Genomic DNA, 230,686 nt, shown 5'->3' on the forward strand with positions numbered 1-230,686 from the left:
GCGGAAGCGATCACCAAGTGCTGGAACATAGATCGCACTACCGTAGCCTGACTCGCTTGCGTTAAACAAGTTCGAGAGGCGTGGCGTTAAGGTCGTACCGGAATTGATTGTGAACTGCCCACCAACGCTCAACAGCGAGTAGTAACCTGTGGCACCCAATGGTGTTGTGCTGCTCGCTTGAGTCAAACCTGCAATATCTTGTTGATAGGTTGAACCCGTGTTCATCCATACGTTCCTCGAGGCCACGAGATAGCCTGGCGAGTTACCAGGTTTGATTACACCCCCGACACTCAGGTTGCCTGCAATCGTGCCCGTACCCATCAAGGTACCGGCAGATGCTATGAGGACGTCACCTGTGCCGGTAGGTGATGCGCCGGCTATAGATAGTGTTCCCGATGCCACCGTCGTGCCGCCGCTATACGTGTTGGCACCGGTAAAGATCGTTGTGCCCGTGCCGTTAAACGTCAATCCACCTACGCCAGAGAAAATACCGGACAGGGTTGCAGAGCCACCGCTGGGCGATGTAATTGTGCCGCCTGCGCTTGATACCGTAAAGGCTAAGCTTGAGTTATCACCATTACCAAGCACTAACGTACCACCGGAAAGAACCGGATTTGCTGTGGCGCCGACGCTACTTAAACTCACGCTCGTGCCTGCTGCAATGCTCGATGTACTGTCACTACTTTCACCGCTGCTATAACTCGTGATCGTCAAGTTCCAAATATGATTGACTGAATCTGTCTCGGAAAGAGTAAATGTATAGCCAAAGAAAGTAGCGCTGTAACTTGTTGCACCGCCCAAACCCAGTTGAGCGGAGGTGATGCCTCTTAGCACCGCACTCAGCGTGCTATTGATAATTGAACTACCCGCTGTCGACAAACTCGATACGCCAAACACCATCGTGCCGGTCACTGCCGTTGCGGAGAGTCGTCCGTAAGTGGACGAATTGATAATAATAATGTTGTAGTTTGTTGGCAAAACACCCGTGTAAGTCAGGGCGCCACTAACGCTACCGGCACCTTGCTGGTTGTTAAGCGTCGTGATGATGCTGTAGTTACGGATACTGAAGGAGTCACTATTGTCGGAAACAGAAATCATGCCGGTATTGTTCAGCGTTGTTATGGTGCCACTGTTCAAGACACCATAGCTGCTAGCACCAGTAGCCGAAATCGAGCCAGCATTAGTTAGCGTTGTTATGGTACCGCCGTTGGCAATACCATAATAAATTGGAGACGAAATCGAGCCGCCACTATCAACTGTTAAACTGCACAGTTGTAATGTGAGCTTTTCAGCTGCAGTTACATTCTGACTGATGACTGGGTTACCACTACAAGTAGCCCAAACAGGACTGGTGGCGAATAAACAGCTAACGCCCAGTGTCACAGCTAACGTCAGCGCTCCGAACTTAGACACCCATGCTCGGATCACACTAATTTCCAAACAGTTTTGCTGCGGCGAAGATACGCCCGCAGCGCAGTAGTGGGGGTGCACCAGAGGCGATAAGTGATCAGCGGTTGGGGAAATACATACACCGTCTAGCGCCTGGCATAGTCGCATTGGCTTGCGCAAGCTGCGCTGGGCGATTAGCCTCAATTGAGTGAGAGCCGCAATATTTAGAGAGAAAATCATATGTGGCCGAACCCGACTTTGGTGTTTGCACTCTGTCGACTCCAGTTGGTCGCGAAGCGTACAAAGCAGTTATCAAACCAAGGGCCCAAAGGGGCCAACACATAACCAAACCGAGGACAAATAAATTAAGTACCGTCAGCCAGAAAGCACAACTTTTCACCGAACATCAAAAAAATTTAGATTTCGAAAATCATATCACAAAATAAACAATATGTCATTTTGACAAAAAGCACATTTGATCGATCTAGGCATGCGAAAGGGATTTGGGTATCCCATATCCGACGGAGAAAAATCTGGAGAGAGCCCAATGATCTATATCTTGACGATTCCCACCCAGTACACCCATCACGGGGTCTAACTTGACTTGATCTTGGACCAAAGTGAGGCGCTGCGGATGACCATAGTCACGCGCCAGAACCGCAAAGCCCCGCACTGTGCGGGGCTCGTGGCATATCGAATCTCTGCGTAGCAGGTTCGAAACTTAAGTTTTGGCGGAGGCGCAGGGATTCGAACCCTGGATGCAAGTTTTAGCTCACATACTCCCTTAGCAGGGGAGCCCCTTCAGCCGCTCGGGCACGCCTCCAAACCAAGGCAAGATTCTAGCATGGCTAGCCCCTGCCCTGATAAACCAAAGATTAAGGCTTTTTCGCAGGCGCCGTCTCTAAACCAAACGCCTTGTGCAGTGCCCTCACCGCCAGCTCCATGTACTTGTCACTGATCACGACAGAGGTCTTGATTTCGCTTGTGCTGATCATGTGAATATTGATGTTTTCCTGCGCGAGTGTCTTGAACATCAAGCTTGCCACACCCGCGTGCGAACGCATACCAATGCCCACGATCGAAACTTTAGCGACCTTGTCATCCGACAAGACTTCGCGCGGTTTGACCTCGGGTGCGATCTTGTCCCTGATCACAGCCAGCGTACGTGCAAATTCGTTACGGTGAACCGTAAACGAGAAGTCGGTCGTGCCATCCACAGACTGGTTCTGCACGATCATATCGACATCAATATTGGCATCTGCCACTTGTCCCAAGATTGCAAAGGCAACGCCTGGCTTATCGGGCACGCCAAGCAGTGTCACTTTGGCTTCATCGCGGCTAAAGGCTATGCCTGAAACAACGGCTGCTTCCATTTTTTCATCTTCCTCAAAGGTAATCAGGGTTCCGGAACGCATTTCTTCGTCCAGCGGAATATCTGGGTCGGTCAATGACGACAGCACCCGGGTCGGCACACGATATTTACCGGCAAACTCGACAGAGCGAATCTGTAGCACTTTGGAGCCAAGCGAAGCCATCTCAAGCATTTCTTCAAAAGAAATCACGCTCAAGCGTCGCGCATCAGGCTCAACACGCGGATCCGTCGTGTAGACACCATCAACGTCGGTGTAAATCAAACACTCATCTGCCTTCAGAGCTGCCGCCACGGCTACAGCCGATGTGTCAGAGCCTCCACGACCGAGCGTAGTGATGTGTCCGTCATCATCGACACCTTGAAAGCCCGTCACAACAACGACACGACCGGCATCAAGATCTGCACGGATACGCTTGTCGTCAATCGAGGTAATGCGCGCCTTGGTAAAAGACGAATCGGTACGGACCGGAACCTGCCAACCTGCGTAGCTACGTGCTTGTAAGCCCGCCGCTTGCAAGGCAATCGCGAGAAGTCCGCTTGAAGCCTGTTCGCCGGTCGCAGCGATCATATCCAACTCGCGACCATCTGCTGTTTCAGAAAGCTCTTTAGCTAAGCCTAAGAGTCGATTGGTCTCGCCAGACATTGCTGACGGCACCACAACGACCTGGTGGCCCGCTGCGTGCCATTTAGCGACCCGACGCGCAACGTTTTTGATGCGTTCGACCGAACCCATCGACGTGCCGCCGTACTTGTGAACAATGAGTGCCATGATATTTTGAGCAAAAATGCCGTGAGGCAGGAGCAAAGTCCACTATTTTAGCCCGAAGACAAGGAAACCCGCCCCCGCAGGCACTGAACCCGATGCACGCCGTGCTGCCAGAGCAGCCCTCGGTCATGCCCCAAGGCATGCAATTGGCGCAGTTGGCGCATTAACTCGGCCAACCGGCGCTCGCCTGGCATGGCAACACACTGCTGGTTAAGCCAGTACCGTAAAACCAAAGCCTGGCGCGGTTCGCTCAGATTACGCCAGCGCTGCAAGCTAAAGCTCGAGCCCTCAAGGTCGGGCTCAAGCGCTTGCCAATCCGTGGCAGCCACCTCATCCAAGATTTGCGAGGTCTCTTGCGCTTGCTTTGCGTGTCTGGTCAAGGTCTGGCGCCAGGCAGGCCAACGAGCCTCAAGCACCGGAATGAGCTCTGCACGCAATGCCCCGCGGGCAAATTGTGCATCGAGATTACTGGGGTCTGTAATGGGCTCCCAGCCAGATCTTTCTGTGTATGCACGCGTCTGAGCCACAAGGGCGTCTCGGTCAATCTCGAGCCAGGGCCGCACGAGCCGCAAAGCACCCCGCAACACATCTGCGTGCATGGCACCCAAACCCAACACACCTGCGCCCCGCAGCAACCTAAGCAAGACCGTCTCAGCCTGGTCCTGCCGATGATGCGCTAGCAGAATCGCCTTCACGTCCTGAGTAGCCGCGAGATCGGTAAGCGCGAGGTAACGTGCATTCCTTGCTGCAGCCTCAATACCCAGGCCAGAGTCTTGCTCTACCGCCACGCGGCGCAAAAATAAAGGAGTATCTAAATCATTGGCGAAGACTTGCAAGTGCGCAGCCCACGCGTCGGCTTGTGCATACAACCCGTGATGGACATGAAAAAAATATAAAGGATGCTCTGTCTCGTTACACACTTGCCTTGCTACAAGAGCAAGAGCAACTGAGTCGATCCCTCCGCTTAAGGCAACCGCAACAGCGGCGCGAGGCGGTAGCGCTGCGAGTGACCTCACCAGCGCCGCATGCAGCACTTGGCCTTGTTCAGGGCTGGTGTCAGACGATACTGACAACCAAGCCTCTACGCACGAACCTCTTGAAAGCGACCATAAGAAAGCAGCCGTTCAAGACGATGTTCAATAAGTTGCTCGGGGGTCATGCCAGAGAGTTGACGTAGTGCATCCGCGAGTGAGCGGCGTAATAAGCGCGCCATCACACGTGGATCACGATGCGCGCCACCCACAGGCTCATTCACAATGCGATCAATCAAGCCAAACTCTTTCAAGCGATCTGCCGTGATCGCTAACGCAGCTGCAGCCTCTGAGGCTTTATCAGCACTACGCCAGAGAATCGACGCGCATCCTTCAGGTGAAATGACCGAGTATGTTGAGTACTGCAACATCATCACAACATTACCAACAGCGATCGCCAACGCGCCACCCGAACCACCCTCGCCGATAATCGTCGAGATAATGGGCACACGCAGTTCAGCCATCGCATACAGGTTGTGGCCAATCGCTTCCGATTGCCCGCGCTCTTCTGCGCCGATGCCGGGGTACGCACCTGGTGTGTCAACAAACGTAAACACAGGTAAATTGAATTTTTCGGCGAGTCGCATCAAACGCATCGCCTTGCGGTAGCCCTCGGGGCGTGGCATCCCGAAGTTACGCGCAGCACGCTCTTTCGTATCACGGCCCTTTTGATGACCAATAACCATGCAGGGCGCACCGTTGAAACGTGCCATGCCGCCCACGATCGACAAGTCATCGGCATACATGCGATCGCCATGCAATTCATGGAAGTCAGTAAAAATCTCTCGGACGTAATCGAGCGTGTAAGGACGCTGCGGATGGCGCGCAACCATCGACGTTTGCCAAGGCGTGAGCTTGGCATAGATATCTTTGGCTAAGGTTTGACTTTTTTGCTGTAAGCGATTGATTTCGTCCGAGATATCAACGGCCGAATCAGCTTGCACATAGCGCAGTTGCTCGATCTTGCCTTCTAACTCGCCAAGAGGCTGTTCGAACTCTAAAAAAGTATTACGCATATTTCATCGACTCTTTGAACAACGACGCTAAATCAATATTCCACTGGAACGGGGTCCAGACTACGCCACAAATACCATGTCGCCACTGTAGACCAAGGCTGCCAGCCCTGCGCAACCTCCCTAGCCTCAAAACGAGACACGGGTTCACCACTGAAGTAGTGTAACGAGATTGCGTTGAGCAAACCGACATCATCCAGCGGCAAAACATCAGGGCGCTGTAAATTAAAAATCAAAAACATCTCAGCCGTCCACCGACCAATCCCGCGAATTGCGGTCAATTCGGTAATGACCGACTCATCATCCATCGTTGCCCATTTTTTGGGGTGTACGAGTTTTTCAGAAAAGTGGGTGGATAGATCAAGAATGTACTCAGCCTTACGACCTGACAATCCGGCTGCGCGCAATTTTTCGACACCAGCCTTTTGAACCGAGGCCGGCGTTGGGCGCTTGCCACATTCCAGCAAAAGACGTTGCCACACTGACTCCGCGGCTTTCACAGAAATCTGCTGCCCAACAATCGAGCGGGCCAGCGTCATGAAGGGATTACCCCTCGAGACTAGACTTATGTTTGGAAACTTCGGAATAAGCCTTTTCATGATGCGATCACGTCGCATCAGGTGCGCAACGGCCGCATCCCAATAGTCTGGCTTAATCGTTTGTCCGACGGTATCCGGCATATCAAGAACCTTAGGCACGACGCCACTGAGTCAACCCACCGGGCTTGTCATCAAGCTCGATTCCTGCGGCTTTCAGTGTTGCACGAATTTGGTCCGCTTCCGCAAAATTTTTGGCCTTTTTTGCCGCGGCTCGAGCAGCAATCAAGGCTTCAATCTCTGGCTCGAGCATCAAGGCCGCGCCCATTGCGCTCTGCCCCGACGAGGCTTCTTCGATCGCACGGCGCGTATAACGGGTGGCGCTTTGAAAATAAACCGCTGGCTCTTGCTGTAACAAACCCAACACCCCTGCAAGCGCCTTTAACTGCGCACAAAGCGCTGCATCCTGTGTGCGATTCACCTGACCCGCCAAGTCAAATAATGCGGCTACTGCACCGGCGGTGTTGAAATCGTCGTCCATCGCCTCACGAAAGGCGATCGCCTGCGGGGTGGACCAATCCACCTGCGCCGCGGCACTCGGAGTTGTGTTTTGCACCGTTTGATATAAACGATCTAGTGAGAGCTGCGCATCGATCAAATTGTCTGGTGCATAGTTTTGTGCGCTACGGTAATGATTACGCACAATAAAAAACCGCAGCATTTCCGCTTCACGTGGATTCACGTCGTAGTCCGACGCCTCGTCAGCACCCTCAGCAACGCTACCCTTACCGATCGTTTGACGAATTGTTTTGAAGTTACCCAACGACTTAGACATTTTGTCCGCATCAACCATGAGCGGACCGCAATGCATCCAGGTGTTGGCCAAGGTGCCACCGAAAGCGCCTTCCGTCTGGGCGATCTCATTTTCATGATGTGGAAACTTGAGGTCAGGACCACCTCCATGAATATCCAACGGAACACCTAAGAGTGCCTTACTCATGGCAGAACACTCAATGTGCCAGCCAGGCCGCCCCCAGCCATAGGGGGACTCCCAACGGGTATCTGCAGGCTCATGTTCTTTAGCGGATTTCCAAAGCACAAAATCCAACGGATCGCGCTTTGAGGAAACAACAGCTACCCGCTCACCGGCACGCAGATCATCAAGCGACTTGCCTGACAGTTTCCCGTAATCTGGAAAGCCTCGAACCGCAAAGTTCACATCGCCATCCTCGGCCTGATAGGCTAAACCGTTGTGCTCCAACTGCTTGATAATGCCAAGCATGTCACCTACGTACTCCGTGGCGCAGGGTTGATGGTCCGGCGCTTGTACGCCAAGTGCCCGCTCGTCGGCGTGCATGGCTTCAATAAAAAATTCCGTGACCTCGGAAATACGACGATTACTCTGCACGGCCCGTTTGATGATTTTGTCATCAATATCGGTAATATTTCGAACATAGGTCACCTGTAGACCTGAGGCTCTTAGCCAACGCTGAACCACATCAAAGCTGACTAGCATTCTGGCATGCCCGAGATGACAGTAGTCATAGACAGTCATTCCGCAAACATACAGCCCAACCTGCCCAGCCTTGAGCGGAGAAAAGGGTCTTTTGGTCCTGGAGAGCGAATCGTAGATCTGGAGCATGCGGTAGGGATAAAAAGGAGCTTTTGAGCCAATCCAGGCAAAATATGCCGTCTAGCGTTTGGTAACCTAAAAGCAGAGCTAAAATGCGGATCGTCAAGTATAGCAATTGAGGATTGTCCACCTTGAACCTGCCTAAAAGCATTGCGTCCGTTTTAGTCGCTACCTGCGTGGTGGCACTATGGCCCATGCACGCGCAGGCCCAGTCAACTTATCCCGGAACGCCCGGGCGCAACATCAATCCGCTAGCAAACGACCCCGTGGAGCCAAGCACGCGTCAAACACCTCGCCAACAACTGCCCTCCGCCGTTCCTGGCAGCGGCCCAGAGCTTATCATCGGTGACAAGCCACCCGAAGGCGGTTGGGACGGTCTTGCCAAAGTACTGGATGCGATTGCGCCCGGGATCGATACTAGAATCCCGCTGAGCCCTGCAGAAGTTAGCCAGCGGATCGAAGGTTTAATTCGAACCGGACGACTCAAAGAAGCGCTAGATGCAGTGGAAAAACGTCAGGCTATCGAGGCAAACCGACACACTCCCGGCACAGATGTACAGCTTATGTTCTTACACGCGAGGCTTCTGACGGAGCTTAAACGCCTACCCGAGGCCGAGGCGATTTATCAGCGCATGACCATGCGCTTCCCCGAGTTACCAGAGCCTTGGAATAACCTGGCAGATTTGTATGTCAAACGCGATGAGCTCGAGCAGGCTCGACGCGCGCTAGAAATGTCGATCATGATCAATCCGAACTCATCCATGACACAGGCAAATCTTGGTGATGTACAACTCATTCTGGCTCTCAGAGCCTACGAGCGAGCAGTCAAAGCGGGCGCAACCGACTTACGCCCGCGCATCCGTTCGGTCACCGATATTATTGAATCGACAAAAAAATGATCAACTCATCTCACTTGCGGCACGCACTGCGCACCCTGACCTTTGCGGGGCTTCTCCCCTTCTTATTTTTGACCGCGCAAGCGGCACCTCCCTCAACCACGAACCAAAAACAAGGCGTAACCATGAGCACCAACCCACGCGTCAAAATGACCACTAGCCAAGGCGATATCATCATCTCTTTAGATGCAGCCAAAGCACCAAAGACCGTTGCCAATTTTCTGGCTTACGTCAATGATGGTTTTTTTGATGGCACGATTTTTCATCGCGTGATCGATGGCTTTATGATCCAAGGCGGTGGTTTTGAGCCAGGTCTTAAGCAAAAACCAACCAAAGCACCTGTGGAAAACGAAGCCAATAATGGCCTCAAAAATAATAAGTACACCTTGGCGATGGCACGCACCCAAGATCCGCACTCCGCGACCGCTCAATTCTTTATCAACGTCGCTAACAACGACTTCCTAAATCACACCGCCCCCACTGCCCAAGGCTGGGGTTACGCAGTCTTCGGTGAGGTTGTTGAAGGCAAAGATGTTGTGGACAAAATGAAAGGTGTCGCCACAGGGAACAGTGGCTTTCACCAAAATGTACCGACTACAGACGTGATCATTACCAAGGCAGCCGTCATTGAATAAGATTGCATTAAACGGGCCCGTGTGGCTCGCCTCCGATGTCCATCTGGGTCAGCACACTACCGGGACATCCGAAGCTTTTCGTGATTTTTTGAAACTCGCGTCGAAAGAAGCATCGGCTCTGCTATTGCCTGGTGACATCTTCGATGCGTGGATTGGCGATGACGTTGCCGTTGTGGCACCGCCATGGTTGGCGCTCGACCTAATGGCGATCAAAGCCTGCGCTGCGAAAATCCCTGTGTGGCTGGGTCGAGGCAACCGCGACTTTTTAATGGGCGAAGCCCTGACGGCAGGCCTGGGCGCAAACTTGCTTCCGGAGCAAGTGTTGGTCACGATCGCAGGTAGAACAATGCTCTTGAGTCACGGCGATGAGTACTGCACTGACGATGTCGCTTATCAGCAGTTTCGAGCGATGGTGCGCAACCCCGCCTGGCAAAGCGGATTCTTGGCCAAAAGTATTCCCGAACGCCTCACGCTCGCTGCACAAGCTCGGGGCGAAAGCATGGTGGCTAATCAAACTAAGTCAAGCGAGATCATGGACGTAAACGCTGACACCGTTGCCGCTGCAATTCGGGCGCACAACGTGTCCTTGATCGTGCATGGTCACACCCATCGTCCTGGCCGCAATGTACTGACGGTGGATGGCAATCGTTGCGAGCGCTGGGTCTTACCCGATTGGGATTGTGACCTCTCCGACGAAAACCGGAAGCCGCGTGGCGGCTGGATGGTGATCGATGAGGACGGCCTGAGCCTATTTGACCTGACTCCTCGCTAGTCGGACGTTACATCCGATAGCGGAGCGAGTTTGGTGACGCGTACTTGGGCAATGCGACGGCCTTCAATGCGCAAGACCTCGAACTTAAAGTGCGCATGTGGCGCATTGAACTCACAGTGATCCCCTTTGGCTGGCAGCTGCCCGAAACGAGACAGCAGATAGCCTGCAAGCGTTGTGAAATCTTCATCCTCATCCACTAGTCCCTCGGTATCCAGCACTTGCTCTAACTGATGCAAGTCGGCGGCACCGTCTACTTCCCATTCGTTAGCCCCGCTCGCAACAATATCTGGCGTTTCGTCCTCATCTGGGAACTCTCCAGCAATCGCTTCAAACACATCGATGGGTGTAACCAGGCCTTGTATCGTCCCGAACTCGTCAGCCACAAGCACCAACTGTCCACGTGAGCGCTTTAGCGTATCCATCAAACGAATAATGCTGATGGTGTCGTGCACAATGATTGGCTCACGCAGGCTCGCTCGACGTACATTGCCGTGGGTCAATAGATCGGCAATCATTTCTTTCGCACGACCAATTCCTAGCACCTCATCAACAGAGCCACGACAAACAGGAAAGAAGCTATGCGGTACCTCTGCGATTTGTTTTTGAATCAATTGCGGATCATCGTCGAGATTGATCCAGGAGATTTCTGTGCGCGGTGTCATGACAGAGTGAATGGTGCGCTCAGCTAAGGTCAAGACACCGCTCACCATATTGCGCTCCTCGACCCCGAACGTCACAGGCGCGTCTTGCTGTTGCTCGCTGGGCGCCTGCACCACTACATCTTCGGGCAAGGGCTTCCCCAGCATGCGCAATACAGCCTCAGCCGTGCGCTCGCGCATCGGTCGCTTGGCCTCAAGCCTTAAACCATTGCGACGCGCAAATTGATTAAGAAGTTCGATGAGCACAGAAAAGCCGATCGCAGCATACAAGTAACCCTTAGGTATCTTGAAGCCAAAGCCTTCTCCAACCAGCGAAAAGCCAATCATCAACAGAAAGCCAAGGCAAAGTACGACGACTGTGGGATGCTCATTCACAAACTTGGTCAGAGGCTTGGATGCCACCAGCATGATCAATACTGCGATCACCACAGCGATCATCATGACTGCCAGGCTATCAACCATCCCAACAGCGGTAATGACAGCGTCCAGCGAGAATACGGCGTCCAACACGACGATCTGCGTCACGATGACCCAAAAACTGGCATAGACGCGCGCAGTCGTGGCCTGCTGACGGTTTCCCTCAAGGCGCTCGTGGAGTTCGAGTGTCGCTTTAAACAGCAGGAAAAAGCCGCCCACGATCAGAATCAGATCGCGGCCCGATAAACTGACTGGACCGAACACAAGCCAAGGTTCGGTGAGTTGCACAAGCCAGGACATCCCGGCCAGCAAGCCCAGTCGCATGATGAGCGCGAGCGACAGGCCAATGATGCGCGCACGTTCACGCTCGGCCGGGGGTAGCTTATCGGCAAGAATTGCGATGAAGATCAGGTTGTCGATACCGAGAACGATCTCAAGTATGACAAGTGTTAACAAGCCGACCCAAATTGTAGGGTCAAGCAGCCACTCCATAGAGGGCTCCGAGAGTTTCTAACGCTTCAATAGTAGCCGATATTGCCGAGCCACCGCAGGGACAACCCCTGTGTGCGGTGGTACCCGTTTAAGACTATTTTGCGCGGTCGCCCTGCACCATGCCAAGCATTTGCGTAAAAATCTTGGGAGTCGCCGCAATCACATTGCCTGACTCCATCCAAGACTGCTCACCATCAAGATCGCCAATCAAGCCACCGGCTTCTAACACCATCAAACTTGCGGCAGCCATATCCCATTGTTTTAGACCGAGGCCACAGAAGCCATCCAAGCGACCCACCGCAACGTAGGCCAAATCCAAAACAGCTGAGCCCGTGCGCCTGACACCCGCACAACCGCGCGCCATTTCTAGGAAGCGCGGTGCAGAGGTCTCGTCGGGTCCGACTGAACCAGGCCAGCGGGCGCCTAGCAACGCATCAGGGAATTTCAGTTGCGACGACACACGCATACGACGGTCATTTAAAAATGCCCCGCCCCCGCGGCTAGCCGTAAACAGTTCATTTCGGACCGGATCGTAGATCACAGCATGATTAATCTGCCCGCGCTGGCGCAGGGCAATAGAAATCGCATAGTGCGGAAAACCATGAATAAAGTTCGTCGTGCCATCTAAGGGATCGATCACCCACTCGTTAGCTGCAAGCTCTCCTTCAGGCGTGTGACCCACCACACCTGATTCTTCGGCCATGAACGTGTGATCTGGGTAGGCTGTGCTGAGCACCTCCATAATGGCACTTTCAGCGCCACGATCGACTTCCGTGACATAATCGCGAGGCCCTTTGCGTGCCACTTGCAAGCGCTCGAGATCAAGGCTTGCACGGTTAATAATCGATCCGGCTCGCCGGGCCGCCTTGATGGCGGTATTAAGCATCGGGTGCATATTTGTGTCTATTTTTTAATAAGCTAAAGCGGGATTTTAAATGACTCCTGATTTTTCCCGTGTTCGCTTCGTAATGACCGAGCCGAGCCACCCCGGAAACGTCGGCTCGGCAGCCCGGGCGATCAAAACCATGGGGTTTGACGATCTTGTGCTCGTCTCCCCAAAGACTGAGCAAATTACCACCCAACCAGAAGCGATCGCCTTAGCAAGCGGTGCAAGCGATGTGCTCGCAGCCGCACTGACGGTTAACAGCCTCCAAGAGGCGCTCGCCCCGATTACCCTGGCCTTCGCCCTGACTGCCCGGGATCGCGAGCTCGGCCCGCCCGCCTGCGATATCCGAGAAGCTGCCCACCTCACACAAGCACACTTAGCCCAGCATCCAAACGCGCGCGTTGCACTGGTAGTAGGCACCGAGCGCTCCGGCCTGACGAATGAACACATCGAACTCTGCCACCGGGTCTGCCACATACCCGCCAATCCAGCCTACAGCTCACTAAATGTCTCTCAGGCGCTTCAGTTAGGGGCTTGGGAGCTGCGGTATGCCCTACTGAACGCCCAAACTGCACCCAACGCACTGTCCGCCAGTCTCACTAACAATCGCACGAGCAAAGATCGTGGCGGGCAGCCCGCTAGCAGCCAGGCTGTCCAAGCTCTGCTCACTCATTGGCAAGAGGCACTTGAAGTGGTCGGTTTTTTAGACCCAGAGCATCCTAAGAAACTTATGCCTCGTATGCGTCACCTCTTCAATCGCGGAGACCTCACTCAAGACGAGGTAGACATGTGGCGCGGCGTTTGCACCGCCATGATCGCGACGGCGCGTGGCACAAAACAGGGCAATCCTTCTCACTAAGCGGGTTAATTCAGTAGCAACTTGTGATTTACGCTAAGCTTTAAACATCATGTTTAACTCTTTGCGCGAAAACATTGCCTGCATTCTCGAGAGAGACCCTGCTGCACGCAGCAAGTTAGAAATCCTGACTTGCTATCCAGGTCTGCACGCCATCATGGCGCACAAACTCGCACATCGTTTATGGCAAGCAAAGTTTTACTGGCTCGGGCGAATGGTCTCCCATCTGAGCCGCATGCTCACAGGCATCGAGATTCACCCCGGTGCGACAATAGGCCGTCGCGTGTTTATTGACCACGGCTTTGGTGTAGTGATCGGCGAAACCTCCGAGATCGGTGACGACTGTACGATTTATCAGGGTGTCACGCTCGGGGGCACGCGTCTATACAAGGGAGCCAAGCGGCATCCAACTCTTGGTAAAGGTGTTGTAGTGGGTGCTGGTGCGCAAGTGCTTGGTGGCTTTACTGTTGGAGATGGTGCACGCATTGGATCAAATGCCGTTGTCGTCAAACCCGTACCCGCTGGCGCCACCGCGGTCGGGAACCCCGCACGCATTATCGAAGTGGATGCTGCTCCCAGCACAACAGACTCCAGTTCAGCTGCGACACCGGCGACCACAACATCAACAAAGATCTCGCCCTGTGATTCGGACTGGGATGCCGCGCCCATCCAGGCCATGCTCGACAAAGGTCCTGCAAAAACAGCACCAATCGAGGGCGCAGCCTTCACCGCCTACGCCGTTGACCCTGCAGCAGCAGATCCACTCGTCAAAGCGTTACATGAGTTAATTACGCACGTATCTAAGCAGGATGCGCGCATCGCCCATCTCTGCCAAACAATCGAATCAATGGGCTCGAAAGTCGAAGGCCAAGCCGCCAAGCTAGATGCTCAGCGCCTGAACAAACTGGTTGACGAATAGCGCTTTAAAAAACGAGGTCTAGCCCAGTCATGCGCCGCAACTCGTCTTGACCTGCGCCAGAGACATCGTCAACCACACGCACAACGCCCCCCGGCTCAATCTGAAACACAGCGACATCTGTGTAGACACGCGATACGCAACGTAAACCTGTCAGCGGATAGGTGCACGTTTCAACAAGTTTGCTCTCACCCTCTTTGGTGAGCAGCTCCATCATCACAAAGACGTCTCGGGCACCGGCTGCCAAGTCCATCGCACCACCCACTGCAGGAATCGCACCTGGCTCGCCCGTTGACCAATTTGCTAAGTCGCCATTGCGTGCAACTTGAAAGGCACCAAGCACGCAGATATCAAGGTGGCCACCGCGCATCATTGCAAAAGAATCTGCATGATGAAAATAGCTTCCACCTGGCAGCAGGGTAACGGGTTGTTTGCCCGCATTGATCAAATCAAAATCCTCTTGTCCTGGGGCAGGAGCTGGCCCCATACCCAACACACCGTTTTCGCTTTGCAAGAAAATATCTTTATCTTTAGGAAGGTAGTTAGCGACCTTGGTTGGCAAGCCGATGCCCAAATTAACAATCGCTCCCTCTGGAATATCGCGTGCAACGCGCGCTGCAATCTCGTCTCGTGAAATGCGTTTCATTGTTTTGCTCCACCTGCAATTTTTACAACACGCTTGACGTAGACGCCAGGTGTCACGATAGCCTCTGGATCTAACTCCCCAAGCTCGACGATCTCATTGACCTGCGCGATCGTGAGCTTGGCGGCCGTGGCCATCACAGGACCAAAATTGCGAGCGGTCTTGTTGTAGATCAAGTTGCCCCAACGGTCTGCACGATGGGCTTTGATAATCGCCACATCTGCCTTGATGGGCGCTTCAAGAATGTAGTCATCCCCGTCAATATGACGCACTTCCTTGCCCTCGGCTAACTGTGTTCCCACCGCCGTACGCGTAAAGAAACCACCAATTCCTGCGCCACCCGCGCGAATACGTTCAGCAAGCGTGCCTTGCGGAACCAGCTCTAACTCCAGCTTCCCCGCACGGTAGAGTCCATCAAAAACATAAGAGTCTGCCTGCCGAGGAAACGAACAGACTACTTTACGCACCTGGCCCGCTGCTAAAAGCGCAGCGATACCCGTATCGCCAGCGCCCGCGTTATTACAGACAATGGTGAGTTCCCGAGCGCCTTGGGCGATGAGACCTTGGATGAGCTCATTGGGCTGACCCGCCCCACCAAAGCCCCCAATCAACACTACAGCCCCATCCTGAATGCCAGCCATCGCCGCCTCTAGGTCTGGAACGATCTTTGAAATCATGATTTTTTACCTTGTGACTAAATGTCGTGTCTGCGAATAATTGATGAGAGATTATAGAGAACTCCCTCAGGCTAAAAAGCAATCTCTGGACCCTCAAGCCAAACTAGGCCGCGTGCCTTACACTTGACATCTATTTGCTCGCATGCGCACGCCATACATTCCATGTCAGAACACGATCCTACGCCAGCCACCATCGAACATCACACTCCGATGATGCAACAGTATCTGCGCCTCAAAGCCGAGGCGGGGCCACTGTTGTTGCTATACCGCATGGGCGATTTCTATGAAATGTTCTATGAGGATGCGGAGCGCGGCGCACGCCTCTTGAATCTGACCCTCACACGCCGAGGCTCGTCAAATGGCGTTCCTATACCGATGGCCGGGGTGCCCTTTCATGCCGCGGAGCAGTATCTAGCGAAACTCGTCGCTGCAGGCGTGTCAGTCGCGATCTGCGAACAAATTGGCGACCCTGCAACAAGCAAGGGGCCCGTCGAGCGAAAGATTGTGCGGATCGTCACGCCAGGCACCTTAACTGACGAGGCACTACTTCCGGCAAAGGCAGATCGCTGTGTTGCGGCAGTCTTTGTCCCCACGAAATCAAATAAGTCTGGTCGCGCTGGACTCGCCTGGCTCAACCTTGCCAGCGGTGAATTCAAAATTTCAGAATGTGCCGCGGACGCGCTGGACTCTGAACTGCACCGCATTGAGCCTGCAGAAGTGATCTTTGCAGAGGATTCCCAGCCAAGCTTCACCTTATCGTGTGCCACGACGCGCGTGCCCTCTTGGCATTTTGAAGCGGAGCAAGCGCAAGCGCATCTGCTTAAGCACTTTAATACTCAATCGTTGTCTGGTTATGACATCGATGACTTGCCGATTGCGATTTGCGCCGCAGGGGCTTTATTGCGTTATGCAGGTCGCACACAAACACAGACCTTATCTCACATACAAAGCCTGAGTGCGGATCGAGCTAGTCAATACGTCCTCATGGATCCTGCGACACGCCGAAATCTGGAGTTAACACGCACCATCTCTGGCGAAGAAGCGCCAACCCTTCTATCCATCGTAGATGGTTGCTGCACACCGATGGGAAGCCGCTTACTCAGGAGGTGGATACACCACCCTCTACGCGACAATGCCCCAGTGCTTGCCCGTCAAACCGCGATTGCAGCGCTACTTGGCACCAATCAAAAACGCGGCGAACTGTTACATGCCGTTCCTGTTCTTCAAGCTCTGCGCACTGGATTGGATAGACTGCCCGATCTAGAGCGCATCGCGACGCGTATCGCCTTGCTGTCGGTGCGCCCCCGTGAACTGGCTAGCTTGCGCGATGCCTTGGGTGCCTTGCCTGAACTCCAAAAGCAGTTAGAGACTGCCTCGCGACAGTCTGAGCGCCTGAACGCTTTAGCAACCTATCTATGCCCACCGGAAGGGCTACACGCACTGCTCGCGCGGGCAATCGCTGAAGAACCCTCTGCACAAGTGCGTGACGGCGGTGTCATCGCCACAGGCATGGATGCTGAGCTCGACGAGTTGCGGTCAATTTCTAGCGACAATGGTACATACTTGCTCGAACTCGAAGCGAGAGAACGTGCTCGCACAGGGATTTCAACCCTGCGTGTCGAGTTCAATCGCGTGCATGGTTTTTTTATTGAAGTCTCGCGCGCGCAGTCGGACAAAGTCCCCGAAGACTACCGTCGTCGTCAGACATTAAAAAACGCTGAACGCTACATCACGCCTGAGCTAAAGATTTGGGAAGACAAAGTGCTTTCCGCACAAGACCGCTCTCTTGCACGCGAGAAATGGCTCTTTGATCAACTTTTAGAGCAACTACTCCCCAGCGTCAATGCTCTTGCAGGCTGTGCGAGCGCTTGCGCAGAACTCGATACACTGGTTGCTCTCGCGCATCACGCTCAATTACACGAGTGGGTGTCACCTCAACTACTCGAGCACGCAGGCATTGATATTGAATCGGGTCGTCATCCTGTTGTCGAACGATCTATTGAAAGATTTACTCCAAACAGCTGTGTCTTGAATGCACAACGTTCATTGCTTGTCATCACTGGCCCCAACATGGGTGGCAAGTCGACCTATATGCGACAAGTTGCCTTAATCGCACTCTTGGCACGCATTGGTAGTTTTGTTCCCGCACGCCGTGCGGCGATTGGCCCCTTAGACCGAATCTTTACTCGCATTGGTGCAGCAGATGACCTTGCGGGAGGTCGCTCGACCTTTATGATGGAGATGACTGAAGCCGCGGCAACCCTAGCCTCGAGTACATCTCAAAGCCTCGTCCTAATGGATGAAATTGGTCGTGGCACATCCACTTATGATGGTTTAGCTCTCGCCTGGTCGATTGCGCAACGACTCGTCACACACAATCGCGCACTCACACTATTCGCCACGCACTACTTCGAAATCACCCGCATGCCAGCTGAACAGACCAATACCGCGAACGTTCACTTGGCCGCAGCGGAATCGCCCACAGGTATCGTCTTTTTGCACGAAGTTAAAGATGGTCCAGCAAGTAGAAGCTACGGCATTCAGGTCGCACAACGTGCGGGGGTACCTGCTGCGGTCATTCGGCACGCGGCACGGGAACTAGAACGGCTTGAATCACAAGGTGCGCCTACTCCACAACTCGGACTCTTTGCCCAGCCGAACGAGCCTGCAGCGATGCTCGCCGAGGCGGCTCAAGATCAAGCCGCACAAGAGTTGTTGCGTCAGGCTCTGGCTGAATTGGATCCCGACACCTTAAGTCCCCGAGAAGCGCTTGATGCGCTGTATCAATTAAAAAATCTATTACCGTAGGTTCTTGGCCATGCATCCTGATAAGCCCCTCGACCTCTTAGGGGGTCTGACACCCTCCAAATTCATGCGTGAATATTGGCAACGTAAGCCCTTGCTGATCAGGCAGGCCTTCCCCAATTTTCGCCCTCCCTTGAGCACGGCGACTCTCAAAAAGATGAGTCGGCGTGACGATGTCGAATCTCGTCTGGTGTGGAAAGAAGAAAAGGTCTGGCAGATGGAACGCGGCCCTTTCGCTCGCTTACCTAAACCCAGCGAACCAAATTGGTCTTTGCTGGTGCAAAGCGTCGATATCCATGACGATGCAGCCTGTACGCTGATGAATCAATTTCGGTTTGTGCCGGACGCACGACTCGATGATTTGATGATTAGTCTCGCAACGATTGGCGGAGGCGTAGGTCCTCACTTTGACAGTTACGATGTATTTCTGTTGCAAGGCCAAGGCCGGCGTCGCTGGAGCTTCGGACAACAAAAAGACTTGACGCTCATTGATGGCTTATCGCTCAAGATCTTAAAAAAGTTCAAACCCGAAGAAACGTTTATTCTCGAACCAGGCGATATGCTCTATTTACCGCCTCAAGCCGCTCATGACGGCGTGGCGCTTGATAATGATTGCATGACAATTTCTATTGGGTTTAGAGCACCTGATGAAGCGGCGCTTGCGCGTGGCATGCTGGAGGCTGCTGCCGATCAAATCCTCACGCGCAGCGGCTTAGCCTCGGGCCCCTATGGCGAACCCGCACTCCCGGGCCCGTCTTTAGACAAGCTCTATCGCGATCCGTCACAACCGGCAGTCGCTCATCCCGCTGAAATCCCAACCCGCCTTCGCGATGCGGCAGTGCGTGCTGCCCGAAAAATTCGCTTTGATGAAACCCTTGCAACGCGTTTTCTAGGTTGCTGGCTCACCGAACCGAACCAAGCCGCCGTCTTTGATCACGACCCTAATTCAGAGGGATGGGATGACGATACACCCTACACCCACTGGGCCCTAGACCGCCGCACACGCATGCTCTATCGCGAGCAACAACTATTTATTAATGGCGAGCTTGCCAAAGTGCGCGCCGAGCCAGGGCTTCGCCTCTTAGCGGATACGAGAGAGCTCCCGGGGGATTATGCTGCCGCCAAACGGCTCTCCCCGCAAGCACGAGAGCAACTAGCCGATTGGCTTGACGACGGCTGGATCAAGCTCATCCGTAAGCCGTAAGCAACTTCACTCCGTTTTAAGGCATCCCGCTTTTTCGATAAAGCGGATGACCTCATCCAAGCCTTCGCCCGATTTGAGATTTGTCATCACCCAAGGGCGGTCAGCACGCATACGCGCCGTATCGTGTCGCATGACCTCCAGATTCGCTCCAACATAGGGCGCGAGATCCGTCTTATTAATTACGAGCAAGTCACTGCGCGTAATACCTGGGCCACCTTTGCGAGGGATTTTTTCACCGCCCGCGACGTCAATCACATAGATTGTTAGGTCAGACAGGTCTGGACTAAATGTAGCAGCGAGGTTATCCCCGCCCGACTCAATGAAAATCAAATCCAGATCAGGAAACCTCTTTTGCATGCGATCGATCGCTTCAAGGTTAATAGAAGCGTCCTCGCGAATTGCCGTATGCGGACAGCCTCCGGTTTCAACACCCATAATGCGATCTGCAGACAGGGCCTCGGCCGCAACCAAAAGTCGCTCATCTTCTTTGGTATAGATATCATTGGTGACCACCGCCAACTTGTACTGATCACGCATACGCTTGCACAAGACCTCTACAAGCGTCGTCTTGCCAGAACCAACTGGACCACCAATACCTACACGCAAGGGATTAGAACTTTGCATACATACTCCTTGTTCTCTTAGCTTCGAAATAAGCGGCTGTATTGTGTTTCGTGCCGAGCGCTCGTGATTGCCAACCCAAAAGCGGCAGAACCCGCTACCTCTGGCGCCGTGCCCTGTGCAACTCCGATTGCTGTCACGATATCGCCCTTTAAGCGATGCAATAAGGTCTGACCTTCTATTTGCCCGAGCGGTACGGATTTGACCGCTGCGAGCACCTGATTCTCAACCCAGCTCCATAGATAGGCAGATAATGCAAGATCCTGCGTCACACCAGACACAGCTGCAAGCGCAGCGTAGGCCGACGGATACACCCAGACAATCTCAGTGAGTGCCACTAAAGACTGGCCTTGCGGCCATTGTGCAAATAACTTTGCCATCGAATGACCCATTTGCACAGACTCGAGTCTAAATTCACCGGTCTCACGCAGCGCGTGCAAATGCTCGTTAATCTGAACGACGCGAACCCAGTCCTGATCAGCGGCAGCTTGATAACAAGCGAGCCACCAAGGTAGTTCTTGCCTAGCCAAATTTAGAACCAGACCATCCCGAATCCACACGTAGGCACTTTGCATGTCAGTGACCCAACGGTCTTCAATGGCTTGCTCCAAGCCCTGCGAGTACGCGAACCCACCCACAGGCAGCGCAGGGCTTGCCAGGTGCAGCGCCGCCAAAATGGCGTCAGCGTTTGTTGCGTGCGTGGGCTGCAATCGACAGCTCCTCACCCAGATTACCCATTGCCTGATCGTGCGCCTCGAGGCCGCACTCGTCCGGATGCGAATGATGGTGATGGCCTCCCCCACCCTGTCCACTCACATAAGCACCGCCTTCAGGGATAAAAGGCTCTTGCACCAACGTCACAGCCCCTCCAAGACCGCGCACCATCTCGGCGAGCACAGGATCAGGCTCAATCAGTACTGCATCAACTTTAAGCATCGCTCGCACATGACGGTTCGCGAGGTGATACACCAAACGCATTAACTCATACATACTAGTCGCTTGAATTTGCATGAGCTCCTGCACAGCTGCTTGCACGAGCACGCGTTCGCCCTGCTCTCCGCACAGTACGTCACCATGCTGCATCTGCTCACCGCGCGCCAAAATGACGGCGACCGCGCGACCATTGGGGAGCATTGCGGCTAGTCGCGAACGCTGCCTGTCCTCAAGAGAGAGTGATAAAACAGGCCAAGGCTGTGGCGATACTCCCGGCTCTTGGAGCACCGCCGGATCATCGGCAGAACGTTTAATGGTCAAGGTAATAGCCATTCACGTCCCCTCAGAACAAAAAGTAGCGCTGCGCCATGGGCAGCACCTTAGCGGGTGGGCAATCTAACAGAACTCCATCCGCATACACTTTATAGTTCTCTGGACTCACCGTGACTTTGGGTGTCGCATCGTTCAACTTCATATCTGATTTCTTTAGAGTCCGTATGCCTTGCACGGTGGCAATCTGTCGCCGTAAGCCAAGCTCGGCAGGCAGTCCTCTCTGGACCGCAACACCAGATAGGAAGGTGATGCAACTCGTTGCGATTGCGCTATGCGCAGCACCAAATTGCGGACGAAAATGAACGGGCTGCGGCGTAGGGATTGAAGCATTGGGATCCCCCATGGCTGCCATCGCAATCTGACCACCCTTGATGACTGTCGATGGCTTGACTCCAAAGAACGCTGGACGCCATAAAACTAAATCGGCCCACTTCCCGACTTCAATTGAACCAACCTCATGTGCCATGCCATGGGTAATCGCAGGGTTGATCGTATATTTCGCGATGTATCGCTTGATGCGTGCGTTATCGCTTGTCGACGGATCCGAGAATCCCGCTTCGCTTAACGAGCCACGCTGTTCGCGCATTTTGTGTGCGGTCTGCCAAGTGCGCATAATGACCTCACCCACACGCCCCATCGCTTGACTGTCAGACGAGATCATGGAAAAGGCACCGATATCATGCAGAATATCTTCAGCCGCAATGGTCTCGCGACGAATCCGACTTTCAGCAAATGCAATGTCCTCGGCGATAGACGCATCCAAATGGTGGCAAACCATCAACATATCTAAATGCTCATCCAAGGTATTGATTGTGAACGGCCGCGTTGGATTGGTGGAGGACGGCAAGACGTTACTTTCACCACAGACGCGGATGATATCCGGCGCATGCCCGCCGCCCGCACCCTCAGTATGGTATGTGTGAATCACACGACCTTTAATGGCATCAAGCGTCGCCTCGACAAAGCCTGACTCGTTTAAGGTATCTGTGTGAATCGCCACTTGTGTATCGGTTTCATCTGCAACCGTTAAACAATTATCGATTGCTGCGGGTGTACTGCCCCAATCCTCGTGCAGCTTCAAACCTACAGCACCCGCTTCAATTTGCTCATGCAAGGGGCCAGGAACAGAGACGTTACCTTTGCCTAGTAGACCAATGTTGATCGGGTAAGACTCCATCGCCTGCAACATACGTGCAAGGTGCCAGGGTCCAGGGGTCACGGTGGTAGCGAAGGTCCCCGTTGCGGGTCCCGTTCCACCACCAATCATAGTTGTCACTCCAGAGCTCAAGGCCTCTTCAATTTGTTGCGGGCAAATCAAATGAATATGGCTATCGATACCGCCCGCGGTCACAATCATGCCCTCTGCTGCAATCACCTCTGTTGCTGGTCCAACGACGATGGTGACGCCCGGCTGAATATCAGGGTTGCCGGCCTTACCAATACCTGAGATGCGTCCATTCTTGATACCAATGTCTGCTTTAACAATGCCCCAATAATCAATAATCAAGGCATTCGTGAGCACCGTATCCACACAGTCCTTACTCATGCGTTGTGACTGCCCCATTCCATCACGAATAACCTTGCCACCACCAAACTTCACTTCTTCACCGTAGACCGTATAGTCTTTTTCCACCATGGCAAAGAGCGCAGTATCCGCGAGTCGCACGCGATCCCCAGTGGTAGGGCCGAACATTTCTGCATACGCTTGTTTTGAAATCTTCATTTATCCAGAGCTCCCATCACAGCGCCTGTAAAACCATACACAATACGATCACCGGCCAATGCCACCAGCTCAACCTCGCGCTCCTGTCCAGGTTCAAAACGCACTGCAGTACCAGCTGGAATATTCAAACGGAACCCACGGGCAGCCTGCCGATCAAAACGCAAGGCCGCATTGGTCTCTGCGAAGTGGTAGTGCGAGCCAATCTGCACGGGACGATCGCCAGTATTCGCAACCGTAACTTTGCAAGTCGCACGCCCCACATTCATTTCGATATCCCCCTCTGCGACAAGCATCTGACCTGGGATCATTGGTGTTGTAGTCATCGCCTTTCCTTATTGAATCGGTTGATGAACGGTGACAAGCTTGGTCCCATCGGGGAACGTCGCCTCCACTTGTATGTCTGGAATCATCTCTGCAACCCCTTCCATGACGTCGGCACGCGTCAAAATGTGTCGACCGACGCTCATGAGTTCGGCGACGGTTTGCCCATCGCGCGCGCCCTCCATGATCGCAGCAGTGATCAAGGCGATTGCTTCAGGGACGTTTAGCTTCAGCCCCCGCGCACGCCGCCGCTCCGCGAGAAGTGCAGCAGTGAAAATCAGCAATTTGTCTTTTTCTCTTGGAGTTAAATCCATCATGACCTCTACACAACAATACGATTAAGTTGCCCACAAACGAGGAGCCACAGCCGGGCGCTCCAGAACAATCGGGCGCAGACTCATCCACGCCGCTTGTAATAACAATTTGATGTCCATTGCAGGAGCAAGAATACGACCTACAACGACTCTCTGATGCAATACGGTCCAGGCAACACCCTTTGCCTCTAGCCGCAACGTTTGCAAAGCCGCTTCGCCCCACTCCTTGTCGCCCGGCAAGACCGCCCAAATCGTCGCAAAAGCAAAGTGGCCACGCAGTCCGATAGGCGATGCAAACAAAGGATCACTCCCCTGCAGCACCATACGATCGAGCCAAACTAAATCACCGTCAACATCCAAGCGTAACGTCTGCTTAAAGTTCCCCTCCGCAAAAGTCTCGCCTGATGCCTGGCGTCCAAAAATCAAGTGATCCCAACCAATCGTGGCACCTTGTGCGGAAACACGAATGGCGATGTCGGAGACAACACGCGCACGATTAAAGACAATTGTTTCTTGAGGTAGCCATTCAAAATAACCATCTAGCGTCATGTCGATCTGTTGCGAGGCCACGGTGTCGGACTCGGCGCCATACCATTTTGCAGCAGAAGGTGTTGTGACCAAGCCGTGACTGCCGACCTCACAGGCGACCTGTACCTCGAGCTGATCTCCTGCCGCGATTCCGCCTGGCGGATGCACAATGATCGCGTGACAGGGTGACGCCCCCTCGGGATACAACGCCTTTTGAATCCGAAGCGGACCGAAATGCTTATGGTGCAGGCGTGTTTTACCCAGCTCGGACGTTGGAGCAATACTAAAGTCCAGCTCAAGTCGAGCTTGCCAGGAAGACCAAAACGCCGCTTCGCTCATCGACTCGGACGGTTTTGACCAACGCATTTGTTGGTAAAGGTGCATGTAGAAACCATAAGCAAGTATGATGCCCGAAAGCATACCCAAACGGGCAAACGGACGGCTACTTTCAATCGCCGCGAAATCTTTCATTACATACAAATTTGCACCAAATTGGCCCATGAATAGATCCAAAATGGTGCATTGATTTTGGACCGTACGCCAATGTCTAATCACAATGTAAAAAACTCACCCGATACACCACAACCAACATCAGTCGGCATCAGTCGGCGCGAAGCCTTCTGGTTTTGGTTCAAGCTCGGGTTTATAAGTTTTGGCGGCCCTGCAGGGCAAATTGCCATGATGCACACAGAGCTGGTGGACAAGCGACGTTGGATCTCCGATAAGCGCTTCCTGCATGCTCTGAATTTTTGTATGGTCCTGCCGGGACCAGAAGCTCAACAACTGGCGACCTATCTTGGGTGGCTCATGCATCGCACCTGGGGGGGGATCGTCGCCGGAACGCTCTTTATCCTTCCCTCGTTACTCTTGATTGTTTCATTATCTTGGGTCTATATGGCCTATGGTGACACCAAGATCGTCGCTGGCCTTTTTTATGGAATCAAACCCGCGGTCACCGTTTTAGTCATCCAGGCGAGCTACCGCATTGGCTCCCGCACGCTACACAACCCCTGGCTCTGGACGATTGCGGTTCTATCTTTCTTAGCGCTGTTTGTCTTTGACTTACCTTTTCCGTTGATCATTGCGGTTGCAGCACTGATCGGATGGTTAGGCGGCAAACGATCGCCCGAGAGCTTCTCTGTCGGCCACGCAAGCACAGCACATAAACAATCAACGACGACTGCAATCATCGACGATCACAGTCCACAACCTCCACACACACTGTTTAGCTATCGCAGGCTGTACATGATTCTGAGCGCTGCCGTTGTGCTCTGGTGCGTACCCATGCTTGCAATGATTATGCTTTGGGGCTGGCACCACACCATCACACAGATGGCTTGGTTCTTTACCAAGGCCGCGTTGCTGACGTTCGGAGGCGCCTATGCAGTGTTGCCCTACGTCTATCAGGCAGCTGTTGAGACCTTTGCTTGGCTTACTCCTACCCAAATGATTGATGGTTTGGCGCTCGGCGAAACCACCCCTGGCCCGCTCATCATGATCGTAGCCTTCGTAGGTTTTGTAGGCGCCTTTGCACAGAGCGCTCTAGGACCAGATCACGCGGTGTTGTCTGGCATCGTCGCCGCTTGCGTTGTGACCTGGTTTACGTTTCTGCCTTCATTTATTTTTATCTTGGCTGGCGGCCCTTTTATCGAGAGCACGCACGGAAAACTAGCGTTCACTGCTGCGCTCACGGGTGTCACCGCTGCCGTGGTGGGTGTGATTGCAAACCTTGCTCTGTTTTTTGCCATGCACGTAGGGTGGCCCGACGGCTGGGTAGGTGGCTTAGATCTCAAGGTCGCTGCTATCGCCGCAGTCGCAGCGGTAGCGATCTTTATTTATAAGAGAGGCGCCATCGAAACAATTATCGGCGCAGCGCTTTTAGGTTACTTCGTTGCCAACTAGACGCGTTTAATTCTCACGCAAGTGGCAAGCCACCATACGCCCCGAACCCAGCATCGTCTGCTTAGGCTCCTCAGTCTTGCAGCGAGCAAAGGCATCAGGACAGCGCGTGTGGAAGTGACAACCGCTCGGACGCTTTACCGGACTCGGCACATCACCCTGCAAAACAATCCGATTGGTCTTTTTTTGTGGATCAGGAACCGGCACCGCAGACAGCAAGGCAACCGTATAAGGATGCTGAGGATTGGAAAACAGTTCCTTCCGATCCGCGAGTTCGACGATTTTTCCAAGATACATCACGGCAACGCGGTGTGTCATGTGCTCAACGATCGCCAAGTCATGGCTAATAAAGAGCAGGGCTAAGCCAAGCTCTTTCTGAAGGTCTTGCAACAAGTTAACGATCTGCGCCTTCACCGAAACATCCAGTGCAGAGACCGCTTCATCGCAAATAATCAGATCGGGCTCTGCCGCCAAGGCACGCGCAATACAGATTCGTTGACGCTGCCCACCTGAAAACTCATGGGGCCAACGTGCGCCCGCATCTTTTGATAAACGCACTTTTTCCAACAGCTTGGCAACGCGCTCTTCGATCTCTTGTTCGGACTGACACAAGCCAAAATTACGGATTGGCTCCGCAATAATGTCATGCACGCGCATGCGAGGATTGAGACTTGAAAACGGATCTTGGAAAATAACCTGAATGCGTTTGCGCAATGGGCGCAACGCACCGGCGCTTAAGGAATCAATCCGAACGCCATCGAGCAGCACTTCGCCTGAGGTCAAGTCAAACAAGCGCAAAATAGAACGGCCAACCGTTGATTTCCCGCAGCCAGACTCGCCCACCAAAGCGAGGGTCTCGCCCTTGCGAATGGAAAATGACACCCCATCCACAGCATGCACGTTGCCCGTGACTTTGCCAAACAGCCCAGTCTTAATGGGGAAGAACTTTTGAAGCTTGCGAACTTCTAACAACGGCGCAGTAGAGGACATGGACATACTAGTAACCTGATTCGTATTAGTCATTGGCGAAGGCAATTTCACCTGCGAAGTGACAGGCGACCTGATGGCCGTTGTCGCGCATTTGCATAGCGGGGGCGATTTCGTGACAAGGTTCTTTCGCCAGTGGGCACCGTGACGCAAAAACACAACCCTTGATCTTTTGCTTCAAACTCGGAACCAATCCCGGGATTTCTTTCAAGCGTGTCGAGTGCCCATCAAGTGACGCACCTAGTTTGGGCACAGCGCCAAGCAGTCCCTGAGTATAAGGATGCAGCGGCTTAGCAAAGAGCTCTCCCACTGGGGCCTCTTCAACCTTCCGACCGGCATACATCACCATCACACGTTCGGCTACCTCTGCCACGACACCCAAATCGTGCGTGATCAGTACGATCGCAGCTCCAATTTTATTCTTCAGATCAGCCATCAGATCTAGAATCTGAGCTTGAATCGTAACGTCCAAGGCTGTCGTGGGTTCATCGGCAATCAATAGCTTAGGGTTGCAAGCTAGCGCCATTGCAATCATGACTCGCTGACGCATGCCGCCAGAAAGCTGATGCGGATATTCATTCAACCGACGCTGCCCTTCGGCGATACCAACCAAATCCATGAGTTCGGATGCACGAGCCATAGCCTGTTCTTGCGTGATGTCCTGATGCAAGCGCAGCGTTTCGCACAACTGACGCTTGATTGGAAGCACAGGATTCAAGCTGGTCATCGGCTCTTGGAAAATCATTGAAATCGCATCACCACGAATGGCGCGCATTTCTTTTTCCGACATTTTGAGCAGATCTTGACCCAAAAAACGAATGGAGCCAGCAATTTTGCCGGGAGGCTCGGGGATCAAACGCAGGATCGACATCGCCGTCACAGACTTGCCGCAACCGGACTCACCAACGATTGCCAGTGTCTCGCCCTCGTTGACAACAAAGCTCACGCCATCAACCGCTCGATTCACACCATCGGGGGTACGAAAGTGTGTCTGAAGATTTTCAACTTCTAATAAGGCCAAGAGATATCTCCAATCAACTTGTTTTCGACTTGCGGGGATCCAACACATCACGGAAGCCATCACCCATTAGGTTGACAGCCAAAACAGTGAGAGAGAGAAAAACCGCAGGGAAAAAGATGATGTAAGGCTTAATCTGGAACAAGGTACGGCCATCGGCCATGATGTTGCCCCACGAGGGGATAATCGGTGGCACACCGGCGCCGATAAACGACAAAATAGATTCCGTGATCATGGCCGACGCACAGATGTAGGTGGCTTGTACAGTCAGCGGTGCCAAGGTATTGGGCAGAATATGCCGCCAAATCAACATCGGCATACGACAACCGCACGAAATCGCTGCGTCCACATAGGCTTGCTCACGTAGGGACAGCACCACACCACGTACTAGCCGAGAAACCCGTGGGATTTCAGCGATGGTGATCGCGATGATCACGTTCTCTACACTCGCTCGAGTCAACGCCATCAGAGCAATCGCCAGCAAGATCGGAGGTATGGACATTAAGCCATCCATGATTCGCATGATTATTGAGTCTGCGCGACGGAAGGTTCCAGACACCAAACCAATACACAGACCGATGACTGAAGCGAGTAAGGCAACAGAAAAACCAATAATTAAGGAAACACGGGCTCCGTAAAGGACGCGTGAGTAAATATCACGGCCAAACGCATCGGTTCCGAACCAATATTCAGCGGAAGGCTCCAGATTTCTTTTGCGTGGAGCGAGTTCTGTCGGATCAACCGTTCCAAGCAAAGGGGCTGCGATCGCAATAAACAACATGATGAGCAGCAAGCCAGCACCAAAGGTGATGGTTGGATTATTCAACAAAAATCCAGTCCAACCTTTGCGTTGACGGCGAGGTTTTAAGAGATCCGGTAAAGCGGGGGCAGCAGCAAAACTAGTCATTAATAACGTATCCTCGGATCGACGATCGTATAGATCACATCAACACAAAGGTTGACCAACACATACACAAAACTGAAAACAACAACCAGTCCCTGAATCAGCGGATAGTCCCGGCGCACGATTGCATCAATCGTTAAACGCCCCAAGCCAGGAATCGCAAAGACACTCTCTGTCACGACCGCACCGCCGATAAGCAGAGCGATACCGATACCGATGACGGTCACGACTGGCACGGCTGCGTTTTTGAGCGCATGCAAAAACAAAATGCCCATCTGTCCCATCCCCTTTGCTTTCGCAGTGCGGATATAGTCTTGGGACAAGACCTCAAGCATTGTTGCGCGGGTAATGCGCGCAATAAGGGCGATATACACGAAGCCTAGGGCGATGGCTGGCAGCACAAGATGTTCGAACCAAACGCCAAAACCTTTCTTATAAGAAACGTATCCTTGCACCGGAAACCAATCTAATTCCAATGACAAGAAGAAGCTAAGCAGATAACCCACAACGAACACTGGAACTGAAAAACCGATCACTGAGATCGCCATAATTCCGCGATCAATCCAAGTTCCGGCCTTCCAAGCCGCCAAGACGCCTATTGGCACGGCAATGGTGACGGCAAGCGTCAATGTGAGCAACATTAAGGAAAGCGTCGGCTCTACCCGTTGTCCGATCAACTCAATCACCGGCATACCGGTGAACATTGAAGTACCCAAGTCACCTTGTAGTAAGTTGAAGAACCATTCAGAAAATCTGACGAGAAACGGTCTATCCAACCCTAAGCTGGCACGAATTTTCTCAACGTCGGCTGGGCTTGCCTGATCGCCAGCAATCACAGCAGCTGGATCGCCTGGTGCGATATAAAGCAAACTAAATACAAAAAAAGCCACGACCAGCATGACTGGAATGGTCGCAAGTACCCTTCCAAATATATAGCTAAACATATTGATTGTTTATCCGCGCTTCTAGATTGGATTCACTGCGGCGAATCAAATGGGTCGATACCTCCACAAGGTATCGACCCAAAACGACTCGGTCCTAACTTAGGCTTTCTTCACACCAGTGAACCATGGCAATGGTCCCGAGGTGATGCCGCTGAGGTTTTTACGCCAAGCTTGGTAGGAATAGAAGAAGCCTGTTGGGATATAAACAACCTCTTCCATCGCAGCCTTGTTGATATCCTCAAAGGACTTTTTCTCAGCTTCGAGTGTTGAGGCATCAAACCAAGCGTCCACGCCCTTTTCAACAGCAGGGACATTAGGCCAACCAAACCATGCCTTATCGCCGTTTGCACGCACGCCGACGTTACCTGCCAGCGTTGCTGCGTCAGCACCAGCGTGCCAGGTGTGGAACATGCCCCAACCGCCTTTGCCAGGCTCGTTCTTGGATGCACGACGTTGACCCACAGTGCCCCAATCGGTTGCAACGAAGTCGACGTTCATACCCAAACGCTTGAGCACGTCCGCTGTGATCTCGCCCATGCCTTTGGTGATCGCTTGGTCCTGTGCAACCAAGCATGTCACTGGTTGACCCTTGTAGCCCGACTCAGCCAACAACTTCTTGGCAGCTTCCATCTGCGGACCCTTCTTGAGCACCTCACCACCAGCCTCTGTGTACAAGGGGGTGTCGGGTGTAAAGAAGCTAGCTGACTTCTTCCAAAGCTTCGTATCCGATCCAACGATCGCGCGCATGTAGTCCTCTTGGCTAATTGCCATTTGAACAGCACGGCGTACCTTCACGTTGTCAAACGGAGGGTGAATGTGGTTGAGACGGAACGAGCCGATGTTACCAAGCGGATCAGCGATATCAACCTCAATATTGCGGTTACGACGCAGGAGAGGGATCAAGTCAGGCAGTGGAGTTTCCCACCAATCGATCTCACCGCTCTGTAGCGCAGCTGACGCTGTCGCGGGATCAGGCATGATGATCCATTCGATGCGATCGAAGTGAATGATCTTGCCGCCAGACATCCAGTTGGCAGGCTCACTGCGCGGCTTGTAATCAGCAAAACGCTCGAACACGGCCAGCGCACCGGGTTTCCATTCGTTGCGCGCAAAGCGCATTGGGCCGGAGCCGATGTATTCCTCGATCTGTTTGAAGGGATCAGTCTTTGCGATACGCTCCGGCATAATGAAGCAAATTGGTGTGCCCACTTTGCCTAGCGCAAACAACATTTTTGGATAGGGTTTAGAAAGAACCCACTTGAAAGTCGTATCGTTAACAGCAACGAGTTCCTTCTGAATCGCTTTGAGCATCAGGCCCATCGGATCGCGAGCGGACCAGCGCGTGATACTGGCCACACAGTCAACAGCGCGCACAGGCGAACCATCATGAAACTTCAGCCCTGGGCGAAGCTTGAAGGTCCAGGTCAGGCCATCGGCCGACATTTCTTCGCTTTCAACCATCTGCCGCTTTGGCTGCAGTTTGTTATCAATGCCGTATAACGTATCCCAAACCAACTGGGATGCATTACGCACAACGTACTGCGTGCCCCAAATTGGGTCAAAGTTAGCCAAGTTCGCCTGAGGCACGAACTTCAATACTTTGGTGGAACCTTGCGAAAACGCTGGGGCGCCAACAACACCTGTCGCTGCCACACCTAAGCCAGCCGCGCCTTTCAGTAAATCACGTCGATTGAGTTTCATGTATGACTCCAAATTAATTAAACCGTGCAATAGCTTGAAAGCAATAACCGTGCCACAAAAACTGATGGACCCACTCGAGGTTAACTTACACTGGGGCATACCCAGCTGCTGTGGCATTTGCCAACATTGCAATAAGAAAAACCGTGAAGAGACTGCGAGTTTGTACCATAATGGTGCAGTCTAAAACATACAAGTAATCCCTCATGAACTGTGATCTCCTCCTGAAGAACGGCGTAGTCATTGATGGTTCGGGTAAACCCCGATATCGTGCTGATGTGGCTATACAAGATGGCAAGATTGTCGCAATCGGATTGAATCTTGAAGTTCAAGCCAGCACAACGGTTGACGTTAATGGTGCCTCAATCGCCCCAGGCTTCATTGATGTGCATACACACGATGATCGCCTCGTGTTGGCCGATCCGTCGATGGAGCCAAAGATAAGCCAGGGCGCCACGACGGTGGTGACAGGCAACTGCGGTATTAGCCTCGCTCCACTCGGCCGAACAAATGCCATCCCGCCAATCAACTTGGTTGCCAATGACAACTCAAATCAACGTTTCAACACCTTCAAAGAGTATTTCGAAGCGCTAGAAAAGACACCCTCATCAATGAACGTCGCATCGCTGGCGGGACACACCACGATGCGCGCTGTCACGATGCAAGACTTAGACCGCCCAGCAAATGAAGCAGAAATTGCGCAAATGCAAAAGCTGGTGCAAGAGGCGCTTGACGCTGGCGTGGTCGGCGTATCGACTGGCTTGTATTACGCCCCCGCTCAGGCAGCGACCGCAAGTGAAGTTCAGGCAGTCTTTGAACCCCTACGCGGAACCAATGCCGTGATTGCCTCTCACATTCGCAATGAGGCCGAACAGGTGCTCGAAGCGATGACCGAGGCCATGTCGATTGCCAATGCACTAGGCGTGCGTCAGGTTATCTCGCATCACAAGGTCAATGGACGTGCCAACCACGGCCGCTCAACCGAAACGCTCGCGCTCGTTGATGAAGCACGCAGCCGCATGGATGTTTGCATGGACTGCTACCCCTATGTCGCTTCGTCGACCATCTTGCGCCAGGACAACGTGGAGCAAGCCTCCCGCACACTGATCGCTTGGTCAACACCGAAGCCAGAAACCGCTGGACGCTATGTAGACGAGTTGCTTAAGGAGCAAAATCTCGACTTGACCGAATTCTTGGCTTCACTGCAACCCGCAGGTGCGATTTACTTCTCGATGGACGAGGCTGATGTAGAGCGCATCATGGCGCACCCAGAAACCATGATTGGCTCGGACGGTCTGCCGCACGACACCTTTCCTCACCCGCGACTTTGGGGTGCCTTCCCGAGGGTGCTGGGGCACTATTCGCGGGATAGAAAAATATTTCCGCTTGAGACTGCTATATACAAAATGACGGGCATGCCCGCAGCTAAGTTTGGTTTGAAAAACCGTGGGCTGATTGCTCAGGGTTATGCGGCGGACCTCGTCGTGTTTGATCCCGAGCACGTGCGCGACTGCGCGACCTTTGCGGATCCCAAACGACCCGCAGCGGGCATCCAACGCGTATACGTTAACGGTGTCACAAGCTGGCGCAATGGTGCGGCGACCGGCGCGCGCGCCGGTCAGGTCATCCGGCGTAGCTAAGCAAGACAGACTTACTTCAGCAGCACTTCCTGGGTCATGCGATCGCGTAAGCGGTCCATGAAACCCAGGCATTGTTCCAGTTGGCTAATTTCGATATATTCGTTGGGCTTGTGCGCCACCGCGATATCGCCAGGTCCAACCACCACACAGGGGATACCTGCCTTATGCAGCCAGCCCGCGTCTGTCGCGAACGATACACGTCCCAACAGGTTGTTTTTAACGAGGGAAGTACCCAAGTAAGTGATGGGTGCGTCTTCGGGCGTTGCTAACGGCGCAGAATTCGAAATTGTCTCGAACGAAATATCTGCGTCGGCGGAAAACTTTCGCATCTCAACCTTAAGCATTTCAGCGTGCTCTTGAATCTGTTGAATCAAGGCATCCGAATTACCCTGCGGTAGGGTGCGGCAATCAAAAATAAACTCACAGTCTTTTGCAACAATGTTGGGCGCAGTACCGCCATGAATGACGCCCGTTTGCATCGTGCCATGTGCGATCTTGAACATGGGGTCAAACGGGCCGTCTTTTTGAATCTGCAACGCCATCGTGCGAATTTTTTCAATTAAGCGCGCTGCATATTCGATTGCACTGACCGCCTCTGGCGCCATCGAAGAGTGAGCCTCTAGACCACGGACTCGGCAACGCGTGACTCGCATCCCCTTATGCCCTGTCATCACCTGCATCCCGGTGGGCTCGCCCACAAAACAGCCAGCAGGATGAATTCCCGCCTCTGCCAAATCACGAATGAGTGTTTGAACGCCAATACAACCGACCTCTTCGTCGTAGGTTAAACCAATATTCAAAGGCTGCTTTAAATCGCTGTTGATGAACGCGGGCAGCATAGCCAGCGAAGCTGCGATGTAGCCCTTCATGTCGACTGCGCCGCGGCCATAAATCTTCCCGTCTGCGATGTGCGCTTTAAACGGATCGGTATTCCAAGCCTGACCATCGACAGGCACGACGTCTGTATGCCCACACAACACGATACCGCGCGCTTTTGGATCACCCACCGTTGCGAAGAGGTTCGCTTTGCGTTTCTCTGCGTCATAAGACAAGCGCACTGGTATGCCCAAGGCCTGCAAATGGTCGCGAACATACTCAATCAACCCGAGATTAGATTCCCGACTTGTGGTGTCAAAGCCGACAAGTGTTTGAAGTAGCTCGATGGTTTTCTGAACGGTCGGGGTATAGGTCATAAATCTGCTTTATTGAAGGTAAAGTATTTTTATACCACTGCCCGTCCTTGGATCACCACCCCTGTGGGTGCCGATTAGTCAAAAACAAAGCAGATCGTCTATTCTTTCGTATCGTTTTGATTTTAATTGCCTGTCTTTATATAGGGTTAGCCATGAATACCCAGATTTCGAAGGGAAATGGACTTGCGTTGTATCCCAACCCAATCGCCTGTAGACCACAAGACCAGTATGGTCAAGACAAGGAAGCGATTCTGCACAGGGCTGGCTTTGATTCAGCAGAGAAGGAAATATCAGGATGGCCGGGCTATCACGCAACAACTCTGCATACCCTCCCATTTCTCGCCCAGACACTCGGGATCGCAACGCTTCACTACAAAGATGAGAGCACGCGCTTCGGACTCAAAAGTTTCAAAGCACTGGGCGGCGCCTATGCCGTCTTTCGCCTGATACAAAAAGCAGTCGCCGCTCAACACAACGGCCACTTGCCCACACCAAAAGAAATTCTATCGGGCAAGTATGCTGACATCGTCTCTAAGATGACAGTCACCTGTGCAACAGACGGCAATCATGGGCGCTCCGTTGCTTGGGGCGCGCAGTTGTTTGGGTGCCGTTGCGTAATTTATATTCACGCCACCGTCAGCGAGGGGCGACGAGCAGCTATTGCGTTCTACGGCGCAGAGGTCATTCGCGTAAAAGGCAATTACGATGACTCTGTACACCACGCCGCCGCGCAAGCCGCTCAACACGGCTGGACCGTTGTTTCTGACACGACCTATGAGGGCTATCGCGACATTCCCATCGACGTGATGCATGGCTATGGCGTCATGTCACGCGAAGTGATCCGGCAACTGGACCACAACCCGCCCACCCATGTGTTGGTCCAAGCTGGAGTAGGAGCACTCGCTGCATCGGTGTGTGCTGCTTTCTGGCAAGAATGGGGCGCAACGCGTCCGACCTTTGTCATTATTGAGCCTGAGCGTGCAGATTGCTTTTTTCAAAGTGGCTTGGTGGGGAAACCGGTTGCCGTACTTGGTGATCTGGACACTGTGATGGCGGGCCTCGCCTGCGGAGAGGTCTCGCCCGTCGCCTGGGATATCCTGAAGCACGGCATTAACCACTACGCTACGTTATCGGATGCGCATGCACTTGAGGCCATGCGCGTCTTCGCCCAGCCGCGAGGTAATGATCCGAAAATCGTGTCGGGCGAAACTGGCAGTACCGGACTCGGGCTGCTGCTCGCAGCGCAAGGCAATGCACAAATCTGGAGCGCGCTTGGACTAAACGCTCAGTCGCGCGTCTTACTCATTGGTAGCGAAGGTGATACCGATCCGACAATCTATAAAGAAGTCGTCGGCCGCTCCGCTGAGGAGGTGCTTGCATGAACGCAGCACAACTGGCTATTAATGGTCCCCGGCTCATGCGACAACTCGAGCAGCTAGCCGAGATCGGACGCACTGAAACAAATGCCTGTTGCCGACTCGCGCTTACGGACGATGACAAGCTAGGTCGCGATCTCGTTGTCAGTTGGATGAAAGAGCTAGGCATGACGGTCACGATCGACCCCATTGGTAATATTTTTGGCACGCGTGCTGGCTCGCAACCAGACTTAGCGCCTGTCATGACAGGCTCTCACATCGACACCGTACGCACGGGTGGCGCGTATGACGGCAACTATGGCGTCCTCGCGGGCCTAGAGGTCGTCGCCACGCTTAACGAGGCAAAGCAACTAACGCAACGCTCACTTGTCGTTGGCGTTTTTACAAACGAAGAAGGTGCTCGCTTCGCTCCCGACATGCTGGGATCACTTGTGTATGTCGGGGGTATGCCGCTGGATGAAGCACTAGACCTCAAGGCGATTGACGGTCCGCGTTTAGGTGATGAGTTAGCGCGGATTGGCTACGACGGCAAAGCGGATCTAGGCGCACATAAACCTCACGCCTTTATTGAACTGCATATTGAACAAGGACCTATCCTAGACATAGAAGGTGTAAAAATTGGTGCCGTCGAAAACCTGCAAGGAATCTCGTGGCAGGAGCTGACGATCGTGGGCCAGTCTAACCACGCTGGCACAACGCCAATGTATTTACGTCACGACGCAGGTTATGTGGCGAGCGCGATTGCCACGTTCGTTCGTGATCTGACACGCAAGATGGGGGGACACCAAGTCGGCACGATCGGAAAAATAGACCTCATCCCTAACCTGATCAATGTGATTGCCGCGCGCGCCACGATAACTGTTGATCTGCGTAATACGGACGAAGGTTTGCTGAAACAAGCCGAACACGCTCTCGCTACCTATCTTAAGGAGCTCGAGCAATCCGAGGGCGTCACCATCACTGCGCGGCGTTTAGCTCGCTTTGAGCCCGTCTCTTTCGATACGGCACTAGCCGATCGCATCGCACACCACGCACAAGCGCTAGGTCTTAGCCAACAGCGCATGACCTCAGGCGCTGGGCACGATGCACAAATGCTTGCTCGCATCTGCCCAACCTCGATGATCTTTGTGCCGAGCGTGGGCGGCATTAGCCATAACCCGGCAGAGTACACCGCTCAGGAAGATCTCATCGCCGGTGCCAATGTATTGTTGGCATCGTTGACCGAACTCGCAAACTAGGAAACATTGACATGACCCGAATCGTTACCGTCGGCGCTGCACAACTAGGTCCCATCCAACGCGCACATTCACGCAAAGAGGTCGTCGCGCGCTTACTGTCCTTACTTGAACAAGGCGCTCGCCACGGCTGTGATCTCGTTGTCTTTCCAGAACTCGCACTCACCACTTTCTTTCCGAGATGGTTTTTTGAGTCACAAGCTGAAATCGATACCTTCTACGAAGCGCAAATGCCCGGACCAGAGACACAAGTTCTTTTCGATACCGCGCGCAAGTTGAAGGTTGGATTTTATTTAGGCTACGCAGAACTCACACAGGAAGATGGCCGCACCCGTCGCTTTAATACCTCGATCCTGGTTGACCAAACCGGAGTTATTGTCGGCAAATATCGCAAAGTTCACCTGCCAGGTCATGCCGAGCACGAGCCTTGGCGCCAGTTCCAGCATCTGGAGAAGCGCTATTTCGAAACGGGTAATTTAGGCTTCCCGGTTTTCCGCGCCTTTGGGGGAATTATCGGCATGGCAGTCTGCAACGATCGACGCTGGCCTGAGACCTACCGTGTCATGGGCTTGCAAGGCGTCGAGATGATCTTGATTGGTTACAACACTCCCGTCCATAACCCCCCTGCCCCTGAGCATGACAACTTGTCACACTTTCATAATGAACTTGTCATGCAGTCTGGCGCCTATCAAAACGGCACATGGGTCATCGGCGTTGGCAAAGGCGGACGCGAAGAAGGCGTCGACCAAATTGGCAACTCAATTATTGTCGCTCCGTCTGGAGAAATCGTTGGCGCCTGCAGCACGCTAGGGGACGAACTCGCCATTGCGCGTTGCGATCTTGACTTGACGCTTTCTTACAAAAACTCAGTATTTAACTTCGCTAAACATCGTGAGCCACATGCCTACGGGATGATTGTCGAACGTAAAGGCGCGATCATTAGTGTTTAGTCCGCAAAATTTATTCGAACGGGCTCATCTGCGCGTCATCGAACGCAATTGGCTCTCAGCCAACCAGATCGTTTTTTATGACTCTGAATATGAAGCCAGCGTTGTCGATACCGGATATATCAAACATCAAGAGATGACCTTGGCGTTAATCCGCGAAGCCTTGGGTGGGCGCAAGTTAACGCGGATTTTGAATACGCATCTACACGCCGATCATTGCGGCGGTAACGCGTTATTAATCAAGACCTACGGTGCAGACCTGCTGTTGCCTAGCGCATCTTTTGATGCGGCGAAAGAATGGATTCCGCTCGCTGCTGACTTTGCCTCGGTCGCCCAGCGCTGTGAGCGCTTTACACCTACTGCGACACTGCAACCTGGATTTTCGATTTCACTGGGCACGCGTCGTTGGGAAATTCATGCGGCTCCTGGCCATGACCCGAGCTCAATTATCCTCTTCGAACCAGTCGAAAAAATCCTGATTTCTGCCGATGCACTTTGGGAAAACGGCTTTGGCATCATCTTCCCCGAACTTGACGGACAAAGTGGATTTTCTGAGCAACAAGCTATTTTAGATCTCATTGAACAACTTTCGCCCCATGTCGTGATTCCTGGGCATGGGAAGATATTTACCGATGTCGAAGCTGCGATCGGACGAGCCCGCACACGGCTTGCTGCGCTGCGTGCTGAACCGATCAAACACGCGCGTCACAGTCTAAAGGCGTTAATACAATTTTTAATGCTAGAGCTCGAGTCGACCTCACGCGATGCCTTAGCGCTTCGCCTTCGCGATGCCAAGCTTATTGGCAACATCTGTGCTTTGAGCCAGATACCACAATCGCAAGCAATCGACTGGGCGATAGATAGCCTGATTGCGGGCGGACACTTAACTGAACTTGATGATCGTATTGTGCTGACCTAGTGCGTCCGCGCGCTGCAAAACACCTCAGCTGTAGTCTCGGGCATCTTCAATGAGTTTTCCATCGTCCGGCAGTGCACCGGCTGCGACAAACTGAATTTCGGCACGCAAGCGCGTCACCTCGCGCACAACCTCTGCCACCTGCAGCGCAAGGTCCGCTACAGATGATCCTGGGACAAGCTCACAACGCACCTCCATCTTGTCCTCGCCGATTCGCCCCGTCAGAACGAGGCGGGCTTTTTTGATCTCCGGAAAGCGACTCGTCATTTGAGCGACCTGCCCTGGATGCACAAACATCCCTCGTACCTTTGTCGTTTGGTCGGCTCGTCCCAACCATCCTTTGATTCTTAGATTAGTGCGACCACACGCAGCCGGCATGTTCAACGAGTCAGGGTGAAAAGCGGATAGATCACCCGTTGCAAAACGAATCATCGGATACTCTTTAGCGAAATGCGTCACCACTACCTCTCCGGTCTCACCGAAAGGCATCGGCGTTGAACCACCGGGCTCGACAATTTCAACAATAACCTCTTCATCCACGATCAGACCCTCGGCCGGGACTGAGCCCTCATACGCGATCACACCGAGCTCGGCCGTCGCATACGCCTGGCTCACCTTGACCTGATGTTGAGCAAACCACCCGCGCAGCGAGGGCGTCAGAGCCTCGCCTGAGACTAACGCCTTTGTCACGATGGCATTTGGTGAGCCTTGCTCTAGGCATTTCTCAATCAATATTTTAAGAAACGAGGGCGTTCCGACATAACCGTTTGGCCTAATCTGTAACATCGCCTGAACTTGCTGTTCAGTTTGTCCAACACCACCCGGAAACACCGTACATCCAATTTCGTGAAGACCGCCCTCTAAGATCCACGCGCCTGGAGTACCGTGATAAGAGAAACCGTTATGCACGATATCGCCTGATTCAAAGCCTGCAGCACGTAAGGCTCGGGCTGAACGAAAATAGTCTATTCGCAGGCCTTGGGGCTCATAGATCGGTCCCGGTGATTGGAACACTCGGCGAAGCTGGTCAACAGAGACGGCTAGCAGTCCACCAAGCGGCGGACTAGCCGTTTGAATTTTAAGTAGATCTGCTTTTCGAAGAACAGGAAGCGCCGAAAGCGCCTGCAGACTGTCCACGTGGTTGACTTGAATAGCCGCGAGTGACGCAGCGTAATACGGTGCATTTTTTTTGGCATGCGTCAATGCACTTTGTAAAGCGAGTACCAAATCGGTATCGCGTTGCTTCGGTGTGCGCAGCTCTAATGGCGTGAGGGTCGTATTCAAGCAAGTCAACCTTACATTCAAATATAGCGAGATAATTTATGCGAGCCAGCGCTTTCGGCGTTTATAGCTCTTTACTTCCTTAAATGATTTGCGCTGCCCACCGCCCATCCCTAAATAGAACTCCTTAACATCTTCGTTATTCCGCAACTCTGCGGCCGCTCCATCCATCACGATACGGCCACTCTCCATGATGTAACCGTAATCAGCATACTGCAGAGCCATATTGGTGTTTTGCTCGGCCACCAAAAAAGTGACGCCTTCTTTTTGATTGAGATCTTTAATGATCTCAAACACTTCTTCAACAATTTGCGGCGCTAAGCCCATTGAGGGCTCATCCAACAGCATGACACTAGGGTTTGACATGAGCGCACGGCCAATCGCACACATTTGCTGTTCGCCGCCCGAGGTGTAAGCTGCCTGCGAGGTGCGGCGTGTTTTTAACCTCGGGAAGTATGCATACACCTTTTCTAAGTTCGCACTGATCTGCGCTTGACTCTTTAAAATATACGCCCCAGCCAGTAAATTCTCTTCGATCGTAAGATGAGCAAAGCAGTGGCGGCCTTCCATGACCTGCACGACTCCGCGCTTCACAAGATCAGCAGGCGTCAGATTTTCGATCCGTTCTTCCCTCAAGGCGATGGAACCCTTAGTCACCTCACCACGCTCAGCACGTAAAAGATTTGAGATCGCACGCAAGGTAGTGGTCTTGCCAGCACCGTTGCCACCCAGAAGGGCAACAATTTGCCCCTGAGCGACCTGTAGCGACACACCCTTCAAAACGAGAATCACGTGGTTGTAGATAACCTCGATGCCGTTTACATTCAAAACGATAGAGGGACTATTCATAGACAGCGTCTCTTCATGGTGTGTGGAATCTATACCCGCTGGCCCAATGAGGACCAGCGGGATCCGCCTTACTGCTGGCAGTCCTCTTTAGAGCGACGGGTCATCTTCTTCTCCGCGGCATATTTTTCAGCCGACGCTTTGACCATCGGATCAATCAGACTCTTGTCTGCTTGAAGCCAATCGGACGCCCAAACAAACTTAGCACCATCCCAAGTGTGGACACGAGCCCACGCCGACCCCATATGATCACTACAAGTCGTAGCCACAGGGCGCATCACACCTTTGAAACCTAACGCATCCAGATCGGCTTGAGTCAGGTTCAGGTTTTCATAACCCCAGCGAGCTTGCTCTGGCGTGACAGGCTTACCTTTTCCAAACTTAGCCTGTGCGGCACGGGCGCCCTCTACTGAAAGCATGGCACCAACAACGCCACGCATATAGAGCACTTGACCAACTTCGTTACGCGGCCCGACTCCCTGCCCTTTGTCATACACCATGGATAGAATTTGCTTAACCACATCAGACTGTGGTTCGGCGCCGTGCTGCATCATGACTGCGCTATAACCTTTAGCGGCAGCACCAACATCTTTTAAATCAGGCTCAGCACCAGACCACCAGGTACCAAACATCTTCTCGCGAGGGTAACCCACCGCGATCGCTTCACGGATAGCAGTCGGTGTCATGACACCCCACGTTTGCAAAACGACATAGTCTGGTCTTTGTTGGCGCACTTGTAGCCAGATAGCCTTTTGCTCAACACCTGGTGCTGGGATTGGAAGCAATTGCAATTGAAAACCGTGTTTTTTTGCACGCTCTTCCATAATTGGCAACAGCTCTTTTCCAAACGGGCTATCGTGATACGCCACGGCAATTTTTTTACCTTTCAGCTTGTCCCAACCACCTTCCTTGTTGGCGATGTGCTGCAACACAGTGTCGCCCGCAACCCAATAGTGTCCGATCAGAGGGAAGTTCCACTTGAAGATATCTCCATCGGCCGAATCGCTACGACCATAGCCGGAGGTGATCATTGGAATCTTGTCAGCAGGAATCTTCTCAGTTAACGCGAAAGTGATGCCAGTCGATAGAGGCTGGAATACCGTGGCTCCACCATGCTTTCCTTTCAAACGCTCGTAACACTCAACGCCTCGGTCAGTCGCATAAGCGGTTTCACACTCTTCAACAAGCGTCATCACGCCATTGATCCCACCACGCGCATTCACAAGCTTCATGTAATCGGCGTAGCCATTGGCAAATTGTGTTGCATTGGGCGCGACTGGACCCGTACGACCGGTCAAGCTAGGAAAAAACTGTACCTTTTCCTGCGCGGTAGCTACTGATGTGCCCACCACACCCGTCAACCCCGCGGTTGCGAGGGCGAGTCCTAAAGCAATCTGTCGAAATTTCATGGATTGTCTCCTATTGCATTAAACACCGGTTAAAGCAGCGAAAGCCCTAGCTCTCTGGGTGTCGTCAGAGTACTGAGGTACAAAAAATCAATGCGGGAATGGCCAAAGACGCAGCTTCTGTTTTCCGATACTCCAAAGTTTGGCTAACCCATGCGGCTCGGCGATAAGGAACCACACGATCAATACGCCGAAGATCATGAACTCGGCGTGCGAAATCATTGCGGTCGAAACAGTTACCCCAATAAGATTGCCAACCCAAGGTAGCGCCTGGTTTAGAAATATCGGCAAAATCACAATAAAAGCCGCCCCAAAGAAGCTACCCATAATGGAGCCCATCCCGCCGATAATCACCATGAAAAGCAATTGGAACGATCGATCAATCGAAAACGCGGCCGGCTCCCAAGAGCCTAGGTGCACAAAAGCCCACAAGCCGCCTGCGACTCCGATAATGAACGAACTGACCGCAAAAGCGCTGAGCTTGGCATACATGGGTCGAATGCCAATGACCGCAGCAGCCACGTCCATATCGCGAATCGCCATCCATTCACGACCGATCGCACCGCGCACCAAGTTCTTGGCTAAGAGTGCGAACGTCGCAGTAAAGGTCAGACAAAATAGATATTTCTCAACCGGCGAGTCGATTGTCCAACCCAAAAAACTGAGATTAGAGACCGCAACAGATCCCGAAGAACTGCTGTTGGTAAACCAACCAATTCGAGCAAACGCCCAGTCGCAAAAAAACTGTGCTGCGAGGGTAGCCACTGCGAGATAAAGCCCCTTGACACGTAGGCTCGGAACACCGAACACGATTCCGACCAGCATCGCGAAAAAGCCACCCGCGAGCAACGCTAGGACTAACGGCATATCCTCGATTCGAACAAAGACGTTATAGGCCATATAGGCGCCCACAGCCATAAAAGCGCCCGAGCCCAACGAAATCTGTCCACAGTAGCCCACCAAGATATTTACACCGATGGCCGCCAAGGACAAGATAACAAACGGAATTAGAATCGCTCGAAAAAGATAGCCATCGGCAAGAAAGGGCACGCCGATAAACGCAAAGGCAATCAACGCTAAAACTGCCCAGCGGTCCTGGGCAATCGGAAAAATCTGTTGGTCGGCTCGGTAGGCAATCTTGAACTGGCCGTTTTCTCTGTAGAACATGCTAGTCCTCCTACACCCGGTCAATAATCTTTTCACCGAACAAACCTTGCGGTCTGAACAGCAGGAACACAAGCGCTAAAACGTAAGCGAACCAAATTTCAATACCACCACCCACCATCGGTCCTAAGTAGACCTCTGAGAGCTTCTCGCCGACGCCAATAATCAAACCGCCTATGATTGCCCCGGGTACGGACGTCAACCCACCAAGAATGATGACCGGAAGGGCTTTGAGTGCGACGGTAGTCAAGGAAAACTGAACACCAATCTTAGATCCCCAAATGATGCCCGCGACCAAAGCTGTAATGCCTGCAACAAACCAAACAATGACCCACATCCTATTCAAAGGAATACCGATTGATTGAGCGGCCTGATGATCGTCAGCAACAGCTCGTAACGCCCGCCCAGTTGTAGTCTTCTGAAAGAACACAGACAGAACAGCCACAAGAGTCGCAGCAATCAGGGCCGCAATCAGATCTTCCTTGTTGACCAGCAAGCCCCCTTGAAATAAGTTATCCAAGACAAAGATCGGCTCTTTGGGCATGCCAACATTGATACGGTAGACCGCACTACCAAAAATAGTCTGACCGAAGCCGTCAAGAAAGTACGTGATGCCAAGTGTTGCCATCAAAAGTGTTACGGCTTCCTGATTAACCAGATGACGCAATACCAGGCGCTCTACTAGCCAAGCAAAAACTAGCATGCACATTGCGGCCAACACAAATGCAATGGTGTTGGCGAGCAGCATGCTTTCAAAACCTAACCAGGCTGGCACCCACTCTGAGAAACGCGCCATGGCCAGTGCGGCAAACAGCACCATGGCACCTTGAGCGAAGTTAAAAACGCCTGAGGCCTTAAAAATCAGAACAAATCCAAGAGCAACCACTGAATACAGCACTCCCGCCATTAGGCCGCCAAGCGTGGTCTCCAGGAAAAAAGCCATCTATGTCTCCGTGTTTAGTGCGATGTGCCAAGATAGGCTTGAATCACTTCGTCGTTGGCACGCACCTCATCTGGCGTACCGTCACCAATCTTTTTCCCGTAGTCCAACACCACTACGCGATCACTAATATCCATCACCACACCCATGTCGTGCTCAATCAGGACGATGGTTGTACCAAACTCATCTTTAACATCCATGATGAAGCGACACATATCCTGCTTTTCTTCGACGTTCATCCCCGCCATGGGCTCATCGAGAAGCAGTACCTGAGGCTCCATTGCTAGGGCACGCGCCAGATCGACACGTTTTTGTAAGCCATACGGAAGCTGACCTACCGAAGTTTTCCGGTAGGCCTGAATCTCTAAAAAATCAATGATGTGCTCAACTTTCTCGCGATTGGCGATTTCTTCGCGCTCTGCAGGTCCGAGACGAAGCGCTTGCAACAAAATATTGCTTCGGATGTACAAATTACGACCAGTCATAATATTGTCGATCACGCTCATACCTTTAAAGAGCGCCAAGTTCTGAAAGGTGCGCGCGATGCCCATTTTGGCAACTTGACGACTGTTCATATGACTAAAAGTCTGGCCCCTAAAGGTGATTGATCCTGCCTGGGGCGTGTACACCCCATTAATACAGTTGAGCATCGAGCTCTTACCCGCTCCATTTGGACCGATAATCGCTCTAATCTCATGCTCTCTCACATTAAATGAGATATCCGTCAGCGCATTGACTCCTCCGAAGCGCAAGCTAATGTTTTCAACATCTAAGATGACATCGCCAATTTGCCGATTTGCCATTTACGATCCTTGTTTTCTTAAGAATACAGGTCCGACGCGATTGACAGTACGTTGAGCGGTCGTCATGCCTTTCCCACGACAAACGTAGGGACCTCGTGTATCTTCAACGTTGCCGAGACCTTGCCTTCCCGTCCATCTTCAAAGCGCACCTGAGTCTCGATGAATTGCTCGGATAAACCGCCGTATATCGCGCTTACAAGCGGTGCATACTTGCTCTCGACAAATCCACGCCTTACCTTGCGTGTGCGCGTCAACTCATCGTCATCGGGATCAAGCTCCTTGTGCAACACCAAAAACTTAGAGATTTGGGCATGCCCGAGCATTGATTCTTTAGATAATTCTTCGTTCATCTTTTCAATACAGCCACGGATGAGTTCAGCCACAGCAGCATTGCCCGCTAAATCTACATAGCCACTATAGGCAATGTTACGGCGCTCGGCCCAATTTCCAACGGCTTCAAGATCGATATTCACAAATGCACTTATCGTTTCGCGTCCCGAGCCAAACACAACGGCTTCTTTAACAAAACTAAAGAATTTCAGCTTGTTCTCTATGTATTTAGGCGCAAACACTTTTCCATTTGCTAGCGTAGAGACATCTTTGGCGCGATCGATAATACGAAGGTCTCCGTCGCTATCGATAACACCAGCATCTCCTGTGCGGAAGTAGCCATCTGCGTCAAACGCCTCATTGGTCGCCTCTACGTTTTTATAGTAACGATCCATCATAGACACGCCACGCACTAATACCTCGCTGTTGTCTCCGATACGAATCTCAACGCCGGGGGATGGTTTTCCAACCGAGTCATATTTAACCTCGCCGTCTCGTTGGATGCAGACATACGCGCATGTTTCCGTTTGTCCGTATAGCTGTTTCAAATTCACACCGATAGACCGATAGAATCTGAATAGGTCTGGACCAATCGCCTCCCCCGCTGTGTATGCAACACGAATGTTGCTCATACCCAAGGTATTGCGTAACGGGCCGTACACAAACATATTGCCCAACGCGTACAACAGGCGCTGCCCCAAGGACACCGGCTTGCCGTCCAATAGATTGGAGCCGCATTGCCGAGCAACACTCATGAAGTAATCAAACATTTTGCGCTTGATACGACCAGCATCTTCCATACGAATCGTGACGGAAGTCAGTAGCCCTTCGTACACGCGTGGTGGTGCGAAGTAATACGTTGGACCGATCTCTTTCATATCTGTACTGACAGTCTCTCGCGACTCAGGACAATTTACTGTAAATCCTGAGGCCAAACACTGGGCCATCGAAAACAAAAAGTCGCCAACCCAAGCCATTGGAAGATACGCCATCACACTATCAGCAGGCGACAGCGCATCAACCTCACAGGCGCCTCTGCCGGCACCGATCATTGATGCATGTGTTTGGCAAACGCCTTTGGGCTTACCCGTCGTACCCGATGTATAGAGAATCACACTGACATCACTGGACTGACCAAGTGCAACTTGCGCATCAAAGTAGTCAGGCTTTGCTTGATTGAAGCTGCGCCCTGTCTCCAAAAGCTCATCAATAAAGCAAAGCCTTGCGTCGTCATAGCCCCTCATCCCTCTTGGATCGAGATAGAAAATATGGCGTAATGCAGGAATCTGATCTGCTATTTCAAGCAGCTTATCGACTTGCTCCTGATCTTCTGCGAACGCAAAACCGATCTCCGCATCCTGCAACACATAGGTCATTTCTGTTGCGACTGCGTCCTGATATAACGGCACAGCAGTGCCGCCAAGCGCATGGGCAGCCATCATTGCCTGATATAAGCGAGGCCGATTGTCACCAATGATGCCGAGGCTCATGCCGCGGCCAAAGCCCTTGCTTGCTAGTCCGCCAGCCAGTTCACGCACAGTCTTAGCTGCGTCTGCCCAAGACTCCGTCTGCCAAATGCCAAGAAACTTCTCGCGATACGCAGGATGCGCTGGCCGTACCCGCGCGTGTGCAAGCAATAGTCGAGGAAACGTCGCATCGCGCGTTAAGTCGAGACTTTCTTGAGGCTGGCTAGACATGCGTAAATAACCTTTTGGTCTAATGCAAGCATACGTAGTTATAAAGCACCTGCCATTGAAACGGCTTGAACTTGCATGATTCTTACGGGTATCTAGGCCGAGGCATGACAACAGTAACAATGCTGCTATGCAGCATTGTCTGCTTCTTGCTCTTTCTTCTCGTTCTAATCTTTTTTCCCTACACTGCGGACTACCCCTCGCAAACCAACAAAGAGAAACACCGTGAACGCACCAGACAACCAACGCTTTGCTCGTATCCATACTGATCAAATGACAGCGGATCAGAAGATTTACTTCAACTCCCTCATGGCTGGTCCGATCTCTGGCACGGGGAGCAAAGGCGTCGTACAAGGTGCAACCAGCCTAGGCGCTCCATTCAACGTTTTTTTGCGCAGTCCTGTCTTAGCCGAACGCATGCGTAAGGTGGGCGAATATCTTCGCTTTGAAAGCACGATCCCTAAGCGTCTGAATGAGTTTGCAATCCTGATCACCGCGCGCACCTGGACGGCGCAATACGAATGGTATGCACACCTGCGACTAGCACTCCAAGAGGGCTTGGATCCCTCTATTGGTGAAGAGCTTGCTTTGGGTAAGCGCCCCTCCAAGATGCAAGCCGATGAAGAAGCTGTCTACAACTTCTGCCATGAATTACACACCAAGCACGGTGTGAGCGATGCACACTACCAAGCAGTCCTCGACCTTTTTGGCGAACAAGGGGTCGTGGATTTGATGGTCGTAAGTGGCTACTACGTGATGGTCGCCATGGCGTTAAATGTCAATCGCTCACCGCTGCCTGAGGGAGCCATACCGATTCCCGACCTGAGCAAATGAGCGACTGAGAACGATTGAAGGCATGACTGCCTTCAATCTTAGTTACGTTCGAGGTTCACGGAATCAGCCGTGACTTTCCAAATCTCGAGCTGATCTTTATTGAACTTTGCCATCTCAGCCGGGGTGGAACTTTGAACCTCAAAAGCAATCTTACCGAGTGCATCGCGAACATCCTTACGCGCTGCAACGTTCTTCATGGCGACTGCCACACGGTCGACGACCTCCTTGGGTATGCCTGCGGGTCCATACAGTCCGGCCCAAGGCACAATCGTCATCCCCTGAATTCCAACTTCCTCTGAAGTAGGTGTATTAGGGACCAAGGGGCTTCGATTAGGTAACGAGGTCATCAGGACTCGCAGCCGCCCTTCCTCCACCTGCTGCAAAGCAGAGCCCGGAGTTCCCAGCAACACCTGGATTCGACCCGCGATCAAATCAGTCGTGGCGGCTGCATCTCCTTTGTACGGAACATGAACCATATCAAGCTTGGCTTTTTGCGCAAACTGAGCAGTCGTCAAAATGCTGGTGCCGTTACCACTGCCGTAATTCACTTTGCCAGGATTGGCCCGGACATACGCCAAAAACTCTGCCATATTTTTAGCGGGCAAGTCGGCGTTTATAAATAGAAAGAAACCAAATTTGCCGACCATAGAAATAGGCGTAAATGCGGTCAAAGGATCATAGGGAGGGACCTTTCGCATAGTCGGTGCCGCATTCAGGCCTGTCGTCGTTGCAAACAGCAAGGTGTAGCCATCGGCGGGCGAGTTAATTGTCGCCATCCCAGCAATGGCGCCGTCAGCGCCACCGCGATTGTCAATGATGATGGGCTGGCCCAAGTCCTCTGAAAGAGCCTTCATCACAATACGAGCCGTCATGTCAGCAGCACCTGCTGGCGGAAAGGGAACAATCATTTTGATGGGGCGATTGGGATAGCTCTGGGCGAGACTCGCCGCAGTCAGTCCACAGAAGACCAGCGCCGAAAGCCAAACTTGAAGAACTTTCTTCATTTATTTACTGCTCCTTTAGGCGAAAGAAACTAAGTCATATTTTGATGAAATACAAGAAGAGAGAGAAATAGTCTGACCAAGTCATTTCGTCTACAAGGGTTATCCAGTGTTCCTCCTTTCCGCAGGGAGTTGAGCTAAGCCGTGTCGGAGCCTTTTTTAGTGATCGAGTGGTTAAATACCTACCTTCGATAGAATTATTCAACACCATCATCAAAAAAACGAACAAGGAGCTAGATCATGAAAGTCGGTCTCATCGGAGCAGGCAACATCGGGCAGCATTTCGCCACGCGCATCCTCGCGTCCGAACATCAACTCGTGATCTTTGATCTAAACAAAGACGTGATGAAGCGCTTTACTGAGCTCGGAGCCGAGCCAGCGACTAGCGTGCAAGATCTCGCCTCGAAGGTTGAAACTGTTTTCCTCTGCCTCCCAGTCCCTGCCGCAGTGAAGTCTGTCGCAGAAGACCTAGTAAAAGGGACAATGATGCACACACTGATCGACTTATCGACGACGGGTCCTTCTGTCACAAAAGAGGTCTACGCCATCATTGCACCGAAGAAAATTGGCTTTGTTAGCGCTCCAGTCAGCGGAGGCACCGTCGCCGCTCAGCACGGCACCTTAGCGATCATGGCCGGCGGTGATGAAGGAGCATTCCAACTCGCCGAACCTATTCTAAAAATTATCGGTAAAAATATCTTCTATCTTGGCGCTGAACACACGCTTGGCCAAACAATGAAAATCATCAATAACACGCTCTATGCAACAAGCATGCTCGCAAGCTGCGAGGCACTGGTATACGGTGTGAAAGCAGGCCTTGATTCAAAAACGATGTTAGACGTCCTCAACGTATCAAGCGGCCGTTCGTTTGCCACGCTGGAACGCATCCCACAATGCGCACTTGATCGCAGCTTTCCCACGCGTTTTACGACCGAGCTTCTACATAAAGATATCAAAATGTGTCTGGATGAGGCAGAAAAAATTGGTGCGCCTATGCTTATTAATCAAACTGCACGGCAATTTCTAGCCTTTGCCATGACACAGGGCGATGGACCCAAAGATAATCTCGTACCAATCCGGCATTTCGAACAATGGGCGGGCGTTGAATTCGGCAGCGCTCCAAAGAAATAGTCTTCACACATGCGCGCATTGTTGATAATAGTCTTGCTAGCTGGCCTCGCTGGGTGCGCGCAGCCCCAGCGGCCCGTCCCTTTGACGATCATCGACAATTCGATCGGTATGAAATTTGTCCGCATTCCAGCGGGAGAGTTTCAGATGGGCAGCATTGAAACAGTCGACACGCTATTGGCAGATTTTCCAACATATATCAGAGATCATCTTGCCGCGCCAGACGATGAGCAACCCGTTCATCGTGTCCGTATTTCAAAGCCGTTTTTTCTTGGACAATTTGAGGTCACGGTCGACCAATTCAACACTTTTGTTCAGCAATCTGGTTACACGCCAGAGTCTATCGCTGACGGAACGGGTGCTTATGGCTTTAACGCGCATTACGACCCGAGCAAGACTGAGCGGCAAGACGCTTTTGAAGGTCGTGACACGAAATACTCCTGGCGCAATCCAGGTTTCGTACAAAGCGGGGATGAACCTGTCGTGAACGTTACGTGGAAAGATGCAGTGGCACTGGCTGACTGGCTGAGCCGCAAAGAGAAGGCGCATTATCGATTGCCGACCGAGGCGGAGTGGGAGTATGCCTGCCAGGCTGGCTCGACGAATCGACATATGGGGGGCAACAAGCCCGCAGCATTGGCAGAGTATGCAAACATCATGGACCAGGACACAACAAAAAACTGGCCGCAATATGCTGACAGAGCGGCTCAGTACTCAGACGGTTTTGCATACACCTCACCTGTTGGCAGCTTTAAGCCAAACGCCTTTGGTCTGTATGACATGCTTGGCAATGCTTGGGAATGGGTCTCCGACTGGCATGCTCCGGACTATTATTCCCGCTCGCCAACAGAGGATCCCACCGGGCCTCAATCCGGCGAGGTCAAGGTCCGTCGAGGCGCATCGTGGCACACCCTACCCATTTACGCCCGCTGTGCGTTTCGTAACTGGAATACGCCAGAAACCCGTTATACACTGGTCGGGATTCGGCTTGTAAAAGAAATTGAATAGGCGCGCTTACCAAGCGCACTCACAAAGAAAAAGGACTTAGCTATGCTATCAGTTAACAACACTTCACCCTTTTTGCTAGGTACTTTATGCATTGCTTTGAATGTGCTTTCAGTGCCGGCGATGAGTCAACCAAGCAAGCCAAGTAGTGAAGATCTAGCGGCAAAACTGACTAACCCTGTCGCAGACTTAATTTCTGTACCCTTTCAATACAACTATGACGGTGGCATCGGTCTTAACAAAAAAGGATCTTCCAATAGCCTGGTCGTACAACCCGTCATCCCAATCAAGCTCAACAACGACTGGAACTACATTGTCCGCCCGGTTGTCACCTTTGAATCCCTGAACAAAGTTGATGGCTTTAGCGGCAATGGAGCAGGACCTGTATTGCTAGAGACCTTTTTCTCTCCTCGCGCGGCGAGTAACTTTATTTGGGGTGTTGGTCCAATTCTCAGCACCGCCTCACTATCCGGCAGACAGTTTGGCACTGCCCAGACTGGAGCCGGCGTGGCAGCGGTGGGTCTCGTCATGAAAGCCCCCTGGACCGCTGGCCTACTGACTTACAACACCTGGAGTGCCGGCGGTAGTGCAACATACGGTACAGCCAATAACTTTTATTACCAGCCCTTTGTCTCGTATGTGACCAAGGATGCCTGGACATTCACAGTCAACACGCAATCGACGTTTAACTGGGATCTACGTCGCGCAGAAAACCCAGTGAATGCGACGGTTTCAAAACTCGTTCGTTTTGGCGAGGCGCCTGTCTCGTTTTCTGTTGGCGCTCGCTACTACCTAAGCAGTATGCCTGGCGGTGCCACGGGCTGGGGAGCTCGTGCGAGCGTGACCTTCTTGTTTCCCAAATAACTTGATGTAGCCGCCCAAGCTAAATCAAAACCGGTGAGACAGACTCAACGCTGCAGCGACACCGGTTTTATAACTATCGCTGTACGGCGTATTACCGCTGGCATCAACGACGGAAAGATTGCCACCTACTGTGGCAGCGGCATACAAGTCAACCCGCGTGGTCCGAGCCAACTGATAGGACAAACGTCCGAACAGTGGGACGAACTTGTTTTGACCAATACCGCCAGGGACGGGTCCCGTGTCGTTGAGCCTAAAGCGATACGAACGATAGGCACCACCGCCTGCCAGAGTCCACTTATCGGTTAGCGCATAGGACAACTCTAAACCAGCACCACCTGATGGCCCGGCTGGCAAGGGATTGCTGAGTCGCAATTTATCCGTAATGTTCCAGTTCACGATCAGGTAGGGAAAAACCTTGGTTTGATCGATTTGTCGGAAGACGCCCGCACCAAAACCCAGGGTAAGGTCTTTAGAAAAACGCCTTGCAGCACTCATCACGGCACCGTACGTGGCAGTGCCGCCAGTCCCTGTGCCAGACTCACCCGACCATTCAACCGTTGGCACAAAGCCTAAGCGCCACTCGGGTGACAGCGCGTAATAAAAATTCATACCAAGGGCGGGAGTTTCTATCGAAGACCAAGGCCCTCTTCCATTAAAGGCTGTCGGGCTCGACCACTTCCAGTTCTGATAGTTGTAGCGTACGTTCACGCCAGCGGCGAACTGGTTTGTAAATTGCTTTGTCACATTTAGGTTGGCAGAAGCATCCTGCCAGTTAAAACTTCCACCGCTACCCAACCCCGTATCGAACTGGTTTAGTCCAGTTATACCCAAGGAGGTCACCGTTACACCCGGCGCAGCAGGTTGGGCCATCGCAATTTGACAAACAGACAGCAAACAAGCCACGCCAATGCTAGGAATAAATGTGCGGCGCTTTGCCCCAAAATTAATAGATTTCATAGATTTACACCCTGATTGTCGTTAGTTCACATGCCGTGCAATGAAGAATACACCAGCAAAGGACGCAACGAGCACTCCGGTGTTCCACGTAATGAGCCGCCAGCTCATTGCTTTGAGCTCTTGATGGACTAAGGTGGTTAGCTTTCCTTCGAGATTTGTCATTCTTTCGGTCAGACGCCCATCCAAGCGAGCTAAATCCTCACGCGTCGCTAGCGTGGGGACAATGGCCTCAAGACGTGTTAGTCGGGCATTTATTGAAAAGCTGCGCATACTGACCTCATTCAAAAATATAGGTCACAGTATGACGCCAAGGGTTTATTACGACTAGCGCAAATTTGCGTTTTATCTTCGTTAATTTGTAAAGAAGGGTAACTGTGTATTACGGCTGAAAACAGATCGATAGCGGGGTGCCTGCCTTCAGTCTACTTCTTACCCGTACAGGCAAAGTTTTTGAGCTCTTGTTCGACGCTCCGCGGATTAATTGCCTTCCAAGGACCGTATACTTTTTGCGTGTGCACTACTTCACCTTGAGCCATACGCTCATCAAACAGCTCAACTGTGTAGATACGTACTCGATTATCCGGACAGTTGTATTGAGCCTTGATAACAACCGAGCGAAAGACATGACCCTCTTCGTTCCGCATCCTTCGTTTGTAATCAAGCATCTCTGCGACGTTTACGAACTTATCCATACGAATGAGCTCGCTACGTTCGGTATAAGTTGTGACCGTAGCGTCATCATGCATGTTAAGCCACTGAGCTTGCGCGGCTACCGGCAGAGCGCTCCCCGCTAGACTCAACACAACAAGAACGGTCGATTTAAAAAGGTGTTTCATGAAGTGAAAGTCCTTAAATCAAACTAAAATTGATGCCGTATACCAACACCCACAACTGTACTCTGAGCAGACTTCACCATTGAATAATTACTTCCGTATGACGCATACGAATACAAATTGGTACGACGCGTAAAGTTGTAGGTGTAACCAACGCTGTAAATCGCCTGCGTGGCAGACTCTGGCCGCAAGACGCTGTCGCCAATCGGTTGCATAAACTGAATCGAAGCAAGAACGTTACTACTAGGCGTTACCGGAATATTTGCACCTACAAAGTATGAGTTCGCTGCAGTGCCCGGTGTAAATATCGCGCCTGCTCCGAGTGTTGTGTTCGCCAGTAAACTACCGGTTGTGGCACCGGTTCCCGGAGGTTGTCCACCCCAAGCGCCGTTGCGAGTTTGCCCGTAGGCGACAGATACTTTCGCAACTTGAAAGTTGTAGGCACCCGCCACTAACCAAGCTGTTGGGTTAGGCTTTGGCGGACCGTCCGGTATGTTGTCTGGGCCTTGCAACTGATCGTAAGCTGCAGCTAAAAGCAAAGGACCCTTCGTGTATGTTGCTCCTAGCGTTACGGCACGCAGGTTATTGCCAGGCTCAAACTGATACCCAGCATTAATGGCACGGCAGGTCGCTACGACGCACGATCCATTGTTCGTGTAGATTCCAGACATCTCTGTTGCGAAGGAATATCCCAACCCTAAAGCTAAACCCTCCAAGGGCCGAGTCTGAAACAACAGCATATTGCTATAGCGTACGGTATTTGCCGAACCAAACGACGCACCAATATTTGCTTGCCCAAAGCCCTCTACAAACGGATCGATCGCCAACAAGTAGTTACTTGCCAAATTGATCTGACGCCCCAGATCGAGCTGTCCAAGATCTATATTTTTGTAACTCAAGGTGGCTTGCCGACCAAACAACAAGCCACCTTGTCCAGACTGACCATTCGTCGAATTAAATCCGCCCTCTAAGACAAACAGCGTTTGATTGCCATTGCCCATATCATGGACGCCACGCATACCAAATCGCGAACCACTTTGCACGCCGTTGGCAACGCCAAAAAAGGTTTCTGCTGCCCTGCTACCGAGTACGTTTTGGCTTGTGCTGAGATACTGCAGACCAGTATCAATAATCCCATAAAGCGTCAGAGAATTTTCCGCGCGCACACTCGATCCAATCGAGAGCATCAACGACAGCAACAGAAATACTTTCTTCATGGTTCGCAACAAATTGAACTGGTCTAGTGATATTTGGTAGTAGTTTACATTTGGCATCGTAATATGCAACGATAGCTTTCATAGATTTCACCCAAAGCGAGCAAAATAATGAAAAAAATTGGAATGATCGGTATCGGTATGATGGGTCATGGCATTGCGACCAATTTGCTTAAGCATGGCTACAAGTTAACGTTACTTGAGCATCCGGGTAATCAGCCCTTAGCTACGCTGGTTACGGGTGGCGCGGCAACGGCCTGCACGCCCCAGGCGCTTGCTGCGGCATCAGAAGTCATTATTCTGTGCGTGACCGGAACGCCCCAAGTCGAAGAGGTTCTAATGGGAGAGAATGGCGTTCTAAAGGGCCTTAAACCTGGCACAGTAGTAATCGACTGCTCAACAGCCATTCCCACCTCGACAGACCGTGTTTCCGCCATGGTTATTGCAAACGGCGGACTATTTTTAGATGCACCCATGACCCGCACTCCAAAAGAGGCAGCCGAAGGCCGACTAAACCTGCTCGTGGGCGCAGACACTACTTTATTTGAACAATGCAGACCTTTACTCGCCTGTTTCGCCGAAAACATTGTGCATGCGGGTCCGATCGGAGCCGGGCACCGCATGAAGTTACTCCATAACTTTGTTTCGCTGGGCTCGGTCGCTTTGATGGCAGAAGCAGCCGCTTGCGCAACCGCAGCGGGTATTCCAGCACAAACATTTGTCGACGTGCTGGCGATGGGCGGTGGTTGGGGCGCACCGCTCGATCGCCTGAAACCCTATCTTGTCAATCAAGATACGTCGAGCATGCGATTTAGCATTGCCAATTCGCTTAAAGACCTTAGCTACTACAACCAGATGGCCCAAGATATGGGGAGCGATAGGACCGTTGCAGCATCTATTAAAAAGACACTAGAACAAGCCTGTAAAGATGCAGATCCGCAAAAACTGTTGCCAGAGCTCGTGACGATTATCAGTCAGCGCAAGTAAGGCGGTGGAGTACCGCCATTGGCATTACATCCCGTGCAGGGGCATTACCTTGCGTACAGCAGGCATCTCTAGCATACGCTTGTAGTGCTCCGCCACGCGAGGGAACTTAGCGATGTCGACGCCATCCGATGTCAACCAACTCGACATTGTGAAGAGATAGGGATCAGCAACCGTAAAGTTAGCACCCATCACCCACGGGCCACGCAACAGTTCACTTTCAACCCAAGCAAAACATTCACTCATATTTTGCGGGACCTTGGCTTTCATAGACTGCTGGGCAGCTGCGTCATCTGACCAACGCGATCCGCGTGGTCCATGGGCATGAACGACATGCACCGTAGAGCAGAACCAACTGTTCGCAGCCTGCATTTCGGCCAATGCAAAGGGGTCACTTAGTGGGGCTAGCTCTGCTTGAGGATAGGTCTGCGCCAAGTACAACAATAATGCGGGCGTCTCAGTAATAACGCCACGGTCCGTCACCAACGCAGGCACTCTACCTTTGGGGTTCACCGCGAGATATTCTTTGGTCCTTTGCTGATTCTCACGAAAATCTAGCTTGATGCCTTCATAATCGATGCCAATATGTTCGAGAACAATATGTGTTGCGAGGGCACAGGTTTTAGGGGCATAGTAGAAACGTGGCTTCATAGTCATGATCCGTTTTTTTTAATGTTAATGATATCTTTACAGACTGGGCATTTCGTCTTTTTTGGACGTACTTTCAGTGAATCAAGCGCCTACATTCTCCGACGATTGCGTCGACAATCTCCAAAATCCCGTTCTTCTCTCAAGATAGCGAATAAGTTGATCAAAAATTAGAACGACCGCCACTACGATCAAAATGCCTGCGAATACTTTCGCGCTGTCTAGAGAACCACGATAACGTGTAATCAAATAGCCAACGCCTTGAGCAGATGTCAGCATTTCTGCCACGACGACACCGACAATGACTAATGACCCGCCGACGCGAAACGCAGAGAGAATAGTAGGAATAGCTGCAGGAAGCAGTACTCTAAAAATGAGTTGGCGACGGGAAGCACCCAAGCTACGTGCAATCGTAATGTAATGTCGATCAATCGTCTTCACACCAGCTAACGTACCAAGAAAACATGGAAAAAATCCATAAATACTTGCAAAGGCTACTTTAGAGTGCATACCTATACCAAACCACGCAGTAAACAGCGGGTACAGGATCACAATCGGCACCGCATACCCACTTGACGCAAGCTGCTGCGCAATAGCGACCAAAGCTCTCGATGTAGACAACAACAAGCCAAGACCGATACCAGCTCCACAGGCGATCACAATCGCTAACCCGATGGCCTGTGTGGAAAACCACAGATGTGTAAGGTATTCGCTTAGCGATCCCCACAAAGCCATCAGCGCATCACTCAATGGAGGAAGAAATAGCGTCGGTATAAAGCCGAAGCGTGGGAGCAACTCCCAACACAGGATCAAAATCACGACAAACAGCAAGCGAGTCGTACGCGGAGAAAACCTGTTTTGGTAAATAGAGCTCATCAATTAACTATCCACAACGCGCGACTACGAGACAAAAACATCTTTCTAATGCTTTATTTGATTCCAAATGCGCTCTCTCAACTGAGCAAAACGTACCGTGGACATCATTTCATATTTACGAGGCCGCGGAAGATCAACTTCAATTCGATCAATTATTTTTCCTGGTCGCGCAGACATCACAATGATCTCATCGGCAAGATAGGCAGCCTCTGTCAAGCTATGCGTCACAAACACCACTGTCTTTTTGGTTTTCTCCCAAATTGACAACAGTTCATCTCCCATCGTGATGCGTGTTTGTTCATCAAGGGCGGCAAAGGGCTCATCCATCATCAGTAGCGGGGGATCTTGAACGAGACCTCGCGCTATCGAAACACGTTGCTTCATCCCACCAGAAAGCTCATGCGGATAGCGATCTTCGAATCCCTGCAACCCGACAAGAGACAACAGTTCTTGAGCTCTTTCTTTTCGAACTTTTTTTGGGACGTGCTTTAAGGACAGCGGGAATTCAACATTTTCCAGCGCTGTCAGCCACGGATAGAGGCTCGCCTCTTGAAACACGACACCCGCGATATCCGGGTTAGGAGAAGTCATAGAATGTCCACTGCACAAGATCGTGCCTTGGCTCGGTGCAAGCAAACCCGCCATCATCATTAGCAAAGAAGATTTCCCGCAACCACTCGGTCCAACGATCACGACAAAGCGCCCTGCTTGAATCTCTATATTGATATCAATGAGCGCTGGAACCAGCCCATCACGAGACTGATATGTATGGCTTAGGTTCGAAATCCGAACCATTGGGTCAGTACTTTGCATTATTTATTCGCGCCAGTGTTCAAACTTCATTTCAAACCATTGGATGGTTTCATTAAAAAGAATCGTAGCTACAGAAATAATTAGAATTCCAGCCCCAAGTTCTTTGAGCATGAAGTTCTCGCCCCAATTGGCAATCATCTGACCAAGACCTACCTTCGACGCATACATTTCAGCCAAAATAATTCCGGTCACATTAAAGATCATTCCTAATCGAACTGCCTCAAGCAATATGGGCGCCATCGATGGTAGGTATACACGTGTGGCAATCTGCATTCGACTGGCACCGAACGCGCGCGCCACTTTCAAATGATCCGACTTGACTGAATCGACCGCAGCAAAGGTACAAATTAAAATAATAAAAATTGTTGAGAAAATACCGAAAGCAACTTTTTGGAACAAACCAATTCCAAATGCCAAGATAAACATTGGCAAAAAGACAGTTTTGGGTATCGAAAAGACCAAGTAGATGATCGGCTTGAGCACTTGCCCCCAGTACCGGCTCTCGGCAATTAAGATGCCAATCGTCACTCCGGCAGGGACGGCAATAACAAAACCTACTGCGAGATGCTCAAGTGTGGCGTAGAGATGCTTGTGAAAAGCAGCGCTGAATAAAATTTTTTCGGCAGCGCTGAGTACGCCCCCAACGCTCGGAACCAAATCAGGATTCACCCATTGATTCGCTAACAGTAACTGCCAAAAAAACAAAAAAATCGCTCCAGAGATCGACCAAATCACTAAGCTGCGAAATATAGATTTAATCATCTCTGGAGTACTGGCGTCATAGTCAAACAAACTCTAAATCAGTCCTTCGTTTTCTCGTTCTTAGCCAATTGGTACAAATTTATCAGTTGTGATTTCAGCTTGCGGCGCTAAATCTTTAAAGCCACCGATCACTGCAAGCTCCATCGCAAGCTTGACCTGCTCAGCCGTGAACACTCCATTTTTGGAGAGTCGCATATAGGTCTCTTCAAACTCCTGTTTCGCCACAGCAGGTGCAATGTTATTCACATCTGCGACTATCTTTATCGCTCTGTCTGGATTGTCTTGCATAAACCTCACAGAACCATAGATCGCTGCTAGGCTCGCTTTCAAGGTCTCAGCCCTAGACTCGATGAACTTATCCGTCGTCACCCAACCCGTTGCCAAGTGGGAGGGAATAGCCGTGGAGTAATCCATCAACGACTTCGCCTGTTTGTTCTGCAATACCTGAAAACTAAGCGGAGGATACACAACAGCCGCATCAACGTTTCCAGAGAGTAGGTTAGGTACTAAACCGCCACCACCTAAAGGTACGCTCGTAAAATCAATCTTCTGATTCGCTTTCGTCCAAAGCGCTAGTAAATCTGATAGTGATCCCGCAGCAGTGATTCCAATTTTTTTCCCAGCCAGCTCTTTGATATTCGTAATCTTCGAATCAGCACGCACCAGCAATTTCCAGCCTGTGTTTGCCGTTGCAGCTAAGGACACCATACGAAATGGGACGCCTTTTTTCCTAGCGGTTCCTACTTGAGAAATCAGTCCTGGAATCATGTCGGCCGCACCGGCTGCCAACGCCTCAACAGCCTCTCCGCCACTACGATATACAGTGAGCTCTGCAGCCAGCCCCATTTTCTTGAATAGTCCCTGCGCTTCAGCGGTCTCACAAATTACACTTGGCCACCATGTCTTGGTAGCGAGTCCTATACGCACTTTTTGATTCGCGGACGCTAAACCTGGAATGGCAGAGATCGCGGCTAAGCTCGATAGCGTCAAAATAGTTTTTCGCTTCTCGCTAGACTGAAGCAGATTAGAGAATGCGCGAGATACCTCTTCGTTCTTCGACACGTTAAGTCTCCTTTAGAATTGAGTGTGTTTTGTTTTTTTGATCCTAAACGAGTTACGTACAGATCACAAGCACAATAATTAGGCTAAGTCTTACTAAGAAACCAAGAAGTCTTATTATTGCGCTGCGCAATCCTCTCCCCCCCTATCAAGCCAAGACATGAGCCGCTGGACTGAAATCAAACAAGCAAGTGCCCTGCGTCATCCTGGCTTTCGTATGCTCTGGACGGCTACCCTACTTTCATCTACGGCCCGGTGGGCGGACCTTGTCGTGGTGGGTTGGCTAACGCTAGAGCTAACCAACTCGGCCTTGATGGTGGGCATTGTGTCGGGTTGCAAGATGGCCGGCTATTTATTTGCTCCGCTCATGGGTGTGGCAGCAGATCGGCTGAATCGCTACAAGCTATTAATTCTGGCCTCGATCGTAAGCGGTGCGATTGCGATGACGATGTTGGGACTGCTTCTGACAGGGCATATGGCAATTGGTTATCTCATTGTGCTGTCTTTAATCAGCAGCCTGACCTGGGCACTTGATCACCCCACACGGCAAGCCTTTATTCCAGATCTAGTTGGGCAGAAGAACCTCACAAACGCTGTCGCCTTAAACGCCGTGGCGACCGAGACGACAGTGATCATCGGCCCCGCGCTTGGCGGCTTACTGATTCCAAGCTTTGGCATCAGCGGTGCGTACATACTGATTGCAGTGATTTACATCTTCGATTTATTCGCTTTATTGCGACTAAAGAACGCGGCGCCTACGCAAGCTATTACATCAAACGCGACGACAGCAGAGAGCAAGGTAAGCTCTATCTCGCCCCTCACAAGCTTGCTTGATGGCTTTAAATACGCGTGGGGCAATCAGGCAGTATTTATGTTGTTACTCATCGCCTTCATGCTGAACTTCTTTGTGGCACCGTACCGCTATTCTTTTTTACCCTTACTCGCCCGCTATGTGCTCGACACGGGCCCAACCGGTTATGGCATGCTGACTTCGATGGCGGGGGTGGGGGCGTTAGTCGCTGGGCTATGGGTTGTCTCGTTAGGTAGCTACACCCGCCGAGGGCAATTAGTGATACTAGGTGGCCTACTATGGCCGATTGCTATTTTTCTATTATCTTTATCTAGCTGGTTTTATCTTTCTCTAGTGATCGTCTTTGTGGCGGGTATCGCTCAAGCAATAAGCTGGACCCTGATCGCCACCCTTATCCTAAGCAACACCGAAGCAGCCATGCGCGGTCGAATCATGGGCTTGCGCACTGGGGTCGTCATCAGCTTACCCTTCGGAAACTTTCTAGCCGGTGCAATAGCAGAAAACTTCGGGGTAGCAATCGCCATGGCTGGCTATGCCTGCTGCGCACTACTTCTGATGATCCTGATCATTAACCGGGCCCCCATCCTGCGCCAACTAAAGTGATTCTAGTTGTATGCTGTTCCCCAATCAAAACACCTGAGGTCAAGAAACATGCTGTCATATTGGATGCAAACGGTTGATAACAAAACTGTACTTGAGCAACGCGATATCGAGCGCCCCACACCAGCCGCCAATCAAATCCTTCTGCGTCTGCATGCGGCGAGCTTGAATCGTGGCGAGTTTGTGATCGGACACGGCTTGCATAAAGGCGGTCAGGCCAGCGCCATTGGGATGGAAGGTGCAGGTGTGATCGCCGCCATTGGTAATGATGTCAAAGGCTTCAAGGTTGGCGACAAGGTAATGGGACGTTGCCGCGGCGCCTTTGCCGAGTACGCAACAATGGACAGCGTTGAGGTCATGCATATCCCTGACTCGTTAAGTTTTGAACAGGCTGCAAGCGTTCCGCTCACCTACCTCGTGGTGCATGACATGCTCTCTTTGCAAGGAAAGCTTCTACCTAACGAGTGGCTGCTCATCCATGGCGTGTCGTCGGGGGTCGGTGTTGCTGCATTACAGATGGGTAAAGCGATGGGTGCGAAAGTGATCGGCACATCCGGCTCACCCGAAAAACTCGCCCGTCTGAAAGAGTATGGTCTCGATGTGCCTCTGTGCCTGAGGGGATCGGGATTCGAAGACGCTGTCATGAAAGCGACGGACGGCAAAGGTGCGAACCTAGTGGTTGATACCGTCGGAGGATCAGTGTTTGCAGAAAGCATCCGTTGCATGGGCTTCGAGGCACGCTTTGCCATGGTTGGCTATGTGGATGGCGTACTGTCTGCAGAGCTCGATTTGCTGGCCTTACATGCCAAGCGTTTGCGCCTGTTTGGTGTATCAAACAAACTGCGCTCCGCAGCACAACGGGCAGAGTTCCTGCCAGAGTTCAGAGCAGAGGTGCTACCAGCGATTGCGGATGGCCGCATCAAGCCACTGGTAGACCAAGCTTTCCCCTTTGATCAGCTCGCGCAGGCAAAGGAAATGATGGAAACCAACAAGCACGTCGGCAAGATCGTGCTGAAGATGCCCGTCTAATTAAGCTGCAGGAGTGCGAATCAAATAATCGAAGGCGCTGAGGGCTGCTTTGGCACCCTCACCTGCAGCGATCACGATCTGCTTATAAGGTACGGTGGTGCAGTCGCCTGCCGCAAGCACGCCTGGCACGTTTGTGTGGCCCTTCGCGTCTACAATGATCTCACCGAACTTACTAAGCTCAATCGTTTCTTTCAAAAACTCAGTGTTGGGCACTAAGCCGATCTGCACAAACACACCAGCAAGTGCCACATGCTGCTCAACGCCCGTCGTGCGATCTTTGAAACGAATCCCGTTCACAACGCTGCCGTCACCGGTGATTTCCATTGTTTGGGCATTGGTGTGCACGGTTACATTAGGCAAACTATTGAGCTTGTTGACCAACACGGCGTCGGCCTTAAGCTGATCTGCAAACTCAATCACCGTGACGTGCTCGACGATTCCAGCCAAATCGATGGCAGCCTCAATACCTGAGTTACCTCCACCAATCACTGCTGTGCGCTTGCCTTTAAACAAAGGACCATCGCAGTGTGGGCAATAGGCGACTCCCTTGTTTTTGTACTCTTGCTCGCCAGGTACATTGACATTGCGCCAGCGCGCACCAGTCGACAAGATCACTGAGCGCGCACGCAGTGCGCCACCGTTTTCCATCTCCACTGTCAATAAGCCCCCAGCAACTGAAGCAGGAACAACTTTAGTTGCACGCTGCAAGTTCATGATATCGACTTCGTAGTGCCGCACTTGTTGCTCCAAGGCTGCAGCAAACTTTGGGCCATCCGTCTCTAAGACCGAGATGTAGTTCTCGATTGCCATCGTGTCATTGGTCTGACCACCAAAACGCTCTGCAGCAACACCCACTCGAATCCCTTTGCGGGCAGCATAGACTGCAGCAGCGGCTCCTGCGGGTCCACCACCAACGATCAACATATCGTAGGCATCTTTTGCGTTCAACTTTGCGGCCTCGCGCTCAGCCGAGTTTGTATCGAGCTTGGCAACAATCTCTTCGATACTCATACGACCGGAACCAAAAACCTTACCGTTTAAGAACACCATTGGTACGGCCATGATTTCGCGATCGGTCACTTCTTTCTGGAATGCGCCACCCTCAATCACAACGGTCTTGATTTTGGGATTCATAATCGCCATCAAAGACAAGGCCTGCACAACATCTGGGCAGTTGTGGCAACTCAAGGACATATAGACTTCGAAGTTGAAATCTCCCTCGAGAGCTTTGATTGCATCGATCACATCTTGCTCAACTTTCGGTGGATGACCGCCTGTCCATAACAAGGCGAGCACAAGCGAGGTGAACTCATGGCCCAAAGGCAAGCCCGCGAAACGTACGCCATGATCGTTGCCAACAGGCGCCACAACAAAAGACGGCTTACGCGCATCGTTGCCCGTCGTATCGAGCGTAACCTTGTCTGATAGGGATATGATCGTCTCAAGCAACTGTCGCATTTCGACGGCTGTCTCGCTGTCATCCAAGGACGCGATCAGACGGATCGGCTGGCGCAGCATTCCGAGATATGTCTGCAATTGGGATTTCAAGGTGTCGTCAAGCATGCTGTTCTCCGGTAACGGGGCGAACTACCCCAACGATGGCTCAAAGGAGCATCGGTAAATGCAACGCCCTGCGCTATCCAGGGCGTTGAGGTCAAACCTAGTCTTAGATCTTGCCAACTAAATCCAGTGAAGGAGTTAGTGTCTTGGCGCCTTCGTTCCACTTCGCTGGGCACACTTGGCCTGGGTGAGCCGCTGTGTACTGAGCAGCCTTGAGCTTGCGCACTGTTTCTTTGACATCGCGGGCGATTTCATTGGAGTGCACTTCCATCGTCTTGATCATCAGCTCAGGGTTGATGATGAACGTACCGCGCAGGGCTAAGCCTTCCTCAGGGATGTGAACGCCAAATGCATTGGTTAAGGCGTGTGTGGGGTCACCAACCAAGGGAAACTTTGCCTTACCCACCGCTGGCGATGTCTCGTGCCAGACTTTGTGCGAGAAGTGTGTGTCGGTCGTGATGATGTAGACCTCTGCACCGGCTTTCTGAAATTCGGCGTAGTTTTCTGCTGCGTCCTCAATTTCAGTGGGGCAATTGAACGTAAACGCTGCAGGCATGAAGATCAAAACCGACCACTTGCCTTTGAGGCTGGCTTCGGTAACTTCGATAAACTTGCCGTTATGAAAGGCTTGGGCTTTGAACGGCTGTACTTGCGTATTAATGAGTGACATGGTGCTTCCTTTAGGTCGATTAATAAAAACAATTTAATTACTGAAATCAGTAGTTAAATTCTAATCAACAAGGTTGCACTGCACCAATTGTATGTTTTTATGGCAAATATTGATAAATGCTATTGAATATATGAATTTATTATCCAATAACTATTGATCTTGCATTAAAAACTATAAGCAGACTCCATCTCGCGGCGTATCTTAAAGGCCGCCGTATTTGGGTCCATCTGGACATCATCCCAGCAGAGGCTCTGCCCCTTGGCCACTGGGCGGATCACCTTGACGCTGTGTGCCATGCCTAGCGGCAAGCCACCCATGCGCTTGGATGTGGCCGCAGGCAACAACTTGCCCCAGACCGTGTAGCCACCCTCGCCATCCAGCATCTCGCCGACTTTTAAATCTCTCTTGGCGGTTGCTACAACATCTGCATTCCAACCCGTCGCAACCCCTGTCGCTTCGCCCCGCAAAGCGACACTCGCCACGCTCATGCCAACCTCTAGTCCAATCAAATGCCAACGCTTGTACAGCGTGAAATAGCGTCCGCTTGGATCCGTGTGCGCTTTGTATTCCTCGAAGCAATTTTTGATGTAATCGGTTTCGGCTTCGACCGTGACCCATACACCCATCCGGATATCGTAGGGAATTACACGCCCGTCTTTCTCAAGACTTGAAATCACCTCGACCATGCCTTTGCGCTCCAGCACACCGCCTTCGCTAATGGGGCGCGTCACGTACGGAATATCTTCCACACTCGCGGGTGGGTAGAGCAAACCATTTGAAGGCACACCTAACCCTGTCGCATTTGATACCGCAGTGCTTTCGATTGAAGGCTTGGAGCCATCCAGAAAGCTGTTGAACATCTTTGGATTCAAGCCACCACGCTCGGCCTGCTCGGGCGTCAAGCCGTAGTGATGCCAAACGGTCTCGGGCGTTGATTCCGAAAAATGCGGCAGCCATTTATGACCACGTCCAGCCGCGACAACCGGGAACCCACAGGTGCGGGCCCAATCCACTAAATCACAAATCAATGCGGGCTGATCGCCAAACGCGAGTGAGTACACAACGCCTGCGGCCTTCGCGCGCGAACCCAACAAGGCACCACAAAACGCATCGGCCTCAACCGTCACGTTCACCACGTGTTTTTTGTTCGCGAACGCTTCCAAAATATGATCGACCGCATGCATGGGCGAGCCGGTGCACTCAACCACCACATCGACAGACGGATGGCGCACCAAGGCTTGCCAATCGTCCGAAATAAACGTTGTTCCATTCTTGGCGGCGTCATCAAGCGACTTCGCCTCGAGACGTTGCGCCTCCCAGCCAACGCGCGCCAGATTCACACGCGCTGCCTCTGGAGACAAGTCCGCAATACCGACTAGATGCACGCCAGGCGTACGCGGGATCTGCGACAAGTACATCGAGCCAAATTTACCTGCACCGATCAAGCCAATACGGATCGGACGATTCGCCGCCGCCCGCTCTAACAACTTAGCATGCAAGCTCATGCAGTTTCCTTCAAAGGCTCAATTGAAGTTTGAAGCGCACTGCTTGGCATCCCCTTCGCCCAGGGAAGATCGACGGGATAGGGCTTAAGCAAACAGTCATCCGGCAAACACTCGATTGGAGTGAAGTCGCGATGCGCAATGTATTCAGGTCGTTTGTGGCGACGAATGTGATTCGATACAGCACAAACACTCAGGTACACGCTGTTACGATTCCAAGGAGAAAGATTACTGCTCGAGGCGTGTACTAGGCAGCTGTGGAACAAGATCATCGAGCCTGCGGGCCCCGTTGGACTGACGATGCCACCATCCTTATCACCCGCGCGTCCGACGAGCTGACGAATCAAATCATTATCAACCGTCCACAGCGGATAGCTGGTGGTGGTGAGATCATGCTTGGCATTCACCACGCCTTTCTTATGGCTACCGGGGATGAACATCAAGGGGCCATTAAAAGGATTCACATCATCTAAAAAGATCGCCACGTTCATCGCACGCTCAGTGGGCATCAAGTCGTCATTGAGCCATGTACCGTAGTCCTGATGCCATTGCCACACATCACCCTCAAACGCCATCTTGCCGTTGATCTTGAATTGATGCATGTAGAGCTTTTCACCGAACAAGTCTTCCACTGGTTTGATCATGCGTGGATGACGCGCGAGCTTAGCGAAGGGCTCGCTATACATGTGTGCGGCAAAGTTGGTGCGCACCGCGTCGCTGTCTTTTTCCCGAACGTTGTATGCTTCGCGCCGGCTGTACAGTTCTGGCACTGCAGCATTTAACGCTTTGGTCTCTTCAGGGCTAAACAGCCCTGGAAAAAACAGATAGCCATCCTTGTCGAACTGCGCAAGTTGTTCCGGTGTTAGGTTCATGATTGTCTCTTCGTCGGGAGTAATACGGCGTTTTCGTAATATACAAGAGGGGTGGTATAAAACCGTTATAGCAAAAAAAATGGCTTGGCTAGGACTTTTCCGCATAGCAAGCCAAGTAACTCACGAGGCATCATCACTATGAGTATTCGCGGCAAGGCCTACATTGCGGGCATCTTTGAGCATCCTGCACGTAAGATTCAAAACAAATCGCTCGCACAGTTGCATGCCGAATGCGCCAAAGGTGCCTTAGAGGACGCAGGCCTAACGATCCGGGACGTCGATGGCTACTTTTGCTCGACCGACGCCCCTGGTGGCTTAGGCGGCATCAATATGATCGACTACATGGGTCTGACCGTCACGCACTCCGACTCAACCAATACCGGCGGGTCTTCGTATCTTTATCTCGTCGCCCACGCCGCTGAGGCAATCGCAGCGGGGAAATGCAAGGTCGCTCTCATCACCTGCGCAGGCTTTGGACGACCCGGCACGGTTGTGCGCGAGCTCGACTCGGCCATCCCGGATACCCCCTTCGAAATTCCTTACGGCCCAGTGACTGTAAACCTGTACGCACTCGCTGCAATGCGCCATATGTACGAATTTGGCACCACAAGTGAGCAATTGGCTTGGGTAAAGGTTGCTGCATCGCACCATGCGCAGCACAACCCGAACGCCATGCTCAAGAAGGTTGTTACGGTCGAGGATGTTGTGAACTCGCCCATGATCTCTGACCCCCTGCACCGTCTCGACTGCTGCGTAGTTACAGATGGCGGCGGAGCTGTCATTGTGGTGAGCCCAGAAATCGCCAAGACATTGAAGCGTCCAAAAGTGAAGCTCATCGGTGCGGGCGAATCGCCCAAAGGCCAAATGGGTGGCAAAGTCGATATCACCTACTCCGGCGCTGTGCGCTCTGGCCCAATCGCCTTTGCTGAAGCAGGCGTAACGCCAAAAGACATCAAATACGCATCGATCTACGACAGTTTCACCATCACTGTTGTTATGACGCTAGAGGACTTGGGCTTTTGCAAAAAGGGCGAAGGTGGAAAATTCGTGATGGACGGCAACCTCATTTCTGGTGTGGGCAAACTGCCTTTCAATACAGACGGTGGTGGCCTATGCAACAACCACCCTGTTAACCGCGGTGGGATCACCAAAATTATTGAAGCTGTGCGGCAGCTGCGCGGAGAAGCGCACCCCCTTGTACAAGTTAAGAACTGCGATATCGCGCTCGCACACGGAACAGGCGGTGCCTTGAGCACACGCCACGGCAGCGCCACACTGATCATGGAAAGAGAATAACGCGATGACTACTCCCTACCAAGACAGAAAAATTCCCACACCTAAATGCAATGATGGTGACGAGGTCTACTTCAACGCTGCCACCGAAGGCAAGCTACTCGTCAAGCAATGTACTGACTGCGGTGAATATCATCACTATCCGCGTGCGCTTTGCCCGTTCTGCTTTAGTGACAAGACGGAATGGAAAGAAGCGAAAGGCTCAGGCACGATTTACAGCTATAGCATCACCCGAACCTCGGGCCCAGTGCCCTACGCAATTGCCTACGTGACGCTTGATGAAGGCCCGACCATGTTGACGAATATTGTCGACTGCGACCTAGATGCGATTCGTTGCGGACAACGTGTGAAGGTTGCCTTCAAGCCAAGCGAAGACGGCCCAAGCGTTCCGGTCTTTACACTCGCCTAACGCCCAAGAGGATCTACCATGAGCGATGCACTATTCACCTACTGGGTCGGCATGGACATTCCGGCCGACACAAGCGCAGCTGATGTCGCTGCCTTCAACGACTTCTACAACAACGTTCACCGCAAAGAAGTGCTGGCAGCCAATCCAGGCTTTTTGCGCGGCCGTCGTTACGAGCTCGCCCAGGACGATACACGGGGACCACGCGGCCCTCGATTCCTGGTTTGCTACGACATCGAAAGCAAAGAAGCTGCGATGCTGTATGTCTCGCGTGACGATGGGCCAGCGAGTGGACGTCCAGTCTATAGCGATGGCCCTGCAGCCTGGCAACAGCGCAAGGAAAAGTGGCGTTTGATGTGGCAACACATTTTAAATAATCCCACTTCTTTGCAAGTTTCAGCATCGCCCTACATGTATCTGGTCGGCATGACTGAAGCGAACGGGGCTGGTCCTGCAGAGGTCGATGCCTTTAATAAGTTCTACAACAACATTCATGTACCGGAAGTACTAATAGGGTACGGCTTTGAGAGCGGCGCACGCTACGAGCGTTTGCGTGAGTTCATGCATCCGGAACCAGGCTCACCACACTATCTCGCTATGTATGGCATCAAAGATGAAGCCACAGCCAAAGCATTTATGCATTCACGACTGACAGCCGATCCAAGCGGTAACAATTTTTCTGACGGACCACCAGTTTGGATGAATCGTGACACCAAGTGGCGTTTGACCTACCGTCTCGTTGAGTAACTCAGCATCAAAAAAAATAACTGATCAACCTACAGATTCTCTCTCATGAATAAAGTTGTCTCTACCGCCACTGAGGCCATCGCAGATATTCAAGATGGTGCGCGTGTCGCAATTTCAGGTTTTGGCCTAGCTCACCGCTTTCCTAATACTTTAATTTTTGCGTTGCGCGACAAAGGAGTACGTGACCTCACAATCGTTTGTAACTCACTAGGCGCGAACGGCGAGAAAGGCCAACTATTGGTTGAGAACGACCAAGTCAAGAAAATCATCACCTCGTTCTCTATCAGAGCTGGCATGCAAACCGAGGCAGAAAAGCGTATCGCAGCCGGCACTCTCGACGTTGAACTCGTCGCGCAAGGCACCTTGGTTGAGCGCTGTCGCGCTGGGGGTGCAGGCATTCCAGCGTTTTACACTCCGACCGGCGTTGATACAGCATTGGCTGAAGGCAAAGACATTCGGTACTTTGATGGCAAGCCCTACTTGATGGAAGAGGCGATCCACGTCGACTTCGCTTTTTTAAGTGGCTACAAAGCTGATCGAGCAGGTAACGTTCAGTTTCGTGGTGGCAGTGGCAACTTCAATGTGAGCTTTGCTAAGGCCGCGCGTGTCGCTATCGTGGAAGTTGAAGAGATTGTCGAAGTCGGTGAGTTAGCGCCCGAGCACATCAACTTACCCGGCATTTTTGTATCCCGTGTCGTCAAAATTGCAGATCCGATTGATGTGCGTTCACTGTCGCGCACAGAAAAGCGTCCTGCCGATAGCGCTCGGAATTACAACGGCAAGCCTGCCCTCACGCGCGCTGGCATTGCAAAGAATGCAGCAAAAATTGTACGCAACGACTCCTATGTGAACTTAGGCGTAGGCCTCCCTACCCTCGTTTCAAACTACCTGGATGGTCGTGGCGTATGGCTACATGCCGAGAACGGTGTGCTTGGCTACGGCGGTATCGTCACTGGGGATGCTATTGATCCCGACGTGTTCAATGCAGGCAGCCAATTTGTTGAAGCTATCCCTGGCACATCATTCTTTGAGAGTGTGACCTCCTTTGAGATGGCACGTGGCGGTCACATCGATACGGTTATTCTAGGTGCGTACGAGGTAGATCGCGAAGGCAACGTCGCGAACTGGAGCACGACGGATACCCGTCGCGGTGGTATTGGCGGTGCCATGGATCTTATTTCTGGTGATGTTGAGCTCATCATCGTGATGGAGCATTCAGATAGTAAGGGAAATACCAAGCTGCCCAAGCAGTGCAAGTATCCCTTGACGGGACGCCAATGCGTTGACTGGCTCGTGACCGATCTGGCTGTCCTGCACTGGGTGAACGGCCGCTTTGTTCTAGAGGCCGTGGCACCTGGCTTTACGCCAGAAGAAGTACGGGCGCTTGGTCAAATTGAATTTGATGTTGCGCCCGACTGCAAAGTGATGGACTAGCCTTCGAGTTTGGTAGAAGCCCAAGCGGTGAGCAATGGCTTGCCGCTTGTAGTCGTCCAAACCCCGAGATAACGGTTGTAAAGATTCTTGTCCACGCCATCAGAATGAATCTTCATCCTGACTTTGCCCTCGACAATCACTGATGTACCCGCCACGCGCGCGGTCACTTCTTCGCGATCGATCTGTAGGTATTGCACGCGCTTTGTGGCGACACTGTCGACATAGCTATCTTTGGTATCACGACGACCACTTGCATGCGTATAAGTGAGGCCTGCGTCGATCAGCGCAGCTAAGCCAGGGCCATCTTTTGCGACTAGCACCTTACAACGCTGCTCATCGAGTGCCAACACTTGCTGCTCAAGGGCTTTAATCTCTGCTGGTGTCATGTCAAGGTCTCCTTGTTAGAGTTTTAAAAATATTTTGAATAGCTTATTCTAAAAACAACTCAATGGCTCATAAACTATTCGGAAATTAAAGAGCGGTTTCGTCTGCCACACTTATGTTTTGGGTTTTAGGAAAAATGAGACGTCTTCTATTGGTTCTTCTGCTATTCGCACTCACAGCACTTGGAGGTTGCGCGGGGGTACCTTTCTCAAATGCCGATGTTGAATATTTTCAACCGCCTATCGTCGCCACTCAAGCGCCTGAGCGGCCCATCACGAACTTTAGTCTTTTCAACAACACCACCAAAGTCAATCTCGCGCCAATGCGACCAGTCGTACCGACGTTTAACGGCAAAGGCAATCTTCTTGCGAGCTGGAATCCTCACCCCGAAGGTGTAAAAAACCGACCCACCTTCGTGATCGTGCACGGAGGTCACGGTTTGGTACCCGGCGACTTCGCAACGGCACTCTGGGCAAGAAAGGACTTGGGCGCGAATACGCTGGTGCTGGACAGTTATTGGAGCCGAGGACATGATCAAAATTGGGTGACCTACACCCCACTTGGAGCAAACGCCCGCATGCTCGATGCCATCGCAACGGGGCGATGGCTCGTCTCACAAGGCGTTGACCCAAACAAGTTAATTTTGATGGGTGGCAGCCAGGGAGGCTGGACTGTCTTAAGAACCTTCACAGACGAACCCTTTATGCGTGAGCACGCGAAGGGGTTGTACCGTGCCGGCATTAGTCTTTACCCCGTCTGCAACAGCAAAGGCTGGAAGGAAGACCCAACCTTAGGTCCCTACTGGGGACCCGTTCTTATATTCACCGGTGGAAAGGATACAGCCACGCTGCCCGATCGATGCCCAACACGGGTATTTAAAGATGCAACATCCTGGACACACTACCCTGAGGCAACACACGGTTGGGACACCTCAAACCGTGGCGCACATACACCTTCGGTAGACGGTGAGTGCGGCAAAGCCTTAAACATCTACAACCGTTTCGCAGTATGCCGCTCTGATTCTGCAACACGAGATATGCATAAGCGGATAAAGGAGTTCGTTAAACGTCTTACATCGTCCTAGACGTTACTGCTCTTTAATCACGTTAATGTGCCCGCCACAGGAGACGAAGCAGCTGCGGTAGTTTTCATCGCAACGATAGGTATTGGGCGACGCCCAGCAGCTGTTTTGATAGCGCGAACACGACCTTGCGTCGTCTTTATCTTTCGCTCGACGAATACAGTTTTGATAATTCCAACGATTCTGTTGCTCACAAACCTGACGTTCATTCGCTGCACGCTGATTCTCATTACCAACACAGACCTCACGTGCAATCGAACATTGCGCGACGCACTGGCGTCCCCCGTCTGTTGTGGGTGGATAGTACTCGTAGCGAACAAAGCTACACCCGGTCAACAACAGAAGACCAGCAACTACACAGAAGCGGCGTAACAGGCGACTAGTTGTCCCTGAGAAACCAAAGGCGGTAAACATACTTAGCACTCCACCTATCATCTCTTGTGCGTAATTGAAACAACACAACCGGAGTCGATAGGATGCCACGCAGGCAAGTCAGCGAGCTCAGCCACGACCATCCTAAACGTAGGCAATGTTCCTTGATAAGTCGTTGAACCACTTGACTCCACTGTTTTACGACGCTCCAGCCCACTCACAACACAGACGCGATTTGGCGTAGCCGAATCAACATTAAATGTTGGATAGTTATTCGCCGCTTGGCGACCAGGTTCAACGGTGATCATCTTGTCATTACGATTTGCCGTCGTCGCATCGGGAGTAATGACCAATACTGGTTGCGCGCTCGTACTTGCAGGAGCGGAGGCTGCTGCGGCTTTGGCAGAGGGAGTAGACGAGATCGGCTTAGGTCTGGGTGTTACGTAACCATCAGCTGAAGGACCACTACCGCCTTTGGTGAGGGGTGGATTGACAGGCGTGGGCAGGTTGGGCGACGGCACGGAGCCTATTGATTTTTGAGGCACCTTCATCTTGATAGGAACCGGTACAAGTACAGGCGTTTTCTGCTCAGCCTTCGGTGGAATCAACATCGGTGTCTGTTGATCCACCTTAGGGGGGATCAGCATCGGTGTCTGTTGATCCACCTTAGGGGGGATCAACATCGGTGTCTGTTGGTCCACCTTAGGGGGGATCCGCATCGGTGTCTGTTGATCCACCTTAGGGGGGATCAACATCGGTGTCTGTTGGTCCACCTTAGGGGGGATCCGCATCGGTGTCTGTTGATCCACCTTAGGGGGGATCAACATCGGTGTCTGTTGATCCACCTTAGGGGGGATCAACATCGGTGTCTGTTGATCCACCTTAGGGGGGATCAACATCGGTGTCTGTTGATCCACCTTAGGGGGGATCAACATCGGTGTTTGTTGGTCCACCTTAGGGGGGATCCGCATCGGTGTTTGTTGATCCACCTTAGGGGGGATCAACATCGGTGTCTGTTGATCCACCTTAGGGGGGATCAACATCGGTGTCTGTTGATCCACCTTAGGGGGGATCAACATCGGTGTCTGTTGGTCCACCTTAGGGGGGATCCGCATCGGTGTTTGTTGGTCCACCTTAGGGGGGATCAACATCGGTGTCTGTTGATCCACCTTAGGGGGGATCAACATCGGTGTCTGTTGATCCACCTTAGGGGGGATCAACATCGGTGTCTGTTGGTCCACCTTAGGGGGGATCAACATCGGTGTCTGTTGGTCCACCTTAGGGGGGATCCGCATCGGTGTTTGTTGGTCCACCTTAGGGGGTAAAGCTGCTGGCACCGTTGTTACAGGTGGTTTAGCGGCGGGATTCTGATTCGAGGTTCCGATCGAAGGTGCACCCACTTGGCTCGGCTTAGTCCCCGTGACCTGACCGGTAGCTTGGCTATTACTTGTCACTGGGGCTGGGCCACAGTTCAATCCGCCACGGCCTTGTGCACTGGCAGCGTTACAATTTTTTGCCACGGCTGGAGCGCTGAGCAGCGGCTCAATCGTCACGAGCGCAGCAACAATCAGAAGTAACGACTTAATTCTATGTTCAATTTTCATTGTCATCACCACGCTTGCGTCAATTGAATCCAGACCGCGGGCGAGTAGGCTGGAGTTGAATATCCCGCGATCAAGGGCAGGCCCACCCAAGCCCGTACTGAAAAGTTCTCTTGTGATCTTGTTTGAACACCAATACCCACAGATGCCAACGGAGTTTCATTTAGCATTCCTGGTATCGGCGTGTTTTGCTTTAACCAACCTGCATCAAAAAATGCAAAGGGTGCAACAGAATCCAAATACTTGGCGCCAACGTGATAGAACTGACTAATTTCTGCCGTTGCTGCAATCCCGGAGTCTCCAATCAACTCGGCGTATCCGTAACCCCGCAATCTAGTGCGGTCACCCAGAAAATACTTCTCGGTTGTCGGCACACTCGAGGTCGTAATTTGCGCATTCGCCTCTAGTCTTAAACCTAGACCTGCAGACAAGTTACTTAGTGGCATGGTGTAACCCGCACCAAGTCGCAAGTGATAAAAATTTGGATCACTGACTGCTTGTGTGCCGTAATACTGTCGATCTGCTACACCACCGGTCAACGTCAATCCTGCGCGGAATGTAGAGCCATCCCGATAATTGTTGCTGTACACCAGGAATTGTCTAAACACACCCGCTTTTGTATCGTTCATCCCGGTCAAGGAATTGTCCAGTGCTGAATAGCCAACTTCTGACATGGTGTAGAGAAAGCTGTGTGCGTCTCGATGGATTGGGTAACCAACCACAACGTTCGCCATCACAGTATTCTGGAATAAATTTTGAGGTGTCTGATTGATACCGGTGTACAAGCTACGCGTCAAGCCTGTACCAACGGTCGCCTCGGCATACCACCCATCCGAGCCAAAGGGTGCGCGATAGGTAAGAGAACCAAACACACCACTCCAGTTATTGTTGAAATCAGCACTCGGCAACACGTTGATACGGAACATATCTCCCGGTGTCACGGTCGAGTAGACTTCTTCAGACAAAACAGCGTAGAGGCCTTTACCAAAATTTCGGGGGAGATTGTCTAAAGAAAGACTACCTCTTTGCTTAACAGTCTTGACCGCAATCTTCAGTACGTCATCGCCAACATCCTGCGAAGAAACAAACTCAGAAGTGAGAGATACGCCGGACAAGTCACGCGCAAGCATCATCCCCCGCTCAAAGCGCTCGAGTGTTAGCGGCTGATCGCCGACTGCTGTCATCACATACTTATGGATCGTTTGGGCTAACGCAGGCGTTGCCCCAGATATTTCGATTTTTGATAGTCGTCCCTCGTGAACGGTTAGTTGGGCACTATTGCCCGAATGCGCTACATGGACATCGACAAGAAAGTAACCGTCTTCGCGATAGATTAGCTGGATCGCCTCTGCAATATTCTCAATATTGAACTCCGACGATTGTTTGTGCGCATGTTCAACCGCGAAGAGCCACAGTTGCTGAGGATCATAGGCAGTCACCCCAGCTAAAGATATATTGTTGTAGCCCTGAGGATTAACAACAGGCGCGGTCTGGGCCATCACACCGAAGGTGCAAGTGCCCAATAGCGCACAGAGCCAAAGACGGAGAGTATTTTTCTTGATCGACACACAGCAGCGCAACAAGTGTTGTGTGATTGTTCTTGTTTTTCTGTAAAAATTCACTGAGTGCTCCAATCGTTAATTGCACTTCACGTATTTATTCTGCTTGGCATCCACCAGATAGCTCTCAAACACTAGCAAGGGATCGAATTTATCGTTACCTAATATTGCATATTTAAAACCAGCGGGCACAACCTGATTCGATCCAAACCAAGAAAATGCGGACATGAATTTTTCTGTCTTGCCGTCAATCGTCAAGAACACATCATTATTTGCATTGGATCGATCAAACCTGAATTCAACGACCGTCCGCTCGTGGCAAAAAACAACGCCCTCTGGAACCTCGGTTGCGAGACTTCCGCTAGCGTGGGCAGCGAAAGCCATCAGAGCCGCAAGAATGATCTTTTTCAATTGAGAATCCACTATTTTGTTAACATGTTTACATCTGTGCAATCAATTGTTGCATACAGAGGAATATTGAGCAACTCGAACGGAGGCCCTCTGCTGTATGGAAGCCCAAAAGACCGACCTTAAACGGCAACGCCTAGAGACGATCATTGATATCGCTCATCGTCTGTTTGAGGAGAGCGGATATGAAAACGTTGGCATCCGGGAAATCTGCCAAGCTGCTGGCCTCAGCCCGACCCAGCTCTATAGACTTGGAGTTTCTAAACAGGATTTATTGGCCGAAGTCATTTTGCGGGTAAACCAGAGACAGATCGCAAATATCAAGCCTTTCTCCGCGCGCGGATTTAAGTCAGCACAGGCCTATATTGAGACCTACTTGCTCAAACTCTACGAGGCTGATATCGCAATTAAAGGCATCCGCGCCGAGGGCGCCGCCTTTGGCTGGAAGTGGTCAGGAAAATATGAAGAGCTCATCATCGCGCAAGTATTTCAGCTTATTCAACCGATCACCGACGCACTCGCGCATGACCAGTACGATGAAATACAAGCACGCTGCTACGCGATATGGTCTCTGTACTACGTCGGCTACCGACACGCCGTGATGCATCACGGCGATGCCAAAGCGTGCATACATGGCATCAAACCCAGTCTCGCATTATGTTTGAAACGCTAACCACGCATCGCTTTAAGCTGCTCTGGATAGCCAGATGGATCAATCGACACATCAATTAAGGACGGGCCGTTTGTTTTCAGGGCTGTTGCCATTGCAGTGACGAACTCCTGCTCTGTCGTCACGCTTGCACCGAAGCCACCCAACGCTCGCATGGTGCCCGCAAAATCATGATGCTGCCACCGCACGCCGTTAGATTCGAGCGCCCTGCTCTGCTGCTTGATATCGATAAGGGACAAGGCACTATCGTTAAACACAATGACGATGACCTGAGCCTGTTGCTCTACCGCTGTGCATAGCTCACCCAAACACATCATCAGTCCGCCGTCTCCGGTGAAGCAAAGCACTGGAGCGCTTGGATCTTGGACCGCGGCAGAAATTGCCGCTGGCAATGCAAAGGCCATTGTTGCCAGTCCGTTTGAGATCAACACATCACCAGCACGGGCAGCAGGAAAAAATGCCGCAACTGAAAACATGTGGGCGCCCGCATCAATCGAGAACATTGGCTTGATGCCCGCCTCTTTACAAGACGTTGCGGCTAGCTGGGCAACACGATCAGGAGCAACAGCATTTTTTACTGGAGCATAAGCAAGTTGAGTCTGTGCGTGTCTGCGGATATGTTCAAGTTCTGTGGAGCTCCAACCTGTTTGCGCATAGCTCCCTGACGCGACGAGTCGCGTCAGCGTTTCTGTGATTGAGCCCACCACCTGCACCGAGGGCTCGATGTAGTGCACCGGATGCCTAACTGCTGCAATATCTACGACAGGTGTGGTGTATCGCCAGGGCTGTAAGATCAGTTCCACGGGATCCATGCCAATCAACACGATCAGGTCAGCCGCTGCGATCGCTTCCTGCTCAAGAGAACCGCCTGTAAAAATTCCTAAAACCTGAGCGTTATCATCCGGGATCACGCCCTTTGCTTTGTATGTACTGAGTACAGCACAACCAAGTGAATCAACGAAGCTGCGCACGGCGTCGGTGTGCTCACGTGCCTCCAACCCAATCACCGCGATCGGTTTGCGAGCATTTTGTATGGCCGTGCGTAGCTCTTCAAAGCATTCGACATCAATAGCGCCCGAACGCGCAACCTGCTCTGACCGAGCGCTCACTGATTGAGTGAAATCCACAGTACGACGCGCAGTTTCTGAGGTGAGCTCAATATGAACCGGGCCAAGCGGATACGTCATCGCAACCTTAAGCAGATGATCAATTTCTGACGCAGGATCAGCCGACTCAAGGCGGCCTACCGCCTTAACAAGGGGATTGAGCACTGCTTGTTGATCAAAGACTTGATGCGTAATGTAGGTAAGCTGCTTGGGTGTAAAGCCATCCGTCAACACAATGACGGGTGCGCGATCCAGGCTCGCATAGGCCACTCCATTCGCGGCGTTGGTGAGTCCGGGGCCTTTGGTCATTAGCGCCACGCCGGGAACCCCAGAAGTTTCTGCCAAGGCGCCCGCCATCATGACCGCAGCATTCTCAGTCTTGGTGAGTACAAATTGGATGTTTTCCGCGGCTGCGGCCGCAATGATATCGAGCGAAGATCCACCACCTGGGAGTCCAAATATCTTTTTAACACCCGCTTGCGAAAGTTTGCGCACCAAGAGTTGAGCGACGGTGATTGTTTGAGTCATTTTGTGTCAAACCCTTTTATTTTTAGCGAATGCTCGTTAAGCTAAGCAGAATAACTTAAAACATATGGAGACCTACCATGGGCACTGCTTCTGCCTGGCGTTTTGTCGGACGGCGAACGTTTTTAGTCTTGTGCGGCGCACTATTTGCTACACAAACAATGGGCCAGACCGCTTATCCCTCCCAGCCAATTCGTTTGATTGTAAGTTTCGCGGCTGGCGGACCGACTGATATCTTTGCGCGTCTCGTCGCATCGAAACTAGAAAAGGAATTAGGCCAGCCCATCATCGTTGAGAACAAGCCCGGTGGCGGATCAAACATTGGCTCTGAATTTGTGGCTAAGGCAAAACCAGACGGCTATACCTTATTGGTTGGCACAGTTGCGAACGCGACAAATATGGGGATTTACAAAAACTTAGGATACGACACAGCACGCGACTTCGCTCCGATCACACAGATCATGTCTTCACCAAGCGTTCTAGTCGTCAACAATAATTTACCTGTGCGGTCATTAAGTGAGCTGATCGCCTACGCGAAGGCTCGCCCAGGCAAACTTAGCTATGCGTCGTCTGGTGCAGGTGGCATGCAGCATCATGCTGGCGAGTTACTAAAGCTTCGTACCGGTATCGATGTGATCCATATCCCCTACAAAGGTGCTGCGCCCGCATTAACCGATGTGATTGGAGGCACTGTCGATTTTGGCTTCAAGACGGCAAGTGGTGTCATGCCTGCGATCCTAAGCGGTAAAGTGAGACCACTTGCTGTCGCTGGCAGTGCCCGTCTCGCACAACTTCCAGATGTACCCACGATGGCTGAAGCAGGTATGCCTGATCTAGAGGCGGACTCATGGAATGGCCTCTTCGCACCAGCCGGTACCCCGCCCGCAATTATCAAGCGCCTCGCTGACGCGACCATTGCAATTCTTAAAACACCCGAAATCAAGGAGAGGTTCGCAGCAATTTCGGCAACTCCTATCGGCAGCACTCCCGAGGAGTTTTCAAAATATGTGAAAGCCGAAATTACAAAGTGGGGAATGGTCGCGAAGCAGGCAAATGTTCAGGTGAATTAGGTATATCAGCCTAACTCTCAGTTCTTCACAGCAAACTTTCCTTGAGCAGCGAGCTTCTCCCAGCGCTCAACTTGTTTTGCTAAATAGGCACGGTAAGCCTCGGGGCTCCAGTCCCCAGGCTCTGCGCCGATTTGATTGATACGCGCGCGCATCTCAGGTGTCCGAAGGCCCTCTAGTAACGCACCCGATAGCTTATCGACTATCGCCTTCGGCGTACCTGCAGGCGCAAGCAATCCAAACACGGCCATCATATCTGTTTCGGGCAAACCACTCTCTTCCAGTGTCGGCAAATCCGGGGCCATTGGCCACCGTTTTGGCGATGTCACCGCAAGTGCTTTTACTTTTCCGGACTTGGCGTTGACGAGCCCACTACTTAAGCTATCAAACATAATCTGCACACGACCTGCGAGTAAGTCAACTTGCGCAGCTGCAGTCCCTTTGTAAGGGACATGAATCAACGAAGCACCCGATGCGCTTGTGAACAAGACGCCAGACAGATGGCTAACTGTACCCAGACCTGCCGAGGCGTAACTCAGGGAATTATCCGCCTTCTGACTGCGCATGAATTCGACCAGCTCTTTTGCTGTGTTTACGGGAAGACTAGGATGCACGACCAGCACGTTGGGCGCAGTTGCAATTAAAGCGACGGGAGCAAACCGAGTAGTAATAAAGTTTTTTGGATCGCGATTGATAACGGGATTCACGATGTCGGCCGTTACATTCACCAGCAAAGTATTACCGTCTGGCTTTGCGTTAGCGACAGCATCGGCTGCGATTGCACCACTTGCTCCAGCCTTATTCTCAACAACGACCGATACACCTAGCTTTGCACTCAAAATCTCGGCAGCGATACGACCGGCGATATCGGATGGACCTCCCGGTGCAAAGCCGACGATCAGACGAACCGGCTCTTTCGTGACGGCTTGCGCAGCTGCATGCGTGCCGCAGAACGCGAGTATAAGTGCAAGTGCTGACTTGACTAGCATGGACATGAAACTTCCTTTTTTTTAAACGCAACCTACAAAGTAGCGCAAATTCCCTTCGCTCATGCAATCCTAAATAAAACTTTTAATTCATCATCATTGTCATCATTTCCTGCTATCGTGGCGCATCAAAATTTCGCGTAAGTCTGTTTATGAGATGCAGAAGGACCCTACTTAAAGCGTCCGCGCTTGCTCTACTCTCAATGTCAGCTACTCAAACGACAGGCGTAGCGCTGGCAAGCCCTCAAACTGCGTCCCAAAACCGCCTGCGAGGTGCCGGAGCTTCGATGCCGTCCGTGCTCTATCGCGTGTGGGCTGAGCATTTCAAAAACAAATTTCTCTTGGAGTACTTCCCCATTGGCTCCGGTGGTGCGCTCCAAGCCATTGCTCAAGGGTCAGCAGACTTTGGATCAACCGAGATCCTATTGTCTCGCGAAAATCTAACGAAGCATGGATTGATACAGTTCCCAGTGGCCTCAGGTTTGGTCGTTGCTGCAGCAAATCTGCCTGGTATCAGGCAAGGTGCTGTGCGTTTAAGCCCGGAGATACTCGCAGAGATTTATCTCGGTAAGGTTCGCTGGTGGCGGGATCCGACTATCCAAGCCTTAAACCCAGAAACAGAAATGCCCGCTTTATCAATCACACCGTTTTCACGAGGAGGAAGCTCTGGCACATCTCTAGCGTGGAGCCGCTACCTCAATAACCATAGCGCTAACTGGCAACAATATATTGGGGAAACAGACAGACCGTCTTGGGAATACGGGCTTTATGCAGGAGACAACCATCGAATAGCCGCCGGCGTACAACAGACACCAGGGGCCATTGGCTATATGCAAGCTAGCTATGCATCACAGTTTGCGTTAACGACGGTGCAGCTTCCAAACTCGAGCAATACATATATCTCATTGAACAACATCGCCAATGCGCACGAAGAGTGGCCACTGCGCATTGGTGTTCATGCCCTGCTCTCTTCGCAACCCGCACAGCTCGAGCGATCCCGTATCGTCACGGCGTTCTTTCGAGAAGCATTCGTGCGCGGCGACGTTGTCACCAGACGCGAAAGTTTTCTTCCCCTCACATCAGCGCAAGTTGTTTCGGTGTATCAACTTTGGAAGGATCATAATCTTGAACCTTGATAAAAATCAGTTCATATGAAAACCGCGTATCTACGGATCGTTTTTACATCGCTTGCTATCCTGGCCATTACCTTCTTGGCCAACGATATCTACCAATCGCTGCCCTCGGATAAAGTCAAAATCTTGACCGGACCCGAGGGTGGTAGTTTTTATAAGACAGCACTCGACTATAAAAAGATGCTTGAACAACGCGGATTTAAGGTCGAGCTCGAACCGGTTGCAAACACAGCCGAACTAGCTCAACAGGTGAATTCGACAAGAACACGCAACACCATCAGCTTTATGATCGGCTCTATTGATCATTCCCAGTTTAGTCACGTGCGTACGCTTAGCGTGATCGGGATGCAACCACTCTTTCTCTTTTACCAAAATAGCTTAGGTAAATTGGTCAGTCTCTCATCCCTGAAGGGAAGCAAAATTGTATTGCCACCAAAGACCAGTCTAAGTGCACACTATGCGCTTGCTGTTCTTGATCTTTATGGAATCAATCCAGAGAATACTCCGATCGACTTCGTACCTTTTTCAGACATGGTGCAAAAGCTCAAACAAGGCGAATACTTCGCTGGCTTTGTCATGTTGGCAGCCGACAGTGCCGCCGTAGAGGACTTAGCACGCGACGACAAGCTCAGCCTATATTCCTATCACCACATACGCGGACTCCTCGCAAAACTTAAAGACCTCGACTCCGTTGTACTGCCCCTAGGTGGTTTTGATGTCTTACAAAACATTCCCCATCAACCCACTGACTTATTGGCCGGCAGAGTCGAAGTCATCGCGAATAAATCTATCGACAAGTCGCTTCTATTCTCTTTATTGGAAAGCTTTGAAAATCTGCACTACGGACAGACTCTTGTAAGCAAATCTGGAGAGTTTCCAATCTTTGCAGGTGCTAATGGTGTGATGCACGAAAGCGTCCAAAATTTTCAAAAATCAGGAACACCATGGCTTTATAGAAACTTTCCTTCAACTCTCGCTGTGTTGATCGACAAATATCTTTTTATTGGACTTGCTATATTTCTGTTGGCCGAAATTTACAGAAATCTAAGATATCTGTATGAGCTGATGGCACTGAGTGCAGAGACATTCGCACTTAGAACTATCGCTCGTACAAATTTTAGAATACAGTCCGGAAAATCCTTGGGATTTTTATCTCAGCTCGTGAGGCGTTGGGCTATCGCGATAATAGAGCGAAGAACCATTCGACAAAAAGCTGCTGCGTTAATTTCAACAACGGGTAAATCAAATGAGACCTTATAAAATTTTTTCAATCTTGGCGATATTACTTGCAGGCTTATCTATTTCAAGTAAGTCGATTTCACAAACAAACGACTACCCAAACAAACCAATCAAGATCGTTGTAGGCTTTACGCCCGGCGGCTCGACTGACGCTATTGGAAGGCAAATAGCAAACTCTTTTAGTAAGATCCTTGGGCAATCTGTCATAGTAGAAAACAAGCCAGGGGCCAACGGAAACTTGGCGACAGACTTTGTGCGCCGTGCTCCGCCAGATGGTTACACCCTCTTTTACACATCCATCGGGCACGTCACCAACCCACTGATCTACAAGGATGCCAAATACGATCCCGTCAAAGACTTCACACCGATCGGTCAGGTCTTAGCCGGACCAAATCTACTCGTGGTGCCTCCAAACTCAAGATTCAAGAGTGTCAAAGAGCTGATTGACTACGGCCGTGCCAATCCAGGAAAAATCAACTTTGCCTCCTCGGGCATTGGCTCATCTCTACACTTGTCGGGGGAGTTATTTAAACAGCTGTCTGGTGTGGACATGGTCCATATCCCGTACAAAGGAGCCGGCAGTCTCATGCCGCACCTCATGTCCGGGCAGGTAGACCTCGCGTTCCCGAATCTGCCCACGGGCATCACGTTAGTGGAGCAGGGTCAGTTAAGAGCGCTCGGCGTTACGACTAGCACTCGATCAGCTATTGCACCAAATGTTCCAACAATTGCCGAAGCGGGTGTACCAAACTACGACATGTCGACCTGGTACGGCTTGGTAGGACCTGCAGACTTACCTGCACCAGTACTTAAGAAACTGACTGATGCTTTAGCTCAAACAGTGAATGACCCAGAATTTAAAGGTCGTCTTGTGGCCCAAGGTATGGACCCGAGGCTGTCATCACCGCAAGACTTTGCTAAGTTCATACAGAGTGAATCGACGCGCTGGACCGCAATAATGAAAGAAATGAATGTCACCGCGAACTAAAGGGTCGCCGCTTAGCAACACAAACTAAGCGGCATACCTTACGAATAAGTCAGTGCGCTAGAGGGGCTACCGATAGACCAAGTCCCTAAGTGTGAGGGAGAGCGCTGGCACGTACGTGATAACCATCAAGCAGCACAGAATCACCGCGACGAAAGGCCATAGACGACCTATCACCTGATCAAGTGATAGGCGTGCAACCGTGCAAGCCGCAAACAAATTCACGCCAAAAGGTGGTGTGATCATACCTAGGGCCAAATTGACCACCATCACCATACCGAAATGGACCGGATCAATGCCAAAGTACATCCCGACAGGTGCCAGGATCGGAGCGAGAACAATAATCGCTGCACCGGTTTCAATGAACATCCCGATAATAAACAATGCGATATTGACGCCCAACAGAAACATAGCAGGTGACTCCAGGACAGCCTCAAGCCAACGACCAATCGCATCTGGCACACCTGCACGTGTCAATAGAAATGCAAACAAACCAGCGTTTGCGATAATGAACATTATCACTGCACTTGATACTACCGACTTCTTTAATATGGGAAAAATATCGCGTGGCTTGATCTCACGATACATCACGATACCAATGAATAGTGCGTAGAAAACAGCAACGGCAGAAGCTTCGGTCGGTGTAAATACCCCACCATAAATGCCCCCCAGAATAATGATTGGCATCAGCAACGCCCATCCCGCCTGTATCGTCGCCTTGCCAAAAGCGAGTCGTCCGTCGCCATCATTCTTGCCCCAACCCTTGAAGCGGCAGTAGATATGAACGAAAGCCATGAGGCTTACACCAATAAATATCCCTGGCCCAAAACCGGCAATAAATAGCTCCCCAATTGAAACTTCAGCTGCCACCCCATATAAAATCATCGGTATTGAAGGTGGGATCACGACCCCTAGCTCTGCACTCGTTGCCTGTAACGCGGCAGCATAATTAGACGGGTATCCGTGTTTAACCAGCGCGGGAATCAAAATAGCACCGATCGCAAAGGTCGTTGCGACGCTTGAGCCAGAGACCGCAGCAAAAATCATACAGGTGAGCACGCAAGTCATAGGCAGACCGCCTTGCACGCCTCCCACAATACTTTTTGCGAACTCCACCAGACGGCGTGAAATGCCACCTGTCTCCATCAAATTACCAGCCAAGATAAAGAACGGGATCGCCGCTAAAGGAAATTTGTTCAAGGAGTTAAACATTTCCTTGACCGCAACAAGCATGTTTACGTTACCGAGCTGTATCCCCAAGATTGCAGCTAGGCCGATTGAAACAGCCACGGAAACTGTTAACGCAAAACACAACAACATCGTAATCAACATAGCGATGCTCATTGTGCATTCTCCAATTCGCTGCGCTGTGGGTTAAAAAACTGCGCAAGGATTGCCGGGATACAAAAGAGTCCACCAACTGGCAATGCCAAATAAGCCCAAAACATTGAGACGTTCTCTAACCCAATCACCGTTTGCATCTTCCCACGATTTGCGTAGTCCCAACCCCACCAAATGATGACGGCAACCAGAGTCAGCGACGCCAAAGCCGTAACCACGTCAAAGAGTCGCTTTCCGCGGGGGCCAGCCCAACGATAAAGTACGTCGACACTCACCATCGCCCCGACCCTAAACGCGTATGGCACACCCATAAATACCATCCAGATCAAGCTAAAGCGAATCAGTACCTCGGTCCACTCCGCTGGGATTTCTAATACAAAGCGCATGATCACCTGAAAGAATCCCAAAAACGCAGCAATCGCCATCATCGCGCAGGCAATTATCAAGGAAATTTGGGTCGTAACTCTCTCGATCGCTTGCAGAGTGTTCTTCATATCAACCTTTAAAAAAACAGGCGCGTCACCTGAGTGTCGCGCCTGTACCGTTCGCTCGGTGTGAACTAACGTTTACCGATTACTTGTAGTTACGAATGGCATCGATTTTGTCTTTACCAAATTCTTTCTCGAATTGTTTAAAGACTGGAGCTAAACGTGCAACAAAGGCCTCTTTGTTTACATTTTCAATAACCGTCATACCCTTGCTACGCAGATAGGCAACGCCCTGTGCGTCATCCTGGTCAACGCGAGCACGTTGAGCCGCCGAGGCAATTTTGGCTGCGTCAAGAAACGCCTGCTTGTCTGCGGCAGAAAGCTTATCAAAAGCGGCCTTGTTCATCAGGTAAATCGCAGGGCTATAGACGTGCCCAGTAAGTGTCATGTACTTTTGCACTTGCTCAAACTTGGCTGCCATGATGACGGACAAGGGGTTCTCTTGGCCGTCAACAACACCTTGTTGTAGAGCAGTAAACACTTCTGGGAAAGCCATCGGAGTTGTAATGATGCCAAAACCCTTATAGGCCGCTACGTGCACTGGGTTTTCCATCGTGCGCATCTTTAGGCCTTTCAGATCATCTGGTCCATTAACTTGGCGCTTGCTGTTTGTCATGTGGCGCACGCCGTTTTCCGACCAAGCCAGCGCTTTAAAACCCTTGCTATCAAACTCCTTGAGCAAAGCTTGACCAATTGGGCCGTCCAGCACCGCGCGCGCATGCGCCTTATCACGGAAGAGGAATGGAATATCTAAGATTCGAACCGCTGGAACAAAATTAGGAATCGGACCAGTGCTAGTGCCCGCGAGTTCCTGGGTACCTAACTGAACCGACTCAATGCTCTCCCGCTCACCACCCAAGCTTCCAGAGTAAAAGTTTTTAATGATGATTCGGCCATTCGTGCGCTTCTCCACTTCCTGCGCGAGGACGTCAACGCCTACGCCTTGGTGGGAGTTTTGCGCAACCGAAATGCTATTGCGCATAACAGTCTGAGCCTGAGAAACAGATGCTAGCGCCATTGCCAACACACTTGCAGCCATCAGGGTGGTACGTCCGATTCGCTTCATCATAAATATCTCCGAGTGTAATGATTTGCCTAAGCTATTAATGCAATGAACTGTGCACTCAATGTCAACGCATCGGTAACAGTGAATCGAGCCATGGTAGACCAGGGGCGGCGGTTTGGGACTTAGTAGAATCCCTTGCTTTCTGGGCTCCCGTTGCCAGCAGGAATAAACAGCGCTATGGTTGTTCACATTTCCACGATCGGCGCAGAGAAGCTCTCATGACTAAACCAACCAAGAAAACCCCAATAACCCGTCGTTCTAGTCAATGGTTCGCACGCGATGGTGTTCACGGCTTTCTCTACCGCAGTTGGACTAAAAATCGTGGCATTCCACACGATCAGTTTGACGGTCGTCCGGTGATTGGGATCTGCAACACCTGGTCAGAGCTCACTCCCTGCAACTCGCATTTTCGGCTTTTGGCGGATCAAGTTCGTCAAGGCATACTTGAGGCGGGTGGCTTTCCTCTCGAGTTCCCTGTGACTTCTCTGGGCGAAACTCTCGTGCGCCCCACCGCCATGTTGCTGCGCAACCTCGCCAGTATGGACGTCGAGGAAACGATCCGAGCGAATCCGCTTGATGGAGTCGTACTACTTTTCGGTTGCGACAAGACTACGCCCTCGCTTCTGATGGGCGCCTCAAGTGTCAATATTCCGACTATTGGCGTTTCGGGTGGGCCCATGCTGAATGGCAAGTACCGCGGTCACGATATCGGGTCGGGCACCAATACGTGGTCGATGTCGGAAGACGTTCGCGCGGGCAAGATGACCGTCGACGAGTTTCACGAAGCAGAGTCTTGTATGCATCGCTCCCATGGTCACTGCATGGTCATGGGCACGGCATCCACGATGGCGAGCATGGTGGAGGCGCTAGGCGTTGCCTTGCCGGGAAATGCAACCTACCCTGCCGTAGACGCACGACGTAATGTGTTGGCGCGCGAGTCTGGTCGCCGCATCGTCGAGATGGTGAAAGAAGACTTGACGCTCTCGAAAATTTTGACGCGCCATGCGTTTGAAAACGCTATTCGAACTAATGCCGCGATCGGTGGCTCGACCAATGCTGTCATTCACTTGATCGCGATCGCTCGCCGTATTGGCGTCAAGCTTGATATCGACGATTGGGACAAATTTGGCCGCGATGTGCACACTTTGCTCAATCTCATGCCAAGCGGGAAGTATTTAATGGAAGACTTCTGCTATGCAGGGGGTCTACCTGTCGTGCTGCGTACACTCGGTGAACAAGGTCTGCTTAAGAAAAAGGCGCTGACCGTAAACGGCAATACTATTTGGGATAACAATAAGAAAGCCGAATGCTGGAATAGAGATGTCATCACGACTTGGGAAAAGCCGTTTAAAAAGAACACCGGTATTGCGGTGCTACGGGGGAACTTATGCCCCGATGGCGCCATTATCAAACCCTCTGCCGCCACGCCAAAACTTTTGAAACATAAAGGTCGAGCAGTCGTCTTTGAAAACATTGAGGACTTTCATAAGCGCATCAACAATCCCAAACTAGATATTGATGAGCACTGCATTATGGTGCTGAAAAACTGTGGCCCGAAAGGCTATCCAGGCATGGCAGAAGTTGGCAATATGCCCCTACCCCCAAAGATTCTCAAAAAAGGCATCACCGACATGATTCGTATCTCGGATGCTCGCATGAGTGGGACAGCCTACGGCACGGTCGTTCTGCATGTTGCGCCGGAAGCCGCTGCGGGCGGTGTCTTGGGGCTAGTTGAGAGCGGCGACATGATTGAGCTTGATGTCGCAAAACGCAAACTTCATCTAGATGTGAGCGACGAGGTGCTCGCCGAGCGACGACTTAAGTGGAAAGCACCAAAGCCGCCACTCAATCGTGGGTACTACAAGCTGTATGTTGACCACGTCAATCAAGCGAACGATGGCGTCGATTTTGATTTTCTGGTTGGATGCAGTGGTAGCGCAGTTCCGCGCGACAACCACTAGACCACTAAGCCTTTTTGCGAGGCGGCAAGCCGGTATGCTGCGTCAATACGCGGCCCGGCTTCACTGAACGTCGCACGGGTGTCGCTTCTGTACTATTTTTTCGTCGCGTACTGACGTAGCTGCCATCTATGCGCGGTTGATGGAAAGGAATGAGATGTTTTTTCCCGTTCCCGATCAAATCGGCACGGCCCATTGCTTTTAGTGCCTCACGTAGCAGCGGCCAATTATTAGCGTCGTGGTAGCGCAAAAATGCTTTATGTAAACGACGCCGGCGATCACCGCGCACGATATCGACGGTTTCGCTCGTACGCGTGACGCGTCCGAGTGGATTGCGCCCAGAGTGGTACATCGCAGTGGCTGTGGCCATCGGACTCGGATAAAAGGTTTGTACCTGATCTGCACGGAACCCATGTGTCTTTAGCCACATCGCCAAGTGCATCATGTCTTCGTCGCTGGTGCCGGGGTGAGCAGCGATAAAGTACGGTACCAAAAATTGTTTTTTTCCCGCCTGCTCACTAAACTTATCGAACAGTTGTTTGAACTTGTCGTAGCTGCCGATGCCCGGCTTCATCATCTTGGACAAAGGCCCCATCTCGGTGTGCTCGGGCGCGATTTTTAAATAGCCACCGACGTGATGCGTCACAAGCTCACGAATGTACTCCGGCGACTTCACCGCCAGGTCGTAACGCAAACCTGAACCGATAAGGATTTTCTTAACGCCTTTTACCGCGCGGGCTCGCCGGTACATATGAATCAACGAGCTGTGGTCCGTGTTGAGATTCTGACAAACATCGGGGTAGACGCAACTAGGCTTACGGCAGGCAGACTCGATCTCAGGGCTCTTGCAACCAATACGATACATGTTGGCGGTTGGGCCACCCAAGTCGGAAATCACTCCGGTAAAGCCAGGCACCTTGTCGCGAATGTCTTCAATCTCGCGAATGACAGAATCTTCGCTACGACTTTGGATAATTCGCCCTTCGTGCTCCGTAATCGAGCAGAACGTACAGCCACCAAAACAGCCCCGCATGATGTTCACACTAAAGCGGATCATCTCCCAGGCAGGAATCTTAGTGGCCCCGTCGTGGCTGCCGTTTTCATCTGCATAAACAGGATGAGGGCTGCGGGCATAAGGAAGATCAAACACCAAATCCATTTCAGCAGTAGTCAACGGGATCGGTGGTGGCGTGATCCAAACGTCGCGAGCTGTGGGTCCCTCACCGTGAGCCTGCACAATGGCTCTTGCATTGCCTGGGTTGGTCTCGAGATGCAGCACACGGTTTGCATGTGCATACAGTACCGGATCAGACTTGACTTGCTCGTAGGAGGGCAAACGAATCACGCTGCGATCACGTGGCGGGACCTTGAGCTTGCCTGGGGTTTGCAGGGATGGATTTGGCGCAAACACAAGCGGCGATTCGCCCGCTTTAAATTTTGTCTTGGCATTCGCGGTATCAGCGACAGCACGCGCTTCATCGTTACGTGCACAACTCTCGCCTTGCTCGAGCGCCTGCTCACTAATCATTAAGTATGGATTGACATGCGCTTCTACCCTGCCCGGTGCATCTACGCTTGTCGAGTCAATCTCAAACCAGCCCTCGGGGGTTTCGCGTCGTAAAAATGCTGTACCCCGCACATCCGTAATCTGTTGCACAGGTTCTTTCGCAGCGAGACGATGTGCGATTTCAACTACGGCGCGCTCAGCGTTACCGTACAGGAGCAAATCACATTTACTATCGATGACGACTGAGCGGCGCACTTTGTCAGACCAATAGTCATAGTGCGCGATACGTCTTAGCGATCCTTCAATGCCACCCAAGATAATTGGCACATCTTTATAAGCTTCTTTGCAGCGCTGTGTGTAAACGATCGCCGCACGATCCGGCCGCTTACCACCCACATCACCTGCCGTGTAGGCATCATCACTGCGCATTTTGCGATCAGCCGTATAACGGTTGATCATCGAATCCATGTTGCCAGCGGTCACGCCAAAAAAAAGATTAGGCTTACCAAGGGCTTTGAAGGGCTCGGCACTTTGCCAATCAGGCTGGGAAATGATGCCAACCCTAAAACCTTGGTTTTCGAGCATACGGCCGATCACTGCCATCCCGAAGCTGGGATGGTCGACGTAGGCATCGCCCGTGACGATAATGATGTCGCAACTATCCCAGCCGAGTTGAGTCATCTCGTCGCGACTCATCGGCAAAAACGGAGCCACACCAAACCGCTCCGCCCAGTACTTGCGATAGCTACTTAGCGGCTTGGCGTTGCGCGGGAACAGGGATACGTCGGCGTAGGCAGTCATGTCAATCTTTGAAGGTGCCAGATTGTACGCAAAGTTACTGCTGTCACGCCTAATAGCCCTATTTTTTGACAAAGCAAATCTTAATGCGCACTCGATAGTGCGCATAGTTAGGTCAAATGAGGACGCTTACTTCGGCACTCTGAACATGGCACAAATTTTGTTGCCGATTGGATCACGCAAATAAGCGAGGTACAGCTTGCCGGCAGGTCCTTCGCGATAGCCAGGGGGATCTTCGCAAGTTGTACCGCCATTCGCAACACCGGCGGCATGAAACGCATCGACTTGTTCTGGTGACTTTGCGGCAAAGCCGATCGTCCCGCCATTTGCAGCCGTGGCTGCTTTGTTATCAATCGGCAGTGTGAAGGCAAACGCACCTGTAGGTGTGCGATAAAAGTAGCGAATATCTCGATTAAGGACGCCCGGTGCAATACCCAATGCGCCAAGGCTCGCATCATAGAACTTGCGTGACGCTTCTAAATCCGTCGCACCTACCATTACGTGACTAAACATATCAGCTCCAAAAATCTAGGTTGAGAGCAAGAAGCGTAACCTGAAATGAAACCACCTCCAACCGGACTCGGGGGCGAGAGCGGAATTACACCTACTTTAAGATTTGCCTTTCACTAAATCTACGATAGCATTCAAACCATACAGGTAAGAGTCGCGCCCAAAACCAGTAATTACGCCAACGGAGGCCTCCGCGGTGACGGACTTCATGCCGCGACGCTCAATATTCGACATGTGCACCTCCACCGTCGGCATGATTAACGCTTTGATGCAATCTCTTAGCGCATAGCCCGCATAAGTGAAACCGGCGGGATTGATGAGCATGGCGTCGTAGCCTTTTCGATCAGCTTCATATGCCCAAGTGATCGCTTCACCCTCTAAATTTGTTGTTCTGATATCGAGCATGATCTTGAGCGTATTCGCATGAGCAATAAGCTGCTCGTGTAATTCGTCTAGAGCCATCGTGCCATATATTTCGGGCTGACGGATTCCCAAATACTCCATATTCGCACCCTGAACTAAAAGCACTTGAATTGGCTTGCTATGCATAGGTCGCTCAGTTGTTTATTTACGTTGATAAAATTATTTTTCGCTGAATGTTGAAGGATAGCTTGTTAGGATTAATAACCGATCTGCGCCAAAGCGCGAGAGTCTAAGCGCGTCATCTCAATAAAGTCGTTCACCCGATCTGATGGATGAAGCAAAGCCTGCACATCGGGTAACGACAACCAATCATTGAGCGTCTGATCCGCATCTGATGCGCGCAAATGTTCTATCACCACTACACCGTGCGCCACTGAGTCAGTGCCCGGACGAAACCGAGCCTCCGGGGAGGGCTCTCCAACGGGAGATACCTGAGCCGAAGTTGGCGCGGCCAAAACCGATTCATACAAGCGCCAACGACACGCCGCGGCAGGTGCATGAGCATGTAAAACTTTCTGCCATGCATCAATATCAGCATACCTAGGCTTATCTGCGCCTTGAAGTTGTCCCAGCCTTAACGTCACAACCCATGCGCCAGCCGCGCGCCCCTCGTGGCTCACCAACCGCGCAATCGTGCGGCACATATTCTTAAAATGAGCCATGATGAATTGGGTGTCCGGCGTCGGATTGCGCAGCGCAGCTTGATAAGCGGGTGCTTCTAAAACGCTCACATCATCAAGATCGTAACTCGTGAAAAAGCGTGGAGACACCGTTTGTGGTGAAGGGTTAGGTGTCTCATATCGAACGCCTTGTTGCACACCAGGCAGGCCCACGCGATCGGGTAGATGCTCGTTCATATACCAGTGCTCGTACTTGTCGAGTACGCCGTGATCACAATCGTTCCAAACAGCCAGCAATCCATTCATATTAAGTACTCATCACCAATTTAAAAGTTGACATTAGCCCGAGGAGCTTGCCCGCACCCTAGGCAACCCTTACACTCGTATTCGTAGCATTTTCCAACGTCTGCCTTTTAGCTTTTTACATGACACCATTCGTTATTCAAACTCTTTTCTTGTTTTATAGCGCCCTAAGTTTTTTATCGGCAACGTTAATCGGTGCACTTTTCTGGAAGAGAAATGATCGCTCCGCAATGTTATGGCTCTGTGGTTGCTTACTGACATCGATCGCCACAGTTACGACAATTCATCGTAATGAAATTCCACTGACTATCAGTTTTAGTCTGATGGTTTCGTTAGAAGCGCTTTCCGTTCTACTTTTTAGTGAGTCACTAAAAAGACTATCCCGCAATCAAGCCAACATCAGCCTGAGCTGGACAACCTTTGTTATACCGATTGCACTCTTTGTCTTAGTTGAAGTCTGGAGATTAGCCAGCGATGGCAAAGTAACGCCTGCCATCACCGCTGCTACAACGCTCACCTTTGCGATCACAAACATTTTTTGCCTCTATCGAACCATACGCGTAAAGAAAGAGTTCCAAAACAAGTTATTTTTTGACTTCTTATCCATCGTCTTTGGTCTTGTATCTACGTTATATCTGTTAAGACTGCTCATTATCGTTAGCGGCTATAGCGGCCAATCGTTTGATATTAAGACCCTTAATGTCATTGTATGGTTTGGGCTGTTCTTATTTGGCGCGATCAGAAATCTTGCCTACATCGTGCTGCGACTACACCTTGGTTTTTCTGAACATACACGTCTAAGCAGCATGAACATACAGCTGTCTGATCTGTTAGACGAGCGTAATGAAATGATTCTTTCTTTACAAAAACTCAATAGAACAGCATCAATTAACGCCCTGGCATCTACAATTTCCCATGAGATCAACCAACCTCTTGCGGCGTCTCGGATCAATGCACAGATGGCAGACTTAAAGCTCGCCTCCGATCCCCCAAATGTGCCTTTTATCAGAAATTTGGTTGGGCACATTCTGGAGGACATCGATCGTGCCTCGACCATCGTACAGAATGTCTCACGTCTGACGACGAATAAAAGCAGCAACCAGTCTGTCATTCACTTATCGGAATCAATTCATGAAGTGATTGAAATCGCTAGGGGACAACTGCGCGAGCGAGGAATTATGATCGAGCTCGCTTGCAGCTCAGAAATTAAGATCAGCATCAATAAAAGTGAATGGCAACAGGTGTTGCTTAATTTGATTAACAACGCAATTCAATCCCTAGCTGAAGGGAAACCCGCCCAGAAAAAAATACATATTTCCGCCACCCAAACGGCTCAACACATAAAAATTTTTATTGAAGACACTGGCCCTGGAATTGAGTTGGGGCAGGAGTCAAAAATTTTTGAGCTTGCTTTTAGCAACAAGGAATCGGGTTCGGGTATCGGTCTCTGGCTTTCTAAAAATATTATTCGTAATTTTGGAGGCGACATTACAGCTCAGAACTTGGTAAATGGTGGAGCATGCTTTGTGATTAAGTTGCCACGGACACCTCAACAGCGGTAGGTGGTGTCATGCAACGCCTCAAGTTAATCAATTGCACTTCATGCTTTCTGCACAATCATTGCGATTGACCCATCAGTGTTACGCACTTACACTCGACCGGAAGTATCAGTCTGTCATCTTCGAGCTAAATAAATATGATTAGGGTTAGATTTCTATTCCTCTTTCTATCGTTTTTTGCATTCACAGCAATCATTCAAGCCCAAATGACTGTAGCCCTTGCGCGCTCAGCCAATCCGATGGCTCTGGTTTCAGAGGGTCATTTCACGATGGGCTCTAACGATGGGCCCGATGATGAAAAACCAGAGCATCGAGTTTTTGTGAAATCATTTTCAATTGATATGCTTCCCGTCAGTAACGCTGATTTTGCAAAATTTCTGAACGCACGCGGCTTGAAAAACGTTCTGGGTGAATCCTTTTATGACGATCATGATCGGGATGCTCGAATTCATCAGCAAAACTCATTATGGCAAGCGGATGTAGGTTACGCCACACACCCCGTCAATGAAGTGAGTTGGGTTGGTGCTCGTGATTACTGCAACTGGTTGAACAAGCGATTGCCAACCGAAGCAGAATGGGAAAAAGCCGCCCGCGGTACCGATGGAAGAAGGTATCCGTGGGGCAATTCAAAGCCGGATCAAACTCGCGCTCTGTACGGTGGACCTTACAACGCGTCGGCACCGGTCGATGCATTTCCAGCAGGCGCCAGTCCGTATGGCGTTTTAGACTTATCTGGCAATCAATGGGAGTGGGTAGCGAGCGCATACCGCTTCTACCCCTACAGCGCTGAAGATGGAAGAGAAAATCAAACTCCCGGCCCAGTCCGCTCGACGCGCGGTGGTGGGCATGACTCAAGCGAAGACGAGCTTACAACAACCCAACGAGGTAGAAACTTATCTCGCAATCCAAAAGCGGGGCACCATAATATTGGGTTTCGCTGCGCGAGTTCGTCAAAAGTAGAATGAGCAGTCTCGTTGCAAACGCCTTAAATACTTGGAGAATACACATCTCATGAAATCTTACTGGATCAACAAAACCTCGAACGGTACCGAACTTGAACTGCGCGAACAACCAGTGCCTACGCCCGGCCCCGAACAGGTCCTGGTGCGGGTGTGTGCAACCAGCATTAATCGCGGCGACATCCTTGGTGCCATTAAGCTTCATAGCGCCAAAGGCGGACGTCCCGCCGGAGTCGATGGTGCCGGCACCGTCGAGGCACTTGGTGCAAATGTTCGTGGGGTTGCGATCGGCGACCGTGTCATGTTTCGCGCCAAAGGGTGTTTTTCTGAATACGTGGTTGCTGAATCAACCTTGCTCACGCCGGTTCCGGCTTGTCTGAACTGGGAACAGGCTGCCGTGATTCCAATCGCCTATATCACCGCCTACGAGGCCCTGTTGCAATTCGGTGGTCTGCAACACGGCGACTGGGTGTTGATTGCCGGCGCATCTTCTGGCGTTGGTGTCGCCGCGATACAGATCGCAAAAGTTTGCGGTGCCAAGGTCATTGGTACCTCCGGATCCGCAGACAAGCTTGTGCGCTTGAAGGCGCTCGGTCTCGACGCCGGCATCCAAACGCGTGGCGAAAACTTTGCAGAAGAAGCGCGGCAGATCACTGGCGGCGCCGGTATCAAGCTGGCTGTGAATTTAGTGGGCGGCAGCGCTTTTGCAGGGTGCCTTGAGGCACTCACTGATTTTGGGCGTTTAGCGGTTGTGGGCTACGTTGACGGACAGATGTTGACAGGTCTCGATATTGAGCCGGTGCACGGCAAACGCCTGCAGATTTTTGGGTTATCGAATGCGCCCTTATCGACGGCGATGCGTGCTGTTGCGCAACGAGGCTTCGAGCGCGAGGTCATGCCCGCCATTATCGATGGTCGGATCGTGCCAGTCATCGATCGCACGTTTTCCTTTGATGAGTTACCGGCTGCCAAGCAATACGTCGAAGAAAACACCTTGTTAGGTAAAGTCGCCATCCGGTTTAAGCCGGTCTAAATTCCTTAATCTTGAAGGATTACACCTACCTGCCGCTTCAAATGAAATGATGAAAGACCTGCATCGTCTAACAGCCACAGAGATCGTACAAGCGATCCAAGACGGAAGGTCGACGTGTGAGGCCGTCACTCGTGCGTGCCTGACCCAGATCGAAGAACGTGAGCCCGATGTTCAGGCCTGGCAGTACCTAGACCCGGATCTCGCGATAGCACAGTCGCGCATCCTCGATCAGAGTGGCAGGCGTGGACCGCTACACGGCGTTCCAGTGGGTATCAAGGATCTTATCGATACGTTTGACATGCCGACTGAGTACGGCACGGTCATTCATGCAAGGCATCAGCCGCGTATCGATGCTGCGTGTGTTGCGCTCACACGCCGCGCGGGCGGTCTCATTATGGGCAAGACCGTCACCACCGAGTTCGCCAACTTAACGCCAAGCAAGACGAAGCATCCACAGGATCCAACACGTACTCCTGGCGGATCATCAAGCGGATCAGGCGCTGCGGTAGGTGACCACATGGTGCCACTCGCCATCGGCACCCAGACGACCGCTTCGACGATCAGACCTGCGTCGTTCAACGGATGCGTGGGTTACCGGCCAACATGGGGCGACCTACCGCTTGCCGGTGTAATGGAAGTTGCAGAGTCGCTTGACACACTCGGTCTGATCGCTCGCTCGATCGACGACATCGCGCTTTACCGTGACGTACTCTTGTGCGTCAAACCAGAACCGTTGTCCAGTCAAGTGGACGCTGCACCGCGTGTGGGCTTTTGCTCGTCAATCTTCTGGGATAGGTGCGATGACTCGACGAAGACGTTACTCCATCATTGCGTAACAATGCTCTCGAAAGCCGGAGCCCAATTGGTAGACGTGACGTTGCCGCAGTCATTCGATCGCATTCCGGATGCACATCGTTGGATATCGAGTTTCGAATTCGCGCGTAACCGTGCTTGGGAGATCGATCATCATTTTGAAATGATTAGCGAGCGCCTGCGTCGTGGGCGCATCCATGATGGACTTACCTGCAGCTTCGAGAAGTACAAAAGTTCGCGCGAATTTGCCGAGCGCAGCCGCCTGCAGTTGGACGATCTCTTTAGTGGCTACGACGTGCTGCTCACGCCAGCGGTTGCAGGCGAGGCGCCAACTGGTCTTGAGGCGACCGGCGACCCTTCGTTCAGCCTGCTCTGGACGACTCTTCACGTGCCATCGATAACCCTACCGCTATTTACTGGACCCAACGGACTGCCGGTTGGTGTGCAGCTCATTGCGAGGCGTGGTGCCGATCGTCAGATGCTCAATGTGGCGCGCTGGGTGAGTCGCGCTGTAGACTGGGATGGAGGCTTTACGACCACGCGATCCTCGGTAAGATAAGGTCTATCGTTCAAAAGTTCAAGATCAGGAGTTTGACATGAGTGAAGATCCTCGGTGCTGTGGCACCGGTACATGCATCATTGACCCAGAAGGCCGTTGTTGGTGCGGCCAACAATGGGATGGCGAAAAAATGCGTCATACATCTTTGGCGCCTCTCCAAGAGCAGGATACTGGCGAGACGAAAGAATAGAAAAGGGCCATCACAAGCCACTATAGTGCCTTCGGGTAAGGGCCTGCAACGTCGGCGACCTTGCATTCTTGGCGAGAATTCATTAACTTGGTAAAAAAGGGGAGTCAACATGAAGTCTTGCTTCAGAATTCTGGTCCTTGCGACTACGCTGCTGTCCTGGTGTCTCACTGGCCATGCGCAGACTTACCCGAACCGCCCGATCCGGGTCATCATCCCCTATGCGCCGGCAGGCGGCGCTGACATCATCGGCCGTCTGGTTCTCGACAAGGTCTCTAAAGATACCGGCTACAACTTCATCGTGGAGAACCGGGTCGGCGCGGGGGGCAACATAGCCTTCGCCGCGATCGCGGCCGGGCAACCAGATGGCTACACCCTGGTGATTGCCACGCCCGGCCTGGCGACCAATCCTACCCTCTACAACAAGCTGCCGTTTTCCCCGGCTGACTTCACCGCGATTACGGTGATCGGCGAATCGCCGCTCGTCTTCATGATCAACCCGGCGATGCCGGTCGCAAGCATGGCGGAATTCATTGCGTTCGCTCGCAAGTCTGCGCAGCCGTTGCGTTTTGGCAGCGCGGGCAACGGCACCTCGTCGCACCTGGCGGGCGAGGTATTCAAGTCGATGGCTGGTATCGAGTTGCAGCACATTCCCTATCGAGGTGGAGTGGCCGCGATCACCGACGTCGTAGGCGGTCGTATCGAAATGACCACACAACCGGTGGCCGAGAGCATGCCCTTCATCGTGGACAACCGCGTACGCGCCCTGGGCCAGTCAGCGCAGACGCGGTCGAAGCTGGTGGCGAGCGTGCCGACCATAGACGAGGCTGGCGTCAAAGGCTATTCGGTGTCGACGTGGTATATCCTCGCGGGCCCGCCCGGGATGCCGCGCGAGATCGTCGATACGCTCTACCGCGCGTTCGACAAGTCGATAAGTTCACCCGCGTTCAAGACCTCGCTCGAGGATCGCGGATTCGTGGTGATCGGCTCGAATCCAGATGCGTCGCGCAAGTTTCTCGACAGCGAGTATTTGCGCTGGAAGAAGATCATCCAGGATGCCGGGATTCATCTAGACTAAGCGCGCGCCAGCGACACGAGCCGTGCGGCCGATTCCCGCACGATCGCGTGCGCATCGCGCCCGGGCATGCGATCGATGAACAGTTCGAGCTCGATGGGACGCTCTGGCTGGCTGTCGCGAAACATCCGGACATAACGTTGCCAGTCAAGGATGCCTTCGCCCAGCGGAACGCGGGTGGGCAGGCCGGAATCCGCAGCGCAGTGCACATCGCAGATTTGCAGTAGTCCGATCGGAGCGGTGCCGGCGCTCACTGCCCAGTCGATTTCCGGATCCCACCAGCTATGAAAGAGGTCGAGGTTGATCAGCATGCCGGGAATCCGGGCGCACAGTTCGACACACTCCTTAATCGTATTCAAGGGGCTTTTGCTGCGGTTGAGCAATGGGTGAAACGGTTCAATGAGCAGGCGAACGCCGGCGGCCCTCGCTTTTTCGGCAAACGCGTGCAATTGTTCGATCGACCGCGCGCGCGCCTCGTGCAAACCCATCGTCGGGCTGCCGCCCACGATGACGTTCAGCGCCGTATCGCCAAGTTCGGCAGTTTGTGCGAGCAACCAGTCGTTGCGTGCATGCTGCCCGACAGCCTCGTGCCCATCGAACAGAAAGTAACCTGCCGAATTGACCGAGCTGACCGATAGCCCTCTTGCCCTGAGCAACGGGGCGAGTCGATGCGCCGGACATTCGGTCAACGATCTGACGCTCAGCGCAACACCACTGAAACCATGCGCGACGGCCAGATCCAGAAAGGATTCAACAGGCATATCATGCGGACAGAGGTAGTGATTAAGCGTGCAGGCGAGGCTCGGGGCTGGGATCATGGCGGCTCGGTGGCGGAGTGGATCGGCGTGCGAAAGAAGTTTACTTGATTGAGATATGCGCACTGACCGGAACGCACATCAAAAATAAAAAACGGGCTTGAAGGCGTCTGCCCAAAACGAACCATTCACCATAAGCGAACATATCCGTTTCCTGCCTGAAATCCATTCACCATCGATCAGAAAATGTCCGCATCGAAGGCGAGCATCGCGATCCTTCATTCTTAAACTCACTATGGTTGAATATTGGCAGATTTAACAACCCGACCCCACCGCTCATATTCCGCTGTATCGCTCTTACCAAGCTCTGATGGCGACATGTAGCGCGCAGCAACGCCTAAGGTATCGAGTTTCTTGATGTAGGCTTCATCGCGAGAAGCTTCTTCGATCGCCTTCGTCAATTTTCTTATGATCGGCTCTGGCGTGCCTACTGGCGCATACATGGCGCTCGTCGCATAAGCGACAAGGCCTGCAAAACCCAGCTCGACTGTAGTTGGCACGTCAGGGATCGCTCTTAAACGCTCATTACCGGTCACTGCCAAAGCACGTAATTTCCCAGACTGGACGTGTGGTATGACGGAAGAAGGTCCCGGCAATGCAAAATCGACTACTCCACCCAATAAGTTGGTTACAACAGGTCCCGAGCCGGCAAACGGAACATGGGTGTATTGCGCACCCGTGATCTGTTGCAATAGCTCTGTCGTTACGTGATGCATCGAACCTATACCGGCGGTACCATAAGTCAACTTTTTAGGGTTACTTTTTCCGTAATCTATGAGCTCTTGAAAATTGGTCACCGGCAAGGCAGTTTTGACGACGATTACCTGCGGATTTGAAGAGACATTTGCAATGGGAACAAAATCGCGCAAAGGATTCCAAGGAGTAGAGGTATTAATTTGGGGGGAGATAAGGTGAAATGCGTTGTATTGAAAAAGAAGCGTATATCCATTGGGCGCTGCGCGGCTCACAGCGCTGGCCCCAATTGCGCCCGAAGCGCCTGCCCTATTCTCGACTACGAAACTCTGTCCAAGGCTCTTACTTAACAGTTCGGCTAACAATCGCGCGTTAACATCAGTTACGCCTCCAGGAGCTACTGGTACCACGATAGTGACCGTACGTTTGGGATAGGCGCTGGTCTCGTCGTCAGCATTAACGACAAAGGGCAGAACACCTAGGCAAGCGCCAACTAGTGCCATAAAGAGTTTGAGTAACCACGATCTGCCAAAAAGCTTGCTCATATGTTTCCTCTTAGATAACCAAAGTCGCCTTATATGTTTAGCGCATTTCAAAGAGTTCTTGGTGAAAACGTCGGCTCGGTAAGCCCTTTTTTAAAAGCCCGCGCTTAATCGCTTCGCCAAACCCTGTTGAACCGCAGAACCAGACTGTATGTTTTAGCAAATCTGGTACGTTTTCAAAGACTGATTGCGCAGTCACGGCAGGATTTTTACCACTGATTGAGAGGTGTAGTGTAACGCCTGCTTGTTGGGCCAAGCTTGTCACGCGCTCGACGAGTGCGTGATCCGATGCGCGCGCACTATAAAAGAGCGAGATCGATTGTTGGGACGGATGGGGATCATGCGCCAGCGCTTCAAGACGCGACAAAAACGGTGTAATGCCGATGCCGCCTGCAATCCAGATTTGAGGTCCTGTATGTGAGGCGAAATCAAACCTCCCGTAGGGGCCTTCAACGGTCACCAGATCACCGACATGAAGTGCGTGGTTCAGCGTACGTGTGTAGTCACCAAGCTGCTTGATATGAAACGTGAGGGTCGCGTCGCCCTTCCAACTCGAGGATAGCGTAAACGGGTGATGGCCTTCGCGGGTATCAAACGTCACAAAGGCGAATTGACCTTCTCGGTGACCTTCCCATGGCGTGGAGAGACGAACTTTGACCTCGGTGACTTTGCCGTCCTCGTGTAAGAGGATTTGGCTGATCTGACCGCTGGCGCGGTGACTCGCGCCAATGCGTTGAAAAAGCGAGATGAAAGCAGCAGGTATTCCAATAGTGAGAAGCACGCCTACCCATATCCCGATCGGAGTGAGCCAATCGATTTTTCCAAAAAGAATCAGCGTGTGAAATGCCAACATCAGATAGATCACAGCCAACACACGATGTGTTTTGAAAAAATATCGGTAAGGAAATTTTTTCCAAAGTGCGAGTACAGCCAAGACGAGGAGGACATAAAGCGCCCACTCACCCATATCTTCTGCGAGATCTTCGAGGGGATTAAAAAAATTACTGTGCTGAAAAAAACCGATCGTGCCACTTGGCGTCGCAAAGTCTTTTCTTTCGTAGAGGCCGAGCTCGATCAGCCATTTATACTTTTTACTGAGCCAGTGTGCTAATGCAAAGAGTGCCGCCGCGATACCAAGCCATTTGTGGAGACGATAATGTTTGTCAAGTCCACCTACACAATATTCGACCGCACGCAGTCTTAGTGCGAGTATCACGCCAACGCTCATTGCCACGAAAGACATTATCCCTGTGTAATACAGCAAGGACTTGCGCAACGCCCAAGGCGCAAACGTGCGTTCGATATCGGTCAGACTGACCCAGTACAGCATGGTGCCAAGCACCATTAACAGCAGGAAAATCCACTTAATTCTTTTCATAGAAACCGCAACAGGAATTATTCGGCACGGAGGTTATTCTGCGCAATGACACGAGCATATCGCACTTGATCGCAGCGCGATGCAAGAAATGGAGGCATCAAAAATTTAGTTTATCTGCGCAGTAAATTAAAAAGCCCTGAGACGTGTTCATCTCAAGGCTTTTGATATTTTTGGCGCCCCGAGCTGGACTCGAACGAGCGACCTGCGGATTAACAGAAAAGTCGGTTATTCGATTTATCACTTAAAACAATGACTGAATCGTTCGAAGTTCGAATGTCTTTTGTATTCACTTATCACTCCAGTCAAGAAGCTTTGGTGGCATACCAGAGTTATCGTAAGGCATCCAAGAATCAACTGCGTAGCAATAATGTTGGTTAAAGTCTTTTAGACCAGCGTTAAAGGCAGCAGACTCAGGATTGAACGGTGCTAAGCCGGCAGCGATTAAATCTGCATTAATGAATCTAAGCGTATGGGCTTCTGAAGGTAAAAAGTCACGCGCATCGTTACTATCAGAGCACAAAACAAAAAGCCCAACCTTGTGAGTTGGGCAATGTGTCTGGACGGACCAAGTGTTTTTGGCTCCCCGAGCTGGACTCGAACCAGCGACCTGCGGATTAACAGTCCGTCGCTCTACCGACTGAGCTATCAGGGAATAGTTGATGAAAATCAACAAGTCCGAGACTGTAGCACAAAACACCCTAAACACCAAAAGAGCGATGCGATTTGCTCTACGAGATTGGCACGAAATTCGTCGAATGCGTAAGCACGAATCGGACCTTAAACAGCCCCCTCATCAAGCGCCTAACTGACCCAATCAAATGCGTGTTTCATGAAAAACAAGAAAAGTTTTTTTGTTAGGAATAAACACACCAGGACTTCGATTCAACACGAAACATTTGCGCAAATACCGTTGGTTTTCTGGATCATTGATCAAAAGTCGCCGGACATTTTGCTTAACCTCAAACAGCTGATTCAGGCAGCACATAGATCGGACAGGTAAGGAAAGGTTAACTATTATTACGTTGCTGAAATCGCATGGATAGCGCGAAAAGACCTCCGAGCACCAGTGAACAATGACGCCGACCAGTTGGACGCACAACCTCTACAGCCCAACAAACGACAGTCAGGACTCGATTAGCCAACTTCAGCTATAAATAGTACATCATTTTTTTACTTAAATAGTACATCAATAGATTAAACTATCAATATATCAAGCCCCTACCTGCCTTTAAAGCCTCTTGCATCGTCATGAACTCTGCGCCTTCTTTGATCAGACTTTCCACGAAACCCTCAAAGGCCAACATCCGATTGCCCCGGCCTAAAACATAGGGGTGCATGGTGTAGGTCAGGATCCCAAAGTCGGTTGTCTTTTTGAAATAACGAAACTCATCTAACCAGCTATCCATGACGACGCGGGCACTTTGTAGACCTGGATTGACGGTAGTGGGTAGTCGCCAGTACTCAAAGTGCGGGTGATCATCCAAGTGCCAGCTGATGGGCATTTCAATCAAAGACGTCGGCGGACCAAAGCGCACGGGCTCGCCAAGCTTGACCTGATCGCCCTGGCGCACGGGATAAGGGACATAATCGCCCCCCATCATGCTGCTGTCGTATTCAAAACCGTACTTCAGCAGCAGATTCAAGGTGTTATCGCTTAAATCCCAGGCCGGGGACCGGTAACCAACAGCCCGGGTGCCCGTGAGACGCACAATCGCCTCGCTGGCACGGACCATATCGGCCTCTTCTTCTTCCAGTGTTTGGCTTGCTGGTGCGATGTGTGCCCAGCTATGGTGTCCGATCTCGTGACCGCCCTTGACGACTGACTCACAGGCCTCGGGATAGGTCTCAATGGTGAAGCCAGGAACGAACCATGTGCTTGGAATGCTGTGTGCCGCGAGCAAGGACAAGATTCTTTTTGATCCCACTACACCGAACTCTCCTCGAGACAGCGGCGTGGGCGACGTGAGCCCTCGGGAAATAAAACCCGATTGCACATCAAAGTCATAACTCAGGCAAACAATATGGCGGGCCATAGGGATTCCTCTATATACAGCTATCAAATGCGTTGACACCAAGGGCGACTGACAACTATCTTAGCTCGGTGACATCTATTTTGGGGGGAGGCATGACTGCCTTAGGCCGTTTTGCGCGAAGTTGGAGCTCAGGCATTTTGATTGCCGTGCTGATTTTGCTTTGGGAAACCGGAGTGCGATTCTTTGAGGTGCCAAATTTTCTCTTGCCTGCGCCCACTGAGATCGCCGCATTGTTTGTCGATGAGTGGGCGCTCATTCAAATGCACTCTATCGCAACGGTTTGGGCGATTGCTTCGGGGTATGTCACCGCAGTTGTATTCGCGTTAGCAGTCTCTGCGCTGATGATTCGCTATCCACTCATCGAGCGATTGATTATGCCCATATTTGTTGGTCTTCAAAGCGTGCCGAAGATTGCGATCGCGCCACTCATTCTTGTATGGATTGGGGCGGGTACTGGTTCTAAGATCGCTGTAGTGATGTCGATCGCTTTTTTTCCAATTGTGATCAACACAATGGCGGGCTTTAAAGAGGTCGATCGTGGCCTGGCAGATGTCTTTCGTTCTGTTGCAGCTAACGAACGGCAGATGCTGTTTAGGCTGCGACTGCCCTATGCCATTCCCTATATCTTTGCGGGCCTGCGCATCGCCACCACGCTCGCGGTGCTAGGCGCAATTGTGGCTGAATGGCTTGCGGCCTCAAACGGGCTCGGCTATTTGGTCTTGTCTGGAAGCTTCAATTTTAATACGGCACGCTCGTTTGCTGCCATCATCTCTCTTGCGGTGATCGGCACTTTGTTTTTTAACTTCATGTCTTGGATCGAGGCGCGCATGTCGTGGCGCACCGGCCTAAACGACTCCACTTCGCACGTTTAAGGAAAATATCATGAGGCTCACAACACTCGGAACGACTTGGTCGATGCTACGAAACGTATCGCTTGTTGCTTTTGCTTTGCTATGCGTCACGCCTGCGCCTTCACTTGCACAACAAGCTCAAGCCTTAGATAAAGTGGTCTTGCGCATCAACTTCACGCCGTGGGGTATGCACGCGCAATACTTTGGTGGTCGTGCTCAAGGCTTCTATAAAGAGGAAGGTATCGATCTCGAGATTCGTCCCCCGTCAGCTGGACAACAAAACGAAGTGTTTATTGCAACAGGACGTGAACAGTTTGGTGTAACGAATGCTGATGCGTTCGTCAAAGCAAAAGGTAGTGGCTTACCGATCATTGCGGTGATGGCTGACCAACCAGACAATCCATTTTCTGTCATTACGCATAAGAAGGCCGGCATCACTTCGCCAGAAAAAATGAAAGGCATGAAACTGGCATGGTTTCAGGCAAACGTGATTGGTCTCATTGAACCGGTGCTCACCGCAGGAGGCCTGACCCGCAAAGACGTTGAGTTCGTTACCGTTGCGCGCGGTGCCGAAGTACAAATGTTGGCGGCTGGACAAGTCGACGGGCTTTTTGGCTATTCGTTTGGTCAAGCGCTCACCCTTGAAGGACGAGGTTTCCCCGTCAACGTGATGCCGGTGCGTGACTACGGCGTTCAGTTTTATGGAACTGTTATTTACACAAGTGATGCGCTATTGAAAAAGAATCCGGACCTTGTCAAACGTTTTGTGCGTGCGACGATCAAGAGCCTGATCTGGACGCATGGCAACGTTGAAACTGCAATGAAAGAAATTGTTGCTGTATCTCCGGACCGCGACCTCAAGCTCGAGTCACGCAAACTACGCATGATCTACGATCTGTACAACACCCCTGATTACGCTGAGCGATTTGGCCTCATGACGGATGCCAAGTGGCAATCATCGATTGACATCTTAGCCAACGGCGGCGACCTGCCTAAAAAGCCAACGGCAAACTCGATGTACACCAATGCAATCATAAATAGCCTTGATGAAGCCAAGACTCTTGCGCAAGTCGTCAAACAACCCGCGAAGTAAGGTGATGGTCGAATCGAAGCGTCTGGATGCGCAAGGCATCCAAATCGAAGCCGTAGAGGTTACGTATGGAGTGGGCTCCGCTGAGTCTGTGCGCGCACTCGCCCCTGTCGACCTGAGTATCCATGCTGGCGCATTTGTTTCCTTGGTCGGTCCATCAGGTTGCGGCAAAAGCACATTACTCAAAGTGCTAGCCGACCTCATGCCACCGACAGCTGGCGCTGTGCGGATAGATGGGGCAGCGCCCTCGGTGCTGCGTCAAGCGGGTCGAATTGGTCTCGTGTTCCAACAGGCCAATTTAATGCCTTGGCTGACGATTGAAAAAAACGTCTGCCTCCTACGCGAGCTGGTACGTCAGCGCAAAGAGAATGCAGGTGTCACAGAATCAATTGACATTGCGAAACTGATTGAAATCGTCGGGCTCAAAGGTTTCGAAAACAAACTACCCCATCAGCTATCCGGAGGCATGCAACAGCGCGCAGCACTCGCACGCGCGCTGGCGCTAGACCCTTCGGTGTTGCTGATGGACGAACCCTTCGCCGCGCTTGATGAAATCACGCGCGACCGGATGGCGTTTGAACTGATGCGCATTTGGCAGCAATATCAAAAGACCGTAATTTTTGTTACGCACTCATTGGCAGAAGCCGTCTTTCTGTCCGATCGTGTCGTCCTGATGTCGGCGCGTCCCGGACGTATCCATAGAATCTACGAGATCGACTTACCCCGACCTCGCACAGAGGAAACTCGCCTGTCCGACGCATTTTTAATGCTTGTCGCCGAAATCAACCGGGAACTTTATAAAGTCATGCATGAGCAGGTTAATCAATGACAAGTCGTAAACACATGCCAGCCCTCACCGTTGGCGACAACGCGTACGAACGCGGCCTCAAGCACGGCCAGCAATTCGCCTCTGACGTCGCGGCAAATGTAGAAACATATTTGCTACGTTTTGAAGCGTCGGGCCTACCCCGGGCCGAAGCACTAGAAGAGGCAATGCGTTGGCAACACGCGATGGAATCGCAAAATGCCGAATATGCCGAAGAGATGCTTGGCCTTGCAAAAGGCTCTGGTCAATCGGCTGCAGCGATTGCACTGCTGAACGCCCGGTACGAAATCGCCTTCATGATTTTTGGCAAAGATGCGCGCAAACAAGAACAGGCAACGAACGAGACGGATGGTTGTACGACTTTCGGTCTGTTATCCGATGTAACGGCCGATGGGCATACTTGGCTTGGCCAAAACTGGGACTGGATTGCCGGCGTTCACCAACGCACGCTGGTATTGCGTATCCAACGCAAAAATAAACCGAGTCTTGTTTGCATGACTGAAGCGGGAATCGTTGGCGGCAAGATGGGCGTGAACGAGCTTGGTATCGGCTTAGTTGAGAATGGTCTAGCGTCACACCTTGACGGTTGCAATCCCTATCAAAAGCCTTTCCATATGCGCTGTCGTGAGGTCTTGGATGCAGATTGTTACGCCAACGCACTGAGTCCCATCGTTGCAACCAAACGCACTTGTTCTGCGAACTTTGTCATTGGTGGCGCGCAGGGCGAGATCATCGACTTAGAAACAAGTCCAAATCATGTCTCTTACTTGTTACCGCAGCAAGGGATCGTGACGCATTCAAATCACTTCCTTGGCGCAGGCCATGGCGACTCGCAAATGGAAAAAGTCAGCCCTGGCACGCTCTTTCGTGCAGCGCGTATGCGACGTCTGCTCGAAAAAGGTGAACGCTCAATTGATGTCGCGACAATGATCGCTGCAATGAGCGATCACTTTAGTTTTCCGCATGCACTGTGCCGACATCCAGATCCCAAGCAGGCACCTGCAAAGCAGACCATGACTACGGGTGCCGTCCTTATCGACCTAGAACAACGCACGATGCATGTCGCAGATGGTCCTCCCTGCGAATTTTCTTTTGTTGCCCATACAGTTTCGCAATAGGTGTTAAAAAATGTCCACAAGAAAAATTCAAATTATCGTTGAAGGCGCAACCGGTCGACTGGGAAATAACCAGCACTTGCGTGCCCTGCTGAATATTCGGAAAGAAGGCGGACTACTGCTGAAGAATGGCGACCGCCTGATGCCAGAACCGGTTTTACTGGGTCGCAATGCCGACAAGCTGCAAGCGCTCGCTGGTCAGCACAACATAGCGTGGAGCACTGACCGCGACGCTTTTCTGGCGGACAAGGCAAATGAAATTTACTTTGACGCAAGCGTGACCGCTGGACGCTATGAGCGCGCGGCGTCGGCGCTGCGTGCAGGCAAACATATTTATCTTGAGAAACCAATTGCCGAGACCTTCGAGCAGGCGCTTGATTTAGCCAGCATGGCTGAAAAACTCAAACTCAAAAATGGCACGGTACAGGACAAGCTTTTTTTGCCAAGTCTACTCAAGCTGCGTAAGCTTAAAGAGTCTGGCTATTTCGGTGAAATCCTGCAGGCAAAAATCGACTTTGGCTGGTGGGTCTTTGACGGCACGATTCATCCGGCGCAAAGATCGAGCTGGAACTACCGCAAGCGCGATGGTGGTGGCCTGGTCTTAGACATGTTTCCGCACTGGCGCTATATCGTGGATACGTTGATCGGCGATATCAAGTCGGTTTCTTGTCGCACCAAAACCGCAACTCCCAAGCGCCTGGATGAACAAGGTCGCCCCTATGATGTTGACGTCGAAGACGTCGTGCTAGCCACGTTTGAACTTGCAAACGGTGCGTTGGTTGAGGTCAATGCGTCCTGGGCCTCGCGCATCAAACGCGATGACATCCTAACAATTCAAGTGGATGGCACACAGGGTTCCGCTCTCGCCGGCCTGTATCGCTGCTACATCCAGCCCATGGCCGCCACGCCTAAACCCGTCTGGAGTATCGACACCCCAACGACTGAAAACTTTGATGCGCAATGGCTCGAAGTGCCTGATGTCGCGCTCTACAACAACTCTTACCGTGCGGGCTGGGAATTGTTTTTAAAACACGTCATGGAAGACGGCGCATTTCCCTCACCCTTGCGAGCAGGCGCAAAAGGCATCCAATTGGTCGACGCCTGCTATCGCAGCAATAGCGAGCGTAGATGGGTCGATTTGCCAGCCTTAGCGATTTGAGAGCGGCATAACCGCTCTGCTATAATTTTTCGCTTAGTGCCGATGTAGCTCAGTTGGTAGAGCAGCTCATTCGTAATGAGAAGGTCGACAGTTCGATTCCGTTCATCGGCACCAATTTTTAAAAAGGTCGTAAAGCTCAGGGCTTTGCGACTTTTTCAATTGAGCGATCTTTTCACAGAAGAGGGAGCAACAGTCATTAAAACCATTTGCATCAAATGTTCTATCTTCTTTAGACTTTACTTGGGGCAAGAGCAATGCGCGACTTCGTCGGATACGCCAACAGTCTTCCAGATGCAAAATGGCCGGGGCAAGCCAGGGTAGCTGTTCAGTTTGCCTTAAATTATGAAGAAGGTGCTGAGGCCAGCGTTCTAGATGGTGATGCACGCAACGAGACCGGTCTTTCTGAAACGACCGGAGGTCGTGTGCCTGCTGGCATCCGCGATCTGGCTTTCGAATCGCTGTACGAGTACGGCAGTCGCGTTGGGGTCTGGCGTATTCTCGATCTTTTTGCAGAACGCAACCTACCCTTGACACTCTTTGGTGCCGCGCGTGCACTGGAACGCAACCCTAAGGTCGCTGAGGCGGTTGCACGGGCAGATCACGACGTCTGCTGCCACGGATGGAGATGGGAAGAGCCCTTTCGCTTAACGGAAGAACAAGAACGCGAACATATCGCAAAGGCTGTGCAGTCTATTCAAAGATTGACGGGTCAACGTCCACTCGGCTGGTACTGCAGATATGGAGCCGGAGAACACACACGCAAGCTGATCGTAGAAGAAGGAGGCTTTCTATATGATTCGGATGCCTATAACGACGAGCTACCTTACTGGGTGACTGTGTCAGGCAAGAGCCATCTGGTCGTCCCATACACCATGGACGCCAACGACGCCAAGTACTCTTCCCCTGCTGGTTTTTCAACAGGTGATGATTTTTTCTCCTACTTAAAAGCAACGTTTGATCAGCTCTATGACGAGGGAGTGAACAAGCCAAAGATCATGTCAGTCGGACTGCACGCTCGTATCTCTGGTCGCCCTGGCCGTGCGCGTGCGCTGGCTGCATTCTTGGACTATGTCATGAAACACGATGCTGTTTGGGTGGCCCGGCGTATCGATATCGCCCGTCACTGGATTCGAGAACACCCAGCTCCGTCGCCCTAATGTTGCTTACGCCAGGCTGCCTCGATCTCAAGTGGTGCAGCCTGCCAAAAGGACTGCGCATCAAATGCAGTAAGTGTCTGTCTAAGGTTCGTAAAACGATGCGGTGCGCCACTGATCCATGCATGTAGAGGCAGCACGAGCACAGATCCGCTCAAAGCATGCTCTTTCCAATAGGACAAGGCCTCAGCAAGATGGCCACACCACCGTGGCGACTGCAAGCGTCTTCCAACAACCATTTGCGCGTCATCCAGCTCCGCAGCGGGGGGGATAATCAACAGCTTGCGGTCTTCGCCGAACGAAAAGGGTACCTCATCATTTGGCCAGTCGACAGCAGCCGAAAAACCAAGCGAGGACAAGATACGCGCGGTGTGTATGGAGTAACCATAGTCCTGACTTGAGTAGGTTCGAGGTACGCTTCCTGTCGCCTCGGCAATAGCATCCCTAGAGCGACGAATCAGCTCCGTTTCAATTTCTGGAGACATGGCGCTACTGACCATACGCGAAGCAGACCACCCACTCGCCACGATCTCGACTCCGCGTCGATCCAAATCGCGTATCAGCCAAGGATTCTCATGGGCAACTAACCCATTCACAGCAGCCGCCACCTTCCAGCCCAGCGACTGCAAAAAGTCAAGCAAACGAAAGACACCTATGCGATTACCGTATTCCATCAAAGAATGCGATCGATATTCAGGTGAATAATTTCCAAAATCAATCCGCCAGCGAGGGTCGCGCGTGAAGTCTTGCGGGGTGTTGATTTCTAGGGCATGCACACGAATTAATATAAACGCGGCACTTCGGGACCCTTCGGGCCAATTGCTGCCAGCTGACAAGGCCGAACGCCTGTGTTCGTACCATGTATGGTCAGGTCCAGTGTGTGTGGGATCACGCAGTGTCATGCTGACCGCCCTTTAAGCAGCCACTCCTGTACAGTGCTTAGGTAATGTGCGCGGTACCAGCTTTCGATCTCTATACCAGTAGCAAGCCAAACATCATCATGCGAGAGTACATAGCGTAAAGCGCGCTCAAACGCCCGAATACGCTGCGCTTGTCCAGTGACGTATGGATGAAAAGCAATACACATCACTAAGCCATTTTGATGACTCTCGCGATAAAGCGTGTCGAACTGATCGATGATGACTTTTGCATAATCATCCCCCTCACCTCCATTCATATGAACGACCACATCATTCGCATCCATTGAGTAGGGGATACTGATCAAACTGCCGCTGTCGGTGATCACGGGAAACGGCTGATCATCGTGGTAAAGATCGCAATAGTAAGAAAAGCCCGCTGCATCCACCAGATCGGCGGTATTGAGCGTATGCGAGCAGGCGGGTGAAAACCAACCGTGCCGCGTCTGACCAGTCACCTCGACCATACCCTGCCTGCAACGTTCGATGAACGCCCTTTCCTCGTCCAAAGGATAGTTCCAGAGGTAATGCGTGTTGTAGAGACCGTGGCACATGAAATCCCATTCACGTCGCTTCATTTCATGAAACACATCGGGAAACATGGTGGGGAGCGCAAGTGAAAGAGAAACCGTGCAACGGATACCCAATCGATCGGTTACATCCAGAATCCTGTCGATGCCAACGCGATTCCCGTATTCCTTCAGCGGATAATTCAGCGCATCGGGGGACATGCTACGGGGCCAGGGATCCCGTACGCCTTTGTAAGAGGGATCGATCTCATAATGTTCGACATTCGGTACCAACCAGACAGCAAGCCGTTTGCCTTCAGGCCAACCTATTTTTGGCCGACCCTCCAAAGGCGCATACTCAAATCTCTTAGTCATTCCATTCCTCTCACGCTCGATCAGATGCATGCACTTAAGAAAGGCTGGGACTCAATATGATGAATGTGATTGTCGTCATCTGACAAATCCGAGTGATAGGACTTGTTTCATGATCCCGATTGGATTAAAACAGATAAACAGTGCCAAATGGGCTGCTTAGATTTTTAGGAGCGTGGGTATGTTCAGTATGGAAATGAAAGTGCGCAGTCTTTCCGTGATACTCGGAATGGCAACATTGGCTTCAGTACTCGCCTCAACACCTGCAGTCGCGCAAAGCGATTTTCCCCTACGCCCGATCAAAATCATCGTGGGTTTTGCTCCGGGCGGTCCAACTGATGTTCAGGCAAGGTTGCTTGCAAGCAAACTCAGCCCAATCCTGAATCAAGCCGTGGTGATTGAGAACAAACCGGGCGCATCGACGACCATTGCCTTGGCTGAAGTTGCACGCGCGACCCCCGACGGCTACACCTTGTCGTTTGGTGGCTCAGGCGCATTCGCTACAACGCCCGTAACAATGGCGTCCATTCCTTACAACCCCAAAACTGCTTTCGAGCCCATCGCAATCACAGGCGAGGAACAAATCGCTTTTGCGGTCAACCCCTCACTACCTGCCAAGACACTGGCAGAGTTTGTTGCGCTTGCCAAGCAAAACCCCGGAAAGTATTCATTCGGCAGTTCTGGACAAGGCAATATTACCCACCTGACTGGCGAGCTACTCAAGCTCCGTGCGGGTGATTTAAAGATCGAGCATATTGCCTACAAGGGTGCGGCACCTGCTCTAAACGATGTGCTTGCTGGGCACGTGCAAATGATGGTGGGCGGTCTGGGTAGCGTCTACCCCATGCACCAAAGCGGTAAGCTTCGCGTACTGGCAATCACGTCGAAAGATCGTGTGTCGTACGCCAAGGACATCCCCACAGCAGGAGAGGCAGGAGTCAAAGACCTGATTGCTGGAAGTACCTTCGTGCTCCTTGCTCCGGCCAAAACACCCAAAAACGTGATTCAAAAGCTGAATCAGGCGGTGAACGAGGCGTTAAAAGAAGCATCGTATCAGCAGGATATGCGTGCTGCGTACGTTGAACCTATTTTGGGCTCTACACCCGCATCTACTCAACAGCTCTTGGACACTGAGCTGGCACTTTGGAAGAATCTTGTCGAGAAATCGAACCTGAAGTTCTGATCGTCTGGCGACCACTCGGTGGCCCAGCCCGTAGGCTGGGCCCACCAAATTAGCTAAACATCTCTACCTTGCCATCAAGCGCCATCAAGCCTAGTTGGCTACCGAGCTTGGGCTGACGCACTGCGAGCTCTTTCTTGAAAGTCAGCAACGCGTTTTTATGCGTCTCTGTTTCCGCTGCTGGTGTGGCGACAGCGGCTGCACCGTAAGCAATTTTGGCTGCGCCGCAATCGCGATGATTGATGACGATCACCTGCTTAATGTTGTGCAGCTGCAAAGAAGCGGCGAGGTTGTCCCAAAAGGCGACTTGCCACGCTTTGAACGCAGGCGCGACAACGCCAATCGAGGCACCCGCAATGGTAAACGCGCTGTACTTATCGGTACGGCCTTCTTTCGCTTCGCGATCAAACACGAGCTTTTGAAATCTGGGATCAATACACGACAAGACCATGGCTTCATAGTTACCAGAGGCAGCGAATGACAATTGCGGCGCTAGAAAGGCCGCCATCCCCGCACCGGCAGCTGTGCGCAAAAAATCACGACGACTGCTTGGCTGTGACAGCATATCCGTACAGCACTGACAGGAGAGACCTGCGTAATGAGAGACACGGTTCGATGACATGACAATTCCTAATTGAGGTAGGTCGAGTCTACATCTTAAGTCTGCAGACTCCGAAGCAGCAATCACTGGTACGGCGCTTTGCGAGGCTTTGCGAGGTGACTTTATACAAATATAAACTTAGGAAACTAGACGTTAATCCAGTACACTAGCCAGACATGCTTGTTACCACATTGCATTTTTGTAGACTCAACGGGTTGAGCGCATGAAAAAATTCTCTTTGCCATTGATGTTTATAGCGCTGCTGGTGTTTATCGCGGGCTGCTCGACAGCACCACCCGATGGAGTCAAGTCCGTATCTCCCTTTGATGTCAATCGTTACCTTGGTCAGTGGTACGAAATCGCGCGCCTTGATCATTCCTTCGAGCGTGGCTTAAGTGAAGTGTCTGCGACCTACACGTTACAAACCGATGGCAGCCTTGAGGTGCTAAACAAAGGCTACGACGCAAAGCGCGACAAATGGAAGTCAGCCACCGGGCGAGCGTTGTTCACCGGCCCACCAACCCAAGGTTCACTAAAAGTTTCCTTTTTTGGTCCGTTTTACGGCGGTTACCATGTCATCGCACTGGATCAGGTCGGCTACCAATGGGCCATGATCTCTGGCCCTGATAGGGACTATCTGTGGATCTTGGCACGCAGTAAGTCTCTGGCGCCAAGCGTGCGCGACGCTCTACTCAAACAAGCGGCAGACTTTGGCTTTGCGACACAAAAATTAATCTGGGTTGACCACCGACAACCATAAACATGGACAACTATAAAACCGAGATCCGTGAGCACGTCGTAGCTGCCTATGAAACAGTATGTGACGAGCTACGCACATGGAAGCAGTTTGCCCTCGAAGCGTGGCCACTGCTCAGTCTGCTCCTACTGGGCATCGCTGTCGCAGTCTGGCTCGCTAAGCCAGCACCACCCAAACATATTCAAATGGCGACCGGTTCCGAAGGGGGGTCGTATGAAATCCTTGCGAAAAAGTATGCGGATTATTTTGCACTTCACGGCGTCACGATCGAACTAGTCCGGACCACCGGCGCGCAAGAAAACATTGCGCGCATCAAAGATCCCAAAGATCCCTTGCAAGCCGCTTTTGTCCAAAGTGGTCTCATAGATGAAAAGCAAGCCGAAGGCCTAATGTCTTTAGGTAGCGTGGGTTATGAGCCAATGTGGTTCTTTTTTCGTAACGATCTAATCGATCGCGAACAGATCAGATCAGAAAACTTCTTGACCCATCCCATCGCAATCGGTGAGCCAGGTAGCGGCACCCACCAACATGTCATGAATCTGATTCGTATCAATGAATTCAAAGACATCTCAGGCTTGCGAGAGATTTCCAACGCCGAGGGCGTTAAAGCCTTTCAGGAAGGGAAAGTACTTTCGATTGTCTTAGTTGATGGCATGGATGCCAAGAATGTACAAACATTGTTAAACGACCCGCGGGCAACGCTCGTTGAGTTCGATCGCGCTGCTGCCTACAGCAGATTACTTCCTTACTATCACACACTGACCATCCCCAAAGGCGCGCTGAGCCTATCCCTCAACGAACCTCGTCAAAATATGGAGACCATTGCATCGACAACGAATTTAATCATCGACAAATCTTTACATCCCGCCATTCAACTTTTATTTCTACAAGCTGCATCCAAGATCAACGGTGGACGGTCGTTTTTCGCGTCCTACGGAGAATTTCCGGCTTATAAAGACTCGGTCACGCCAGAAAGCGATGTTGCAAAATCGTATTTCCAGAAAGGCGCACCGACACTCCTTGAATATCTGCCCTTCTGGTTAGCTGAATTCGTCGATCGTTTATTGATTTTAATTTTGCCGTTATTTGCGTTCGGCTATCCCATCATTAAATCGATGCCAAGCTATCGCCTGAATCGGGCGAAGGCGCGCATTAATGATGTGTACTTAGCGCTCAAACGCTTTGAACAAGAGCTTCGGGATAACTTCGACAGGGCACAGACAGACGTGTATATGGCGAAGATAGCGGAACTTGACACCCGAGCTTCGACGCTACGCGTTCCTCGCAGCCTGGTGAGCGACTATTTCAGCCTACGTAGCAGCATAGACTTTGTGCGCACGATGATTTTGAATAAATCATCGCCACTGCCGTTGTCGACCACTTAATCTGCAATCTTTCGCGACAGGCCTTTAGGCAAGGGAAAGGACACATTCTCTTGCAAGCCGTCCAGTGTACGAACAGAAATTGCGCCAAGCGTTTTGAGACGATCAATCACTTGCTGCACCAACAGTTCAGGAGCTGATGCGCCGGCTGTAATACCGATGCGCTTGCGATCAATCAACCAAGCTGGTTCGATTGATTCCGGGCCATCGATTAAATAAGCGGGTATCCCCATGCGCTCAGCGACTTCGCGCAAGCGGTTGGAGTTTGAGCTATTTGCACTCCCCACCACTAAGACCAGATCGCACTCAGGTGCCATCACCTTCACCGCGTCTTGTCGGTTTTGTGTGGCGTAACAAATATCGCTTTTCTTGGGTTCAATAATTTTAGGGTACTTGGCGCGTAACGCCTCCGCCACGACCGAGGCATCATCGACCGATAAGGTTGTCTGGGTTACGAACGCAAGCAACGTGGAATCATTGACTTGCAAGGCAGCGACGTCCTCAACCGTTTCAACCAGATACATTCCGTCCTTGCTCTGTCCTAAGGTGCCTTCCACTTCTGGATGCCCTTTGTGACCGATCATGATGATCTCACGGCCGGCTGCTCGCATACGCTCGACTTCAATATGCACTTTGGTCACGAGCGGACAGGTTGCGTCAAACACTTGCAGGCCTCTTGACTCGGCCTCTGCGCGCACAGCCTTCGATACACCATGTGCCGAGAACACGACAATGCCACCAGCCGGCACTTGATCGAGTTCATCAATAAACACAGCGCCCTTTGCACGCAGGTCTTCTACGACGAAGCGATTGTGTACGATTTCATGACGTACATAAATTGGGGCACCGTGCAGTTCAAGCGCACGCTCGACGATGTCGATTGCACGATCTACGCCCGCACAAAATCCACGAGGTTGCGCCAATACAATTTCCGCACCTTGGCCAGGCAAACTGGTGAGATCGATCGTAGAAGAGCGCGCCATCACAACACCCCTAGCAAATCAATGTCAACACGCAACGTCACACCAGCCAGCGGATGATTGAAATCAAATAGTGCACTGTCCTGATCAATTTCTTTCAATACGCCAGAGTAACGTCCGCCGTTTGGTGCTGTGAACTCAACCATATCACCAGGATCAAAGCTCGCATCTTCACCCGCATGCTCGATAAGCATTGCGCGCGACACACGCTGGATAAGCTCGGGATTGCGGTCGCCATAGGCAGCAGAAGGTTCTAGCTCATAACTAAAGCAATCGCCCTCGGGTCTACCGATAAGAGGTTGCTCCATACCCGGCGACCACTGTCCCATACCGAGTTGCAAGGTTGCTGGGCGACCATCAAACGTATCCATGAAAGTCGAGCCCTTGCCCGGACCACTTTCAAGCACGATACGGTAGTGCAAGGTCAGGTAGGAGTCCGCACGGACAACGGGAGGCGTGGTTTGGTTCTGGTCAGTCAAAATCTGTCACCGTAGAGAGCTTGGCAAAACGCCTATTTTAGAGCTTACGAGATGACCTTGCGCGAACAACTTTTGCCTGACCAACGACCGCGTGAGCGGTTGATGCAGCACGGGGCACAGATCCTGACCGACGCGGAGCTACTAGCGCTCATTCTTGGTACCGGAACGCGAGGGCTAAGTGCGCTGAACCTGTCACAACAACTCGTTGAACAGTTCGGGGGGCTGCGGCCGCTGCTTGGGGCGGGCATAGAAGACCTTAAAGGAATAGTGGGATTAGGCAATGCCCGCATCTGCCAACTCAATGCCATTCTCGAGCTTGCACGGCGCGCAATCATCGAAGATCTAAAGCAAGGGTGCTCTCTCAAACACCGACCACAAATTCATGCCTACTGCACTGCTCTGCTCAGCAACTGCCGCATTGAACGGTGCGTGGCACTTTTACTGGACAATCAGCACCGTCTGATCCATTCCACAGAAATCTCACGGGGCACGCTGACCGAAACGACGATCTACCCGCGCGAACTCGTCAAGATCGGCCTGACACATCACGCGGCAGCGATTATCCTGGCGCATAACCATCCCTCAGGGCTAGCGCAAGCCAGTGCAGCGGATATTGCACTCACCCGTCAACTGAAACACTCTCTGGCGGTAGTCGACATCGCACTACTAGACCATCTCGTGATCGCAGCCAACCAAGTCGTGTCGATTGCAGAGCTTGGTCATCTTTAAAAAATAAAAAGGGACAACCTAAGTTGTCCCTTTCTTAGACCGCGAAGGCCCTAGCAACTAACGAGCCCCCAATTACACGCGCTCGAAAATTGCTGCGATCCCTTGGCCACCGCCAATACACATCGTCACCAGAGCATAACGCCCACCGGTGCGGTGTAATTCATAAATAGCCTTGGTCGTGACGATCGCGCCGGTCGCACCGATTGGGTGTCCGAGCGAAATGCCGCTGCCGTTAGGATTCAAACGTGCAGAATCCAACTTCAGCTCTTTCGCTACCGCACACGCTTGTGCAGCGAATGCTTCGTTGGCTTCAATCACATCCATCTGATCAACCGTCAACCCTGCACGCTTCATCACCGCTTGCGTAGCAGGGACGGGGCCAATTCCCATGATGCTAGGGTCAACGCCTGCATGTGCGTAGGCTACTAAACGCGCCATGGGTTTGGCACCACTGGCTTTCACGGCCTCGCCACTCATCATTAAGACCGCTGCAGCACCATCGTTAATGCCGGAGGCATTACCGGCTGTTACCGTGCCATTCTCTTTTACAAACACAGCACGTAACGCAGCCAAACCCTCAATCGACACATCACGACGTGGGTGCTCGTCAACTTTGAATTCCACTTCGCCCTTCCGCGTCTTAATGACAACCGGCACGATTTGGTCGTTAAAACGCCCTTCGTCTTGAGCCTTGGCCGCACGGCGATGCGACTCGACTGCCAAGGCGTCCTGGTCCGCACGCGAAATCCCAAACTGTTTGGCAACGTTCTCTGCCGTCACGCCCATGTGCATGCGACCAAAGGGGTCTGTCAGTGCCCCAACCATCATGTCCGAAACTGTTGTGTCGCCCATCCGAGCGCCAAAACGTTGCGTCTGTGATAAGTAGCCGCCCCGGCTCATTGCTTCGGCACCACCACCAATAGCCATTTCGGTATCGCCCAATAAAATCGACTGCGCACTCGAAATAATCGCCTGCAGTCCTGAACCACAAAGACGATTGACGTTAAATGCTGCGCAACTCTGGGGCAAGCCAGCATTTAACGCTACGACACGCGACAAGTACATATCGCGCGGCTCAGTGTGCACAACATGACCGAAGGCCAAGTGACCAACTGCAGAACCGTCAACACCCGAACGCTGTAATACTGCCTTCACCACGGTTGCGCCGAGATCAATTGGGGCTACATCTTTGAGGCCCCCACCAAAATCACCAATGGCGGTTCTGGCTGCTGCGGTAATAAACACTTCACGCATCGCGTGCTCCTTTAATAACAGACAGTTAGCATTCCTAAGGCCGAGGCTTTACGTCACTCGGCGAAAAAATGGGCGTATTATTGAATCAACTTAAAGCAAAGCCAAGCAGTCATCTTTACCCCTGTCCATAAGCATAACCCGCCAAAGCAACCTAACGACCTATGAGCATCCCCTACTCAATTCTGGATTTATCGCCGATTCCACAGGGTTTTACGGCCACCGACGCCTTGAATAACTCCCGGGACCTTGCACAACACGCGGAAAAGTGGGGCTTCACACGTTACTGGATGGCCGAGCACCACAACATGACTGGCAACGCCAGTTCAGCGACAGCCGTTGCACTTTGTTATGTGGCCGCTGGTACCTCCACCATTCGGATTGGTTCGGGTGGAATCATGCTGCCAAATCATGCGCCTTTGGTGGTGGCAGAACAATTCGGTACGCTCGCCTCCTTGTTTCCTGGTCGTATCGAGCTTGGCTTAGGCCGTGCGCCAGGTACCGATCAAATGACCGCGCGTGCCTTACGGCGCGACCTACAAAGCTCATCAGACCAGTTTCCTCAGGATGTGCAAGAGTTGCAGTTTTACTTCGATGATGTACAACCCGGACAGGCCGTCAAGGCCATTCCGGGCGCTGGTTTACACGTACCCATATGGATTCTGGGCTCCAGCACCTACGGAGCACAAGTTGCCGCACACTTTGGATTGCCTTATGCGTTCGCATCTCACTTTGCGCCCGAGGCGCTGATGCAGGCTCTGCACGCGTATAAGAGCTTGTTCAAACCCTCTAGTCAGCAAGCCAAACCACATGCGGGCGTTGGTGTGAATATCGTTGCCGCAGATACGGATGAACAAGCGCGTTATTTATTCACGACACACCAACAACATGCAACACGCATGCGCCGCAACACTCGCGGGCAACTACCCCCACCCATTGATGATATTGAGACCTTCTGGACCCCTTACGAAAAAGTCTCAGTTTCTGAGCAATTATCCTGCTCCGTAGTGGGGTCACCAGAAACGGTCCGACGCGGCCTACAGGCTCTGGTCGATAAAACGGGTGCCGATGAGCTCATTATGGCAGGCCAGATTTTTGATCACAAAGCACGACTGCGCTCCTTCGAGATTGCAGCGCAAGCCGCTCGCGAGGTAAACGTACCCACGGCACTTGCTGCTTGAAGCTGGCCGCGATGGGGCTACCAGGCTGGTTGATTTTGATGGGCGCGCTCACAGCGATTGGCCCGATCTCAATCGATATGTACCTTCCGGCCTTCCCGGAAATTGCACGCGGGCTCTCAGCGACAAGCAATGAGGTAGAACGCACCCTCGCCGCCTACTTAATCGGCATGGCGAGTGCCCAACTCATTTACGGGCCGTTGGCTGATCGCTTCGGACGTAAACCACCGCTTTACGGCGCACTGGTGTTGTACATCCTAGCCTCTGCGGCCTGTGCCTTTGCCCCGAGTGTCGAATTTCTAACGATCAGCCGAGTGGCTCAAGCCATGGGTGGAGCGGCCGGGATGGTGATTTCACGCGCGGTCGTACGCGATCACTACAACACTCAAGAAGCTGCGCGTGCGCTGTCCATGTTGATGTTAGTCATGGGGGTCGCCCCCATCTTGGCACCAATTCTGGGATCGCAGGTTCTGGCCCTTGCAGGATGGAGAGGTATCTTTGCGGTCATCACCTTAATTGGACTCGTGTTGCTGGTGACGGTTTGGAAGGTGATGACCGAAAGCCTCCCGCCTCAAAATAAAATAATACTTAGTTTGGGCAATATTTTACGAACCTATGCTGGGCTGCTGCGGCACAAGCGCTTTGCCACCTTTGCCTTATCTGGAGGAATGGGATCAGCCACACTCTTTGGCTATATCGTCGCGTCGCCCAGGCTGTTTATCGAACACTTCGGCGTCAGCCCCCAGACCTACGGCCTGCTCTTCGCGATCAATGCGTGCAGTTTGATTATGGGCTCACAGGTAAGCGCACGTTTGCTCAAGCGCCATCGCCCTGAAAAGCTATTGCCGTGGGCGCTCGCCTTGATGATGGCGGCCGGCGTTTCAGCCCTCTCACTCACATTACTCGGAGCAGCCAGCCTACCCGCCATCATGGGATGCCTGATGTGTTTTATGTTTAGCCAAGGCTTTGTTGGCCCAAATTCGGCCGCGATGGCGCTTTCAGACCAAGGTCGCCAATTAGGCTCTGCATCGGCCATGATGGGTACAATTACCATCTCTTGCGGCGCCCTGGCCGGATTAACAGTCAGCATGCTCACGGCGCCGGGTCCCTTGCCTTTGGCACTCATTATGGGGGGGTGTACCTCCATGGCGTGCCTGCTGGGTGCTCTGGCACGCAAAACCACCCGAGCAGTTTGATTTAAACCTCGGTTTCGTATTAGAATGTCAGACTTGATGTAAAAATCTGACCAAACAATAGGTGTAGCCATGGCACGTGTATGCCAAGTGACCGGAAAAAAGCCCATGGTGGGCAACAATGTTTCGCACGCTAACAACAAAACCAAGCGTCGCTTCCTGCCAAATCTGCAGTCGCGCCGTTTTTGGGTTGAGAGCGAAAACCGTTGGGTGCGCCTGCGCGTGACCACGAATGCGATCCGCACAATCGACAAGAACGGCATTGACGCCGTGCTGGCAGATCTTCGCGCACGCGGCGAAGTCGCTTAAAGGAGACCGTCATGGCAAAAGGTGCACGCGAAAAAATCAAGCTTGAGTCCAGCGCTGGAACAGGTCATTTCTACACAACGACAAAAAACAAGCGCAACATGCCCGAGAAAATGCTGATCAAGAAATTCGATCCAGTCGCTCGTAAGCACGTTGACTATAAAGAAACTAAGCTCAAGTAATACGAGCCGACGGTCCGGTTTCTACACAAACAGCCTCGCCTAGCGAGGCTGTTTGTTTTTGTGGTCGAATTTTGTCTCCGGTTTATGTCGCCGTGACCCGCCTTTCGCTAGGGTGCGAAGGGCGTACCGCCCTATAATGTCACTCAGATTGACGCATTGTGCGTCTCACCTTTTTTTTGGCTGTATTTATGCAGGAACGCTACCAACCTAACGCCGTCGAAGCGGCTGCCCACGCTAACTGGGATTCTCGTGATGCCTACCTCGTAACCGAGGGCGCAAAAAATGCAGCAGGAGAACCCAAACCCAAATTCTATGCTTGCTCGATGCTGCCCTACCCTAGTGGTAAGTTGCACATGGGTCACGTTCGCAACTACACCATCAACGACATGATGGCCCGGCAATTACGCATGCGTGGCTACAACGTCTTGATGCCAATGGGTTGGGACGCATTCGGCATGCCCGCTGAAAACGCAGCCATCAAGTCCAATGTCCCGCCCGCAAAGTGGACATACGACAACATCGCCTACATGAAGAAGCAAATGAAGGCGATGGGGTTGGCGATCGACTGGTCTCGCGAAATGTGTGCCTGCGATCCAAAATACTACAAGTGGAATCAGTGGCTCTTTTTGAAGATGCTTGAAAAAGGCATTGCTTATCGCAAGACCCAGGTTGTGAACTGGGATCCCGTTGACAATACTGTCTTGGCAAATGAGCAGGTGATCGACGGTCGTGGATGGCGCTCTGGCGCACCGGTTGAGAAGCGTGAAATTCCTGGTTACTACCTACGCATTACTGACTACGCAAGTGAACTCCTCGAGCAAGTACAAAACGGCCTAGAAGGATGGCCCGACCGTGTTCGTGCCATGCAAGAAAACTGGATCGGCAAAAGCGAAGGTGTGCGCTTTGCATTTACGCATGCCATCAAGAATGCCGAGGGTCATTTGATCCAAGACGGCAAGATGTTTGTCTTCACAACGCGTGCCGATACGATCATGGGTGTTACGTTCTGCGCGGTTGCACCAGAGCATCCTCTGGCAACGCACGCAGCGAGTACCAACCCTGTGCTGGCTGCCTTTATCGAACAGTGCAAACGCGGTGGCACCACCGAAGCTGAGCTCGCCACGCGTGAAAAAGAAGGTCTAGATACAGGACTGACTGTCACACACCCCCTTACAGGCAAACAGGTCGCGCTGTGGGTAGGCAACTATGTCTTAATGAGCTATGGCGATGGCGCGGTCATGGGTGTGCCTGCGCATGATGAACGCGACTTTGCGTTTGCAAACAAATATGGCATCGCCATTACTCAGGTGGTGCAAGTTGGCGACAAGCTGTTTGACAACAACGTTTGGAACGAATCCTATGCAGACAAACAAACGGGTCGTTTAGTTAACTCTGCTGAATATAACGGCCTGACCTTCACACAAGCCATTGAGACGATCTCGGGCAAGCTCGAAGCGCTTGGCTTAGGCACCCGTCAGACAACATGGCGCTTGCGTGACTGGGGCATCTCGCGACAACGCTATTGGGGCACGCCCATCCCAATCATCCATTGTCAAGACTGCGGTGCGGTGCCGGTGCCAGAAAAGGATTTGCCAGTTGTCTTACCCGATGACCTGATCCCCGATGGCAGTGGCAACCCCTTGGCTAAGCATGAAGGCTTCTTGTCTTGCCATTGCCCAAAATGCGGCAAGCCAGCAAAACGCGAAACCGACACGATGGATACCTTCGTGGATTCGTCATGGTATTTCATGCGTTACACCTCGCCTGGCAACGATCAACAAATGGTCGATGCGCGCAATGATTACTGGATGCCGATGGATCAGTATATCGGCGGCATTGAACATGCTGTGCTGCACTTGCTTTATGCACGCTTCTGGACACGCGTGATGCGTGATCTGGGCCTGGTGAAGTTCGATGAACCCTTTACCAAGTTACTGTGCCAAGGCATGGTGCTTAATCACATCTATTCCGCCAAGAACGAGAAAGGTGGAGTCGAGTACTTCTGGCCTGAAGAGGTCGAAAACGTCTACGACACCAAAGGCGCTATTGTTGGCGCTAAGCTCAAAAGCAATGGGCGCGACATCACCTACGGCGGCGTGGGCACCATGTCCAAGTCGAAGAACAATGGCGTAGATCCCCAGTCATTAATCGACACCCAAGGTGCAGACACAGCTCGCTTGTTTGTGATGTTCACGAGCCCACCTGAACAAACACTCGAGTGGTCGGATTCTGGCGTGGAAGGCTCAAACCGCTTTTTACGTCGACTCTGGTCGCTCTGCTTTCAGAAGCAAGCAGAGGTTACGGCGGGACTCAAGACACCCACGACGGACTGGTCAACCGCAAGCAACGATATTAAGAAGCTACGCTTTGAGATCTACACTCTGCTCAAGCAAGCTGACTATGACTACCAGCGCATTCAGTACAACACCGTTGTTTCTGCGTGCATGAAAATGCTCAATGCCATTGACGATGCCACACTAGGCGATTCGAACTTTGCTCGTGCAGCGACTGCGGAAACAATTGGGGTCTTGCTGCGTGTGCTGTATCCAGTTGTTCCCCACGTAACCTGGCATCTCTGGTCAGAGCTGGGATACAGCGCGTTGTATGGTGACTTACTAGACGCCCCTTGGCCGACCGTGGATGAAGCTGCCTTGGTAACCGATGAAATTGAACTGGTACTCCAAGTCAACGGAAAACTCAGAGGCAGCATCAGTGTTATGCGTGAGGCTACGCGTGAACAGATTGAACAATTAGCAGCCACGCATGAAGCCGTCCAGCGTAACCTGGAGGGCCGCGCGCCCAAGCGCATCATCGTTGTACCCGGTAAACTCGTCAACGTAGTCGGTTAATAGGACAAATAACCCGATGGATAAGCGCCTGACAGACCGCCCTTACTTCTCTATCCAACTCACTCAAATGTGGCGTTGGATCATTGTAGGTATGGCGGGTCTGCTGGTTGCAGGCTGCGGTTTCAAAATGCAAGGATCGACTCCTCTTCCTTTTGATTCATTGCACATCACAATTCCACAAAACTCGCAGTTTGGTGCCGACGTGCGTCGTGCAATTCGTGCGGCCTCGCCAGACACACGCCTCATCGAACTCAATGACATTAAAGTTCGCCCACGAGACATGAAGGAAGATGAAGATGTCGAGAGCAAAGCGGCGCAAGAAAACATTAAAGCTAGCCAAGTCCGCAAACTTGCTCAAGCGCGTCTTGAGCAACTTGGCGAGGAACGTCAGACACGAATCGTTGCGCTGAATGCACAAGGAAAGGTTGAAGAATTTGAGCTGACCTTAAAATTCACCTTTCGATTAGTCAACGCCAAGGACCAAGTAATTCTGCCTGCAACCACGCTAACGGCCGCGCGAAGCATGCCGTTTGACGAGCGGGTTGTCCAAGCTAAGGAAGGTGAAGCGGCGACGCTCTTCAAAGACATGCAAAAAAGTCTTGTGACGCGAATCGTGCGGCGCATTACGGCACCAGACATCACACAGCGCTGGGAAACCTTGTCTAAACTCAAGGGGGAAGAAGCTGAAGAGATCGAAACAGTTGCGCCCGTTAATGAGCCATCGCTCGTCCCCCCCATGTGGCAGAACCCTTCGCTCACGCCGCTGCCAGTCTCGGTCAACCCTCAATAAACTGGGGGCTAGGTGGATCCTGAACGCCTAATTGAAAACCTCAGCCGCCCAGGTGCAAGCCTAGCGGCCCTTTATGTCGTGATCGGCGACGATCCCTTGCTCACGATCGAAGCGGCTGACGCCTTACGTGCAATCGCTAAGGCTGGCGGATATCTCGAGCGCACTTCCTTCTTAATGGATGCGCGTAGCGACTGGAGCACGCTAAGCGTGTCGAGCCAAAGTGGTTCATTATTCGGCGACAAGCAACTTGTCGAATTAGCACTACCCACAGGCAAACCGGGCAAGCAAGGGGCAGACGCTCTGATAGCCTTGGCCGCACGCTGCGCAGGACTGGCAGATGGGGATGTACTAACAATCGTTTCCCTACCTAGACTGGACAAGGCTGCACGCGACAGCAAATGGGCGACCGCTCTGCTCAAGGCAGGAACGGTGCTCGACATGCCAAATATCGAGCGAACACAATTACCGCAGTGGATTGCCAAACGACTAGCTAAGCAATCACAACAAGCTAGCTCGGAAACCTTAAGCTGGCTGGCCGACAAAGTCGAAGGCAATTTACTAGCCGCCCACCAAGAGATCCTAAAGCTGGGTCTCTTGTTTGAGCCGGGAATGCTTGATGCGGCTCAGGTCGAACAAGCTGTCATGAATGTAGCGCGCTACAACGTTTTTGGACTGCGTGATGCGATGTTGTCTGGAGATGTTCCCAGAATGTTGCGGATGATGGCAGGTCTGAAAGCGGAAGGTGAAGCGCTACCGCTCGTACTTTGGGCTGTTGGTGAGGAGATACGCGCGCTTGCACGTGCGGCGCAGGCGGCCGCGACAGGACAAGACATGGCGACCGTGCTACGCTCACAACGTATTTTTGGGCAACACGAACGCTTGGCGCGTGAAGCAATTGCTCGTGTTCCCGCACGCAGTTGGCCCGCTGCTGTTCAGCATGCTCACGAAGTCGACCGATTAATCAAAGGGCTGCATGTGACGGGTCGTCTCCAAGACCCCTGGGAAGAAATGAGCCGCCTGGCCATGCGCGTGGCTGTCTCACCCGTTAGGCCATAACGAGTACTTTAATCATGACCATACAAGAATCAATGCAGCAGATTGGACAACAGGCGCGCAAGGCATCGCACGCCATGCTGCGCGCAACGGACAAACAAAAGGCAATGGCCCTAGAAGCGATGGCGCACGCGCTCGATGCGCAACGCGGCAGCCTTCAGGCAGCAAATAACATTGACCTTGAAGCGGGTCGCGCCAAGCAGTTAGCGGCGCCACTGCTGGATCGCCTGACCTTATCGGACCGCAGTATCGACACGATGATTGCAGGCTTGCGTCAAATCGCCCATATGGCAGACCCCGTTGGCAGCTTGACGGCCACTACGGTACGTCCAAACGGTATGCAGGTTGCTCAAATGCGGGTGCCGCTGGGCATTATTGGGATTATTTATGAGTCACGGCCAAACGTCACCATTGACGCAGCTGCGCTCTGTCTGAAGTCAGGCAACGCCACCATTTTACGCGGGGGCAGTGAGGCTCTGCACTCAAACCTTGCTCTCGGAAAAATCATCCGTATGGGCCTCAATACCGCGGGGTTGCCAGAGCACGCCGTCCAAGTGGTAGAGACACCGGATAGAGCTGCCGTTGGTGCAATGATCACCATGACGGACTACATTGACGTCATCATTCCACGCGGGGGAAAAGAGTTAATCAAGAGATTAGCGAATGAAGCGCGCGTGCCGATGATCAAACATCTAGATGGCAACTGCCATGTGTACGTAGACAAACATGCTGATTTAGAGAAAGCGGCCGAGATCGCCTTTAATGCCAAGACTTATCGTTATGGCGTCTGCGGCGCGATGGAGACGTTATTAGTCCATCAAGACATCGCAACAGTATTTTTACCGACACTAGGTAAACGTTTAATCACGCACGGCGTCGAGCTGCGCGGCTGCTCGAGAACCCAGGCGCTCTTACCCTCCGCGCTTGCTGCAACCGACGAGGATTGGGCTACCGAGTATCTTGGACCCGTGTTGGCGGTACGTGTAGTGGATTCGATCGCGGATGCAATTGACCACATCACACGCTGGGGTTCTGGTCATACAGACTCGATTGTTACAGAGCACATTCAGGCAGCACAACAGTTCCAACGAGAGGTCGACTCCAGCTCGGTCTACGTTAATTTACCCACCTGTTTTGCCGACGGTTTTGAATATGGTCTAGGCGCAGAAATCGGCATTTCAACAAACCGTTTACATGCACGCGGGCCTGTCGGCTTAGAAGGTCTCACAACGCTCAAGTGGGTATTGCAAGGCAACGGACAAATCCGAGGATAAGACACGCATCATGCTCTGGATCAAAACCTTTCATATTGTGTTCGTCGCCTCTTGGTTCGCTGGCTTGTTCTATTTGCCACGTATTTTTGTCAATATGGCGCAGCAGCAGGATCCGCAGACACAAAAAGTGCTGATCGGCATGTCTCGTCGACTGTTTCGTTTCATGACGATTCTTGCCGTTCCAGCAATCGCTCTAGGTTTATGGCTTTATCTTGGCTATGGGATCGGAAGAGGTCCCGGCAATGGCTGGATGCACGCCAAATTGGTGCTTGTTGTTCTAGCGTTGGGTTACCACCATGGTTGCGGAGTATTGCTGCGTAATTTTGAAGCGGGTCGCAACACGCACTCACATGTTTTTTATCGCTGGTTCAATGAAGCTCCTGTATTGATCCTGACTGCCGCGACAGCGTTTGTCGTGGTCAAGCCTTTTTAAAGAATCACTATGTCTGAGCAGGACTCAAAGCGTGCCACGCTGAGCATAAAAAAACGTACCGTTGCTTCGCCAAGTGCGCGTGATGATAAACCTCGTTTGCGCGCTGGTGCACGCGGACGTCAGGTCGCACAACTTAAACTCGCAAAAGACAAAGTTAAACGAGCGGTCGAGACCCCAACGGAGGTCGTCGCCTCGAAAGACGAACAATTTACGTCAACCTATACGGCAGCACCACCAAAGACGCGCTCTCCTCGAAGCAGTGGTCCCAAAGCGTTGCCGCAAGTGAGAGACACTCGTCATACGGAAGAAAAAATATTTGTGCCACAGACCACCTTATTTGTGCCACACGGAAATGATATTGAATATTTTCATGTCTTTGCGCCCTGCCCTATGGGGCTTGAAGAGGCCCTTGCTGCGGAGCTCAACGCGCTAGGCTATGACGGTGTTAGCGCCACACGAGCAGGCTGTCACTTTATGGCGGACTGGTCAGGCATTCAGCGAGCCAACCTGTACTCCCGTCTCGCGACTCGCATTCTTGTGCGCCTAGGACAAGCACCTGTGCAAAGGGAGGACGATATTCTTGAACTCGCCCGCAGCGTTACCTGGGAACGCTGGTTCGGTGCAGAACATACGTTGCGGGTCGACACCTCGGCAGTCAAGAGTCCGATGCAAAGCTTGCAGTACTGCAACCTGCGTGCAAAGGACGGCATATGCGATCGCTTACGAGAGCTAGAGGGAGAACGCCCCTCGATTGATACCGTTCGCCCTGATGCACGCGTGCATCTATTTTTGTCACACGACACCGCGACGCTCTACCTAGATACATCGGGTGAATCATTGTTTAAACGCGGGTGGCGTCTAGACAAAGGCGACGCACCGCTGCGCGAGAACCTCGCAGCAGGTATCTTAGCCCTGGCAGGCTGGGACCCAGAGGCTGCCTTGCTTGACCCCTTCTGTGGCAGCGGCACGATACTGATCGAAGCGGCATGGATCGCCTTAGGCGTTCCTCCGGGCATAACACGTCCTTTCGGGTTCGAACGCTTACGCGATCACGATGCAAGTCGGTGGGAGGACGTCAAAGACGAAGCACGTAGCCGAATTCTCCCTGAGCTCGAGACGCCGTTAATTGGGATTGACGCTGATCCGCTCGCCATTGAAGCGGCGCAGCGTAATGCCGAGCGCGCGTACCTGACAGAAGACACTATCCGCTTTGAACTGGGTGACGCACGAGACGCTACCGCACCCGCCCCGACGGGTTGGATAGTCACCAATCCCCCCTACGGTGAGCGTCTAGATGAAGAAGATCTAGAGTTCTGGCGAGAATGGGCGACAAACCTCAAGCGGGAGTTCGCGGGCTGGCAGGTCAACATTATTACCTCTGACCTCGACCTCCCCAAGCATCTACGTCTTAAGGCCAACCGACGCACTCCTGTCTTTAACGGAGCGCTTGATTGCAGGCTCTTTAACTTCGAACTTGTCGCAGCAAGCTACCGCGACTAAACCTGGGGTTCGAACGCCTGAGGCCACCTCAATTTCTCAGAAAAATGTTGTCGCAACGCAACATTTGGGCGGGGTGTAGGGTTATCCCTTGATTTCGGTTGCATAGATTCGGGTTTTCCCTGATAATAGGGTTATCCCTAATCCAGACAGGAAATCATCATGCAAACCACCAATACCGTACGCTTGACCGATACGCTCGAACGCGACCTGTTGGCCAAAGCCATTGACCAGCAATTCCGTTTTCGCCCGTTGCGCAGCATTGGCAAACTCGTTAGCAGCACCGCGACTTTCATCGCACGGGCTCGCGCGCAAACCAACATGCGCGACATGGTCTAAAGAGGTTTGGGGTACGCGAAAGTGCGGGATAATGCCCGTCATGAATGCGAGCCCCAAACCAACACTAGACTCTCAGCAGGCGCAAGCCAGCGGATCGACGCCCTCCAGATGCAGGCGCTTTGCCTCCATGATGTACGAGGGCGTCTTGCTTTTTGCCGTGACGTTTCTAGCCGGCTATCTCTTTGACACCCTCACCCAAAGTCGACACGCTCTAGTTTTACGTGGAACGCGCCAAGTATGGCTTTTTTTCGCCATTGGTGTGTACTTTTTGATCTGCTGGCGTCGCAACGGGCAAACGCTGCCCATGAAAGCCTGGCACATTCGGCTTCAAAGCACAAACGGTGGCGCATTGACGTGGCGCCAAATGCTCACCCGTTATGCATTGATGTGGCCAATCCCACTGGCTGGCACAGCGCTTATCTGGGTTGTAGCAACCCTATCAGGCTGGCCTGCCTTTCTTATGTTTATCGTAGTGACGCCTTTTTTAGTGTTCCTACCTACCTGGCTTACCCAGGATTGCCAGTTTTTACACGACAAGCTTTCAGGCACCCGTTTAGTCAGTGTTCAAATAAGTAAAAACCCTTAGTTTTGACTCTGCCGAGCAGGTCTTTGTTGCGCCATTCAGCAGGCTGCGCCATGCTTACGGTCTGAAACAGACCGAACACTCAGGATGTTGGATCAACACGCTTCATTGTGCGAATCATTTCGCTGGCAAGTACCTGCCAATTTCAATATTGGTCAGGAGTGCTGTCATCGCTGGACAAGTAGCTCAGCCGATGCGCGACGCATCGCCCTGCTGACAGAAAACGCCTGTGGCGAACGCGCCGTCTGGACCTACGAGCGTTTGGGTGCAACAGCCAACCAACTCTCAAATGGCCTGTTGAAAATGGGCGTCAAACGTGGCGACCGTGTTGCCGTCATCATGTCGCAACGGGCCGAGGCAGTCATCGCGCACATCGCGATCTATAGCATCGGCGCGGTAGTCTTACCGATTTCTACCCAGCTTGCTCCTAAGGCAATGGAATATCGCTTGCGCGATGCGGAAGCACGCGTGGCGCTGATCGATACCCAGGGCGCAAATAACCTACTGCCGATTTTGCAGCGCTGTCACAAGCTGACCCAATTAGTTGGGATTGATGTCCCCGATGAACGCGTATTACCTTGGCGCAGCTTGTTGATTAGACAGTCTGATACATTCAAGCCGGTGCAAACAGCAGCAAACGACCCCGCACTCTTGCTGTACACGGCAGGAGCAACAGGTCCTGCACGTGGCGTTCTATTGCCCCACTCAACTCTGATGGGAAACCTATCTGGTTTTGTTGCATCACAAAACTGGTTTCCCGCCAACGCTGATGCGTTCTGGACACCAATAGACTGGTCTCGCGCGAGTGGCTTGTTTTGTGGAGTACTGCCAGCTCTGTATTTCGGTGTACCCCTTATCGGGGTCTGTGAGCCCTTGGGTCTGGATCAAGTACCCGCTCTGATCGAACGCTATCGCGTCAGTCACGCACTACTCCCGGCTAGCATTTTGAAACAATGGACAGCGCACCTACCTAGGGCAAGTGTGACACAGCTCGCCACACTCAAGCACCTTGCAAGTTGCGAGGAGACTCTGAGCGCGCCAGTGGTTGCCTGGTGCGAACACGTACTTGGCACTATCCCCAACGAGATCTTTAGTCAAACAGAGCTAGCCTGTGTTGTGGGCGATAGTAATCAAAAGTGGCCCAAACGAGTCGGTAGCCTCGGACGCTGTTATCCCGGGCACCGAGTGGTTGTTCTGCGGGAAGATGGCACACCCGCAACACCAGGCGAAGTAGGCGAGTTAGCGATCTTCCGTCATGATCCCTTTGATCACCCAGACCCAGTGACCCCACTGCTCTATTGGCGTAATGAACCAGCAAGTCTTGAGTTCATCACAACAGGATGGTGGCGCACCGGAGATCTGGTTCAACAAGACTCCGACGGGTACTTTTGGTTTGCCGGACGCCGTAGCCGTCTCGCAAGCAAGCCTAAAGCAGTCGGGTAAACTGCGACTCTTCTACTGGCTTTACAGGGTTTATTCATCATGGCGATTTACCAACTCGGCGACCTCGCTCCACGCATTGATCCAACCGCCTTCATTTTTGAGTCTGCGGACATCATCGGAGATGTCATTGTTCGTGAACATGCGAGCATTTGGTCAAACGTCAGCATCCGCGGTGACAACACGGTAATTGACATTGGTCATCACAGCAATGTGCAAGAAGGTAGTGTCTTGCACTCTGACGTTGGGGTCCCTCTTATCATTGACCACCATGTCACTATCGGCCATCAGGCAATGTTACATGGCTGTCAGATTGGTTCTGGATCATTGATTGGCATGCAAGCCATTGTGCTGAATCACGCCAAGATCGGTCGCAACTGTTTGATTGGTGCGGGCGCCATTGTTCCCGAGGGCCGTGAGATCCCAGATGGCAGCTTAGTGATCGGCGTCGGAAAAATCACGCGCACGTTATCAGAAGAAGAAATTGCGACAATTCGCAATAATATTGAAAACTATGCGCGCCGCGGTCAGATGTTCCGCCAACAGCTCAAGCGCTTGGACTAACACATTCTTCTGGCTTGCATGTCTGACACTCTGAAAAAGTTTTTATTTGAAGACCGCAGTGTCCGCATTGAGTCGGTGCAGCTGACGCAAACGTGGATCGCCGCACAGGCACACCACACCTACCCTCCATGCGTCGCTGCCCAGCTTGGCGAGTTGGTCGCTGCCGCAACGTTACTGTCGGCAACTTTGAAATTTGATGGGTCTTTACTCTTGCAACTGCAAGGTGACGGTGCCATTGCCTTGATGGTGGTCGAATGTCGAGCCGACCTAAGTGTCAGAGCGACTATCAAAATGCGCGAACGCGCTCTGCCCACCATCCCCACCCTACAGTCCTTAGTAAATCCAGGTGGTACCGCAAAATTTATCGTTGTCTTGGATCCACCCAAACACACGCCTGGGCGCCAGGTTTATCAAGGCATCGTTCCTCTAGAGGGCGACACGATTGCAGAAGCGCTTGAACAATACATGTTGCGGTCAGAACAGCTCGAGACACGCATATGGCTTGCTGCCGATTCGCAGTACTGCACTGGATTACTGCTACAACGCCTTCCGGTGCAAGGGGGGAACCAACAAGTCGCGCTCTCGACTGCACAAGAGTCCTGGGAGCGAGCACAACATCTCGCACAAACGCTTACCCAAGCGGAAATGTTAAGTGTCGATCGCGATACGATTTTGCATCGCTTATTTTGGGAGGAGGTACTTCACTCCTTTGAGCCACGCGGTATTACCTGGCGCTGCTCTTGCTCTCACCAAAGAGTGGCCGATATGCTGCGTATGCTCGGAAAAGCAGAGGTGCAGGACATGTTTGAGGAACGCGATACTATCGATATCGCGTGTGAATTCTGTGGGCAACCCTACACTTTCGATTCGGCGCAAGCGACCACACTATTCTCTGCAGTCCACTAACGCTATTTTCTGCGTGTACAAGAAGGCTAGGCCTGCAGATCCACTGGAACGCACAACTGGTAACCGACACCCCACACCGCTTTGATCGGAGACTCCGCATCGGGTGGTATCACTGTCGCAATTTTTTTTCGCAAACGACTCACGAGACTTTCTAGTGAGCGGCGCCCGATGTTGGTCACGCCGGCACGCTGGCAGAGGATTTCGCAGATCACCTCACTTTCAAGTAAGTGATGTGTCGCTTGCGCCAAGGCAATCAAAAACACCTTCTCGCTATTGGTGAGATATACCTTTTGCTGAGTGGTTGTGGAGGTTAAGGAGAGGTGTTGGAGCGACAGCATGAGGGACGGCGAGGGGACGCTATTTTGCTGCGCACGGCGATACTGGCTCAGCAACGCTGCCGTCAATTCCTCTGGAGCAATCGGCTTGCTCAAGTAGATATCAGCGCCGGCCTCGTAACCTTTTAAACGCTCTGGTATTGCGGTGCGAGCAGTTAGCATGATAATGACAACTGATGGGATACCAATACGCATCCGCCGGGCGATAGACAAGCCATCTTCACCTGGTAAATTCAAGTCAAGAACGAGTGCATCAATGGGCTCTGTCAACAACAACTGATCAAGCGACAAGCCGCTATCGAGCGCGTAGACAATAAAGCCTTGTTGTTTTAAATGGTAGTGGATCTCCTTGCGCAGCAGGGGATCATCTTCAACCAGCGCGATGCGTAAGCTTTGCACCGCCAGAGCACTAGTATTTTCGCCAATCATGATTTAAGTGTTACTAAAAAATATATTTTTTCAACTGTATGTCGGCAGGTCACTTCGCCCCCCAAAATATCACAGATAGATTTCACTAGGTATAAACCGAGGCCAGTTCCGGAGGATGCGTGCGTATGCTCCCCTCGATAGTATCTAGAAAAAACGCTTGCAGGGTCGGGAGTTCCAGATGGACCAATTATGTTCTCTACAACAAGGGTAAAAACTCCCGCATCATCTAAAGTTGCCGTCATTGTGATCGGGGACTTCGGTAGAGAATACTTCAGTGCATTATCTAACAAATTAGCGACTACGACTGATAAAAGACTAGGATCGGTATTAAAGACCAGACCTGGCGAAGCGACATGCAGCGTGATTCGAGAGGGGTCCGTCGTTTCACGCAGCGCATCTTGCAGAACATCTTCAAGGTCTAGCTCCTCAGGCCTAAACGCTATTTTTTTCTGATCCAGGGAGTCAACTTGAACACAGCGCTCGATCACTGTGTTCATGCCGTGAATTGCCTGAATCATGCTGCTAATTCGCTCATTGGCTTCAGACGTCTCTGCAGGAGGCAACTGCAAAAGGCTAACTTTTAATGAGCCAGCCGCCATCCGAATTGCCGCAAGTGGATTTTTGAGTTCATGCGTAAGCATATCAATCATCATGCTGCGCTCTTTAACCTGCTGATGTTCGAGCGCATTACGCGCTTGCCTTCGTGCGAGCTCAGTCGCAACATTCTGATTATTCAAGCGTCGAATACGTACTTCATTCGCCACTAGAAACGACATAAAAATGGAAACGACAAGTCCGCCAAAATTCCCCGGCACAAGCATGCGATCAACTTGGGTTAGACCAAGTGCAGGCACCATATCCGCCCAAAGCATGAAAATCATTACAGTTGCCAAAAGAAGCATCAAACCACGATGCATGGTTGGGCGGATCCTTGCCTGGCAAAGGGCAATGAGCCAAACCATGGGCCAAAAGATAACAAAAGTGAAGTTAAACGCCAAAGCGGTGAGTGAAACCGGCGCGAAAAGCAACCAACAAAACTGCACGATAAAGACAACAACGATGATTTGCGCGAGATTCAGATACCACGCAGGCGCCACTAAATTTTTAAAGAATGCCAGTGACAACAAAAGCGAAAAGAACAGACGAACAACATACAGCACATTGAAGACAAAATTATCAACCCATGCGGTCTCGGACGTAAGAAATTGCGTGTAGACGCCCAAGACAGACATGGTCAGTAACAGCGCCACCGTCTGCGTGGCTAAAAAAACTGCGGCCAGCATTCCACCGCCACTAAAGAACAACAACACAGACAAAACGATCAGTGCGAGCAATACGCCGCACTCTAAGCCGGCACTCAGCGCCAGATCTGTGTTCTCTTGATTAAGCGCGGTTCGATCAAAAAGCTTGGTTGTTACGTAGTAGCCATTCGTTGTGGCGACACGCAAGTAGAGCTCGTTGCCCTCTAGCTGATCTAACTCAATGGAAAAACAGTACTGCCCAAACGGACAACCAACCTGTTGACTAGGATAGCGATCGCCGACAAAGCGCTGGACCCAGCCTCCTTGGTGTCGCTCATACAAGGCGATCTCGGCAATATAGTGGGGGCCAAGCACTAACACGGCAGACGTGTCAGCCGTCGCGCTTTTGTCAATACTCAAGCGAATCCAACGGATCTTGGGCGTCAAGCCACGCTGAAGCAGACCATTGAATCTGCCAAACTCTTTTCCAACAACCTCTTCTATACCTAGCGTGTCTGTTGCGTCGATATAAATCCCACGTTCGCGGATAAGATCAGACGCCTGCGCGCAAAAAGCAATCAAACTCAACGAGACAAGCGCCAGCAGCCTCTTGAAAAACACGTCTATTTGTCCGTAGTACGTGCCAGGTACTCGACTGCACTGCGCACACCGCGTTCGCCCACCTCAATGCCTAGGGATTGCATTGCAGCTTCAACACCGGACAGGCAACCAAGAATCATTGCAGCATTCAAGTCACCAAGATGGCCGATACGGAATACCCGTCCAGCAAAGGGCCCAAGCCCTCCTGCAATAAGTATTTGGAACTTATCGCGTGCTGTTTTACGAATAAGTTCAGGATCAATTCCGGGCTTCACGAGCACCGCAGTGACCGACACGGAGCGTGCTTCTGGAACACGACATAGAAACTGCAGATTACCTGCCTCAGACCAGGACTGCACTGCCGCGTGCACAGCGCCCGCCAAGCGCGCGTGACGCGCATGGACATTCGCCACACCTTCCCGTTGAATCAACCCGAACGATGCCTGCATGCCGAACAATAAGTTCTGTGGTGCTGTGCCACAAAAACGGCTATACGAGGGACCTTTACGACGGCGCAACCAATCCCAGTAAAACCGTGGTGCAGGATTTGCTGCACATACTTCCATCGCACGCGCATCCGCTGCGCAGAAGCCGACTCCAGGTGGAACCATCAACCCTTTTTGCGATGCGCCGATCACCGCATTGATACCCCACTTTTCCATTTCAAAGGGAATAGCGCCCAGAGAAGCCACAACATCCACAACATAGAGAGCGGGATGTTTGGTTGCATCCATCGCCTTGCGTAGAGCCAACACATCACTTGTCGTACTGCTTGCCGTATCGGTGTGTACGGCAAACACAGCGACGATTTCGTTCTTGGTGTCGGCGCGCAGCGCCTCTTGAACAGCAGCCAAATCGATCGGATAGCCCTCTTGATAGGGCGTGCGCAAAACGACGGCTCCCATTGCTTCGGCCATCAGAGCCCAGGAATCAGAAAAGTGGCCCGTGCCAGGGATCAGAACTTTTTGTCCAGGCGCTAACAAATTGACGATCATGGCCTCCCAGACACCGTGCCCATTTGCTGCATACATAAAAACCTCAGCAGAGGGCGCGTTAAGCAACGCCCTCAATCCCTCTTCACATGCATCAATGCAGGCGTCGACACGCGGATCACCCATATCGATCGGCTGGTTTGTCATCGCATCCAACACGGCTTTCGGGACATTCGAGGGACCAGGCGAATGCAACAAACGAATGCCAGGAATGTAGGGGAAAGCGTCTTTGGGCGAAGTCATTACTAGTCCTTGAAAAGTTGCATTATTTTACCCGAGCCTCGAGGAGCGAACTTCTGCGTATCGACCTTTTCCTAACAAAGGTAAATACTTCTGCAGATGCCCACGAACAAAAGCCGGACCAGACTCAGCCAGAAAGGTACTGCACTCATCGAAACGACTTTAGGGCTATTAGTCGTGCTGTTTATCGCGGGCCTCTGCCTCGAGGTTGCACAGGTCCATCAAATCCGATATCTCTTAAGCCTAGCGCTCCAGGAAGCAGCACGCATTGCTGCCGTCACTCGGGCAAATCCAACGCATTGGCATCCCGTCCTGGCCCGTGGCGTGCGCCTGACTTACGCGAGCAGACGGAGCCAAACAAACCATGCACAACTGACCCGACGCTCTGGCTTGGAGCCCTTTTGTGCCGAGATCGTCTCCCCAACGCGCACCGGCAAAGCAAGTACCCAAGGCGTCAGGACCCATCCCCGTCGGGAGCACGCCCCTGACACGGTCTTACACCTAAGGCTCATTTATATATATGCACCCAAACAACCATGGGTGGCTGCTGCAATCAAGGCAATGCATCGCCGAGACACTAAACCCACAAGACCTGCTTGCGCAAAACTGGCACAGGCGCGCGCCGCGGGTTTTATTCCCGTCGTGGTGGAATACAAGGTTCTCATGCAAAGCGAGCTTCCAGACTAAAAGCAGGAGCTAGCGTTGCGTTGCGGTGGGTCGTGGAGTTGGGGCCGTGGTCGTAGCCGCCGGCGTTTGCGCGGGCTTCGCACCTGGTCGAGGTGGAGCCGCTTTGACGTCTGGTGCCTTAACGCCAGCGGGCAACACCTGCACAAACACCTCACCCTGCTTGAGCATGCTTAATTCAGAACGTGCACGCTCTTCTGCGGCCTCGGTGCCAGTACGCAAGTCTTCAATTTCGGCAGCTAAAGCTTTATTACGACTAGCCAGCCCGTCATTGACGGTACGCTGGTCAGAGACTTTCATCTGCAGATCCCAGACATCAAACCAGCCACCCCGACCCATCCACAAGGGATATTGGATCAGGCCAGCAAGCAATAACAATCCGACAAACAAAAGACGCATAGCACCTCAGTGTCTTGCCACAGCCAACAGCTGCGGCAACCCGGTTACCGCAAGTTGTAGAAAGCGTCACGCCCAGGATAGGTTGCAACCTCTGCCAGCTCTTCCTCGATACGCAGTAATTGATTGTACTTAGCCATGCGGTCTGAACGCGAGAGCGAGCCTGTTTTGATCTGCATCGCATTGGTCGCGACCGCGATATCAGCAATAGTTGAGTCCTCGGTTTCCCCAGAGCGATGCGACACCACAGCGGTATAGCCTGCGCGCTTAGCCATTTCAATCGCTGCAAACGTTTCCGTCAAGGTGCCGATTTGGTTGATCTTGATGAGGATCGAGTTCGCAATCTTCTGATCGATCCCTTGCTTCAAAATCTTGGTGTTGGTCACGAACAAGTCATCACCAACTAGCTGCACCTTACGACCAAGCTGCTCCGTCAGATATTTCCAACCTTCCCAGTCGTTTTCGGCCATGCCGTCTTCGATCGAGATAATTGGATACTTGTCGCACCAAGTGGCCAACAAGCTGGTGAGATCCTTAGATGACAAAGAAATCCCACCTTCGCCGTGCAGCGTGTACTTACCGTCTTTATAGAACTCAGACGCAGCGCAATCCAGACCCAAGGCAATTTGCGTACCTGGCTCGTATCCAGCGTTTTCAATCGCACGCAAAATCAGTTGAATCGCGGCTTCGTGATTAGGAACGTTTGGCGCAAAGCCACCCTCGTCACCAACGGCGGTAGACATGCCTTGATCGTTAATAATCTTCTTGAGTGCATGGAATGTTTCAGCGCCCATGCGCAGTGCTTCACGGAAACTTGTTGCGCCAATTGGCAAAATCATCAGCTCTTGCATATCGAGCGTGTTGTTGGCGTGCGCTCCACCGTTGATGACGTTCATCATTGGCACAGGCATACTCATCGGGCCACTACCACCAAAATACCGATACAAAGACAAACCTGATTCATCCGCAGCTGCGCGGGCAACAGCCATGCTGGCCGCCAAAATAGAGTTAGCACCCAAGCGGGATTTACCTTCGGTACCGTCCAACTCAATCAAGGTGCGGTCAAGAAAAGTTTGCTCCTGGGCATCCAAGCCCATCAGCGCCTCAGACACTTCTGTATTGAGATTTTCAACCGCGCGCAAGACGCCCTTGCCGAGGTAGCGCGACTTATCACCATCACGCAATTCGATCGCCTCACGACTACCCGTCGACGCGCCGGATGGCACGGCCGCACGGCCCATCGCACCCGACTCAAGCAGCACATCGCACTCAACAGTGGGGTTGCCGCGCGAATCAAGAATTTCACGACCGATGATGTCTACGATTGCACTCATTTCTCTAGTTCCCGAAAGATAAAAATATTCAATAGTTTTGTAAATTAATATTGACGACCAGATTTAAGCGAACTGAGTCTCCAGAAATCCATTGCGCTTCACAACGCGGTCGATATCAAGTAGTGTTTCTAGCAGCGCTTTCATTTGCCCGAGAGGCACCGCATTAGGACCGTCGGACAGGGCTTTCGCAGGATCAGGGTGTGTTTCCATAAACAGACCGCTCACACCAGCAGCTACCGCGGCTCGGGCTAAGACGGGTACAAACTCTCGCTGTCCACCGGACGAAGTACCTTGCCCACCTGGCAACTGAACCGAATGCGTGGCATCAAACACAACAGGGCACTGTGTCTCGCGCATGATGGCCAATGAACGCATATCCGAAACCAAATTGTTGTATCCGAACGAAACTCCACGTTCGCACACCATGATGTCCTCAGGGACTCCAGCCGCGCGTGCGGCGTGTCGCGCCTTGTTAACGACTTGCACCATGTCATGTGGCGCAAGGAATTGTCCCTTTTTGATATTGACTGGCTTGCCACTCGCAGCACAGGCCTCGATGAAATCAGTTTGTCTGCACAAGAAAGCTGGCGTCTGCAAGACATCAACAGCGGCGGCGACCGCTTTCACTTGGTCTTTATCGTGCACATCTGTAAGGACCGGAACCTTCAAGCTTGCGCGGACATCGGCCAGAATCTGCAAACCTTCGTCCATACCTGGACCACGATACGACGTGCCCGAACTACGGTTGGCTTTGTCAAACGAACTTTTATAAATAAACGGGATACCTAAAGCGGCTGTGATTTCCAACAACTGCCCTGCCGTATCGAACGCCATTTGGCGAGACTCGATCACACAGGGACCTGCGATCAGAAAAAAAGGCTTCTCTAGGCCGATTTCAAATCCGCACAGCTTCATCAGGACCCTTTGCGTTGTGTCTGATGCGTCAAGGCCGCCTGAATGTAGCTCGTGAACAGCGGGTGACCATCGCGCGGTGTCGAGGTGAACTCTGGGTGAAACTGCACACCCACAAACCAGGGATGGTTTGGCAGCTCCATCATTTCCGGCAGATTTTCAGTTGGCGTGCGAGCACTAATGACTAGACCGGCTTCTTCTAAGCGCGGCACATAGACATTGTTGACCTCGTAACGGTGGCGGTGGCGCTCGTTGACTTGGGGGCCATAGATCTTACTGGCTAACGTGCCGGCCTTAACCGGACATTTTTGCGAGCCCTTACGCATCGTGCCACCCAAATCGGATTGCTCGTCACGCTTTTCAATGCGCCCTTCCCGGTCGAGCCATTCCGTAATCAGTGCAACCACTGGATGAGGCGAAACGGCATCGAACTCGGTGCTGTTGGCGTCTGTCAAACCAGCAACATGGCGGGCAAACTCAATCACGGCCAACTGCATGCCTAGACAAATACCAAGATAGGGCACGTTGTACTCACGCGCATAACGAATGGCAGCAATCTTACCTTCGGTACCACGCTTGCCGAACCCACCTGGCACCAGAATGGCATCAAACGGCTTGAGCACGCTCACACCATGCTGTTCGATATTTTCTGAATCGATGTACTCAACATTGACGCGCGACTTGGTGTGAATGCCGGCGTGGATCAACGCCTCAGTCAAAGACTTGTAGGATTCGGTCAGGTCAACGTACTTTCCCACCATTGCAATGCGCACTTCACGCTCAGGATGCTCAAGCGAATAGACCAACTTATCCCACATTGAGAGATCGGCGGCCGGGGGATTTAAATTAAGCGCCTCGCAAACAAGGTTGTCGAGCCCCTGCTTGTGTAGCATGGAGGGAATTTTATAAATGGAATCTGAATCCCAAACTGAAATCACCGCGTCGAGCGGCACGTTCGAGAACAAAGAAATCTTGGCCCGTTCCTCATCTGGGATCGGGCGGTCTGCGCGGCACAGCAATGCATTAGGAATGATGCCGATTTCACGCAGTTTTTGCACAGAGTGCTGCGTAGGCTTGGTTTTCAGCTCGCCGGCCGACGCAATAAAGGGCACCAGCGTCAAGTGGATAAAGGCGGCATTGTTCCGACCAAGTCGCAAGCTCATTTGGCGTGCGGCCTCCAGGAAAGGCAAGGACTCAATATCGCCCACCGTTCCACCGATTTCAACGATTGCGACATCCGTTGCACCGTCCCATGACTGCTCGGCACCTCGTGTAATGAAATCTTGGATTTCATTGGTGATGTGGGGGATGACCTGCACGGTCTTGCCTAAGTAATCACCGCGTCGCTCTTTACGCAAAACGGATTCGTAAATTTGGCCCGTTGTAAAGTTATTGACCTTGCGCATCTTGGACGAAATGAATCGCTCGTAGTGGCCAAGGTCTAGATCAGTTTCGGCACCGTCTTCGGTGACAAACACCTCGCCGTGCTGAAACGGGCTCATGGTGCCCGGATCGACGTTAATGTAGGGATCAAGTTTGAGCAGGGTTACCTGCAGGCCACGCGATTCGAGGATGGCGGCCAAAGACGCGGCGGCAATGCCCTTGCCTAACGAGGACACCACACCACCTGTGACAAATACGAATTTGGTCATGTGATCAACGCCCTGTTTAATGGGGCGCATGCAGGAAATTTGAATTATACCCGCCCTAAAGGCTGTGTGCGCTGCAGCAACCAATTGAGGGCAGCACCAGAGACTTTGGGTGCAAGCCGGCGTTGAACTTCCGCATGGTAGGCGTCCAACCAGGCCACCTCATCTGTCCGCATTTCAGCCAAATCAATACATCGCGTGTCGATCGGGCAAAGGGTCAACGTCTCGAACTGCAAAAACTCTCCAAACTCAGACGATCCGGCCGCTTGATTACAGACCAGGTTTTCGATACGAATCCCCCAACGGCCCGGGCGGTAGAGACCCGGCTCATTAGATGTGATCATGCCGGGTTGCATCGCCGTGTGCGGGGCAGGCGCGGCGCGGTAAGAAATCACCTGAGGACCTTCGTGGACATTTAAGTAATAGCCCACGCCGTGTCCCGTACCGTGGCCGTATTCAACCAATCTTTCCCAAAGCGGCGCCCGTGCCACGGCATCGAGCATCGGAGAAGCGATGCCCCTTGGAAAGCGCAGCCGCGACAAGGCGATCATCGCCTTGAGCACAGCGGTGTAATCAGCCTTTTGCTCTGGACTTACCTGACCGACCGGTACGACCCGAGTGATATCTGTTGTACCACCAAGGTACTGCCCCCCAGAGTCAATGAGCAACAGCCCATTGCCTTGGATGAGCGCATAGGATTGAGTGGTCGCACGGTAGTGCGGCATTGCACCGTTGGCATTAAACGCGGCAATCGTGCCAAAACTGCGCGACACAAAGCCTGATTGTTGCGCTCTCAAGTCGGTCAAGCGCTCATCTATCATTAGTTCGTTGAGCTCGGCGCCTTCAGCTCGATCAATTGCATGCTCGAGCCACGCAAAAAAAGCACATAGTGCGGCACCATCTTGCTCCATCACGCGGCGCACGTGGCTCAGCTCGTGCTCAGTCTTTTGCGACTTAAAGAACGTGCTTGGATTGATCGCACGCACCGTGTTGGCAACGATTTGATCAATCAGCGCGCACGTTGTACGCGCTGGATCAAATAGAACCGTATCTGTAAGTGCAAGCTTTGACAGCTCACTGCCGGCCGAATCATAGGGACGAACTTCAACATCATCGGCAGCTAGGGTACGCGCTAAGGTGCTATCCACCTTTCCAGGCAATACATAGAGGGTCACACCCTCCAACCCGACAAGAACATGTGCAAGGAAAACCGGATTAAACGAAACATCGCTGCCTCGCAGATTCAAAAGCCAAGCGATATCGTCGAGTGTTGACAGCACATGCCATTGCGCACCTTTTTCTTGCATGACAGCACGGACACGCGAAAGCTTTTCACGTCGAGACTGGCCTGCGATTTCAACAGGCAAATCACGAATCGGCGTGCTTGGTAAGGCAGGCCTTGCAGTCCAACACTGACCAGGCAAATCTTGATCAATCACAAGTCTGATCTGACGCGACGCGAAGGCAGTCAAGAGTGCTTCGCGTGCCATGAGGCCAAGCGCCCGACCATCGACGGCCACAACAGCGCCGACAGGAAGTTGTTCGGCGAGCCACTGCGTGTGCGCTGGATCCGTTGCTACGCCGATTTTCATGAGTGTGACAGCTGAACCGGCAAGCTCGGCCTCAGCCTGCACCCAATAACGACTGTCAACCCAAAGCCCAGCAAATGTATCTGTGACAACTACCGTTCCGACCGAGCCTGTGAACCCTGTGAGCCAAGGCCTAAGTTGCCAATAATCCGGCAAGTATTCTGACAGATGCGGGTCCGCAGAGGGTATCAGGCAAGCCTGCACACCGGCCACCCGCATAGCAGCTCTTAGCGCGGCAAGGGGTCCAACAGTGTTGTCATTCATGTTTTCCTACTTAGAAAATTTCGCACGTAAGAAAGCGATAATGCCCGGCAAAATTGAGAGAAAGATAATGAACAGGATGACCAAGGTCAGATTGTCTCGGACAAAGGGAAGATTCCCAAACCAATAGCCGGCGACGGTCAGTGAGACGACCCAGATAAGGGCGCCCGTCACGTTAAAAAACACAAACTTTTTTGGATCGTACTTAGCGAAGCCTGCAACGAAAGGGGCCAGCGTGCGGGCAAAGGGAATAAAGCGGGCAATGATCACTGTTTGACCGCCATAGCGATCATAGAAACCTTGCGTGTAGGCCAGGTGCTTTGGATTGACTAAATTAGTCCGCTCAATCAGGGTGGCTCCAAACCAACGACCTACCGCATAATTCACTGCGTCGCCGACGATTGCCGCAGTTGTCAACAGCGCAATCAACAAATAGATATCCATCTTTCCCATCGCGCAAATCGCACCGGCGACAAACAATAAAGAGTCGCCTGGCAAAAATGGCATAAACACCAAACCAGTTTCGGCAAAGATAATTGCGACCAAAAGGACATAAATCCAAACACCATAGTTTTCAATGAACTGCAGCATTGTCTTATCAATGTGCAGCAGCAAATTTAGCAAACTGGTGAAGAGGTCCATATCTAAGTCCTAGGTGTGCGAATCGTGGCGTGGATTGTAGCGAAACCTCAAGTTACATCCACGATACGCCACCGAGTCTTGGGGATAAATCAAACTGCAGACACATCTAACTTGGCGGCCGTCTTAGATTTAATCTCGTCGACCGTGACCCCCGGTGCAAGCTCAAGCAACTTCAACCCGTTAGGTGTCACTTCCATGACGCCGAGGTCTGTAATCACCATATCAATCACACCAACGCCCGTCAGCGGCAAAGTGCATTTGGGTAGTAATTTCAGATCAACCGTACCGTCCTTTTTGTGCGCGACGTGCTCCATCAGCACAATCACTCGACCCACGCCCGCGACCAAGTCCATCGCGCCGCCCATACCCTTGACCATTTTGCCTGGAATCATCCAGTTCGCGAGGTCTCCTTGCTCAGAGACTTGCATCGCGCCAAGAATGGCTAGGTTGATTTTTCCGCCACGGATCATTGCAAACGAATCTGCTGAAGAAAAAATCGACGAACCGGGCAACGTTGTGACTGTTTGCTTTCCCGCGTTGATCAAGTCTGGATCGACTTCGTTCTCAAGCGGAAACTGGCCGATGCCGAGCAAGCCGTTTTCGGATTGCAACCATACTTCGATGCCCTTAGGTACGTGGTTAGCAACCAACGTCGGTAAGCCGATGCCGAGGTTTACGTAAAAGCCATCTTTGAGTTCGCGTGCTGCGCGCGCAGCCATCTCATCACGAGTCCATGCCATGATTTTTCTCCTTAGCTCGCTGCGCGAACAGTTCGTTGTTCGATGCGTTTCTCGGGTGTCGCATTAATTACAATGCGGTGCACGTAGATGCCTGGCAGATGAATATTTTCCGGCTCAAGCGTACCGTTTTCAACGATTTTCTCAACCTCGACGACCGTAATCTTCCCAGCCATCGCAACGGGGGGATTGAAGTTGCGCGCTGTTTTGCTAAAAATTAGATTGCCACTGCGGTCCGCGATATACGCTTTAACCAGCGAGACCTCAGGCACCAAGGCGCGCTCCATGATGTACTGCTCACCATCAAACTCGCGAATTTCTTTTCCGTCAGCCACAATGGTGCCCACACCGGTCTTTGTAAAAAAAGCAGGGATTCCAGCACCGCCCGCACGCAAGCGTTCGGCCAAGGTACCTTGAGGCGTGAATTCAAGCTCGAGTTCACCCGCCAAGTATTGACGCTCAAACTCTTTGTTTTCTCCGACATAGGAGGCCACCATGCGTCTTACTTGACGCGTCTGCAACAACATCCCCAGACCAAAGCCATCAACGCCCGCATTGTTACTGATGCATGTAAGATCTTTGGTCCCCAGATCACGCACTGCTTCAATTAGGGCTTCGGGGATTCCGCAGAGGCCAAAACCACCTACGGCGATGGTTTGACCATCTTTAAGAATCCCGGTGAGCGCCTCTTTGGCGCTTGGATATAGCTTGTTCATGCAAACCGCTCCTTGGTTATCGCTTAAACGAGATTATCGACGATTTATTGACCTTGCCAACGCCTGAAGGATCTCGGGCGGCCAGGGGTGGGATTTACCCGACTCAAAGTCCATCAGCACCATGACCGACTTACCTTGGGCGCACAACTCAAGCTCGTCGCCCTGAACGACCGACAAGTCGACCGCATGCTCCATACTGGACCGCCCAATATTCACCACCCGATGGCTCACGCGGATCGTGGCGGGATAAGTAATGGGCTTTTTAAAGTCACACGAACAATGCACCACCACGGGGTTGAGCCGCGCCGACTGAACCATCCCCCCCTCATAGAACATCCTGATTCGCCCCTCTTCCATATATCGGAAATAGTTCGCGTTGTTGAGGTGATTTAAGGGATCAGCATCTGCCCAACGCATGGGCACGTCCATATCAAAGATATCGCCAACAGCGAGGGTCGGTCCGTCTGAAACAGCCACGGGATTCTCCGCAAGAAATGCAAAAGGGTTGCTTCGGCTCTTTGCAAGACCAAGACAGTAAAAGTCCATCAGCCGTGCAATACAATCGAGCGATTGAACATCATACCTTCTAAGCAGGGAGACTCTTATGTCCGCACGTGAATCGATGGAATATGACGTTGTTGTGGTCGGCGGTGGGCCCGCCGGTCTAGCGACCGCCATCAAGCTCAAACAACTGGCTGCCGAGCGCGACCATGAGGTTTCGGTGTGTGTGCTGGAAAAAGGTAGCGAAATTGGCGCGCACATCTTGTCTGGCGCGATCATGGATCCAATCGCGCTGACTGAACTGATTCCTGACTGGAAAGAAAAAGGGGCTCCGCTCGACACAGCAGTGACTGAGGACGAATTTTTGTTTTTGTCCCCCACTGGCTCGCACAAAACACCGGAGTGGCTACTCCCTGAGTGCTTTCAGAATCACGGCAACTATATCGTTAGTCTTGGCAACGTAGCGCGGTGGTTAGGCGAGCAGGCCGAGGCGCTAGGCGTAGAGATCTTCCCTGGCTTTGCCGCAGCCGAAGTCTTGTACGACGACAACGGCGCGGTGCGCGGTGTCGCTACGGGCAACATGGGTGTTGGCCGCGACGGTCAGCCAACCGACCAGTTCCAACAAGGCATGGAGTTGCTTGCGAAGTACACCGTGTTTGCCGAAGGTGCGCGTGGACAGCTCGGTCGCGAACTCATCGCCAAATTCAAGCTTGACGAAGGTCGTGACCCACAGGCCTACGGCATTGGCATTAAAGAACTTTGGGAAATCGATCCGGCGAAATCCAAACCAGGGCTTGTTGTACATACCGCAGGCTGGCCGCTGGATTCCGACACCTACGGTGGCTCCTTTTTGTATCACTTGAACAACAACCAGGTCGCCGTGGGCATGGTGGTGGGCCTTGATTACGCCAACCCCTGGATCTCCCCCTTTGAAGAGTTCCAGCGCTACAAAACACACCCAGCGATTCGCGGTACGTTCGAAGGCGGTAAGCGTCTCGCCTACGGAGCCCGAGCCATCACCGCAGGGGGGCTGCTTTCCTTGCCTAAGCTGATTTTCCCGGGCGGTGCGCTGGTGGGTTGCGAAGCCGGCTTCCTGAATGCCTCTCGCATCAAAGGCAGCCACGCTGCGATCAAGTCTGGAATGATGGTCGCGCAAGCTGCTTTCGATGCACTGGTCGCAGAACGCAGCCACGACGAGCTACCCGCGTACCCAGCCGCCTTTGAGTCTTCATGGCTACACACTGAACTGAACAAAGCGCGCAACTTTAAACAGTGGTTTAAGAAGGGTCGCGCCGTCGGTACCGTCATGACTGGAATCGAGCAATGGTTGCTGAAGGGCAATATACCCTGGACCATCCATCGCACCAAACGCGATCACGAATGCCTGCAACCAGCAGATCAGTGTCCACGCATTGAGTACCCAAAGCCCGATGGTGTGTTGACTTTCGATCGCTTGAGCTCAGTGTTTATTTCTAATACCAACCACGAAGAAAATCAGCCGATTCATCTGACCCTAAAAGATGCCTCGGTGCCAGTCTCGGTAAACCTTGCAAAATACGGTGGTCCAGAGTCCCGCTACTGCCCTGCAGGCGTGTACGAATACATCAAGGATGATCAAGGTGCCGACAAGCTCCAGATCAACGCACAGAACTGCGTCCATTGCAAAACATGCGACATCAAAGACCCCACACAAAATATCGTCTGGGTCGCCCCCCAAGGTGGCGAAGGCCCGGTCTACACCGGCATGTAATTACGCTGTCATTTTCCACTGCGAGCAAACGCCATGAGCACACGACCACAAGCAGTTCCGACTAAACAAATCGACAATGAACGCGTGATTGTGACCGAATGGCGCTTCGCGCCAGGTGCCGAAACTGGCTGGCACACCCACGGACACGACTACGTGGTCGTGCCGATTGCAAACGGCCTATTGCACTTGGAAACACCCGAGGGCCTCAAAGAGTTTCCGCTCAAACTCGGGCAATCCTACACGCGCGGCGCTGGCGTACATCACAACGTCATCAACGCTAGCGCACACGAAGTCGCCTTCATCGAAATCGAAGTCCGCTAAAGCCGCCGTTACTGCGCAAGAGGAAAGCTGCCATGCTCGATCCACAAGCCAAAGCCCTGATTGATCTCGTTGCAGAAAAAGGGATTCCTCCGATGCATGCCTCGCCGCCTGTTGAGGCGCGGCAGTTTTATCGAGAGCGTCGTTTCTTTAGCCAGCCCGAACCACCTGAAGTCGCAGAAAGCAAAGACATTCAAGTCCCTGGGCCACTGGGTCCGATCCCGGTCCGCGTGATTCGTCCAATCGGCAGCAAAGCCGACGCGATCTTGCCCGCTCTGGTGTACTACCACGGTGGTGGTCACGTGATTGGCGATCTCGATACGCACGACACACTGTGTCGATCATTAGCAAATCTGGCTGGTTGCTCCGTGCTGTCGATTGACTATCGCATGGCCCCAGAACACGTGATGCCTGCCGCTTCCGATGATTGCGTCGCCGCCACCAAGTGGATACACAGCCACGCTGCAACCTTAAAGATTGACCCAAAGCGCATTGCGATTGGCGGGGATAGTGCAGGCGGGCACTTGGCTGCGGTGGTGGCCTTAACACTCAAACAAGACAACGGGTTTAAGCCAGTGCTACAGCTATTGCTGTATCCCGTTACCGACGCCAGCCAAGAGCGCGAATCGATGCGCACAAATGGCGAAGGCTACTTGCTGACACGCGAAACAATGGCTTACTTCTTTGGGCACTACATGCCTGAACAATGGATGCGTAAAGATTGGCGTGGCTCACCGATGCTGGCCAAAGACCACAGTGGCCTGCCGCCCGCCATGGTGATCACTGCGGGCTACGATCCCCTGCACGACGAAGGCCGAGACTACGCGGATAAACTATCCGCCGCGGGTGTGCCCACGCAGTACATCTGCTTTGCGAGACAAATCCACGGCTTTATCCCAATGGGACGCATCATCGACGAGGCCAACACCGCCGTCAAACTCTGCGCCCAAACCCTCAGGGATCACTTCTTAAACGCAACGACCTCTTGACGTTGTTCGCCCAGGCCTTCGATGCCTAGCGTCATGACGTCGCCAGCCTTGAGGTAACGTGGTTTGGGTTTAACACCCATACCCACGCCTGGAGGCGTACCAGTGGTGATAATGTCACCTGGCAATAGGGTCATAAACTCACTGACGTAGCTGACAATCGTCCGCACATCAAAAATCATGGTCTTGGTGGTGCCCGTCTGGAAACGTTTGCCGTTTACATCCAACCACATACCCAGTTTCTGTGGGTCTTTGATTTCATCAGCCGTTACCAGCCAAGGACCAACAGGGCCAAACGTGTCGCAACCCTTGCCCTTATCCCAAGTGCCGCCACGCTCGATCTGATATTCACGCTCTGACACATCGTTGATCAGGCAATAGCCAGCAACGTGCTTAAGTGCGTCTTTCTTCGTGACATATCGTGCTTTCTTGCCAATCACCACGCCGAGTTCAACTTCCCAATCGGATTTCTTTGAGCCTTTGGGCAACATCACCGGATCATTGGGGCCGCTCAGGCTGGTATCCGCTTTAAAGAAAATAATCGGTTCTTTCGGGCAAGGCATGCCAGCTTCTGCAGCGTGGTCAGAATAGTTCAGACCGATCGCTAAAAACTTGCCCACATCCGCAAGCGGGACACCGTAGCGCGGCTTGCCTTTGACCAAGGGCAACGTGCTCGTCTTGATTTTGGCAAGCTTGGCCAACGCTGCGCTAGACAGCTGTGCTGAAGTGATATCAGGCACGACGCCCGACAGATCACGCAACTTCCCTTCTTTATCGATCAGGCCGGGTTTTTCTTTACCTTTGGCGCCATAGCGTACGAGTTTCATTGCTTCTCCTTGGATGAAGCGCTGAATTTAACAGCTATCACGGCGTGTAATCAATATGTTGCGCGACCGCCAGAAATATCAAACGCGGCGCCCGTTGAGAAGCTGCACGCATCCGACGATAGCCACATTACCAAATGAGCGATTTCATCGACGCTACCGAAACGATTCATAGGAATCTTGGACAGCATGAAATCAATATGTTGTTGCGTCATCTGGTCAAACATGCCGGTGCGCACCGCAGCCGGCGTAATGCAGTTCACCGTGATGCCTGTCAGGGCAAGCTCTTTGCCTAAAGACTTGGTCAAGCCAATGACTGCGGCTTTCGAGGCACTATAGGCCGACGCATTAGGGTTGCCTTCTTTGCCTGCGACTGAGGCGATATTGACGATTCGCCCTATCCCCTTCCCTTGGCCAGCGAGCTTCATGACAGGGACCACGGCCTGACACGCAAGCAAGGTGCCGCGCACATTGATTGCAAATACACGATCCCACTCGCTAAGCGGATAGTCGACCACCGTCGCATTTGGGCCAGTGATTCCGGCGCTGTTGAGCAATATATCGATATGGGGGCAATAGTTTGTGGAAGAAGCGAGTGCCTGAGCAACCGATGCCGCATCAGATACATCAACCTGAACCGTGTGCACCTTTGAGCCATGCAAAGCCTGCGCGACCTGCAGCGCTTGCGGGTCACGATCCCAAATCGAAACGTGCGCACCTGCATTCACAAACTGCTGTACGCAGGCCTGGCCGATGCCCGCCGCGCCACCGGTCACCACGGCATGTTTACCGTTGAAGTCGTACCGTACTGTGTTTGTCATCGCATGGCCTCGTGATCAGAGATCTCGTGGATGATGACTACAAGTAGCGCCCGCCTGCACCGATCGCTACTGTGATCAAACCGAGAATTAAGTTAGTAAAAATAAGGGGCCGAATTTTGGCAAGCGCAAGCCCGCCTGTCGGCCAGTCTTTTGCGGCTACCGCAGATTTAAGCATACGGAAAGGGCCGCCGTAGATATACGCAAAAATCACCGTCATGACGACCGCGATTAACAACATCGTATGAACATACCACCCCAGCTTGCCGAAATTGCCTAAAAAGTGAATCAAACCAAAGCCAGAAATAAACAGCACAAGGATTGCACCCTTCACCCAGATAAAAAAACGACCAAAAACACCACTGATGAGGGTCAGGCGCTCTGGCGGCTGCAAAACGCTTGCCGCAGTCGGACGCAGTGCAGTGTGCGCAAAAAACATTCCACCGACCCAAACTAGGGCCGCTAACAAATGCAACACCACCAAAGAGGCCATCAACATTGCAATCTCCATACCGAAATTTACTGTGTCTTAGAAATCCACATGGATTCCAAAATGCAAGATGGCATAGAGTCTACCGCGCACGTCTCGTTCGCGTTTAAAAATCGGGCAAATCTTAGGGCTATTAAAAAAGGGCCCGAAGGCCCCTTTTTATCAAAGCAAAAAATTCGAGCTCGCTTAAACCGGTTTGGATAACTGATCAAGAATCGCGGGGTTTTCTAAAGTGGACACGTCCTGTGTGACCACCTCCCCCTTGGCGACCACGCGCAACAAGCGACGCATGATTTTTCCGGAGCGCGTCTTGGGTAGATTATCGCCAAAGCGAATCTCTTTAGGCTTGGCAATCGGACCAATCTCTTTAGCCACCCAGTCGCGCAACTGCTTGCCAATCGCGATGGCCTCGTCACCCTCAGGCCGACTGCGCTTGAGCACGACGAAAGCAACCACCGCTTCGCCTGTCGTTGCGTCTGGACGCCCTACTACTGCAGCCTCCGCAACCATCTCGTGCGCGACTAAGGCGGACTCGACTTCCATCGTGCCAAGACGATGGCCAGACACGTTCAGCACGTCATCAATGCGCCCCATGATCCAGAAACAACCGTCTTTGTCGCATTGCGCACCGTCACCCGCGAGATAGTAACCCCGCAACTCAGGGGGAAAGTAGCTCTTTTCGAAACGATCCGGATCGCCCCAAATGTTACGAATCATGGAAGGCCAAGGACGCTTAATTACTAAAAAGCCACCATGTCCTGCTTCGACATCGCCACCGAGTTCATCCACGATTGCTGCCGTAATGCCAGGCAGACGTGTCGTGCATGAGCCTGGCTTGAGTGGCGTCGCGCCAGGTAGCGGAGTAATCATGTGACCACCGGTTTCTGTTTGCCACCAGGTGTCAACGATCGGGCAACGGCCACCGCCCACATTGTTGTAGTACCACATCCAAGCCTCGGGATTAATAGGCTCACCCACCGAGCCGAGCAGTCGCAGGCTCGACATATCGTAGGACTTGGGGTGATGGGCATCGTTGGCGTCAGAGGCCTTGATCAACGAGCGAATCGCTGTCGGAGCGGTATAAAAAATTGAAACCTTGTGGTCCTGAATCATCTTCCAGAAGCGACCGGCGTCAGGATAGGTCGGAACACCTTCAAATACGACCTGTGTCAAGCCTGCAGCCAAGGGGCCGTAAGTGATGTAGGTGTGTCCTGTCACCCAGCCCACGTCGGCCGTACACCAGAAAACATCGCTCGCTTTGGCATCAAAAACCCACTGCATGGTGAGCTTGGCCCACAACAAGTAACCGCCTGAAGAATGCTGAACTCCTTTGGGCTTACCCGTCGAACCAGAGGTGTACAAAATGAATAAGGGATGTTCTGCATTGACGGGTACTGGCGCACAATCGGTAGCCTGTTTTTCCACCAAGTCGTGCATCCATACATCCCGCTTGGCATCCCAATTGACTTTGCCACCCGTACGCTTGTAGACGATGCTATGACGCACGGCTTCACAGCCGCCCATACCAAAAGCCTCGTCCACAGCAGGCTTAAGCGCAATGGCTTTACCACCGCGCATTTGCTCGTCTGCTGTAATCACCAAACTCGCACCCACATCCACGATGCGTTCATGCAAACTTTTAGCTGAGAACCCGCCAAACACCACAGAATGCGTGATGCCCAATCGTGCGCATGCCTGCATGGCAACAATTGCTTCAATCGACATCGGCAAGTAAATGATCGAACGGTCGCCAGCCTTGTAGCCAAGTGACTTCAAGCCATTGGCAAACTTGCACACGCGCTCATAGAGCTGTTGGTAAGTGACCTTGAGGACCTCGCCACTATCCGCTTCAAAGATAATCGCGACTTTATTGGCGTTACCATTCTTGAGGTTAGCATCCAGGCAATTGGCAGAGACGTTGAGCTCGCCATCACCAAACCACTCAAAAAATGGCGCACGCGACTCATCCAGCACTTTAGTAAAGGGTTTAGTCCACTGCAACTGCTCGCGCGCCATCCGTCCCCAAAAAGCATTGGGATCTCGGTCAGCTTCTTCGAGCAACGCCTGGTAGGCCGCCTGGCCTGACACATTGGCTTGTTTGACGAAGTCCTGGGGTGGTGGAAATACGCGTGTTTCAACCAGAACGGATTCAATTGAATTAGCCATGGAATGTTGTCTCCTCAGTAACCGGGATGGATGCCCGTTAGATAAAAAGTTTTACAACTTAAGTGCCGCAATGCCAGCTGTTGCTATTTGCGCGTCCTCGGAAGACTGCACTCCTGAGACACCGACCGCTCCAACTGTGTGGCCTTCGACAATAATTGGCACGCCGCCTTCCAACATGCCCTGAATAAGAGGCGCGGACAGAAACGACATACGTCCGTTGTTGATCACATCTTCGTACACCTTGGAGGGCCTAGCACCCATCGCGGCAGTATGTGCTTTGGCCGGTGCAATGTGGGCCGAGATCGTGTTGGCGCCATCAAGGCGTTGCAGGCCCAAAAGGTGTCCACCATCGTCCACCACGGCAATGGTTACAGCCCACTTATTAGCTTGCGCATGCGCTTTCGCTGTAGCCAAAATGAGAGAAACATCGGCGTCAGTCAACATAGGTTTAGTTTTCATAGCGAATCCTTAATTTGTTCGAGAGCACTCGGGTCTTCAATTGTGGTGAGGTCGCCTGGGTCGCGTCCCTCGCAAACTGCAACAATTGCCCGGCGAAGCACTTTACCAGAGCGCGTCTTTGGCAACGTGGTGACGAAGCGCACGCGTGCCGGTCTTGCGACAGGGCCAAGTTGCTCATCGACCACCTTCATGATTGCACCTTCCAGCTTCATACTGGCAGCAGCATCGACTAACTGACTGGGGTCTTTCAACACCGCAAAGCCAACCGCCACCTGCCCTTTGAGCTGATCGGCAATGCCAACCACCGCACACTCGGCTACCGCCGGATGGCTGTTAATAGACTCTTCAATCTCGCGCGTACCAAGCCGATGGCCGGCAACATTGATCACATCATCTGTACGACCCAGAATAAACCAATAGCCCTCGTCGTCGACCAAGCCCCAATCGAAGGTCGAATAAACCTGCCGGCCAGGAATGGAGGTGAAGTATGTTTCAACGAATCGTTTGTCGTCACCCCAGATCGTCGTCATTGCACCGGGCGGCAAGGGTGGCACAATCGCTACAACGCCCTTTTGATCCGGCCCGAGGTCCTGACCGGTTTGTTCGTCCAACACACGCACATCAAATCCATAGACGGGGAAGGATGGACTACCAAACTTGGTGGGAACAGGTGCAATACCAGGCTGCGCAGCTAAAATCGGCCAGCCCGTTTCCGTTTGCCAGTAATTATCGATAATCGGCTTGCCCAACCCTTCCGCAATCCATTGTGCAGTTGGCTCGTCGAGCGGCTCACCTGCCATGTAGAGCGCGCGAAGCGTCGACAGGTCATACTTTTTTAATAGCGCTGGATCTTGTTTCTTAAGCACTCGGATAGCCGTTGGTGCCGAGAACATCGTGTTGACTTTAAAGCGCTCGACGAGGCTCCACAGAATACCGCCGTCGGGGCGAACGGGCGTACCCTCGTACAGAATGGTCGTTTGCCCGGCAATCAGCGGGCCGTAAACGATATACGAGTGGCCGACCACCCAGCCGATATCACTGGTGCAGAGATAAGTATCGCCTGGCGCACCATTGAAGATACGCTTCATGGACGAGGCGAGCGCGACGGCATACCCACCCGTATCGCGTTGCACACCCTTGGGCTTACCCGTCGTTCCGGAGGTGTAAAGCACGTAACTTGGAGCCGACGACTCTAACCAAGTCACCGGGACGCTCGCACCCTCGTGCTTGGCACGCAGCGTGGCATAGTCCAGGTCACGGCCAGACACTGGCTCGTAGTCAAATAAACCACGATTCACCACAATGACATGCTCGGGGGGACGGGTCGACAGCGAAATAGCCTTGTCTAACAAAGGCTTATAGGGTGTGACCTTGCCCGCACGCGAACCCGCATCCGCACAAATAATAACTTTAGGTGAGGCATCATCAATACGCTGAGCCAGATTGACTGAGGCGAAGCCGCCAAACACAACCGAGTGGATCGCACCCAAACGCGCGCACGCAAGCATCGCAAAAACAGCCTCGGGCACCATGGGCATGTAAATGAGTACCCGATCTCCTTGCTTGACGCCTTGCTCGACCAACATGGCCGCGACCGCATTGACCTCTTGGTACAGCGCTCGGGTCGTGTACGTCACTTCCTGATCGACTTCCGTTGAAACCCAAACCAAAGCGGGCTCATCACCGCGCTTATCTAGCCAACGATCAACCGCGTTAAAGCATAAATTAGTGTGCCCGCCGACAAACCATTTCGCAAAAGGCGGCTTAGAAAAGTCTAAAACCTGCGAAAATGGACTCTCCCAGTGAATTTCTCGAGCCTCAGCCGCCCAGAAATTATCTCGATCATGAATCGAGGCTCTGTGAGTAGTTTGAATCGGGTTCATAGGGTCTCCGCAGCCGTTTTGTGCGATTAGGCACACTTTTTGTACTATGATTATGGCAAGTCAAGCTTGCACGAGGCTTGCCAAATTGTTTTTTTATTGGGTGCCATGTCAGTTTTTTTAGCCACCATTTCGCATTTCCGATCGTCTAGCCCTAGGTTGGGTTGGCTGGTCGCTTGCGCGCTGGCGTTGGCACTCACTGGTTGTGCCGACTCAAACAAACAGGCGGGTTCGGGTATTGGCGGCTACGCGCATGATTGGCGTAGTTCGACAGATCCGATCGGCGCCTTTTTGAATCGATACAGAAACGGCTCGGGTCTGATTATCGGTGATATCAATCACCCGTTGGCAGCGCAAGCCCTGACGCATCTGGGCATTCGCTACCGTTGGGGTGGTAAGTCACCGGAAACGGGTTTTGATTGCAGCGGCTTAGTTTTGTATTCGGCTCAACAATCCCTTGGTCTGAAGTTGCCGCCGCGTGCGGACGACATCGCTAAGTATGGTGACACGGTCAAGCGAGACGATTTGGCCGTCGGGGACTTAGTATTTTTTAACACGCTTGGAACGCGTTACTCCCACGTGGGCGTCTACCTTGGCCAAGATAAGTTTGTGCACTCACCCTCGCGGGGTGGCGTGGTCCGTATCGAAGACATGAATCTGCGCTACTGGACCATGCGCTACACCGGTGCTCGCCGGTTAAGCCCTGCCACCGAAGTCGCAACGCGCTAACCCGCACAACCCACATTGCTCTAGTGCCTGTTGCATCGCGCAAACAGAGCGCCTGCACGCCACGACCCTCACGCCAGACCGTTGTGCGGCATTCCTGAATGTTTTCATGACGTTATGACCCAGAAAATCTGTCAATAGGATCACCATTTGCGTGCCCGTAGGTAGCTGCAAGGTCTTCTTTTGATGGGAGGGGTCTCGCCCACTGATGTGGTGAGTGATAGCGATATTGTGGTCGCGTAACAGATTGGGGATATTGCCAAGCCGATCGGCCCCGACAATAACTGCGCTGATAGTTGGAATCATGTCTGCTCCTGTTTTGAAAAGGTACAGACCAAATGATAATGATTCTCATTTAAATAGCAAGCGTAATGATACCTATTCTCGTTTGTTCTCGACCAATTCACGGATGCGATCCGCATCAAGCTCAGGAGTCAGCATCGAAATAAAGGTGTAGACATAATCCCGCAAAAACACACCCGCCTTGAGCGCCACGCGTGTTGTCTGCTCGCCAAAGAGATGTCCCGCTGGAATGCAGACAAGGTTGGCATCACGGTGCGGCTCATAGGCCATCCCCGCGATAATCCCGATTCCCAACCCCACATCGACATAAGTCTTGATGACGTCAGCATCAATAGCCTCAAGAACGATATCTGGACGCAGGCCCTGTGCATCAAACGCTCGGTCCACCGAACCCCGCCCTGAGAATGCACGATCGTAGGTAATCAACGGATAACTGGCTAAGTGCTCAAGCGTCAGAGCAAAATTCTTTTTGGCCGACAAGGCGACAAGCGGATGCTCGGGTCTGACAACCACCGAGTGGGTCCAGCTGTAGCACGGCAAGGTTGCCAACCCTGGCGTGAGGGCGAGCGATTCGGTTGCGATGGCCAGATCGGCCTGTCCATTCAACACCATCTCGGCTAGCTGAGGTGGACTACCCTCTGCGAGGGAAAGGTGCACTTTGGGGAAATGTTGCCGAAAGGCTGGGATAATTTTCGGCAAGACATAGCGTGCCTGCGTGTGAGTGCAGGCAATCACTAGACTGCCCTCATCACGGCGGGCGTATTCGTCGCTCACTTTCTTAAGATTGTCGATCTCGCACATAATGCGCTCAACAACGGCAGCCACCGAACGACCGGGCTTGGTAAGGCCCTTGATGCGCTTGCCGTGACGCTCAAAAATCTGTACGCCAAGTTCATCCTCAAATTCGAGAATCGCTTTAGACACGCCAGGCTGAGAGGTAAACAGCGAGCGCGCGGCTTCGGTCAGATTAAAGTCGCGTCGTATGGTTTCACGGACAAAACGAAATTGCTGCAAATTCATGTGGTTTCTCCCATCACCACGATTATAAGTAATAAAGAAAATATTCTAAATAACAAATTTGTATAAACTTAACTCCTGAAATTCTTAGCATCGCCCGCATGTTCATCGATGCGCACGCACGATCAACATGCGGGATAATTCCCGTAAGCAAGAGCTACCCAATTTTCACCTTCATACAGGTTCGCCAAATGGAATTCAGCACCCACGCATCGGTCTCGCCACATCAACACAAAACAGCCGCCTTGGCGGTGGGCGTATTTAAGGATGGCATCTTAAGCACTGCCGCAGACGCGATTGACCGCGCAAGTCAGGGAGCAGTGAAAGCAGTCATCAAAGCCGAGTTCACGGGCGCTGCTGGGACGACCGTGGTGCTGCGTGACTTGAAAGGTGTCTCGGCCGCGCGTGTTGTGCTGGTTGGGTTAGGCAAGCAGAGCGAGTACAGCGCAAAGACGCACGTCACCGCGGAGCAGGCCTTCGCCGCGTATTGTGTCCAAGCGCGCCTGACAGAGGCCACATCAACCCTCTCAGCGATCGCTTACGCACAAAGCGATGCGCGCGCACGCGCACGCACAGCGGCAAGCGCCGTCGGTTCGAGCACCTACCACTTTGACGCAAGTTTTGGAAAACCCGATCTCGAGGCCCGTCCAAAACTAAAAAAGTTTGTCGCCTTAATCGCTAAGGCTGATCAGGCTGCCGCCAATCAAGGTATTGCTGAAGGAGCCGCGCTTGCGCAGGGGATGTCGTTGGCGCGCACACTGGGCAACTTACCAGGCAATCTCTGCACGCCGACCTACTTGGGCGAAACAGCTAAAAAACTCGGGCGCGAATTCAAAAGCATCAAAGTCACCGTACTCGATCCCAAACAGATTGAAAAACTTGGCATGGGGTCTTTCTTGTCGGTTGCACGCGGCTCCGAGCAACCCGCTCGCTTCATCGTGATGCACTACCAAGGAAAAACCGCGGCGCGCGCCTCGAGCAAGGCAACAAGCAAAGGGACGAACAAAGGACCAATCGTCTTAGTGGGTAAAGGCATCACGTTTGACTCCGGCGGGATTTCCATCAAACCTGCTGCCACGATGGACGAAATGAAGTTCGACATGTGTGGTGCGGCAAGCGTGCTCGGTACGATGCGCGCCATTGCGGAGATCGGTCTACCCGGAGAAGTCATTGGACTGATTCCGACTTGTGAAAACATGCCTAGTGGCACAGCAAATAAACCTGGTGATGTTGTGACCAGCATGTCGGGCCAGACCATTGAAATCCTCAACACCGATGCGGAAGGACGTCTGATTCTTTGCGACGCACTGACCTACGCGGAACGTTTCAAGCCTTCGGCCGTGATTGACATCGCTACCTTGACAGGCGCCTGCGTCGTCGCGCTGGGGAACGTGAACTCAGGACTATTTTCTACCGACGACGCTCTCGCCGAAGCTCTCCTTGCGGCTGGCAAGCAAGCGCAAGACCCTGCTTGGCGCATGCCGTTAGACGATGCTTATCAGGCACAACTGAAGTCGAACTTTGCAGATATGGCCAACATTGGGGGTCAGCCTGGAGGCGCAGTCACCGCAGCATGTTTCTTGTCACGGTTTGCCAAAGCGTATCCCTGGGCGCACCTCGACATCGCAGGCACGGCGTGGCGTGGCGGTGCCGTTAAGGGTGCAACAGGCCGCCCAGTGGGTATGTTGGTGCACTACCTGCTGGGACAGGCGTAAAGAACCAGATGGCGCGCATCGACTTCGCCTTTGGCGCAACGGAGCGCATCACGCAGGCCTGTCAAACAAGCCTGCGTCAGTATCTTGCCGGGCAGCCACTACTGGTGTATTGCACCGACCCGGCAAGACTCAAGTCTTTCGATCTAAAGCTGTGGGCAGTCGATGAAGCAGCCTTCGTACCGCATGTCGCGGCGCACGACCCGCTGGCCGCGCAAACCCCGATCTGGCTGGTCTCAACGGACTTGCCTGAGGCATTAGCCCGCGCGCCAGCCACCGCCTGGTTATTAAATTTGGATGACCACTGCCCTCCGGGAATCGAGAACGTGACCCGGATTCTAGAGATCGTTTCGGAGGACGATGCAGACAAGACAGCCGCCCGCGAACGATGGCGAATTTATCAAGCGGGTGGACATGACGTGAAATCCTTTCGTTTACCAACGGCATAGCCTGGAATACCCTAAAAAAACAAAAGGAATCTAGCCTTTCAGGGAACTGTCAGGTATGCTTTCTGTCATAGCTACAAGACGGCGTACTTGTCTTGTCTACATTTTTTAGTAAAAGGAGCACTACATGAGCGATTACCGCCCCACCCTATCCCGCAACCCCCACGAGGGCGCAGCTGTAGAGGTCGTGCGCAACCGTGTCTTACGCAACACTTATTGGCTACTCGCGCTGTCCTTGATCCCCACTGTGTTGGGCGCAGCCGTCGGCATGATGAGCGGCATCAATCAAGTCATGGCATCGAGCCCTGGCATGAGTGCGATTATCTTTCTGATTGGCGCGTTTGGTCTGATGTTTGCCATTGAAAAGAACAAAGACAGTTCGCTTGGCATCGGTTTGTTGCTGCTGTTCACCTTCTTTATGGGCATCATGCTTTCACGCCTGCTCGGCTTCGTGTTGGGTATGAGTAACGGCACACAGCTCGTCATGTTCGCGTTCGGCGGCACTGCAATTGTGTTCGGCACAATGGCCACGCTTGCGACCTCGATCAAGCGCGACCTGTCTGGACTGAGTAAGTTCATGTTCATCGGCGTGGTTATTCTGTTGGTGGCTGGTATCGCCAACATCTGGCTCAAAATACCCGCACTGATGCTCACGATTTCAGTTCTAGCCATTGTGATTTTCTCCGCCTTCATGCTGATCGATCTACAGCGTGTGGTCAACGGCGGTGAAACGAACTATGTTTCGGCCACGTTGGCAATCTACTTAGACGTGTACAACGTGTTTTCGAATTTGCTCGCCATCATTGGCATTACAAGCGGCAACCGCGATTAACAAACCTTTGTACGCTTTGATGTTAAAAAGCTCACCTTCGGGTGAGCTTTTTTTTGAACTGTATGGAATGCAAAATGAGCAACACGGTACTAAGCGAATCAAGCCAAGGGGTGTTGACCCTGACCATCAATCGACCAGAGAGCCGTAACGCTCTTGATGCACAGACCTATCTAACGCTGGCGACGCACATACGCGAGGCCAGCTCGGACGGCCAAGCCCGCGCAATCGTCCTGACCGGCGCACAAGGACACTTTACCGCTGGCAATGATCTGAAAGATTTTCAACGTCCGCGTCCAGCGGGCGATAGTCCTGGCATCACACTGCTGCGCGCGCTGGTGGACTCAGATCTACCCATTATCGCGGCGATCGAAGGCAATGCCATCGGTATCGGCGTGACCTTGTTGCAACACTGTGATTTTGTGTACGCTGCCGAAAACGCCTTATTCAAAATACCATTCGTGCCTCTAGGTTTGTGCCCAGAGGGTGCCTCAAGCGTGCTACTTGCACAATTGGTCGGTGCGCGCAAAGCGAATGACTGGTTGCTGCGCGGACGAGCCTTCAGGCCACAGGAAGCGCTAGAGGCGGGCTTTATCACTGACGTGACACAGCCCGGTCAAGCCTTGCCACAAGCATTACAAACCGCTGGCGAATTAGCTGCCTTGCCACCACAGGCGCTACAACTCTCCAAGCGTATGATGAAGCACACACAGAGGCCCATGCTCCATGCGGCGTTTGATTATGAGTGGGGCCACTTTACCGAACGACTCCAATCCGCTGAAGCGCAACAGGCATTTGCCAATTTTTTTAAAGCCCGCGAGGCGAACAAGTCGCGTTGATATCTTGACGCTGCACGCCCTCACATGCCAAGCTACCACTACTCACAGGAGAAATTATGCTTTTCGCAAAAACTGACGACGGTGTCGATCTCTGTTACGAAACAACCGGTTCCGGCACACCTATTATTTTTGTGCATGAATTCGCGGGTCATAAAGAAAGCTGGGAACCGCAGGTTCGCCATTTTGCTCGCCACTATCAAGTCATTACTTACAACGCGCGGGGCTACCCCCCTTCGGCGGTTCCGCCTGATGTGTCGTCGTATTCTCAAAATCGCGCAGCGGCCGATATTCTTGCAGTACTAGATCACTTAAAAATCAAAAAAGCCCACGTCGTTGGTTTGTCGATGGGCGGGTTCGCCACACTGCATTTTGGTCTGCTGTACCCCGAACGAGCCTTGTCACTTTGCGTAGCTGGTTGTGGTTATGGCGCCGAACTCGAGATCCGCGATCAATTCCGCAAAGAGGCGGAAGCAAGTGCCGCGATGCTGCTTAAAGAGGGGATGAAAGCGTTTGTCGACAAGTATGCGTATGGTCCAACACGCTTGTCTTTTGAGCGTGCTGATCCCAATGGTTTCGCCGAATTCAAAGAACAGTTCTATGGTCATTCCGCACTGGGTTCGGCCAACACACAGCTCGGTGTGCAACGTGAACGCCCTTCGCTCTACACCTTAACTGACAGACTGCAGAAGCTCACTGTGCCGACTTTAATCTTGAACGGAGACGAAGACTGGCCCTGTTTGCGCCCAGGCATCATGCTGAAGGAAACCATCCCTTCAGCCGCTTTGTCGATCATGCCGAATTGCGGGCACACGCTTAACATTGAGGATCCGGTCAACTTCAACCGGATCGTCGGTGACTTCATTAGTCAGGCTAGCAGCGGTCGCTGGCCCATGCGTGATCCACGTGCCATGGTCAAGTCCATCACGGGTATGAAAACCTAAGCCGTCAAACCGACGGATAGGCCGCCACACACGTAAAGTAGTTGCCCGGTGATAAAGCCCGCCTTCTTATCCAGAAACATGCGCACAGCGTGCGCAATTTCGGCGGGCTCACCAAAACGCCCCACCGGCACAGACTCCATGATTTTCTTGGTCTGAGGCAGTTCTGGTGGGTTGCTCGCCAAAAACAGCTCTGTTGCAACAGGACCCGGTGCAATCGCATTGACCGTAATGCCATGCGGCGCAGTCTCGAGCGCCCAAGTGCGTGTCATCCCTGCAAGACCCGCCTTGGTGCCACCATAGACGGTCCGGCCGACCTTACCCAGCCCTGCACGGCTGCCAATATTGACGATACGACCAAACTTGTGGGCACGCATTTTGGGCAGCACAGCTTGGGTTAGCAAGAGTGGCGCCACCATGTTTAGGGTGATCATGTCGTCAACGTCCTCGAGGCTGATGTCCTCGATTTTTCCGACATGAATCATGCCCGCGTTATTCACAAGATTGAGGATATCTTTCTTGGAAGCCCAATCTAAAGCCGCTTCACGGGTGCGCTTCGTATCACCTAGATCGACCGACTCAAAAATCTCACCAGGCAATAACTTGGCCGGAGCGGTACGGCTAAAGTTAATCACCTCGTAGCCCTCGGCGATGAGGTCTTCTACCACCGCACGTCCGATACCACGGCTACCGCCCGTAACAAGTGCTGTTCCGTTCATTGCGCTGTGATCCCACGGTCTTTGATCAACTTGCCCCATTTGGCACGCTCTTTGGCTTCAAAGGCCGCTAGATCGGAGCCAAATAAGTTACCAGGCACTGCCGCCAACTTCATGTAAGCCTCGGCAACCTTCTCCGACTTAAGACCCACGCGCGCAGCCTCAATGAGCTTGTCCATCACAGGCTGCGGCGTACCCTTGGGAGCGTAGATCGCAAACCAGGCCGTGACATCAAAGCCCGCAACTCCACCTTCAGCGAAAGTCGGTAAATTAGGAGCGAGCGGGGTGCGCTCGGCCGAGGTCACGGCAATACCGCGGATACGCGAACCGTCTTTAATCTGCGCGATAGAGCCGGGCAAATTATCAAACAATAGGTCGATTTGCCCGCCAATCAGTGCAGGCATCGAGGCCGACACACCTTTGAACGGAACATGCAGCAATTCAATGCCTGCCATCGCCTCAAAATATGCGCCAGTCAGGTGTGGTGAGGAGCCGATACCAGGGGTGCCATAACTCAGCTTCTTGTCACCCGAAGCTTTTGCTGCCTTGATGACATCACCTAAATTTTTCCACGGCGAATTCGCTGCAACAGAAATCACGTTTGGCGTCGTCGACACTAACGCGATTGGCACAAGATCTGTGCCGGGATCAAATTGCATCTGGGTATACAAAAACTGATTGATGGCTTGTGTGCCAATGGTCCCCAAACCGATGGTGTAGCCATCAGGCTTACTACGTGCCACTTGGGTCAGGCCCACGTTACCGGCAGCGCCTGGCTTGTTTTCGACGATAACCGTCTGCTTGAGTGTTGCTTCCATCGCCAGGGCAATGGAGCGACCAAAAATATCAGCCGCACCCGCGGTTGGGTAGGGAACGACTAAGGTCACAGGACGGCTAGGAAAACTCTGCGCGACAGCGCTCGAGACCATCCCCAACGAACCGGCAGCTAGCGCTGCGGCAACGGTATGTAGAAAAAAACGTCTTGTTTGCATCGTGTGTTGCTCCGGGAGTTTTCTTATAAGAGAAGTACTTTCAAATAAAGTACGTATATCAGCACTATAGTAAGATTAATCGTACTTGATTTAGCATTATTTTGCGCTCAAACAATAACGCGACTTCGACTCAACTTCAAACAAGGCCCTGAAGCATGGCGCAAGCACCATTTTTCTTTTCTCAACGCCTAACGGAGCTGGCCAAGACCCATGCTCAGCAGATTGCGCTGATTGATCGAGACTCTGAAACGACTTTCGCACAGCTCGAGCAACAAGCCAAGCAACTCGCAGGAAATTTACACGCACTTGGCATAAAACACGATCAGCGCGTAGCCGTCTGGCTACCCAATTGCCTCGCGTGGGTACAAACATTTTTAGCCTGCGCGCATCTTGGTGCAACCGTACTGGCCGTGAACACACGCTTTCGCAGCAAAGAGGTCGCAGACATTATTGGCCGCGGCAAGGCAGATTGGCTGGTAATATGGCCAGAATTCAAAGGAATCGCTTTTGCGGATATTCTGGCTGATGTCCCAGCGGATGTGCTTGCACGCCTCAAGGGAATCGTCACGCTCGGCGACTTCCAAAGCCCTGCCGTTCGTGCGATTGCTGCACGCGGCTGTGCGGTGTACGACTACGCCAGACTGATCGACACACCGAGCACTCCCCATCCTGCAGTGGGTAACGCGGGGGCGATATGCTTTACCACCTCTGGCACAACATCCTTACCAAAGTTCGTATTGCATGATCAGCATACTCTGATCGTTCATGGCGAGGCCATGCAGGAGGCCTATGGCTACAACGCCGACAGTCGCATTTTAGCCAGCGCGCCGTTTTGTGGTGCCTTTGGTTTTTCAACGCTGACTGGCGGTTTGGTGACAGGCTGTACCGTCGTGAGCGAAGCCGTCTCAGATACACACAGCACACTGACGCAACTTCGACGACACCGGGTCTCGCACACCTATGCAAATAACGAATCGATTTTGAAACTACTGGAAGCGGCAGACTCCCCTGCAGACTTTGCATCCTGCAAACTCTTTGGTTTTGCAAATTTCTCGCCCGCCGTCACAAGTCTGCTCGAACAGGCTGAGCGCAATCATTTGCCGCTAACGGGTTTATACGGCTCAAGCGAGTTGCAGGCGCTTGTGGCTGCACAACCAACGCACGAAGATGCCGGAGATCTCCGCGTGCGCTATTTGGCGGGCGGAAAACTTATTCATCCGACAGCCCGAGTGCGTGTGACAGATCCGTCGACAGGTAAGATCCTGGCAACAGGCGAGTCAGGTGAAATAGAGATATTTTCTCCGAGCCTGATGATCGGCTATCTCGATAACCCGGAGGCAACAGCAAAAGCCATGACGACCGATGGCTTCTTTAAGACTGGTGACCTTGGTTATGCCCTAAGCGAGCAGCAGTTTGTCTTTCAGGCACGCATGGGAGATTCCATGCGTTTATCTGGTTTTTTGGTGAATCCAGCGGAAATCGAACAAACCGTCGAGTCCTTACCCGGCGTTAAAGCCTGTCAAGTCGTCGGGGGAACTCTCGGCACAAAGACCTTGCCGGTCGCTTTTGTCATTCTGCGAGAAGGTGAACAGGCCGACACGGTCGGCTGGACAGCGGCCTGTAAGCGCGAGATGGCGGGCTATAAGGTTCCTGTGCATTTTGAAGTTGTCACAAGCTTTCCATCGGTTGAAAGTGCCAATGCAGTAAAAATTCAAAAGAACAAATTGCGCGATATGGCGGATGCGTGGCTCGCCAAACGTTCGTAAGTACTTTGCCCTCGATACTGAACCCTTGAAACCGTCCAACGATCTTCTTTACGCGCGCAGCCCGCAGCCTCTGTATTTGCAGGTGGCTGCGATCGTACGTAGAAATATTGAACGTGGCGTCTGGCCCCGTGGCGAACAAGTCCCCGCTCTGGACACCTTAGTCGAGGATCTAGGCGTCTCTCGGGCAACGATCCGCCAGGCATTCGGCCTGCTTGAACGCGAAGGGCTGATCCATCGTTCACGAGGCTCGGGCACTTATGTCAACGAAAACATTCCACAGCCCCTCAAGCTTGCTCTTCCCACCAGCTGGGAAGAGACTGTTGCCCTTTCAGCAGCGCTTGGTACGACGACGCTCATGGAACTCAGCGCAGACGTGCCCCTCCCCTTGCTTGGCATGGATTGCCCCTTCGATTGCAAAGGCAGTTTTCAATATCTGCAACGCCTACACACCACATCGACGGGACCGTTCTGCTACAGCGAGGTCTATCTAGACCGAGACATTTATCGCCAACATGCGGCGCGTTATCGCCATGCCACCGTTGTCTCTGTCTTAAATGAACTGCACGGCGACAAGCTAACCCATGCCGAGCAACTCGTAAGCATCATCGAGGCGGGCGCAGACTCGGCACAAGCCTTGCACTTACCTCTTTCTGCACCGGTAGCTGAGCTACGACGCTACGCTTGTATCGGTCAACGTGTAATTTATTTTGCGCGCCTCGAAATCCCAACACGCTACGTCCAAATGAAGTTCGACCTAATCGAGAATCGACCAAATGTTTAACCCAGACTCCTTACGACTACCATTTTTTGATGAAGGACATCACGCGCTACACGACGCTGCACACGCCTGGTCAGCAGAGCATCTGACGAATCGTGTACATCACGGCAGCGTGGACGCCCGCTGCCAAGAGCTCACCCGACTGCTTGGCGATGCTGGGTGGTTACGCTATTGCGTTCCTGCAGCCTACGGTGGGATGTTCGAGGAGCTCGACTCGCGCAGCTTATGTTTGATGCGTCAAACTTTGGGTTATTACGACGGTCTCGCCGACTTCGCCTTCGTCATGCAGGGACTAGGAAGCGGACCTATTTCGCTCTTCGGCTCTGAAGCACTCAAGCAAAAGTATTTGCCGAAGGTCGCGCGCGGTGACATGCTCGCCGCCTTCGCCTTGTCGGAACCGGACGCTGGCTCGGATGTCGCTGCCATGACGACACGCGCCACGCGTACCGCCTCAGGCTACCGAATCAATGGCGTCAAAACGTGGATATCAAACGCCGACATCGCCGACTTTTATACCGTCTTTGCCAGGGTAGAAAACGATGAAGCGGAAGGTGTGACCGCTTTTGTTGTAGACGCCAATACCCCAGGCCTCGCAGTGACGGAACGGTTTGATGTATGTGCCCCCCATCCGATTGGCACACTCACTTTCACAGACTGCGACATTTCCGTCGAACAGCGCATTGGTATGCCCGGACAAGGATTTAAAGTTGCCCTGCAGAATTTAGATGTGTTTCGTGCGTCAGTTGGTGCTGCCGCCTTGGGCTTTGCAGAGGCCGCTCTTGATATGGGCATCGCGCGTGCGACCTCACGACCTATGTTCGGAGCTACCTTAGCTGACCTACAGATCACCCAAGCGGCCATTGGTGACATGAGCACCGAAATCGACGCGGCAACGCTGCTTGTTTATCGGGCCGCCTGGGAGCGTGACATTCTGAAGCAACGCACCACACGCTCTGCTGCGATGGCTAAGCTTTTTGCCACAGAATCAGCGCAACGTATCATTGATCGCTGTGTGCAGCTGCACGGCGGCTTGGGTGTCAAGGTAGGACACCCGATGGAAATGTTGTATCGTGAAATTAGAGCACTACGGATATATGAAGGCGCCACCGAGGTCCAGCAGGTCGTCATTGCGCGCGAAACCATGAAAAATAAAACAGGAGGAGTACAAAAATGAACGGTTCGGAAGCAATGGTAAAAACTCTGCTCGCCGGTGCGGTAGATATCTGCTTTGCCAATCCTGGCACTTCGGAGATGCACTTCGTCTCGGCTCTAGATCGCGCCCCAGGCATGCGCTGCGTTCTCGGTTTATTTGAGGGCGTCGTCAGTGGCGCAGCCGACGGGTATTACCGTATGGCGGAGAAGCCCGCCGCGACGTTGCTGCATTTGGGACCGGGACTAGGCAATGCCCTGGCCAATATTCACAACGCAAAACGCGCGAATAGCGGTATGGTCAACATCGTCGGACAGCATGCCTTAGACCACATTCATAACAACGCCCCACTGAATTCGGATGTCGAGGCTGTCGCCCGCCCGATGTCGCACTGGGTCAAGACGACCATGTCAGCAAGTCAGGCACCCTTAGATACAGCCGAGGCAGTCTCACAAGCCCGCAGTACGCCGGGCCGTATCGCGACCCTCGTCTTGCCCGCCAACTGCGCTTGGGAGCCCTCTGACCCCGGACACTATTCAACGGCACCCGCACAAACCACTGCTGCACCGCTGACAGAATCTGTCTTAGCGATCGCCCGCTTGTTATCGGATCGCAAAACGGCTGAGGCCACGACGCTGCTACTCGGTGGAGTGGCACTGCGCGCTAAATCAGCACTGCTAGCCGGAAAAATCGCCGCACACACTGGGTGCAAGCTTGCCAGTGAGCCGCGTAACCCACGACTCGAACGCGGTCGAGGCCGCGTCAACATCATGCCGCTGCCTTTCGCAGTCGATGGCGCGGTCGCTATGCTCAAGGACTCCAAGCATTTAGTGCTTGTCGGTAGTGCCTCACCCGTTGCTTTTTTTGCGTATCCCAATAAGCCACGCATGATTCAACAACCTGATTGTCAGGTACATACCCTTGCGACATTAACCCACGACATTCATGCAACCCTGCAGGCCTTGGTTGATGCTCTCGGGGCTAACAACACGGTGCCTGCTCAACTCTCGACCGGTCCCATCATTACTGATCTACCTAGCGGCGCGCCAACGGTTGAACACATTGGTACCGTGATCACTGCGTTGATGCCAGAAAACGGCATCATGGTCGAAGAGTCTGTGACAACAGGCCGGCAGTTTTCAAAACTCACGCACCAAGCTGCACCTTACGATTGCATTGAAATTACAGGTGGTGCAATCGGTTGGGGAATGTCTGCAGCAGTGGGGGCTGCTGTGGCTTGTCCAGATCGCAAAGTGGTTGCCTTAATTGGTGATGGCAGCGCCATGTACACGGTGCAAGGTTTGTGGTCGATGGCGCGCGAACAACTCGATGTGACGGTTGTGATCTTTGCCAACCGTTCATACAAAATTTTGCGTGGGGAGCTTGCCAATATGGGTGGACCAGAAGCCGGTGAGAATGCCAAACGCATGCTTGATCTTGATCGTCCTTATTTAGACTGGGTGTCGATCGCCCGGGGTCATGGCGTGCCGGGACAACAAGTTACAACGATGGAGGACTTTGCCAATGCCCTGCGTGTCGCAAACAAAGAGAAAGGCCCTCGCCTCATCGAATTAGTAATGTAATTTTCAACACATATCTCACAACGATCGACTACATCGGAGAACACTACATGAAATGCTACTGCGTCGTTAACTTTCGTGAATCTTTGCAGCTCTTAGAGTCTGACACACCAACGCCCACAGGGTCGCAGGTTCTTGTGCAAGTGCGTGCTGCGGGCGTCTGCCATAGCGACATTCACTTCTGGGAAGGCGGCTACGATCTAGGCAATGGCAAAACGTTATCGCTAAAAGATCGTGGCATCAAACTCCCGATGACCATGGGACACGAGACAGCTGGAACCGTTATTGCGCTAGGACCCGATGCCAAAGGCGTAGAGAAAGGCCGCAACTACCTCGTCTACCCTTGGATCGGTTGTCGCCAATGTCCCGCCTGCGACGAAGGCTTGGAAAACTATTGTGCGAATCCACAGTACCTCGGCGTTCATCGTCCGGGCGGCTATGCCGACCACATCATGGTTCCCGATGCGCGCTACCTGATTGACATTGGCGATATGGATCCCGCCTCCCTCGCCCCCTATGCGTGTTCCGGCATTACGACCTACAGCGCGATTAACAAGATCGGGTTCAATACGTTTAGCAAGCACCCTATTGTGATCATGGGCGCCGGCGGCCTAGGACTGATGGCCATGGCACTGCTCAAAGCGATGGGAGGAGTCAGCCCGATTGTGGTGGATATTGATCCCGCTAAAAGACAGGCGGCGATGGAGGCAGGCGCGTTGGCGGCGATCGATGGCGCAGCACCTGATGCAGCCAAGCAAATCATCGCGGCCAATGGCGGAAAGCTGCTACAGGGCGTCGTAGACTTAGTCGGCGCGCCCTCGACCACCGGTATTGCCTTTGACTGTCTGATCAAGGGTGGCAAGCTCGTCATTGTGGGCCTGTTCGGTGGCGGAGCTTCATGGCCGATTGCCTTTATCCCAATGAAGGCTTTACAGATCTTAGGCAGCTACACGGGCTCGCTACAAGAGATGCGAGAACTCATGCAGTTGGTCAAAGAGGGCAAAATCAAACCAATCCCCGTCCACACCCATCCGCTCGCGGATGCCGATAAAGTGTTGAAATCACTCATCGCAGGTAAGGTGACCGGTCGAGCCGTGTTGACTGCTTAACCGCGGTACACGCATTGCAGTGCTATTTACTTCCCTGATAGCGCTGCAATGCCAACAACACCTGGCGCGTTGCAAGCGGGCGACCCGCTAGATGTTCGGCTAGGCGTTCGCGCAAGCGCGCCCGTAACTGAGGCTCCTGTTGAGTGTCCTCAAAGTCTGGTGGCTCTTGGTCGAGACCATACCCAGTCTCTTTGAGCAATGTCCATTCAAACTTACGTAAGGCACCCGCAGCAGTTTGCCCTGCCGCTAACTGCTGCAAGGCAATCACGTAGGCATCAAACAGACCTGGATGCGGATCCTCTCGCGGTAACAAACGAAACATAAGTTCATTCATGTACCAGCAAGACATCATGGCAGGGCCTGGCAAAGGATGAACCCCTGCACACTCGGCACGCGTCATGGTTTTGACGTCCGTGCCACCCGACCAAGACAACAACAGCGGTTGAAAAACTGATAACGCTGGTCGTAGGACCGAGTGCGGCCGCTTAGCCCCCTTAGCAACCAAAGTCACCCAGCCGTGGTCTCGTGAGAACGCCTGCACAATGAGAGAGGTTTCGCGCCAAGCCGTTGCGTGCAAGACGTAGCCCGGGGTTTCGTGGACTCGTACGAGGCGTCGACTCATGTGACTAGGCGCTCAGTGCTTTACTCATATCCCAGGTCACGCAGGCTGCTTTCTTTCTCAGCCCAGCCTTTTCGCACCTTGATATAGACCTCAAGGTGGACCGGCTTATCGAGCAATTTGGTCATATCCTGGCGCGCTTCGGAAGCGATACGCTTCATGTGTCCACCGCCCGCCCCCAGAAGAATCGGACGATGGCTGTCACGCTCTACGATGACGCAAGCCGCAACGTGGGCGCCCTTCTCGGTCTCTTCCCACTGCTCAATCACCACCGTACACCCGTAGGGCAGTTCATCACCGACCAAACGAAAGATTTTCTCGCGAATAAGCTCGGCAGCAATAAAACGTACCGGGCGATCAGTCAAGGTGTCCGCATCAAAAAACGGTTCATTCTCAGGCAGGCGCTTAGCAACCTCATCGAGTAACTGATCAAGCTGGTGCCGCTTAGTCGAGCTCACTGGCACCACGGCATCGAATTGATAGAGTGCCGCAATTCTTGCCACGAAGGGATAGAGCTCATCACGATTTTTAAGCTGATCAATCTTGCTGATCACTAAGATCGTGCGCTTTGGATCATGCAACAGAGACAACAGTTTCTCATCGCCCGGTGACCACTTACCCGCCTCAACAACGAAAAGCACGACATCGACATCGGCCAGGGTTTGCGTCACGACACGGTTCATCATCTTGTTCATCGCCCCACCGTGGCGCGTCTGAAACCCGGGTGTATCAACAAAGATGAACTGTTCAGCGTCGCGCGTCAGAACCCCTTGAATCCGATGGCGCGTTGTCTGAGCCTTGCGGGACACAATAGAAATCTTCGTGCCAATTAAGGCGTTCGTCAGTGTGGACTTACCCACATTGGGACGACCTACGACGGCAATAAAACCACAGCGGTGCGCTGTTTCGGTCATTTAAGCTCCTGAGCGACCGCAACCGGCAGCGTTAATTGTGCCGTTTTGCGCGCCCGGGTTGAACGCTTTTTAACTGGTGTAGGACTTGCGGCCTCTGCGCTGACCAAGGCCAACTTGGCGCCTGATTGTTCAGCGGCCCGACGACTCGAGCCTGCCGCGACAACCTTGATATCTAAAGACGGGATCAAGCACTCGACCTCAAACTGCTGGCTATGCGCGGCGCCGTGGGTAGCGACTACGTTGTAGATCGGTAAGGCCAACTTGCGGCTTTGTAAAAACTCTTGCAAGAGTGTTTTGGCATCCTTACCCAAGGTCAAGGGATCCACACTTGCAAGGATAGGTTTGTACAAACGCTCCACAAGCTGTTGCGCTGCGACAAAGCCACCATCTAAATAGACGGCAGCAAGCACCGCCTCAAAGGTGTCCGCCAAAATCGATGGGCGTCGAAAACCACCACTCTTGAGCTCGCCCTCACCCAGACGTAAAAATTTGGATAGGTCTAGCTTTTGTGCGATGTCAGCGAGGGAAGACTGCTTGACAAGGTTCGCACGCACGCGCGACAGATCGCCCTCGTCCAGTGTGCCGTAGTGATTGAATAAGAGGGCGGCTACCGCCACATTTAGTACCGAATCACCCAGAAACTCTAACCGCTCGTTATGGCGAGCTCCATGGCTACGATGCGTCAGCGCCTGCTCAAGCAGAGCAGGTTTGACGAACTTATATCCAAGCGAGGTTTCGAGTGCGGCCAGGGGCATGAAGCAAATGACATGAAGCGAGTGAATCGAGCTGAACGAACTTAGTGGAACGGGCCGATGCGACCCAGGCTGCCAAAGTTCATCCAAATAAAGAAAGCTTTACCGACGATGTTTGCCTCGGGGACAAATCCCCAGAAACGACTGTCGAGACTATTATCGCGGTTGTCTCCCATCATAAAGTAAACACCGGCCGGTACGGTGCAGCGCATACCATTACGCAGATATTCGCATTTTTCACGATATGGGAAGCTTGAAATAGGGCCTATCTCCTGCGAACGTCTCTCATCTAGCAGAATTTTATGGGGCTTGTCACCCAACGATTCAATGAACTGTGCGGTATATGCCACACGGTCTGGCTCGAAATATTGACCATCTGCTTTGCGAGGAACCTCTTTGCCATTGATATACAACTTTTTGTCTAAATAAGCGACCTGATCGCCTGGCAATCCAACAACCCGTTTGATGTAGTCGACGGACGGATCAACTGGATAACGAAACACCATCACATCGCCACGCTTGGGCTGGCCAATCGGAACAACTTTAGTATCGATAACCGGTAAGCGCAGGCCATAAGTGAATTTGTTCACAAGAATCAAATCACCTGACTGCAGCGTCGGCAACATCGATCCCGAGGGAATACGAAACGGCTCAACAATGAACGAACGCAACACAAACACAAATAAGATAACGGGGAAAAAGCTCACGCCGTACTCAACCCACCAAGGCATCTTTCCGAACTCGGCCTGAATCTGCTCTTGGCGTACAAGTTTTTCGTGGTCGGGAAGGTTGGCCCAGCTTGGACGAGCTAGTTCAAGCGCCTGCATCACGCGGGCAGCTCGCTTGTGACGCAGAGAAAAGCGATCAAGCGACCAGACGATGCCCGTCACCACCAGCAACACAAAAAGAATCAGAGCAAAGTTCCAGCTCATGGTTTCGACCTTTGCGAACGCCTTATTTATCTTCGACCTGCAGGATCGCCAAGAAGGCTTCCTGAGGAATCTCAACACTACCGACTTGCTTCATGCGCTTCTTACCCGCCTTCTGCTTCTCAAGAAGTTTCTTTTTACGACTGATATCGCCGCCGTAACACTTCGCCAACACGTTTTTACGCAGCGCCTTGACGTTTTCACGCGCGATGATTTCCGCACCGATCGCGGCCTGAATCGCGACGTCGTACATCTGCCGTGGAATCAGCTCTCGCATGCGAGACACCACATCACGCGCCCGGTAACGTGCGTTCGCTCGGTGGCAAATCGTGGAGAGCGCGTCGACCTTATCGCTATTGATCAACAGATCAACTTTGACGACATCCGCTGCGCGGTACTCTTTAAATTCGTAATCCATCGAGGCATAGCCGCGCGACACAGACTTCAGCTTGTCAAAGAAGTCGAGCACAATTTCTGCGAGTGGGATCTCGTAGTGCAAGTGCACCTGTCTGCCGTGATAGGTCATGTCCAGTTGCACACCGCGCTTGCTATTACAAAGCGTCATCACCGTGCCAACATACTCTTGCGGCATAAACAGCGTGACAGTGACAATTGGCTCACGCACCTCGAGGTACTTACCCACCTCAGGCATGCGCGATGGGCTTTCAATCTGAATCACAGTATTGTCACGCAACACGACCTCATAGACCACCGAAGGTGCGGTCGTGATGATGTCCATATCGAACTCGCGTTCAAGACGCTCTTGCACGATTTCCATGTGCAACAGGCCTAGAAAGCCACAACGAAAACCGAAACCAAGCGCCTGCGATACCTCCGGCTCGTACATCAGCGCGGAGTCGTTGAGCTTGAGCTTTTCGAGTGAATCACGCAACTGATCGTACTCACTGCTTTCAACGGGATAGAGCCCAGCAAACACCTGAGGCTTGACCTCTTTGAAGCCTGGTAACGGCTCCGTGGAGGGCTTTGCGAACGTAGTAATGGTATCGCCGACTTTCGCGTCAGCCAATTCTTTGATGCCAGCAATCACAAAGCCTACCTCACCCGCGGAGAGAAACTTGCGAGCTTCAGACTTCGGTGTGAACACACCAACCTGTTCACACAAATGCACAGCACCTGTCGCCATAAAAGAAATTTTGTCTTTTGGGGTCAGTACGCCATTGACGATACGTACCAACATGACCACACCCACATAGTTATCAAACCATGAGTCGACAATTAACGCTTGTAGCGCGGCTTTGGGATCGCCTTTGGGGGCGGGAATGCGCGCCACCACGGCCTCGAGGATTTCATCAATTCCCATGCCAGTTTTTGCGCTAGCCAAAATCGCATTCGACGCATCAATGCCAATCACTTCTTCGACTTCTGCACGCGCACTTTCAGGATCGGCGGAAGGCAAATCCATTTTGTTCAATACGGGCACGACTTCCACACCGAGTTCAATCGCGGTGTAGCAATTAGCGACCGTCTGCGCCTCCACGCCTTGTGAAGCATCCACGACCAACAGAGCGCCTTCGCAAGCAGACAGTGAGCGGCTGACCTCATAAGAGAAGTCAACGTGACCTGGAGTGTCGATCAAATTAAGGTTGTACGTTTTTCCGTCGGCAGCCTTATAGTGCAGCGCAGCGGTCTGGGCCTTGATGGTGATACCCCGTTCGCGCTCGATATCCATCGAATCAAGTACTTGAGCCGACATTTCTCGGTCTGCCAGCCCCCCGCAGCGCTGAATCAATCGGTCTGCGAGCGTGGATTTGCCGTGATCAATGTGGGCAATGATGGAGAAATTGCGAATATGCTGCATAGCGCCTGGAAAGTAAACTAACAAACAAAGGGGGCGCCCTGCGCCCCCTTTGCGTCAAACCGCTATTCTAGCCCTTCTTGGTCTATTTAGCAGTGCTGACAGCGACCCAGCGAGTTTGATCGCCGCTACGAACCATGAGCCCAACCGGACGGGAAGAATCCAGCCCATCGATCACTTTGGCAAACTGCTCCGGGCTCGTGATGTCCGTGTCGTTGGCGGCCAAAATGATGTCGCCCTCGACGATCCCGGCCGTTGAGGCTGGCGCTCCAACGGTCGTCACCTGCACACCGCCCTTGATACGCAGCTTTTTCTGAACATCAGCCGCCACAGGAACCACCGTCATCCCCAAGACCACCTTCTGGGTTTCGACCGCTTTGGGCGCTGCTGGCGCTTCTGCCGTCTTCTCTGCCTTGATTTCTGCAACACTGACTTTCAGATTAACCAACTTACCCTTACGCCATACTTCCAGCGGCGCCGACGTACCTGGCTTAGTACTACCCACTAAACGCGGCAAATCAGACCAGCGCGTGATGGGCTTGCCATCGAACTTCAAGATGACATCACCTGGCTGCACACCTGCTTTATCGGCTGGCGCGTCAGGTTCAACACCACTCACCAATGCACCCTCTGCCTTGGGTAAGCCAATTGCTTGAGCGACATCTTTACTCACTTCGCCAATTTGCACACCAATACGTCCACGCGTTACCTTTCCGCTCGCACGCAACTGGTCCGCCACACGCATCGCCTCGTCGATCGGTATCGCCAAAGAGATGCCCATGAAACCACCACTGCGAGAAACGATCTGTGCATTAATACCAACAACCTCTCCATCCAAGTTCAGCAACGGGCCACCTGAATTACCTGGGTTGACCGCAACGTCCGTTTGAATGAAGGGAAGATAGTCGCCTGTCTCGCGACCTAGCGCGCTGATGATCCCGGAAGTCACTGTCGACTCAAGCCCAAAAGGAGAGCCAATCGCCATCACCCATTGCCCTTTCTTTAGGGTCTTGGTATCGCCGATTGGTAAAGACACCATGCCTTTCGCTTCAATCTTAAGCAGCGCAACGTCGGTACGTTGATCGCTTCCGATGACTTTGGCCTTGAACTCACGACCATCGGTCAACGTAACAAAAATATCTGTTGCATCAGCGACGACGTGATGATTCGTCAATAAGTGTCCATCGGACGAGATAAAGAAGCCGGAACCCACACCACGCGGTACGCTGCGCTCTTCAGGCTCAGCACGACGTCCACGCGGACCTTGCTGGGGAGGTCTCGCACCACCTGGCGGCTGAAAGTCTGGTCCAAAGAAATGGCGAAACATTTCGTAGGGGTCTTGCCCTTGCGGCCCCTGACGATTGCCAGACACTTTAGCCGTAGTACGAATATTGACTACTGCCGCTTCAGATTTTTCAACGATTGTTGTGAAATCAGGCAAAGACGATGTGCGTGCCTGCGCTGACATTTGATAGCCAACGCCGACGGACATCACCACAGCCAGCATGAGTGTTAATGCGAGTTGACGCATACGCCCAGCTGACCGATACAGATAAGAAGGATACTGAGTTTGCATAATGAATGAACTCCGCATAAAACGTTTATGTCGTAAGCGCCTAACGAGGGCTTGCAACAGACATGTACTGAATGGACTGTGCCAATTGTTCAAGGGTGGAGGCCGGCACTTCACCCAGAACAGTTAACCAGTAATTTGCAACGCGTACCCCATAGATGTTGACCGAACCGCTTTGGGCAGCACCCTGTGGTACATACTCAGACCGCTCAGGCAAATAAGGTTCAATAAAAATTGAAATAGTTGCAAGACCATCAGACAACACGAGTTGATGCACGCGCTTGCGGTCTGCAAATTCACGTGTCACTTCCGAGGTGGATACATAACCGGGTGGTGCATTGACACGCCAACCGAGCGCTGCCAAGTCAATTTTTTGGTGTTGCGTCCGTACTGTCAGCCAGTCTTTCGTGGGCCAGGCGGGCACAAGCATGGCATCGGAGATTTCTGCACCAATCGTCACCTGCGTAAAAGCGATTTGCTCGATGACCGTGCCACGCTCATCAATCATTTGCGCTTTAAGCAGCAAGCTCGATTCCGTGTCCGCACACAACCTATAACCATAACGGTGTGAATCTCGCGGCACCACCTCAATCGGTCGGCAATGGCGGCCCGCGACTCGTAACGCAACGGCGCCTACAGACACGCTGTAGTTATTCTCGATCGACTTGGGATCAATCCGCAGCAACCCGGGGAAACGATCACCGCGTTGACGTTCGCGCAACACGGTTTTTTGCTCTGGGAGCAAACACTGCACCTCATCGTCCGTGCGCAGATACTCACGCGGGGCGCCATCAAGCACTTCAATACGCTCTTTTTCATGCTTGCCATCGAACTGATGGGTAATGCGTGAAGACTCTATGTGATCGCCTTGTTGATACGCATAGACTCCCACGTAATTCAATTGACGCGCGGCCTCTTGAATTTGTCTGAGCACATCTGCGCCACTTTGTGCCTGTGCGACCTGCGCCCAAGCACACACACTAACAGTCAGCAACACGCCCAAACGTTTTAATGTTTGCTGCTCAAACAAACGCATCCGCGTCCCCATTAGCGCGAGGCACCAAACGAAGCTTGTCGCACATTGGCAGGTCCAGATAATTGACGATGCGCGCTCACATAATCGCGCACAGCAGGCGCATCGACATTAGAGGCTACCGCACTCTTTGGTGCCACGGCTCCAGCCATTTGCGCGCCACTGACACCAGAATCTGGAAAAAGAAAAGGCTTTGCTACCCATACGACCGACGCAACTGCCGCAGCCATCGCAAGACTTGGCCATACGATCGTACGCCAGACTTTCCCATTGCGTTTTTGGGTTGGCGCCACCGGATCCGGACGTGGCGCAGCAATGATCGCGGGCTCGGCTACCAATGCCTGTGCAACACGCGCGCGCAAATCCGAGGTGGGGGGTATTGCTAATTCAGGAGTACGCAGCGTGTCGCCAATCAGGTGATACACCTGCCACGTTTGTTGACCCTGTTTGGTCATGACAGCCTCTGGCATGGGCGCCGCGTCATCACCGTCCATCCAGGCAGAAATCGTGACCGCAAGGTCTTGAGGTTCGGGAATGACTTCGGCAGTATGTGGAGGTTGACTCATTTTTCAGGACTCCTTACCAGCGACGATCGCCGGTGTCACCCAGCAAAGGTCGTAATCGGGTTGCGATGGCCTCACGTGCCCGAAAAATACGCGACCTGACCGTCCCAATAGGACAGTTCATGCTCTGTGCGATATCTTCGTAGCTCATGCCATCAATCTCACGCATCACAATTGCGTTGCGCAGCTCTTCGGGTAAATCATTCATCGCCTTATTGACGGTCTCGGCAATTTGCCGGCTCGCCATTTCAGATTCTGGGTTGCTGCTATCGGTTAGGTTGTCAGTTTCGTCAAAAGTTTCACCTTCTTCACTTTCATATGAAGAAGGCGTACTGGGTCTGCGGTTATTTTGAGCTAACCAGTTGCGCGCGGTGTTGATGGCGATGCGATATAACCAGGTGTAAAACGCGCTATCCCCCCTGAACTGAGGCAAAGCGCGATAGGCTTTTATAAAGGATTCCTGAGCTACATCTTCGATCTCAGCCGGATCACGAATCATCCGTGACAGTAAGCGCATGATTTTGCGCTGATATTTGAGAACCAACAGATCGAAGGCCTGCTTGTCTCCGCGCTGGACTCGCGCCACTAACTCGGCGTCTATGTCGCGTTCAGTCAAGCTGTTTTCCTCTCAAAAGGCTGGCGGGACTGCTCGATCGACGAGGCAGCTAGCGCAGATACTCGCCGAAGTGTCTCATCCGAAACAGCTCGACGCCAGAGCGTCAAGTTGACGACCTTGGAAGAGTTATGGGGGCGATCTTGCAATTTCAAACCCAGTGTTAAACCAAAAAGATGTTTCTGGCGGTGTACCACGCGTATCTGCCTTACTTGAGATAGACCAAGCTCAGAAGAAAAAGTGCCTAACAACCATGTTGGCTCCTCAGAAGCGACAAGGGTGAGACCTGGAAGGCGTTCCAAGCGTCCACGCCGCTCAATACCGTAAACAACGGACGGTACGGCGCTCAGTAACAGGGTGATGACACCTGGAAATTTGAGCCAAACGCATGCAAGCACCACTGCCAAGCTCGCCAGGCAAAAGAGTATGTTCTCAAGAACACTGACCCAGGTGGGCCTGAACACCGCAACCGTGAGGGAACGTTGTCCAGGAGGGATCAAATGCGGCGAACCGCCATTGAGCCGTTCGTGCCACCAAAACCGAACGAGTTCGAGAGCGCGACATCGATTTTGAGCTCACGGGCAACGTTAGCGCAATAATCAAGGTCGCACTCTGGATCTTGGTTGAAGATATTGATGGTGGGTGGGGAGATCTGATGATGCACCGCTAGCGTAGCAAATACCGCCTCAATTCCACCCGCTGCACCCAACAAATGACCCGTCATCGACTTGGTCGAATTCACAACGAGCTTCTTCGCATGATCACCGAAGGCAAGCTTGAGCGCTTCTGTTTCGTTTTTATCACCCAACGGTGTCGAGGTACCGTGCGCATTCACGTACTGCACCTGATCTGCATTAATTCCCCCGTTGCGCAACGCATTGAGGATTCCGCGACGTGGACCATCGCGATCAGGAGCCGTAATGTGGTGTGCATCGGAGCTCATGCCATAGCCTGCAAACTCGCCATAGATGCGCGCGCCGCGTTTCTTTGCATGCTCGTATTCTTCGAGAATCAGTACACCTGCGCCTTCGCCTAAGACAAAACCATCGCGGTCTCGATCCCAAGGGCGCGACGCTGTAGTCGGATCGTCATTACGTTGCGACAAAGCACGCATCGCCGCAAAGCCACCAATGCCAAGAGGCGATACGGTCGACTCAGCACCGCCAGCCATCATGACATCGGCATCGCCATACTCGATCATGCGTGCCGCGTCACCAATAGAGTGCAGACCCGTCGTGCATGCCGATACCACAGCATACGATGGGCCTTTAAAGCCCAACATAATTGATAATTGCCCTGAGATCAGGTTGATCAAAGACGCAGGAACGAAAAAAGGAGAGATACGACGCGGACCACGCTCAAGGTACTCAGTCTGCGTCTCTTCAATACGTTGAAGACCGCCGATACCTGAGCCCACAATGACACCCACGCGCTCGGCGTTTGCTTCGGTCACTTCAAGTCCTGAGTCTTTCCACGCTTGCAAACCGGCCGCGATACCATAGTGGATAAAAGTATCCATTGTTCGGGCTTCTTTGGCCGGAAGAATCTGGGTCACATCGAACCCCTTCACTTCGCCAGCGATGTGCGCGTTGAAAGCGCTCGGATCAAAGCGCGTGATTCGTCCGATGCCGGACCGACCGTTAACGATATTGTCCCAAGCCGTTGGAATGTCGTTGCCCACGGGGCTTACGATGCCTAGACCTGTAATGACGACGCGTCGCTTCACGCACCACTCCTCAAATATGATAATGGCGGGCTAACACACACACGCAGCAAGCGCTACATGTGTGTATCTACGAGATTTACTTAGAATTCGAAGTTATGTAGTCCACGGCCTGTTGAACGGTCGTGATCTTTTCAGCTTCTTCATCTGGAATCTCAGTTTCGAACTCGTCTTCGAGTGCCATCACCAACTCAACCATGTCGAGCGAATCGGCACCGAGATCGTCCAGAAAAGACGATGCGTTCTTGATCTCGGCTTCGTTTACGCCAAGTTGTTCAGCGACGATCTTTTTGACGCGCTGTTCGATGCTTTCCATGCAGATCTCCAAAGGGGAAAAGTCCGGCGAATTATAGCTAACCGGGAGAAAAAAAACCTATTACATGTACATGCCGCCATTCACGTGCAGCGTAGTACCTGTGATGTAACTCGCATTAGGCGAGGCTAAGAATGCGACAGCATGAGCAATATCCGCTGCAGAACCGAGTCGACCGAGAGGAATTTGCCCCAAAAGTGCTGAAGTTTGAGCGTCATCCAAGGCACTAGTCATATCCGTTTCAATGAAACCAGGCGCCACGCAATTGACTGTAACGCCACGGCTGCCCAGCTCACGCGCGAGTGCACGGCTCATGCCAGCAACACCCGCTTTGGCAGCAGCGTAGTTCGCTTGACCGGGATTACCACTAGAGCCGACAACCGAAGTGATGTTGATGATCCGACCCCAACGCGCCTTCATCATGCCACGCATCACCGCGCGAGACAGCCTAAATACAGCACTGAGGTTGGTTTGCAATACCGCATCCCAATCCTCGTCTTTCATACGCATCGCTAAGTTATCCCGCGTAATCCCGGCGTTATTCACCAAAATATGCAAACCGCCCGCTTCTTTGGTCAAGGCATCAACCACAGCGTCGCAAGCGGGGACATCCGTAACATTCAACACCACGCCGCGACCACCATGCGGGGCCAGCATCGCAGTGACCGCCTGAGCGCCGGCTTCAGTGGTCGCCGTGCCTACAACCGTGGCACCACGCATCGCCAACTCAAGCGCAATCGCTTTACCGATACCGCGTGAGGCGCCCGTCACTAGGGCAACTTTATCTTTAAGATCCATCGTGGCCTCCACAATTAACCAGCCGAGGCTAGCGCATCGAGCGCAGCCTGCATTGAATCAGGGTCTGTTACCGACAACGTCACAATATCAGGCTCGATGCGCTTGACCATGCCCGTTAACACCTTACCGGGACCGCACTCAACGATATGCGTGATCCCTTGGGCCTTCATCGCTTGTACGATTTCTACCCAGCGCACGGCGTGCCAGGCCTGACGAACCAGCGCATCACGAATTGCAGCAGGGTCTTGCTCTGCTTTTACGTCTACGTTGTTAATCACCGGAACCACTGGCGCACAGACGACAATCTTGGCTAAGGCTTCTTGCAACACCGCGGCCGCGGGTTTGAGCAAACTTGAATGAAAAGGCGCAGACACAGGCAAGATCATGGCCCGTTTGGCTCCTGCAGCTTTAGCGGCCTCAATGGCACGCTGCACAGCCGTGGCATGACCTGCAATGACCACTTGCGAAGGTGCGTTGAAGTTAACGGCCTCGACAACCTCACCTTGGGATGCCGCCGCGCACGCCGCACGCACACCCTCGTCATCCAACCCAAGAACGGCCGCCATGGCGCCTGTTCCAACAGGCACAGCCGCCTGCATCGCATCTGCACGTATACGCACGATACGCACGGCGTCCGCCAGCGTCAGTGCACCTGCAGCCGTAAGCGCTGCGTACTCCCCTAAACTATGACCGGCCATCAAGGCAGCCTGAGGACCACCGGCTGCACGCCAAGCCTCATACATGGCCACGCCAGCCGTCAGCATCGCCGGTTGCGTGTTGGTTGTCAGACTGAGCTGTTCGGCCGGGCCTTGCGCCATGAGTGCGCCAAGATCTTCCCCCAGCGCCGCTGAGGCTTGCTTGATCACTTCCATCGCTGCGGGATGGCTAGACCAAGCATCCATCATGCCGACTGTCTGCGAACCTTGACCTGGAAAAACGAATGCGAATTTCATGATGTATTAGGAGCGTAAAAAAATCTATTAATCGATCAGGACACTGCACGCTTTACAGGCGCAGCAGCACCGAACCCCAAGTAAAACCACCACCCACACCTTGAAGCAAAGCAAGGTGCCCAGGTTTGATTCGACCGTCCCGTCTGGCAACATCTAGCGCGAGAGGAATGCTTGCCGCCGAGGTGTTAGCGTGCCGATCTACCGTCACCACAACCTTCTCGGTTGGAATTTCTAGTTTACGGGCGAGAAAAGTCAGAATCCGTAAATTCGCCTGATGCGGAATCAGCCAATCGACATCGGATAATTGCAATCCCGCCTTTTCAACGACACTACGTGCCGAGCGATCGAGAACGGTAACAGCTTGTTTGAAAACCGCCTGCCCGTCCATGCGCAAAAAGGGATCGCCGGTCACCTGCCCAAATGCCACATTACCCGCAGCACAGAGAATATTCATCTGGCTGCCGTCAGCATGCAGTTCAGCCTCGATGATGCCAGGTGATTCACTCGCCTTTAAAACAACCGCCCCCGCGCCATCGCCAAACAGTACGCACGTTGCACGATCGTTCCAGTCAAGAATGCTGGAGAAAACTTCAGCCCCAATCACCAGAGCGCACTTCGCGCGTCCGGCACGAATAAAACTGTCAGCCGTGGTTAGTCCATAAACAAACCCGCTGCACACCGCCTGTACATCAAAGGCTGCTGCGCCTTTATTACCGAGGTTGGCCTGTACCAGACAGGCCGTGCTTGGAAACACAAAATCTGGAGTTGAAGTGGCCACGATAATCAAATCAAGCTCACTTGCCTCAACGCCCGCATCCGCCAAAGCGCGACGAGCCGCTTCAGTCGCGAGCGCGCTCGTTGCCATGCCTTTGTCGGCAAGATAACGTTGACGAATGCCCGTGCGCTCAACAATCCATTCATCAGATGTTTCAATCTGACGCGTCGCCAGGTCAGCGGCAAGTGCATCGTTGCTAACCAGCCTAGGTGGCAGAAAACTGCCAGAACCAACCAGGCGCGCATACGGCAAAGCCTGCGTCATACGGAGTCTCCGGAAGATTTCAGGTCGCTGGCGGCCTGATTCTTGGTTAATTTATTGATGGCCTCTGTCGTGCGTGCAAGCAAACCGCTTGCTACCGCTTGTCTCGCGCGCTCAAGTGCAAAACCAAACGCAATTTGATCGGCAGAACCATGGCTTTTAATTACGACGCCTCGCAAGCCAAGCAAGGTCGCACCGTTGTACTGGCGATTATCGACACGTTTACGGAAACGCTTGAGCACAGGCATGGCAATTAAGCCAATGAGTTTAGTCAGCCAGGAGCGATTGAACTCTTCGCGCACAATAACGGACATCATGCGCGCCAGACCTTCAGAGGCTTTAAGCGTAACGTTGCCCACAAAACCGTCACACACGACCACGTCGACAGTCCCTTTGTAAATATCGTCGCCCTCGACGTTACCGTAAAAGTTCAAGGCGCTTTGACGTAACAAATCGGCCGCCTGTTTGACAACCTCATTGCCCTTGATGAGTTCTTCGCCGATATTGAGTAAGCCAACTGAAGGGGATCGACCATCATTGCCTACCTGCGCCAACGCAGCCCCCATCAGGGCGAACTGCAGCAAATGTTCGGCCGTGCAATCCACGTTGGCACCAAGGTCCAACATCGTTGTTGCCCCACCCTTCTGATTCGGTAAGGCTGTCGCAATTGCTGGACGATCGATGCCATCAAGCGTTTTGAGCACATAGCGAGAGATCGCCATCCAGGCGCCCGTATTGCCCGCAGAGACGCAAGCATCAGCCAGACCGTCTTTGACAGTTTGAGCGGCAACTCGCATGGATGAGTCTTTTTTACGACGCAGCGCGACTTCGACAGGGTCATCCATCGCAACGACCTCAGAGGCCGCTACGATAGGAAACCTTGCCGAGGCAAGGTTTGGGAAATCTTTTTTTGCGGCGTCCACAGCAAGTGCGAGCTCGTGAGGTAAGCCCACGAGCAACAGCTGTGTGTCAGGAAAGCGTTGCGCAAAAGCGAACGCTGCGGGCACTGTGACGGGGATACCCGCGTCACCGCCCATGCAATCGATCGCGATGCGAATTACGGAAGCCACGTGTCAGTGCTACGCAGCGCGCTTGGACGAGATAAGCCCGTCAACCGCGATTATTCGTCAGTCTTGGTCTTGAGAACTTTGCGACCACGATAAAAGCCCGTTGGGCTAATGTGGTGGCGCAGATGTTGCTCACCCGTGGTCGGCTCGACGGCCGTTGACGGATTGACGATAAAGTCGTGCGAACGATGCATACCGCGCTTGGACGGGGATTTTTTGTTTTGCTGAACAGCCATGACAACTCCTGTGGATCGGCGAATTGTACGCCAACCATCTTAATAACAACTACTTACCTTTTTTTAGCTGACCCAACACCGCAAAGGGCGAAGGGGGCTCTTCCCTACTAGCAACTTCATCCGCTTGCGCATCTAAATCTGCCATGTCCGGGCACTGGGTGTGACGCGGCACGTAAGGCACTTCTAAAATCAATTCATCTTCTAATAATTCAGCCAAGTCAAACTTGGGAGAACCAACGATTTGCTCTGGGGCATCGAAATCCTCTTCATCGGGCTCATCGTCCGAAAGATCTGACTCGCGCCGCACCAATTCAAATACTGTTGTGCGATCTATCGGAAGCGTCAGTGTGCCTAAGCAACGCTGACACTCCAGTACTAAATTTGCCTGAACCCGCATAACCAACTGCGATTCATCGTCTTTGGTTCGCCGCCCTTGAATCACATAACGCACGACACCAGGTAAAACCGGTGCTGCCGACAACTCGGTGACTTCCCCCACGGGCTGCTCTTCCAAACCGTCTAACAAGCGCTGCAAGCGGTGAATGCTAAAAGCACCCTCAACAACCTGACCTCGGCGCGCGAAATCAAACGCATCCACAACCGGTGGCACTGATAGCCGGAACACCGGATCTACAGACATGAAAGCCTCGCAGCAAAAAAGCAGCAAAGCAAGAGATAATAGCTCGTTTGTGCCCAGATCGTCAATTTCCACCTTTACCAAAATCGACTGTGACCCCACCTCTTATCCTCGCCTCGAGCTCGATTTATCGACGGGAATTGCTCTCTAGACTAAAAATTCCTTTCTACTGTATCTCGCCAGATGTGGATGAGTCGCCGCAGCAAGGGGAATCCGTTGCTGCGCTCGCCCTGCGCTTGTCCATTCTCAAAGCACGGACCGTGGCACACCAACACCCCGACGCCATTGTTATCGGAGCCGATCAAGCAGCCTCGCTCGCGGGTCAGATTATTGGCAAACCTGGCAGCCTTTTGGCAGCAGAGCAGCAACTCGCCAGACTTTCAGGGCAAACCGTCGTATTTCACAGCGCACTGACCGTCCTGCGCGGCAATGACTATTGCCAAAGCATGGATGTACCAACTACCTGTGTGTTTCGCGCTCTTAGCGCTTCAGCAATCCAGCGCTATGTAAAGATCGATCAGCCAAGCGATACCGCAGGCAGCGCAAAAGCGGAATGCCTCGGCATTGCCTTAATGGAGCGTATGGACAGTAGTGACCCGACGGCCATTATTGGACTGCCCTTAATTGCACTGACACACATGCTTTGTGAGGTCGGACTCGACCCGCTTGAACACGCCAAGGTATAAAGACGTATGCCTGCTGAACACAACCCTTCAATCAACAGATCCTACGGGGTACTGCACCTGATTCCCGTCGGACTTGGCGAGGCACCGATCAGTGCATGGCTGCCGTCCGATGCACAGACACTTGCTGGTCAACTCAGCACGTACATTGCAGAGAACGCAAAGACAGCGCGCGCCTTTTTAAAGCTCACACCGCTCACACAACCTTTGCAAGAGATCACAATCCACGAACTAAACCCTCGCATCGAAGACGCGACACTTCAGACCTGGCTCGCACCGCTGCGCAGTGGTGTCTCGATTGGCTTGGTTTCCGAAGCAGGATGCCCCGCAGTCGCGGATCCCGGGGCGCGTGCTGTGGCCATCGCGCACCAGTGGGGAGTCACCGTTAAGCCCTGGGTCGGCCCCTCGTCTATTTTGCTCGGACTCATGGCTAGCGGTCTAGACGGGCAACGCTTCGCCTTTCACGGCTATGCGCCAGTCGAAGCTGGCGAACGCGTCAAACAACTCAAAGCTTGGGAACTGAGTTCCGCGAAGCAACATCAAACACAAATGCTGATTGAAACGCCTTATCGTAACCAAGCGATGTTTACCAGCTTAATTGAGCATTTAAAAGGCAACACACGGCTGTGTCTTGCTCGTGCGCTCACGACACACGACGAGTGGGTTCGCACGCTCACTGTGGCGCAGTGGAAAAGCCAACCCATGCCGCAGCTCGATAAATTCCCCACCCTCTTTCTATTTCAGGCTGCGGCATGACTGCTGTTTCGATACACCGCGTTGCAATGCGCACCCTCTTGTTCGTCTGGCTCAGCATCTTAGCGGGCTGTGCTTCCCAGCAAGCAGGTGGGCCATACAACATTGATGAAACGATGAAGTCTCGCGGACAAAACAGCCGCGTCGATATCATCGTGCTGCACTACACAGCCTCTACCAAGCCCAGTGCACTGATGACGCTCACCAACCGGGACGTCAGCGCACATTACGTTGTATCCGATGACGCAAAACCGATTGTCTATCGGCTTGTCAACGAAGACCGCAATGCATGGCATGCAGGAGAAAGCAGCTGGTACGGACGCACCTTCATTAATCAACGATCGATTGGAATTGAGATCGTCCATCCCGGATGGCAGCCCAACGCAAAAGGCGAGAATGGGCACCCCTACCCTGAGGCGCAGATCGAAGTCGTGGCAAAACTCACTCGCGACATCGCGCAGCGCCACGGCATCCTGCCGGAAAATATCGTGGGGCACAGCGACGTCGCGCCAGGTAGAAAAGTGGATCCAGGTCCGTCATTCCCCTGGAAAAAGCTTGCGCAAATGGGTGTCGGCCGCTGGTTTGATGAAAAGCTAGCCGCTAAATACCAAGCCGAATATGTACGCAACGGAGCGCCAGACGCCGGTTGGTTTCAACGCCAACTCAAACGGGTGGGCTATGCGGTACCAGAAAACGGATACTTCGATCAAAAAACACTCGCAGTCATCGCAGCCTTTCAAGCGCACTACCGACCAGAGTTAGTCACAGGCAAGCCGGATGCACAGACGGCCGCACGCTTGCAAGCGCTACCGACTTCTGGCTCAGGGCTTTAAAAGCGCGCGCGATCGCTGCAGGCGCCAACGCACTACTCGCCACAACAACAAGGCGGCAAGGACCGCAGCATAGATCATGACCGTCTGCAAATCGTTCTTACCCGCCTTGTGCCACCAGTAGTGCAGGATCGCCAACACACCAATTAGATAAATCATGCGGTGCAAGCGCTGCCAATGCGCGCCCAATCGGCGCATCCAGCCATGCGTGGAGGTCAGGGCGAGCAGACTCATGGTTAGAAAAGCGGCAGCGCCCACTAGAATGAAGGGCCTTTTCCAGATATCCGTGAGCATGCTTGCCCACCCAAAACTCTGATCCCACCAGGCCCAAGACAATGCATGCAACACCGCATAAAAAAATGTAAACAAACCGCACATTCGACGCAGACGAACGAGTGCGGGTTGCTTAACCCATTGCCGAAGCGGAGAAACTCCAAGTGTGACCAACAAACACACTAAGGTCCACGTTCCTGAGGAGCGGGTTAGAAACTCGGTTGGGTTCGCCGTAAGCTCATTTTGTACGCCTAGCCAAACCCAACGCAGCAACGGGTACAAGCCGAGAAGAAACAGCAGGGGCTTGCAACGATCAATGTCGCGCGAGCTAAGCGTCTTCAAGCTTGTTCTCAGTAATTCTGACGCAAATCCAGACCTGTATAAAGCGAACCCACCTCATTGGCGTAGCCATTGAGCATTAAGGTCTTCCGCTTGGGGCTAAAGACGCCGTCTTCACCAATCCGACGCTCTGTCGCCTGACTCCAGCGTGGATGACTAACCTCGGGATTCACGTTTGAATAAAAACCATACTCCGAAGGTTGGGAGCGCTCCCAACTGCCCATGGGCTGCTTATCAAGCAAACGGATCGTAACGATAGACTTTACGGATTTGAAACCATACTTCCAAGGCACGACCATCCGCACAGGCGCGCCGTTTTGATTGGGCAATACCTTTCCGTACATTCCCAGTGTCAGCAAGGTAAGCGGATGCATCGCCTCGTCCATGCGCAACCCATCTCGGTAGGGCCACTCGATCGAGCGCGTGCGAACGCCAGGCATATTTTTCGGCTGCACATCAGTGATGAACTCAACAAACTTGGCGTTTCCTGTGGGCTGCACTTGCTTGATCAACTCAGACATCGAATAGCCAATCCAGGGGATCGCCATCGACCAACCTTCGACGCAACGCATGCGATAAAGCCGCTCTTCCAACGGTGCGAGCTTACGCAAATCATCTATATCAAACGTCTTGGGTGCGGCGCACTCCCCTTCTACACGCAGCTTCCAGGGCGTTGTCTGAAGCGTGTGTGCATACTTAACAGGGTCTGCTTTGTCTGTACCGAATTCAAAAAAATTGTTGTAGGTGGTGGCGTCTTTTTCTGGGGTCACCTGCTCCATCAGCACATACTTTGAGGACCGTTGTGCATCAAGCTTCGCCAGTGCAGCTGCACTGGCCAGCGCAGACCAACCACCCAAAGCACCGGTCGCAAAAGTGGCTCCTGCGGCTTTCATCCAGTGGCGACGCGTCTGCCAAACTTCTTCCGGAGTGATTTCTGTAGAACGAATACGGGGGAAACGGTAGCTCGGCATGACGACCTCCGAAAAGATTTAAGGCGCCCTGACCATAGTCACAGCGCGAAGCAGTGTTAGAGGGAATTATCACGCAATATCGACAAGCCAGCGCACATCAAGGCAGAATAACCCTTCAGGACAGCCGGATTGGGTTGTCCACAGGCAGCAGTCTAAACACGCTCTAGCAAGTATTGCTTCAAAGTTGCAACATCCGAGACGATCGCGTGATGCGGGCATGTGCGCAATTCGTCGGCTGGATGAGCCCCATAAGACACCCCTAGGCCATGCACACCGGCATTGGCCGCCATCTGTAGGTCATGCGACGTGTCTCCCACCATGACAACCCGGTGTGGTTCGACCATCATCTCGTCAATTAACTCGAACAGCATCCCAGGATGCGGTTTGCCAAACGTCTCGTCCGCTGTGCGCGTGGCCTCAAAAGCAGAATGTAGGGCTGTAGCGGTTAGGGCTCGGTTCAAGCCAACACGGCTCTTGCCGGTGGCAACGGCCAAGCGGGCTCCGGCCTCTTGCAACTCGGTCAACATCTCGGGAACTCCGTCGAATAGCTTCAGCTGGGTATCGCGCGCGAGATAGTGATGGCGATAGCGCTCAAGAAACATGGGCTCGAGCGACTTGGTTAACTGAGGCACCGCGCGCCGTAACGCTGGCTCGAGTGACAAACCAATCACCCATGCAGCTTCAGCAGCCGTTGGGACCTTAAGCTCCAGATCTCGGCAAGCCCCCTGAATCGCAGAAACAATGCTGTGGGTTGAATCCATCAGCGTGCCATCCCAATCAAACACAATGACTGAATAAGGCTTCATTGCTGCTCCAGCTTTTGGAGAAGCGCCTCACAGGCCTTAGGCAGTGGCGCAATAAGAGATAGTGCTTCCTGCGTCAGTGGATGAGGAATATCTAAGCGATGGGCATGTAAAAACATTCTGTTAAATCCCAGTTTCACGAATTTGGCACGTGTTTCGTCTCGTCCATACTTGTCGTCCCCGACAATGGGAAACCCCGTCGAGGCGAGATGCACCCGAATTTGATGGGTACGTCCGGTCCGCAACTCGGCATCGACCAAACTGTAGCCGTTGAAACGCTTTTGCGCACTCACGATCGTATGTGAAACCTGGCCCTCGGCCTCAACTTTGACTCGTCGCTCGCCAGTTTGTGTCGTCCACTTCGTCAAAGGCAGTCGAATGTGCTGTCGGGCGTTGACCCAGTCCCCCTCCACTAAAGCTAAATAATGCTTACTCCCCTTGCTTTCACGAAACATCTCATGAAGCGACAACAATACATTTCTCTTTTTGGCAATCAGCAGCAAGCCGGAGGTGTCACGGTCAAGTCTGTGGGCCAGCTCAAGAAAACGCGCTTCAGGCCGAGCCGCACGCAACGCCTCGATCACGCCAAACGACACACCACTGCCGCCGTGCACAGCGGTGCCTGCCGGCTTGTCGATGACCAACAGACCCTCATCCTCAAAGACAATCGGAAATTCAGCCCCCGGCACGACCCGCTTTTGATCCACAGCCGGCAGGCGAATAGGAGGAACCCGCACGATATCCCCGGCGTGAATCCGGGCATCTGGCGAGACACGGCCTTTATTTACCCTGACTTCACCACCACGCACTGCTTTATAGATATGGCTTTTAGGCACACCCTTACACAGGCGCATGAGAAAGTTATCTAAACGCTGCCCATCGTGCTCTTCGGTGACTTCAACCAGGCGCACAGCCGGCGCCTGTGGCGGACTCGGCTTAGGTGTCGTCGGGGTCAAAACTGAGGATTCTTTGCGCATGGCCAAAAGCGGCTTATAATCGAGCAAGCCTTAAAGGGGTTAAGAAAGCGTGGTCAAGACGCCCTCTTGCGTCCTAAAGCGTTGAGATGCATCGAATTTTCGCGTCTCCGTCTGGATTGCGGACTGCATTGTACCGCTTGCCTTCCTGATTCCTTCGGGCTGCTGGTCGCCGACAAGACCGGGATGCGCTTAATGCGCGCTGTTGCGACGTCTTTACGTTTCGCCCGCGCCCAAGTGTGTGCCCCTCGCGTCGCGCGCGATACTGACCAAAAGAGCAAGAATCCGTCCTAATCCCTGCACCAGGCGTGCGAATCTTACCCGCCTGATGTTCTCAGCATCCTTTTATGTCAACCACTACCGTGACTCTGACCTCTCTGCTGAATGAACCCCGCGCCTACGGGCGCAACGTGCTGGTCTAAAGACCCTTTCTTCGCGCGCCCCCTTCGGTGTGCGCTCGCTTCCTTGAATCAGTGTTTCGCAGCCAGTAGCGTGTGGCTGCGCGCCGTGTTACGGCGCGCCATTTAAACGGAGAAACCTCTCATGAAGCGAATGTTGTTTAATGCAACGCACCAAGAAGAACTGCGCGTTGCGATCGTCGATGGACAAAAACTCATCGACCTCGATATCGAAATCGCCGGCCGCGAACAGCGTAAAGGCAATATTTACAAAGGTGTCATCACCCGCATCGAACCTGGCCTTGAGGCCTGTTTCGTTAACTACGGCGAAGACCGTCACGGCTTTTTGCCATTTAAGGAAGTTGCACGTAGCTACTTTAAAGAAGGCGTAGATGTTCGCACCGCCCGTATTCAAGATGCCCTGCGCGAAGGTCAGGAACTGATCGTCCAAGTCGAAAAAGAAGAGCGTGGCAACAAGGGTGCCGCCCTAACCACCTTCATTTCGCTGGCCGGCCGTTACTTGGTTCTGATGCCCAACAACCCACGTGGTGGTGGTGTATCACGTCGCGTCGAGGGCGAAGAGCGCCAAGAACTGCGCGAGGCGATGGACCAACTCACCATCCCGCCAGGCATGAGCATCATTGCGCGCACTGCCGGCATTGGACGTAATGCCGAAGAGCTGCAGTGGGACATGTCCTACCTCATGCAACTCTGGACCGCTATCGACGGTGCTGCCAAAGATAACCCCGCTCCCATTCTGATCTATCTCGAATCCAGCCTTGTCATTCGCGCTATCCGCGATTACTTCTCGCCAGATATCGGCGAAATTCTGATAGACACAGACGACATCGCCGACCAGGCGACGGCGTTTATGAGCGTCGTGATGCCCGACAACGTGCAGCGTGTTAAACGCTACCGCGATGACGTGCCACTATTTTCTCGGTTCCAGATCGAACACCAGATCGAGACCGCATACTCGCGTACGGTCGATCTGCCCTCAGGCGGCTCAGTTGTGATCGACCACACCGAGGCACTTGTCGCCGTTGACGTGAACTCTGCCCGTGCCACACGTGGGGCCGACATTGAAGAAACCGCACTGCGCACGAACCAAGAGGCCGCCGACGAAGTCGCGCGCCAATTGCGTCTTCGCGACTTAGGTGGCCTGATCGTGATCGATTTCATCGACATGGAAGACACCAAAAACCAGCGTGCCGTTGAAAACCGTCTACGCGACGCACTGCACTTTGACCGTGCACGCGTCCAAATGGGCAAGATCTCGCGCTTTGGCTTGATGGAACTCTCGCGTCAGCGACTGCGCCCTGCCCTAAACGAAGGGTCACACATCACCTGCCCACGTTGTAATGGCACCGGCGTAATCCGTGATGCGGAATCCAGCGCGCTGCAAGTATTGCGCCTGCTGCAAGAAGAGGCCATGAAAGAAAACACAGCGGCGGTGCACGCACAAGTGCCTGTCGATGTCGCAACTTTCCTGCTTAACGAGAAGCGTTCAGACATTACCAAGATCGAATCACGACTCAAAGTTAACTTGATTCTGATCCCCAATCGTCACCTCGAAACACCGCATCATCACATCGAGCGTTTGCGTCACGACGACCCACGTCTAGAAGATCTGAAAACTAGCTTCGAACTCGTCGACGCGCCTTCGACCGACATGAGTTGGGCACCAAAAGAGCAGGAAGTAAAGACCAAGCCCGAAGCGTTGGTCAAAGGTATTACGCCTGCACAGCCTGCGCCTGTCTCATCGACACCTTCCAAAAAACCAGAAGCATCAGAGGCCTCACCCGGCTTGTTCAAACGGTTCTTTAGTTGGTTATCGGGAGCCTCCTCGGAAGAAAAGAAAGCCGAAGAAGCCAAGCCCTCAGAGTCTCGCGAACAGCGCGGGCGCAATGGCCAAAACGATCGCCGCGGAGGAAACCGCAATGGTCGCGGACGTCGCCCCGACAACCGCAACGAAGCACGCGGTGATGGACGTAATGGCAGCAATGAAGCCACGGCTCAAAATGATAGTCGCCGTCCACCTCGCGAAGATGAGCGTAGCGCTCAGGCACCACGGGCAGAGGGTAGCGAGCAGGCGGGAGATGATAACGGTCGCAATGGCGGACGCAACCGTCGCCGCGGTGGACGTAACCGTCGCGACGAAGGTCTGGACGCACGCAACGAGCAATCGACTGCGGATGGCCAACAAGCTGACGGCACCACTCAGCCAAACGAGCGTCGTCCACAACAGGGACCTCGTCCAGCCGGCAATCCTTCCGCTGCCGCAGACGAGCAAAACAACCTGCAACAAGGTCCAGCCACAAGCTTTAACGACGAAGATGGCGACCAGTCCGATCCAGAACGTAAGCGCCGCCGTCGTCGTAGCCGTCGTGGCCGTCGCGGTCAAGATGATGGCTCAGGCTTTGAGAGTGATGGGCAGGAACAAAATGCACAACAAAACAGTGCTGACAATGTTCCAATTCAGACGCATGTCACGCCAGCCCCGCAGTTAAGCCAACAAGACGAGCGTAACTTTGGACATACGTCCACGCCAGGGCTCTCTAATGCACCGATGCAATACGTTGAGCCAGCAAGTGCTGTGGCTGCAACCGCGGCTGCAACACCCCAGGTAACCGAACCTGCAGCACCTCAACCTGCCGCAGTTGCTCAACCTGTTGTTACGCAACCCATTGCTCCAACACCGGTCGCCGCTGCACCTGTCGCTGTTGAACCCGTTGTGGTTGCTGCACCGGCACCAGCAGCAACAGCCGCTCCTGCGCCAGTTGCTGCACCAGTTGCGGCGCAGCCGATCGTAATCACTCCCGCACTTGATACAGCTGCCTTGCACGCAATTGTGCAATCTGCTGGTCTGCAATGGATTGAAAGTGATCAGGCACGTGTTGCAACAGCAATGGCAAATCAGGTGATCGTACCTGTGCAGCTCGGACGAGCACGCAAGCCTGCAGCGGTCGTGTCAAACGAACCGCTCGTACAAGTAGAGACTCGCGTCTAGGTTAGATGTGTGTAAGTCCCGGGACTCCGTCCCGGGCAACGGCATTTCAATTAGGCAGCGACTACGTCTGCTGCTTGATTGGTCATGATCGCCATCAAACGCGCCAACTCTTCACGCAGTTGGCGACGATCTAGCACCATATCGATGGCACCTTTTTGTTGCAAGAACTCCGAACGCTGAAAACCTTCAGGCAGTTTTTCACGCACGGTCTGCTCGATGACCCGTGGCCCTGCAAAACCAATCAACGCCTTGGGCTCGCCAATCACCACATCGCCCATAAAGGCGAAGCTCGCGGAAACGCCACCCATGGTCGGGTCCGTCAGCACACTGATGAAGGGGAGCTTGGCCTGCGCCAACTGAACAAGCATTGCGTTAGTTTTTGCCATCTGCATCAAAGAGAACAAACTCTCTTGCATCCGCGCGCCGCCCGAGGCTGCAACGCAAATAAATGGCACACGCTGCTTGATTGCAGCTTGCACGCCTTGCACAAAGCGCTCACCCACCACCGAGCCCATGGATCCACCCATAAACTCAAATTCAAAGCACGCGAGCACGCAAGGCACACTGCGAATCGCGCCGCTCACGACAACCAAGGCATCAGTCTCGCCGGTTTGCCGCACAGCCTCTTGAACTCGCTCGGGATACTTACGCGAGTCTTTAAATTTAAGCGGATCCATCGAGCGCGTGTTTGATCCGATCTCTACCCGACCCTCGATGTCAAGTAACGACTCAATGCGTGCACGCGAACCCAAACGCATATGATGATCACACTTAGGACAAACATGCAGATTCGCCGCTAGATCTTCGTTGTAAAGCACAGACTCGCAGGAAGGGCACTTCACCCACAGCCCTTCAGGGACGCGTTTGGTGGTGTTCTCGGGCGCTTGTGTCTTATTGATGCGGGGTGGTAGCAGTTTACCCAGCCAGCTCATTGCTTTGCCCCAATAGAAGCAGCCGACGCCCCAGCAGGTGAAGTCGTCCGTGCTACGTTCATTGCTTGACGAATGTGCCCAAGCCACTGCGCACCAGCGGTGATAGCCGCCTGCGATTGCTCGGCGACCGGCAGGCCTGCGCAAGCCTTTGTCATCGTGTCGATCAGTTTGCTCCCAATCACGACAGCATCTGCGACGAGACTGATTCGCTGCGCACTCTGCGCGTCGCTAATCCCAAAGCCGACACCGACAGGCAAAGACACATGCTTACGAATACCCTTGAGTCGACTTGCGACATCCGTCGTATCCAAATTACCAGCGCCTGTCACACCATTGAGTGAGACGTAATAAACATAACCACGCGCAATCTTACCGACGGCCTGAATGCGCGCGTCAGTCGAAGTCGGAGCCAACAAAAAGATCGGAGCAATGTGATGCTTACCTAACAGGTTGACAAAATCATCAATTTCTTCTGGCGGATAATCTACCGTCAACAAACCATCCACGCCCGCGAGCTCAGCTTGCTCGGCAAACGCTTGTTGCCCAATGTTTTCAATTGGATTGGCGTATCCCATTAGAACGATCGGGGTCACCCCATCCTGTTTGCGAAATTCCGCAACCATTGCCAACACATGCTTAAGCCCAATACCTTGCGCAATGGCATGCTCCGCAGCGCGTTGAATCACTGGGCCATCGGCCATCGGATCGGAAAAGGGGATACCAAGCTCGATCACGTCTGCACCGGCTTTTACCAAAGCGTGCATCAAAGGCACTGTCGTTGCAGGCAAAGGATTGCCTGCGGCGATATAGGGGATCAACGCGGCGCGCTTTTCTTGGGCGGCACGCGCAAACGCTGCGGCAATGCGATCAGTAGGTGTGGCCATGTCTTCTATTGAAACCTTTCAAACTATTTAAAGCACGATTCCCGCACGTTGCGCGACCGTGTTGATGTCCTTGTCGCCCCGTCCTGACAGATTGACCAAAATAACCTTATCCTTTGGCAGAGTTGGGGCAAGCTTTGCCGCGTAGGCAAGCGCATGTGAGGTTTCAAGCGCGGGGATAATGCCCTCGATCTGGCAGCAATGATGAAAGCTCGCGAGCGCCTCATCGTCAGTCACGCTTTCATAGGTCGCGCGCCCACTATCTTTGAGCCAGGCGTGCTCTGGGCCAACGCCGGGATAATCCAACCCGGCAGACACCGAATGTGTTTCGCGTACTTGACCGTTCTCGTCTTGCAAGACATAGGTGCGGTTGCCATGCAGTACACCAACGCGGCCGTGCATCAACGAGGCCGAGTGCTTGCCCGTCGAGATGCCCTCTCCTGCGGCTTCAACGCCCACAAGCTTGGTATTCTCGTAAGGAATATAAGGATGGAAAATCCCCATGGCGTTTGAGCCACCACCGACGCATGCCAGCACATAGTCGGGCTGACGACCCGCGTACAACGGCATTTGCTCGATCGATTCTTTACCGATCACCGAGTGGAAGTTACGCACCATCATCGGATAGGGGTGGGGGCCCGCTACCGTACCGATAATGTAGAAGGTGTTGTCAACGTTTGTCACCCAATCACGCATCGCTTCGTTGAGTGCGTCTTTGAGCGTACGTGAACCAGATTCGACAGGAACCACGGTGGCGCCGAGCAACTTCATTCTGAACACGTTAGGCGATTGGCGTTTGACGTCATCAATGCCCATGTACACCACGCATTCCATGCCGTAGCGCGCGCAAACCGTCGCGGTTGCTACGCCATGCTGACCTGCGCCAGTTTCAGCGATGATGCGTTTTTTGCCCATGCGTCTTGCCAACAAGGCTTGACCAAGACTGTTATTGATTTTGTGCGCGCCCGTGTGATTCAAGTCTTCTCGCTTGAACCAGATTTGTGCACCACCCAGCTCTTCAGACCAACGTCGTGCGTGATAGACCGGCGTCGGACGGCCCACAAAATGCTTCAGTTCGTACTCAAACTCAGCAAGAAAATCTGGATCGTTACGATATTTGTCGTAAGACAGACGCAACTCTTCAATTGCCTGCATCAGTGTCTCGGCGGCGAAGACGCCACCATAGGGACCAAAATGTCCTTTAGCGTCGGGAAAGTCGTAGGGTTTCAAGACGGTATCTCCGGAGCGAAGCGCCCTGTGCGAACAACAATATGCTCAGCATCAGCGTTTAGCGACTTATTCAATTTGATTTTAGCAGTGAGAACCGGGAAAAAACGCGCAAAATCCCTTAAAACTGATGTGTCCCTGCCCGCCTTAGCTTGGCTACTAGCGCCGATGCACGGTCAAAACACCGCCTACCTCTTTGAGCGCCGACAGGGCGCGTTGCAGCTCAGCACGGTCATGCACCTCCACAGTAAAACCCATATAAGCCATTGAAGCCTTACTTTGCGTGTGCACGGCTACGACATTAAGCCTCAAACGAGCAAAAACCTCGGACAGATCACGTAATAAACCAGAGCGATCCTGCGCCTGGACACTAAGGTCTACCGGATACACCGTACCGGCAATATTTCCGCCCCACGTCACTTCAATCACCCGCTCAGGCTGGCGTGCCGCCAAGGTCGCAAAACTTGCGCAATCTGCTCGATGAATTGACACACCGCGTCCACGGGTCACAAAGCCGGTGATGGGGTCTGGCGGCGCAGGGCGGCAACAACGCGCCAATTGGGTCATCAATGAGCCGACTCCGACGACCAACACACCGCTTTTGCCAGTCTGCGTAGCACTATCGGCACGCGCACTATGCGACACCAACGACTCCGGCCGCAATTCTTGCTCGGGCGAGGCGGGCTGAAACACAGCGTCAATCTGCCGAAGACTAAATTCCTCCTTGGCTGCCGCCACATAAAGGTCTTCGGCATGCGCAAAACCCAGCTGCTGCGCGAGCTGTTCAAGATTAACAGCCGTCTTACCCAAGCGCTGAAGCTCTTTCTCAACAAGTGCCTGCCCCTGAACCGTGCGCTGCTGTAACTCAATCGCATTGAACCAAGCACGAACCTTAGCGCGCGCCCTCGGACTCGCCAAGAATCCTAATTGCAAGTTCAACCAATCACGCGAAGGTCCACCAGACTTTGTGGTGACAATCTCAACCGTTTGTCCGGTTTGCAGTTGGGTCTGCAGTGGCACCATTTGCCCGTCGATACGCGCACCGCGACAACGATGACCCAGGTCTGTATGCAAGTGATAAGCGAAATCTACGGGGGTGGCTCCTGCCGGTAATTCAATCACGCGGGCTTGGGGAGACAAAACATAGATCCGCTCTTCGTCCTGGCGCTGAATGCGCGCGGGTGCGACATCCGTGGGCCGATTTGTAGCCTCGGTGTTCCAAGCAAGTAGCTGTCGCATCCACGCGAGTTGCTTGTCATACTCGAGCGCACCCGCAGTGGCTGGCACTTGCCCGCCCTTAGCACCAGCCTCTTTATAGCGCCAATGCGCGGCCATTCCAAACTCAGCAAACTCATGCATCGCTTGCGTGCGAATCTGTACTTCGAACGGCCGCCCGCTCTGGTCTGCGACGACGGTGTGCAATGACCGATAGCCGTTAGGCTTTGGACGCGAGATGTAATCATCAAACTCATCAGACACGGGCACCCAGCGCTCGTGCACCAAACCCAAGGCGGTGTAGCAGTCACGCTCGTTTTGAACAATGATGCGCAACGCACGCACATCGAACAGCTTTGAAAAATCCAGGTGCTTCAAGCGCATCTTGTTGTAGATGCTGTAGATGTGCTTGGGCCGTCCACTCACCTCTGCGCTCACGCCAAGCAGCCGCAAGGAGCTTGTTAACTCTTCAATCGTCCGTGCAATGAAAGCTTCGCGCTCCACGCGCTTCTCTTCAAGCAGATGGGCAATCTCCTTGTAGCGAACCGGATCGGTGAAGCGAAAAGCAAGGTCCTCCATTTCCCACTTAATCTGCCAAATCCCCAGGCGATTTGCTAGCGGTGTATACAGATCAAGCGTCTCAGTCGCTAGTAGCGGATCGCACGCCACTTTGCTCGCAGCATGCCAGCGCAATGTCTGCAATCGAGAGGCAAGTCGAATCAAAACGATGCGCAGATCAGCGGCCATTGCCAACAACATCTTGCGCAACATTTCTTTTTGCGCTGTCGGATCTACCGCGGCGTCGCTGGCTCCCTTCGCAATCGACCCTAGCCGTAATAAGGCGCGCGTGCCCTGCACCAACCGCGCAATCTCGGGGGACAAGGGACTCGCGGAGGGCTGAGCACTAGGCTCGCGAGGAACCTTAGCAAAAAATTCGTCAGGAACTCCGACCAGCAACGCGGCGCAACGCGTGGCCGCGTCAGCCTGCATATCCGACAAAATTTGAGCCGAGCCTAAGGCGTGCTCTAGGTGAGACTCACCCGCTGCATTGCGCAGCGTCGCTAACTGTACGCACGCCCACCGAGCAGTCTGACGCACTTGCTCCTGATCGTCTGGTATTAAACCCGCGACCAGGGACTCGAGCGCAGCGCCAGTGAGTTGCGTAGGCAAAATAACATTTAAATCGCGGCGGTCACCACGATTTCAACCTTGTAGTCAGCGCTTGCCAAACGCGCTTCAATTGTAGCGCGCGGCGGTGCGTTGCCATCGGCCACCCAAGCATCCCAGGCTTTGTTCATGCCGTCGAACTCTTTCATGTTCGCCACAAAAATCTGAGCCATCAAAATTTTGGTCTTATCTGAGCCAGCGGTCGCAAGCAGCTTGTCAATCACAGCCAGAATCTGGTTCGTTTGACCTGTGATGTCTTGGGTCGTATCGTCGGCAACCTGCCCTGCCAAGTAGGCAACGCCGTTGTGAACGGCCATATCAGAAAGTCGTTTGCCGACGTTTACTCGGGTAATCTTGCTCATAGTGATTCCTTTGGTTAATCAGGCGGGTGGCAACTCAAACACCTGACGTAGATACGTTAGGTAGGCCTTGTCATCGCACATGGTTTTTTCAGGCGCATCAGACACTTTGGCGACCGGCTGTCCATTGCATCGGATCATTTTCATCACGACTTGCAAGGGTTCGTATCCTAAGTCGTTGGTGAGATTGGTCCCGATACCGAACGCTGTTTTGCAGCGCCCGGCAAAGCGGCGGGTCAACTCGATCGCAAGTGGAAATGTTAACGCATCCGAAAAAATCAGGGTCTTGGCGCGCGGATCCACACGATTGCTCTCATAGTGCGCAATCATGCGCTCACCCCACTCAAAGGGATCGCCAGAGTCGTGACGCGCCCCATCAAACAATTTGCAAAAGTACATATCAAAGTCCCGCAAGAAAGCGCTCATGCCGTAAACATCGGAGAGCGCGATGCCTAAATCGCCTCGATACTCCTTCGCCCAAACTTCGAAAGCGTACACCTGCGAGTCACGCAACCGGGGCCCGAGGGCCTGACACGCTTGCAAATACTCGTGCGCCATGGTGCCAAGCGGAAGCACGCCATGACGCATCGCCAGCCAAACATTGCTCGTCCCGGCAAAGTGGCCCCCCATTTGAGCCTTCATGGTTGTCACGACTTCCTCGTGCCAAGTTTGCGAAAACCTACGCCGCGTTCCGTATTCAGCAACACGGAACTCACTTAAATCATTGGCTTCGAGCACAAGTTTCATCTTGTTTTGTAAGCGCAGACGGCCCTCTTCCCAGTTCGGTGTCTGGCAGGTTCTCCGAAAGTACACCTCGTTGACGATCGCCAAGACAGGGATCTCGAACAAAATCGTGTGTAGCCAGGAGCCCTTCACCGAAATCGCAATTTCACCGGGTTCTTCGCCCATGGATACAGTGATGCACTTTTCGGGTAAGTGAAATAAACCCAGGAAATCGATGAAATCGCTCTTGATGAAGCGCAAACCGCCCAAATAAGCGAGCTCTGCCTCTGAAAAGCGCAGCTGGCAAAGGTCATGGATTTCGGCGCGAATCTCATCGAGATATGGCCTCAGATCCACACCCGTGTTGCGGCACTTATAACGATACTCAACCTGCGCGGCTGGAAAATGATGCAACACGACTTGCATCATGGTGAACTTATAAAGATCGGTGTCGAGCAGAGACTTAATGATCATGGCTTGGCCTTAAGTATTTTCAAAACCTTAGCACAGGCACTTTCGTTATCAGGGATATCCCGAGCCTTGCTCTTAAGATTGGTTAAACTAGCAACTCATTCGATTCACTGGCTCAAAAATAGTGCCCGCCCGATCGCTTTCCCAACCTCCCTTCTGGTGGAACCCATGACTCACGTCGTGACTGAAAACTGTATCAAGTGCAAATTTACGGATTGCGTAGACGTCTGCCCCGTCGACTGTTTCCGCGAGGGCCCTAACTTCCTGGTCATTGACCCAGACGAATGTATTGACTGTGCTGTGTGCATTCCAGAATGTCCAGCAAACGCTATTTTTGCTGAAGAGGATGTACCCCAAGACCAAATGAAGTTCATCGCGTTGAACGCAGAACTATCTCCAAAATTCGACAGCATCAGCCGCTCTAAAAAACCACTACCTGACGCGGACGACTGGAACGGCAAACCGGACAAACTGCAGCATCTTGAGCGCTAAATACACACCACAGACGGTCTTATCCAAGACCGTCTGGCTCAGCGATAAACTTTTTTCACTGAAGGTCACGCGCGCCCCCGACTTTCAGTTCGTGCCCGGACAGTTCGCACGGCTAGGTCTGCCGATTGACGCAGCTGACCCCCTGACACCCAACGAGTGGCGCGCTTATTCCATGGTGTCGCACCCGACAGAGGACGTGCTCGAGTTTTTCTCGGTGGTGGTACCCGACGGTAAGTTCAGCCCAAAACTCGCCGCGCTTGCCCCCGGAGACACACTCTGGGTCAATAAAACGGTGTTTGGCTTTCTAACGCTCGAGCAATTTGCGTCCGGTGAAGACCTTTGGCTGATCTCCACGGGCACCGGGTTATCAGCCTACATTTCCATGCTGCGTGAAGCGAGCACATGGCAACGCTTTAAACGCATCGTGGTGCTGCACGGCGTTAGACACGCCGGCGAACTCGCCTATCGCGACGAACTGTTAGCACTGCAAAGCCAACACAACGCCAGCCCAGAGGCCCTTGGCAATAACCAAGCGAAAATGATTTATCTGCCCGTGACAAGCCAAGAGCCATTAACCCCTTCGCTCTCGCCGGCGATTAGTCCAGACCTTTTGTCCGCAAACCGACTCACGACCTTGCTAACAAGCGGTGAGCTCGAACAACGTACAGGCATTCCCCTGCAAGCCGAACGCGCAAGGATCATGCTCTGCGGCAACCCCGCTATGGTCACCGAAATGCGCGCACTTCTGGCAGAGCGCGGGTTTGCCGCCGGTCGCCGGGGGGTTGCGGGCAACCTTGCAGTAGAAAACTACTGGTAAGCCTTCGGCAACACTAAGGGAAGCACCATAGGTAGTCCAATACTAGGTGTTAGCCCCCATATCCTGTGTTTCCAGGCGCAAAGTCGTGGTGCTTCTGCTACATTTTGCTGCACAACAGCAATTGCAGCCCCTAGATCGATCGTCTCGTGTCAATAAGGCGTCATAATTGGGACTTCCTGAAAACTTTTGGAATCGCACATGCTTTATCAACTTCATGAAATGCACCGTGCCATCATGTCGCCCCTGGCGCACTTCACTGAGTTAGGCTCCAAACTATTCTCGCATCCCGCAAGCCCCTTCGCATACACGCCGATGGCTCGCCAAATGGCGGCAGGCTATGAACTTATCCACCGGATTGGGAAAAAATACGAAAAACCGACCTGGGGTTTAACCACCACAGAAGTCAACGGCAAACATGTCGGTGTCACGATCGACACCGAGATGAGCCTGCCGTTCTGCAACTTGATTCATTTCAAGCGTGATGTATCTGACAAACAGCGCAAGACGGATCCAAAACTGCTGGTGCTGGCACCAATGTCAGGACACCATGCCACCCTCTTGCGCGACACCGTACGCGCCTTGCTCCCGAATCATGAAGTCTATGTGTCCGACTGGATCGATGCACGCATGGTTCCGTTAGCTGACGGAAAATTTGGACTCAACGACTACGTTCACTACGTTCAACAGTTCCTCGAGCACCTTGGGCCAGATGTACATCTGATGTCCGTCTGCCAGCCGACGGTTCCTGCACTAGCCGCCGTTTCGCTCATGGCGTCAAACAAAAGCCCTTTCCTGCCTCGCAGCATGGTGATGATGGGCGGTCCGATCGACCCACGTTGCTCACCCACACAAGTCAACCGTCTGGCCACAACAAAGCCGTTTGAATGGTTCGAAGAAAAACTGATTCACGCGGTGCCCGCGCAATACCCAGGAGCAGGTCGTCTTGTGTACCCAGGCTTCCTACAACACGCTGGCTTTCTGTCAATGAATCCAGATCGCCATGCCAAAGCACACTACGATTTTTATCTTGATTTGCTTCGCGGTGACGAGGACGATGCAGAGGCACATCGGCGCTTTTACAACGAATACAACGCTGTGCTTGATATGTCGGCAGATTTTTATCTAGAGACCATTCGCACGGTGTTTCAGGACTTCGATCTGCCCAACGGCACCTGGGTTATCGATGGCCAGCTCGTTAAGCCTTCCGACATTAAATCGGTAGCGTTGTTCACAATTGAAGGCGAACTCGACGATATCTCTGGCGAAGGGCAGACACGTGCCGCGCAAGACTTATGCTCCGGTATCCCAGCCAAGCGCAAGCAACATTACACAGCCCCAGACTGCGGACACTACGGGATTTTTTCAGGCCGTCGTTGGCGCACAACGATCTGCCCGAAAATTGCCGAGTTCGTGCGCAGCGCTTAAGTGCGCCATGCTCGCTGAACGTATCAACGACCTGCTGCCGCAGACGCAGTGCACAAAATGCGGTTACGCAGGTTGTGCGCCCTATGCCCAAGCCATCGCGGCGGGCCAAGCCCCCATTAATCGCTGCCCTCCAGGTGGTGAGCAAGGCATTGCGGCGCTCGCCGCCCTTTTAAACACCGACACACTACCTCTTGACGAAATCTGTGGGCAACACCTGCCTTTGCAAGTCGCAGTCATCGATGAGCAATTTTGTATCGGCTGCACGCTTTGCATACAAGCTTGTCCTGTAGATGCCATTGTGGGTGCGTCAAAACTCATGCACACGGTCCTGGCGCGGAGTTGTACCGGCTGCGACTTGTGCGTCGCACCCTGCCCCGTAGACTGCATTGACATGGTCCCCGTCTCTCCCTCACGCGCCTGGACAGCACAAGACGCACAAGCTTCCCGCCAACGCTTTGAGGCGCGCAACGCACGGCTGGCGAGGCCGATGCAGGTGCCTCAAAAACAGGAAACAGCTCGGCAGATTGATGACGCTGTCGCGCAAGCCCTTGCCAAAGCACGCGCGCGCCGCGCTGCCGCGAGCGCGCGATGAACCCAACCAAACGACACGCGATTTTTTCAAGGCTGCGTGCGGCAAACCCGGCACCTACGACTGAGCTCGAATACAAAACGGACTTCCAACTGTTGATCGCTGTCATGCTGTCCGCACAAGCAACCGACAAGTCCGTCAATATTGCCACTCGGAAACTTTTCCCGCGCCATGGAACTCCTAAGACAATCCTGGCGCTTGGCGTGGAAGGACTGATGCCCTTTATTCAAACGATCGGGCTCTATAAAACGAAAGCCAAAAATGTGATCGCGACCTGCGCATTACTGCTTGAGCAACACAGTGGCAAGGTGCCCCGCACCAGAGATGCCCTTGAGGCGCTGCCCGGAGTGGGTCGCAAAACGGCGAATGTCGTCCTAAACACAGCGTTCGGAGAGCCGACCATTGCAGTAGACACACACATCTTTCGGGTATCGAATCGCACCAAAATCGCTCCTGGTAAAGATGTTCTAACCGTGGAGCGCGGACTCGAGAAATTCATCCCCGCCGAATTCAAAGTGGACGCCCACCACTGGCTGATTCTGCATGGTCGTTACGTCTGTGTTGCCCGCACGCCAAAATGTCCGCAGTGCGGCATTTCCGACTTGTGCGAGTATTCCAAAAAGACCAAGGGTTAAACCGCCTATGACAAACCCGCATTGAGGTTTTAGTCGTATCCGAGGGATAATTCTGTGCAGATTTAAAACCATCTCAGATACACAAGCGAATGAACGACATCATTCTCGAGACCAAACATCTCACAAAAGAATTCCGCGGTTTCGTTGCCGTCAACGATATTTCCTTGCGCGTGCAGCGCGGGCAGATTCACGCATTAATTGGGCCAAATGGCGCAGGCAAAACAACATGCTTTAACCTGCTCACCAAATTTTTGACGCCCACGCGAGGCACGATCGCCTTTAATGGGGTCGACATCACGAAAGAGCGTCCCGCACAAATTGCAAGACGCGGCATTATCCGCTCTTTTCAAATTTCAGCTGTATTTCCACACTTAACGGTGCTTGAAAACGTTCGCATTGGTTTGCAGCGCGAAACCGGGCTTTCCTTCCATTTCTGGCAAAGCGAAAAACGTCTTAACCAACTGAACGATCGCGCCCAGGCGATCCTGGAGCAAGTCGACCTCGGTAACTTCGCCAATGAAATAACCAGCAGCTTGCCTTATGGACGTAAGCGCGCCCTGGAAATCGCCACCACACTCGCCATGGAACCAGAGCTCATGTTGCTTGATGAGCCCACACAAGGCATGGGTCACGAAGACGTCGATCGGGTTACACAACTCATCAAGCGCGTGAGCGTTGGTCGTACGATCCTCATGGTCGAGCACAACATGAACGTAGTCTCCTCAATTGCCGACACCATTACAGTCTTGGCACGCGGTGCCGTGTTGGCGGAGGGACCCTATTCGCATGTCTCAAGAGATCCTGCCGTCATGGAAGCCTACATGGGCACCACAGAAGGCGAACTCGAAGGAGCTCACGCATGAGCGCGCCCGCACTCGAAATTTCCGGACTTAACGCCTGGTATGGTGAGTCCCATATTCTGCATGGCGTGAACTTCACGGTACAGAAAGGTGAAGTGATTACGCTACTCGGTCGTAATGGGGCGGGTCGCACTACAACGCTGCGTGCCATTCTTGGGCTCACCGGGTCGCGGACAGGTTCGGTACGCATCCATGGTACCGAAGCGATCGATATGCCCACCTACAAGATCGCGCATCTAGGTATTGGCTACTGCCCAGAAGAACGGGGTATTTTTGCAAGCCTCTCGTGTGAAGAAAACTTACTGCTTCCACCGCCTGTCGGCGCCTTGGGTGGTGGGATGTCACTCTCCGAAATCTACGAGATGTTCCCTAACCTGCTCGAACGACGTCATTCGCCAGGTACGCGTCTGTCAGGCGGCGAACAGCAGATGCTCGCCGTGGCGCGAATCCTAAGAACGGGTGCCAACTTACTGTTATTAGACGAAATCTCAGAGGGCCTTGCCCCAGTGATCGTACAAGCCTTAGGTCGCATGATTAAGACGCTAAAATCCAAGGGTTACACCATTATTATGGTTGAACAGAATTTCCGGTTTGCCGCCCCGCTGGCAGACCGGTTTTATGTGATGGAGCATGGCCAGATCGTCGAACACTTCGCGGCCACCGAGCTCAAGGAAAAGCAGTCCGTCCTCAACGAATTGCTTGGGGTTTAATTACTATTTTTGTAGCAACTTTCTGGAGCTATTCCCTATGAAACTTCGTACCCTTAGCGCGTCAATGATGCTGGCTAGCGCCGGTCTCTTGGCACAACCTGCTTTAGCTAACGTTTCTGACAACGTTATCCGCATCGGCTTCATCACCGACATGGCCAGCGTTTACTCCGACATCGACGGCGCTGGCGGCGTCGAAGCCGCTCGTATGGCGATCGCCGACGCAGGTGGTCAAATCGACGGCAAGAAAATTGAACTGGTTTTCGCCGATCACCAAAACAAGGCTGATGTGGCCGCAGCACGTGCCCGCGAATGGTTTGATCAGCAAAAAATTGACATGCTGATTGGCGGCACGAACTCTGGCGTGAACCTTGCCCTAGCTGGCATCGCAGCAGAGCGCAAAAAGCCCTTCTTCGCTATTGGCGCAGCCGCGTCAGACCTCACGGGCTCACAGTGCACCCCTTACACCGTGCATTGGGCCTATGACACCGTTGCGTTGGCGCGGGGCACGGGCTCAGCCGTTGTGAAAGCTGGCGGCAAAACTTGGTACTTCCTGACCGCTGACTACGCCTTTGGCCATGCCCTTGAGCGCGACACCGCTAACGTTGTTAAAGCAGCAGGTGGCCAAGTAGTTGGTCAAGTGCGCGCACCGCTTAACTCGTCAGACTTCTCGTCTTTCTTGTTGCAAGCACAAAGCTCCAAAGCACAAATTCTGGGCTTAGCGAACGCTGGTGGCGACACGATCAACTCGATCAAAGCTGCAAACGAATTCGGTATTGGCAAAACCATGAAAATGGCTGGCCTACTGATTTTTATTAACGACATTCACTCGCTTGGTCTGAACGTCACGCAAGGCATGCAGTTTACCGACGGCTGGTACTGGGATCAGAACGAAGAGACTCGCGCCTGGTCGAAAAAATTCGAAGCACGCGTCAAGCGCAAGCCTTCGATGATTCAAGCCGGTGACTACTCCGCTGTATCTTTCTACCTGAAGGCAGTAAAAGAAACAGGTAGTGATGATGGCGATACCGTCATGAAATGGATGAAGTCCAACAAAGTCAACGACATGTTCGCTAAGAACGGCTATGTCCGTGAAGACGGTCGCATGGTTCACGATATGTTCTTGATGGAAGTCAAAAAGCCAAGCGAATCGAAATATCCTTGGGACTACTACAAGCAAATCGCCGTATTACCAGGTGAAGAAGTGTTCACCAAACTCTCTGAGTCGACCTGCAAGCTGGTCAAGAAGTAATCAGAAAAACGCCTTCGCTCACCCAGCGTGTGTGAAGGCGTTCTCTGTTCATGCAGTCGATGCGAAGCAGATAGAACATGATCATGATCTTTGGTATCCCGTTGCAAGCCTTTTTAGGCCAGCTGTTGCTTGGCCTAGTTAACGGCTCTTTTTATGCCATTTTGTCGCTAGGCTTAGCGGTCATTTTTGGCTTACTTAATGTCATCAACTTCGCGCACGGTGCGCTGTATATGTTGGGTGCGTTTTTGGCCTGGATGGGGCTGTCTTACTTTGGCATCAACTACTGGTTGATGTTGATTTTGGCACCGATCATCGTTGGCCTGTTCGGCATTCTGATTGAAAAATTCCTGCTCAAGCATCTCTACAAGCTTGATCATTTGTACGGCTTGCTGCTCACCTTCGGTATCACCTTGCTGATCGAGGGTCTCTTTCGCAGCTTCTATGGCGTCTCGGGTCAACCGTACTCGACACCAGAAGCCTTGCGTGGTGCGACGAATCTAGGCTTCATGATGTTGCCTAACTATCGTGCTTGGGTGGTAGTAGCCTCTGTGGTGGTGTGTCTAATCACCTGGTTCATTATTGAACGCACGCGCCTGGGTGCGTTGCTGCGGGCCGGCACAGAAAACCCCCGCCTGGTCGAAGCCTTTGGCGTAAACGTCCCTTTAATGATCACGCTCACCTACGGCTTCGGGGTTGCTCTGGCGGGTTTTGCGGGTGTGCTGGCCGCCCCCATTCTGCAAGTCTCTCCGCTGATGGGATCCAACTTGATCATCGTGGTGTTCGCCGTTGTGGTGATCGGTGGCATGGGATCGATTCTGGGTGCGATCGTCACTGGACTTGGTCTAGGCATCATCGAAGGCTTAACCAAAGTGTTTTGGCCTGAAGCCTCGAGCACGGTTGTGTTCATCATCATGGCTATTGTCTTACTGATCCGCCCTGCCGGACTATTCGGAAAAGAAAAATGAATCGGCAAGCGCTCGGCTATATCGTCTTCCTATTGTTTCTAGCGGCAATCCCGTTGATGGGGATTTATCCCATCTTCGCCATGAAGATCATGTGCTACGCACTCTTTGCGTGTGCGTTTAATTTACTCTTGGGCTTCACGGGCTTACTGTCATTTGGTCACGCCGCGTTTTTAGGTAGTGCCGCCTACGCCTCCGGGCACGCCATGAAGCTATGGGGGTTTTCTCCTGAGCTTGGCATTTTGTATGGCGTCCTTGTTGCAGGTGTTCTGGGCCTAGCGATAGGCGCTTTAGCGATTCGACGCAGCGGTATTTATTTTGCAATGATTACGCTCGCGTTATCGCAGATGGTCTACTTCTTTTTCTTGCAAGCAAAATTCACCGGCGGTGAAGATGGACTGCAGGGCGTGCCACGCGGAACATTGTTCGGACTAATCGATCTGAAAAGCGATTTGAACCTGTACTACGTGGTGATGGGTATTTTTGTTCTGGGTTACTTCATTATTTGGCGCACGGTGCATTCACCTTTTGGCCAAGTACTCAAAGCCATCCGCGAAAACGAACCGCGCGCAATTTCGCTCGGCTACGACGTTGACCGCTTCAAATTGCTCGCCTTTGTCTTGTCAGCTATGTTGGCGGGTTTGGCGGGCTCGACCAAGATGCTGATCTTTGTCTCGGCGACGCTATCAGACGCCACTTGGCAGATGTCAGGCCTGGTGATTCTGATGACCCTGATTGGTGGGTTGGGCACACTTGTGGGCCCCGTCATTGGCGCGTTCATTGTCGTCTTGCTTGAAAACAAGGTCGGTGACTTTGGTGCAATGCTTACAAAATGGACTGGTATTGAATGGTTTCAACGCTTGGGTGAATCCGTCACCATTGTGATTGGCTTGATCTTCGTGATCTGCGTGCTGGCTTTCAGACGCGGTTTGGTCGGCGAGCTCAGTGCTTGGTGGGATAAGCGTAAGGCCGCATCAAATTAGATTTAAACGCCTGATCCGTTGAGCGACGATTGAAGCGATCACCGCTTTAATCGTGTCGCCCGGCAGAAACACAACGACTGCTAGCGCCGCCTTGCTGAAGGTCATGCCAGTGACAACCATCAACCAAGGAATGCCAAGGGCATAAACGACTGCGACGCCGCCCAAGAGCGCGGCCAGCAAACAACGCAGTGTGCTTGCCCCAGCTGCGAGGCCGACAACGATAGCGCCTGGAATCATGCCCAGCAGGAACCCGCCCGTCGGCCCGGCCAACACCGCAAGCCCTGCACGTCCCCCTGGTAAAACCGGCAAACCTACCAAAGCAATCAACACATAGAGCGCTACGACCAAACCTGCTCGATATGGTCCGAGAATCAGTCCTGCAAGCATGACGCCGAATGTTTGCAAGGTGATGGGTACAGGCACCCACGGCACAGGCATAGGCGGGATGAGACCCAAAACCACCACCATCGCCGTAAACAGAGCCACCAATGCAATATCTTTAGTCTTCACGGACATCTCTTTTGAAAAAGCGTGTTTACTACTCTAGACGAGCTCGCGACACGTTAGCCTCGCGCATCGATCGCCTCGGCAATTTCCTGGGCGCGTCGAATAGTTCTCAATAGCATGGGCACAGCCATGGTCAGAGGATTCGCTGACAAGCCCCGCGCGGCCTGAGCTTCGCGTATGTCGTGCCATTGTAAGGATAACTCGGGGATCAAACGCAGCGTCAGGCCAAAGGCGAGTGCAACCCGCTGCGTATCTACCCAGCCTAAACGTTCGAGTGGCCGCAACAGCCAGAGCACAACAGCCATCAGCTGTGAAATCGAGGTGCTGACAGAGACAACCAGTGCAGCCAACATGAGGGTCGTCACACGTAAGCCCAGCGCAATTGCATGCTCAGCGGACTGCACCACCAAGGTGTAGAACATGAGTGCCAGAAGCAACCAGAATAAACCTCGCACACGCGACCAAAGCATTACGACCGATAACCCCGTCTGCCAAAGTAAGGCCGATACAATCGCAAGCACCAGCATCAATAAGCGCCAGTCGTGCACCCACATGAGGGCACCGCCCAGCACGGCCAACAAGCCGAGCTTGAGCCCACCGGGCAAGCGGTGTAGCCAACTATTTCCGGGTAAAAATAAGGAACCCATCAGGCACAGTGTTCCAGGTACCAAGCGATCGCTTCGTTGGGCTGAGCGTCCAATACCACTAGCCCATCTCGCAGAACAAGGACACGTTCCATCCCACGCAACAGCTCAAGGTCATGGCTCACTACAATGGCTGGCTGTGGCAACCCTTGCAAGAGTTTTTCAAAACGATTGCGCAAACGGAGATCAAGCTGAGTCGTCGGCTCATCAAAGACAAGAATCTCTGGTTGCATTGCCAAAACAGCCGCTAACGCGACGAGCTGTCTTTCGCCGCCAGAAAGCGTATGCACCAGCCGCTCGGCGAGATGGGGTACGCCAACCTGCTCAAGTGCTTGCCGAGCCAAGTCAGCACGCACCTCGGGGTTTGCTTCGCGCCGCTTTAAACCAAAATCAATATCTTCCGAGACCACGGGAAATACGATTTGATTATCTGGGTTCTGAAATACAAACCCGATTTTGCTACGGATACGGGAGACCTCTTTTCGCGTATCCAAGCCTTGAACCAAAACTTGTCCCTCTTGGGGCAGGAGCAACCCATTCAACAACCGAATAAACGTACTTTTCCCCGACCCATTAGGCCCAAGAACGCCTATCCGACGCTGTGTTAGGCTCAAATGAACGCGGCGCAATACGGAAAGACCATCGCGCTCGACCGAGACATTTTTAAACTCGATTAACATAGGGCTGATTATGCCCGAGAACTTTTTTAAGAATCTGCACTCCAAAACCAAGTATGAAAAAAATCACGAAATCCGAGGCCGAATGGAAAGCACTGCTTTCCTCGGAACAGTTCTACGTCGCGCGCCAAAAAGGCACTGAACGCCCCTTTACCGGTGAGTTCTGGGACCACACTGCCTACGGGATTTATCGCTGCGTGGGCTGTGGCACTGCCTTGTTTGCCTCTGACACCAAGTTCGACGCGGGTTGCGGCTGGCCCAGCTATTTCGAGCCACTAGACCCCGCAAACGTCAAAGAAGAGACCGATATGTCGCATGGCATGATCCGCACTGAAGTCATGTGCAATGTGTGCGACAGTCATTTAGGCCACGTCTTCCCCGACGGACCGCCGCCAACAGGTTTGCGTTACTGCATTAACTCGCTCTCGCTAACTTTTGAGGCGATCAAGCCATGAAAAAATTCCTTTTTGACCTGTTCCCGCTTATTCTATTTTTTGCGGCGTACAAATTTGCAGGGATCTACGTCGCCACCGGCGTCGCCATAGCTGCCGCCCTCCTACAAATTCTCTGGATCAAGCTGCGTGGTCACCCCGTTGAAACCATGCACTGGGTTAACCTTTCTATTATTGTGGTTTTTGGTGGCGCAACCCTCTGGCTTCAGAACGAAGCTTTCATCAAATGGAAGCCAACCGCTTTGTACTGGCTGTTTGGCGGGGTGTTACTTGGCAGTAAGTGGCTGACCGGGCGCAATCTGATGCAAAAACTGCTGGGCGAAAAAATCGCCATGCCCGATATTGCCTGGACACGCTTGAACATGGCTTGGGCGCTCTTTTTCATCGCCGCAGGCGGCTTGAACCTTTTTGTCGCCTTTTCTGGCTGGTTTACTGAGGAACAGTGGGTAAATTTCAAGGTTTTTGGCCTGATGGCCTTGCTCATTGTGTTTGTCATCGGGCAATCGGTCTGGTTGGGCAAGCACCTCGAACAACCGACTGAAGACAGCCCCAACAAGTCCGCAGCTGCGAATGACCCAAAAATATGACAAATCCCCATCTCACCCTGCTGCGTGAACGACTCAGCGCCTTAAATGCGCTTGAGTTGGATATTCAGGACGACTCCCATCTGCATGCCGGTCACGCCGGCAACAAGGGGGGGGCTAGCCATTTCAGCGCTACTATCGTGGCCCAATGCTTTGACAACAAGCCGATGGTTGCGCAACATCGGCTAGTGTATGATCTCGTGCGCGATTTAATCCCCCACCCGATTCACGCCCTGGCGTTATCGACTCGGGCGCCCTCCAAAGGAAATACATGAAACGTCTCGTTATGTTTGCTGCCGCTCTAGCCTTGGCAGCACCTGTTTATGCTCAAAACGTCGCTACCGTGAATGGCAAGCCCATCACCAAAGCCAACGTGGACGAATTCGTCAAACTGCTCGCCACACAAGGCGCATCAGACTCACCCCAGCTGCGCGAGCAAGTCAAAGAAGAACTCATCAACCGTCAGGTGATGGTGCAAGCGGCTGAAGCAGCGGGCTTAGTCAAAGATCCCACGATCACTGTCGAGCTCGAGCTCGCGCGTCAAGGCATTTTGGTACGTGCGCTGATGGCAGACTACTTGAAAAAGAACCCCATCACTGATGCCAAGATTCAAGCAGAATACGACAAGTTGAAAAAAGCGGAAGACGGCAAGTTCGAGTATGAAGTCCGTCATATTCTGGTCGAAGACGAGAAGACTGCCAATGACATGCAGGCCAAGCTAAAAGCCAAGTCGGCTAAATTTGAAGATCTCGCCAAGTCATCGAAAGATACTGGCAGCGCCGAGAAGGGTGGAAACCTAGGCTGGGCGTCAGACTCAAACTATGTCGAGCCTTTTGCCAAGGCCGTCGCTGCAACGCCAAAAGGTCAGCTCTCAGAAAAACCTGTTCAGTCGCAGTTTGGCTGGCACGTGATCGAAGTGTTGGACAAGCGCCCCGTCGAGTTTCCTCCACTTGAGCAAGTACGCAAAGAGCTCGAGCAGATGATGCGCGAGCAAACCTTAGCCGCCTATCAGGCCGACTTGCGTAGCAAAGCTAAAGTCCAGTAATCACGGAATAGCGCCCCCAAAAAGGGCGTACGCAGAACGCCGTCTGACGAAAAATCAGGCGGCGTTTTCTTTTAACAAGGCGCGTAACGCGACCTCGTCTAGAACCGCGACACCAAGCTCTTGCGCTTTCTCGAGCTTACTGCCAGCCTCAGTGCCGGCCACAACATACGAGGTCTTGCGCGAAACCGAACCACTGACTTTGCCACCCGCTGCGATAATCTGCTCGGAGGCCTCTTCTCGAGACCACGTCGGCAACGTGCCGGTCAGCACAAAGGTCTTGCCGGAAAGGCCAGAGCTGCGGGCAGCCTCTTGAACCTGCGGCTCTATCCCTTGCGCCTGCAACGCGCGGACGACCTCTTGATTATGTGCCTCAGCAAAAAAACGTGCGATAGAGCCCGCCACTACAGGTCCAACATCCGGCACGGCAAGTAAGTCCTCCTCTGTTGCAAGCATGAGCTTATCTATTGAGCCCAGATGCAAAGCGAGGTCTCGCGCGGTGGTCTCCCCAACATGCCGTATCCCTAGTGCAAAAATCAGGCGGCCAAGCACAGGTTTTTTAGCCTTCTGGATCGCCTCAATTAAATTCTCGGCCGATTTTCGTCCCATCCGATCGTACTCAGCGAGCTCATCAGCCTGCAAACCAAACAAGTCAGCAAGGGAGTGTACGCGCGCACGATCGACTAACTGTTCAACCAACTTCTCACCCAAACCTTCAATGTCCAGCGCTTTACGACCCGCCGCATGAATAATGCTTTGCTTGCGTTGCGCGGCACAAAAGAGTCCGCCCGTACACCGTGCAATCGCCTCATCCTCGACACGCTCAATGGCCGAACCACAGACAGGACAAGCGGTTGCCATGACAAATTGCGTCGCAAAAATGGGCCGCTGCTCAAGCACGGGCCCAACGACCTCAGGAATCACGTCTCCAGCGCGTCGCACAATCACCGTATCGCCGATCCGTACATCTTTGCGGCGAATCTCGTCTTCGTTATGCAGCGTGGCATTCGTCACTGTCACCCCGCCCACAAAGACGGGCGCTAGACGAGCAACAGGCGTAATCGCACCCGTGCGGCCCACCTGCACTTCAATATCTAAAAGGGTTGTCGTGGCCTCTTGCGCGGGGAACTTATGCGCGATGGCAAAACGGGGCGCACGGGCAACAAAACCCAGCACCCTTTGAGCGGCCAGATCATCGACCTTGTAGACCACTCCATCAATGTCATAGGGAAGGCGCGAGCGACGCGCTCCCACCTGCTCGTAATAGGCTAACAAGTCTTCGGGGCCGCGCGCCACAACATGCTGCGACACGTTGACGGGCAAACCTAAGCTTGCTAACCAGTCCAGCATTTCACTGTGACGCGCAAAGCGAAGGTCACCGACCTCACCCCAACCATACGCAAAAAAACGCAAAGGGCGTTGCGCCGTGATGCGTGAATCTAGCTGCCGCAGACTACCCGCTGCCGCATTGCGGGGGTTCACAAACACTTTCTCGTCGCGCGCACGCTGCGCCTCGTTGAGCCGATCAAAATCCGCAAGATTCATAAACACTTCACCCCTAACCTCGAGCACCTCAGGAATCACCTGGAGATCACCCGTCAACCGCAAGGGGACTGCTTTAATCGTTCGGATATTGGTTGTAACATCTTCGCCTGTTTGGCCATCACCGCGCGTTGCCGCCTGCACTAACAAACCTCGTTCGTAGCGCAAGCTAATCGCGAGACCGTCAAGTTTTAATTCACAAAAATAATCGACCACAGCACCTGGGGAAAGCTTGCCCGCTGCGCGCAGTGTTTCAGTTACGCGCTTATCAAAGGCAAAGACCTCTTGCGCCTCAAACGCATTGCCCAAGGACAACATCGGCACGCGGTGCGTGACACTCGTAAATGAGGTCAAGGGCGCTGCACCCACACGCTGTGTAGGCGAGGAAGTCGTTAAGAGTTCAGGGTGCTTTGCCTCAAGCGCTTGCAACTCACGCATCAGCTGATCGTATTGTGCGTCGCTGACCGTCGGGTCATCAAGCACATAGTAAGCATGATTATGGCGTTCGATTTCTGCGCACAACCACTTTAGGCGCTCTACGACCGAAGGCTCACTCACCCGCTGACGTCCTCAGGCAAACACCCGGCGTGCCCGGGGGCTACCCGCCGCAAGGCCGGCTTGTTCAAGTTGCTGGTACAGAGTCTTGAGACGTTCATCAATGACCGCATCTGAGCCTTGTTGCACAGGACGACCCTGATCATCAACGAGTTCAGCACCAACGCGACGTGCTAGTTCAAAGCCTACGTCGACCATCTTCCCGAAGGCGCGGGTGTCAGCTGGACTGCAAGGGACATCGAGCAACAGGCTCAGCCGATCTACACCCGCCATGCCCGCGTCAAAAGACTCAGCATCCGAGCGCGCCAGACTAAAACACACGAGACCGTACTCGCCCAACCAGACTAGCTGTCCGTTTGCTGGCACAAAACCCATATTTTCCGCAGCGTTCGTCACATCAGACACGGGATGGTTTGCGCCCATCAACAAGGTCAGACCTACTTGTGTATCGAGCCCAGCGCACATATCGTCTAGCCGGGAAGCTAAATCTAGGACTTTCTGCTGATCAGGGCCTTCAATCGAGCACTCTAACTGCTCGGCTAGGCTTTGTGCGCGATTCCAAATCTGCGACCACTCAATCGCAGACAACGCGCCACTGCGATTGGCTAACAATACCGCCAGATGCACGGCGTCATACGAGACACCGGCGTCAATGGCGGGGTGTAGCTGCCCTTCTGTGTCTTGCGCAAAAATACGCACGGCTTTACGGCCGGCTGTACGCAACGGGTGCACGAGTGGCAAGAGGTCTTCGCCTAGCATCGGCCCTTGAAAAGCGATTTCAATGACGATCTCTGTCGAGGGATCAGGCTCTTGCGCATCGAGCAACCCATCAGGATGCTCTGAGGCACTAATACGCTCCGACACATTGATCCCACCTGCACTGAACCCGCCTAAACCTGGCTCGCGGCGGGCATCACCGATCGCCCCAGATTCGGTAAGCAGCGGGTCTTGTTCAATCACAGGCATCTGCGCCTGCATCCGTTGACGCACACGCCGGTCTTGGAACCAGTTAAAGCCTAGCACCAATAAAATTACGACCAGACCAATCACTATCAGATAGATTTGCAACTCACTCATGTGTTGCCTCTAGTATCAGTATTACGCAGCTTCAGCGGCAAGCTGCAAAGCAGATTCAATATCAACAGCCACAATGCGTGACACACCTCGTTCTTGCATCGTAACGCCAATCAGTTGCCGAGCCATCTGCATGGCGATCTTATTGTGGGAAATAAACAAAAATTGCGTGTGCTCGGCCATGCTGCCGACCAGATTTGCGTAACGCTCTGTATTTGCGTCATCCAGCGGCGCGTCCACCTCGTCAAGCAAGCAGAACGGTGCCGGATTAAGCTTGAACAACGCGAACACCAGTGCGGTCGCGGTCAGTGCTTTCTCGCCACCGGACAAGAGGTGGATCGACGTGTTGCGCTTTCCGGGGGGCTGGGCCATCACTTGTACGCCCGCATCGAGGATTTCGTCGCCCGTCATGATAAGACGTGCTTCCCCGCCACCAAACAATTTGGGGAAAAGCTCGCCGAAATGCGTATTGACATCATTGAACGTGGACTGCAACAAGTCGCGCGTCTCACGGTCGATCTTGCGGATAGCGTCCTCTAGGGTCTCAATCGCAGTCTGCAAGTCGAGATACTGCGCATCGAGGTAGCCTTTGCGCTCACGAGACTCAGTCAGTTCGTCCAAGGCCGCGAGGTTCACTGAACCCAACGATTCAATCTTCTTCGTAATACGTTGGACTTCAGACTGCAGCCAAGCGGGGCGTTGCCACTCTTCGGGCTGATCAACAAGGGACGCCTGCACCGCTGCGCGATCCACTTGTCGCTCATTGAGTTGCTCGGCAAACTGCTCCGCAGCCAGGCGTGCCGCCTGCTCTTGTAACTGCAACTGCATAATCCGTTCGCGACGTGGCTCGAGCGAGCGCTCCATTGTGAGCCGCTCTTCATCGGCTTCACGCAGCTGTGCGGCCAACGTATCCATCTCAATGCGAGCGCGCCCCAAGGACTCTTCGCGCTCGGCGCGTATCTCTAGTGCCTCTTGCAAGCCCGCTTCTGCTGCCGCCGCATCAAGCGTCGCAAGTTCATCTTCCTGCCCAGCTAATTCTTGTTGCGCACGCACCGACTGCTCAATCGCTAACTGCAAGTTACGTTGTAACTCAGCAATACGTGCACGCACGCCGCGCTCATTGAACTCCGCCTCTTGTGCGCCACGCTCTTGATCGCGTAAGCGGTTGCGCGCTGTTTCAGCCTCTTCAGACAAAGCCTCGCCCGCCATTTCGGCCTCAGAATAGGCTTCTTGCTGAACGCCAATCTCGCCATCAAGCTCTTCAAAACGTGTTTCAGCCTCAAGTTTTGCTGCGGTGAGTTCTTCTTGCTGTGAAGTCACTTCAGCGATGTCTTGTTCGAGTCGACCTGAACGCTCGCGCGTTTGCTCTACTTGTTGCTGCAGGCGTGTGTACTCTAACTGCAGGTCGTGCAACCGACGCGTGATTTCTGCGACACGTTGGCGCGCAGGTGGCAACGCTTGCGAAACCTGCTGCCAGGCAGACTCGGCTTGCGCAACGGCCGAACGCGACTGGTCAGCAATGAACTGATGCGCTTTGATCTCGCGCTGCAGGTTCTCAATCTCTTGCTGCCGAGCCAACAAACCAGCCTGCTCGGAGTCAGCTGCGTAAAACCGCACGCTGTGCGCATCGACCAGATGACCGCCTTGCACCACTAGCATCGCGCCTGCAGGCAAAGTCGTTCTCGCAGCGATGGCTTGTGCCACATCTTTTGCGATGTAGACATTCCCAAGCCAGCTCTGCAACAAGGTACGAAGCTCAGGATCGGTGATACGCAATACTGTTGTTAACGGCTCATGCCCCGCTGGAGCCGCCACAGCAGGCGCTGCAACGGGTAATTGGTAAAACGCAAGACGCGCAGGTGGGGCATCGGCAGCGAACGCTCGAGCCCAATCGAGGTTGCGCACTTCTAGGCCAGTCATACGCTCATTCAACACCGCTTCAAGCGCAGTCTCCCAACCGGGCTCTACATGCAGTTTTTGCCACAAGCGGCCCAATTGACTGAGCTCGTGTTTCGCAAGCCAGGGCTCAAGCGCGCCCTTCTTTTGTACATCCTCTTGCAAACGCACAAGCGCAGATAAGCGCGCATCGAGCCGAGCAAGGGTCTCGGCCTCAACCTGCGCCTGTTGCTGGGCCTGGGCGCGACGTGCATCTGCCTCTGGCAGCTTATCTTCAAGTTCGGTGAGCGCACCCTGAGACTCTTCAAGCAGCTCTTCCGCAGCGACTTTGTCGCCCGTCAACTGTTCGAGCGCAGCTAAATCTGGTGTTTCAACGCCTTTGAGCTCAAGCGCTAAACGTTCGCGCCGCAATTCAAGCGCCTGTAACTGACGATCTGAATCACGCTGAGTCTGCGCAACTAACGCAAGACTTTGTTCTACCCGAGCCAAGGTTGCACGTAACTCTTCACGCTCAAGCGCAGCTTGACGCACACGCGCCTCGATATCGGGCAAGCCCTCTTGCGCCGCCTGCGCAAGTTCACGCGCTTCTTCCGCACGTGCTGCGCTCGTCATGAGCTCGTCTTCGCCTTCCTGTATTTGTTCTTGGCAATGCTCTTGCTGAGTCGCCCATTCGGCCAATTGTGTTTGTAACTGTGCGCGTCGGGTCAGCACTCGATTACGCGACTCGACAACGTGACGAATCTCGGCCTCGAGACTGCTCACCTTGGCATTCGCTTCATACAGTTGCCCTTGAGCGGCATGCACGGCGTCTCCTGCCGCATAATGCGCTTGGCGCCGTGACTCAAGCGCAGCCTCGCTAGCACGCAAGCCGGCCATGGAGGCCTCAAGCTCTGTGTGTGCGCGCTCAATATCTTGCTGCGTTCGATCACGCTCTTGATGCGCTGCGGCCTCTTTCAGGAACCACAACGCATTCTGTTTGCTTTCACCTTCCGACTGCAACGTGCGGTATTCGCGCGCCACCTCGGCTTGCGATTCAAGCTTTTCAAGCTGCGAAGTCAGTTCGCGCAGAATATCTTCCACGCGCACTAAGTTTTCACGCGTATCGGACAAGCGGTTTTCCGTTTCGCGGCGTCGCTCTTTATACCGGGATACTCCTGCGGCTTCTTCCAAATAAACGCGCAGCTCTTCGGGCTTTGCTTCGATCAGGCGGTTAATCATGCCCTGACCAATAATGGCGTAACCCCGAGAGCCAAGGCCCGTTCCAAGGAAGATGTCGTGCACATCACGACGACGAACCAACTGGTTGTTGATGAAATAGCTGCTGGTGCCATCGCGGGTTAAGACGCGACGCACAGCGATCTCGGCGTAAGTGGCCCATTGCCCCGAAGCGCGGCCATCCGAGTTATCGAACACCAGCTCTACAGACGCTCGCGCCGAAGGTTTACGCTCGCCGGAGCCGCTGAAAATGACATCCTGCATCGATTCGCCGCGCAATTCAGAGGCACGACTTTCGCCCATCACCCAGCGCACGGCATCAATAATGTTGGATTTACCACAGCCGTTTGGCCCGACGACCCCGACTAGCTGGCTTGGGGTTGGGATGACGGTCGGATCGACGAAAGACTTAAATCCGGCAAGTTTGATCTGGGTAAGACGCACAATAAGGGCACAGTTTGGGATGGAATCACTGAGATCATAACCGAGCTCGAGCGGATCGATTTGTTCAGGTATTATTCAGACAGCCCACGACAGGATGGGTAAATTAAATTTAGGATGCGACTCTTGAATCGAGGCTTCTACACCGTCATGGCAGCTCAAGCGCTGTCGTCGCTAGCGGATAATGCGCTCTTCATCGCGGCCATCGCGCTCATCCAGCAGCTGGAGGGCCCAGACTGGATGGCTCCAATGATGAAGTGGTGGTTCGCTGCCTCTTATGTCCTGTTGGCCGCCTTCGTCGGCGCAATCTCTGACTCGTTCCCCAAGGGCCGGGTGATGTTCATGACCAATGCTATCAAGGTCAGTGGTTGCCTACTTATGTTTTCTTATGCGCTGCTTGGCCTCACCCAAGAAGGTCAGGTTTCTTTGGTGTGCGTGGCCTACGCCTTGGTTGGGATCGGTGCTGCCGCCTACTCACCGGCCAAATACGGCATCGTGACGGAAATGCTGCCACCGCTGCAATTAGTCAAGGGCAACAGCTGGATTGAAGGTCTGACTATTCTGTCGATCATCCTAGGAACCGTTGTCGGCGGCGTATTAGTATCGCCTGGTGTATCGGGCTGGCTGTTGAAGCACCCCATGATCAATGGCCTGGTACACACGCCGGCCGAAGCCGCCATCCTGGTCATTGCTTTCATTTACATGGCTGCCGCAATCTGCAACCTGATGATTCCCAGCACGGGCATTGTCTACCCCAAACAGCAAAAGAACCCAATCAAACTTGCCAAAGCGTTTGCGGGCTATGTGCGCATTCTCTGGGCGGACAAACTTGGCCAAATATCACTGGGGGTGACGACTTTGTTTTGGGGGGCAGGCGCAACGCTTCAACTCATCGTCATCGAGTGGGGAAGCGACCACCTCGGTTATCGACTAGATCAAGCTTCCATCCTGATGGGGGTCACTGCACTTGGAACGATCGGAGGCTCGATCTTGGCAGGGCGTGTGCCCTTGCGCAATGCACTTAGTGTCTTACCGCTGGGTGTTGCCATGGGCTTTGTGGTCATGCTCATGCCCTTTGTGGACCCGGCATGGACAATCAATGTCTTGGGGGTGGAGCTACCCTGGACAGCTTACATCCTGCTGATCTTGATTGGACTGACTTCCGGCTATTTCGTTGTGCCGATGAATGCACTGTTACAGCACCGCGGCCACGTCTTGCTCTCGGCTGGGCATTCGATCGCCGTACAGAACTTTAATGAGCAATTAAATATTCTGCTGATGGTGGCCATTTACACCTTAATGCTCTGGCTAGATATGCCTATCAACGTCATCATTTGGATTTTTGGGCTCTTAGTTTCAGCCCTAATGGTGGTGATGATTCGCTGGAACAAACTCAACCAACAACGCGACCCTAAGCTGCTGGATCAAATTGGACAAGAGGGCCACGGCAAAGCGCTTTAATCCGCTGCAAATCTTTCCACGCAGCGGCTTTTTCGTTCGGATGGCTCAGCAGGTACGAAGGGTTGTAGCTCACTACCAAGGGGATCGTTCGCCCCCCGACTTGAATGCTGTGCGTACGCTCACGTAGCGTTTGCAGCGGCTCCTCACTGCCTAGCAGTGCCTGCGCCGCAAAGCGCCCCAACGCCAGAATTGTGAAAGGCTGCTGCAAGGCGATCTCGCGCATCAAATAGGGCTGACACGCCGCGACTTCTTCTGGCCGGGGGTTTCGATTTCCGGTCGGACGACATTTGATGATCGTCGTGACATAGGCATCATGCCCGCGCCCACTTTGAATCGCCGCCAACATATTGTCCAGCAGCACGCCTGGGCGACCCACGAACGCTTGACCTTGTCGGTCATCTTGCTCGCCTGGCGCTTCACCGACCACCATAATGGCTGGCTGCGTCACGCCCTCGCCCATTACAGCTTGCTGCCGCGCTGAGCACAGCCCACACGACGTGCAGGCTTGCACTGCCGCTTTTAATGCCGCCAGATCGCTTAAGGCCTCCACGCGCTCCGGCGATGGCGTTGCTTGATTAAGTACTTTCGCAGCCACCGCGGAAGACATGGGCTTCGCAGGTCGAATAGCAGCGGGAGTTTGCTGCACGGACACACCGCCGGCTTGGGCAACCGTCGCAGTACTCGCTGGCACCCAGGGTTTTTCAATACCCAACTCTGCAAGCCAAGCGAGCTGCAGAGAGGTCAGTGAAAGCGTTGCGGGGCGGGTATCGTTCATAAGACTAGAAAAATCTTGCACACGAGCTCAGGACTGCTCGAAGGCTTTTTTTAGCACCAGCGCATCTTCGCGCTGGCCTCTACCTGCAGGATAGTAATCCCGACGGACGCCAATCTGAGAAAAACCTTGGCGCGCATAAAAATCGAGGGCTTGAATATTAGACGGACGAACCTCCAGCAATAGACCTTCGGCACCGTGCTGCCGAGCACTACGCGCCGCTTGGTCTAGTAGTTGCCGACCAAAACCTTTACCCTGACAAAAACGCGCAACCGCAATCACCAAAATATGTGCGAGGTCAGGAGCGAGCATAGCGATACAAAATCCAACAAGCTCACCATCCTTTCTCAGCACCCAGGCGGAATAACCCGCGGCTAAGGCATCATCAAAGTTTTTTGACGTCCAAGGAAAAGACTGCACTGCTGCCTCGAGCGCAACGACTTCTGGCAAGTCAGCAGACACCATCGGTAATAGCGCGACCGCAGTCGGTGCACTCGCGCGCGGATTCCCGCCCAAACCTTCGGCACGTTCTATTGTCGTAAAGGCCACCTTATCGCGTAAGTAAAACGGTGCAGCTTGCTCTGGTGGCACGGCCTCGCCTTGCTTAAACGCACGCAGCGCCAAAGTCGCTATCGCTTGTGCCTGCGGCCGAGCTGACAAATCATCCTCGGCCCACTGCGTGGGTAATCCCTCGCGAGTACCCGAGACACTCCAGCCCTCTCCCACTAAACACATACCCGGTGGCTCGGCCCCTGCAACCGTTGAACGCTGTAACCAAAGCGCATGACGTTGCATGATGAAAAGAGGGGCGTCTCGAGCGGCCATCAGCACAGGCGGTTGTAAAACGTTCAAGCCGTTCGCTAGGGTATCGATATAAGCCGCGAAATAAATCTCATCCATCCGTGCATCAAGTGCTGCCAAGATAAGCTGACCTGGATGTCTAGCGCTCGCTGAAGCCGCGACAGCAGTCAACGCACCAATCGGCACGACAGGCAAACCCAAGGCCAGACCAAGACCTTGCGCGACCCCACACGCTACACGTATTCCAGTGAAAGCACCCGGCCCCTGTCCAAAAGCGATGGCACTCAAGGCCTGCCGGGATACCGCACAGTCTTGCAGCAACGCCTCGATGAGAGGCAACACATTCGCTGCGTGGCCCGAGGTGCCCTCCAGCGAACGCTGTGTCGTTGTGATCTGACCTGCGCGCTCGGAGACAAGTGCCACCGTACAAAGGGTGGTTGAGGTTTCGATCGCAAGAATGTGTGTCATGTCGCAATTGTAATGAAGCACATGCGAGCGAGTAGATTGCGCCGAAACATCTTGTAACAATTTCTGCACTGGCATTTTGCATTTGTAAACCTTGTAAGCGCCGCATGCCAAAAGACGCTACCGCGGTTACATTTTCACTCATGAATACTTTATATGCTTCCCCTTCTCGCAAAATCTTGGTCGTTGACGATGACTCGCGGCTGCGCGACCTGCTACGCCGCTACCTCACTGAACAAGGCTTTGTTGTCCAAACCGCTGAAAATGCTCGTGAAATGTCCAAAATTTGGTACCGAGAGCACATCGACCTATTGATTTTGGATCTGACGCTTCCTGGCGAAGATGGTCTGTCCGTCTGCCGGCGTTTGCGCGCCAACCACGACAGCACCCCCATCATCATGCTCACCGCCAAAGCCGAAGAGATCGATCGAATTATTGGCCTAGAAATGGGTGCAGACGACTATCTATCCAAGCCCTTCAATCCTCGAGAACTGTTGGCCCGCATTAATGCCATTTTGCGTCGACGCAGTGCCGACGAGCATCCCGGTGCCCCTAGCCAAGAAAATGAGTCCATACACTTTGGGCCTTATTTACTGAGCCTGTCGACACGCACCCTGTCGCGAGGCGACTCGGTTATCCCAATTACCACCGGGGAGTTCTCAGTCCTAAAGGTCTTTGCGCGCCACCCGCGCGTGCCTTTATCCAGAGACAAGCTCATGGAGCTCGCGCGCGGCAGAGACTATCGTGCCTACGACCGCAGCCTGGACGTTCAAATCTCGCGGTTGCGCAAAATACTGGAAAACAACCCCTCTAAACCAGCCTATATACAGACGGTCTGGGGTCTGGGCTACGTGTTTGTTCCAGACGGACGCTATTAAGATGCGCGCCCAAAGGCTCAGGGCTGACTTGGAGTGTCTAGCGCCCTGAGTAAAACCACTGCGTTCGCGGCGATACCCTCTTGCCTGCCAAGGTGCCCAAGGCCTTCGTTGGTTTTAGCTTTGATGTTGACTTCTGCAGAGGTGACGCAAAGATCAGCGGCGATATTGGCAACCATCGCCCCCGCATGCGGACCAATCTTCGGTTGCTGGGCATGGATCGTCGCATCGACATTGACAAGCGTCCAACCTGCTTGCTGCACGAGCCGATACGCCTCTCTTAAGAGGAGGCGACTGTTCGCGCCCTTAAAGGCGGGATCGGTGTCTGGAAAATGGCGACCAATATCCCCCAGACCGGCAGCCCCAAGCAAGGCATCGGTAATCGCATGCAAAAGTGCATCCGCATCGGAGTGGCCCTTTAATCCATGCGAGTGTTCAATCGTGACGCCACCCAAAATTAACGGGCGTCCCTCAACCAAGGCATGCACATCAAAACCTTGTCCAATCCTAAATGCAAAAGGGCTCATAACCAGGACTCCACCCATTCAAAGTCATCGGGCCAGGTGATCTTGCTGTTGCGACCAGATCCGGGGACCAGAAGTGGTGCATAGCCAGCAGCTTCCATCGCTTGGGCCTCATCCGTTGGCGGTTGCTCCGCTTTTTCTGCGTTCACCAATGAGCGCGCCAGCGCCGAGCGCAACAGACCCGCACGAAACATTTGCGGTGTTTGCGCAAGCCAGAGCCGCTCGCGAGTAACGGTAGTTTCAACCGCTGCAATTCCTGAAGGCATCGTCGCACTCGTACGCGCGCGCTTTACCGTGTCTGGGACTGGCAGCGCGAGCAAGCCGCCTACACCATTTGGAATGCAAGCATCGATAAGGCGGCTCAAGGCCTCTACAGGTAGCCCAGGGCGTGCAGCATCATGCACGAGCACCCAATCCTGCGCAGCGAGTTGCGCGTCGCACAGCGCGTTGTAGACGGTCTGGGCGCGTGTTTCACCCCCGCAGGGCACACACACCACACGGGGCAAACCTTCAAGCACCTCAGCGGCTTGGTCATCTTCGGGGGCGACCGAGACGCGCACCTCATCAATACGTACTTCAGCCAGCAACGCTTGTACGGTGCGTCTAAGCATGGCTTGCCCCGCAAGCAGACGATACTGCTTCGGAATCGGGGCATCGTGCGCCCTGAGCGCGCGCGAGCCAACCCCTGCGGCAGGCACAAGGGCGATCAGGCGATCGGGGGTTTCTGGAGGTTCTTTCAGGCTCATAAGCGCTTGATTTTATAATTAAGTGTCTGACCGTGCCCACCTGGCGCGCGCGCCCCTTATCTGGCTGGTCCTGAATGTCTGTTGTAGCACCCTCTATTTCTGCCTTACTGGCCGCCCTCAAACCTGGCCAGCGCTATACGCACCCTACCCCTCCAGGGTCCGGTGATGCTTGGTTACTCACAGAATTGGCGGCGGCAGCGGGCAAGCCGATTGTCGTGCTGACGGCCGAACCGCTCGAGTCGCAGAGGCTCGCCGAAGAGATACCTATTTTTTCAAGCAAGCTGCGTGTACGCCCCCTTCCTGACTGGGAGACCTTGCCGTACGACAGTTTTTCGCCGCACCAAGACCTTATTTCAGAAAGGCTGCGCACGTTACACGCCCTTATGCTGGGAGAAGTGGATGTTCTAACGGTTCCGATTACTACTGCACTCTATCGTCTAGCGCCTCCGAGCTTTTTGGCAGCCTATACGTTTTCCTTCAAGCAAAAAGACAAGCTCAATGAGTCTGCGTTACGCGAGCAGCTCATGCTCGCCAACTATGCCCACGTGTCGCAAGTCACCGCACCTGGAGAGTTCTGCGTTCGCGGCAGCCTGATCGACTTGTTCCCAATGGGCTCGGTGGTCCCTTATCGCATCGATTTGTTCGACGACGAGATCGAGTCGATTCGCGCTTTCGATATCGATACCCAACGAAGCCTCTACCCTGTGGGGTCGGTACAACTTTTGCCGGGACGCGAGTTCCCGATGGACGAACCCGCACGCAATCATTTTCGTGCACAGTTTCGCGAGGTATTCGAAGGAGATCCCTCACGCGCACTGCCCTACAAGGACATCGGCAACGGAATTCCCTTCGCGGGAGTCGAGTACTACCTCCCCTTATTTTTTGAACAAACCGCAACCCTCTTCGATTACCTCAAACGCGACACACTGGTCGTGACCCTAGGTGACATCGACGACGCCATGCGTCGGTTTACTCAAGACACGGCGACGCGCTATAACTTTCTTAAGAGTGACCGCGAACGGCCGGTCCTCCCGCCAGACGCCTTGTT

At 52.9% G+C, this 230,686-nt stretch carries 225 protein-coding genes and 3 tRNA genes (1 of these 228 cut by a window edge); 99 read left to right on the forward strand and 129 right to left on the reverse strand.

What is annotated here, in order from left to right; genetic code table 11:
- From KZZ10_RS11385 to cysS, 7 genes are all read right to left on the reverse strand, one after another.
- Positions 1–1,629: autotransporter-associated beta strand repeat-containing protein (locus KZZ10_RS11385; protein WP_259661652.1), on the reverse strand; the 1,629-nt coding region annotated here is incomplete at its 3' end.
- A gap of 489 nt (positions 1,630–2,118) precedes the next feature.
- Positions 2,119–2,212, reverse strand: a tRNA-Ser gene (locus KZZ10_RS11390).
- Between the two features lie 52 nt (positions 2,213–2,264).
- Positions 2,265–3,530: an aspartate kinase gene (locus KZZ10_RS11395; RefSeq protein ID WP_259661653.1), complete on the reverse strand. Its 1,266-nt coding sequence runs from the start codon at positions 3,528–3,530 to the stop codon at positions 2,265–2,267.
- Positions 3,531–3,577: 47 nt separating this feature from the next.
- Positions 3,578–4,600, reverse strand: coding sequence for a tRNA lysidine(34) synthetase TilS (tilS, locus tag KZZ10_RS11400; RefSeq protein WP_259661654.1), 1,023 nt, complete (start codon positions 4,598–4,600; stop codon positions 3,578–3,580).
- A gap of 8 nt (positions 4,601–4,608) precedes the next feature.
- On the reverse strand, positions 4,609–5,574 hold the full coding sequence (locus tag KZZ10_RS11405) for an acetyl-CoA carboxylase carboxyltransferase subunit alpha (protein WP_259661655.1): 966 nt from the start codon (positions 5,572–5,574) through the stop codon (positions 4,609–4,611).
- Between the two features lie 32 nt (positions 5,575–5,606).
- Entirely contained in the window at positions 5,607–6,251 is a 645-nt protein-coding gene (locus KZZ10_RS11410) for a DNA-3-methyladenine glycosylase family protein (RefSeq protein ID WP_259661656.1), read from the reverse strand.
- A 10-nt stretch (positions 6,252–6,261) separates the two neighbouring features.
- Entirely contained in the window at positions 6,262–7,749 is a 1,488-nt protein-coding gene (gene cysS / locus KZZ10_RS11415; protein WP_259661657.1) for a cysteine--tRNA ligase, read from the reverse strand.
- Positions 7,750–7,871: 122 nt separating this feature from the next.
- On the opposite strand from cysS, the gene KZZ10_RS11420 reads away from it, so the two are divergent.
- The 3 genes from KZZ10_RS11420 (at position 7,872) to KZZ10_RS11430 (ending at position 10,043) form a co-directional block, all read left to right on the forward strand.
- Positions 7,872–8,639: a tetratricopeptide repeat protein gene (locus KZZ10_RS11420; protein ID WP_259661658.1), complete on the forward strand. Its 768-nt coding sequence runs from the start codon at positions 7,872–7,874 to the stop codon at positions 8,637–8,639.
- 122 nt (positions 8,640–8,761) lie between these two features.
- Complete coding sequence (locus KZZ10_RS11425; RefSeq protein ID WP_311133559.1) at positions 8,762–9,271, forward strand: peptidylprolyl isomerase; 510 nt, start codon at positions 8,762–8,764, stop codon at positions 9,269–9,271.
- Complete coding sequence (locus KZZ10_RS11430) at positions 9,264–10,043, forward strand: UDP-2,3-diacylglucosamine diphosphatase (protein WP_259661660.1); 780 nt, start codon at positions 9,264–9,266, stop codon at positions 10,041–10,043. The genes KZZ10_RS11425 and KZZ10_RS11430 overlap by 8 nt, the downstream gene beginning before the upstream one ends.
- On the opposite strand, the gene KZZ10_RS11435 is transcribed toward KZZ10_RS11430, so the two are convergent.
- Positions 10,040–11,611, reverse strand: coding sequence for a TerC family protein (locus tag KZZ10_RS11435; protein WP_259661661.1), 1,572 nt, complete (start codon positions 11,609–11,611; stop codon positions 10,040–10,042). The two genes, KZZ10_RS11430 and KZZ10_RS11435, sit on opposite strands and share 4 nt — an antisense overlap.
- 94 nt (positions 11,612–11,705) lie before the next feature.
- Entirely contained in the window at positions 11,706–12,506 is an 801-nt protein-coding gene (locus tag KZZ10_RS11440) for an inositol monophosphatase family protein (RefSeq protein ID WP_259661662.1), read from the reverse strand.
- Between the two features lie 40 nt (positions 12,507–12,546).
- Here KZZ10_RS11440 and KZZ10_RS11445 point away from each other — a divergent pair, with 40 nt between their 5' ends.
- Complete coding sequence (locus KZZ10_RS11445; protein ID WP_259661663.1) at positions 12,547–13,356, forward strand: RNA methyltransferase; 810 nt, start codon at positions 12,547–12,549, stop codon at positions 13,354–13,356.
- Positions 13,357–13,405: 49 nt separating this feature from the next.
- Positions 13,406–14,272 (forward strand): serine O-acetyltransferase, encoded by an 867-nt coding sequence (gene cysE / locus KZZ10_RS11450; RefSeq protein WP_259661664.1) that lies wholly within the window; start codon positions 13,406–13,408, stop codon positions 14,270–14,272.
- 4 nt (positions 14,273–14,276) lie between these two features.
- On the opposite strand, the gene KZZ10_RS11455 is transcribed toward cysE, so the two are convergent.
- Both KZZ10_RS11455 and KZZ10_RS11460 read right to left on the reverse strand, forming a co-directional pair.
- Positions 14,277–14,915, reverse strand: a complete 639-nt coding sequence (locus KZZ10_RS11455) for a 3-oxoacid CoA-transferase subunit B (protein WP_259661665.1) — start codon at positions 14,913–14,915, stop codon at positions 14,277–14,279.
- Positions 14,912–15,589, reverse strand: a complete 678-nt coding sequence (locus KZZ10_RS11460; protein ID WP_259661666.1) for a 3-oxoacid CoA-transferase subunit A — start codon at positions 15,587–15,589, stop codon at positions 14,912–14,914. The genes KZZ10_RS11455 and KZZ10_RS11460 overlap by 4 nt, the downstream gene beginning before the upstream one ends.
- A 162-nt stretch (positions 15,590–15,751) precedes the next feature.
- Between KZZ10_RS11460 and mutS the strand changes: the two genes are divergently transcribed.
- Positions 15,752–18,397, forward strand: coding sequence for a DNA mismatch repair protein MutS (gene mutS, locus KZZ10_RS11465; RefSeq protein WP_446001718.1), 2,646 nt, complete (start codon positions 15,752–15,754; stop codon positions 18,395–18,397).
- A gap of 10 nt (positions 18,398–18,407) precedes the next feature.
- On the forward strand, positions 18,408–19,598 hold the full coding sequence (locus tag KZZ10_RS11470; protein WP_259661667.1) for a cupin domain-containing protein: 1,191 nt from the start codon (positions 18,408–18,410) through the stop codon (positions 19,596–19,598).
- A 6-nt stretch (positions 19,599–19,604) separates the two neighbouring features.
- Here the strand turns inward: KZZ10_RS11470 and ureG are convergent, their stop codons facing one another.
- The 7 genes from ureG to KZZ10_RS11505 are packed head-to-tail and all read right to left on the reverse strand — an operon-like array spanning position 19,605 to position 24,872.
- On the reverse strand, positions 19,605–20,222 hold the full coding sequence (gene ureG, locus KZZ10_RS11475) for an urease accessory protein UreG (protein ID WP_259661668.1): 618 nt from the start codon (positions 20,220–20,222) through the stop codon (positions 19,605–19,607).
- 17 nt (positions 20,223–20,239) lie between these two features.
- Positions 20,240–20,929: an urease accessory protein UreF gene (locus KZZ10_RS11480; protein ID WP_259661669.1), complete on the reverse strand. Its 690-nt coding sequence runs from the start codon at positions 20,927–20,929 to the stop codon at positions 20,240–20,242.
- A complete protein-coding gene (locus tag KZZ10_RS11485) occupies positions 20,901–21,485 on the reverse strand; it encodes an urease accessory protein UreE (protein ID WP_259661670.1) in 585 nt (194 codons plus the stop codon). The genes KZZ10_RS11480 and KZZ10_RS11485 overlap by 29 nt, the downstream gene beginning before the upstream one ends.
- A 10-nt stretch (positions 21,486–21,495) precedes the next feature.
- Entirely contained in the window at positions 21,496–23,208 is a 1,713-nt protein-coding gene (gene ureC, locus KZZ10_RS11490) for an urease subunit alpha (RefSeq protein WP_259661671.1), read from the reverse strand.
- Positions 23,205–23,516, reverse strand: coding sequence for an urease subunit beta (locus KZZ10_RS11495; RefSeq protein WP_259662201.1), 312 nt, complete (start codon positions 23,514–23,516; stop codon positions 23,205–23,207). The genes ureC and KZZ10_RS11495 overlap by 4 nt, the downstream gene beginning before the upstream one ends.
- A gap of 24 nt (positions 23,517–23,540) precedes the next feature.
- Positions 23,541–23,843 carry an urease subunit gamma gene (locus KZZ10_RS11500; RefSeq protein WP_259662202.1) on the reverse strand — a complete coding sequence of 101 codons (303 nt, stop codon included), beginning with the start codon at positions 23,841–23,843 and terminating at the stop codon, positions 23,541–23,543.
- A gap of 24 nt (positions 23,844–23,867) precedes the next feature.
- On the reverse strand, positions 23,868–24,872 hold the full coding sequence (locus tag KZZ10_RS11505) for an urease accessory protein UreD (RefSeq protein ID WP_259661672.1): 1,005 nt from the start codon (positions 24,870–24,872) through the stop codon (positions 23,868–23,870).
- Between the two features lie 42 nt (positions 24,873–24,914).
- On the opposite strand from KZZ10_RS11505, the gene chrA reads away from it, so the two are divergent.
- A complete protein-coding gene (gene chrA / locus KZZ10_RS11510; protein ID WP_259661673.1) occupies positions 24,915–26,273 on the forward strand; it encodes a chromate efflux transporter in 1,359 nt (452 codons plus the stop codon).
- 6 nt (positions 26,274–26,279) lie between these two features.
- Here the strand turns inward: chrA and KZZ10_RS11515 are convergent, their stop codons facing one another.
- From KZZ10_RS11515 to KZZ10_RS11535, 5 genes are all read right to left on the reverse strand, one after another.
- Positions 26,280–27,266: an ABC transporter ATP-binding protein gene (locus tag KZZ10_RS11515; protein ID WP_259661674.1), complete on the reverse strand. Its 987-nt coding sequence runs from the start codon at positions 27,264–27,266 to the stop codon at positions 26,280–26,282.
- A 19-nt stretch (positions 27,267–27,285) separates the two neighbouring features.
- Positions 27,286–28,278: an ABC transporter ATP-binding protein gene (locus KZZ10_RS11520; RefSeq protein WP_259661675.1), complete on the reverse strand. Its 993-nt coding sequence runs from the start codon at positions 28,276–28,278 to the stop codon at positions 27,286–27,288.
- 13 nt (positions 28,279–28,291) lie between these two features.
- Positions 28,292–29,182 carry an ABC transporter permease gene (locus KZZ10_RS11525; protein ID WP_259661676.1) on the reverse strand — a complete coding sequence of 297 codons (891 nt, stop codon included), beginning with the start codon at positions 29,180–29,182 and terminating at the stop codon, positions 28,292–28,294.
- A complete protein-coding gene (locus KZZ10_RS11530) occupies positions 29,182–30,123 on the reverse strand; it encodes an ABC transporter permease (protein WP_259661677.1) in 942 nt (313 codons plus the stop codon). Before KZZ10_RS11530 ends, KZZ10_RS11525 begins: the two co-directional genes overlap by 1 nt.
- Before the next feature lie 99 nt (positions 30,124–30,222).
- Positions 30,223–31,824 (reverse strand): ABC transporter substrate-binding protein, encoded by a 1,602-nt coding sequence (locus KZZ10_RS11535; protein WP_259661678.1) that lies wholly within the window; start codon positions 31,822–31,824, stop codon positions 30,223–30,225.
- A 203-nt stretch (positions 31,825–32,027) separates the two neighbouring features.
- Between KZZ10_RS11535 and KZZ10_RS11540 the strand changes: the two genes are divergently transcribed.
- Positions 32,028–33,461 (forward strand): N-acyl-D-amino-acid deacylase family protein, encoded by a 1,434-nt coding sequence (locus KZZ10_RS11540; protein ID WP_259661679.1) that lies wholly within the window; start codon positions 32,028–32,030, stop codon positions 33,459–33,461.
- An 11-nt stretch (positions 33,462–33,472) separates the two neighbouring features.
- Here the strand turns inward: KZZ10_RS11540 and argE are convergent, their stop codons facing one another.
- Positions 33,473–34,654 carry an acetylornithine deacetylase gene (argE, locus tag KZZ10_RS11545; protein WP_259661680.1) on the reverse strand — a complete coding sequence of 394 codons (1,182 nt, stop codon included), beginning with the start codon at positions 34,652–34,654 and terminating at the stop codon, positions 33,473–33,475.
- Positions 34,655–34,806: 152 nt separating this feature from the next.
- On the opposite strand from argE, the gene KZZ10_RS11550 reads away from it, so the two are divergent.
- The 4 genes from KZZ10_RS11550 to KZZ10_RS11565 are packed head-to-tail and all read left to right on the forward strand — an operon-like array spanning position 34,807 to position 39,131.
- Entirely contained in the window at positions 34,807–36,036 is a 1,230-nt protein-coding gene (locus tag KZZ10_RS11550) for a diaminopropionate ammonia-lyase (RefSeq protein ID WP_259661681.1), read from the forward strand.
- Positions 36,033–37,268 (forward strand): Zn-dependent hydrolase, encoded by a 1,236-nt coding sequence (locus tag KZZ10_RS11555; protein ID WP_259661682.1) that lies wholly within the window; start codon positions 36,033–36,035, stop codon positions 37,266–37,268. Before KZZ10_RS11550 ends, KZZ10_RS11555 begins: the two co-directional genes overlap by 4 nt.
- Before the next feature lie 11 nt (positions 37,269–37,279).
- The gene (locus KZZ10_RS11560; RefSeq protein ID WP_259661683.1) at positions 37,280–38,215 is read left to right on the forward strand and encodes an N-carbamoyl-D-amino-acid hydrolase; all 936 of its coding nucleotides are present in this window, start codon (positions 37,280–37,282) and stop codon (positions 38,213–38,215) included.
- Positions 38,208–39,131 carry an MBL fold metallo-hydrolase gene (locus tag KZZ10_RS11565; protein ID WP_259661684.1) on the forward strand — a complete coding sequence of 308 codons (924 nt, stop codon included), beginning with the start codon at positions 38,208–38,210 and terminating at the stop codon, positions 39,129–39,131. The genes KZZ10_RS11560 and KZZ10_RS11565 overlap by 8 nt, the downstream gene beginning before the upstream one ends.
- 24 nt (positions 39,132–39,155) lie before the next feature.
- On the opposite strand, the gene KZZ10_RS11570 is transcribed toward KZZ10_RS11565, so the two are convergent.
- From KZZ10_RS11570 to KZZ10_RS11600, 7 genes are all read right to left on the reverse strand, one after another.
- Positions 39,156–40,412 carry a phenylacetate--CoA ligase family protein gene (locus KZZ10_RS11570; protein ID WP_259661685.1) on the reverse strand — a complete coding sequence of 419 codons (1,257 nt, stop codon included), beginning with the start codon at positions 40,410–40,412 and terminating at the stop codon, positions 39,156–39,158.
- A gap of 36 nt (positions 40,413–40,448) precedes the next feature.
- Positions 40,449–41,258, reverse strand: a complete 810-nt coding sequence (locus KZZ10_RS11575) for an ABC transporter ATP-binding protein (RefSeq protein ID WP_259661686.1) — start codon at positions 41,256–41,258, stop codon at positions 40,449–40,451.
- A gap of 68 nt (positions 41,259–41,326) precedes the next feature.
- A complete protein-coding gene (locus tag KZZ10_RS11580) occupies positions 41,327–42,664 on the reverse strand; it encodes an ABC transporter substrate-binding protein (RefSeq protein ID WP_259661687.1) in 1,338 nt (445 codons plus the stop codon).
- Between the two features lie 87 nt (positions 42,665–42,751).
- Positions 42,752–43,828, reverse strand: a complete 1,077-nt coding sequence (locus KZZ10_RS11585; protein WP_259661688.1) for a branched-chain amino acid ABC transporter permease — start codon at positions 43,826–43,828, stop codon at positions 42,752–42,754.
- Positions 43,829–43,838: 10 nt separating this feature from the next.
- Positions 43,839–44,768 carry a branched-chain amino acid ABC transporter permease gene (locus KZZ10_RS11590; protein WP_259661689.1) on the reverse strand — a complete coding sequence of 310 codons (930 nt, stop codon included), beginning with the start codon at positions 44,766–44,768 and terminating at the stop codon, positions 43,839–43,841.
- A gap of 14 nt (positions 44,769–44,782) precedes the next feature.
- Entirely contained in the window at positions 44,783–45,568 is a 786-nt protein-coding gene (locus KZZ10_RS11595; RefSeq protein WP_259661690.1) for an ABC transporter ATP-binding protein, read from the reverse strand.
- Between the two features lie 62 nt (positions 45,569–45,630).
- Positions 45,631–47,595 carry an AMP-dependent synthetase/ligase gene (locus KZZ10_RS11600; RefSeq protein WP_259661691.1) on the reverse strand — a complete coding sequence of 655 codons (1,965 nt, stop codon included), beginning with the start codon at positions 47,593–47,595 and terminating at the stop codon, positions 45,631–45,633.
- A 222-nt stretch (positions 47,596–47,817) separates the two neighbouring features.
- Between KZZ10_RS11600 and KZZ10_RS11605 the strand changes: the two genes are divergently transcribed.
- Entirely contained in the window at positions 47,818–48,426 is a 609-nt protein-coding gene (locus tag KZZ10_RS11605) for a carboxymuconolactone decarboxylase family protein (protein WP_259661692.1), read from the forward strand.
- Positions 48,427–48,464: 38 nt separating this feature from the next.
- Here the strand turns inward: KZZ10_RS11605 and KZZ10_RS11610 are convergent, their stop codons facing one another.
- Positions 48,465–49,430 (reverse strand): Bug family tripartite tricarboxylate transporter substrate binding protein, encoded by a 966-nt coding sequence (locus KZZ10_RS11610; protein WP_259661693.1) that lies wholly within the window; start codon positions 49,428–49,430, stop codon positions 48,465–48,467.
- 237 nt (positions 49,431–49,667) lie between these two features.
- Here KZZ10_RS11610 and KZZ10_RS11615 point away from each other — a divergent pair, with 237 nt between their 5' ends.
- The 3 genes from KZZ10_RS11615 to KZZ10_RS11625 all read left to right on the forward strand — a co-directional run bounded on the left by KZZ10_RS11615 (position 49,668) and on the right by KZZ10_RS11625 (position 52,424).
- Entirely contained in the window at positions 49,668–50,558 is an 891-nt protein-coding gene (locus KZZ10_RS11615) for an NAD(P)-dependent oxidoreductase (protein ID WP_259661694.1), read from the forward strand.
- Between the two features lie 108 nt (positions 50,559–50,666).
- Complete coding sequence (locus KZZ10_RS11620; RefSeq protein WP_259661695.1) at positions 50,667–51,563, forward strand: formylglycine-generating enzyme family protein; 897 nt, start codon at positions 50,667–50,669, stop codon at positions 51,561–51,563.
- A 120-nt stretch (positions 51,564–51,683) separates the two neighbouring features.
- Entirely contained in the window at positions 51,684–52,424 is a 741-nt protein-coding gene (locus KZZ10_RS11625) for a transporter (protein WP_259661696.1), read from the forward strand.
- Positions 52,425–52,448: 24 nt separating this feature from the next.
- On the opposite strand, the gene KZZ10_RS11630 is transcribed toward KZZ10_RS11625, so the two are convergent.
- From KZZ10_RS11630 to KZZ10_RS11645, 4 genes are all read right to left on the reverse strand, one after another.
- Positions 52,449–53,381, reverse strand: coding sequence for a DUF6268 family outer membrane beta-barrel protein (locus tag KZZ10_RS11630; RefSeq protein ID WP_259661697.1), 933 nt, complete (start codon positions 53,379–53,381; stop codon positions 52,449–52,451).
- A 21-nt stretch (positions 53,382–53,402) separates the two neighbouring features.
- Positions 53,403–53,651: a hypothetical protein gene (locus KZZ10_RS11635; RefSeq protein ID WP_259661698.1), complete on the reverse strand. Its 249-nt coding sequence runs from the start codon at positions 53,649–53,651 to the stop codon at positions 53,403–53,405.
- Positions 53,652–53,803: 152 nt separating this feature from the next.
- On the reverse strand, positions 53,804–54,217 hold the full coding sequence (locus KZZ10_RS11640; RefSeq protein ID WP_259661699.1) for a surface-adhesin E family protein: 414 nt from the start codon (positions 54,215–54,217) through the stop codon (positions 53,804–53,806).
- Between the two features lie 23 nt (positions 54,218–54,240).
- The gene (locus KZZ10_RS11645) at positions 54,241–55,431 is read right to left on the reverse strand and encodes a porin (RefSeq protein ID WP_259661700.1); all 1,191 of its coding nucleotides are present in this window, start codon (positions 55,429–55,431) and stop codon (positions 54,241–54,243) included.
- 108 nt (positions 55,432–55,539) lie between these two features.
- Between KZZ10_RS11645 and KZZ10_RS11650 the strand changes: the two genes are divergently transcribed.
- Positions 55,540–56,415, forward strand: coding sequence for an NAD(P)-dependent oxidoreductase (locus KZZ10_RS11650; protein ID WP_259661701.1), 876 nt, complete (start codon positions 55,540–55,542; stop codon positions 56,413–56,415).
- A gap of 24 nt (positions 56,416–56,439) precedes the next feature.
- Here KZZ10_RS11650 and KZZ10_RS11655 read toward each other — a convergent pair whose 3' ends face one another.
- The 5 genes from KZZ10_RS11655 to KZZ10_RS11675 all read right to left on the reverse strand — a co-directional run bounded on the left by KZZ10_RS11655 (position 56,440) and on the right by KZZ10_RS11675 (position 60,573).
- Positions 56,440–57,069: a glutathione S-transferase family protein gene (locus KZZ10_RS11655; protein ID WP_375372562.1), complete on the reverse strand. Its 630-nt coding sequence runs from the start codon at positions 57,067–57,069 to the stop codon at positions 56,440–56,442.
- 75 nt (positions 57,070–57,144) lie between these two features.
- On the reverse strand, positions 57,145–57,936 hold the full coding sequence (locus tag KZZ10_RS11660; protein ID WP_259661703.1) for an ABC transporter permease: 792 nt from the start codon (positions 57,934–57,936) through the stop codon (positions 57,145–57,147).
- A 45-nt stretch (positions 57,937–57,981) separates the two neighbouring features.
- Positions 57,982–58,749 carry an ABC transporter ATP-binding protein gene (locus tag KZZ10_RS11665; protein WP_259661704.1) on the reverse strand — a complete coding sequence of 256 codons (768 nt, stop codon included), beginning with the start codon at positions 58,747–58,749 and terminating at the stop codon, positions 57,982–57,984.
- A 3-nt stretch (positions 58,750–58,752) separates the two neighbouring features.
- A complete protein-coding gene (locus KZZ10_RS11670) occupies positions 58,753–59,511 on the reverse strand; it encodes an ABC transporter permease (protein WP_259661705.1) in 759 nt (252 codons plus the stop codon).
- 60 nt (positions 59,512–59,571) lie between these two features.
- Entirely contained in the window at positions 59,572–60,573 is a 1,002-nt protein-coding gene (locus KZZ10_RS11675; RefSeq protein WP_259661706.1) for an ABC transporter substrate-binding protein, read from the reverse strand.
- Between the two features lie 157 nt (positions 60,574–60,730).
- Here KZZ10_RS11675 and KZZ10_RS11680 point away from each other — a divergent pair, with 157 nt between their 5' ends.
- Together KZZ10_RS11680 and KZZ10_RS11685 are read left to right on the forward strand one after the other, a co-directional pair.
- Entirely contained in the window at positions 60,731–61,984 is a 1,254-nt protein-coding gene (locus KZZ10_RS11680; protein WP_259661707.1) for an MFS transporter, read from the forward strand.
- A 48-nt stretch (positions 61,985–62,032) separates the two neighbouring features.
- Positions 62,033–63,010 carry a quinone oxidoreductase family protein gene (locus tag KZZ10_RS11685; protein WP_259661708.1) on the forward strand — a complete coding sequence of 326 codons (978 nt, stop codon included), beginning with the start codon at positions 62,033–62,035 and terminating at the stop codon, positions 63,008–63,010.
- On the opposite strand, the gene ahpF is transcribed toward KZZ10_RS11685, so the two are convergent.
- From ahpF to KZZ10_RS11705, 4 genes are all read right to left on the reverse strand, one after another.
- Positions 63,011–64,573 carry an alkyl hydroperoxide reductase subunit F gene (gene ahpF / locus KZZ10_RS11690; protein ID WP_259661709.1) on the reverse strand — a complete coding sequence of 521 codons (1,563 nt, stop codon included), beginning with the start codon at positions 64,571–64,573 and terminating at the stop codon, positions 63,011–63,013.
- Between the two features lie 103 nt (positions 64,574–64,676).
- Complete coding sequence (gene ahpC, locus KZZ10_RS11695) at positions 64,677–65,240, reverse strand: alkyl hydroperoxide reductase subunit C (protein ID WP_259661710.1); 564 nt, start codon at positions 65,238–65,240, stop codon at positions 64,677–64,679.
- 164 nt (positions 65,241–65,404) lie between these two features.
- Positions 65,405–66,745 carry an NAD(P)H-dependent oxidoreductase gene (locus KZZ10_RS11700; protein ID WP_259661711.1) on the reverse strand — a complete coding sequence of 447 codons (1,341 nt, stop codon included), beginning with the start codon at positions 66,743–66,745 and terminating at the stop codon, positions 65,405–65,407.
- A complete protein-coding gene (locus KZZ10_RS11705; protein ID WP_259661712.1) occupies positions 66,742–67,614 on the reverse strand; it encodes a phytanoyl-CoA dioxygenase family protein in 873 nt (290 codons plus the stop codon). The genes KZZ10_RS11700 and KZZ10_RS11705 overlap by 4 nt, the downstream gene beginning before the upstream one ends.
- A 138-nt stretch (positions 67,615–67,752) precedes the next feature.
- Here KZZ10_RS11705 and KZZ10_RS11710 point away from each other — a divergent pair, with 138 nt between their 5' ends.
- Genes KZZ10_RS11710 through KZZ10_RS11725 form a run of 4 tightly spaced genes read left to right on the forward strand, consistent with a single transcriptional unit; the run spans position 67,753 to position 71,494 of the window.
- Positions 67,753–68,910, forward strand: a complete 1,158-nt coding sequence (locus KZZ10_RS11710) for a thiolase family protein (RefSeq protein WP_259661713.1) — start codon at positions 67,753–67,755, stop codon at positions 68,908–68,910.
- A gap of 4 nt (positions 68,911–68,914) precedes the next feature.
- Positions 68,915–69,316, forward strand: a complete 402-nt coding sequence (locus tag KZZ10_RS11715) for a Zn-ribbon domain-containing OB-fold protein (RefSeq protein ID WP_259661714.1) — start codon at positions 68,915–68,917, stop codon at positions 69,314–69,316.
- Between the two features lie 18 nt (positions 69,317–69,334).
- Positions 69,335–70,060 (forward strand): DUF4286 family protein, encoded by a 726-nt coding sequence (locus tag KZZ10_RS11720; RefSeq protein WP_259661715.1) that lies wholly within the window; start codon positions 69,335–69,337, stop codon positions 70,058–70,060.
- Positions 70,061–70,105: 45 nt separating this feature from the next.
- Entirely contained in the window at positions 70,106–71,494 is a 1,389-nt protein-coding gene (locus KZZ10_RS11725; protein WP_259661716.1) for a 3-oxoacid CoA-transferase, read from the forward strand.
- On the opposite strand, the gene KZZ10_RS11730 is transcribed toward KZZ10_RS11725, so the two are convergent.
- Positions 71,491–71,880, reverse strand: coding sequence for a nuclear transport factor 2 family protein (locus KZZ10_RS11730; RefSeq protein ID WP_259661717.1), 390 nt, complete (start codon positions 71,878–71,880; stop codon positions 71,491–71,493). The genes KZZ10_RS11725 and KZZ10_RS11730 overlap by 4 nt on opposite strands.
- Positions 71,881–72,014: 134 nt before the next feature.
- Between KZZ10_RS11730 and KZZ10_RS11735 the strand changes: the two genes are divergently transcribed.
- Positions 72,015–72,962: a dienelactone hydrolase family protein gene (locus KZZ10_RS11735; protein WP_259661718.1), complete on the forward strand. Its 948-nt coding sequence runs from the start codon at positions 72,015–72,017 to the stop codon at positions 72,960–72,962.
- A gap of 3 nt (positions 72,963–72,965) precedes the next feature.
- Here KZZ10_RS11735 and KZZ10_RS11740 read toward each other — a convergent pair whose 3' ends face one another.
- The 4 genes from KZZ10_RS11740 to KZZ10_RS11755 are packed head-to-tail and all read right to left on the reverse strand — an operon-like array spanning position 72,966 to position 76,902.
- Complete coding sequence (locus KZZ10_RS11740; protein WP_259661719.1) at positions 72,966–73,373, reverse strand: hypothetical protein; 408 nt, start codon at positions 73,371–73,373, stop codon at positions 72,966–72,968.
- A 17-nt stretch (positions 73,374–73,390) separates the two neighbouring features.
- Positions 73,391–74,935 carry an atrophin-1 family protein gene (locus tag KZZ10_RS11745; protein WP_259661720.1) on the reverse strand — a complete coding sequence of 515 codons (1,545 nt, stop codon included), beginning with the start codon at positions 74,933–74,935 and terminating at the stop codon, positions 73,391–73,393.
- A gap of 5 nt (positions 74,936–74,940) precedes the next feature.
- A complete protein-coding gene (locus KZZ10_RS11750) occupies positions 74,941–76,554 on the reverse strand; it encodes a ShlB/FhaC/HecB family hemolysin secretion/activation protein (protein WP_259661721.1) in 1,614 nt (537 codons plus the stop codon).
- Between the two features lie 15 nt (positions 76,555–76,569).
- The gene (locus KZZ10_RS11755; protein WP_259661722.1) at positions 76,570–76,902 is read right to left on the reverse strand and encodes a hypothetical protein; all 333 of its coding nucleotides are present in this window, start codon (positions 76,900–76,902) and stop codon (positions 76,570–76,572) included.
- A gap of 97 nt (positions 76,903–76,999) precedes the next feature.
- Here KZZ10_RS11755 and KZZ10_RS11760 point away from each other — a divergent pair, with 97 nt between their 5' ends.
- The gene (locus tag KZZ10_RS11760) at positions 77,000–77,572 is read left to right on the forward strand and encodes a TetR/AcrR family transcriptional regulator (RefSeq protein ID WP_259661723.1); all 573 of its coding nucleotides are present in this window, start codon (positions 77,000–77,002) and stop codon (positions 77,570–77,572) included.
- Here the strand turns inward: KZZ10_RS11760 and KZZ10_RS11765 are convergent.
- Entirely contained in the window at positions 77,569–79,203 is a 1,635-nt protein-coding gene (locus tag KZZ10_RS11765; RefSeq protein ID WP_259661724.1) for a thiamine pyrophosphate-binding protein, read from the reverse strand. The two genes, KZZ10_RS11760 and KZZ10_RS11765, sit on opposite strands and share 4 nt — an antisense overlap.
- Positions 79,204–79,280: 77 nt before the next feature.
- On the opposite strand from KZZ10_RS11765, the gene KZZ10_RS11770 reads away from it, so the two are divergent.
- Positions 79,281–80,270, forward strand: coding sequence for a Bug family tripartite tricarboxylate transporter substrate binding protein (locus tag KZZ10_RS11770; protein ID WP_259661725.1), 990 nt, complete (start codon positions 79,281–79,283; stop codon positions 80,268–80,270).
- Positions 80,271–80,287: 17 nt separating this feature from the next.
- Here KZZ10_RS11770 and KZZ10_RS11775 read toward each other — a convergent pair whose 3' ends face one another.
- Complete coding sequence (locus KZZ10_RS11775) at positions 80,288–81,262, reverse strand: Bug family tripartite tricarboxylate transporter substrate binding protein (RefSeq protein WP_259661726.1); 975 nt, start codon at positions 81,260–81,262, stop codon at positions 80,288–80,290.
- 194 nt (positions 81,263–81,456) lie between these two features.
- Between KZZ10_RS11775 and KZZ10_RS11780 the strand changes: the two genes are divergently transcribed.
- From KZZ10_RS11780 to KZZ10_RS11790, 3 genes are read left to right on the forward strand one after another with little or no spacing between them, the layout of a single operon-like run.
- On the forward strand, positions 81,457–82,389 hold the full coding sequence (locus KZZ10_RS11780) for a phosphate ABC transporter substrate-binding protein PstS (protein ID WP_259661727.1): 933 nt from the start codon (positions 81,457–81,459) through the stop codon (positions 82,387–82,389).
- Between the two features lie 15 nt (positions 82,390–82,404).
- Positions 82,405–83,646, forward strand: a complete 1,242-nt coding sequence (locus KZZ10_RS11785; RefSeq protein ID WP_259661728.1) for a TAXI family TRAP transporter solute-binding subunit — start codon at positions 82,405–82,407, stop codon at positions 83,644–83,646.
- Complete coding sequence (locus KZZ10_RS11790) at positions 83,633–84,613, forward strand: Bug family tripartite tricarboxylate transporter substrate binding protein (RefSeq protein ID WP_259661729.1); 981 nt, start codon at positions 83,633–83,635, stop codon at positions 84,611–84,613. The genes KZZ10_RS11785 and KZZ10_RS11790 overlap by 14 nt, the downstream gene beginning before the upstream one ends.
- A gap of 66 nt (positions 84,614–84,679) precedes the next feature.
- Here the strand turns inward: KZZ10_RS11790 and KZZ10_RS11795 are convergent, their stop codons facing one another.
- The 3 genes from KZZ10_RS11795 to KZZ10_RS11805 form a co-directional block, all read right to left on the reverse strand.
- Entirely contained in the window at positions 84,680–85,954 is a 1,275-nt protein-coding gene (locus tag KZZ10_RS11795; RefSeq protein WP_259661730.1) for a TRAP transporter large permease, read from the reverse strand.
- The gene (locus KZZ10_RS11800) at positions 85,951–86,445 is read right to left on the reverse strand and encodes a TRAP transporter small permease (protein WP_259661731.1); all 495 of its coding nucleotides are present in this window, start codon (positions 86,443–86,445) and stop codon (positions 85,951–85,953) included. Before KZZ10_RS11800 ends, KZZ10_RS11795 begins: the two co-directional genes overlap by 4 nt.
- A 79-nt stretch (positions 86,446–86,524) precedes the next feature.
- Positions 86,525–87,478, reverse strand: coding sequence for a TRAP transporter substrate-binding protein (locus tag KZZ10_RS11805; protein WP_375372575.1), 954 nt, complete (start codon positions 87,476–87,478; stop codon positions 86,525–86,527).
- Positions 87,479–87,723: 245 nt separating this feature from the next.
- Between KZZ10_RS11805 and KZZ10_RS11810 the strand changes: the two genes are divergently transcribed.
- Entirely contained in the window at positions 87,724–89,466 is a 1,743-nt protein-coding gene (locus KZZ10_RS11810; protein ID WP_259661733.1) for an IlvD/Edd family dehydratase, read from the forward strand.
- Positions 89,467–89,470: 4 nt separating this feature from the next.
- On the opposite strand, the gene KZZ10_RS11815 is transcribed toward KZZ10_RS11810, so the two are convergent.
- From KZZ10_RS11815 to KZZ10_RS11830, 4 genes are all read right to left on the reverse strand, one after another.
- Entirely contained in the window at positions 89,471–91,771 is a 2,301-nt protein-coding gene (locus tag KZZ10_RS11815) for a YgiQ family radical SAM protein (protein WP_259661734.1), read from the reverse strand.
- Between the two features lie 126 nt (positions 91,772–91,897).
- Positions 91,898–92,281, reverse strand: a complete 384-nt coding sequence (locus tag KZZ10_RS11820) for a VOC family protein (protein ID WP_259661735.1) — start codon at positions 92,279–92,281, stop codon at positions 91,898–91,900.
- 96 nt (positions 92,282–92,377) lie between these two features.
- Positions 92,378–92,827, reverse strand: a complete 450-nt coding sequence (locus KZZ10_RS11825) for a type II 3-dehydroquinate dehydratase (RefSeq protein WP_259661736.1) — start codon at positions 92,825–92,827, stop codon at positions 92,378–92,380.
- A gap of 71 nt (positions 92,828–92,898) precedes the next feature.
- Positions 92,899–93,627, reverse strand: coding sequence for a DUF4286 family protein (locus KZZ10_RS11830; protein WP_259661737.1), 729 nt, complete (start codon positions 93,625–93,627; stop codon positions 92,899–92,901).
- Positions 93,628–93,746: 119 nt separating this feature from the next.
- Between KZZ10_RS11830 and KZZ10_RS11835 the strand changes: the two genes are divergently transcribed.
- From KZZ10_RS11835 to KZZ10_RS11860, 6 genes are all read left to right on the forward strand, one after another.
- Positions 93,747–95,186, forward strand: a complete 1,440-nt coding sequence (locus KZZ10_RS11835) for a sensor histidine kinase (protein WP_259661738.1) — start codon at positions 93,747–93,749, stop codon at positions 95,184–95,186.
- Between the two features lie 203 nt (positions 95,187–95,389).
- The gene (locus KZZ10_RS11840) at positions 95,390–96,148 is read left to right on the forward strand and encodes a formylglycine-generating enzyme family protein (protein WP_259661739.1); all 759 of its coding nucleotides are present in this window, start codon (positions 95,390–95,392) and stop codon (positions 96,146–96,148) included.
- Between the two features lie 46 nt (positions 96,149–96,194).
- Positions 96,195–97,175 (forward strand): quinone oxidoreductase family protein, encoded by a 981-nt coding sequence (locus KZZ10_RS11845; protein WP_259661740.1) that lies wholly within the window; start codon positions 96,195–96,197, stop codon positions 97,173–97,175.
- A gap of 46 nt (positions 97,176–97,221) precedes the next feature.
- Positions 97,222–98,547, forward strand: coding sequence for an amidase (locus KZZ10_RS11850; protein ID WP_259661741.1), 1,326 nt, complete (start codon positions 97,222–97,224; stop codon positions 98,545–98,547).
- A gap of 37 nt (positions 98,548–98,584) precedes the next feature.
- On the forward strand, positions 98,585–98,737 hold the full coding sequence (locus tag KZZ10_RS11855; RefSeq protein ID WP_259661742.1) for a hypothetical protein: 153 nt from the start codon (positions 98,585–98,587) through the stop codon (positions 98,735–98,737).
- Positions 98,738–98,846: 109 nt separating this feature from the next.
- Entirely contained in the window at positions 98,847–99,812 is a 966-nt protein-coding gene (locus KZZ10_RS11860; RefSeq protein WP_259661743.1) for a Bug family tripartite tricarboxylate transporter substrate binding protein, read from the forward strand.
- Here KZZ10_RS11860 and KZZ10_RS11865 read toward each other — a convergent pair.
- The 5 genes from KZZ10_RS11865 to KZZ10_RS11885 form a co-directional block, all read right to left on the reverse strand.
- Positions 99,809–100,627, reverse strand: coding sequence for a sugar phosphate isomerase/epimerase family protein (locus tag KZZ10_RS11865; RefSeq protein WP_259661744.1), 819 nt, complete (start codon positions 100,625–100,627; stop codon positions 99,809–99,811). The two genes, KZZ10_RS11860 and KZZ10_RS11865, sit on opposite strands and share 4 nt — an antisense overlap.
- A gap of 230 nt (positions 100,628–100,857) precedes the next feature.
- Complete coding sequence (locus KZZ10_RS11870) at positions 100,858–101,862, reverse strand: Bug family tripartite tricarboxylate transporter substrate binding protein (protein WP_259661745.1); 1,005 nt, start codon at positions 101,860–101,862, stop codon at positions 100,858–100,860.
- Positions 101,863–101,899: 37 nt separating this feature from the next.
- Positions 101,900–103,237 (reverse strand): ferredoxin reductase family protein, encoded by a 1,338-nt coding sequence (locus KZZ10_RS11875; RefSeq protein ID WP_259661746.1) that lies wholly within the window; start codon positions 103,235–103,237, stop codon positions 101,900–101,902.
- A 576-nt stretch (positions 103,238–103,813) separates the two neighbouring features.
- Positions 103,814–103,889, reverse strand: a tRNA-Asn gene (locus tag KZZ10_RS11880).
- Positions 103,890–104,439: 550 nt separating this feature from the next.
- Positions 104,440–105,270 (reverse strand): polysaccharide deacetylase family protein, encoded by an 831-nt coding sequence (locus KZZ10_RS11885; RefSeq protein ID WP_259661747.1) that lies wholly within the window; start codon positions 105,268–105,270, stop codon positions 104,440–104,442.
- Positions 105,271–105,362: 92 nt separating this feature from the next.
- Between KZZ10_RS11885 and KZZ10_RS11890 the strand changes: the two genes are divergently transcribed.
- From KZZ10_RS11890 to KZZ10_RS11920, 7 genes are all read left to right on the forward strand, one after another.
- Positions 105,363–106,142, forward strand: a complete 780-nt coding sequence (locus KZZ10_RS11890; RefSeq protein WP_259661748.1) for an ABC transporter permease — start codon at positions 105,363–105,365, stop codon at positions 106,140–106,142.
- Between the two features lie 10 nt (positions 106,143–106,152).
- Complete coding sequence (locus KZZ10_RS11895) at positions 106,153–107,214, forward strand: ABC transporter substrate-binding protein (RefSeq protein WP_259661749.1); 1,062 nt, start codon at positions 106,153–106,155, stop codon at positions 107,212–107,214.
- A 4-nt stretch (positions 107,215–107,218) separates the two neighbouring features.
- Complete coding sequence (locus KZZ10_RS11900) at positions 107,219–108,040, forward strand: ABC transporter ATP-binding protein (RefSeq protein WP_259661750.1); 822 nt, start codon at positions 107,219–107,221, stop codon at positions 108,038–108,040.
- Positions 108,037–109,155, forward strand: coding sequence for a C45 family autoproteolytic acyltransferase/hydrolase (locus KZZ10_RS11905; protein WP_259661751.1), 1,119 nt, complete (start codon positions 108,037–108,039; stop codon positions 109,153–109,155). Before KZZ10_RS11900 ends, KZZ10_RS11905 begins: the two co-directional genes overlap by 4 nt.
- Positions 109,156–109,165: 10 nt before the next feature.
- The gene (locus KZZ10_RS11910) at positions 109,166–110,311 is read left to right on the forward strand and encodes a Gfo/Idh/MocA family protein (protein ID WP_259661752.1); all 1,146 of its coding nucleotides are present in this window, start codon (positions 109,166–109,168) and stop codon (positions 110,309–110,311) included.
- Between the two features lie 38 nt (positions 110,312–110,349).
- Positions 110,350–110,425: transfer RNA gene (locus KZZ10_RS11915), tRNA-Thr, on the forward strand.
- A 140-nt stretch (positions 110,426–110,565) separates the two neighbouring features.
- Positions 110,566–111,468 carry an allantoinase PuuE gene (locus tag KZZ10_RS11920; protein ID WP_259661753.1) on the forward strand — a complete coding sequence of 301 codons (903 nt, stop codon included), beginning with the start codon at positions 110,566–110,568 and terminating at the stop codon, positions 111,466–111,468.
- Here the strand turns inward: KZZ10_RS11920 and KZZ10_RS11925 are convergent.
- Positions 111,465–112,367 (reverse strand): polysaccharide deacetylase family protein, encoded by a 903-nt coding sequence (locus tag KZZ10_RS11925; protein ID WP_259661754.1) that lies wholly within the window; start codon positions 112,365–112,367, stop codon positions 111,465–111,467. The two genes, KZZ10_RS11920 and KZZ10_RS11925, sit on opposite strands and share 4 nt — an antisense overlap.
- The gene (locus KZZ10_RS11930; RefSeq protein WP_259661755.1) at positions 112,364–113,266 is read right to left on the reverse strand and encodes a polysaccharide deacetylase family protein; all 903 of its coding nucleotides are present in this window, start codon (positions 113,264–113,266) and stop codon (positions 112,364–112,366) included. The genes KZZ10_RS11925 and KZZ10_RS11930 overlap by 4 nt, the downstream gene beginning before the upstream one ends.
- 178 nt (positions 113,267–113,444) lie before the next feature.
- On the opposite strand from KZZ10_RS11930, the gene KZZ10_RS11935 reads away from it, so the two are divergent.
- Positions 113,445–114,446: a Bug family tripartite tricarboxylate transporter substrate binding protein gene (locus tag KZZ10_RS11935; RefSeq protein ID WP_259661756.1), complete on the forward strand. Its 1,002-nt coding sequence runs from the start codon at positions 113,445–113,447 to the stop codon at positions 114,444–114,446.
- Between the two features lie 49 nt (positions 114,447–114,495).
- On the opposite strand, the gene KZZ10_RS11940 is transcribed toward KZZ10_RS11935, so the two are convergent.
- Positions 114,496–115,065: a carbonic anhydrase gene (locus KZZ10_RS11940; protein ID WP_259661757.1), complete on the reverse strand. Its 570-nt coding sequence runs from the start codon at positions 115,063–115,065 to the stop codon at positions 114,496–114,498.
- A 202-nt stretch (positions 115,066–115,267) separates the two neighbouring features.
- On the opposite strand from KZZ10_RS11940, the gene KZZ10_RS11945 reads away from it, so the two are divergent.
- Both KZZ10_RS11945 and KZZ10_RS11950 read left to right on the forward strand, forming a co-directional pair.
- A complete protein-coding gene (locus tag KZZ10_RS11945) occupies positions 115,268–115,804 on the forward strand; it encodes a lipocalin family protein (protein WP_259661758.1) in 537 nt (178 codons plus the stop codon).
- A 2-nt stretch (positions 115,805–115,806) separates the two neighbouring features.
- Complete coding sequence (locus KZZ10_RS11950) at positions 115,807–117,186, forward strand: TAXI family TRAP transporter solute-binding subunit (RefSeq protein WP_259661759.1); 1,380 nt, start codon at positions 115,807–115,809, stop codon at positions 117,184–117,186.
- Here KZZ10_RS11950 and ispH read toward each other — a convergent pair.
- Together ispH and KZZ10_RS11960 are read right to left on the reverse strand one after the other, a co-directional pair.
- Positions 117,183–118,166, reverse strand: coding sequence for a 4-hydroxy-3-methylbut-2-enyl diphosphate reductase (ispH, locus tag KZZ10_RS11955; RefSeq protein WP_259661760.1), 984 nt, complete (start codon positions 118,164–118,166; stop codon positions 117,183–117,185). The genes KZZ10_RS11950 and ispH overlap by 4 nt on opposite strands.
- The gene (locus KZZ10_RS11960; RefSeq protein ID WP_259661761.1) at positions 118,166–118,642 is read right to left on the reverse strand and encodes an FKBP-type peptidyl-prolyl cis-trans isomerase; all 477 of its coding nucleotides are present in this window, start codon (positions 118,640–118,642) and stop codon (positions 118,166–118,168) included. Before KZZ10_RS11960 ends, ispH begins: the two co-directional genes overlap by 1 nt.
- 51 nt (positions 118,643–118,693) lie before the next feature.
- Between KZZ10_RS11960 and radC the strand changes: the two genes are divergently transcribed.
- Complete coding sequence (gene radC, locus KZZ10_RS11965; RefSeq protein ID WP_259661762.1) at positions 118,694–119,371, forward strand: RadC family protein; 678 nt, start codon at positions 118,694–118,696, stop codon at positions 119,369–119,371.
- Positions 119,372–119,443: 72 nt separating this feature from the next.
- Here radC and KZZ10_RS11970 read toward each other — a convergent pair whose 3' ends face one another.
- Positions 119,444–120,625 (reverse strand): acetyl-CoA C-acyltransferase family protein, encoded by a 1,182-nt coding sequence (locus KZZ10_RS11970; RefSeq protein ID WP_259661763.1) that lies wholly within the window; start codon positions 120,623–120,625, stop codon positions 119,444–119,446.
- 161 nt (positions 120,626–120,786) lie between these two features.
- On the opposite strand from KZZ10_RS11970, the gene KZZ10_RS11975 reads away from it, so the two are divergent.
- The 15 genes from KZZ10_RS11975 to hslO all read left to right on the forward strand — a co-directional run bounded on the left by KZZ10_RS11975 (position 120,787) and on the right by hslO (position 135,209).
- A complete protein-coding gene (locus tag KZZ10_RS11975) occupies positions 120,787–121,803 on the forward strand; it encodes an LLM class flavin-dependent oxidoreductase (protein ID WP_259661764.1) in 1,017 nt (338 codons plus the stop codon).
- Positions 121,804–121,814: 11 nt separating this feature from the next.
- Complete coding sequence (locus KZZ10_RS11980) at positions 121,815–122,996, forward strand: multidrug effflux MFS transporter (RefSeq protein WP_259662203.1); 1,182 nt, start codon at positions 121,815–121,817, stop codon at positions 122,994–122,996.
- A 69-nt stretch (positions 122,997–123,065) separates the two neighbouring features.
- Complete coding sequence (gene rpmB / locus KZZ10_RS11985; RefSeq protein WP_259661765.1) at positions 123,066–123,302, forward strand: 50S ribosomal protein L28; 237 nt, start codon at positions 123,066–123,068, stop codon at positions 123,300–123,302.
- 11 nt (positions 123,303–123,313) lie between these two features.
- Complete coding sequence (gene rpmG / locus KZZ10_RS11990; RefSeq protein ID WP_163655958.1) at positions 123,314–123,481, forward strand: 50S ribosomal protein L33; 168 nt, start codon at positions 123,314–123,316, stop codon at positions 123,479–123,481.
- 188 nt (positions 123,482–123,669) lie between these two features.
- The gene (gene leuS, locus KZZ10_RS11995; protein ID WP_259662204.1) at positions 123,670–126,330 is read left to right on the forward strand and encodes a leucine--tRNA ligase; all 2,661 of its coding nucleotides are present in this window, start codon (positions 123,670–123,672) and stop codon (positions 126,328–126,330) included.
- 16 nt (positions 126,331–126,346) lie between these two features.
- Positions 126,347–127,120 carry an LPS-assembly lipoprotein LptE gene (locus KZZ10_RS12000; RefSeq protein WP_259661766.1) on the forward strand — a complete coding sequence of 258 codons (774 nt, stop codon included), beginning with the start codon at positions 126,347–126,349 and terminating at the stop codon, positions 127,118–127,120.
- A 12-nt stretch (positions 127,121–127,132) separates the two neighbouring features.
- Positions 127,133–128,176, forward strand: a complete 1,044-nt coding sequence (gene holA, locus KZZ10_RS12005) for a DNA polymerase III subunit delta (protein ID WP_259661767.1) — start codon at positions 127,133–127,135, stop codon at positions 128,174–128,176.
- Positions 128,177–128,190: 14 nt separating this feature from the next.
- On the forward strand, positions 128,191–129,447 hold the full coding sequence (locus KZZ10_RS12010; RefSeq protein WP_375372563.1) for a glutamate-5-semialdehyde dehydrogenase: 1,257 nt from the start codon (positions 128,191–128,193) through the stop codon (positions 129,445–129,447).
- 10 nt (positions 129,448–129,457) lie between these two features.
- The gene (locus tag KZZ10_RS12015; protein WP_259661768.1) at positions 129,458–129,880 is read left to right on the forward strand and encodes a CopD family protein; all 423 of its coding nucleotides are present in this window, start codon (positions 129,458–129,460) and stop codon (positions 129,878–129,880) included.
- A 9-nt stretch (positions 129,881–129,889) separates the two neighbouring features.
- Positions 129,890–131,380, forward strand: coding sequence for a THUMP domain-containing class I SAM-dependent RNA methyltransferase (locus KZZ10_RS12020; protein ID WP_259661769.1), 1,491 nt, complete (start codon positions 129,890–129,892; stop codon positions 131,378–131,380).
- 159 nt (positions 131,381–131,539) lie between these two features.
- Entirely contained in the window at positions 131,540–131,716 is a 177-nt protein-coding gene (locus tag KZZ10_RS12025) for a hypothetical protein (protein WP_259661770.1), read from the forward strand.
- Positions 131,717–131,756: 40 nt separating this feature from the next.
- Positions 131,757–132,302 carry an RDD family protein gene (locus tag KZZ10_RS12030; RefSeq protein WP_259661771.1) on the forward strand — a complete coding sequence of 182 codons (546 nt, stop codon included), beginning with the start codon at positions 131,757–131,759 and terminating at the stop codon, positions 132,300–132,302.
- Between the two features lie 84 nt (positions 132,303–132,386).
- Positions 132,387–133,742 (forward strand): AMP-binding protein, encoded by a 1,356-nt coding sequence (locus KZZ10_RS12035; protein ID WP_259661772.1) that lies wholly within the window; start codon positions 132,387–132,389, stop codon positions 133,740–133,742.
- 39 nt (positions 133,743–133,781) lie between these two features.
- Positions 133,782–134,303, forward strand: coding sequence for a gamma carbonic anhydrase family protein (locus tag KZZ10_RS12040; protein ID WP_259661773.1), 522 nt, complete (start codon positions 133,782–133,784; stop codon positions 134,301–134,303).
- 18 nt (positions 134,304–134,321) lie between these two features.
- Positions 134,322–135,209 (forward strand): Hsp33 family molecular chaperone HslO, encoded by an 888-nt coding sequence (hslO, locus tag KZZ10_RS12045; protein ID WP_259661774.1) that lies wholly within the window; start codon positions 134,322–134,324, stop codon positions 135,207–135,209.
- A 26-nt stretch (positions 135,210–135,235) separates the two neighbouring features.
- On the opposite strand, the gene KZZ10_RS12050 is transcribed toward hslO, so the two are convergent.
- The 3 genes from KZZ10_RS12050 to KZZ10_RS12060 are packed head-to-tail and all read right to left on the reverse strand — an operon-like array spanning position 135,236 to position 139,049.
- The gene (locus KZZ10_RS12050) at positions 135,236–135,973 is read right to left on the reverse strand and encodes a response regulator transcription factor (protein ID WP_259661775.1); all 738 of its coding nucleotides are present in this window, start codon (positions 135,971–135,973) and stop codon (positions 135,236–135,238) included.
- On the reverse strand, positions 135,970–137,835 hold the full coding sequence (locus tag KZZ10_RS12055) for a sensor histidine kinase (RefSeq protein ID WP_259661776.1): 1,866 nt from the start codon (positions 137,833–137,835) through the stop codon (positions 135,970–135,972). Before KZZ10_RS12055 ends, KZZ10_RS12050 begins: the two co-directional genes overlap by 4 nt.
- 2 nt (positions 137,836–137,837) lie before the next feature.
- Positions 137,838–139,049: a pyridoxal-phosphate-dependent aminotransferase family protein gene (locus tag KZZ10_RS12060; protein WP_259661777.1), complete on the reverse strand. Its 1,212-nt coding sequence runs from the start codon at positions 139,047–139,049 to the stop codon at positions 137,838–137,840.
- A 96-nt stretch (positions 139,050–139,145) separates the two neighbouring features.
- Here KZZ10_RS12060 and KZZ10_RS12065 point away from each other — a divergent pair, with 96 nt between their 5' ends.
- Positions 139,146–139,733, forward strand: a complete 588-nt coding sequence (locus KZZ10_RS12065; RefSeq protein WP_259661778.1) for a TadE/TadG family type IV pilus assembly protein — start codon at positions 139,146–139,148, stop codon at positions 139,731–139,733.
- Between the two features lie 9 nt (positions 139,734–139,742).
- Here the strand turns inward: KZZ10_RS12065 and ftsB are convergent, their stop codons facing one another.
- The 9 genes from ftsB to KZZ10_RS12110 all read right to left on the reverse strand — a co-directional run bounded on the left by ftsB (position 139,743) and on the right by KZZ10_RS12110 (position 148,443).
- Entirely contained in the window at positions 139,743–140,129 is a 387-nt protein-coding gene (ftsB, locus tag KZZ10_RS12070; RefSeq protein WP_259661779.1) for a cell division protein FtsB, read from the reverse strand.
- Positions 140,130–140,173: 44 nt separating this feature from the next.
- Complete coding sequence (eno, locus tag KZZ10_RS12075) at positions 140,174–141,460, reverse strand: phosphopyruvate hydratase (RefSeq protein WP_259661780.1); 1,287 nt, start codon at positions 141,458–141,460, stop codon at positions 140,174–140,176.
- A gap of 63 nt (positions 141,461–141,523) precedes the next feature.
- Positions 141,524–142,375 carry a 3-deoxy-8-phosphooctulonate synthase gene (gene kdsA / locus KZZ10_RS12080; RefSeq protein ID WP_259661781.1) on the reverse strand — a complete coding sequence of 284 codons (852 nt, stop codon included), beginning with the start codon at positions 142,373–142,375 and terminating at the stop codon, positions 141,524–141,526.
- Positions 142,375–144,024 (reverse strand): CTP synthase, encoded by a 1,650-nt coding sequence (gene pyrG / locus KZZ10_RS12085; RefSeq protein WP_259661782.1) that lies wholly within the window; start codon positions 144,022–144,024, stop codon positions 142,375–142,377. The genes kdsA and pyrG overlap by 1 nt, the downstream gene beginning before the upstream one ends.
- Positions 144,025–144,068: 44 nt before the next feature.
- Positions 144,069–145,874, reverse strand: a complete 1,806-nt coding sequence (locus tag KZZ10_RS12090; protein ID WP_259661783.1) for an aminopeptidase P family protein — start codon at positions 145,872–145,874, stop codon at positions 144,069–144,071.
- A gap of 6 nt (positions 145,875–145,880) precedes the next feature.
- Positions 145,881–146,513 carry a VTT domain-containing protein gene (locus KZZ10_RS12095; protein ID WP_259661784.1) on the reverse strand — a complete coding sequence of 211 codons (633 nt, stop codon included), beginning with the start codon at positions 146,511–146,513 and terminating at the stop codon, positions 145,881–145,883.
- An 89-nt stretch (positions 146,514–146,602) separates the two neighbouring features.
- A complete protein-coding gene (locus KZZ10_RS12100; RefSeq protein WP_259661785.1) occupies positions 146,603–147,253 on the reverse strand; it encodes a CoA transferase subunit B in 651 nt (216 codons plus the stop codon).
- Between the two features lie 11 nt (positions 147,254–147,264).
- Positions 147,265–147,966, reverse strand: coding sequence for a CoA transferase subunit A (locus KZZ10_RS12105; protein ID WP_259661786.1), 702 nt, complete (start codon positions 147,964–147,966; stop codon positions 147,265–147,267).
- Between the two features lie 33 nt (positions 147,967–147,999).
- The gene (locus KZZ10_RS12110) at positions 148,000–148,443 is read right to left on the reverse strand and encodes an acyl-CoA thioesterase (RefSeq protein ID WP_259661787.1); all 444 of its coding nucleotides are present in this window, start codon (positions 148,441–148,443) and stop codon (positions 148,000–148,002) included.
- 127 nt (positions 148,444–148,570) lie between these two features.
- Here KZZ10_RS12110 and KZZ10_RS12115 point away from each other — a divergent pair, with 127 nt between their 5' ends.
- Genes KZZ10_RS12115 through lipP1 form a run of 3 tightly spaced genes read left to right on the forward strand, consistent with a single transcriptional unit; the run spans position 148,571 to position 151,524 of the window.
- Positions 148,571–150,217, forward strand: a complete 1,647-nt coding sequence (locus KZZ10_RS12115) for an electron transfer flavoprotein-ubiquinone oxidoreductase (RefSeq protein ID WP_259661788.1) — start codon at positions 148,571–148,573, stop codon at positions 150,215–150,217.
- Between the two features lie 33 nt (positions 150,218–150,250).
- Positions 150,251–150,538 (forward strand): cupin domain-containing protein, encoded by a 288-nt coding sequence (locus KZZ10_RS12120; protein WP_259661789.1) that lies wholly within the window; start codon positions 150,251–150,253, stop codon positions 150,536–150,538.
- A 32-nt stretch (positions 150,539–150,570) separates the two neighbouring features.
- Entirely contained in the window at positions 150,571–151,524 is a 954-nt protein-coding gene (lipP1, locus tag KZZ10_RS12125) for a LipP1 family hormone-sensitive lipase (protein WP_259661790.1), read from the forward strand.
- Here lipP1 and KZZ10_RS12130 read toward each other — a convergent pair.
- From KZZ10_RS12130 to KZZ10_RS12155, 6 genes are all read right to left on the reverse strand, one after another.
- The gene (locus KZZ10_RS12130) at positions 151,497–152,348 is read right to left on the reverse strand and encodes a fumarylacetoacetate hydrolase family protein (RefSeq protein WP_259661791.1); all 852 of its coding nucleotides are present in this window, start codon (positions 152,346–152,348) and stop codon (positions 151,497–151,499) included. The two genes, lipP1 and KZZ10_RS12130, sit on opposite strands and share 28 nt — an antisense overlap.
- A gap of 50 nt (positions 152,349–152,398) precedes the next feature.
- Positions 152,399–153,166, reverse strand: coding sequence for an SDR family NAD(P)-dependent oxidoreductase (locus KZZ10_RS12135; RefSeq protein WP_259661792.1), 768 nt, complete (start codon positions 153,164–153,166; stop codon positions 152,399–152,401).
- A gap of 37 nt (positions 153,167–153,203) precedes the next feature.
- On the reverse strand, positions 153,204–153,662 hold the full coding sequence (locus KZZ10_RS12140; RefSeq protein WP_259661793.1) for a CopD family protein: 459 nt from the start codon (positions 153,660–153,662) through the stop codon (positions 153,204–153,206).
- Positions 153,663–153,839: 177 nt separating this feature from the next.
- The gene (gene acs / locus KZZ10_RS12145; protein WP_259661794.1) at positions 153,840–155,819 is read right to left on the reverse strand and encodes an acetate--CoA ligase; all 1,980 of its coding nucleotides are present in this window, start codon (positions 155,817–155,819) and stop codon (positions 153,840–153,842) included.
- A gap of 51 nt (positions 155,820–155,870) precedes the next feature.
- A complete protein-coding gene (locus KZZ10_RS12150; protein WP_259661795.1) occupies positions 155,871–156,278 on the reverse strand; it encodes a GlcG/HbpS family heme-binding protein in 408 nt (135 codons plus the stop codon).
- Complete coding sequence (locus KZZ10_RS12155; protein WP_259661796.1) at positions 156,275–158,161, reverse strand: propionate--CoA ligase; 1,887 nt, start codon at positions 158,159–158,161, stop codon at positions 156,275–156,277. Before KZZ10_RS12155 ends, KZZ10_RS12150 begins: the two co-directional genes overlap by 4 nt.
- A 105-nt stretch (positions 158,162–158,266) precedes the next feature.
- Between KZZ10_RS12155 and KZZ10_RS12160 the strand changes: the two genes are divergently transcribed.
- A complete protein-coding gene (locus tag KZZ10_RS12160; protein ID WP_259661797.1) occupies positions 158,267–158,887 on the forward strand; it encodes a C40 family peptidase in 621 nt (206 codons plus the stop codon).
- On the opposite strand, the gene KZZ10_RS12165 is transcribed toward KZZ10_RS12160, so the two are convergent.
- Both KZZ10_RS12165 and KZZ10_RS12170 read right to left on the reverse strand, forming a co-directional pair.
- A complete protein-coding gene (locus KZZ10_RS12165; RefSeq protein WP_259661798.1) occupies positions 158,855–159,190 on the reverse strand; it encodes a DUF2325 domain-containing protein in 336 nt (111 codons plus the stop codon). The genes KZZ10_RS12160 and KZZ10_RS12165 overlap by 33 nt on opposite strands.
- Before the next feature lie 72 nt (positions 159,191–159,262).
- A complete protein-coding gene (locus tag KZZ10_RS12170) occupies positions 159,263–160,207 on the reverse strand; it encodes a CysB family HTH-type transcriptional regulator (protein WP_259661799.1) in 945 nt (314 codons plus the stop codon).
- A gap of 188 nt (positions 160,208–160,395) precedes the next feature.
- Between KZZ10_RS12170 and KZZ10_RS12175 the strand changes: the two genes are divergently transcribed.
- The 5 genes from KZZ10_RS12175 to KZZ10_RS12195 all read left to right on the forward strand — a co-directional run bounded on the left by KZZ10_RS12175 (position 160,396) and on the right by KZZ10_RS12195 (position 164,971).
- Positions 160,396–161,919: a leucyl aminopeptidase gene (locus KZZ10_RS12175; RefSeq protein ID WP_259661800.1), complete on the forward strand. Its 1,524-nt coding sequence runs from the start codon at positions 160,396–160,398 to the stop codon at positions 161,917–161,919.
- An 8-nt stretch (positions 161,920–161,927) separates the two neighbouring features.
- Positions 161,928–162,365 carry a DNA polymerase III subunit chi gene (locus tag KZZ10_RS12180; protein WP_259661801.1) on the forward strand — a complete coding sequence of 146 codons (438 nt, stop codon included), beginning with the start codon at positions 161,928–161,930 and terminating at the stop codon, positions 162,363–162,365.
- Positions 162,366–162,489: 124 nt separating this feature from the next.
- A complete protein-coding gene (locus KZZ10_RS12185; RefSeq protein ID WP_259661802.1) occupies positions 162,490–163,194 on the forward strand; it encodes a Bax inhibitor-1/YccA family protein in 705 nt (234 codons plus the stop codon).
- 74 nt (positions 163,195–163,268) lie between these two features.
- Positions 163,269–164,030 (forward strand): enoyl-CoA hydratase-related protein, encoded by a 762-nt coding sequence (locus KZZ10_RS12190; protein WP_259661803.1) that lies wholly within the window; start codon positions 163,269–163,271, stop codon positions 164,028–164,030.
- Positions 164,031–164,086: 56 nt separating this feature from the next.
- Positions 164,087–164,971, forward strand: coding sequence for an alpha/beta fold hydrolase (locus KZZ10_RS12195; protein WP_259661804.1), 885 nt, complete (start codon positions 164,087–164,089; stop codon positions 164,969–164,971).
- On the opposite strand, the gene KZZ10_RS12200 is transcribed toward KZZ10_RS12195, so the two are convergent.
- Both KZZ10_RS12200 and KZZ10_RS12205 read right to left on the reverse strand, forming a co-directional pair.
- A complete protein-coding gene (locus KZZ10_RS12200) occupies positions 164,968–165,687 on the reverse strand; it encodes an SDR family NAD(P)-dependent oxidoreductase (protein WP_259661805.1) in 720 nt (239 codons plus the stop codon). The two genes, KZZ10_RS12195 and KZZ10_RS12200, sit on opposite strands and share 4 nt — an antisense overlap.
- Positions 165,684–166,613, reverse strand: coding sequence for a Bug family tripartite tricarboxylate transporter substrate binding protein (locus KZZ10_RS12205; RefSeq protein WP_259662206.1), 930 nt, complete (start codon positions 166,611–166,613; stop codon positions 165,684–165,686). Before KZZ10_RS12205 ends, KZZ10_RS12200 begins: the two co-directional genes overlap by 4 nt.
- Positions 166,614–166,831: 218 nt before the next feature.
- Here KZZ10_RS12205 and KZZ10_RS12210 point away from each other — a divergent pair, with 218 nt between their 5' ends.
- From KZZ10_RS12210 to KZZ10_RS12230, 5 genes are read left to right on the forward strand one after another with little or no spacing between them, the layout of a single operon-like run.
- Positions 166,832–168,442 (forward strand): AMP-binding protein, encoded by a 1,611-nt coding sequence (locus KZZ10_RS12210; RefSeq protein ID WP_259661806.1) that lies wholly within the window; start codon positions 166,832–166,834, stop codon positions 168,440–168,442.
- Positions 168,417–169,223 (forward strand): GntR family transcriptional regulator, encoded by an 807-nt coding sequence (locus tag KZZ10_RS12215; protein WP_259661807.1) that lies wholly within the window; start codon positions 168,417–168,419, stop codon positions 169,221–169,223. The genes KZZ10_RS12210 and KZZ10_RS12215 overlap by 26 nt, the downstream gene beginning before the upstream one ends.
- On the forward strand, positions 169,216–170,394 hold the full coding sequence (locus tag KZZ10_RS12220) for an acyl-CoA dehydrogenase family protein (RefSeq protein ID WP_259661808.1): 1,179 nt from the start codon (positions 169,216–169,218) through the stop codon (positions 170,392–170,394). Before KZZ10_RS12215 ends, KZZ10_RS12220 begins: the two co-directional genes overlap by 8 nt.
- Positions 170,391–171,953 (forward strand): acetolactate synthase large subunit, encoded by a 1,563-nt coding sequence (locus KZZ10_RS12225; RefSeq protein ID WP_259661809.1) that lies wholly within the window; start codon positions 170,391–170,393, stop codon positions 171,951–171,953. Before KZZ10_RS12220 ends, KZZ10_RS12225 begins: the two co-directional genes overlap by 4 nt.
- 47 nt (positions 171,954–172,000) lie before the next feature.
- A complete protein-coding gene (locus tag KZZ10_RS12230) occupies positions 172,001–173,059 on the forward strand; it encodes an alcohol dehydrogenase (RefSeq protein ID WP_259661810.1) in 1,059 nt (352 codons plus the stop codon).
- 22 nt (positions 173,060–173,081) lie between these two features.
- Here the strand turns inward: KZZ10_RS12230 and recO are convergent, their stop codons facing one another.
- The 17 genes from recO to KZZ10_RS12315 form a co-directional block, all read right to left on the reverse strand.
- On the reverse strand, positions 173,082–173,681 hold the full coding sequence (gene recO / locus KZZ10_RS12235; RefSeq protein ID WP_259661811.1) for a DNA repair protein RecO: 600 nt from the start codon (positions 173,679–173,681) through the stop codon (positions 173,082–173,084).
- Between the two features lie 20 nt (positions 173,682–173,701).
- On the reverse strand, positions 173,702–174,592 hold the full coding sequence (era, locus tag KZZ10_RS12240; RefSeq protein WP_259661812.1) for a GTPase Era: 891 nt from the start codon (positions 174,590–174,592) through the stop codon (positions 173,702–173,704).
- Positions 174,589–175,347 carry a ribonuclease III gene (gene rnc, locus KZZ10_RS12245; RefSeq protein WP_259661813.1) on the reverse strand — a complete coding sequence of 253 codons (759 nt, stop codon included), beginning with the start codon at positions 175,345–175,347 and terminating at the stop codon, positions 174,589–174,591. Before rnc ends, era begins: the two co-directional genes overlap by 4 nt.
- 41 nt (positions 175,348–175,388) lie before the next feature.
- A complete protein-coding gene (gene lepB, locus KZZ10_RS12250) occupies positions 175,389–176,276 on the reverse strand; it encodes a signal peptidase I (RefSeq protein ID WP_259661814.1) in 888 nt (295 codons plus the stop codon).
- A 22-nt stretch (positions 176,277–176,298) separates the two neighbouring features.
- Positions 176,299–178,092 carry a translation elongation factor 4 gene (gene lepA, locus KZZ10_RS12255; protein ID WP_259661815.1) on the reverse strand — a complete coding sequence of 598 codons (1,794 nt, stop codon included), beginning with the start codon at positions 178,090–178,092 and terminating at the stop codon, positions 176,299–176,301.
- Between the two features lie 82 nt (positions 178,093–178,174).
- Positions 178,175–179,665 (reverse strand): DegQ family serine endoprotease, encoded by a 1,491-nt coding sequence (locus KZZ10_RS12260; protein ID WP_375372564.1) that lies wholly within the window; start codon positions 179,663–179,665, stop codon positions 178,175–178,177.
- 40 nt (positions 179,666–179,705) lie between these two features.
- Complete coding sequence (locus KZZ10_RS12265; RefSeq protein WP_259661816.1) at positions 179,706–180,698, reverse strand: MucB/RseB family sigma factor regulatory protein; 993 nt, start codon at positions 180,696–180,698, stop codon at positions 179,706–179,708.
- An 11-nt stretch (positions 180,699–180,709) separates the two neighbouring features.
- Complete coding sequence (locus KZZ10_RS12270) at positions 180,710–181,261, reverse strand: RseA family anti-sigma factor (protein WP_259661817.1); 552 nt, start codon at positions 181,259–181,261, stop codon at positions 180,710–180,712.
- Between the two features lie 13 nt (positions 181,262–181,274).
- Entirely contained in the window at positions 181,275–181,874 is a 600-nt protein-coding gene (gene rpoE, locus KZZ10_RS12275) for an RNA polymerase sigma factor RpoE (protein WP_259661818.1), read from the reverse strand.
- Between the two features lie 493 nt (positions 181,875–182,367).
- Positions 182,368–183,597, reverse strand: coding sequence for a beta-ketoacyl-ACP synthase II (gene fabF, locus KZZ10_RS12280; RefSeq protein ID WP_259661819.1), 1,230 nt, complete (start codon positions 183,595–183,597; stop codon positions 182,368–182,370).
- Between the two features lie 76 nt (positions 183,598–183,673).
- Positions 183,674–183,910 carry an acyl carrier protein gene (gene acpP / locus KZZ10_RS12285; RefSeq protein WP_259661820.1) on the reverse strand — a complete coding sequence of 79 codons (237 nt, stop codon included), beginning with the start codon at positions 183,908–183,910 and terminating at the stop codon, positions 183,674–183,676.
- 60 nt (positions 183,911–183,970) lie between these two features.
- Positions 183,971–184,705 (reverse strand): 3-oxoacyl-ACP reductase FabG, encoded by a 735-nt coding sequence (fabG, locus tag KZZ10_RS12290; RefSeq protein ID WP_375372565.1) that lies wholly within the window; start codon positions 184,703–184,705, stop codon positions 183,971–183,973.
- 14 nt (positions 184,706–184,719) lie between these two features.
- Complete coding sequence (gene fabD, locus KZZ10_RS12295) at positions 184,720–185,658, reverse strand: ACP S-malonyltransferase (RefSeq protein WP_259661821.1); 939 nt, start codon at positions 185,656–185,658, stop codon at positions 184,720–184,722.
- Between the two features lie 52 nt (positions 185,659–185,710).
- Positions 185,711–186,697 carry a beta-ketoacyl-ACP synthase III gene (locus KZZ10_RS12300; RefSeq protein ID WP_259661822.1) on the reverse strand — a complete coding sequence of 329 codons (987 nt, stop codon included), beginning with the start codon at positions 186,695–186,697 and terminating at the stop codon, positions 185,711–185,713.
- The gene (gene plsX, locus KZZ10_RS12305) at positions 186,694–187,731 is read right to left on the reverse strand and encodes a phosphate acyltransferase PlsX (RefSeq protein ID WP_375372577.1); all 1,038 of its coding nucleotides are present in this window, start codon (positions 187,729–187,731) and stop codon (positions 186,694–186,696) included. The genes KZZ10_RS12300 and plsX overlap by 4 nt, the downstream gene beginning before the upstream one ends.
- Positions 187,732–187,814: 83 nt before the next feature.
- Positions 187,815–187,997: a 50S ribosomal protein L32 gene (rpmF, locus tag KZZ10_RS12310; RefSeq protein ID WP_259661824.1), complete on the reverse strand. Its 183-nt coding sequence runs from the start codon at positions 187,995–187,997 to the stop codon at positions 187,815–187,817.
- A 49-nt stretch (positions 187,998–188,046) separates the two neighbouring features.
- Positions 188,047–188,637 carry a YceD family protein gene (locus tag KZZ10_RS12315; RefSeq protein WP_259661825.1) on the reverse strand — a complete coding sequence of 197 codons (591 nt, stop codon included), beginning with the start codon at positions 188,635–188,637 and terminating at the stop codon, positions 188,047–188,049.
- 89 nt (positions 188,638–188,726) lie between these two features.
- Here KZZ10_RS12315 and KZZ10_RS12320 point away from each other — a divergent pair, with 89 nt between their 5' ends.
- Genes KZZ10_RS12320 through KZZ10_RS12330 form a run of 3 tightly spaced genes read left to right on the forward strand, consistent with a single transcriptional unit; the run spans position 188,727 to position 190,903 of the window.
- A complete protein-coding gene (locus tag KZZ10_RS12320) occupies positions 188,727–189,320 on the forward strand; it encodes a Maf family nucleotide pyrophosphatase (protein WP_259661826.1) in 594 nt (197 codons plus the stop codon).
- A 6-nt stretch (positions 189,321–189,326) separates the two neighbouring features.
- Positions 189,327–190,073, forward strand: a complete 747-nt coding sequence (locus KZZ10_RS12325; protein ID WP_259661827.1) for an SAM-dependent methyltransferase — start codon at positions 189,327–189,329, stop codon at positions 190,071–190,073.
- The gene (locus tag KZZ10_RS12330; RefSeq protein WP_375372566.1) at positions 190,070–190,903 is read left to right on the forward strand and encodes an N-acetylmuramoyl-L-alanine amidase; all 834 of its coding nucleotides are present in this window, start codon (positions 190,070–190,072) and stop codon (positions 190,901–190,903) included. The genes KZZ10_RS12325 and KZZ10_RS12330 overlap by 4 nt, the downstream gene beginning before the upstream one ends.
- On the opposite strand, the gene msrQ is transcribed toward KZZ10_RS12330, so the two are convergent.
- The 4 genes from msrQ to KZZ10_RS12350 form a co-directional block, all read right to left on the reverse strand.
- Positions 190,892–191,515 carry a protein-methionine-sulfoxide reductase heme-binding subunit MsrQ gene (msrQ, locus tag KZZ10_RS12335; protein WP_259661828.1) on the reverse strand — a complete coding sequence of 208 codons (624 nt, stop codon included), beginning with the start codon at positions 191,513–191,515 and terminating at the stop codon, positions 190,892–190,894. The genes KZZ10_RS12330 and msrQ overlap by 12 nt on opposite strands.
- A gap of 8 nt (positions 191,516–191,523) precedes the next feature.
- Positions 191,524–192,483 carry a protein-methionine-sulfoxide reductase catalytic subunit MsrP gene (gene msrP, locus KZZ10_RS12340; RefSeq protein ID WP_259661829.1) on the reverse strand — a complete coding sequence of 320 codons (960 nt, stop codon included), beginning with the start codon at positions 192,481–192,483 and terminating at the stop codon, positions 191,524–191,526.
- A 152-nt stretch (positions 192,484–192,635) separates the two neighbouring features.
- Positions 192,636–193,289 (reverse strand): HAD-IIIA family hydrolase, encoded by a 654-nt coding sequence (locus KZZ10_RS12345; protein ID WP_259661830.1) that lies wholly within the window; start codon positions 193,287–193,289, stop codon positions 192,636–192,638.
- Entirely contained in the window at positions 193,286–194,263 is a 978-nt protein-coding gene (locus KZZ10_RS12350) for an RluA family pseudouridine synthase (protein WP_259661831.1), read from the reverse strand. The genes KZZ10_RS12345 and KZZ10_RS12350 overlap by 4 nt, the downstream gene beginning before the upstream one ends.
- 540 nt (positions 194,264–194,803) lie before the next feature.
- Between KZZ10_RS12350 and KZZ10_RS12355 the strand changes: the two genes are divergently transcribed.
- Complete coding sequence (locus tag KZZ10_RS12355; RefSeq protein ID WP_259661832.1) at positions 194,804–197,668, forward strand: Rne/Rng family ribonuclease; 2,865 nt, start codon at positions 194,804–194,806, stop codon at positions 197,666–197,668.
- Positions 197,669–197,718: 50 nt separating this feature from the next.
- Here the strand turns inward: KZZ10_RS12355 and accD are convergent, their stop codons facing one another.
- The 6 genes from accD to pncB form a co-directional block, all read right to left on the reverse strand.
- Positions 197,719–198,600, reverse strand: a complete 882-nt coding sequence (accD, locus tag KZZ10_RS12360) for an acetyl-CoA carboxylase, carboxyltransferase subunit beta (RefSeq protein ID WP_259661833.1) — start codon at positions 198,598–198,600, stop codon at positions 197,719–197,721.
- A complete protein-coding gene (gene trpA, locus KZZ10_RS12365; protein WP_259661834.1) occupies positions 198,597–199,484 on the reverse strand; it encodes a tryptophan synthase subunit alpha in 888 nt (295 codons plus the stop codon). Before trpA ends, accD begins: the two co-directional genes overlap by 4 nt.
- A gap of 27 nt (positions 199,485–199,511) precedes the next feature.
- A complete protein-coding gene (trpB, locus tag KZZ10_RS12370) occupies positions 199,512–200,711 on the reverse strand; it encodes a tryptophan synthase subunit beta (RefSeq protein WP_259661835.1) in 1,200 nt (399 codons plus the stop codon).
- Positions 200,712–200,867: 156 nt separating this feature from the next.
- Positions 200,868–203,093, reverse strand: coding sequence for a RelA/SpoT family protein (locus tag KZZ10_RS12375; RefSeq protein ID WP_259661836.1), 2,226 nt, complete (start codon positions 203,091–203,093; stop codon positions 200,868–200,870).
- A gap of 8 nt (positions 203,094–203,101) precedes the next feature.
- Entirely contained in the window at positions 203,102–203,452 is a 351-nt protein-coding gene (locus tag KZZ10_RS12380; RefSeq protein ID WP_259661837.1) for a RidA family protein, read from the reverse strand.
- An 18-nt stretch (positions 203,453–203,470) separates the two neighbouring features.
- Positions 203,471–204,646, reverse strand: a complete 1,176-nt coding sequence (pncB, locus tag KZZ10_RS12385) for a nicotinate phosphoribosyltransferase (protein WP_259661838.1) — start codon at positions 204,644–204,646, stop codon at positions 203,471–203,473.
- A gap of 165 nt (positions 204,647–204,811) precedes the next feature.
- Between pncB and fdxA the strand changes: the two genes are divergently transcribed.
- From fdxA to KZZ10_RS12435, 10 genes are all read left to right on the forward strand, one after another.
- The gene (gene fdxA, locus KZZ10_RS12390) at positions 204,812–205,135 is read left to right on the forward strand and encodes a ferredoxin FdxA (protein ID WP_259661839.1); all 324 of its coding nucleotides are present in this window, start codon (positions 204,812–204,814) and stop codon (positions 205,133–205,135) included.
- Positions 205,122–205,952 (forward strand): ferredoxin--NADP reductase, encoded by an 831-nt coding sequence (locus KZZ10_RS12395; protein WP_259662210.1) that lies wholly within the window; start codon positions 205,122–205,124, stop codon positions 205,950–205,952. The genes fdxA and KZZ10_RS12395 overlap by 14 nt, the downstream gene beginning before the upstream one ends.
- A gap of 198 nt (positions 205,953–206,150) precedes the next feature.
- Positions 206,151–207,377 (forward strand): polyhydroxyalkanoate depolymerase, encoded by a 1,227-nt coding sequence (locus tag KZZ10_RS12400; protein ID WP_259661840.1) that lies wholly within the window; start codon positions 206,151–206,153, stop codon positions 207,375–207,377.
- Between the two features lie 7 nt (positions 207,378–207,384).
- Entirely contained in the window at positions 207,385–207,969 is a 585-nt protein-coding gene (rsxB, locus tag KZZ10_RS12405; RefSeq protein WP_259661841.1) for an electron transport complex subunit RsxB, read from the forward strand.
- Positions 207,966–208,601 (forward strand): endonuclease III, encoded by a 636-nt coding sequence (gene nth, locus KZZ10_RS12410; protein ID WP_259661842.1) that lies wholly within the window; start codon positions 207,966–207,968, stop codon positions 208,599–208,601. The genes rsxB and nth overlap by 4 nt, the downstream gene beginning before the upstream one ends.
- Before the next feature lie 89 nt (positions 208,602–208,690).
- Entirely contained in the window at positions 208,691–209,464 is a 774-nt protein-coding gene (locus KZZ10_RS12415) for an ABC transporter ATP-binding protein (protein ID WP_259661843.1), read from the forward strand.
- Complete coding sequence (locus tag KZZ10_RS12420) at positions 209,461–210,171, forward strand: ABC transporter ATP-binding protein (protein WP_259661844.1); 711 nt, start codon at positions 209,461–209,463, stop codon at positions 210,169–210,171. Before KZZ10_RS12415 ends, KZZ10_RS12420 begins: the two co-directional genes overlap by 4 nt.
- A 37-nt stretch (positions 210,172–210,208) precedes the next feature.
- Positions 210,209–211,420 (forward strand): ABC transporter substrate-binding protein, encoded by a 1,212-nt coding sequence (locus KZZ10_RS12425; RefSeq protein WP_259661845.1) that lies wholly within the window; start codon positions 210,209–210,211, stop codon positions 211,418–211,420.
- Positions 211,421–211,497: 77 nt separating this feature from the next.
- A complete protein-coding gene (locus tag KZZ10_RS12430; RefSeq protein ID WP_259661846.1) occupies positions 211,498–212,385 on the forward strand; it encodes a branched-chain amino acid ABC transporter permease in 888 nt (295 codons plus the stop codon).
- Positions 212,382–213,365: a branched-chain amino acid ABC transporter permease gene (locus KZZ10_RS12435; protein ID WP_259661847.1), complete on the forward strand. Its 984-nt coding sequence runs from the start codon at positions 212,382–212,384 to the stop codon at positions 213,363–213,365. Before KZZ10_RS12430 ends, KZZ10_RS12435 begins: the two co-directional genes overlap by 4 nt.
- Here the strand turns inward: KZZ10_RS12435 and KZZ10_RS12440 are convergent.
- The 3 genes from KZZ10_RS12440 to KZZ10_RS12450 are packed head-to-tail and all read right to left on the reverse strand — an operon-like array spanning position 213,357 to position 215,196.
- Positions 213,357–213,875, reverse strand: coding sequence for a biotin transporter BioY (locus KZZ10_RS12440; protein ID WP_259661848.1), 519 nt, complete (start codon positions 213,873–213,875; stop codon positions 213,357–213,359). The genes KZZ10_RS12435 and KZZ10_RS12440 overlap by 9 nt on opposite strands.
- A gap of 53 nt (positions 213,876–213,928) precedes the next feature.
- A complete protein-coding gene (locus KZZ10_RS12445) occupies positions 213,929–214,519 on the reverse strand; it encodes an energy-coupling factor transporter transmembrane component T family protein (protein WP_259661849.1) in 591 nt (196 codons plus the stop codon).
- The gene (locus KZZ10_RS12450) at positions 214,519–215,196 is read right to left on the reverse strand and encodes an energy-coupling factor ABC transporter ATP-binding protein (protein WP_259661850.1); all 678 of its coding nucleotides are present in this window, start codon (positions 215,194–215,196) and stop codon (positions 214,519–214,521) included. The genes KZZ10_RS12445 and KZZ10_RS12450 overlap by 1 nt, the downstream gene beginning before the upstream one ends.
- Before the next feature lie 53 nt (positions 215,197–215,249).
- On the opposite strand from KZZ10_RS12450, the gene msrB reads away from it, so the two are divergent.
- From msrB to KZZ10_RS12470, 4 genes are read left to right on the forward strand one after another with little or no spacing between them, the layout of a single operon-like run.
- On the forward strand, positions 215,250–215,648 hold the full coding sequence (gene msrB / locus KZZ10_RS12455; RefSeq protein WP_259661851.1) for a peptide-methionine (R)-S-oxide reductase MsrB: 399 nt from the start codon (positions 215,250–215,252) through the stop codon (positions 215,646–215,648).
- Positions 215,645–216,232 (forward strand): septation protein A, encoded by a 588-nt coding sequence (locus tag KZZ10_RS12460; protein WP_259661852.1) that lies wholly within the window; start codon positions 215,645–215,647, stop codon positions 216,230–216,232. The genes msrB and KZZ10_RS12460 overlap by 4 nt, the downstream gene beginning before the upstream one ends.
- Positions 216,229–216,504 carry a BolA family protein gene (locus KZZ10_RS12465; protein WP_259661853.1) on the forward strand — a complete coding sequence of 92 codons (276 nt, stop codon included), beginning with the start codon at positions 216,229–216,231 and terminating at the stop codon, positions 216,502–216,504. The genes KZZ10_RS12460 and KZZ10_RS12465 overlap by 4 nt, the downstream gene beginning before the upstream one ends.
- Positions 216,501–217,274 (forward strand): peptidylprolyl isomerase, encoded by a 774-nt coding sequence (locus KZZ10_RS12470; RefSeq protein WP_259661854.1) that lies wholly within the window; start codon positions 216,501–216,503, stop codon positions 217,272–217,274. The genes KZZ10_RS12465 and KZZ10_RS12470 overlap by 4 nt, the downstream gene beginning before the upstream one ends.
- A 54-nt stretch (positions 217,275–217,328) precedes the next feature.
- Here the strand turns inward: KZZ10_RS12470 and ligA are convergent, their stop codons facing one another.
- From ligA to smc, 3 genes are read right to left on the reverse strand one after another with little or no spacing between them, the layout of a single operon-like run.
- The gene (gene ligA / locus KZZ10_RS12475; protein ID WP_259661855.1) at positions 217,329–219,371 is read right to left on the reverse strand and encodes an NAD-dependent DNA ligase LigA; all 2,043 of its coding nucleotides are present in this window, start codon (positions 219,369–219,371) and stop codon (positions 217,329–217,331) included.
- A gap of 12 nt (positions 219,372–219,383) precedes the next feature.
- The gene (locus KZZ10_RS12480; RefSeq protein ID WP_259661856.1) at positions 219,384–220,445 is read right to left on the reverse strand and encodes a cell division protein ZipA C-terminal FtsZ-binding domain-containing protein; all 1,062 of its coding nucleotides are present in this window, start codon (positions 220,443–220,445) and stop codon (positions 219,384–219,386) included.
- Between the two features lie 21 nt (positions 220,446–220,466).
- Entirely contained in the window at positions 220,467–223,997 is a 3,531-nt protein-coding gene (gene smc / locus KZZ10_RS12485; RefSeq protein ID WP_259661857.1) for a chromosome segregation protein SMC, read from the reverse strand.
- 123 nt (positions 223,998–224,120) lie between these two features.
- Between smc and lplT the strand changes: the two genes are divergently transcribed.
- Positions 224,121–225,455, forward strand: a complete 1,335-nt coding sequence (lplT, locus tag KZZ10_RS12490; RefSeq protein WP_259661858.1) for a lysophospholipid transporter LplT — start codon at positions 224,121–224,123, stop codon at positions 225,453–225,455.
- On the opposite strand, the gene KZZ10_RS12495 is transcribed toward lplT, so the two are convergent.
- Positions 225,406–226,230: a uracil-DNA glycosylase gene (locus KZZ10_RS12495; protein WP_259661859.1), complete on the reverse strand. Its 825-nt coding sequence runs from the start codon at positions 226,228–226,230 to the stop codon at positions 225,406–225,408. The two genes, lplT and KZZ10_RS12495, sit on opposite strands and share 50 nt — an antisense overlap.
- Before the next feature lie 27 nt (positions 226,231–226,257).
- A complete protein-coding gene (gene tsaB, locus KZZ10_RS12500) occupies positions 226,258–227,496 on the reverse strand; it encodes a tRNA (adenosine(37)-N6)-threonylcarbamoyltransferase complex dimerization subunit type 1 TsaB (RefSeq protein WP_259661860.1) in 1,239 nt (412 codons plus the stop codon).
- Between the two features lie 140 nt (positions 227,497–227,636).
- Here tsaB and ompR point away from each other — a divergent pair, with 140 nt between their 5' ends.
- The gene (ompR, locus tag KZZ10_RS12505; RefSeq protein WP_259661861.1) at positions 227,637–228,371 is read left to right on the forward strand and encodes an osmolarity response regulator transcription factor OmpR; all 735 of its coding nucleotides are present in this window, start codon (positions 227,637–227,639) and stop codon (positions 228,369–228,371) included.
- Positions 228,372–228,388: 17 nt separating this feature from the next.
- On the opposite strand, the gene ispF is transcribed toward ompR, so the two are convergent.
- Positions 228,389–228,895 carry a 2-C-methyl-D-erythritol 2,4-cyclodiphosphate synthase gene (gene ispF, locus KZZ10_RS12510; RefSeq protein WP_259661862.1) on the reverse strand — a complete coding sequence of 169 codons (507 nt, stop codon included), beginning with the start codon at positions 228,893–228,895 and terminating at the stop codon, positions 228,389–228,391.
- Positions 228,892–229,638 (reverse strand): 2-C-methyl-D-erythritol 4-phosphate cytidylyltransferase, encoded by a 747-nt coding sequence (ispD, locus tag KZZ10_RS12515; protein WP_259661863.1) that lies wholly within the window; start codon positions 229,636–229,638, stop codon positions 228,892–228,894. The genes ispF and ispD overlap by 4 nt, the downstream gene beginning before the upstream one ends.
- A 74-nt stretch (positions 229,639–229,712) precedes the next feature.
- Here ispD and mfd point away from each other — a divergent pair, with 74 nt between their 5' ends.
- A protein-coding gene (mfd, locus tag KZZ10_RS12520) for a transcription-repair coupling factor (protein ID WP_259661864.1) crosses the window boundary here: on the forward strand, positions 229,713–230,686 show its beginning. The gene runs 2,485 nt beyond the window's last position; only the first 974 of its 3,459 coding nucleotides appear in the window; the start codon lies at positions 229,713–229,715; its stop codon lies off the right edge, out of view.

The organism is Zwartia hollandica (assembly GCF_019923725.1).
Taxonomy (GTDB): Bacteria; Pseudomonadota; Gammaproteobacteria; order Burkholderiales; family Burkholderiaceae_B; genus Zwartia; species Zwartia hollandica.

Bases quoted from the DNA above. Each gene is read 5' to 3' on its own strand.
- KZZ10_RS11830 (WP_259661737.1), bottom strand. From the start codon at position 93,627: ATGAATGGATTGCTGGCTGTTTGGAACGATTGTGATCACGGCGTACTC.
- KZZ10_RS12465 (WP_259661853.1), top strand. From the start codon at position 216,229: ATGACAAATCCCCATCTCACCCTGCTGCGTGAACGACTCAGCGCCTTA.
- KZZ10_RS12160 (WP_259661797.1), top strand. From the start codon at position 158,267: ATGTCAGTTTTTTTAGCCACCATTTCGCATTTCCGATCGTCTAGCCCT.
- KZZ10_RS11405 (WP_259661655.1), bottom strand. From the start codon at position 5,574: ATGCGTAATACTTTTTTAGAGTTCGAACAGCCTCTTGGCGAGTTAGAA.
- KZZ10_RS12265 (WP_259661816.1), bottom strand. From the start codon at position 180,698: ATGCGTTTGTTTGAGCAGCAAACATTAAAACGTTTGGGCGTGTTGCTG.
- KZZ10_RS12120 (WP_259661789.1), top strand. From the start codon at position 150,251: ATGAGCACACGACCACAAGCAGTTCCGACTAAACAAATCGACAATGAA.
- KZZ10_RS12025 (WP_259661770.1), top strand. From the start codon at position 131,540: ATGCAAACCACCAATACCGTACGCTTGACCGATACGCTCGAACGCGAC.
- KZZ10_RS11665 (WP_259661704.1), bottom strand. From the start codon at position 58,749: ATGCAAAGTACTGACCCAATGGTTCGGATTTCGAACCTAAGCCATACA.
- KZZ10_RS11560 (WP_259661683.1), top strand. From the start codon at position 37,280: ATGACCCGAATCGTTACCGTCGGCGCTGCACAACTAGGTCCCATCCAA.
- KZZ10_RS11840 (WP_259661739.1), top strand. From the start codon at position 95,390: ATGACTGTAGCCCTTGCGCGCTCAGCCAATCCGATGGCTCTGGTTTCA.
- KZZ10_RS11770 (WP_259661725.1), top strand. From the start codon at position 79,281: ATGGGCACTGCTTCTGCCTGGCGTTTTGTCGGACGGCGAACGTTTTTA.
- KZZ10_RS11575 (WP_259661686.1), bottom strand. From the start codon at position 41,258: ATGAATAGTCCCTCTATCGTTTTGAATGTAAACGGCATCGAGGTTATC.
- KZZ10_RS11980 (WP_259662203.1), top strand. From the start codon at position 121,815: ATGGGGCTACCAGGCTGGTTGATTTTGATGGGCGCGCTCACAGCGATT.
- KZZ10_RS12350 (WP_259661831.1), bottom strand. From the start codon at position 194,263: ATGCGCAAAGAATCCTCAGTTTTGACCCCGACGACACCTAAGCCGAGT.
- KZZ10_RS11600 (WP_259661691.1), bottom strand. From the start codon at position 47,595: ATGTCTAGCCAGCCTCAAGAAAGTCTCGACTTAACGCGCGATGCGACG.
- KZZ10_RS11610 (WP_259661693.1), bottom strand. From the start codon at position 49,430: ATGAAGAAAGTTCTTCAAGTTTGGCTTTCGGCGCTGGTCTTCTGTGGA.
- chrA (WP_259661673.1), top strand. From the start codon at position 24,915: ATGTCTAATCACAATGTAAAAAACTCACCCGATACACCACAACCAACA.
- ispH (WP_259661760.1), bottom strand. From the start codon at position 118,166: ATGGCGCGCTCTTCTACGATCGATCTCACCAGTTTGCCTGGCCAAGGT.
- rnc (WP_259661813.1), bottom strand. From the start codon at position 175,347: ATGCCCCTGGCCGCACTCGAAACCTCGCTTGGATATAAGTTCGTCAAA.
- mutS (WP_446001718.1), top strand. From the start codon at position 15,752: ATGTCAGAACACGATCCTACGCCAGCCACCATCGAACATCACACTCCG.
- tsaB (WP_259661860.1), bottom strand. From the start codon at position 227,496: ATGACACACATTCTTGCGATCGAAACCTCAACCACCCTTTGTACGGTG.
- KZZ10_RS12060 (WP_259661777.1), bottom strand. From the start codon at position 139,049: ATGACTTCGCCCAAAGACGCTTTCCCCTACATTCCTGGCATTCGTTTG.
- trpA (WP_259661834.1), bottom strand. From the start codon at position 199,484: ATGGCCACACCTACTGATCGCATTGCCGCAGCGTTTGCGCGTGCCGCC.
- KZZ10_RS11445 (WP_259661663.1), top strand. From the start codon at position 12,547: ATGACTCCTGATTTTTCCCGTGTTCGCTTCGTAATGACCGAGCCGAGC.
- KZZ10_RS11580 (WP_259661687.1), bottom strand. From the start codon at position 42,664: ATGAAATTTCGACAGATTGCTTTAGGACTCGCCCTCGCAACCGCGGGG.
- KZZ10_RS12415 (WP_259661843.1), top strand. From the start codon at position 208,691: ATGAACGACATCATTCTCGAGACCAAACATCTCACAAAAGAATTCCGC.
- KZZ10_RS12300 (WP_259661822.1), bottom strand. From the start codon at position 186,697: ATGACGCAGGCTTTGCCGTATGCGCGCCTGGTTGGTTCTGGCAGTTTT.
- msrP (WP_259661829.1), bottom strand. From the start codon at position 192,483: ATGCCGAGCTACCGTTTCCCCCGTATTCGTTCTACAGAAATCACTCCG.
- KZZ10_RS11765 (WP_259661724.1), bottom strand. From the start codon at position 79,203: ATGACTCAAACAATCACCGTCGCTCAACTCTTGGTGCGCAAACTTTCG.
- KZZ10_RS11440 (WP_259661662.1), bottom strand. From the start codon at position 12,506: ATGCACCCGATGCTTAATACCGCCATCAAGGCGGCCCGGCGAGCCGGA.
- KZZ10_RS11485 (WP_259661670.1), bottom strand. From the start codon at position 21,485: ATGGCTATTACCTTGACCATTAAACGTTCTGCCGATGATCCGGCGGTG.
- KZZ10_RS11720 (WP_259661715.1), top strand. From the start codon at position 69,335: ATGAGCGATGCACTATTCACCTACTGGGTCGGCATGGACATTCCGGCC.
- KZZ10_RS12460 (WP_259661852.1), top strand. From the start codon at position 215,645: ATGAAAAAATTCCTTTTTGACCTGTTCCCGCTTATTCTATTTTTTGCG.
- KZZ10_RS12155 (WP_259661796.1), bottom strand. From the start codon at position 158,161: ATGAACCCGATTCAAACTACTCACAGAGCCTCGATTCATGATCGAGAT.
- pyrG (WP_259661782.1), bottom strand. From the start codon at position 144,024: ATGACCAAATTCGTATTTGTCACAGGTGGTGTGGTGTCCTCGTTAGGC.
- fabD (WP_259661821.1), bottom strand. From the start codon at position 185,658: ATGAAATTCGCATTCGTTTTTCCAGGTCAAGGTTCGCAGACAGTCGGC.
- KZZ10_RS11975 (WP_259661764.1), top strand. From the start codon at position 120,787: ATGAGCATCCCCTACTCAATTCTGGATTTATCGCCGATTCCACAGGGT.
- KZZ10_RS11700 (WP_259661711.1), bottom strand. From the start codon at position 66,745: ATGAGCTTGCATGCTAAGTTGTTAGAGCGGGCGGCGGCGAATCGTCCG.
- KZZ10_RS11625 (WP_259661696.1), top strand. From the start codon at position 51,684: ATGAGTCAACCAAGCAAGCCAAGTAGTGAAGATCTAGCGGCAAAACTG.
- eno (WP_259661780.1), bottom strand. From the start codon at position 141,460: ATGAGTGCAATCGTAGACATCATCGGTCGTGAAATTCTTGATTCGCGC.
- KZZ10_RS11635 (WP_259661698.1), bottom strand. From the start codon at position 53,651: ATGCGCAGCTTTTCAATAAATGCCCGACTAACACGTCTTGAGGCCATT.
- KZZ10_RS12100 (WP_259661785.1), bottom strand. From the start codon at position 147,253: ATGGCATGGACTCGTGATGAGATGGCTGCGCGCGCAGCACGCGAACTC.
- KZZ10_RS12330 (WP_375372566.1), top strand. From the start codon at position 190,070: ATGACTGCTGTTTCGATACACCGCGTTGCAATGCGCACCCTCTTGTTC.
- pncB (WP_259661838.1), bottom strand. From the start codon at position 204,646: ATGATCATTAAGTCTCTGCTCGACACCGATCTTTATAAGTTCACCATG.
- accD (WP_259661833.1), bottom strand. From the start codon at position 198,600: ATGAGCTGGCTGGGTAAACTGCTACCACCCCGCATCAATAAGACACAA.
- KZZ10_RS11725 (WP_259661716.1), top strand. From the start codon at position 70,106: ATGAATAAAGTTGTCTCTACCGCCACTGAGGCCATCGCAGATATTCAA.
- KZZ10_RS12030 (WP_259661771.1), top strand. From the start codon at position 131,757: ATGAATGCGAGCCCCAAACCAACACTAGACTCTCAGCAGGCGCAAGCC.
- KZZ10_RS11670 (WP_259661705.1), bottom strand. From the start codon at position 59,511: ATGATTAAATCTATATTTCGCAGCTTAGTGATTTGGTCGATCTCTGGA.
- KZZ10_RS11970 (WP_259661763.1), bottom strand. From the start codon at position 120,625: ATGCGTGAAGTGTTTATTACCGCAGCAGCCAGAACCGCCATTGGTGAT.
- KZZ10_RS11900 (WP_259661750.1), top strand. From the start codon at position 107,219: ATGGTCGAATCGAAGCGTCTGGATGCGCAAGGCATCCAAATCGAAGCC.
- KZZ10_RS12065 (WP_259661778.1), top strand. From the start codon at position 139,146: ATGCCCACGAACAAAAGCCGGACCAGACTCAGCCAGAAAGGTACTGCA.
- KZZ10_RS11595 (WP_259661690.1), bottom strand. From the start codon at position 45,568: ATGGCAAATCGGCAAATTGGCGATGTCATCTTAGATGTTGAAAACATT.
- KZZ10_RS11850 (WP_259661741.1), top strand. From the start codon at position 97,222: ATGATGAAAGACCTGCATCGTCTAACAGCCACAGAGATCGTACAAGCG.
- radC (WP_259661762.1), top strand. From the start codon at position 118,694: ATGACCTTGCGCGAACAACTTTTGCCTGACCAACGACCGCGTGAGCGG.
- KZZ10_RS12090 (WP_259661783.1), bottom strand. From the start codon at position 145,874: ATGAATGACAACACTGTTGGACCCCTTGCCGCGCTAAGAGCTGCTATG.
- KZZ10_RS11760 (WP_259661723.1), top strand. From the start codon at position 77,000: ATGGAAGCCCAAAAGACCGACCTTAAACGGCAACGCCTAGAGACGATC.
- KZZ10_RS11905 (WP_259661751.1), top strand. From the start codon at position 108,037: ATGACAAGTCGTAAACACATGCCAGCCCTCACCGTTGGCGACAACGCG.
- KZZ10_RS11435 (WP_259661661.1), bottom strand. From the start codon at position 11,611: ATGGAGTGGCTGCTTGACCCTACAATTTGGGTCGGCTTGTTAACACTT.
- KZZ10_RS11500 (WP_259662202.1), bottom strand. From the start codon at position 23,843: ATGGATTTAACTCCAAGAGAAAAAGACAAATTGCTGATTTTCACTGCT.
- KZZ10_RS11590 (WP_259661689.1), bottom strand. From the start codon at position 44,768: ATGGCTTTTTTCCTGGAGACCACGCTTGGCGGCCTAATGGCGGGAGTG.
- KZZ10_RS12480 (WP_259661856.1), bottom strand. From the start codon at position 220,445: ATGAGTGAGTTGCAAATCTATCTGATAGTGATTGGTCTGGTCGTAATT.
- KZZ10_RS11460 (WP_259661666.1), bottom strand. From the start codon at position 15,589: ATGATTTCAAAGATCGTTCCAGACCTAGAGGCGGCGATGGCTGGCATT.
- lepB (WP_259661814.1), bottom strand. From the start codon at position 176,276: ATGAGCTGGAACTTTGCTCTGATTCTTTTTGTGTTGCTGGTGGTGACG.
- KZZ10_RS11875 (WP_259661746.1), bottom strand. From the start codon at position 103,237: ATGAAAAGAATTAAGTGGATTTTCCTGCTGTTAATGGTGCTTGGCACC.
- KZZ10_RS11540 (WP_259661679.1), top strand. From the start codon at position 32,028: ATGAACTGTGATCTCCTCCTGAAGAACGGCGTAGTCATTGATGGTTCG.
- KZZ10_RS12150 (WP_259661795.1), bottom strand. From the start codon at position 156,278: ATGAAAACTAAACCTATGTTGACTGACGCCGATGTTTCTCTCATTTTG.
- acs (WP_259661794.1), bottom strand. From the start codon at position 155,819: ATGGCTAATTCAATTGAATCCGTTCTGGTTGAAACACGCGTATTTCCA.
- cysS (WP_259661657.1), bottom strand. From the start codon at position 7,749: ATGCTCCAGATCTACGATTCGCTCTCCAGGACCAAAAGACCCTTTTCT.
- KZZ10_RS11775 (WP_259661726.1), bottom strand. From the start codon at position 81,262: ATGTCCATGCTAGTCAAGTCAGCACTTGCACTTATACTCGCGTTCTGC.
- KZZ10_RS11870 (WP_259661745.1), bottom strand. From the start codon at position 101,862: ATGAGCAAGCTTTTTGGCAGATCGTGGTTACTCAAACTCTTTATGGCA.
- KZZ10_RS11470 (WP_259661667.1), top strand. From the start codon at position 18,408: ATGCATCCTGATAAGCCCCTCGACCTCTTAGGGGGTCTGACACCCTCC.
- KZZ10_RS12020 (WP_259661769.1), top strand. From the start codon at position 129,890: ATGTCTGAGCAGGACTCAAAGCGTGCCACGCTGAGCATAAAAAAACGT.
- KZZ10_RS11535 (WP_259661678.1), bottom strand. From the start codon at position 31,824: ATGAAACTCAATCGACGTGATTTACTGAAAGGCGCGGCTGGCTTAGGT.
- KZZ10_RS11740 (WP_259661719.1), bottom strand. From the start codon at position 73,373: ATGTTTACCGCCTTTGGTTTCTCAGGGACAACTAGTCGCCTGTTACGC.
- KZZ10_RS12200 (WP_259661805.1), bottom strand. From the start codon at position 165,687: ATGAACGGAACAGCACTTGTTACGGGCGGTAGCCGTGGTATCGGACGT.
- KZZ10_RS11705 (WP_259661712.1), bottom strand. From the start codon at position 67,614: ATGAACCTAACACCGGAACAACTTGCGCAGTTCGACAAGGATGGCTAT.
- KZZ10_RS11585 (WP_259661688.1), bottom strand. From the start codon at position 43,828: ATGTTCTACAGAGAAAACGGCCAGTTCAAGATTGCCTACCGAGCCGAC.
- KZZ10_RS11820 (WP_259661735.1), bottom strand. From the start codon at position 92,281: ATGTTTAGTCACGTAATGGTAGGTGCGACGGATTTAGAAGCGTCACGC.
- KZZ10_RS11650 (WP_259661701.1), top strand. From the start codon at position 55,540: ATGAAAAAAATTGGAATGATCGGTATCGGTATGATGGGTCATGGCATT.
- KZZ10_RS12345 (WP_259661830.1), bottom strand. From the start codon at position 193,289: ATGAAGCCTTATTCAGTCATTGTGTTTGATTGGGATGGCACGCTGATG.
- KZZ10_RS11735 (WP_259661718.1), top strand. From the start codon at position 72,015: ATGAGACGTCTTCTATTGGTTCTTCTGCTATTCGCACTCACAGCACTT.
- plsX (WP_375372577.1), bottom strand. From the start codon at position 187,731: ATGGGCGGTGACGCGGGTATCCCCGTCACAGTGCCCGCAGCGTTCGCT.
- KZZ10_RS11885 (WP_259661747.1), bottom strand. From the start codon at position 105,270: ATGGCCCGCCATATTGTTTGCCTGAGTTATGACTTTGATGTGCAATCG.
- cysE (WP_259661664.1), top strand. From the start codon at position 13,406: ATGTTTAACTCTTTGCGCGAAAACATTGCCTGCATTCTCGAGAGAGAC.
- KZZ10_RS11395 (WP_259661653.1), bottom strand. From the start codon at position 3,530: ATGGCACTCATTGTTCACAAGTACGGCGGCACGTCGATGGGTTCGGTC.
- KZZ10_RS11515 (WP_259661674.1), bottom strand. From the start codon at position 27,266: ATGTCCATGTCCTCTACTGCGCCGTTGTTAGAAGTTCGCAAGCTTCAA.
- KZZ10_RS12000 (WP_259661766.1), top strand. From the start codon at position 126,347: ATGGATAAGCGCCTGACAGACCGCCCTTACTTCTCTATCCAACTCACT.
- KZZ10_RS12445 (WP_259661849.1), bottom strand. From the start codon at position 214,519: ATGGGTTCCTTATTTTTACCCGGAAATAGTTGGCTACACCGCTTGCCC.
- KZZ10_RS11780 (WP_259661727.1), top strand. From the start codon at position 81,457: ATGTCAGCTACTCAAACGACAGGCGTAGCGCTGGCAAGCCCTCAAACT.
- KZZ10_RS11530 (WP_259661677.1), bottom strand. From the start codon at position 30,123: ATGTTTAGCTATATATTTGGAAGGGTACTTGCGACCATTCCAGTCATG.
- KZZ10_RS11950 (WP_259661759.1), top strand. From the start codon at position 115,807: ATGGACAACTATAAAACCGAGATCCGTGAGCACGTCGTAGCTGCCTAT.
- leuS (WP_259662204.1), top strand. From the start codon at position 123,670: ATGCAGGAACGCTACCAACCTAACGCCGTCGAAGCGGCTGCCCACGCT.
- KZZ10_RS12325 (WP_259661827.1), top strand. From the start codon at position 189,327: ATGCCTGCTGAACACAACCCTTCAATCAACAGATCCTACGGGGTACTG.
- KZZ10_RS12220 (WP_259661808.1), top strand. From the start codon at position 169,216: ATGTTTAACCCAGACTCCTTACGACTACCATTTTTTGATGAAGGACAT.
- KZZ10_RS12165 (WP_259661798.1), bottom strand. From the start codon at position 159,190: ATGATTCCAACTATCAGCGCAGTTATTGTCGGGGCCGATCGGCTTGGC.
- KZZ10_RS11645 (WP_259661700.1), bottom strand. From the start codon at position 55,431: ATGAAGAAAGTATTTCTGTTGCTGTCGTTGATGCTCTCGATTGGATCG.
- KZZ10_RS12205 (WP_259662206.1), bottom strand. From the start codon at position 166,613: ATGGTCTCGAGCGCTGTCGCGCAGAGTTTTCCTAGCCGTCCTGTGACC.
- KZZ10_RS11930 (WP_259661755.1), bottom strand. From the start codon at position 113,266: ATGACTAAGAGATTTGAGTATGCGCCTTTGGAGGGTCGGCCAAAAATA.
- KZZ10_RS12175 (WP_259661800.1), top strand. From the start codon at position 160,396: ATGGAATTCAGCACCCACGCATCGGTCTCGCCACATCAACACAAAACA.
- nth (WP_259661842.1), top strand. From the start codon at position 207,966: ATGAACCCAACCAAACGACACGCGATTTTTTCAAGGCTGCGTGCGGCA.
- KZZ10_RS12315 (WP_259661825.1), bottom strand. From the start codon at position 188,637: ATGTCTGTAGATCCGGTGTTCCGGCTATCAGTGCCACCGGTTGTGGAT.
- KZZ10_RS11505 (WP_259661672.1), bottom strand. From the start codon at position 24,872: ATGGGCCAATTTGGTGCAAATTTGTATGTAATGAAAGATTTCGCGGCG.
- ahpF (WP_259661709.1), bottom strand. From the start codon at position 64,573: ATGCTTGACGACACCTTGAAATCCCAATTGCAGACATATCTCGGAATG.
- KZZ10_RS11925 (WP_259661754.1), bottom strand. From the start codon at position 112,367: ATGACACTGCGTGATCCCACACACACTGGACCTGACCATACATGGTAC.
- KZZ10_RS11895 (WP_259661749.1), top strand. From the start codon at position 106,153: ATGAGGCTCACAACACTCGGAACGACTTGGTCGATGCTACGAAACGTA.
- ispD (WP_259661863.1), bottom strand. From the start codon at position 229,638: ATGAGCCTGAAAGAACCTCCAGAAACCCCCGATCGCCTGATCGCCCTT.
- KZZ10_RS11745 (WP_259661720.1), bottom strand. From the start codon at position 74,935: ATGAAAATTGAACATAGAATTAAGTCGTTACTTCTGATTGTTGCTGCG.
- hslO (WP_259661774.1), top strand. From the start codon at position 134,322: ATGTCTGACACTCTGAAAAAGTTTTTATTTGAAGACCGCAGTGTCCGC.
- KZZ10_RS12050 (WP_259661775.1), bottom strand. From the start codon at position 135,973: ATGATTGGCGAAAATACTAGTGCTCTGGCGGTGCAAAGCTTACGCATC.
- KZZ10_RS11935 (WP_259661756.1), top strand. From the start codon at position 113,445: ATGTTCAGTATGGAAATGAAAGTGCGCAGTCTTTCCGTGATACTCGGA.
- KZZ10_RS12015 (WP_259661768.1), top strand. From the start codon at position 129,458: ATGCTCTGGATCAAAACCTTTCATATTGTGTTCGTCGCCTCTTGGTTC.
- KZZ10_RS11865 (WP_259661744.1), bottom strand. From the start codon at position 100,627: ATGATCCCAGCCCCGAGCCTCGCCTGCACGCTTAATCACTACCTCTGT.
- ahpC (WP_259661710.1), bottom strand. From the start codon at position 65,240: ATGTCACTCATTAATACGCAAGTACAGCCGTTCAAAGCCCAAGCCTTT.
- KZZ10_RS11525 (WP_259661676.1), bottom strand. From the start codon at position 29,182: ATGACTAGTTTTGCTGCTGCCCCCGCTTTACCGGATCTCTTAAAACCT.
- KZZ10_RS12230 (WP_259661810.1), top strand. From the start codon at position 172,001: ATGAAATGCTACTGCGTCGTTAACTTTCGTGAATCTTTGCAGCTCTTA.
- KZZ10_RS11495 (WP_259662201.1), bottom strand. From the start codon at position 23,516: ATGATCCCAGGTCAGATGCTTGTCGCAGAGGGGGATATCGAAATGAAT.
- KZZ10_RS11825 (WP_259661736.1), bottom strand. From the start codon at position 92,827: ATGCATAGCAAGCCAATTCAAGTGCTTTTAGTTCAGGGTGCGAATATG.
- KZZ10_RS11660 (WP_259661703.1), bottom strand. From the start codon at position 57,936: ATGAGCTCTATTTACCAAAACAGGTTTTCTCCGCGTACGACTCGCTTG.
- KZZ10_RS11855 (WP_259661742.1), top strand. From the start codon at position 98,585: ATGAGTGAAGATCCTCGGTGCTGTGGCACCGGTACATGCATCATTGAC.
- lepA (WP_259661815.1), bottom strand. From the start codon at position 178,092: ATGCAGCATATTCGCAATTTCTCCATCATTGCCCACATTGATCACGGC.
- KZZ10_RS12185 (WP_259661802.1), top strand. From the start codon at position 162,490: ATGAGCGATTACCGCCCCACCCTATCCCGCAACCCCCACGAGGGCGCA.
- KZZ10_RS11410 (WP_259661656.1), bottom strand. From the start codon at position 6,251: ATGCCGGATACCGTCGGACAAACGATTAAGCCAGACTATTGGGATGCG.
- KZZ10_RS11455 (WP_259661665.1), bottom strand. From the start codon at position 14,915: ATGAAACGCATTTCACGAGACGAGATTGCAGCGCGCGTTGCACGCGAT.
- KZZ10_RS11680 (WP_259661707.1), top strand. From the start codon at position 60,731: ATGAGCCGCTGGACTGAAATCAAACAAGCAAGTGCCCTGCGTCATCCT.
- KZZ10_RS11845 (WP_259661740.1), top strand. From the start codon at position 96,195: ATGAAATCTTACTGGATCAACAAAACCTCGAACGGTACCGAACTTGAA.
- KZZ10_RS12270 (WP_259661817.1), bottom strand. From the start codon at position 181,261: ATGAGTCAACCTCCACATACTGCCGAAGTCATTCCCGAACCTCAAGAC.
- KZZ10_RS11425 (WP_311133559.1), top strand. From the start codon at position 8,762: ATGAGCACCAACCCACGCGTCAAAATGACCACTAGCCAAGGCGATATC.
- KZZ10_RS11810 (WP_259661733.1), top strand. From the start codon at position 87,724: ATGACTAAACCAACCAAGAAAACCCCAATAACCCGTCGTTCTAGTCAA.
- KZZ10_RS11890 (WP_259661748.1), top strand. From the start codon at position 105,363: ATGACTGCCTTAGGCCGTTTTGCGCGAAGTTGGAGCTCAGGCATTTTG.
- ispF (WP_259661862.1), bottom strand. From the start codon at position 228,895: ATGAGCCCTTTTGCATTTAGGATTGGACAAGGTTTTGATGTGCATGCC.
- KZZ10_RS12135 (WP_259661792.1), bottom strand. From the start codon at position 153,166: ATGACAAACACAGTACGGTACGACTTCAACGGTAAACATGCCGTGGTG.
- KZZ10_RS12095 (WP_259661784.1), bottom strand. From the start codon at position 146,513: ATGGACCTCTTCACCAGTTTGCTAAATTTGCTGCTGCACATTGATAAG.
- KZZ10_RS11615 (WP_259661694.1), top strand. From the start codon at position 49,668: ATGAAAGTCGGTCTCATCGGAGCAGGCAACATCGGGCAGCATTTCGCC.
- KZZ10_RS12435 (WP_259661847.1), top strand. From the start codon at position 212,382: ATGAATCGGCAAGCGCTCGGCTATATCGTCTTCCTATTGTTTCTAGCG.
- KZZ10_RS11685 (WP_259661708.1), top strand. From the start codon at position 62,033: ATGCTGTCATATTGGATGCAAACGGTTGATAACAAAACTGTACTTGAG.
- KZZ10_RS12130 (WP_259661791.1), bottom strand. From the start codon at position 152,348: ATGAAACTCGTACGCTATGGCGCCAAAGGTAAAGAAAAACCCGGCCTG.
- ureG (WP_259661668.1), bottom strand. From the start codon at position 20,222: ATGCAAAGTTCTAATCCCTTGCGTGTAGGTATTGGTGGTCCAGTTGGT.
- KZZ10_RS12260 (WP_375372564.1), bottom strand. From the start codon at position 179,665: ATGCAAACTCAGTATCCTTCTTATCTGTATCGGTCAGCTGGGCGTATG.
- KZZ10_RS12105 (WP_259661786.1), bottom strand. From the start codon at position 147,966: ATGAACAAGCTATATCCAAGCGCCAAAGAGGCGCTCACCGGGATTCTT.
- era (WP_259661812.1), bottom strand. From the start codon at position 174,592: ATGACCGAAACAGCGCACCGCTGTGGTTTTATTGCCGTCGTAGGTCGT.
- kdsA (WP_259661781.1), bottom strand. From the start codon at position 142,375: ATGAAGCTGTGCGGATTTGAAATCGGCCTAGAGAAGCCTTTTTTTCTG.
- KZZ10_RS12190 (WP_259661803.1), top strand. From the start codon at position 163,269: ATGAGCAACACGGTACTAAGCGAATCAAGCCAAGGGGTGTTGACCCTG.
- KZZ10_RS11910 (WP_259661752.1), top strand. From the start codon at position 109,166: ATGTCCACAAGAAAAATTCAAATTATCGTTGAAGGCGCAACCGGTCGA.
- rpmB (WP_259661765.1), top strand. From the start codon at position 123,066: ATGGCACGTGTATGCCAAGTGACCGGAAAAAAGCCCATGGTGGGCAAC.
- KZZ10_RS12140 (WP_259661793.1), bottom strand. From the start codon at position 153,662: ATGTTGATGGCCTCTTTGGTGGTGTTGCATTTGTTAGCGGCCCTAGTT.
- KZZ10_RS11920 (WP_259661753.1), top strand. From the start codon at position 110,566: ATGCGCGACTTCGTCGGATACGCCAACAGTCTTCCAGATGCAAAATGG.
- KZZ10_RS11655 (WP_375372562.1), bottom strand. From the start codon at position 57,069: ATGACTATGAAGCCACGTTTCTACTATGCCCCTAAAACCTGTGCCCTC.
- KZZ10_RS12495 (WP_259661859.1), bottom strand. From the start codon at position 226,230: ATGAACGATACCCGCCCCGCAACGCTTTCACTGACCTCTCTGCAGCTC.
- KZZ10_RS11940 (WP_259661757.1), bottom strand. From the start codon at position 115,065: ATGTCATCGAACCGTGTCTCTCATTACGCAGGTCTCTCCTGTCAGTGC.
- KZZ10_RS11800 (WP_259661731.1), bottom strand. From the start codon at position 86,445: ATGAAGAACACTCTGCAAGCGATCGAGAGAGTTACGACCCAAATTTCC.
- KZZ10_RS11785 (WP_259661728.1), top strand. From the start codon at position 82,405: ATGAAAACCGCGTATCTACGGATCGTTTTTACATCGCTTGCTATCCTG.
- rpmG (WP_163655958.1), top strand. From the start codon at position 123,314: ATGGCAAAAGGTGCACGCGAAAAAATCAAGCTTGAGTCCAGCGCTGGA.
- KZZ10_RS12355 (WP_259661832.1), top strand. From the start codon at position 194,804: ATGAAGCGAATGTTGTTTAATGCAACGCACCAAGAAGAACTGCGCGTT.
- KZZ10_RS11815 (WP_259661734.1), bottom strand. From the start codon at position 91,771: ATGACTGCCTACGCCGACGTATCCCTGTTCCCGCGCAACGCCAAGCCG.
- msrB (WP_259661851.1), top strand. From the start codon at position 215,250: ATGAAAAAAATCACGAAATCCGAGGCCGAATGGAAAGCACTGCTTTCC.
- KZZ10_RS11555 (WP_259661682.1), top strand. From the start codon at position 36,033: ATGAACGCAGCACAACTGGCTATTAATGGTCCCCGGCTCATGCGACAA.
- KZZ10_RS11860 (WP_259661743.1), top strand. From the start codon at position 98,847: ATGAAGTCTTGCTTCAGAATTCTGGTCCTTGCGACTACGCTGCTGTCC.
- rpmF (WP_259661824.1), bottom strand. From the start codon at position 187,997: ATGGCTGTTCAGCAAAACAAAAAATCCCCGTCCAAGCGCGGTATGCAT.
- KZZ10_RS11790 (WP_259661729.1), top strand. From the start codon at position 83,633: ATGAGACCTTATAAAATTTTTTCAATCTTGGCGATATTACTTGCAGGC.
- fdxA (WP_259661839.1), top strand. From the start codon at position 204,812: ATGACTCACGTCGTGACTGAAAACTGTATCAAGTGCAAATTTACGGAT.
- KZZ10_RS12430 (WP_259661846.1), top strand. From the start codon at position 211,498: ATGATCATGATCTTTGGTATCCCGTTGCAAGCCTTTTTAGGCCAGCTG.
- rsxB (WP_259661841.1), top strand. From the start codon at position 207,385: ATGCTCGCTGAACGTATCAACGACCTGCTGCCGCAGACGCAGTGCACA.
- recO (WP_259661811.1), bottom strand. From the start codon at position 173,681: ATGAGTCGACGCCTCGTACGAGTCCACGAAACCCCGGGCTACGTCTTG.
- KZZ10_RS11630 (WP_259661697.1), bottom strand. From the start codon at position 53,381: ATGAAATCTATTAATTTTGGGGCAAAGCGCCGCACATTTATTCCTAGC.
- KZZ10_RS12450 (WP_259661850.1), bottom strand. From the start codon at position 215,196: ATGTTAATCGAGTTTAAAAATGTCTCGGTCGAGCGCGATGGTCTTTCC.
- KZZ10_RS12470 (WP_259661854.1), top strand. From the start codon at position 216,501: ATGAAACGTCTCGTTATGTTTGCTGCCGCTCTAGCCTTGGCAGCACCT.
- KZZ10_RS12210 (WP_259661806.1), top strand. From the start codon at position 166,832: ATGGCGCAAGCACCATTTTTCTTTTCTCAACGCCTAACGGAGCTGGCC.
- KZZ10_RS11550 (WP_259661681.1), top strand. From the start codon at position 34,807: ATGAATACCCAGATTTCGAAGGGAAATGGACTTGCGTTGTATCCCAAC.
- KZZ10_RS12115 (WP_259661788.1), top strand. From the start codon at position 148,571: ATGTCCGCACGTGAATCGATGGAATATGACGTTGTTGTGGTCGGCGGT.
- KZZ10_RS11710 (WP_259661713.1), top strand. From the start codon at position 67,753: ATGAGTATTCGCGGCAAGGCCTACATTGCGGGCATCTTTGAGCATCCT.
- ompR (WP_259661861.1), top strand. From the start codon at position 227,637: ATGAATACTTTATATGCTTCCCCTTCTCGCAAAATCTTGGTCGTTGAC.
- KZZ10_RS11730 (WP_259661717.1), bottom strand. From the start codon at position 71,880: ATGACACCAGCAGAGATTAAAGCCCTTGAGCAGCAAGTGTTGGCACTC.
- KZZ10_RS11805 (WP_375372575.1), bottom strand. From the start codon at position 87,478: ATGGCTGCAAGTGTGTTGGCAATGGCGCTAGCATCTGTTTCTCAGGCT.
- KZZ10_RS12180 (WP_259661801.1), top strand. From the start codon at position 161,928: ATGGCGCGCATCGACTTCGCCTTTGGCGCAACGGAGCGCATCACGCAG.
- KZZ10_RS11620 (WP_259661695.1), top strand. From the start codon at position 50,667: ATGAAATTTGTCCGCATTCCAGCGGGAGAGTTTCAGATGGGCAGCATT.
- KZZ10_RS12010 (WP_375372563.1), top strand. From the start codon at position 128,191: ATGACCATACAAGAATCAATGCAGCAGATTGGACAACAGGCGCGCAAG.
- argE (WP_259661680.1), bottom strand. From the start codon at position 34,654: ATGACCTATACCCCGACCGTTCAGAAAACCATCGAGCTACTTCAAACA.
- KZZ10_RS12195 (WP_259661804.1), top strand. From the start codon at position 164,087: ATGCTTTTCGCAAAAACTGACGACGGTGTCGATCTCTGTTACGAAACA.
- KZZ10_RS11835 (WP_259661738.1), top strand. From the start codon at position 93,747: ATGACACCATTCGTTATTCAAACTCTTTTCTTGTTTTATAGCGCCCTA.
- KZZ10_RS12215 (WP_259661807.1), top strand. From the start codon at position 168,417: ATGCGTGGCTCGCCAAACGTTCGTAAGTACTTTGCCCTCGATACTGAA.
- KZZ10_RS11640 (WP_259661699.1), bottom strand. From the start codon at position 54,217: ATGAAACACCTTTTTAAATCGACCGTTCTTGTTGTGTTGAGTCTAGCG.
- acpP (WP_259661820.1), bottom strand. From the start codon at position 183,910: ATGGAAAGCATCGAACAGCGCGTCAAAAAGATCGTCGCTGAACAACTT.
- KZZ10_RS12425 (WP_259661845.1), top strand. From the start codon at position 210,209: ATGAAACTTCGTACCCTTAGCGCGTCAATGATGCTGGCTAGCGCCGGT.
- ftsB (WP_259661779.1), bottom strand. From the start codon at position 140,129: ATGCGTCTTTTGTTTGTCGGATTGTTATTGCTTGCTGGCCTGATCCAA.
- KZZ10_RS12035 (WP_259661772.1), top strand. From the start codon at position 132,387: ATGTTGGATCAACACGCTTCATTGTGCGAATCATTTCGCTGGCAAGTA.
- KZZ10_RS11715 (WP_259661714.1), top strand. From the start codon at position 68,915: ATGACTACTCCCTACCAAGACAGAAAAATTCCCACACCTAAATGCAAT.
- fabG (WP_375372565.1), bottom strand. From the start codon at position 184,705: ATGGATCTTAAAGATAAAGTTGCCCTAGTGACGGGCGCCTCACGCGGT.
- KZZ10_RS12380 (WP_259661837.1), bottom strand. From the start codon at position 203,452: ATGAGCAAGATTACCCGAGTAAACGTCGGCAAACGACTTTCTGATATG.
- ureC (WP_259661671.1), bottom strand. From the start codon at position 23,208: ATGAAGATTTCAAAACAAGCGTATGCAGAAATGTTCGGCCCTACCACT.
- KZZ10_RS11795 (WP_259661730.1), bottom strand. From the start codon at position 85,954: ATGAGCATCGCTATGTTGATTACGATGTTGTTGTGTTTTGCGTTAACA.
- KZZ10_RS12420 (WP_259661844.1), top strand. From the start codon at position 209,461: ATGAGCGCGCCCGCACTCGAAATTTCCGGACTTAACGCCTGGTATGGT.
- KZZ10_RS12040 (WP_259661773.1), top strand. From the start codon at position 133,782: ATGGCGATTTACCAACTCGGCGACCTCGCTCCACGCATTGATCCAACC.
- KZZ10_RS11945 (WP_259661758.1), top strand. From the start codon at position 115,268: ATGAAAAAATTCTCTTTGCCATTGATGTTTATAGCGCTGCTGGTGTTT.
- lipP1 (WP_259661790.1), top strand. From the start codon at position 150,571: ATGCTCGATCCACAAGCCAAAGCCCTGATTGATCTCGTTGCAGAAAAA.
- KZZ10_RS12170 (WP_259661799.1), bottom strand. From the start codon at position 160,207: ATGAATTTGCAGCAATTTCGTTTTGTCCGTGAAACCATACGACGCGAC.
- KZZ10_RS12400 (WP_259661840.1), top strand. From the start codon at position 206,151: ATGCTTTATCAACTTCATGAAATGCACCGTGCCATCATGTCGCCCCTG.
- KZZ10_RS12225 (WP_259661809.1), top strand. From the start codon at position 170,391: ATGAACGGTTCGGAAGCAATGGTAAAAACTCTGCTCGCCGGTGCGGTA.